Consider the following 167,470-nt stretch of genomic DNA (forward strand, 5'->3'; position numbering starts at 1 on the left):
GGCTGGCGCTGCTTGATCATGAACGGGTCGAACGGCAGGTCGCCGTGGCTGTGGGTGCGGTCGTGAACCATGTCCCACAGGACGAAGGCCTCCTCGCAGCGCTTCTGGTCGTGGACCATCGCGGCGATGTCCTCGGGCAGCTCCAGGCCGAGGATGTCGACGGCCGCGTCAGTGACGCGGCGGAAGCGGGCGGCCTCGCGGTCGCAGAAGATGCCGCCCCAGGTGAAGCGCTCCGGGGCCTCGCGCACGGCGATCGTCTCGGGGAAGAGGACGGCGGAGTTGGTGTCGTAGCCGGCCGTGAAGTCCTCGAACTTGATGCCGCAGAACAGCGGGTTGTCGTAACGGGTGCGCTCCAGCTCGGCCAGCCAGTCCGGCCAGACCATGCGCAGGACGACCGCTTCGAGGTTGCGGTCGGGGTTGCCGTTCTGCGTGTACATCGCGAAGACGACGAGGTGCTGGAGGCCGTCCGCGCGGTTCGCGGCGGGCTGGAAGGCCAGCAGCGAGTCGAGGAAGTCGGGCACCTGGAAGCCTGCCTCGGCCCAGCGGCGCAGGTCCTTCACGAGAGCCTCGTGGTAGGCGGCGTCGTGCGGCAGCAGCGGGGAGAGCTCCACGACCGCGTCCACGACACGCCGTACGGCGGCCTCGGCGTCCGCCCGCTCAGGCGCGCCCTCGACCTCGAAGTCGATAGACCCGTCCTTGGACTGCCATGGCCGGATCTGCTCCACGGCATCCTTGAGCACCGGCCATGCCGGGTGCTCCACCACCCTGGCCGCAGGAGGAACCTGCTCCTCCGTAGCCGTCTGCACAAGAATTTCCGTCATGTCCCATCCTCCACGGGAGAACCTCGCGTATGGAGACCGTATACACACGAGGTTCCTCCCAGCAAGAGGAGGCCCCGGAAATTATCCTGCACACCCCCATGGTCACCGTAACTTTTGCTGTCGGTCACTCTGATGGCGCATACCCCGTCCATGCGTGGGCATGCGCCCGGACAAGCCAGGTGGCCCACAGCGGCAGGTCAATCCCTGCGGGACTCGCCCACGGCAGAGTGACCATCCGCAGGGGTGCGATCCAGGCACGGCATGACCACTGCCGCAAACCCTGCGTACACGTGGGGTTCATCACGCGCCGGGGCCACTAGGCTGCGGATCTGCCGCGCGAACAGCCCCCTCCGGTTTGCGCGCACGCCGAGCCGCCGTCGACGGAAGCGAGTTGAACCTTGAACTTCCTTACCATCGGTCACCGCGGAGTCATGGGTGTCGAACCCGAGAACACCCTCCGTTCCTTCGTCGCCGCCCAGCAGGCCGGCCTCGACGTCATCGAACTCGATCTCCACCTGAGCAAGGACGGCGCCCTCGTCGTCATGCACGACACCGATGTGGACCGCACGACCGACGGCACCGGCGCGATCGCCGACAAGACCCTCGCCGAGCTGCGTGCCCTGGACGCGGGCCGCGGCGAGCGCGTCCCGGTTTTCGAAGAGGTCCTCGACGCCGTGAGGTCTCCGCTGCAGGCCGAGATCAAGGACGTGGCGGCGGCTCGGGCGCTCGCCGAGGTGATGACCAAGCGGGACCTGGTCTCCCGGGTCGAGGTGTCCTCGTTCCACGACGACGCCGTCGCCGAGATCGCCCGGCTGGTACCCGGCGTACGGACCGCGCTGATCGCCAGCCGCTACGGCACCGACATCGTGGACCGCGCCGTCGAGGCCGGCGCGGCGACGGTCTGCCTCAACATCCGCCGGCTGACCCTGGAGGTCGTGGAGCACGCCCGCAAGGCGGACCTCAGGATCATCGGCTGGGTGGTCAACACCCAGGACCACCTGCGCCTGGTACGAGCCCTGGAACTGGACGGCGCGACCACCGACTACCCCGAGATCAAGCGCACCGGCCGTTTCACAGCCTGACCGGCCACCGCATGAACGTCACGCCAGCTCCTTGACCAACAGCTCGAACTGCAGGTCGGCACGCTGCGGGATGCCGAAGCGCTCGTCGCCGTACGGGAACGGGGTCATCCGTCCCGTACGGCGGTAGCCACGCCGCTCGTACCAGGCGATCAGGTCGTTCCGTACGGAGATCACGGTCATGTGCATCTCCGTGGCGCCCCAGGTCGCGCAAGCCTGCCGCTCCGCCTCCGCGATGATCACCTTGCCGAGTCCGGCGCCCTGGAGTGCGGGGCTGACCGCGAACATCCCGAAGTAGGCGTGCGCGCCACGGTGTTCGAGCTGGCAGCAGGCCACCAGCCGCCCGTTCTGCTCGACGGTGAGCAGCCGACTGTCGGGCGACTTGATGACCGCCAGCACCCCCTCCGGGTCGGTCCGCTGCCCTTCGAGGATGTCCGCCTCGGTCGTCCACCCGGCCCGGCTGGAATCCCCGCGGTAGGCGGACTCGATCAACGCGACCAGCGTGTCCACGTCGGCGTCGGTGGCGTCACGGAAGGTGAGTCCGTCGGCGGCGGTCGCGGTGGTGTCCATGGGGTTGCGTCTCCACTTCTCGGGCACGACACGGGCACCGCTGAGCGTAACGCGCCGCTAGGATCCCGCTGCATGGTGCACGTACTGAGCGGACGGACCCTGCTTCACCCCACCGACCCCGAGCGCTCCCGTGTCTTCTACGGCGAGCAGCTGGGCCTGGCCGTCCACCGCGAGTTCGGAACGGGGCCGGAGCGCGGCACCGTCTACTTCCTCGGCGGTGGCTTCCTGGAGGTCTCCGGCCGTTCCGAAACCCCGCCGTCCCCGGCCGTCCGGCTGTGGCTGCAGGTCGAGGACCTGGCGGCGGCACACGACGAGCTGCGGGGCAAGGGCGTCGAGATCGTCCGGCCGCCGGTGAAGGAGCCTTGGGGTCTCGTCGAGATGTGGATCGCCGATCCGGACGGGACACAGATCGTGCTGGTGGAGGTGCCCGCGGATCACCCGCTGCGCTACCGGCCCGGAATCTAGGGCCGGTGTTCCCAGCCTCGGTCGGTGCGGGTCAGTTCCCGGAAGCCTGCCGAGGTCAGGCGGTCGATCATCGTGGCGTCGGTTGCCCGTTCATAGGCGAGGAGCCGGTCCACTCCGCACAGCCGCAGCCAGTCGGCGGCCTGACCGAGCAGTCGGTGCGCCAGGCCGCCCTCGCCGTACACCGTCGGGTCGATGTGCAGGTTGCCGATGTCGGCGAGGCCCGTGCCGCGCGCGTGGCGTTCGGGCCGGGACAGGGACGTGTCGACCTCGATGAAGCCGAGGGCGCGCCCCTCGGCGTACGCCGTGAAGCGCGTGCCGCACTCCCCCAGCGTGCGGTCGACGGTCTCGCCCGGCCGCGGTTCGTGGGTCGGCAGGTCGGCCACGCGCGCGATCAGGATCACCTCGGTGTCGCCGGTGTGCCGGAAGCCCGCGCGCTCGTAGCGGGCACGGACGTGCGGCCAGGTGCGGGGCAGGCCGTAGACGGCCGGGGCGGGGAGCTCGCCGCTCGCGTACCGGGCGCGTACCTTCCAGCGGGCCAGCTGGGCCAGGCAGGCGTTCATCAGCAGGTCGGCGGCCTCGTCGGCGTCCGGCCGGAACGAGGCGGGCGGACGGCACACGAACCAGTCGATCTCGCCGATGTCGCGGTAGGCCGGGCCCACCTCGTCGTCCGCCCGGTAGCGCAGCAGATGGGCGGCGGCCACGACGTGCTGGCGCTGCTCGGCGACCAGGGTCACGCGCTCGCCGACCCAGGGGTCGGTGACGAACTCGTACGGCTGTCGCTCCAGAGCAGCGAGCACCGTGTTCACGGAGACGGAGACGCCGGGGACGACCGCGGCGACGTGCGTGTTGATCAGTTCGGTGAGCTGGTCGCGGTCGACACGGCGAAAGGGGCGCACCTCGAGCGCGGGCATGCGGGACCTCCGGTCGGAGAACGGTGTCGGGAGGCCGCCACGCGGTGCGGTACGGGGTCGAGGGTACGACGGTGGCGGCGCCGGGCTCCAGTGGAATTCCGCCGGATGGCCGGGGCCCTGGCAGAGGCTTAGCGTGCTGGAGGGGGTTTCCTGCGGGAGGAGCGCCATGAAGCTCGACAAGCCGGTGACCGGCGGACCCTGCTGGACCGAGCTCGGGACCAGCGACGTGGCCGCGGCCCAGCAGTTCTACGAGGGGTTGTTCGGCTGGCGCGCCGAGACCGATCCGCGTCAGGAGGCGGGCGGCTACACGGTCGCGCACCTCGGTGAAGCGGCGGTGGCCGCGCTGACGCCGCTGTACCAGGAGGGGCAGCCGGTGGCGTGGAACGTGTCGTTCGCGGTGCTGGACGCGGACGCCGCCGCCGCGCGGGTGGCGGAGGCCGGCGGCACTGTGCTGGTCGGCCCGATGGACGTGTTCGACGTGGGCCGCTTCGCGGTGGCCGTGGACCCCACGGGTGCGGTCTTCCAGCTCTGGCAGGCCCGGTCGTTCCCCGGAGCGGGAGTGCTCAGCGCACCCGGCGCACTGGGCTGGGTGGAACTGCTGACCCGGGCGCCCGAGCGGGCCGTGGAGTTCTACACGACGGTGTTCGGCTGGAGCGTCAACGCCTCGGAGCACTACACGCAGTGGGGCATCGACGGCGACGACTTCGGCGGCATGCTGACGATGGACGACAAGTTCCCGCACGAGGTGCCTGCGCACTGGCTGCCGTACTTCGCCGTGGTGGACGTGGACAGCATGGCGGCGGACGCGACCGAGGCGGGCGGCACCGTTCTCATGGAGCCCACCTCCCTCCCCGACGGACCGCGGATCGCCGTACTGCGGGACCCGCAGGGAGCGGTGTTCGGCGTGTACCGCGCGGCCGACGAGAAGTGACACCGCCCGACCGTACGGCCGGCGGGCGTGGAGACCGCCGACGACCGGGTCAGCCGCGCAGCGCGCCCAACTGGCCCTCCAGGCGGCCGAGCAACTCGCTGAGCATGGACGCCAGTTCGTCCTGTCCCTGCGGGTCGACGCCGGACAGTACGGCCGTCTCGTAGGCGAGCTGTTCGGGCAGGATGCCGTCGACCAGGTCGCGGCCCGTGTCGGTGAGGCGGACATGGGCGACGCGGCGGTCGCGGGTGTCGCCGCGGCGCTCCACCAGGCCGCGCTCGGTCAGCTGCTTGAGGCGTTTGGTGACGGCGGCGCCCGAGGAGAAGGTCTCCCGGGCGAGTTCGCTGGGGGTCAGCTCGTGGCCGGTGCGGCGCAGCGCACCGAGCAGGTCGAACTCCGGGCGGCTGAGGCCCGCCCGGCGCAGGGGGGCGTCCTCGGCCTGCTGGAGAAGGGCGGCACAGCGGTTGATGCGGCCGATGATCTCCATCGGGGCGGTGTCGAGGTCGGGGTGGACGGTCTGCCACTGCCGGACCACGGCGGCCACCGTGTCCCGTCTCGTCCCGGTCGGCCCGCCGTTCGTCGCCGTCATGGCCGTACGCCCTCCGTCGTGTCGCCTGTCCGCTGGTCCGGGCGCGGTCCCTGGCTACGCCCCGTGGCCGCGAGCGTACGGGGTCCGCTCCGCTCGGCGCGCACGACCCGCTGCCACCGCCGGTCCGGTACGGCCACCGCGGCGACGAGGCCGACCAGCGCGCCGACCAGGGTGTCCATGACCCGCTCGGTGATCAGCCGCCCGGGCTCCTGGAACCCGGCGAACTCGGTGATGAGCAGCGCCATCGGGGTCACGCAGACGCTGCCGAGCCAATAGTTGCGGCTGATCAGCGCTTCGGCACCGAAGTTGAGGGCGAGGCAGCACACGACGAGGGCGATCTCGCCGGTGTGGGCAAGTGGGACAAGCGCGGCGAAGAGGAGGACGCCCAAGAGGTTGCCGATGACGCGTTGGACGCCGCGGCCCCAGGTGAGGGTGAGATCGGCCTGGTAGAGGCACGCCGCGGTGACCATGGCCCAGTAAGGGCGGCCGATCCCGAGGGCGAGCGAGGCGTATCCGGCGAGGGCGCAGCCGAGGGTGGTGCGCAGGGCGAGGGGGGCCAGGGGGACGAGGCGGCGCCACAGCGGGTCGGAGGGCGAGGTGCGTTCGGTGCCGATGTCCGCGAGGTCGTCGAGGTCCGGCACGGGCCGGGTGCCCCGCACCTGCCGGGCCCAGGTGCGCAAGCGCTCGGGGTCGGCGTCGGCGGGGGCGGCGAGGGCGACGTCGGCGCGCACGACGAGGCGTCCGAGGGCGCGGCGCGTCTCGGAGGCACGGCCGGAGCGGCCCGCGGACTGCAGCGCCTGCCGGGCGGCGTGCAGGGCAGCGGTGGCGTGGGCACGGGCGCGTTGGTCGCCCGTGGTCGGGGTGCTCGTCGCGTCTGTACCCCCGGTGCCGCCCGTCTCGACGTACGCAGCAGCCGCGTGCAGGGCGGCCGCAGTGGCCCGGCGCTCCGGGCCGTGCGGTCGCAGCAGGCCCGGTGCCATGCCGACCAGCCAGGCCCAGGCCGCTGCCGTGGCCGCGAGGCCGACGTGCCCGGGGATCTGGACGAAGGACTGCGGGGCGAACAGGGCGGCGGAGCTGATGAAGGTGAGCACCACGTTGCCCGGCGGACCGATACGGGTCGCGTCGCACAGCGTCTTCTGCACGGCGGCCAGTACCGCGCCCACGGTGACCAGAACGACGGCACTGCTGGTGAGCGAGGCCGCGACCAGCGCCGTGGCCAGGCCGCCGAGCATGCCGAGCGCGACCCATGCCAAGGTGCGGGCCCGGGCGGCGTAGGGGCGGTTGTGCGCGTAGAGCGCGCACAGGGATCCGGCCATCGTGTACATCGCCAGGTCCAGCCGGCCCAGGAGCAGCAGGGCGAGGTTGGGCGGGGCGACGGCGCCGACCACGCTCAGGGCGGGCTTGAACCAGATGTCCGACGGCCGGCCGAGACGCAGCACCCCGACGAGCGGATGGCGACCGCTCGTACCCATCACCAGTTTCATGACCGTCACCTTAGCAAGTGTTTTACTCGTAAAGCATAGGCTGGGATGCGGGGCATCCGATGCGGTAGGACCTGCCGTGCTCCGCCGAATGCTCCCCGCGTACACCCTTGCGCTCGCATGCGCGCCGGACGACCGGGGCATCGACGGACTGTCCGACACCGTCGAGCGGGAGGTGCGCGTGCACGGACCGGCTTCGTACGGCTGGCTGCTGGTCGCGCTGTGTGCGGCGACCGGGGCCTACTGTCTGCTGCGGATGCGCAGCCATGTCGAGGAGCAGCGCCGGGCCGCGGGCGGCGAGGCGCTGATGGGCTTCGGCATGGCAGCGATGGCGGTGCCTGCCGCGGTGTTCACGCCGCCGACGTGGGCCTGGCCCCTCTACGCGGCCGTGTTCGGCGCCGCGGCCCTGCAGGCCCTGTGGTCGGCACGGGCGAGCGCACACCATCTGCACCACATGGTGGGAGCCTCGGCCATGGTCTACATGGCGGTCGCGATGGCCGCCTCACCCGGCCGTCACGGCGGGCACGGCGATTTCGGCATCCCGCTCCTGACGGCCGCTCTGCTCCTGTACTTCACGGGCTACGTGCTGTTGTCCGGCGTCCGGTTGTTGCCCGTGAGCGTCGCCACGGGTGGCGGGAGCGGGGGCGGGGGTGGAGCCGTCGGATGGGGCGACCGGCCCGAGCTGGCGCGGGCCTGCCGGCTGTCGATGGGGATCGCCATGGTGGCCATGCTGCTAACCCTCTGACGTGCCGCTGATGCCCTGAAGGGCCGTCGGCTCCCCGCAGGGGCGCGGCCGTGGTCTGTGTCACTTGCCGCCGCGGTCCGCACCCTTGAGCGGTGCGCCCCTCATAGGGTGCTGCCCATGATGGACCCCGCAGCACTGCTGCTGCTCGGCGCCCTGACCGCCGTGGTCGCCCCTCGGATGCTCGCCCGGGCCAACTGGCCGGACCGTGAACCGGTGGTCGCGCTGTGGGCGTAGCTGGGGGTACCCCCTCTGGGGGAGCGTGGTGGCGGCCGTACTCCTGTGCTGTGCCCTGTCGATGACGCTCAGTGCGGCGGCCGCGTGGCAGGCGGTGCGCGGCCATGTGTTCGCCCCGGCGCCGAGTGCCGTGGTGGAGGCGTACGCGCTCGGGGTGGGCGGCCCCTGGGCGGCGACCACCGCGGTGACGCTCGCGTGCGGTGGGCTGTGGACCGTGGCGATGCTGGTGCGCGAGGTCGCACGCGCGCGTGTCCGGCGTCGGCGGCGACGGGGCGAACTCCTCGTGCGTGCCCCGCTGTTGCCCGGCGAGACGACCGGGATCGACCGGCTGATGATCCTGGAGGGCGAGCGCTCGGACGCCTGGTGGCTGCCCGGTGCGGCGCCCCGGCTCGTCATCACCACCGCCGCGCTGCGCCGCCTCAAGGGGCGGCAACTGGACGCCGTCCTCGCCCATGAGCAGGGGCACGCACAGGCCCGGCACGACTGGCTGCTGCACTGTTCGGGTGCGCTGGCGGGCGGGTTCCCGCAGGTGCCGGTGTTCGCCGCGTTCCGCGACGAGATGCACCGGCTGGTCGAACTCGCCGCCGACGACACGGCGTCCCGCCGCTTCGGCCGGCTGACGACCGCCCTCACCCTTGTCGAACTCAACGAGGACCGGGGCGTGTTCGGCCCCTCCCCGACCGACCGGGCGCAGGTGCCGCAGCGAGTGGACCGGCTGCTGGCTCCCCCGGACCGGCTCACGGCCGGCCGGCGGCTCCGGCTGACGGCGGCTGCCGCGCTGGTGCCGGTGGTACCGGTCCTGGTGGCGTTCGTGCCGGGGTTGCGGGCGCTGGGATAGCCGGGGCAGCCGAGGGGTACCCGGTCCGGTCCGGGGGTGCGCCCCCGGGGGCCGCCCGGCACGAGCAGGACGGCCCGGTACTCCTGTGGCGGGCGTCGCAAATGCATCCCCTGCATTGGCCTCTTGCCCCATCCGTCGGCGAGGATCGCACTATGCACACCCAGTCCGTCGAATCCCCGCCCCGCCCGCCGGCCGAGCGCAGGACCGTCAGCTGGGCCGGTGCCCTGGCCGTGGGCTCCACGCTGCTGCTCGCCCTGGTCGCGCTGCGGTGGGGCCCGCTGATGACCCTCGACAGCGACGTCGCCCGGACCACGCATCGCTGGGCGGTCGACGAGAGCGGTGTCACGCAAGCGTTCCGTATCCTGACGGACTGGGTCTGGGATCCGTGGACGATGCGGCTGCTGACGTTCGCGGCCGCGATCTGGCTGGTGTGGCGCAGAGCCGCGCGCTGGACGGCCGTATGGCTGGTAGCAACATGTGCGCTCGCCACACTGGTCCAGCAGTCCCTGAAGGCCCTGGTCGACCGCCCGCGCCCCGTCTGGCCCGACCCCGTCGACTCCGCCCATTACGCCGCCTATCCCTCCGGTCACGCCATGACGGCCACCGTGGTCTGCGGCCTCCTGCTGTGGCTCCTGCACCGCTACGGCGCCGACCGCGCCCTGTGGCGTACGGCCGTCGCGGTGGCCGTGGTCTCCGTAACCGGCGTCGGACTGACCCGGGTGTGGCTGGGCGTCCACTGGGCCACGGACGTCGTCGGCGGCTGGCTGCTGGGCGGGCTGGTCGTGGTGCTGGCGGTGCGGGCCTACGCCCGGTGGCTGAGCTGAACCGTCCGCACGGCCCGTCTTGTCTCGAGCGGCGATCTTCCCGCGCCGTGGCACGCGGCCTCGTAGGATCCGCTGCATGACCGCAGTTCTGTTCGATTTCTCCGGAACCCTCTTCCGTGTCGAGTCCACCGAGTCCTGGCTGCGCGGAGCGCTCGCCGAGGCCCAGGTCGAGCTTGCCGAGGCCGAGTTGGTCGAGGCCGCGCAGGCGCTGGAGGCCATGGGCGCCCTGCCGGGCGGGGTTGATCCGTCCTGGCTGCCCGAGGACGTCGCGAGTGTCTGGGGAGTGCGGGACAAGAGCGAGGAACTGCACCGGGCGGCCTACACCGGGCTCTCCCGGCATGTGCCGCTACCCGACGACCGGTTGCACGACCTGCTCTACGACCGCCACATGACACCGGCCGCGTGGGGCCCGTACCCCGATGCCGCCGACGTGCTGCGGGAGCTGTGTGAGCGCGGCATCGACGTCGGGGTGGTGAGCAACATCGGCTGGGATCTGCGACCGGTGTTCCGGGAGCACGGTCTCGATCCGTATGTCGACACGTACGTGCTGTCGTACGAGCACGGCATCCAGAAGCCCGACCGCCGCCTCTTCGAGGCGGCCTGCGCGGCGCTGGACGCCGGTCCTCGCGATGTCGTCATGGTCGGCGACAACCGTCGGGCCGACGGCGGCGCGGCCGCGCTGGGCTGTGCGGTGCACTTCGTCGACCATCTGCCGGCCGACCAACGGCCGGACGCACTGCGGCCGGTGCTGGATCTCGTGGTCCCGCGGGCGAACGGTTCCAGCCCTGGGGCGAACAAGTAGCCTCCGGCCACCATCCGGAAACAGGGGTCGGGTCCGCCCTGGACGATCCCCCGTGTCGCCCAGGGCAGACAGCAACCCCGGCCAGGCCCACTACGGGCCGGACCGGACGCGTTGAGTATAGTTGGCTGGCAGCCAGTCAACGCAGGAGTCCAGCATGTCCCCGCGCAGCGCGTCGGTCAATGAAGAGTTGCGGCGGCGTTCCCGGGAGCGGCTTCTGCAGGCGGCGGTGGAGCTGGTCAGCGAGCGTGGTTACGACGCCACCACGCTGGGTGACATCGCGGACAGGGCGGGCTCGGCGCGGGGCCTGGTGTCGTACTACTTCCCCGGCAAACGCCAGCTCGTGCAGTCCGCCGTGCACCGGCTGATGCACGGCACCCTGGAGGAGGCGCTGGAGCGCGAGCCGCGTACCGAGGACGGACGGGAGCGGATGGCCAGGGCCATCGACGCGATCCTCGGCCTGGCCCGGGACCGGCCCGTGCTGATGCGCCAGCACATGGCGGGAATCCTGCAGGCCGAGGGCTTCGTGCAGTGCCCGGAGCAGCGGCGCCTGGCCGAACTGCTGCGCGACACCTGCGTACGGTACGGCTCACCGGACGCGGATGCCGACTACCCGATGCTCCGCGCGCTGCTCATGGGTGCGGTCTATGCGGCACTGGTGCCCGGGGTGCCGATGCCCGTGCCGGTGCTGCGGGCCGAGTTGTTCAAGCGCTACGGGCTGGACCGGGGACTGGGAGTCCCGCCGGGCCCGGAGGCCGTGCCCGGCGGGACGTGCGACACGGATCTGTCGCGGTTCTTCGCGACCGGGTCAGCACCCGGCTGCCCTGAGGGTCAGTCGAAGTAGTCCGGCTGTGTCTGGACGTTGAGTTCGCGCATGTGGACCCAGCGGGCCGGGGCCGTGCGCCGGTCGTCGATCTTCAGGACGTCGAAGCCCCGGGCGTACTCGTTGGAGTAGATGTAGCCGTTGTAGTAGTACGCCGACCACGAGCCGCCCGACTTGATCGTGTCCGTGGTCAGCGGGCCGCGGTCGAAGTAGGCGATCTCCTTCGGGTTGTCCGAGTCGGTGAACTCCCAGACGGAGACGCCGCCCTGGTACCAGGCCTGGACCATGATGTCGCGCCCCTTGACCGGGATCAGCGAGCCGTTGTGGGCGACGCAGTTCTCGGTGTCCGCCTGGTGACGGGGGATCTTGAAGTAGCTGCGGAAGACGAGCTTGCGCTTGTCGCCCTTGCCGACGATGTCGTAGATGCCGTCGGCACCGCGGTCCGGGCCGATCTCCGCGTTGCAGGTGGCCGCGCCGCCGCCGCCCAACTCGTCGGTGAAGACGACCTTGTTCGCCTTCTGGTTGAAGGTCGCCGAGTGCCAGAACGCGAAGTTCACGTCGTCCCGGACCTGGTCGATGACCTTCGGGCGCTCCGGGTCCTTGATGGACAGCAGGATGCCGTCACCCATGCAGGCGCCCGCGGCCAGGTCCTTCGAGGGCAGCACCGTGATGTCGTGGCAGCCGGTGGTCTTGCGGACACCGCCGGGCGGACCCGGGTTGCCGCCGCCGTCCGGGCCCTCACCGGGGAAGAGCACCGGGAAGTCGACGACCCGGGCCTTCTCGGGTGAATGGCGCGGAACCTTGATGATGGAGATGCCGTCGTGCGGCGGCTGGCAGTCGGGGTAGCCGGCGTCCGGCGAGTACGAGGAGACGTAGACGTAGACGTTCCTGCGCTCGGGCACCAGTGTGTGGGTGTGGGAGCCGCAGGCGGTCTCGACGGCGGCGACGTACCTGGGGTTCGTCTTGTCGCTGATGTCGAAGACCTTCATGCCCTCCCATGAGGACTTCTCGGTCGCGGGCTGGGTGGTGCTGTTGCAACTGCTGTCGCTGCGCGAGGAGTCGGTGGACAGGAACAGCAGGTCACCGGAGACGGAGATGTCGTTCTGCGAGCCAGGGCACAGGACCTGGGCGATGGTCCTGGGCGCCTTCGGGTCGCTGATGTCGAAGACGTTGAAGCCGTCGTAGTTGCCGGCGAAGGCGTACCTGCCCTGGAAGGCGATGTCCGAGTTGGTGCCCTGCAGTGCGTCCTTGGGGACGTGGGCCAGGTGCTGGATGTTGTCGGAGTGGACGATCTCGTCCTGACCGGGTATCTCGCCGTCCGCGAGGGCCTCGCGGACCTCGGCCCGGGTCCTCTCGGAGACCTCCTTCTCCGCGACGGGGCCGTCCCCCGGGTCGGGGGTCGCGACAGCCGGCTGCGCGGTGAGCAGCGCGGCCATGAGCCCGGCAGCGGCAGCAGCAACTGCCAGGCGTCTGCGTCGCGTTCGGGGATTGCTGAACAGGATCACTGTTTTTCCTCCCTCGTGCCGTTCACACTGGAACGGTTCACGCACGCCCGAGTATCGTCTTCATCATGCACATTTCAAGAGCGGGCAATAGACATGTAACGAAAGCGCCTTGCCGCCGGGCGCGCTTCGCTACGGCCTCCCTGGCCGCCCTGACCGTGCTCGTGCTCGGCGGCTGCGACTCCGATTCCGACGCCGAGTCGGCCTCCCAGAGCGGGCCCTCGGTGATCGTGCCGGGCAAGCCCGGGGAGTCGAACCAGGTGCTGTCCGCCGAGGAGGCGGCACGGCAGCGCGCCGAGGACGACTCCCCCAACTCGGCGGACGTCTCCTACGCGCGGATGATGATCGAGCACCACTCCCAGGCCCTGGAAATGACCGAACTCGCCCCGGACCGGGCCGAATCGGCGCAGGTAAGGAAACTCGCCGAGCGCATCGGCGCCGCGCAGGGCCCGGAGATCACCGCCATGAAGGGCTGGCTGAAGAACCACGGCAAGACCGAGAAGAGCGACGGCCACGAGCACGGATCGATGCCCGGCATGGCGACCGAGTCACAGCTGGAGAAGCTGCGGGCCGCGCGGGGGAAGGCGTTCGACCAGCTGTTCCTCACCTTGATGATCACCCATCACGACGGGGCGGTCACCATGGCCACCGATGTGAAGGGGCAGGGCAACAACATCCAGATCGAGGAGATGGCCGACGAGGTGGTCGCTCAGCAGACGAGCGAGGTCACTCGGATGCGGGACATGCTCTGACGGCCCCGGCCGCCACGTCCACCGGAACGGCTGCCGCCGGGGGCGTGCTCAGCGGCGGGCCCGGCGCCGGGTCAGGAAGCCCGCGTCGCGCGCCTGCCCGATCAGCCTGAGCGACTTCCGGCGGTCCTGCCCCGTCGCGCGCATCACCGCGAGGACGGGGTCGACGCCCTGCTCCTGGGCCGCACGGTACTTCTGTGCCACCAGCCACTGCCCCTCGACGCCCCGGGGCCAGGCCGGCACGACCGGACCGGACCCGGCCTCCTCACCGTCCGCCCCGGACCCGGCCCCGACCCCGCACGCCTCGGAGAGGGGAGTCTCGATCCAGTCGGCGAGCGCCGTGAGGTCGTCGAGGGACAGGGCCGGCTCGGCCCGTACGTCCTCGATGGAGACGCACCCCTCGGACACCACGGCGAGCGCGTCGACCCGGGCGCCGTCGCCGAACTCCAGCCGGACCCCGAACCACGCGGTGGCCCCGGCGTCGTCCCGCACTGCCCACGCGGGCCACACGGACACGGCACCGTCCGTCGCACGGCGATCGGAAAGATTAAGAAAGGATGCTTCCAGCACACACGCAACGTAACCGCATGATCACATTCCATACGAACGAACACGCGTCCCGTCCGGCGCACAGCACCCTGTCAGCGGAGCGGAAGCGGTGCGATGCTGGACTCGAGAGCGACTCCTGAAACCCTCGAAGGTCCCTCGGACAAGGAGTTCCGCCGTGCTGCATGTCGCCGTGGTCGGCTCCGGGCCGAGCGGGTGCTACACCGCCCAGAGCCTCGTACAGCAGGACCCCGACGTGGTCGTCGACGTCCTGGACCGGTTGCCGTGCCCGTACGGCCTGGTGCGCTACGGGGTGGCGCCGGACCACGAGAAGATCAAGTCCCTGCAGAACAATCTGCGGACCGTCCTGGAGCACGAGCGGGTGCGGTTCCTCGGCGGCGTCCAGATCGGCCCGGACGGCGTGCCGACGGCCCGGTTGCGGGAGCTGTACCACGCCGTCGTGTACTGCGTGGGCGCCGCCACCGACCGGCATCTCGGGATTCCCGGCGAGGACCTGCCGGGCAGCTGGTCGGCGACCGAGTTCGTGTCCTGGTACAGCGCCCATCCGGACGCCATCGACGACGGCTACGTCCTCGGCGCGCGCTCGGCGGTGGTCATCGGCGTCGGGAACGTCGCGGTCGACGTCACGCGGATACTCGCCCGGGGCACGGCCGAGCTGAGCCCCACCGACATGCCGCAGGCGGCACTCACCGCCCTCGCCGCGAGCCGGGTGACCGACATCAGCATGGTGGGCCGGCGCGGCCCCTCGCAGGCTCGCTTCACCACCAAGGAGCTCCGCGAGCTGGGCACCCTGCCGGACACCGAAGTGACGGTGGATCCGCAGGAACTGGCGATCGATCCGGCCTACGCCGACCCCTCCGCCCTGCCCGCCCCGCAGCGCCGCAACGTGGAGGCGCTGCGCGGCTGGGCCGAGGCCCCGGCACGGGACGTCGGCCACCGCATCGCGCTGCGCTTCTTCCTGCGCCCCGTCGAACTCCTCGCCGATGCCGGACGCGTGGGCGCGGTCCGCTTCGAGCGGACGGCACCCGACGGGCAGGGCGGGGTGACGGGCACCGGCCGGTACGAGGACATCGAGGCCCAGTTGGTGCTGCGTTCCGTCGGCTATCGCGGGATCCCCCTGGAGGGCCTCCCGTTCGATCCCGCGACCGGCACGGTCCCGCATCTCGCCGGCCGCGTCCTGCGCGAGGGCCTCGTCGCGCAGGGCGAGTACGTGGCCGGCTGGATCAAGCGCGGGCCCACGGGCGTCATCGGCAGCAACCGTCCGTGCGCGAAGGAGACGGTGATGTCGCTGCTGGAGGACGCCTCCGTGCTCGTACGGAGGGAACTGCCCGAGGATCCGCTCACGGCACTGCGCGCCGAGGGCATCGACCCGGTCGAGTGGCAGGGTTGGTGCGCGATCGAGCGGGCGGAGGTGGAGCTGGGTGCGTCGCTGGGCAGGGGTGTGGTGAAGCTCCCCGACTGGGAGTCGCTGATGAACGCCGCGCACGGCAACGAAGCAGCAACACCGCCGTAATCAACACTCTGTGCAAGGGGCCTACGGTCTCGCCCATGACCGCAACCGCGCCCGTGCACCCCGTCGACGAGATCCCGCCCAAACGCCAGTTGGCCGCCTTCGGCCTGCAACACGTCCTCGCGATGTACGCCGGCGCCGTCGCCGTCCCCCTCATCGTCGGCGGCGCGATGAAGCTCCCGCCCGCGGACCTGGCGTATCTGATCACCGCCGACCTGCTGGTGTGCGGCATCGCGACGCTGATCCAGTGCATCGGCTTCTGGCGCTTCGGCGTACGGCTGCCGATCATGCAGGGCTGCACCTTCGCCGCCGTGTCGCCGATGGTCCTCATCGGCACCACGGGCGGCGGACTCCCCGCGATCTACGGCTCGGTGATCGTCGCGGGCCTCGCGATCGTGCTGCTGGCACCGGTCTTCGGAAGACTGCTCCGGTACTTCCCTCCCCTCGTCACCGGCACCGTGATCCTGATCATCGGGCTGTCGCTGCTGCCGGTCGCCGGCAACTGGGCGGCGGGCGGAGCCGGTTCGGCGGACTTCGGGGAGCCCGAGAACCTCGCACTCGCGGCGTTCGTCCTGGTGGTGGTGCTCGGGGTGCAGCGGTTCACGCCGGCGTTCCTGAGCCGGATCGCGGTGCTGATCGGCATCGTGTTCGGGCTCGCGGTGGCGGTGCCGTTCGGGTTCACGGACTTCGACGGGGTCGGGGACGCCGACTGGGTGGGGGTCAGCACGCCGTTCCACTTCGGGGCGCCCACCTTCGAGTTCTCGGCCATCGTGTCGATGCTGGTGGTGGCGCTGGTGACGATGACCGAGACGACCGGTGACCTGATCGCGGTCGGCGAGATGACGGACCGCAAGGTCGAGCCGCGCTCCCTTGCGGACGGCCTGCGCGCCGACGGCCTGTCGACCGTGCTGGGCGGCGTCTTCAACACCTTCCCGTACACGGCGTACGCACAGAACGTGGGCCTCGTCGGCATGACCCGCGTACGCAGCCGCTGGGTGGTCGCGACCGCGGGCGGGATCCTCGTGCTGCTCGGCCTGCTGCCCAAGCTGGGCGCGGTGGTGGCGGCGATACCGGCTCCGGTGCTGGGCGGTGCGGGTCTGGTGATGTTCGGGACCGTGGCCGCCAGCGGCCTCAGGACGCTCACCCAGGTGGACTTCAAGGGCAACAACAACCTGACGGTGGTGGCCGTTTCCGTGGCCATGGGCATGCTGCCGGTCGGTGTGCCGACGGTCTACGAGAAGTTCCCGGACTGGTTCCAGACGGTCATGAACAGCGGGATCAGCGCGGGCTGTCTGACGGCGATCGTGCTGAACCTGCTCTTCAACCACCTGCCCGCGAAGGCCGATTCAGGCCGTGCAGATGGTTCAGGTGGTTCAGGTGGTTCAGCGGATTCAGGCGCCGAGCCGGACGGCCTGTCTGGCGGCGGCGTCGAGAAGGGCGTCGAGAAGTCCCGGGAAGAGGCCGTCTAGGTCGTCCTTGCGCAGGCCGTTCATCTTGGCCGTGCCCCGGTAGACCTGCTGGATCACACCGCTCTCGCGCAGCACCCGGAAGTGATGCGTGGTGGTGGACTTGGTCACGGGCAGGTCGAACTGCGAGCAGGAGAGCTCGTCGCCGACGGCGGCGAGCTCTCGCACGATCTGCAGCCGCATCGGGTCGGACAGCGCGTGCAGCACGCCTTCCAGACGGATCTCCTCGCGCGCCGGGTGCGGGAGGTCACGGCTGCTCACAGCGGGGCTGGTCACGGCGGCTCCACTTCATCGGGTGCCCGCAATCGGGATGTCCCGTGTTCGGGTTCCCCCATTGTACGAGAGCTCTCGTAGTTTGACACTTCCCGTACTACGATGCCTATCGTACGAGTCGACCACTGGTCCCCGTGACGAATGGAGTCCGCCGTGAGTGCGCTCTTCGAGACCTACACCCTGCGCGATGTGACGATCCCGAACCGGGTGTGGATGCCCCCGATGTGCCAGTACTCGGCCGCGCCGGAGGGCCCCGACGCCGGCGTCCCCAACGACTGGCACTTCGCGCACTACGCGGCCCGCGCGGCCGGCGGCACGGGGCTGATCATCGTCGAGGCCACGGGAGTCAGCGCCGAGGGCCGGATCTCCCCCTACGACCTGGGGATCTGGAACGACACCCAGGTCGAGGCGTTCCGCCGGATCACGAGCTTCCTGGTGTCGCAGGGCACGGTGCCGGCGATCCAGCTGGCACACGCCGGCCGCAAGGCGTCGACCGACCAGCCCTGGAAGGGCGGTGCGCCGGTGGGGCCGGACGCACACGGGTGGCAGCCGGTGGCGCCGAGCGCGGTCGCGTTCGCCGACGGACACCCGGTGCCGAGTGAACTGACGGTTGCCGAGATCCAGGAGATCGTGGGGCAGTTCGCGGACGCCGCGCGCCGGGCGCTGGCCGCGGGCTTCGAGATAGCCGAGATCCATGGCGCCCACGGCTATCTGATCAACGAGTTCCTCTCCCCGTACTCCAACCACCGCACCGACGAGTACGGCGGCTCGTACGAGAACCGCACCCGCTTCGCCCTCCAGGTCGTGGACGCCGTGCGGGAGGTGTGGCCGGACGACAAGCCGCTGTTCTTCCGCATCTCGGCGACCGACTGGCTGGAGGCGGACGGCTGGACCGCCGACGACACGGTCCGCTTCGCCGCCGACCTCGAGGCGCACGGCATCGACCTGCTGGACGTCTCGACCGGCGGCAACGCCTCCGGCGCCCGGATCCCCGTCGGCCCGGGCTACCAGGTGCCGTTCGCCGCACGGGTCAAGGCGGAGACCACGTTGCCGGTCGCCGCGGTCGGGCTGATCACGGACGTCGAGCAGGCGGAGAAGATCATCGCGAACGGTGAGGCGGACGCCGTCCTGCTCGGCCGTGAGCTGCTGCGCAGCCCGTCATGGGCGCGGCATGCGGCTCGGGAGCTCGGCGGGGACGTGCACGTGCCCGACCAGTACCACCGGTCCGTCTGATCAGGCCGCGGACGCTGCCGGTGCCGCGTCGCCGGAGGTGGTCGGCAGGTACCGGGCCACCATCCGCTCCAGGTGCGGCAGGCTCCGCTGGCCGAACACCGCGAGCGCGATCGACGCGCCGACGCCCGCCCAGGCGACCGGACCGAGCGGCGTGCAGCCGAAGAGCTGGCTGAGGCCGGGGGTCTCGACCAGGACGGCGAGCGCGGCAGCGGAGCCGAGGGCGGTCACGCGGACCAGCGGGCTGCCCCGGCGGTCGGCCAGGGTCTGGGCGAGTTGCGTGCCGACCACCGCGCACAGGGCCATCGTGGTGGAGCGGCGTGCGGTGCCCGGGGTGAAGCGGCCGATCAGCCAGGCGGACGTGGCGCCCAGGGTGGTGGTCAGGGCGCGGTGGCGGATCTTGCGGATCAGGGGTTCGCCGAGGAGTGAGGTGCCCAGGGGTTCGGTGCCTGTGGGTGCCGCTTCGGAACCCGCACCCCGCTTTGCCGCATCCGCATCCGCATCCTCCGTCACGGATTCCGTGTCGGCTCCCTCCGCCTCCTTCGGCGTCACCGCCACCGCCATGGCCGGGAACAGGTCCGTGAACAGGTTCACCAGCAGCATCTGGCGGGTGGACAGGGGCGCGGCGCCCGAAAGCAGCGTGCCGAGGAGGCCGAAGCCCACCTCGCCCGCGTTGCCGCCGATCAGGATGGCTATGGCGTCGGCGACGCTGTGCCACAGGGCCCGGCCTTCCGCGACCGCCTCAATCAGGACCGTCAGGTCCCCGTCGGTGAGGACGAGGTCGGCGGCGTTGCGGGCGGCCGCCGAGCCGCGGGCGTCGATGCCCACGCCGATGTCGGCGGCGCGGATGGCCGCGGCGTCGTTGGCTCCGTCGCCGACCATGCCGACCACGCGCCCGGCGTCCCGCAGCGCCTCGACGACCTGGAGCTTCTGCTCGGGGGCGACGCGGGCCACGACGCCCATGTCGTGCAGCATCCGGGCGCGTTCCTCCCGGTCCGCGGACGCCAGCTCGTCGCCGGTGACCACGCCCGTGTCCTCGGGCCAGCCCAGCTCGGCGGCGATCGCCCGCGCGGTCTGCGGATGGTCGCCGGTCAGCATCACGGGTCGTACGCCGGCCTCGCGCAGGCCCTCGACCAAGGCTGTCGAGGTGGCTCGCGGTACGTCGGCGAGCGCGAGCAGACCGGTGAACTCCAGCCTGTCCAGGGGCTGTTCCAGGACGTCGGCGGCCTTCTCCGCCGAGTCGAGCGGGCGCCGGGCCACCGCCAGGACCCGCAGTCCGTCCCCGGCCAGCTCGTGCGCCGCGTCCGATGCGGAGGAGGGCAGGTCGGCGCAGGCGGGCAGCACCGTCTCGGGGGCACCCTTGACGACGAGTACCGCGGTGCCGTCCTCGGCCCGGCCGACTGCGGCGGCGTAGCCACGGTCGGCCGCGAAGGGCAGGCCCTCGGTCTGGGACCACTCGGGGTCGGGGCCGGCCGCGTCCAGAACGGCCTCGTCGGTGGCGTGCACCGGCCGGTCCGTGCCGCCGTTCAGCTGGGGGCAGGCGCGTGCCGCGGTCCGCAGTGTGGGGTCGTGCTCGTCCGGCGTACTGACCTTGCCGTCGGTGTCCGTCACGCGGACCAGACGGAGCTTGTTCTGGGTGAGGGTGCCGGTCTTGTCGAAGCAGATGGTGTCCATCCGGCCGAGCGCCTCAAGGGTGCGCGGGGCGCGGACGAGGACTCCGCGGCGGCTGAGCCGACGGGCGGCGGCCAGCTGGGCGACGGTCGCCACCAGGGGCAGCCCTTCGGGGACCGCGGCGACGCCCACCGCCACGCCACCGCTGACGGCCCGGCGGATCGGCGTGCCGCGCAGCAGCGACAGCGCGGTCACGCCGGCGCCGCCGGCGAGAGTCCACGGCAGGGCCTTGTCGGTGAGCTCCCGCAGCCTGGCCTGTACTCCGGCGGACGGCGGGGTGCGGGCGGCGAGGGCCACGGCCCGGGCGGCCTCCGTACGGTCCCCGGTGTCCACCACGATGGCCCGGGCGTGTCCGGCCACCACCGTGGTCCCCTCGAACACCATGGAACTGCGGTCCGGCACGGCGGCGTCGGGCGTCGGTTCGATCCCCTTGTCGGCCGCCAGGGACTCCCCCGTCAGTGCGGACTCGTCCACCTCCAGGCCGTCCTCCCACACCAGCCGGGCATCGGCGGGCACCACGTCGTCCGCCCGGAGTTCGATCACGTCGCCGGGGCTCAGCCTGGCGGCGTCCACGACGTGCGGCTGGGACTCGGGTTCCTCGGTGGTGACGCGCGCCTTCTGCTTCTGCTTCGCGAGCAGTCCGGACAGGGCCCGCTCGGCCCGCATCCGCTGGACGCCGCCGACCAGGGCGTTCAGGTCGAGCGCGCCGACCACCAGCAGGGCGTCCACCACGGAGCCGAGGATCGCCTCGGCCGCCGAGCCGACGGCCAGTACCGGGGTGAGGGGGTCGTCGAGCTCGCCGCGCACGGCCCGGGCGAGCTGGACCGGCCCGCTCAGCGGTGCGAACAGGGGATGCCGGCCCATCTTCTGGATCGCCTTGCGCGCGCGGCCGGTGACCTGCTCGGGGACGGTCGGCTCCGGGCCCGTCTCGTGCCTCAGCCGTTCGCGGACCTCGGTTTGCTCCAGTTCGTGCCAGGCCACGCGCGGCCGAGGATGCGGTGCGCGGGCCGCCGCCACCCCGATGGCCGCACGGCCGCCGGTCAGCAGGGCCCATGCCGCGCTCACGTCGACGGGCGTGTGCCGCAGCCCGGGCCACGGGGTGGGGCGCCCGCGTGAGGACTTGCCGATCGCCACCAGCAGCCCGGACAGGGCGGCACCGGACCGGGCCAGCACCTGCGACCTGCGCCCGACGCCGCGCGCGGCCGGGACCGCCCGCAACAGCCGCCACACGTCGGCGAGACCGTGCAGGGCCAGCACGTCAGCGCCCCAGACGACGGCTGCGTCGCGGTCCGTGAGGGCGACGGCCACATCGCCGGCGAGCAGTCCGGCGAGGATGTCCTCGTCGTCCTTAGCCGGCCGCGCGACCGTGACGACGACGCTGTCCTTGTCGGCGCGCAACGCGTTCACCACGTCGCTCAGCGACCGCTCGTCGCGCACCACCTGGTCGGCGAGGCTCGTGAAGTCGGCCAGGGCAGGGTCGTCCACCATCACGACCCGCAGGCCCGCGCGCCGTGCCGCGTCCAGCACGGTCTCCGCCCACGGGTCCGCGTCGGCGCCAGGAGTGCGCAGGGCGCTCGGGTGCAGGACGACCGTGTCGGCCATCTCCAGCTGCCGCAGCCGCTCCGGGTCCCGCACCAGGACGCCGGCGCGGGACAGCGCGGAGCTCAGTACGGCGTGGAAGGCGGCGGGTCCGTAGCGGGCGGCCTTGGGTGAGCCAGCGAGCACCGCCTCCGCCGCCTCGGTGCCGTCGTGTTTGACCAGCAGCATCGCCGCCGCACCCACCAGGCTGCCGGTCTCGGCGTGCGCGGCGTACTCCTGGGCCGGGGAGGTGCGCAGCGGCGGGCGCGGGAAATGTGCTCCGGCCACGCTGGACCGGTCCGGCGCGGAGACCTCGTCGTGGACCTTGTCGAACGCCGCCACGCGGGCCACTGTCTCCGCCAGCTGGAGCGAGCGCAGCATGCCGTCGAGCACCAGAGCGGTCGGGGTCCGGCCGGCCCCGTGGACGGCGGCGTTCGCCATGGCCAGCACCATGTCCATCCGGGAGCGGCCGATCCGGGCCCGCAGCCAGCCCCGGAAGCGCGGGTTCTCCCGCAGGAGCGTCACCAGCGCGGTCACCGACCGGGGCGTGGTCGGCAGCCGCAGGGCGTAGCCGGCGAACGCCGCCGCGATGCCCACCCCGTCGGCGGCCAGCGTCGTGGCGGCGGCCCGCACCCCGGCGGGGTCGGCGGGGTGGGCGATGTCGTCCACCGAATTGTCGGTCCGGGCCAGACCGTGCCGTGCCGCGATCTCGACCGCCTTGTCCACCACCTGGTCGCCGGCCGACTCCTCGACGGCGGTCACCACGAGCCGGCTCAGCCCGCCGTCCCAGTAGGCGAGCGCCACGTCGGGCCGCTCCATGAGCGTCGCGGCGACCTTGCGGGCGGCGTGCTCCAGCCCGCCCTCCAGCCGTACCCGCTCCGGCGACTCGGGGCGCAGGGCGAGATGGGTGCGGGCGCCGGACCGCCAGGGTTGCGGGCGAAGGGGCAGCGAATTGCGGGCGACGCGCACCGCACGCGCCGCGCTGTCGGCACCCCGTACCCCGGCCCGGGCAGTTCCGGCGACCGCCCCCGCGGCGATTCCCACCGCGGGGGCCGCTCCTCGGGCGAGCAGCCGGGGCCCGGCCGCGACCATCTCGGCCGCGGCGGCTGTCGGACGTGTGAGCAGTCCCAGAACCATCGCTCGCCCTCGCAGCTCGTTCGACGTCGGCTTCCGTGCGCCCGGGTTCCCGCAAAACGGCATGTCATCCGCGCACGGGCGACGCAAGGAATCTCTCGGGTCCTGCCTCCTCGCCGAGGAGGATCACCCTGAGGTGCAGCCCGTCCCGTTGAGCGTGAAGGCGCCCGGCGCCGCGCTGTTCCCGGTGTGGTTCGCCCGGTAGCCGATGCTGACGCTCGCCCCGGGCGCGAGCGACGCGTTGTACGAGGCGCTGCTCGCCGTCACCGCGCCGGACGCCGGGGCGTACGTGGCTCCCCAGCCGCCGGTGATCGACTGACCGGCGGGCAGGGTGAGGCCCAGCCGCCAGCCGTTGATCGCCGCCGTGCTCGCGTTGGTGATCGTCACGGAGGCGGTCGGCGGCGTCGGTGCGGGCGGCGGCCGTGGGAGCGGCGACGAGCAGGGCCGCCAACAGCGGCAGGAGGGCGGCGAGCAGCGTCGGGAGCTTTCTTGTCGCGGTCGTGCGGATGGGCGTGGGCACGCCCTGGTCCCTTCTGGTCGCGGGAGAGGTCTCGTCCGGTCGCGCGAGAGGTCTCACGGAGAAGGGGCATCGTGGCATGGACACGTCCCCGATGGAAGCGCTCCCACGCGCGCATCATGAGAGCCCTTACCCTCACCAGGACTGACCGAATTCTTCCGCGTAAAGCGTTGACTAGAAAGCGCTTGCCCTCTACGTTCCGTTCAGCAGTGTGACCGGCTCGCCGTACGGCACCCCCACATGGCCACACCGCCCGCGCACGGCGTTCTGCATGACGCACACAGTTCACGTACATGATCGTGTCGCTCCTCCCGAAGGGACGCACCCGCATGCGAACTCTCCCCCCACGTGCACGTCCGCAAAGAACCGCTCTGGCGACGGCCGCAGTAGCCGTCCTCGCCACCGCGGCCGTCATCGCCCTGCCGCAGTCGGCCGGGGCGGCCGAGACCTCGCCGGTCGGGTTCGGCGCCGGGACGACCGGCGGCGGCAGCGCCTCGGCGGTCACCGTCTCCACGCTGGACGCCTTCAAGGCGGCGGTCACCGGCAACTCCGCCAAGGTCGTCCGGGTCAACGGCCTCATCTCGCTGAGCGGCCAGGTGGACGTCGGCTCCAACACCACGGTGCTGGGCGTCGGTTCGTCGTCCGGCTTCACCGGCGGCGGACTGCGCCTCAAGGAGGTGACCAACGTCGTCATCCGGAACCTGAACATCAGCAAGCCGGTGGCGCCGGCCGACGGCGTCACGGTCCAGGAGTCGACGAAGGTGTGGATCGACCACAACTCCTTCTCGGCCGACCGCGATCACGACAAGGACCACTACGACGGCCTGCTGGACATCAATCACGGCTCGGACAACGTCACGGTGTCCTGGAACACCTTCAAGGACCACTTCAAGGGCTCCCTCGTCGGCCACAGCGACAACAACGCGAGCGAGGACACCGGCCACCTGAAGGTGACGTACCACCACAACCAGTTCAGCAACGTGTACTCGCGCATCCCCAGCCTGCGCTTCGGCACCGGGCACTTCTACAACAACTACGTGGCCGGCGCGGACACCGCCTGCCACTCGCGCATGGGCGCCCAGCTGCTCGTGGAGAACAACGTCTTCCGCGACACCAAGATCGCCGTCACCACGAACCGCAGCAGCGACGTGGACGGCTACGCCAATCTGCGTGGCAACGATCTCGGCGGGGCCGCGACCGAGATCTCCCGGGTCGGCACCTTCACCACGCCGCCCTACGGCTACACCGCGGAGTCAGCGTCCGGCGTCGTCGCCTCGGTGACGTCCGGCGCGGGCGCCGGGCGGCTCTGACCAGCCTCACCAGCAAGAAGACCCGGCACCTCCCATCCGACACCCCCACAACTGGAAGAAGGCATACGGGACATGACTTCACCAGCAAAGCCCCGCGCCCGTCGGCGCGCACTGACCGGCGGTCTGGCCGCCCTCGGCCTCTCATCTGTCATGATCACGACAGTCGGGGCGCCGCCGGCGAGCGCCGCCACCTGGCCGACGCCCAGCAGCAGCCAGCCGGTGAGCTCCACCATCTCCGTGTCCGGCGTCCGCGACGGCGGCATGGTCCGCTACTACGGCAGCGGCGACCTGGCCGGCGACGGTCAGGAGGAGGGCCAGGACCCGATCTTCAAGCTCGCGGCCGGCGCGACGCTGAAGAACGTCATCATCGGGGCGCCCGGTGCCGACGGCATCCACTGCGAGGGCAACTGCACCCTGCAGAACGTGTGGTGGGAGGACGTCGGCGAGGACGCGGCCACCTTCCGGGGCGGCTCCACCTACACCGTGACCGGCGGCGGCGCGAAGAAGGCGGCCGACAAGGTCTTCCAGCACAACGGGCCCGGCACGCTGAACATCTCCAACTTCGCGGTCAGCGAGTTCAAGACGCTGTACCGCTCGTGCGGCGACTGCTCCACGCAGTACACGCGCAAAGTCAATCTCAGCAACGTCGAGGTGACCGGCACGGGGTCCACCGCGCGCCTGGTCGGCATCAACGTCAACCGGGGTGACGTGGCGACGCTGCGCGGCATCACGATCCTCAACGACGCCGGCCGCAAGGTCATCCCGTGTCAGAAGTACAACAACAACACGGCTGTGGGTACCGGTCCTGACAGCACGAACTGCCTGTACTCCAGCTCGGACATCACCTACCGGTAGGCCCCGCTCGCAGGTAGTCCCCCGGTCCCCCCACGGTGAAGGCGGCCGTCCGCAGCGTCCCCGCACGGCGCTTCGGGCGGCCGCCGCGTCGTGTGCGGTCAGTTACGGGCACGCGCGCGTGCGCTCCAGGAGGCGTCGTCGCTGTCACGCGCGCGTACGTCCTCCGCGAGCTCCCGCCGGTATGCGGCGTACGCGGCGCGCAGCCGGTCGCCCGGCCAGGCGGCCGGGAGGAGTTCAGCGGGCAGTACCGGGTCGGCGAGCAGGTGCCGCACGACGGCCGCGAAAGCGGTGAAACGGTCGGACGGCCGTCGCGCGTGAGCGACCTCGGTGAGCAGGGCGTGTCCGGCGCCGGCCCAGGCGTCCAGCGGCCACAGGCTCGCGGCGAGTTCGGGTGCGGGGCGGTCGGGACGGGAGGTGTAGCGCTGGGTCACTTGGGCGAGGTCGCCCGGCAGGGGCCGGAGCAGGTTGGCCGGGCGCAGCCAGACACCCTCGCGGAGCTCGGCGAGCCGGAGCCGGGTCAGTTCGGCGCGCAGTTCCGCGCGCTCGGCGGGACCACGGCCCGTGGCGGTGACGACGACCATCTCCCAGTCCCCGTCCCAGGGCAGGGTCTCGGGATGGACGGCGTCGTCCTGCCGCTTCTGGCGTTCCAGGAGCCGGTCACTGAGCCGGTAGACCGTGTCGGCGCGTCGCAGGTCGCCGGCGGCGACCATCCGGCTGAGCGCGGCCCGCACGGTGGACCCCGCGATCCCGAACGGCTCCACGCTGCGCACCAGCTCCTTCACCGGCAGCTGGGGCGGATGCAGACCCAGCAGCAGGCTCAGGACGACCGACCGGGCGGACAGCGGGCGCAGGTCCACCTCGTCGGTCGGCCGTGAGGCGTTGTTCGGCATGGCCAGTTACCTTACGTGCGGAGCCGACGTATTACAGGATTGCTGCAACCGCAGCCATGGTGCAACATGGGCGGCATGGTCTCGATACTCGCGCAGGAGCAGTCCGGAGTGGCGCCGGAGCAGTCCGGGCAGTACGGCACCCACGACGTCACCAACCAGCCCCCTCCCCTGGCGCCGTACGACGCGTCCGAGGACACGGCCCTGATCGAGGGGCTGCGCCGCGAGGGGGCTGCGTGGGCCGAGGAGGACATCCGGCGGCTGGGCCGGCGGGCCGGCAGCGCCGAGGCGCAGGAGTGGGGCGAGCAGGCCAACCGCCACGAGCCCGTGCTGCGTACGCACGACCGGTACGGCCACCGTGTCGACGAGGTCGAGTTCCATCCGAGCTGGCACCACCTGATGCGGGTCGCGGTCGGCGAGGGGCTGGCGGCCGCTCCCTGGGCGGACGAGCGGCCCGGGGCGCATGTCGCGCGGACCGCGGGCGGGCTGGTGTGGGGGCACACGGAGGCGGGACACGGCTGCCCGACGTCGATGACGTACGCCGCCGTCCCCGTGCTGCGCCGGCAGCCCGAGCTCGCGAAGGTCTACGAACCGCTGCTGACCAGCCGGGAGTACGACCCGGAGCTGCGCGTGCCCACCGAGAAGCCGGGTCTGCTCGCGGGCATGGGGATGACCGAGAAGCAGGGCGGCTCCGACGTCCGTACGAACACCACCACGGCGTCCCCGACGGCCGAGCCCGGGGTGTACACGCTGCGCGGGCACAAGTGGTTCACCTCGGCGCCCATGTGCGACGTCTTCCTGGTCCTGGCGCAGGCGCCGGGCGGGCTGTCCTGCTTCCTCGTGCCGCGTGTCCTGCCCGACGGCAGCCGCAACACGTTCCGCATCCAGCGCCTGAAGGACAAGCTGGGCAACCGGTCCAACGCCTCTTCCGAGCCCGAGTTCGACGGCACCGTCGCCTGGCTGGTGGGGCCCGAGGGCCGGGGCGTCAAGACGATCATCGAGATGGTCAACTGCACCCGGCTGGACTGCGTGATGTCCTCGGCGACGCTCATGCGCAAGACGCTCGTGGAGGCGGGGCACCATGTGCGCCACCGCACCGCGTTCGGCGCGCGACTGCTCGACCAGCCGCTCATGCGCAACGTCCTGGCCGACCTGGCGCTGGAGTCCGAGGCCGCCACGACGCTCACGCTACGGCTGGCCGGCGCGGCGGACCGGGTGGTGCGCGGAGACGACGCGGAGGGGACCGAGGCGGCGTTCCGCCGGATCGCCACCGCCGTCGGCAAGTACTGGGTCACCAAGCGGGGTCCGGCCTTCACCGCGGAGGCCCTCGAGTGCCTCGGCGGCAACGGCTACGTCGAGGAGTCGGGCATGCCCCGCCACTACCGCGAGGCTCCGCTCCTGTCGATCTGGGAGGGCTCGGGGAACGTCAACGCCCTCGACGTGCTGCGGGCGTTGAGCAGGGAGCCGGACACGGCCGAGGCCCTCTTCACCGAACTCGCCCTGGCGCAGGGGGCGGACGCCCGCCTGGACGCGGCGGTGGCCCGCCTGAAGTCCCAGCTCGCCACGGGCTCCGAGGCCTCCGCCCGCAGGCTGGTCGAACTGATGGCCCTCACCCTTCAGGCCTCCCTCCTGATCCGCCACGCCCCCACGCCGATCGCCGACGCCTTCTGCGCCACCCGACTGGGCGGCGACTGGGGTCACGCCTTCGGCACGCTGCCGGACGCGGCGGACGTGGACGCGATTCTGGGGCGGGCGCTGCCGGATGTGGGATGAGGTCTGAGGACTGAGAACTGAGGGCGGAAGGTGGAAGGCGTCAGACGGAAGGCGGAGGCGGAAGCTCAGGTGCAGCGCGGGGTCGGGCGGTCGCTCCGCGGCGGCTGAGGGGCTGAAGGGGCGCGAGGCTGACTGCCCTGCGGGCATGCCAGGGGCGCCGGGGAGAGCGGGACGGAGCGGCGGGGGCGGCTCCCACGGGATACGGGCACGCCCACCCGCGCGGGGGCGGCCGCCATAGGGCGGCTCCCGGGGCCGGGCACTGCAAGGTCGACCCCCAATGGCGCGCCGCCCAACGGACGTGGTCCGGCGGATCGGGCAGGAGGACGGGCCTGCCCGCCCCGGGCGCGGAACCGATACGCGTGACTCGATCGCAGCTCGGACCGCGCCGCTTCAAGAAGGGGACGGGTGAGGCCGCCACGGGGCCTCCTCCCGTGCCGCCGAGGCAGTCCCCGCCTGTCCCGCGGAAGCCACGACCTGTCGTGGGCTTCCTGTCCCGAGGAAGGCGCGACCTGTCGTTGGGCTGAGTTCCCCTACGGCCGTCATCCCGTCGTCCGGCCACCCCACAGCGGCCCGAAGCGTGCCCACTCGTAGCCCCACCGGTCGATGCGCCGGCTCTCCAGGCGACTGCGGAGGGCTCTGCCGGCGACGAGGGGGACGGACGCGGCGCACAGGCCTGCGAGGCCGCCGACCAGGGTGGCTCGGGTTCGGGCCTCCGAGGGGGTCGCGGGCCGGGTGACCATGCGGCCCTGCGGATCCGTCCAGACGCTGACCGGCGTGCCGATGCCGCTGCCGGGGCGGACGCGGGCCTGGCCGGTGTGCGGGGAACCGTCCCGCGCGCTCCAGCGCACCTTCGCCCACACGTAATCACTGCTCGACGGGGCGGAGCGGGCGTCGGCCGTGCCCGGCGCCCGCTCGGTGAGCAGGGCCACGGCGGGCCGCCACTCCACGCGTTCCCGGGCCATCCCTTGCTCCACCGTGCGAGCCGTGGCCAGGCCGACGAGCACTCCGCACAGGACAGTCACCACCCAGGCGGCGAGGAGTACCCAGGCCTCCACCGCGTCGGCCCGGCGTTTGAGCGGATTGCGCCGCCAGCGCCACAGCCACACCTTCGGACCACGGAACGCCATCGAAGGCTTCCTCCTCACGAGCGCACGACCGTGCCTGCCGGACCGGCCGCCATCCCATACGGGAGACGGGAGGCGGATGCTCACTGCACGCACCGGGATCGACCGTGGCACGGGTCACGCGGCCCTCGCGTCCGCCGTCGTGAAAGCGCCCGCAGCTCCCCTCGCAGGGCTGTCATCGCCGTTCTGACCTGCGACGTAATCCTTTCCAGAGGTGACTGTCAGTGCCGGGGTGCAGACTGGCCGGTACCTGAGACAAAGACGTCGCGGAGGTGGTCGGCATGACCGAGGTAATGCTCGCCGTGGGCACGCGCAAGGGCCTGTTCATCGGGCGGAGGCGAGGTGGCACCTGGGAGTTCGACGAAAGTCCCTACTTCAACGCCCAGGCCGTGTACTCGGTCGCCATCGACACCCGCGGCGAGCGTCCGCGACTTCTGGCGGGCGGCGACAGCGCCCACTGGGGCCCGTCGGTCTTCCACTCCGACGACCTGGGCCGCACCTGGACCGAACCGGCCCAGCCGGCCGTCAAGTTCCCCAAGGACACGGAAGCTTCCCTGGAGCGCGTGTGGCAGCTGCACCCGGCGGCCGCGGAGCCCGACGTGGTGTACGCGGGCACGGAACCGGCGGCGCTGTACCGCTCGGAGGACCGCGGTGAGACCTTCGAGCTGGTCCGCCCGCTGTGGGAGCACCCGACCCGGTCGAAGTGGGTGCCGGGCGGCGGCGGTGAGGGCCTGCACACGGTGATCACCGACAAGCGCGACCCCGAGGCCGTGACGGTCGCCGTCTCGACGGCGGGGGTGTTCAGGACCGCCGACGGCGGTGCGAGCTGGTCGCCGTCCAACTCCGGTGTCGCCGCGGTGTTCCTGCCGGATCCGAACCCTGAGTTCGGCCAGTGCGTCCACAAGATCGCGCAGGACGCTGCGACGCCGGACCGGCTGTATCTGCAGAACCACTGGGGCGTGTACCGCAGCGACGACGCGGGCGCGAACTGGACGGACATCGGCGAGGGCCTGCCGTCCACGTTCGGCTTCGCGGTGGCCGCGCATCCCCACCGCGGCAAGACGGCGTTCGTGTTCCCGATCAACGCCGACTCGGACCGCGTCCCGGCGGACCACCGCTGTCGTGTGTTCCGTACGGCGGACGCGGGCAAGACGTGGGAGCCGCTCTCGGCGGGCCTGCCGCAGGACGACCACTACGGCACGGTGCTGCGCGACGCGATGTGCACGGACGACGCGGACCCGGCAGGCGTGTACTTCGGCAATCGCAATGGCGAGGTGTTCGCCTCGGCCGACGACGGCGACAGCTGGCAGCAGTTGGCGTCGCACCTGCCGGACGTGCTGTGCGTCAGGGCCGCGGTGGTCTGATGAGCCGTCGGGGCCGCCGTCGGGGCTTAAGGGCCGGCCTTGGCCACTGGTTGATCACTGCCGCACGCGCGGCAGTAGGGTGACGCCCGTGGCACCACGACCCTTGCATGAAATCGTCGAAGCGGGCTGGGCGAAGGCCCTGGAACCCGTTGCCGAACGGATCGCCGGGATGGGCGACTTCCTGCGCGCGGAGATCGCCGCGGGACGCACCTACCTGCCGGCCGGGCCGAATGTCCTGAGGGCCTTCCAGCAGCCCTTCGACGACGTACGGGTCCTGATCGTCGGACAGGACCCGTATCCGACACCCGGACATGCCGTGGGGCTGTCGTTCTCGGTGGCGCCCGACGTACGTCCGCTGCCCGGCAGCCTCATCAACATCTACCGGGAGCTCAGCACCGACCTGGGCCTGCCGCAGCCGTCCAACGGCGACCTGACGCCATGGACCGAACAGGGCGTGCTGCTGCTCAACAGGGCGCTCACCACGGCACCGCGCAAACCGGCCGCCCACCGCGGCAAGGGCTGGGAGGAGGTCACCGAGCAGGCCATCCGCGCGCTGGTCGGACGCGGCAAGCCGCTGGTCTCCATCCTCTGGGGCCGAGACGCCCGCAACCTCCGTCCCCTTCTCGGCAGACTCCCGTCGGTCGAGTCCGCGCACCCCTCCCCCATGTCCGCCGACCGCGGCTTCTTCGGCTCCCGCCCGTTCAGCCGCGCCAACGACCTGCTGATCGGACAGGGAGGACAGCCGGTGGACTGGCGCCTGCCGTGACCGCCCCCTGCGGATTCCTCGCCGTCGACTCAGGAGGGTCCGGCCTGCGAGTCGTCGTCGGCCCCGTCGGCCGTGGGGCGACCGCCCGGCGGGAGTCCCGCGAACCGGTTCGTACCGGGGATCGGGGCCTCGACCCCGGGCACTTCATGGAGCAACTCGTGCCCATGGTGCGGCCGCTGGTGGCCGAGGCTGGTGTCGACCGGCTGGAGGCGGCCGCCGTGGGGGCTGCCGGGATGGCCAGCCTGGGTGATGCGCTGCGTGCCGAACTGCCGGGCGCGCTGGCGCGGGAGTTCGGCATCGCGCGGGTCGCTCTCGCCGCGGATGCCGTCACCGCGTATGTCGGCGCCCTGGGGCCGAGGCCCGGTGCCGTGGTCGCCGCCGGCACAGGACTCATCACGATCGGCACCGACCTGGCGAACTGGCGCCGCGCGGACGGCTGGGGGCATCTGCTCGGCGACTGCGGCAGCGGCGCCTGGATCGGACGGGCCGGGCTCGAGGCGGCGCTGCGCGCGCACGACGGGCGGCCGGGCGGGTCTGCCGGACTGCTGGCCCGCGCCGAGGAATTGTTCGGGCCGGTGCGGGGGCTGCCCGGGAAGCTGTATCCGCGGCCCGACCGCCCTGCCGTCCTGGCCTCCTTCGCTCCCCATGTGGCCGTCTGCGCCGAGGGCGATCCGGTGGCCGCCGGCATCCTGCGGGCCGCCGCGGGGCACATGGCCGACTCCGCGGCCGCCGTCTGCCCGACGACCGGGGAGCCGCAAGTCGCGCTCACCGGTGGCCTGTTCAAGATGGGCGACCCTCTCGTCGTACCCCTGGAAGAGGAGTTGGCGAAGCGCCTGCCGCACGCACGGAGGGTGCCGGCCGCAGGGGATCCGCTCGACGGGTCGGTGCGCATCGCGACCGATCTCGCGACGGACGGGCTCGCTCTGCCGAGTGACGAGGCGATGCTCTGCGTGGTGCACGACAACCGGGACTGATCCACCTAGGCCGTCCTGTTCCACTCTGCACGTAACTCAATCAGACAAAAGCGGACGGATACCGCTCACCTGCACCCTCCCCGAACAGGGGAGCCCAAGAAGCCAGTAACATGCGTCGCCATGAGCTCCCCCACTGGGCCCGCGTCCGGCCTGCCAGTACGAATGCCGCGACCTCGTCAGCCCGGGCGGCACCGCCGACCCGAGCCCTTGGCGGCTCCCGAGGGCGCGCCCGCGCTCGTCCTCGCGGTGCCGGGCACGCCTAGCGCCGCGACCCGCGGTCTCGCCGAGGAGGTCGTGAGCATCGCCCGCTCCGAGCTCCCCGGCCTCGACGCCCGGATCGGGTACGTCGACGGCGATGACGTGGAGTTCCCTACGCTCCAGTCGGTGCTCGTGCACGCCGCCGAGGAGCGCGCGGCCCGTTATGAGCAGGCGATCGCCGCAGGGGTGGAGGCCAAGGAGCCGGAGGGCCCCGTCGCCGTCGTCGTGCCGCTGCTCGCCGGCCCGGACAGCGCGCTGCTGCGCGTCATCCGCCAGGCCGTGATGGACAGCCGCGTCGCGGCCGACCTGACCGATGTGCTGGGCCCGCACCCGCTGCTCGCCGAGGCGCTGCACGTGCGCCTGTCCGAGGCCGGTCTGGCCCGCGCCGACCGTGCCCGCCTGTTCACCGTGGCCACGGCCGCGGACGGCATCATCCTGGCCTCCGTCGGCGGCGAGGAGGCCGTGCAGGCGGCCGGGATCACCGGCATGCTGCTCGCCGCGCGCCTGGCCGTGCCGGTGATGGCGGCGGCCCTGGACCAGGACGGCTCGATCTCGGCGGTCGCCGAGCAGCTGCGCAACTCGGGCTCCCAGCAGCTGGCGCTGGCGCCGTACCTGATAGGGCCGGAGATCGACCCGAGCGTGGTCGCGGACGCCGCTCACGAGGTGGGCTGCTCCGCCGCCGAGGCGCTCGGCCCGTACCCGGCGATCGGCAAGCTCGCCCTGTCGAAGTACACGACGGCACTGGGTATCGCACCGCAGCAGGCGCAGGGCACGCCGGTGCGCTGACGCCGCCCGATCTGCACGGGACCGCGCGTCTGACGTGCGCGTCGCAGTCGTGACGCCGAAGGGCCCGCTCCGCATCCGGGGCGGGCCCTTCGGCGTGCGGTCACTCCGTGCCGGCGTCGGGGCCGATGACCACGCAGGACGCCGCGGGCACCTCGATCGAGCCCTCGTAGCGCGGGAGCCCGCTGTCGGGGTCCAGGGCGAACCAGGTGACGTCACCGGAGCGCTCGTTCGCGACGTACAGGAAACCGTCCGCCTCGGTGAGTGCGCGCGGCCAGTGGCCGGCGCAGATCACGGTCCCGACGAGCCGTAGTTCCTCGCCCTCGACGGCGAACGTCGACAGCACGTCCTCGCCGCGGGTCGCGGTCCATACGAAGCGGCCGTCGGGCGAGGCGACGATGCCGGACGGGTAGGCGTCGCCGGCGGGGCCGCCCGGCAGGACCGGCGTCTCCGTCAGCGGTTTGAGCGTGCCGTCGTCGGCGTCCCAGTGGCAGACGGTGACGGTGGGGGTGAGCTCGTTGACGACGTACGCGTACGGGCCGTGGGGGTGGAAGGCCAGATGGCGAGGGCCCGAGCCCGGCCGCAGGGCGATCTCCCGGTGCACGTCGAGTGTGCCGCCGGCCAGCGTGCACACCCGCACCGAGTCGGTGCCGAGGTCCACGCTGACGGCCCAGCGGCCGCTCGGGTCGGGCTGCACATGATGGGCGTGCGGGCCCTGTTGGCGTGGCGTGTGCGGACCCGAGCCGGTGTGCCGGAGAACTGCGGACGGGGCGCCGGCGAGGGTGCCGTCCGCGCGGACGGGCACGGCGGTGACGCTGCCGGAGCCGTAGTTGGCGGTCAGGACGTGGCCGGCGAAGAGGCTGAGGTGGGTGGGTCCGCCGGCGCCGACCGGGACCGGTGATCCGATCAGCTCCGGCTTGTCCCCCCTCACGCGGTACGCGGCCACCGCGCCCTCGGCGGTCTCACTGACCGCGTAGAGCGTGTCGCCGCCGGGCGACAGGGCCAGGTACGCGGGGTCGGGCAGGTCGTCCGCGCCTCCCAGAACGGTGAGCGCGCCGCTGCCCGCGGCCACGGACGCCGTCACGATCCCGGGGCCTCCGGCCGCCGTGAACGACCCGATGTAGGCCCGCCGTGCGCGCCTGCCGTCATCTGCCACCGCTGTCCCCTTCCGGTCGGGTGCCGTCCGGGCTGACGGTAGCAGCGGATCATCATCGGTCTAGACCAAGAGCCGTACAAAACGTCGGCGCGTACGGGTCGTGTTCTCCGCCGGTCCGGGCTCTGGCCTCGGGGTGATACCCGTGGGCGGGATGCCACCGCGCCGCCTCGTAGGCCCGGTGGCAGACGGGCGTGGCGCTGCTCGAGGTCACACGCATGGGCACACCCCGGCTGGCTCACCCGCGGGCCGCTCCCGCACGGCTCGCGAGTTCCTTGCGTCCGATGACGCGGGGGTACCCGGAAGATCCCGTGATCCACCCACTAGGTGGCCGATAAAGCGACTTGGCCGTCCGGGCGGGCGGGGGCGGCTCGGGTGACGGGCGGGCGGGTCACGCGGGGCCTCCCGTCCGCCCGGCGTTCTCAGGCTCCGACGAGTCGTGACCCGGAAGGCGTGCGCAGGGGCTGGGACAGTTCGGACAGGGCTCGTTCAAGGCCGTGCAGATGGGTCAGTGCGGGATCCGACTCCGTCGGGTGCGTGTGAGGGGCGTCGACATCCGCACCGCCGGTCAGCGCCTCGACCGCGGCCTCGACACGCCAGCACGCGGCGGCCAGGCGGGCGTCGTGCGAGGCCTCGGGGTCGGCGGCGACGGCGGCCAGACCCCGGATCTCCCGGGCGCAGTCGTCGAGCAGGGCCAGGACGTGGCGTGCGCGTCGCTTGCGGGCCGACATCGGGTTCAGCGGATGCACCAGCGGGGCGAGTGCCAGCCGCACCCGTCCGAGCAGCTGCTCGAGCTCGGCCAGCCGCGAGGCCGGGTCCGCGGTCTCGTCCCCGCCCAGGCGTGCGGCGGCCTCGGCGGTGGCGGCGTGGACACAGCGCAGGGCGCGCTGGATCCAGGCGTCGTTGACGGCATGCGTGGTCACGGGCAGCACGAACAGCACGGCCAGTGCGGCGCCGAGTGCCCCGACGCCGGTCTCGGCGAGCCGCAACGCCAGCAGGGCGGGATCGAGGACGCCCAGAAGGCCGTAGAGGAGCTCGGCGAGCACCGTGACGCAGAGCATCATCCAGGTGTAGGAGACGGCGGCCGTGTAGAAGATCCCGAAGACGCAGACGGTGAGGAGTGCGGCCGTCGGGATCGTCTCGCCGGCCACCGGGACGGCGACGAGCAGGCCGAGGCCGATGCCGATCACCGTGCCGAGGACCCGGCGGAAGCCGCGGACCAGGGTCTCGCCGCGCGAAGTGGTGTTGACGAAGATCCACCAGGTGGCGCCGACGGCCCAGTACCAGCGGTGCCCGGACACCAGCTGGCCCACCACGAGCGCGAAGCCCGCGCCGGCGGTGGCCTGGATCGCCTGCCGTGTGGTCACGCGGGCCAGTCCGGTGCCGCCCGGCGGCGCAGGTACCGGCGCCGGGGGCAGACGGCGTTCGTAGCACCACAGCCCGAAGCGCACCGCGGACGCGGTGAGCAGGGACAGCAGTACGGCGGCGTAGAGCTCGGGCAGCCGGCCCGGGGTGGCCTGCAGGAACTGCGCCACGAAGAAGGTCATGAACGCGAACACACCGAGGCTGTGGCCGCGCGGCCCCCAGCGGCGCGCGTACACGCCCGCACCGACGACGGCGAGGAAGGTGAGGTCGCGGGCGACCGGCTGGTCGTGCAGCTCGGCAGCCGCCGCCAGGACGGGCAGACCGACGAACGGCAGCAGAGCGGTGGTGACCGCCTGGCCGCGGACCGTGGCGTCGGTGACTGTGAAGAGCGCGAGCAGCGCGGCGAGCCCGCCGGTGACGGCACCGACGAGGGAGTGTCCGGCCAGTCCGCAGACGACGACCGCGAGCCCGATGCCGAGCACGGCCCGCACGGCGAAGCGCAGCCGCGCCCGCCCCGGGTCCGGCGCCACGAACACCCTCTTCAGCACTGCGTCCCGCCCCTCTGCTCCGGCATGAAAAAGGCGCCGCGGGATCCGCAGCGCCATCGACGGGCTCATTGCAGCATCCAGGAGCCGCCTGGCTCAAGCGGCACCTGGAATACTGAGCCATTGGCACAGACATAACGGTCCCCGTACGTCCACCGGCGAGCCAACGGACCATGCCGGGCCATGGCGGCCCAAGGCGGCCCAAGGCGGCCCAGGGCGGTCCGGGGGCGCTCGCGGATGCGGACACGGGGCGAAGGAGGCCGGACGGCATGACCGTGGACGAGCTCGACACCCGCATCCTGCGGCTCCTGCTGGAGCAGCCCCGCACCAGCGTGCGCGAGTACGCCCGCATCCTCGGCGTCGCGCGGGGCACGCTGCAGGCCCGCCTCGACCGGCTGGAGCGGGACGGCGTGATCACCGGCACGGCGCCGGCGCTCTCGGCCGCAGCTCTCGGACATCCGGTGCTGGCGTTCGTACACATCGAGGTCACCCAGGGGCACCTCGACGACGTGGGCGACGAGCTCGCCGCCGTGCCGGAGATCGTCGAGGCGTTCTCGATCACGGGTGGAGGCGATCTGCTGACCCGGGTGGTGGCCCGCGACAACGCCCACCTGGAGGACGTGATCCAGAAGCTGATCAGCCTGCCCGGCGTGGTCCGCACCCGCACCGAGGTGGCCCTGCGCGAGCGGGTCCCGCACCGGTTGCTGCCCCTGGTGGAGTCGATCCGGCGGGCCGCGGCCCGGAAATGACCTTTGACATCCTGGGGCCATGAGCGGTCTCGGCAGCACTTCGGTCATCTTCGATCTCGACGGAACACTCGTGGACAGCGAGCCCAACTACTACGAGGCGGGGCGCCAGGTCCTCGCCGAGCACGGCGTTCCCGATTTCACATGGTCGGATCACGAGCGGTACGTCGGCATCAGCACGCTGGAGACGGTCACGCTCTGGAAGCGGGAGTACGGCCTCAGGGCGTCCGTCGACGAACTGCTCGCCGCCAAGAACCGCCGGTACCTGCATCTCGCTCGCGCAGCCACGCGCGCGTACCCGGAGATGCGCAAGTTCGTGGAGCTCCTGTCGACCGAGGGCGTCCGGCTGGCCGTCGCCTCCGGTTCGTCGCTCGAGGCCATCACGGCAATCCTGTCCGGCACGGGCCTGGACGCCCATCTGCGCAGCGTCGTCTCCGCCGACGAGGTCGACCGGGGCAAGCCCGCCCCCGACGTCTTCCTGGAGGCGGCACGCCGGCTCGGCGTGACACCGGATGACTGTGTCGTCGTCGAGGACGCCGCCCCGGGCGCTGCCGCCGCACACGCGGCCGGCATGCGCTGCATCGCTGTCCCGTACGTGGCCGACCAGGCGGACGCCCCGGAGTTCGCGACGGCCGGACTGCTGCTGCGGGGCGGGCAGGAGGAGTTCACGGCGCGGGGTGCGTACGACTGGCTCGTACGGTCGGTGGCCTCCCGCTGACTCGGGGCGCTTGCCAACTGGGCAGGCAATTATCACCTTTTGCGGCTATCAGCAAGCAATGGGAGGATTGAACCCGTAGGCGTACTCACTGTGGAGACACGTGAGTTCAGGGCAAGGTGAGGCACACCCACGCTGTCCGGAGGCACCGATGGCTGCGAACACGCCCAGTTACGAGCACAACGTTCCGGACACCGTGTACGGCTATGTGTCGGCGCGATCGCAGGGCGGGGTTCCGATGACCGAGGCGACGAGTCTCGCGTCGGCCAGGCCGTTCCATGCCGAGGAGGGCGTCAGGGAGCGGGCCAAGGAGCATGCGCGGCAGGCCGGTTTGGCCGTGACGGCCGAAAGCCGGCTGGGCTTCGCCGTGGCCGGCACCCCGGCGGCGTTCGAGCAGCTGACCACCGGCAGGATCGTGAGTTACGAGGTCAGCCAGCGGGTCGAGATGGGCCGGCAGCGTTCCGTGACGCACCTCGACATCATCGGCGACCGTCAGCCGGCCGCCCTCGGTATCGGTGCCGCTCCCGGGGACGAGAGCATCGAGGCCGTGGCGCTGGAGACGCCGCGCGTACCCATGCGCCTCGTCCCGGCCACGGCGCAGCCTCCGATGGTGGCGAACTTCCATCTCAGACTGCCGGACGACGTGGCCGCACTGCTCAACGCGACCCGTGCGCACGAGCAGGGGCACGTGGGCAGCGACGTGCGGGTCGCCATGGTGGACACGGGCCAGGCCCCGCACGCCTACTTCACGACGCACGGCTACGACATCGCGCCGACCGTGGCGGTGGTCCCGGGGACCAGCCCCACGGAGGATCCCGTGGGGCATGGCACGGGCGAGTCGGCGAACATCTTCGCCGTGGCACCAAGCGCCCGGCTTCTTCCGTACCGGGGGAGCAACCGCAGGGGCGATCTGACCGCCGCCGTGGCCGCTTTCATGCGCGCCAAGGCGGAGCGGCCACAGGTGCTGACGAACTCCTGGGGCGGGAAGGTCGGCTTCCCGGCCGACGGACCGCTGGCGCAGACCGACAAGGTCTGGGTTCTGGAGATCCTGGACGCGGTGGAGCAGAACATCGTCGTCGTCTTCGCCGCGGGCAACGGCCACTTCTCGATCGAGCCGCAGGTGCCCGGAGTGCTGTCGGTCGGCGGGGTGTTCTCCGATCCGCAAGGCAGGCTTCGGGCGTCCGACTACACGAGCGGTTACGCCAGTCCCTGGTTCGACGGCATCGTCGTCCCCACGGTCTCCGGGCTGGTCGGTCTGGCGCCCCTCGCCCAGTACCTCATGCTCCCGATTCCGCCCGGCTGCACGATCGACGTCGACGAGAGCGACGAGGGCGACGGGACGTCACGCAATGACGGCTGGGCGCTGTTCTCCGGGTCGTCCGCGGCGGCGCCCCAGATCGCCGGAGCGGCGGCCCTGCTCCTGGAGGCCCGCCCCGGACTCACGCCCGCTCAGGTCGCCGAAGCGCTCGCCCGGACCGCCACCGACGTCACCTCCGGAATGAACGCCTTCGACATCCTGGCCCGCCCCGGCCCCGACGAGGCCACCGGAGCCGGTCTGGTGAACGTGAGCGCGGCGCTGGACTTCGTCCTGACCCACATCCCGTAGGCGTCGGCCGGGCCACCCGGCCGACCATCGCCGTGGCATCAGCTGAACGTCCGATCCCGTGAACGCCCAATCCCGTCAGCACCGTTGACGCCTCCTCAGCTCACGCATAACGTCTGGTCGACCATCCGCACAATGTTCGATATATCAGACGCGTTGACCTCGTGGAGGAGCACACATGGCCCCGCCCCTCTCCAGACGATCCCTTCTCCGGGCCGCCGCCCTCGCCGCGGCGGTTCCCGCGATCAGCCACTCGGCAACCGGCCGGGCCTCGGCCGCCTCGGCCGCACTTCAGGAGGCGCAGTCCGTGGCCGTCGTACCTTCCGCCTGGAGCGTCCGGCCCTTCGCCCTCGGCGACGTGGCCCTCAGGCCCGGACTCTTCGCCGACAAGCGGCAGTTGATGCTGGACCACGCCCGCGGCTACGACGTGAACCGGCTGCTGCAGGTCTTCCGCGCCAACGCCGGCCTCCCCACCGGTGGAGCGGTCGCCCCCGGGGGGTGGGAGGGGCTCGACGGCGAGGCGAACGGCAATCTGCGCGGGCACTACACCGGGCACTTCCTCACCATGCTGTCGCAGGCCTATGCGGGCACCGGCGAGCAGGTGTTCGTCGAGAAGATCCGTACCATGGTCGGGGCGCTGACCGAGGTGCGCGCGGCGCTGCGCAAGGACCCTGCCGTGCTGAGCGTGAGCGGGAGGTTCGGCACCGCCGCCGAGCACGTCCGTGGCTCCTACGAGTACGTCGATCTGCCCGCCGCCGTCCTCGGCGGTGCCTCCGCGATCACCCTGTCCGCCTGGGTGAAGCCCACCCACGACGCCAACTGGACGCGGGTCTTCGACTTCGGGAACGACAACACCCGGTACCTGTACCTGGCCGCCCGCAACGCCGCCGGTGTGCCGCGGTTCGCCATCACGACCAACGGGCCGGGCGGCGAGCAGGGCCTCGACGGCACCGCCCCGCTGCCGCTGAACCAGTGGAGCCACCTCGCGGTCACGATCGCGGACGGCACCGGGACGCTGTACGTGAACGGCACCGCCGTAACCCGCAACACGGCGATGTCCCTCTCCCCGGCCGCCCTCGGCACCCTCACCAACCACTGGCTGGGCCGCTCCAACTTCGCCACCGACCCGGTCTTCGCGGGCGCCTACGACGAGTTCAACGCCTGGTCACGCGCCCTCACCGCCGCGGAGATCACGCAGTTGCAGAGCAGCCGGGCGGCCGACGTCCCCTCCGGTCGCGGCGACCTGGCGTCCTACGCCTTCGACGAGACCTCCGGCGGGACGTTCGCCGACGCCTCCGGCCGCGGCCTCACCGCCACCCTGCGCCGCACCTGGGGCGGCCCCAGCCACCCCGGGTTCCTGGCGGCGTACCCGGAGACGCAGTTCATCGACCTGGAGTCGAGGACGAGCAGCGACTACACGAAGGTGTGGGCGCCGTACTACACCGCACACAAGATCCTCAGGGGGGTGCTGGACGCCTACCTCACCACGGACGACGCACGGGCCCTCGATCTCGCGTCCGGCATGTGCGACTGGATGTACTCCCGCCTGTCCAAGCTGCCGGAGGCCACGCTGCAGCGCATGTGGGGGCTGTTCTCCAGCGGCGAGTTCGGCGGCATCGTCGAGGCGATCTGCGACCTGCACGCGATCACCGGAAAAGCCGAACACCTCGCGCTGGCCCAGCTGTTCGACCTCGACCGGCTCATCGACAACTCCGCCGCGAACACCGACATCCTCGACGGGCTGCACGCCAACCAGCACATACCGATCTTCACCGGGTACCTGCGGCTGTACGACGCCACCGGCGAGGCGCGCTATCTCGACGCCGCCCGCAACTTCTGGGGGATGGTCGTCCCCCACCGTATGTACGGCATCGGGGGCACCAGTACCGCCGAGTTCTGGAAGGCGCGCGATGTGATCGCGGGCACGATCAGCGACACGACCGCCGAGACGTGCTGTGCCTACAACATGCTGAAGCTGAGCCGGACGCTGTTCTTCCACGAGCAGCAGCCGAAGTACATGGACTACTACGAGCGTGCGCTTTACAACCAGGTCCTCGGCTCCAAGCAGGACAAGCCGGACGCAGAGAAGCCGCTGGTCACGTACTTCATCGGGCTGACGCCAGGTCATGTGCGGGACTACACGCCCAAGCAGGGCACGACCTGCTGCGAGGGCACCGGCATGGAGAGCGCCACCAAGTACCAGGACTCGGTGTACTTCAAGGCAGCCGACGGCAGTGCGCTGTACGTCAATCTCTACAGTCCGTCGCAACTGACGTGGACGGACAAGGGAGTGACGGTCACTCAGACGACCACGTTCCCCAGGGAGCAGGGCACCACGCTCACCTTCGGCGGTGGCAGCGCGGCCTTCGCCCTGCGGCTGCGGGTGCCGTCGTGGGCCGCCGCCGGCTTCCGGGTCACGGTCAACGGCCATGCGGTGAGCGGAACTCCGACACCGGGGAACTACTTCACCGTGTCACGGACGTGGCGCAGCGGCGACACCGTGCGGATCGCGATGCCCTTCCGGCTCCGGGTGGAGAAGGCGATCGACGACCCTGCGCTGCAGACGCTGTTCTACGGGCCCGTCAATCTCGTCGGCCGCAACTCCTCAACGGGTCATCTGCAGTTGGGCCTGTACCGCAACGCCGGGCTGTCGGGCGATCTGCTGCCGTCACTCACGCCCGTGTCCGGCAAGCCGCTCCACTACACCCTCGCCGGAACCGAGTTCGCCCCCTTCTTCGAAGGGACCGAGGACCCGACCCACGCCTACTTCCGGCGCTCGGAACCCCGATTGATCTTCGGCAACTCCGACTCCGGCGTCACCAACCCCGCGAGGTCCGACGGCACCACTCTGCTGGACGAGATCTGGGCCGGGGCGCCGTTCAGCAGCAAGGGTGCGCTGGTCTCCCGCGTGCGGTCCACCGTGAACGCCTGGGTCACCGCCGGTCCGCTGAGCCAGGCCGACGGGCAGAAAGCCGTCCGTACGGCGGAGCAGGCGACGTACGCTCCCTGACCGGGCGACGGGATCCCCGCGCCGAGCACTCGACTCCCGGCGCGGGGGCTGCTGGAGCCATGATGATCGATGTCGCGCATCCGCCTCCGGGGCGGCAAGGACCTGCGGGGCTTGGAACGCAGGCGCGCGGAACACACCGAGTGGCCCGGCGGCCGGATCATCGGTCGTCCGCCACGACTACCGGATCATCGGTCGTCCGCCACGACTACCGGATCATCGGTCGTCCGCCACGACTACCGGCGGGGCTTGCCGCGCCGGGGGCTCTTGGCGCCCTTCGTGCCCTTGGCTCCGCCGGAGCCGGTGCGGCCGCTTCGGCCCCCTGCCGCGGGCTGGCGCCGTGACGTGCCGGAGGATTCGGCGCGCTTGCGCTTCGGCTGTTCCGACGCCGGGGCCTTGGAGGTCGTACGGCCCCGGGTGCTGTTGACCGTGCGGCCGCGGACGACGCCGATGAAGTCCTCGACCAGGTCGGTGGTCGCGTCCTCCGGCCAGGACAGCGCGACGCTCGACTGGGGGGCGTCGACCAGCGGCCGGTAGGTGAGGTCCTTGCGGTGGTGGAGCCGGGCCAGCGACTGGGGCACGACGAGCAGGCCGACCCCCGCCGCGACCAGCTCGACGGCGTCCGCGGTGGTGGCGGGGCGCTCGAAGGCGGGCTGCCCCGGCGGGTGCTCCCAGTCGAGGACGTCGTCGAGGGGGTGGAAGACGACCTCGTCGGCCAGGTCCTCGGCGGTCACCTCGTCCACCGCCGAGACGACGTGGTCCTTGGGGACGACGACGACCGTGGTCTCGGTGTAGAGAGGGATCGCGCTGAGGACCGTACGGTCGACCGGGAGCCGTACGAAACCGGCGTCGGCCCCGCCGTCCCTGAGCACGTCTGGGGCCTCGGCGGCGGTCACCGAGTGGAGGGTGAGGGGTACGTCGGGGAAGCGCTCGTTCCAGGTCCGCACCCACTTGGCGGGGGTCACGCCCGGGACGTAGGCGAGCCGGAACGACGGGGGTACTTCCGAGCCTGTCACCAGGCCAGGCTACCGGCCGTGGTCAGCATCGGTTCACCCAGTCGATACCCTTGGGACCATGACGTCGCACCAAAGCACCCAGACCATGAAGCCCGCGACCGCGGCCAAGAAGCTGGGTGTGTACCTCGAAGCCACCCCCGCCGAGTTCCAGGAGGGCGTCGTCACGCGCGCCGAGCTGAACGCGCTCCAGACGGACCCGCCCGCGTGGCTGCAGGAGCTGCGGGCGAACGGCCCGCACCCCCGTCCCGTCGTCGCGCAGAAGCTGGGCGTCTCCATCGCGGGGCTGGCCCGCGGCGGCGTCACGCAGGCCCTCACCACCGAGCAGATCGAGGCCCTGAAGCAGGAGCAGCCCGAGTGGCTGATCAAGGAGCGCTCGACCCAGGCCGAGGTCCGCAAGGAGGCGGCCCGCCTGAAGCAGCGCGACGCGGACCGGGCGGCGGAGCAGTCCTGACCTCGCGGGTGCCGGTACCTCCCTGTCGCCGCCGCCTCCCTGTCGCCGTAGCCGGGTGAGGCGAGCCGCCCCAGTGGACGCGTGCAGCCCGCCTCCCTCCAGCGGGGATCAGTCCGCCGCGGGCCGTTCCGGTAGCGCCTCCAGGAAGGTGGCCGACGGGACGAAGAAGAGGGTTCCGGTGACCGCCTCCGAGTAGTCGAGGATCGGGTCGGGGCCGGATTCCGGGCCGCCGAGGTACATCTTGCGCAGCATGGTCTCCGGTATCTCGGGGGTCCGCGCGTAAGCGACGAAGTACGTGCCGAACTCTCCGTGCCCCGGCCTGCCGAACGGCATCGCGCCTCGCAGTATCTCCAGCTCCTCCCCGTCCGGGCCGGTGATCGTGTTCACGTCCTTGTGGGAGCCGGGCATGTCGAGCTCGATGTTGGTCAGCTTGGAGCGGCCTATCACCTTCTCCTGGGCCTCGACCGCGAGGGCTTCCCAGGCGTCGACGTCGTGCACGTACTTCTGGACCATCGCGTAGCTTCCGCCGCGGAACGCGGGGTCCTCGTCACCGACGATCGCCGCATCGGCCGCCGCCTGGCCGACGGGGTTCTCGGTGCCGTCGACGAAGCCGAGGAGGTTGCGCGAGTCGAAGTAGGCGAAGGCCTGGACCTCGTCCTGGACGGTGACGGCGCCGCGCAGCCGCTTCATGATCTCGGCGGCCAGGGCGAAGCACACATCGGTGCGAGCGGCCCGGATGTGGAAGAGCAGGTCACCCGGGGTCGACACGGCGCGGTGCCGCGTCCCCTGCAACTCCCTGAAGGGATGCAGCTCCTTCGGACGCGGGTCCCCGAGCAGCCGGTCCCACGCGGCGGATCCCACTCCGGTGGCGCAGCACAGGCCGCTGTCGGGGCTCGGGAACCCGACGGCCCGTATGAGCCCCGCGAGACCGGTGAGCAGATCGTGCACGGCGGGTTCGCCGCCCGGCTCGATCGTCACCACCAGGAAGACGGCGACGGGCGCCGGCGGACTGAGTACCGGTTGTGGCTGTGCATCGACCGACCGCATCGACGACGACGGCATGTTTCCCCTCTCTCACCCTCAAACCCCGCCAACTAACGATGCCCGGCCGAACCGGGAACGATACCCGCCAAATTTGCGCACTCCCGGCGCGTAGGAGAGGTGTGGATGCCCGCCTCGGGGACGAAAACCCGAATGCGCCCGTGCGCCCTGCTCTGGGACGATCCCGGGATGGTCCACCGTCTCGAACCCCTGGTCATCCGGCACGTCCACCGTCTCCCCTCCCCCGCGGGACCCGCGGGCGAAGGCGCCGTCGCGGCACGGCAGTTCGACGCAGCGCTCATGTCCGTGGGATTCAAGCTGTCGGCGGACCTGCTGGCGCGACTGTCGGGGCTGTCCGAGGGCACGGTCGTCGACACGGCCGTGCGAACGCTGAGCACGGTCCGCGAGATGGTCGGCGACCATGTGCGGCACAACGTGTACTTCGTCGACTTCCCGGCCAACGTGCCGGACACGTACGACTTCTGGATGCGCTGTGTCGCCGAGGCGCTGGCCGACGACACCGCAGGCCCGAGCGTTCTGGAGCAGCTGAGCGACGGGCTCGTCAATCTCCTCACCCTGCCCTCGTACGGCCGTTACCAGCACACCTACACGGAGATGCTCGGCCACCACGACGAACTGATCTCCGCGGCGGGCGACCGTATGACGGTCCTGCACCTGGGCGGCGACGCGGAGGCCGAAGTCGCCTCCCTGTACCTGGGGTTGGCGGGCAGCAGCACGCCGCTGGGCGAGGACGACCTGCGCGATCTGCGCGTCCTCGCGAGGCACTGCGTGGACGCGCCGCAGCCCGGGACGATCCCCGTGCGGGAGAACCGTGCCGTCGTGAACGAGGCCCGGCTGAAGGCCGGTGCGGAGCTGCTGCTGGACACGGTCACCGATGTGCTGCGGCTGGCCTGCGCCCTGTCGGGCGGCGACGTGACGCTGCAGGCGCCGACCAGGTTCCGGGCGCTGTCCCGTCCGGTGCGCCGCGCGCTGCTCGCGGGCCTGGACGGCGTCGTCGCCGCGTCCCCCGCCAAGCTGGCCGACGTGCACGCGCACCGCGAGGCGTGGAAGCGGCTCGGCGAGCGGCTGCACCCGCACGAGTACCCGCGGTGGCCGCACGCCGCCGACGTCTTCGCGGTCGCCCGGCGCGAGAAGGAGGCGCGCTCCTTCGACAGCCGGGTCGAGGAGCTGCTCGGCATGAACGACATCACGGGCGCGGCGAAGCTGCTGAAGTCCGCCCCGGGCAAGCTGTTCCGCTCCCTGGACCGGCTGCTGCGGCTGGCCCTCGACCAGGACGAGCGCCTCGCGGTGACGGCCGCCGCCGAGGAGGTCGTGGGCGAGGTGTCCGGCCGGGTGGTGCTGTCGGTGCGTGAGCACCTCGCCAACCGCGCGCAGGACACCGGTGAGCGCCGGGTGTTCGTGAACCGGCTGGGCCGCGCCTGGGTCACCGAGGACGACCGTCCGCCCGTGCTGCCGCCCGAGCGTGAGCGCCTGATCGCCGCACTGGACGCCGAGATACGGCGCCGGCTGCCGACGCCGGGCCACCTGCTGATCGACCCGGACGTGCTGGATGTGGCGCTGCCGCTCAGCGGCCGGGCGAGCGCGGCCGGGCTCGGCGTGCTGCCGCGCGGCTCGCTGTCTGCGGTGGACGGCGAGCTGCTGCGGTTCTTCGTGTACTGGAAGGAGGCCGACCGGCGCACCGACTACGACCTGTCGGCGCTGATGCTGGACGCCGAGTTCGCGACGGTCTGCTGGCTGGCATACACCAACCTCAAGGACCTGGAGGGCGAGCACTCCGGTGACATCACCGAAGCACCCGACGGCGCCTCGGAGTTCATCAATCTGCGCCTGGGGGCCGTGCGCGGCGACTTCATCGTGCCGCAGGTGAACATCTTCGCCGGGGAGGGCTTCGAGGAGGTCGAGGAGTCGTTCTTCGGGTTCATGCTGCGTGAGGGCGAGCAGCAGGGCCGCCCGTTCGAGCCGCGTACCGTGCGCATGAAGTCGGAGCTGCGCGGCCCGGGCCGGGTCGCGCTGCCGCTGGCGTTCCTGCGGGGGCCCGACGGGCGGTGGCGTGCCAAATGGCTGCACCTGTACCTGAAGGGGACGCCGGCCGCCAACCGGGTCGAGGAGAACCGGGTGTCGGTCGCGACGCTGCTGCGGGGCATCGTGGAGCGCGAGCAGCTGACGGTGCGCTACCTGACGGGCCTGATGGACGCCACGACCACGACCCTGTGGGACGGCGCGAAGGTCCCCGACGGGCCGGTCACCTACATCGGTCTCCAGCGCCCCGACGGGCTGCACCCGGACTCCCGGATCCTGACCCCCGAAAATCTGCGCGACCTGATCCCCGCGTGACTGTTAGAGTCGGCCGTGGCGAGGCCATGAAGGGACTTCCTTCTCAACTCCTTCTTGAAATAGTCCTTTCGCTTTCCTCGCCACTCAACTCTTCCTGCCGACTCAGCCCTTCCCGCCGGGTCGGCTCGTCCAGCCGTCAGCTGTCGTAGTCCACCGTCAGCGTCTCCGAGACCGGGTACGACTGGCAGGTCAGGACATAGCCGGCGTCCACCTCGGCCGTCTCCAGGGCGAAGTTGCGGCGCATGTCCGCCTTGCCGTCGGTGACCAGAGCACGGCAGGTGCCGCAGACGCCGCCCTTGCAGGCGAACGGCAGGTCGGGGCGGGTCCGTTGGGCACCGTCGAGGATGGACCGCTCCCTCGGCAGGGCGGCGGTGGTCGACCGGCCGTCGAGGGTGATCGTGACCTGGCTGACGGGCCCCTGCGGGCCGCTCTCCTCGTGGACCGCCTCCCGTACGGGCTCGTCGTCGGCGTAGAACAGCTCCTGATGCACCCGCTCGGCCGGGACCCCGAGGCCCGCCAGGACCCCCTGTGCATCCCGGACCATGCCGTGCGGGCCGCACAGCCACCAGTGGTCGGCGGTCTCTACGTCGACCAGCGCGTCGATGAGCGTCGAGAGCCGTTCGGCGTCGATACGTCCCGACAGCACCTCGGCCTCGCGCGGCTCCCGGGACAGCACGTGGGCGAGCTGGAACCGGGCCGGGTAGAGGTCCTTCAGGTCAGCGAGTTCGTCGGCGAACATCACCGTGTCGGTACGCCGGTTGCCGTAGAGGAGGGTGACCGTCGAACGGTCGTCGGCGGCCAGGACGGACTCCGCGATGGACATCATGGGCGTGATGCCGGAGCCCGCCGCGATCAGCACGTGATGGCCGTGCGTGGTGAGGTCGGGGGTGAAGGCGCCGGTGGGGGCCATCACCTCGACGGTGTCGCCGGGACGGACGTCGCCCACGAGCCAGGACGAGAACAGGCCGCCGGGCACGACCCGGACACCGATGCGCGGGATCGACCCGACCGGCGAGCAGATCGAGTACGACCGCCGCTCGTCCCGCCCCTCGATCTCGCGCCGCAACGTCAGTGACTGCCCGGGCGCGAACGCGAACTCCTCGGCGAGCTCCGCCGGGATGTCGAACCCGACGGCGACCGCGTCCGCGCACAGGGGCGTCACGGCGGCGACGCGCAGGGCGTGGAAGGCCGGACGGCGGCGGGGGCGCGGGCGTACCGGCGCAGCCGTCGTTTCTTTGCTCAGGCCTTCCATTCAGATCTCCTTGACGTACTCGAACGGCTCGCGGCAGGCGCGGCAGCGCCACAGCGCCTTGCAGGACGTGGCGGCGAAGCGGGAGGTCTCCTCGGTGTCCGCCGAGCCGCAGCGCGGGCAGGTCACCGCGTGCCGGGTGGGTGACAGCACGAGCGCGACCGGACCCGCGTCGCGCGGGGCGGGGCCGGGCGGCGCGATGCCGTGTTCGGTGAGCTTGCGGCGGCCGGACGGGGTGATCCAGTCGCTGGTCCAGGGCGGGTCGAGGACCGTGCGGATCTCCACGCGCTCGTACCCCGCCTCGCGCAGGCGCGCCGCGACGTCCGCCCGCATCTCCGCCATCGCCGGGCACCCCGAGTAGGTCGGGGTCAGGCTGGCGACCACAGTGCCGTCCTCGGTCAGCTCGACGTCCCGCAGGACGCCCAGGTCGGCCAGGGTGAGCATGGGCAGCTCGGGGTCGGGCACCTGGTCGGCGATGCGCCGGGCGCGCCGGGCTTCGAGCAGGGTCGTCACCATGTCGCCTCCGGGTGGGCACGGGCCACGCCCTGCAACTCGGCGAGCAGCGGGGCGAGATGCTCGGTGTGCTCGCCGTCGCGGCCGGATCCGGGCAGCGGGCGGTACACCGGCATGGGCAGTCCGGCGGCCCGGGTGACCTGGCGCAGGACGGTCACGACCTCGTCGCGGACGTCGTACGCCGTGAACAACTCGCCTAGGTAGGGGGCCACTTGCTCCTGGGCGCGGCGCATCCGGCGGTGCGACTCCTGCGTGCCGTCCCCCAGGCGCACCGCCCACTCCGCGGCGTACTGCCGGTGGTAGGCAAGCTCCTTGACGCCCTTCGTGGCGATCGCCGCCAGGACTGGGTCCGGGTGCGACGCAAGGCGCTCGAAGTGGGACAGGCGCCAGCTGGAGAACACCAGCAGCCGGACGATCGAGAACGCGAAGTCGCCGTTGGGCAGTTCGGCCAGGCGTACGTTGCGGAATTCGCCGGCGTCGCGGAAGTAGGCGTAGGCGTCCTCGTCGCGGCCGGTGCCGTCGGCCTGGCCGGCGCGGGAGTAGAGCAGGCGGGCCTGGCCGAGGAGGTCGAGGCCGATGTTGGCCAGCGCCACCTCCTCCTCCAGCTCGGGGGCGCGGGTGACCCACTCGCCCAGGCGCTGGGCCGCGATCAGGGCGTCGTCGGCCAACGCGACGCAGGTGGCGGCGAGTTCACCGGCGTCGACGCCCTCGGGCACGGTGGTGTCCACGCCGTGCAGCGGGTCCTCGAAGCCGGTGCCGTACGCCCAGCGGGTGTCGTCGTCGTGTCCCTCGGCGAGGGTCATGTAGACGTGGTCGTCACTCATGCCCTCTCCTTCAGATGTGCGGGACGTCGTCGGGGATGTCGTAGAACGTCGGGTGGCGGTAGACCTTGTCGGCGCTGGGCTCGAAGAAGGGGTCCTTCTCGTCGCGGGTCGAGGCGGTGATGTGCTCGGAGCGCACCACCCAGATGCTGACACCCTCGTTGCGTCGCGTGTACAGGTCGCGCGCGTGGGTGAGCGCCATCCGGTCGTCGGCGGCGTGCAGCGAACCGACGTGGACGTGGTTCAGCCCTCGCTTGCCGCGCACGAACACCTCGTACAGCGGCCAGCTCTGCTTGTCGGCGCTCATGCCACCGCTCCCTTTTCCGCACGGGCGGCCTGCTTGGCCGCGTGGGCGGTGGCCGCCTCGCGGACCCAGGCGCCCTCGTCGTGGGCGCTTCTGCGCCGCTCCATACGCTGGTCGTTGCAGGGCCCGTCGCCCTTGATCACCCGCATCAGCTCGTCCCAGTCGGGGGTGCCGAAGTCGTGGTGCCCGCGCTCGGCGTTCCAGCGCAGCTCCGGGTCCGGCAGGGTCACGCCGAGCTTCTCGGCCTGCGGCACGGTCATGTCGACGAAGCGCCGGCGCAGCTCGTCGTTGCTGTGCCGCTTGATCTTCCAGGCCATCGACTGCGCGGAGTTCGGCGAGGCGTCGTCGGGCGGGCCGAACATCATCAGCGACGGCCACCACCAGCGGTTCACGGCGTCCTGCACCATCTCTCGCTGGGCCTCGGTGCCGCGCATCATCGTCATCAGCAGCTCGTAGCCCTGCCGCTGGTGGAAGGACTCCTCCTTGCAGATCCGCACCATCGCGCGGGCGTACGGCCCGTACGAACTGCGGCACAGCGGCACCTGGTTGCAGATCGCCGCGCCGTCCACGAACCAGCCGATCACGCCGACGTCGGCGAAGCTCATGGTCGGGTAGTTGAAGATCGACGAGTACTTCTGGCGGCCCTCGATGAGGCGGTCGGTCAGGTCCGCGCGGTCGGCGCCCAGGGTCTCGGCCGCCGAGTACAGGTACAGCCCGTGCCCGGCCTCGTCCTGCACCTTGGCGAAGAGGATCGCCTTGCGGCGCAGCGACGGGGCGCGGGTGATCCACTCGCCCTCGGGCTGCATGCCGATGATCTCCGAGTGGGCGTGCTGCGCGATCTGCCGGATCAGCGTCTTGCGGTAGCCGTCCGGCATCCAGTCGCGCGGCTCGATCCGCTGGTCGCGCGAGATCGTCGCATCGAAGTGCTCCTGGAGCGGCTCTTCGGGGGGCGCCTCGGCGGAGTGTGAAGTCGTCATCGATTCCCGCTTCCCAACCGACCATTCGTTCGGTATCCAGTGTGACTGGTTTCCGCCGGGGGAGCAAGACCCTTCCGGCGCGCGAAAACGGCCCAGGACACCCCCGCGGGGTACCTGGGCCGTATCGGTGCCGGTCGCAGAACGTCACACGTTGGGCACCTTCAGCTTGTCCCAGCTGGCCTTGCCGGGAATGCCGTCCGCGTCCTTGCCCTTGAAGCCGAGCTTCTGCTGCCAGGCGGCGTAGGAGCGGCGGTCGGCCTCGGTCCACTCGGGACTCGGGCCCTCCTCGTAGCGGCCGCATCCCTCGGCGACCAGGCGGCGGCCCATGGCCGTGATGACCGGGGACTTCTGGCCGACGCGGAAGAAGCCGCTGCCCGGGAAGGGCTCGAGCTTCGGCTTGGGCGCCGGCTTCGGGTCCGGGTCCGGCTTTCCTCCGCCGCCCTTCAGCCGCTGCGCGATGCGCCCCCGCATGCCGTCCATCGTGAACCCGCGCGGGTCGGTCTTGCCGGGCTGCCACTCCTTGTGGCCGATGACCGAGCGCTCGCTCCAGCCGTGGTGACGGCAGATCGCGGCCGAGACCTTCTCGATGGCCTCCTTCTGCGCCTCGGGCCAGGGGTCCTTGCCGTCGCCGAGGTTGATGCACTCGAAGCCGTAGAAGTGCGCGTTGCCGTCGGTGTCGGCCTCGTTGTCGTGCGGCAGCTTCGACTCGTTGATCACGGCGCGCAGGACGTCGCTGTCGCCGAGGCCGGCGTGGTTGGCGCGGCCGTTGCCGACGAGGTGGATCTCGCCCTTCTTGTCGATGACGCCGTGGCAGAGCGGCCCGGGCAGGCCCGAGTAGCCGTTGTAACAGATGCTGACCGACGCCTCGGTTCCCTTGGTGACGGTGTGGTGGATCATCACGCCGTTCACCGGGCCCCAGGGGCCCTTGCTGTTGCGGTTGTGGGTGCGCCAGCTGCGGACCTCGTGGACCTTGAGGCCCTCCGCCCGCAGGATCTCCACCATCTTGGACGCGCTCAGGGGCTTGGCCATTACTCGTCTCCTTCCGCCGCGGCCTCGGCTTCCGCCGTGGTCTGCGACCTCCCGCCCGAGGGGTCTTCCGCCCGCTGTTCCTCGCGGCGCGCCTGCTCCTCCGCCGCGAGCGTCGCCTCGTCGGCGGCCGGGATGCTGCCGGCCAGCGGGTTGAATGCCAGGCGCAGATCGACGGTGCCGCCCTCGCCCTTGACCAGAGCCAGCGGTGCGAAGCCACGGACGATCCCGGAGGGCGCCTGGAGCAGCGGGCGGCGGGCGGCGTCCGTGGGCCATTCGACACCGCCGGTGGCCGTGCGGGCGGGGATGATCCAGTGGTCGCCGGTGCGGTAGGTCGCGCCCTTGGCGAAGTAGACCTCGACGCCGTCCTCCAGCGGCAGCCACTCCCCCTCCGACACGGGGACCGCACCGCCCTTGAGGGCAGTCGTACGCCCCTTGCGCTTGGGGCCGCCATGGTGGTCCCAGCGGCGCAGGAAGGGGTTGAGGTGGGGCAGCCGTCCGACGGCAGGGTCGGGCTCGGCGGACAGGCGGACCCGGCGGCCCGGCAGGTCCAGCTCCTCGACCCGCAGCAGAGGCAGCGGTTCGAGGCGGGAGGCATACGCCGTGTCGGTGAGTTCCACGTGGTCGCCGACGTCGAGGTCCAGCTTGTCGTCGTGGCCGAGGGACGCCAACTGCACCCAGGTGCCATCGAGTTCGTCGACGGGGAACACCACCGAGCCGTTCTCGCGCGACCACTTGAACGTGGCGTCCTTCGCCTCGCCGCCCGCGTGCACCTCGACGCGGTACAGCTGGTTCTCCTGGCCGCGGTAGCGGGCGTCCGGCTTGACCAGGCAGGGGTCCTCGTCGGCGTGGTCGGGCCGCTCGCTGCGGGCGGCCAGGCGTGCGGTGGGCGTGGCCTGGTTGTGCGCCCACTTGTCGAAGGCGGCTCGCACGACCTCCTTGGACGGGTCGGTCTCCTCTATGTCCAGCGCGGCCAGCGACAGCGGCAGCACCTGCCAGACCACCTTCACGCGGGCCGCGGTGTCCGGCATCGCCGCGCCGAGCGCGACCTCACGCAGGGCGGGGTCCTCGGCGGCGGAGACGGTGCGCTCCCAGACCTGCAGATGGACCACGAACGGCGTCTGGGCCGGGGAGGGCAGCCGGTCGCCCGGCTTCTCCGGGTCGCGGAAGCCGTCGGGCTGGTCCCAGTAGGTCCAGTAGGCGGGCGGGGCGGCGGCGTCCTGTTCCTCGGCGTCGTCGTCCGTCACCGGCACGCCGGGCGCCGGACGGGTCGCGTCCAGCAGGACGCCGTCGACGTAGTAGCGGCCGCCGTGGATGAGGAGCGTGTCGATGTCGTGCTTGCCGCCCACGTATTCGATCTTGAAGCCCGCGGCGTGGCGCGGCCCGCCGTGCCGGCCGATCAGGTCGGCGGCGAGGGTGCGGGCCTGGTGGAGCTGGATCGCGGTCTGCTCGTTGATGTCGGCGTCGAGCTGGACGCGGCCCTGCTGGGCGACGACCGCCGAGTAGCGACGCTCCGGGCGGAACGTGAGGCGGGAGAGGTCAGCGTGCATGAAGGGGGTCCCCCTGGTTCAGGAAAATGCGGGTAGGGCTTACGGCGGCGGCGCGCGCGTCGCGATGCAAGTCCGGAGTCACGTCACGGGTCACGTCTCGCCTCACGTCACGAAGAAGATCCCGGCGTCCGTGCCCGCCGGGGTGTACTCCGCGAGCCGCGCCCTGAGGCCGTCCTCGCGCTGCGGCCGGTACAGGTCGTGGAAGGCGCCCATCTCGGCGCCGTCGTCCGAGCCACGCCGGATCTCCTGCGCGCACCGGTCGGCGAGCAGCCCGTACCAGGGCGTCCCGTAGCGCTCGGAGGTGAACAACGGCCGTACCCGACCGGCCTGTTCGGGACCGGCGAGGTCGGGCTGGCAGCGGTACCGGCGCGGGGTGCGCGACCCGGCCGGCACGGACGAGTACCGCAGGCAGCCGATGCCGCGCCGGGCCACATGCAGCCGGCCCGTGAAAACCGAGTTCTCGGCGATCTGCACGGCGTGCGTGAAGATCTCGCCGATCACGGTGGTGCGGTGCACGTGCAGCACCGCGTGGGCGTGGCGGCAGTCCGGCGCGGAGAGTGCCTCGCGGCCGGGACCTGTGGCGTCGAGGATGCTGTCGCGCAGGTGGATGTCGAGGGGTTCCTCGCTCACCTCGTCGCCGATGACCTCGATGGTGCCGAGGATGCTGTGCTCGATCTGGAGGCACGCGGTGGTGCGCTCCAGCACGATGCTGGGCTCCTCCGGCGAGTGCGGTTCGCACTCCGGCTCCAGCGACCAGCCCGGTACGAGCGTGGAGTGCCGCAGGACGACGGCACCCATGGGGCCGGTGACATTGATGCCGCGTCCGGCGACCAGCAGGCCGTCGAGGACGATGCGCGGACGCTCGTGCGGCGCGCAGTCCTCAGACACCGCACGGACGTTGAGGGCGTCGGGGCGGTTGCTGTACCAGTCGAGGAGGCGTATCACCGGCCGGGTGCCCTCGGCCGCGCGGACCTCCAGGCGGTCGCCCGGGTCGAGGTCGAAGTCCAGTTGCTCCTGGTAGGCGCCGCTGTGCGTGATCTCGATGACTCCGGCGGGGCCGGTCCGGTCCGCGCGGCGGTCGTGCTGCCAGGCCCGGTAGGCGTCCATGATCTGGCGGTACGTCTGCCCGGGGCCGACCCGGTAGACCTCGGCGTCGGGACGCGGCTCGCGGTCCAGGCGGTCGTACTCACCGCCGCCCATGTCCGCGCCGAACGCGTAGTGGTAGTCCACCCAGACGCCCTGCCGGGGCGCCGACCGCGACCCGAAGGCGATCCGCCCGAGCTCCGGGTCGACGGCCACCTGCCCCCGCCCCGGCCGGTAGCGCCAGTCGGACAGGTCGGCGACCACGATGTCGGAGGGCGGTACCGGCTGGTCCTCGCCGTCACGCCGGATGACGAGGCTCTTGCCGGGGCCGTAGTAGTCGGCGAGCCGGTCGTGGAGCTGACGGCGGGTGATGAACGCCGGGACGTTGTCGACGGTCGCGATGTGCGTGGGGGACGGTTCCGGGAACGGCTTGGTGACCAGCGGGGTGTCGTTGCCCAGGATCGAGAAGGTGTAGAGGTTGCGGGCGCGGTCGATGCAGTACGCCGGCGACTGCGTCAGCGAGTGCGCCTTCAGCCGCCAGACGAAGAGAGCGACCCCGGCCGGGGTCCAACCTCCTTGCGTGTGCCGAGAGTTGGCGCGACGGACGTCGACCGTGCGCGCCATCGCGCCGAAGGGGCCGCCCGCGAGGTCGAGGGCCGAGTTGTCGCGCAGGTCGACGAGACGCCCGCGCTCGCCGCGGTGGACGCCCGTGTCGCCATGGAGCTTCACGGGCTGGGTGTGGGAGACCTGCCGGGACAGCTCGACGGCGCGGGCGGGCCAGCCGGTCACGCGCTCGGAGAGTTCCTCCAGGAGGTGCAGGGTGCCCTTGCGGCGGCGGTTGGCGACCGTCGCGGCCACGTCGGCGCGCGGGGCGACGGCCTCGGCGAGCGCGGCACGGCCACCGTCGTGCAGGCCGGTCGTCAGGACCCGTTCGTAGCCGGGCAGGGTGCGATAGCCGACCAGGTCGCCGAGGTACGGCAGCACCCAGGGCGCCGCCGTCTCCACGAACAGGTCCTCGTAGCCCTGCTCGACGCCGTCGCGTACCCGGTCGAGCTGCTCGGCGATCACCGCCAGCAGCGCCCGCAGCGGTTCGCCCTCCTCGGCGTCGCGCAGCAGGTGCCAGCGGGGCAGCAGGGCGGCGAGCCCGTCCGGCTCCCTGGACGTGGTCGCCGGGGCCGTCGTCTCGAACTGGACGTCCGGGGACATCACTTGACCTCCGTCAGGATCAGGGTGTCCGCGGCCTTCGGCGACAGCAGCGCGAGCTGGGCCGGGCGGATACCGCGGAAGACGAACACCGAACGGCCCTTGGGCAGGCGCCGGGTGTCGGTGATGTCGGGGTTGAGGCGCAGGAGTTCGGTGAGCGGGACGGCGTACTTGGCGCAGATCTCCGACAGCGTCTCGCCGTTCTCGGCGCGGACCGTGTGGATCTTCTCGTCGTACGTCGCATGGTGCGCCGGGACCGATGCCTTGGGCGGTCCGGTTTCGGTGAGGATCTCTGTGAGCTCCTCGGGGGTGGCGGACGCGGGGACGCCGGTGAAGACGTCCACGTCGACGTAGTCGACGCCTGGCACGCCGTGGGCCGCGGCCAGGACGTCCGAGAGGCGGGCGGGCCGACCCAACTCCCGCCCCTCGTAGCCGAGTCGGCCGAGCAGTGCCTGGCGCAGGCGCGGCTCCACGACCTGCCATGCGTGGTCGGGGGCCACCTTCACCTTGGCGGCGAGGAGCAGCACAACCAGCTCGCGTGCGTCCACCCGGACCGGGAGATTGCCGTCCCCGTACTCGGTCAGCGCGCCGCGCAGGGCCTTGAGCGTGTCCGAGTCGCCGTCGATCGGCACGTCGTCCGTGCCCGCGACCGTCACGTGCAGCACGCGCCGCCGCCCGTCGAAGAGTTCGCGCGCCGACGCCCGGCCGATGCCGGCGCGGGAGCGGGCGAAGTCCTCGTAGTCGGACGCGGAGACCAGGCGGTCCAGCGCCGAGACGGCGAGCGGGACCGTACGGCGGGTCAGGCCGGGGCCGTCCGCGTCGGCGCCGCCCTTCGCCGGGCGCGGGTTGGTCACCTGGGTGACGCCGAGCGGCCGGGTGAGGGGCTGGCTGACGCGGTCGGCGGCGACGTTGGCGGCCTTGCCGGTGCCGAAGCGGTAGCGGGCCCGGATGTTCTCGTGGCCGGACGGCAGTCGGGCGCCGTTGACGCCGTCGCCGAAGGTCACCGTCGTACGGCCGTCGGCGGTGGAGCCGGTGATGAACACCCGCTCGCCCGGGCCCCTTCCGGCGAGGCTGTCGACCTCGTGCCAGAGGACGCCGTCGACGCGGACCTCCAGCACCGGGGTGGCGCCGAGGGGGTTGTCGTCGGCGAGCCAGGTCAGCGGGGACTGCCAGAGCGCGAACGTCTGGTTCACGCGGCCGGAGTCACCGCTTCCGATGGCCTCCTCGCGGCTCTCGCCGTGGGTGGCCTCGACGACGTTGCCGAGGATTCTGACGGTTTCGCGGCGGTAGCGGTGCGCGAGGTCGGCGGTCAGGGTCAGCCGGGTGTGGACGTGGTCGCCGGGCAGTTGGGGATCGACGGCCGGGTCCGCGGCCGCGACGGTGACCACCTCGGTGGCCTGCACGCCCGCCGTGCCGGGGATGTCGCTGCGTTCGCCGCTCACCACGAGCGTACGTCCGGCCCGCAGCCCGTCGTACAGCTGGGCGAGTTCGATCTCGTTGCCGTGGACGTCCTCGCCCAGCGGCTCGTCCGCGAGGCGCAGCGGCTCGCCGGCCGCGTGGACGGTGGTGTCGCGGATGTGCGAGAGCAGGACGTCGAACTCGTCCAACCACGGGTCGGCGAGGGTGAGTTCGGTGCCGCGGCCGGTGATGCCGTAGTTGGTGTACGCCGCCGTACGCGCCGCGACGACCTGAGTGGTGACGAACGCGAGCTCGCTGTCGCCGGGTACGCCGTCCTGGACGCCCTTGGCGGGGCGCTGGATCGCGACCCAGCTGCCGACCGTGATGCCGGTGTGGACCGTGTCCAGCTGGAGGACGCGGCGGTTGAGGGGCTCGGGCTTGCTGGCGATGACGACCTCGACGTTGGGCTCGGTGGTGCCCACCGTGTACTTCAAGCTGACCTCGTACTCGCCGTGCGTGAACTGCTCGTTCGTGTTCGGCCGCAGGGCGATCTGCTCCGACGTGCCGTTGTGGACGCCGACGTGGACCAGGCCCTCGTCGTCCGGGCGGGACACGAAGAGGGTGCGCTCGGGCAGGCCCGAGTGGAGGCTGGCCGTGACGCCGGGCTCCTGGGAGTCGGCGGGCCGTCGGTTGAGCCAGTTGAGGTCGCGGTCCTGGCCGGATCGCACGGACAGCTCGACCTGGCCGGTGCCGAGCGGGAACCTGACCGGCTGGACGACCGGCAGGTTCTCAGCACGCTGGTCGGAGCTGCTGCCCTCGACGTACTGGAACTCCGCCCGGACCGGCGTCCGGCCCGCCGTGTCGTACACGACCCGCATGCTCGCCAGTACGGCGCCCGTGAGCGGCCAGTCGGCGGTGCGGATGACCCGGCCGCGGTCGTCCTGAACCGGCTTGAGCGGGGCCGTGGCGCCGAAGGGGGCGGCCGTGACACGCATGGCCAGCAGTTCCCGCAGGAGCTGCGGGGTGCCGGGGGCGGCGGCCGTCCGCCAGGCCGGGTAGAGGGTGCCGAGTCCGGGGTTGAGGACGGAGAGCAGGCGCGCGGTGTCGCCGCCGGGGCGCAGGGTGCCGGTGCCGCCGCCCTGGGGGGTGGGGGTCGCTCCGCGCAGGGCGGGCAGGACGGCGCCCAGGGTTCGCAGCGCGGCCGCGCGCGGATCCACCCCGCTCCTCAGGGTCTGCGTCCGCTCCCGTTCGGCGGGCTGGGCGGGCTGGGCGGGCTGGGCGGGCGCCAACTCCATGGCTCGCTCGGCCAGTTCCGCGAGCATCGCCTCCAGCTGCTCGAACCAGGCTGCCACGTCCTCGTAGGGCTCGGCCAGGACCTGTGCCTCGCCGAGCCGTGCGACGGGCTCGGCGAGGCGGGCCGCGAGCCGCTCGGGTGTCTTGATGCCGTCCAGGTCGTCCCGCAGAGGCGCGAGGACCTGGTCCTCGAAGTCCTCGATCAGCCGGCTGACCGGTCGCGGGTTGGGGACCTCGGGCGTCGGCGGCTCGTCACCCGGCTCGCCCGGGGCCTGCGGGGCGGCGGTCCAGCGCCGTACCTCGTCGACGAGTTCCTTGAGGGTCGGCGGGGCCGACTTCGGCAGGGAGATCGCCGTGATCTCGTCCTCCCGGTCGACTCGCGCCTTGGCGACCGGAAGCAACTTGCGTTCACCGCCCGCCCGTTCGCCGAACACGAAGAGCAACTGGTCGCCGGTCTGGAGGGAGTTCGCCGTGCCCTCGACGAACAGCTCCGAGCGACGCTCCAGGTCCTTGGGCGTGACGAGGGATGGGCGCCGGCGGCGTACCTTCAGCTCGTTCCAGTCCCAGCGGGCCGTCAGGTCCCGGCTCGTCTCGAAGGTGAGGGACTGCTCGTCGGCCGAGGCGGGCACGCTGTGGCTGCGGGCACCGCGCGGGATCAGCACGGGCAGGGCCTCGGCGCGCGGGTCCCGTTCCAGGGTGTACGCCAGGTGCGTGGCGGCTGCGACGCCGGGGCGCGGCCGGTGACCGACGAGGCGGCCGAGCAGGACCAGGGAGCGGTGCTCGTTGGCCGTGCGGATGTAGGCCTCGTCCGCGATGCGTTCGGAGTGGAACGTGAGCAGGTCGCCGAGTACGGCGGTGGCGTCCAGCAGGCCGATCGCCGGGTCGTCCGGGGTGCGCACGGTCAGGCCGTTGAGGGCCGGGTACGCCGGTGAGGCGAGCCGGTCGAGCAGGGCGGCCAGGAAGGAGCCGTACTCGCCGACGCGGTAGTCGAGGGCGGTGCGGCCGGGCGGATTGTGCACGCGGGCAGGGGCGAGGCGCTCGTCGTGGCCGCCGCAGCAGGCGCCGCCGCAGGTGCACTCGTCGGTGATCGTGCCCTCGGTCGTCATGTTCTCGCTCATCGGGCACCTCCCAGGGAAATCGCCAGCCGGCCGTTCTCCGGCCGGTCCGGGTCGTTGTCGCAGGTGGCGATCTCCAGCGGGCCGAGCCGCAGCACGCCGTCCTCCTTCTCTCCTCGGTCCGGCTCGAACAGCCGTTGCAGCCGGGTGACCTGGACGCTCTCCACCCCGGGCACGGCCGCCGCGACGGCGACCAGGCGGCTGAGCCGGACCGGTTCGCCGAAGGTCAGCGCGTCCGGGTGGAAGAAGCCCCGCACACCGCGGCCGAGCACGCGGTACAGCTCGGCCAGGATCTGCCCGTGCTGATGCCCCGGTTGCGCACAGACGGTCAGCTCGATGTCCAGCGGGACCGGGCGCGCGGCGCCGACGACGACGTCGTGGCCGATGCGCCGGTAGGGCTCCAGTGCCTGGGCGACCGAGGTGAGCAGCTCGGCCGACGGGGCGCCGGTGCCGTAGGCGTCGACGGCGACATGCGCCTCCTGGACGCTGCCGGTCCAGCGCAGCTCCGCCGCGGCGCGCTGTACGCCGGGCAGGGCGGCGGCGAGGGCCGCGTAGTCCTCGGCGGTGATCGCGCGCAGTCGGGTGCGACGCAGGTCGAGGGGGGCCAACTGGCGTACTTGCTCGACGGGTTCGGGTTCGGTGCCGCCGACGGCCGGCAGCGGGTTGCGCACCACGGCGGCGGGCGGCGGTTCGCAGTCGGCCTGGACGACCAGGTGGTTGATGGCCTCCGCACCGACGTTGCCGGCCTTGCCGCCTCCGAGGCGGTAGTGCAGGGCGAGCCGGGACCCGGGGGTCGGCCTGGCGCCGTGCCGTCCGTCGCCGAAGCGCAGGCCGAGGCGGCCGTCGTCCTCCAGCTCGCCGACGAAGTGCCGGTCGCGGGGGCCGCCGGCCAGCAGGTCACGGCGCGGCTGCCACACGGCGCCGCCGTCACCGTAGCCGCCCTCGTGGACGCGTACGGCGGGCAGGGCGTGACGCGGATCCTGCGCGAGCGCGTCGGTCGCGGAGCCGCGCAGCACCGTCTCGTCGGGGTGCAGTCCGGTCGCGTAGGCGGGGCCCCAACTGTGGGCGATCTCCCAGGCGATGTGCCCGTCGAGCACGGTGCCGGCGCGGGCGCGGGCCGTGAGGACCTCGACTCGGCGCACCTTGGCGTCGAGCAACTCGTCGCTGCGGTACAGGAGTTCACGCAGGGCACGCACGGGATGACGGTGCAGTTCGATGTGCTCCAGGATCTTCAAGCCGAAGATCACCGTGAGTTCGTCGATCTCCTGCTCGGAGAGTCCGTCCCGGTCGCGGGCACTGCGCCACAGCTCGACGAGGCGCTGCCGGACCCGCCCCGGGATCGCCGCGATCCGCTCGGCCTGCCCGGCTGCGACGGTGGCCGGCTCGGGGAACGGCACCGTCTGCGCGACGGGCGCGCGACCGAGGACGGGACGGAAGCGGGGCCGGATCCCCGGGTAGACGGACTGGGCGAGCAGGGTGCGCAGGGCGGCCGCCTGGGCGTACGCCGTGCCGGGCACGACGCGTTCGTGGCGCTGGCCGGCGCGTTCCAGGCCGAGTCCGGCGCGGTTGGTGGCCGGCTCGCCGACGACTTCGAAGAGCTCGCGGATGTCGTCGGCGCTGAGGGCGTCACCGGATTCCGTGCGGGTGGTGAGGGAGTTGATGAGCCGGGCGGGGGCGTTGCCCTCGTCGCGGTCGTGGCAGCCGAAGGCGGGAGGGTCGCAGGGGGCGACCTCGGCGGGGGCCTGCGGGACGGTGAACGTCTCGGGGAGCCCGTGCAGGGTGCGGCCGTGGTCGACCAGGACGACGTTGCCACGCGCGATCGTCACGTCGTCGACGGGGAGACAGTCGCGGCCGCCGCGGGTGGTGAGGCAGAGCGGGAAGCGCAGCGCGTCCGCGGCGGCCCAGGTCACCTCCAGCACGGGCTGGTCCTCGATGCGGTCCACTGCCGGGGTGACGGAGGTCAGCCGGACGGCCTGGCGATGGCTCGGGTCCGCGTCGCCGGGGGTGCCGGTGCGCGGGCCCTTGACCTCCTCCAGGACGAGTACGTCGCCGGGCCTGAGGTCCAGTCGCCGTTCCCGGCAGGTCTCCGGGTCCACCCACTCGTCGCGCAGGGTCGCGGAGGTGGCGCCCTTGGACAGCGTGCACACCTCACCGCCCCAGCTCCACAGGCGGATCGCGTTGTGGGCGGCGCGCAGTTCAAGCGGGTCGGCGGTGACGACCGGTTCGAAGACCTCGACCGAGCCGCGCTCGTCGAGGTCGCCGAGGTCGCTCTCGTCGATGACCGTGCCCGGTTCGGGCCGGTCGTGCGGGTCGAGGGTGCGGACGTCGACGGAGGCGAAGCGGTAGGTGCCCGGCGCGAGGGTGTGGTCCGCGGCGGTCTCGACGGCGACGTACGCGCGCGCCGCACACCCGTCGTGCATCGCGTAGTCGATGAGCCGGACGTGCCGCCGCACGGAGACACGGCGGCGCGCGGTGTCGAGGTAGGCCTCGGTGGCGACGGCGTCCTGCTGGTAGCTGATCTGGTCGCCGGTGTACGCGAGCAGCTCGACGAGGGTCACGCCCAGGTCGGCGGGGCTGCGCTCGACCCAGTCGGGTGTGGTGAGTGCGAGCCGGTCGAGGAGCAGCTTGCGGATGGTGTCGTAGTCGCGGGCGGTGTAGTCGACGACGGGAGCGGACGGAAAGTCCGGGGCGGGCTGCTCTTCCTCCTCGCAGTCGAAGGGAGTCGGGCAGTCCGGCCGGAAGGCGAAGGTCGCGCTGTGGTAGCGCTGGTCGAAGCCGCGGTACGGATCGGTGCCGGGCCGCCCGTACGGGTCGGTCTCGACGAGGGAGAGCCGGTAGCGGGAGGTGTCGCCGGCCCGGTCGAGGGTGACGTAGAGCCGGTCGTCGAGCTCGGGGTCCTCCTCGCGCTCCACGCTGACGTCCACGGCGGTGATGCCGGTGACGCGGCGGCCGCCGTCGACGCGGACGTTCTCGGGGCCGAGGCCGTGCGGGGCCTTGCCGAGGAAGGTGACGGTGAGCAGCAGGCCGTCGTCGCCGACCTCGACGGCGTCGATGCCGTTGAGCTGGGCCGCGCGGACCTTGGACCGGCGGGAGGTGGCCGTGGTCGTCCCGGTCATGCCGTGGCCCTCCCTTCGAAGACGTCGTCGCGTCGGGCGCCGTCGGCGCGTATCGCGTACGACAGGTACACGCGGACGACGTTGTCCTCGCTGACCACGTCGAGGGCCTCCACGTCGATGAGGTCGCCCAGCCAGCGCTGGAGCGAGGCCTGGACGGAGAGTTCGAGGGTGCTGATGAGTTCCGGGCTGGTCGGGGCGAAGACCAGGTCGAGGAGCCCGCAGCCGAAGTCGGGGCGCATGACTCGCTCGCCGGGGCTGGTGAACAGCAGTTGCTCGATGAGGTCGTGCGCGTGCTCGCCGCGCGTGGCGTGCGCGGTACGGCCCCGGCGGTCGGCGCGGAAGGGGAAGGCGATGTCGGAACGGGGCCTCGCTCCCCTGCTGGTGGGGCTCATCGGACGTTGACCTTTCGCTGCGCGACCTGGACGAGTGGCGGGCCCTGCGGCACGAAGGCCGCCGAGAAGCACTGGGCCGCGGAGGTGTCGAGCAGCACGGGCGCGCCGTCGACGGTGATCCCGGAGCCGTCGGCGGTCCAGCGGACCGTCACGCACGGCGAGGGCACCCGGTTCACGGTGTGCGGACAGCCGGTCACCACGTAACTGTGCGCGGCGGTGGCAGCGGCGGCGCCCGCGAGGCGTACGCCGCCGGAGGATGTGGTGGCGGGCGCGACGCGGCCGCCGTGCGGACAGCCGATCACGGCACCGGCGTCGAGCAGAGTCCCGGGCATGGTTCGTGGTCCCCCGTCTTCTTCCTTCGTCGCTCTCATCGCTCTCGTCGCGGTCATCGCGGTCATTGCGGTCATCGCTTCGAAAGCACGGTCAACTGGCCTTCGTTGATGGTCACTTCATTGCCGCGCAGCAGGATCTCGGCGCCCGCGCCGGTGGAGATGACCACGGCCTCCTTGGTGATGCGGATGTAGGCACCGCCTTGGGCCTGGAGCAGAATCCCCTGCTCTGCGCCGGGCGTGTCACTCATGACGAGCTTGTGCGCCTGCGGCGTCTGCACGACGACTGGTTTGTTGGGCGAGCCGGCCTGGAGCTCGCGGCGCGCGTCGGGCGGGAGCTCGTCCGCGGCCCCGTACCAGCACCCGGTCCACACGGGGAAGCTGGGATCCCCCTGCTCGAACTCCACCCACACGCCCGCGCCGGGCGGCGGCACCACGAACTGCCCCGACTGGGGCCCGGTGAACGGCAGACAGGGCAGCGCCCACGTCGACGGCTCGTCGCCGAGGACGTCCGGGACCTCGACGGTGATACGGCCGATGCGCAGCGGGTCGTCGTTGCTGACGACCCGGCCGCGGAACTTGCCGAGGTAGCGATTGCTGGGTGCCGCCATGGTGGAGGTGCTCCTGGTCGATGGGACTGGGGTGTGCGGGTGTGCGGGTGTGCGGGTGCGGGCGTGTGGGCGTGTACGTGTCTGCGGCTTACGGCCGGACGTAGTCGCTGCGGGCTTCGAGTCCCTCTCTGGAGAGGGTGAAGTTCTGCTGGTACGAGCCCGGGCGCAGGTTGTGGGTGACGGACTTGACGTAGTAGTCGCCGTCGTACGCACGTCCCGCGCCGCGTACGCCGACGAGCTGGCGGGGCTGGAGGATGTAGCCGTGCCGGTTGACGTCGAGTGAGCCGGAGCCGGAGACGACGTCTGCGGACACGGCGGCGCGGGCGAGGAGTTCGGCCTCGGCCTGTTCGCGCTGCTGCTTGGCGGTGCCGGAGAGCGTCCTGCGCTTCAGGGCCGGGGTGGGCCGCTTGCCCAGGGGCGGGCGCAGCGGGCTGATCGACGGCTGCGGAAGGAGGGCGGACTGCCGGGTCTCGGGGTTCTGCCAGCGGGCCTGCGGCTCTTCCCGCGCCGTCCCGTCGTACGCGAACGTCATCTGGTCGACGGTCGAGTTGGCGTCCATGTTGACGTTGAGGGCGTGCTGACGGATGCCGAGGCGGACCTCGGGACCCCAACGGGCGGACGACTGCCCGGGGTTGGGGCCGGGCTCCAGGTAGAAGGTGTACCCGTTCGCACGGGCGAGCTCGGTGACGTACTGGAGGTCGGTGCCGGTCTGGTAGTGCACGCGGAGGTCCTGGTGCGGGGGTTGGGCGACCTTCTCGGTGTAGACGTCGGGCCGGATGCCGTAGTCGGAGTAGCGGCGCAGGATGTCGAGCACGCGCTCGGACGGCGGGAGATTGGGATACCGGGCGGTGCGCTCCTCGAGATCCATGAGCAGCGTCAGGTCCTCCCCGGTGACGGTGAGGGTGGAGTGGCCGGGCTGGTTGCTGGCGCCGACCTCGTGGCGGACGACGAGCCCGTCGAAGAGGACGTCCTGGGTTCCCTTGACGCTGACCGTGACGATGATCCGGGTCTTGGGGTCGAAGAACCCCTCGGGCAGCAGCCGCCGGCTGATGATCCCGTTCTTGGTGAGGTCGAAGGCGATCTGAAAACCGCTGCGCTCCCCCGCCGTGGCGGTGATCTGCGCGGACAGCAGGGCCTCGGTCACCTCGGCCGGGACGGGCCGGGCGAGCTTCGGCCCCATGAGGAGCGTGATGTGAACGGGGCCCTGCCCCACGGGCAGATCAAACACGCCGGTCTCCCCTGCCGCCGGGGAACCCGCCGGCCAGCGGGATGTCGATGACGCGCCCGGCCTCGTCGGTCAACTCGCGTGGATCCAGTACGGGATTGGCGTCGGCGATCTGCCACCACTGGCCGACGTCGCCGAAGTAGCGCTGCGCGAGCAGGTCGGGACGCTCGCCGGCGCCGACGGTGTGGGGCTGGGTGAGGTCGCTGTCGGGGCCGGCCGGGTCGAGCGGGGGCAGCAGACGGCGCTTGGTGTAGCGGACTTCGCTGCCGTCGGGACGGCGATGGATGCCGATCTCGGCGTCGTGGTAGCGGCTGGTGCGTGGATAGGGATGTGCCCCGGGTATGGCGTCCAGGGCGTTCTCGTACGGCTCGATCTCAGCCATGGTTGTCCTCCTCAGCCCCTTCCGAACGCGGCGTTGGTTCCGATTCCGGCGCCGAATACGCCTCCGGCACCGCCCCCGCCTCCGCCGAGCCCGAGCGAGCCGAGGCTGCCGCCGCGCGCGGCTGCGGCAAGCCGCTCCTTCTGCGCGAGGTGGGCCATGTACAGGTCGGCGCCCCGATGACCGGCAGGCAGGTCACTGACCGTGAGGATCTTCATGCCGATGCTGAGGGAGGCGCGGATCGGGTTGAGGTTCACGTCGAAAGCGGACTCATTGACGGACAGCTCGGTGAGCCGCACGGGCATCACCCGCTTGCTCCCCCAGGTGAACAGAGTGAGCGGCATCTCGATCGGGCTGATCTCGATGGCACCCTTCTGGGACAGCTTCATCGCTGCACGGAGCTGCGCCGTGGTCGGTTGCACCAGCATCTCGAGCGTGGCGAGCTGCGGGTGGATGCCGTCGGGCGCCGCGATCTCGAACTGGTCGGTGGCGTCGATCTCAGCGGTGAACTTCCAGGTCTCCTGGGCGGGGCCCTTGAGCCGGAGAGCTTCGTTGCGGTCACCGCTCCCGGTACCGCCACTACCGCTGTCGCCGCTGTCACCGGCCGACTGGGGGGAGACGCTGCGCTCCAGGGTGTCCGGGTTGAACTGCAGGACGATGATCCGCTGGGGGGTGCCGGTGTCGGGGTTGACTACGACTATTCCGGAGCGGATGGGTTTGGGGATGTCGGCGTAGCGGGTCACATGCGCTCCTCGAAACGGGCGCGGAGGTCCGTGTAGTCGTGCTCGGGGAAGAGCCGGGGGAAGACGTCCAGCATTTCCCTCAGTCCGGCCACGAGGGGGAAGAAGCCCTCACCGCAGAATTCCGGCGCGCAGTACAGGTACTGCCAGCCGATCACGCCCTTGGTGACGAGCAGGGTCTCCACATAGGCCGGGTAGTCGAGTTCCATGGGCATGGCGCCCTGACGCATGTCGAAGAACCAGACCTCGGGGTCGGTCGTGCCCGGGGTGGCGCGCAGCAGCGACATGCGACCGGTCCCGGTCTGGGGTGTGTCGTCGAAGATGCGCAGTTCGCTGTACAGGGCGCGCTCCTCGTCGTCCTCGCCCTTCCAGATCTTGTTCAGGCGCTTGTTGACGAGTGCGCTCATGATGTGATTGAGCTTGAATTCCCCGACGAGTCCCGAATCGGGCCGCTGTGACCGCCAGGCCGCCTCGATAGCGCCGTACCGGAAGAAGTACTGCTGGATGCCCGGGCTGAGCGGCAGATCGTCGGTTTCGGCGAGATCCTCGAACACGCTCTCCGCGACGTCCATGGCATACAGCGTTTCTCCGAGCTGCGCCCGGTACAAGTCGAACTCGTCCGTCTCCCTGAGCTGCTGGAGGACCACGGCGCAGCGTTCCTCGAAGGGGTAGCGGAATTCGGCCTCATTGTTGTCCGTCATGGCACACCTCAACTCCAGCTCACTTCGCCGGCCTCGATCAATTTCTCGTAGTTCTCCACCATGACATCCAGTCCGGCCAAGGAGATCTTGGTGCCCCTCGCGTATGTTTCCATGACTCTTCTCAACTGGGCCTCGCCGCCTTCCCGCGTGAACCGGCCACCCTTTTTGATCATTTCCTTGCGCGCGTCCCGGAAGTGCTCGGCGAGATTCGGGTACCGGCGTCCCAGAAGCCTGGCGTAAATAGCCGGGCTGCCGACCGAGTTGATGGCCAGGCGGGTCTTCTCGTTGTCGGCGATCGGGTCGGGATCCTGGCTCCAGCTCGTCGTCTGCCCCTTCACGCGCCAGTCCTCCCGGCTCTTCCCGGTGCCGCCGACCTTGTCGTAGCCGCCGAACCGGGCATGGATGCGGCTCGGCAGGTGCGGCCAGTCGGCATGGTTGAACTGGGCGCCGGAGTGATACCAGATGATGGTTTCCGTGTCCCCGATCGCGCGGTATGCCTTGTCCTCGATTTCTTCGCGGGCCTTGATGTTCGTTTCCGGACCGCGCGCCGGGACCAGGTTGTTCCCGGTGGCCCTGCCGCCGATCCGCTCGGGCAGCAAGTGCATGCGGACCCAGCGGGCGCCTTCGCTCAGCCCCCGGTCGACCACGTCGCCCCAGCCCGGCGGCTGGGCGGCGCCGACGTCCTGGCCGCCGCCGCCGAAGACCGTCTTGGTCGACGTGCCGATGAACTGGGACTCATGGGACTCGTCCGGGCGCCGCTGGTCCTTGCCGAGCGAGATGTTGTGGAAGGGCTGGAGCAGTTCCGGGGGAACGTCGAAGTAGAGGCGGTTGCGCGCCTGGTTGGCGAACTGCTTCATCTGGGCGGCGAGTTCCCGCTTGTTCTTCTCGACCTCCCGCTTCCGCTTCTCCTTGTCGGTCTCCGTGGGAATCCTCGCCTGGATGCCGAGCGCCGTGCGGTACTCCTGCTCGGCCGCCGTCACGTACTCCTGCTGCTTCGCCCTGTCCTGCTTCGCCTCGGGCCGGTCGAGGTCCCTGCGCCAGGCCGCCATGAAGGGCGGCACCTCCTGGGGCGTGCTGTGGATGTAGAGGGGTGCGCGCGGGCCGCGGCCGTGGAACCGCAGGGTGTGGCGTTCACCGTCGTCGGCGTCGGCGAAGCGAACCTGCGGCAGGTCCACCGGCTCCTTGGTGTCGTCGCGCCGGTCCCGGCTCCGGTCCCGGCCGGGACGGCGGCCGCGGTCGTCGCGCATCCGGTCCCTGCGCCTGCGCCACCGGTCCCGCAGACGCCGCAACCGGTCGTTCAGGCGGCTGCCGAGTCGACGGCGGGCCTTGCCGTAGAGCTTGCGGGCAGCTCTACGCGCCCGGTTCGCCGCCGACTTGACGGTCTGACGAGCTCGGCGCATGCGGCGGGGCCGGCCGTCGGGACGACGGTCGCGGTCGTGGCCCTTGTCACGGTCCCGGTCCTTGCCGTCGGCGCGACGGCGCTCGTCCGTGCGGTGGTCATCGGGGCGCTTGTTCCTGGGGTCGCCGTCCCGGTCCCGGTTGCGGTCGTCCTTGCGCAGCGTGTCCCGGGCGGGGCCTCGGCGTGCGGGGCGAGCCGTGGCGTCGTCGCGGTCCTTGTCGCGCGTCCTGCGTTCAGCGTCCCGCGCCCGCTTCCTGGCCGCGTTCACCTCGCGGCCCTCCTCGCGACGTTCATCGTCGTCGCGGCGCTTCTTCGGGCGGGTGGTCTGCGAGGGCCGCGGCTTCTTCTCCGGGGAGGAGCGCTTGCCGGGGCGGGGCTTGGACGGCGGACGGGACGTCTTGTTCGGTGACGGCTTGCGCGGGGCCGGGCGGTCGGAGGGCTTGTCCCTGTCCGTGGTCCCGGCGGTGTCCTTGTCCGTGTCCCGGGGGTCGTCCTCCTTCGGCTTCTCGTCCTTGTTCTTGTTCGGCGTGGACGGCTGCCCCGGCCCGTCCGGCTCCCCCGGCTTGTCCTTCTTCGTGCGGATCTTCTTCAGCATGTCGCCGAGCCGGTCCGCGACCTTGCCCATGAACCGGCCGACGCCCTCGATCAGGAACGTGTAGACCAGCTCCAGCAGCGCCACGACACCCGCCGCGACCGCCTTCGCGAACGGCAGCGCGCCGTTGCCGCTCTTGACGGACTTGAGGAAGTCCATGAAGAGGCCGAACGCGGCGAGGATCTCGCTGAGGGCGCCCCATGCGGTCTGCAGGGCGTCGATGATCGCCATGACCCAGCCGGCGCCGGGGATGAGCTTGGCGACGACCTTCTCGACGACCATCACTCCGATGATGACGGGGAGTTGGGGCAGCGCCTCATCCCACGCCATCTGGGCCATCTGGTCCACCGTGACGCCGCCGTCGAGCAGCGCCTGGAAGTCCTCCATCGGGATGCCGATGATCTCCTGGACCTTCTGGTTGAACCAGGCTCTGACCGCGGTCTTGATCTCGTTGAAGAGGTGTTCCCTGGCGCCCGTCTCGGCCGCCGCGCCCGCCTTGCTGATCCAGTCGCCCGGGTCGGAGACGATGTCGTTGAAGATGGCCGCCCATTCGCCGAGAGCCGCGACCGCGGCGGCGCCGAACTCCAGCGCGCCGACGGTGACGGACTCGGCGACGTCGACGGCCGCCAGCAGCCCGGTCTCCAGCATGTCCAGGCCGGCGAGCAGCGCCCCGCACAGCCCGTCGAGCAGCTTCCCGGCGACCTCCTTGAGGGCGTCGGCGAACTCGTTGACCTTCTGTACGGCCCAGTCGCGCGCACCATCGATCGTCCGGCGCCACTTGTCGCGCATCGCCGGGTAGTCGGCGAGGAGTTCGTCGCCGAGGGCGATCAGGGCGTCGGCGAAGGTGTTGATCTGATCGATGACCCAGTTGCGGGCGTCGTCGATGAGCTTGAAGACCTGCTGCTTGAACTTGTCGATGAGGTCGGTGACGATCTGCCGGGCCTTCTCGAAGATGCCCTTGATGGCGTTCTTGAGGCCCTCGAAGAACTCCTTCAGCTTCTCGATGGCCTCTTCGAGCCAGTTGTCGGCGTCGTCCTTGCCCTCGTTCTGCTTCTTCTCCGCGTCCTGCTCGGCGTTGGTCTGCTCCGTCTCGATCTTCTTGTTGTCGTCCTCGGTGCGCTTGTCGACGTCCTTGTCGGTGTCCTCTTCCTTCTTCTTGATGTCCTTGCGGACCTGGTCGTACTTCTTGCCCTTCTTGTCGTCGATCTCCGAGACCTTGTCGTCCTGCTCCTTGCGCCACTGGTCGCGGGAGTCGGAGATGTCGGAGCGCCCCTTGTCGCGCGCGTCGGCCTGCTTCTTGCCACTGGCGTCGACCTCGCGCTTGAGGTCCTCGTCGTACTGTCTGCGGTCGTCCGTGGACTTCTTGTCCTTGGCCTGGCGTTCCTGGCCCATCTGTTGCCGGCCCTGGGCGAAGCCCGCCTGGATCTGGGGGCCACGGTCGTGTTCGGCCACGGCGGAGGCGGACTCGATGGGCACACCGCCGGAGACCGAGCGCGGGCCGCCCGCCTTCGCGGAGCCCTTGCCGCCGGCGACCTTGCCGGTCAGGGTCTCCTTGGGAACGTCCGGGTAGAGCTGGTCCTCGCCCATCGGCAGCGCGGCGTCGGCACGGCCCGACTGGTGCAGCTCGTTCTTCCGCTCGTCGAGCTTGTGGCCCTGTTCGTCCGTGCGCTGCGGATCGGAGTCGTTCTCCAGGGGCAGCCGCGGGGCGTCGCCCACGCGGGTGTTCTGGAGGCCCTCGTCCTTGGTCGGGAGCCCGAGGATGGAGTCGATCAGGTCGTCGAGCGGCAGGATCTCCTTGAGCAGCTTGCCGAACAGCTGGGCGCCGATGGTGAGGGCGATGTCCCACCAGCTCGGCTCGGGGACGTTCGCGCCCGGCACCTCGCCTTCCGGCTTCTGCTCGCCGGTGATCTCGGGCGTCCTGCCCGCTGCGGCTTCGGTGCGGGCGACCTTCGCGTTGGTGTAGGTGCCGGGTGCCGCGGGGGTCGGACCGCCGGGGACGGTGCGCGGTGAGCCGGAGGGCCGTTGTGTGGTCGGCGGCGCCTTGCGCAGCGCTGTGCGCTCCTTGTCGACGGAGCGGCCGACGGCGGAGTCGACGCCCTTGAGGGTCTCCAGGGCCTGGTGCGGCTTGAGCGAGCCGGCGGTGGCCAGGCCCGACTCGGGTGTGGCATTGGAGACGTCCGGGGCGGGGGCCTCCTTCTTCGGCTTCGAACCAACGGCGGGTGCGGTACGGCCGCCGCCACCGCGGCCTCCGGACCGGACGGGTGCGGGTGCGGAAGCCGTACGGCCGCCGCTTCCGCCGCTCTTGCGGGCGGTCTTGGCGGCCTGCCGTGCCGCCTGCCGCTTGCCGCCTGTGGGCCTGGCGCGGGAGCCCGTCGAGCCTCCTGCGGCACCGCCGGATCCCGGCGCCTCGGTGGCCTTCGGGGCGTTGGTCCTCGCCTGCGGGCCGGCGGACATGGGGGAAGGGCCGTTGCCCGGAGCCAGTTTCGGCGCGGCGACAGGTCCCGGCGTGGCGACCTTGTCGGGGCCGGTGACCGGCCCCGGGGAGGTGGCATCGCCGTTGCCTTCGGTCACGTCCTGCTCGCCCGCGGAGGGCGTGGTCGGGGCGGGTTCTGTACTGTCCTTGCCCTGGTCCGTGCCCTTCCCGTCCGGGCCGGGCGCTTTGCCGTCCTCGCCGGGCGCGTTCCCGGCCTGGTCCGCGCCCTTGCCGGCCGGTCCGCCCTGGTCCTTCCCGGCGCCCTCGCCTGTCGGCTTCCCGCTCCGGGACGAGTTGCCCGCTTGCGCTCCCGCCCCACCCGCGCCTGAGCTCGCGCCGTCCGACGCGCCCTGGGCACCGGACGGCGAACCCGCCGTCTGCGTACGGGCGTCCTCGTCCGCCTTGGCCAGCTGGTCGGGCCCGGCGGCCTCACCGGGAGCGGGCGCGGCGTCCTGTCCGGCACCGTCGGCGGCGCGCGCCTCCTCGTCGCGCCGCGCCGCCTCGGCATCCTGCCGGCGTTCGTCCGTGCGCGCCTTGTCCGCGTCCGTCCCCGTGACGGACATCGACGTCCCTACCGCTCCGGCTCCCGTGGACGGACCGGCCCCGGCCGGCCCGTCTCCGCCCGAGGCGGAGTCCTGGTCCGCGGACATGCCGTCCATGAGCTCCTGGACGGTCCGGTCCTCCGCGTCGTCCTCGTCCGTGCGCTCGCCGCGATCCGGCGCGGCCTCGGTTTCTGCCGTGTCCTGGGCCTCGTCCTCAGCAGCTGGGCCGTCGGAGAAGGTGAGAGCCGGCGCGCGGGGCTCTCCCCGCTTGCGCCGCTGGAACAGCCGAGCGTCGACCGCCGTGTCCTCGCCCGAAGGCGCGGTGTCGGCATCGGCCGCACGGCCGTCGCCGGCCTCATCGTCGGCGTCCGACTCGACGTCGTCCTCCGCGGACTCCGGCTCCAGGCCCAACGGCTCGTCGTCGGCGTCCTGTTCGTTCTCCCGGTCCCCCACCGTGCGGGCCGCACGGGTGTCGTCGGCGGCGCGTGGTCTCTCGCCCGGCTCCGCTCCGCTCCGGTCCACCGCTGCCGGGGCTGGGGCCTGGTGGGGCGCGGCCCCGGTCCGCCGTTCCTCCTGCTCGCCGGCCTGCTTCTCCGGCTCCGGCGCGGCCTCCTCAGCCCCGTCCGTTTCCTCCTGCGCCTGCTCCTCGTCGCGCTGGTCCTGGTCCTTCTGGTCGTTCTGGTTGTCCGCCGCGCCCTTGCGTTCGTCGTCGGCGTCCTTCTGGGCGCCCTGGCCGGAGGCGTCCCGCTCCTCCTGGCGGTCCTGGGAACGATCCTGCTGCCGCCCGGCCGACTCCTCCCGGTCCCCCGCAGCGTCTTTCCCGTCGGCCTCCGCGCCGCCCGCGTCCTGGTCCTGGGCGTCCTGGTCCTGGGCGTCCTGGTCCTGCCGGTCGCCGGACGCGCCGCCGTCCTGGTTCTGCCCACCGCCGGGAGCCGGCCGGCCGTCGTCCTCCTGACGGCCGTCCCCCGCCCCGGAGTTGTCCGCGCGCCGGCCTTTCTCCTGCCGCTCGTCGGCCGAAGCCCGTTCGCGCTCCTCCTCCATCTCCTCGACGGCACCGGGCACAGCCAACGGGGCCGCGGCGGCATCCGACGGCAGCGGCCCGGCCTGCTCCGTCTCCTCAACAGCCTCCACCAGCCGGTCGATCACCGGCGTGGGCAACCGCAGCTCCAGCCGGTCGAGCACGATGTCCTGCACCTGGGGCGCCATCCGCGCCAACTGCAGGCGGACCCGCCCGGACCGGTCCTCGGGGTCACCGCGCAGGGATCGCAGGAGAGTGTTGGCCATGCGGTCGACGACGGTCGCCGGGTCCAGTTGCTCCATACGGCGCTGGTCGGCATCGACGGTCGCGTACCTCAGCCAACCGGGCGTTGCCTGCCCCTGCTCGACGTCCACCTGTTCGGCGGCCGCCGGCTCCGGCTGCTCCACGAGGTCGCGCGCCCCCGCCTCCGCCTCCCGCTCGATCGCCTGCTGAGGCACACTCACCGCACCGAGATCCCGCCCGGCACGCAGCGTCCCCAGACCGTGCGGGTTCTGCACGGTGTGCAAGAGCTCGTGGGCGAGAAGGCGGCGCCCCTCGTCCGTGCCCGGCTTGTAGGCGCCCTCGCGGAAGAAGACGTCCTGACCCACGGCCACCGCGTCGGCGCCGAGCAGCTCGGTCAGCTGCCCGGCGTCACGGCCGGTGTGCAGCCGGACGCGGCTCAGGTCGTGGCCGAGCCGCTCCTCCAGCTCCCGTCGAACGCCGGGGTCGAGGGGCTGCCCGGCGCCGCTGACGATGTCCTTCGGCTCGGGCGTACGGGACTTGGCGGCGCGCTCCTTGCGCTTGCGGCGCCGCTGTTCGGCGGCCTGCTCGGAGTGGGCGTCCTGGGACTGTGAATTCACCGGGTCACCTCCCCGTGGCCGCTGAGCCCTTCGTGCACCGCGCGGGCCAGTTCCTGGCCGAGGCGGCGGGCGGACAGGCCGGCGGGCAGGGGCGGCAGGCCGGTCAGCGCTTCGAGGGTCAGGGCGCCGTCCGTGGCCAGCGGGACGCCGTGGGCGTGGACCAGGCGGGTCAGTTCGCGTTCGAAGGCGTCCGACACCCGCTCGGGGTCCACGCGGAAGCCGTGGAGGGCGAGTTCGCCGATCTCGACCCGGATCTCACGAGGTTCCCGGTCCTCGTGAGGTTTCCGGACCTCACGGGACTCCCGGACCTCCCGGAGGCCCCGACCCCCACGGGTCTCCCCGTTCACACCCATCCCCGCACCTCCCCCGGAGTCAGCGAGCGCTCCAGCTTCTGGTACTCCGTGCGAGCCGCCGCCAGCATGTGCCGCATCTGCAGGCGGTCGCCCTCCTCGGCCGCGAGGAAGGCCCCGGACAGCGCGATGTTGCGGATCGAACCGCCCGCCACGGTGAGCTGGGCGAGGAGCCCCGGGTCGATGTCCTTGACCGGAGCCCTGGAGGGGAGCACCCGGCGCCAGATCTCGGCGCGCTCGTGCTCGGCCGGGAAGGGGAAGTCGACGACGAAGCGGATGCGGCGCAGGAAGGCGGTGTCGAGGGCCTTCTTCATATTGGTGGTGAGGATGGCGAGGCCGCGGTAGGCCTCCATCCGCATCAGCAGGTAGCTGACCTCCAGGTTGGCGTACCGGTCGTGGCTGTCCTTGACCTCGCTGCGCTTGCCGAACAGGGCGTCGGCCTCGTCGAACAGCAGCAGCGCGCCGCCGCGTTCGGCGGCGTCGAAGACCCGGCGGAGGTTCTTCTCGGTCTCGCCGATGTACTTGCTGACCACCTGGGAGAGGTCGACGATGAACAGGTCGAGGCCGAGTTCCTTCGCCATCACCTCGGCGGCCAGCGTCTTGCCCGTGCCGGAGCCGCCCGCGAACATCGCGGTGACACCGAGGCCGCGGCGCAGCGTGCCCGCGAAGCCCCACTCCTGGTGGACGGTGGGCCGCTGCCGTACATGCGCGACGATCTCGCGCAGCACGCCCGTCTGCCGATCGTGCAGGACGAGGTCGTCCCAGCCGGCCCCCGGTTCGATCCGGCGGCCCAGCTCGTCCATGCCGATCCGGGCCTCCTCCATGCCGGCCCGCCAGGCGAGTTCGGCGGCGTCGAGGGAGTCCTCGTACGGCAGCCGGCGGCGTACGGTCGCGGCGGCGGACCGGATGACGTGCGGGGGCAGCTGGAACTGGGCTACCAGGGAGCGCAGTTCGCCGTCGTCCAAGTCGGCGACCGGGTGGAAGGCCTGGGCCCAGAGTTCGGTCTGCTCGTCGTCGTCGAGGCGGGGTACCGCCACGCGTGCGCCGTGCGGGCGGTCCGTGCGCAGGGGGTCCTCGCTGGAGACGACGACCGGTACGGCGGCTCCGGCCAGGAAGGCCTCGGTCGCCGCCCGCTGGTCGCGGTCGAGCTCGCCGACCTCGACGAGGAGCGCGGAGGGCAGCAGGATCGCTTCGCGCTGCCAGAGCCGGGCGAGCCCGTCGCGTTCGGCGGGGTCCGCCGGAATGTCCTCGGCGCCCATCGCGTACAGCCCGAGTCCCGACCGGGCTGCCGCCGCGGCGGCGATGTCGGCCCGGCTGCGCAGATCACCGCCGGTCACCTCGACGAGCAGCGGCGCGTCGGGGCTCGCCGCCGTCGTCCAGCCCTCGGCGACCCGGCTCGCGGCGACGTCGTAGGACGGCGGCAGCTGTTCCGGCATCGGGGTCCGGCGCAGGCGGCCGTGCAGGCGGGCGTCGAGGTAGGGCGAGCCCAGCAGGAAGTGCAGGATGCGCTCGTCGAGACGTAGTCGGGAGGTCGTCAGCCGGGACTCGTCGTCGAGCTCCACGATCCGCCAGCGCCGTAGCGGCGCGACCGGCGTGAGTGCGCTCCAGTGCGGCTCGGCGAGCGCGGCCAGGGCGAGCGAGAAGGTCGGGTACGCCCGCTGCGGGTCGCCGCAGGCTGCGGCGCAGCGGGCGGCGGTCGTGGGGTCCAGTTCGTCGGCGGCGGCGAGGAGGATCAGGTCGCGTTCGAAGGGCGTGAGGCCGAAGCAGGTGAGGAGGGCGTCGAGGGGGGCGGTGCCGGGGACGGCCAGGGGGGCCGGGCTCGTCGCAGGGGTGGACTCCGCGTCCGTCGCCGCTCCGGCGCCGGCCGCGTGCGCGTCGATCCGGGACAGGACACGCCTGATCTCCTCGATCAGCTTCGCACCCACGTCGGGGCCGCCTTCCGTGCCAGAAGTGCCGGAAGTGCTTGAAGTGCCCGGAGTCGCCGCCGTGTCCGCCTGGTTCGTCCCCATGTGCTCACCTGCCCCCGTCGTCCCCATCTCTTCTCAGCCCTCCGTGCGCTTCCGGGGCTCCGGCTGCGGCGGCTTGCTCGCCCGGGCGGTCCTGCGGGCCCGTGCCGGAGCCTTGGCGACGGTCTTGGCCGGGGCCTTCGTGGGCTTCCTGGCGGCACCGCTGACCGGCTCGGAATCTGCTGCCGCCTTCTCAACAGCCGGGGCTTCCATGGCCGTTGAAGCCGCCTCGCTCTTCGGCTCAGCCCCCGGAGGGACCGGCGCCCCCGGCGCCCCGAACGGCAGCACCCGTACGTCCGTCCGCTCCACCGGCTTCGCCGGCACCGGCGTCTGACGCCCGTCGATGAGGACCAGGGCCGCCTGGTAGACGACCGACAGCGAGTACGGCGTCTGGTGGAGCATCCCCCACAGCTTCGACGTCTCGTCGACGTCCATCACCGTGGGCGTGAAGCGCACCCGCTGGGCCGACTCGGCGAGGTCGCTGCCCACCAGGTGCGGGAGATGACCGGTCTCCTCGATGACGTCCTTCGGCAGGGTCGGTATCTCGTGCAGGGTCCGCACCACGGACCCGATCAGCCGCTGCCCGACCAGGGTCGTCTCGTCGCCGTACGCGCTGATCAGGTAGTGCAGGTCCAGGGCGGCGGCCGGCCGCTTCACCAGCGTGCCGTCGGACGCCCGGGTCGGCAGGTCGTTGTTGCGCATCGACGTGTTGGGCGTGACCTGGTAGAGGAACACATTGATGGTCGGATGGTCCGGCGCCTCCGCCGGCGGCTTGCGCGGCTCCACCTTCACGGCCTCGTCGAACTCCGAGCCCACGTTGGACGCGAGCAGCAGGGACAGGGCCTGGGTGACATGGGCGATGGCGAGTGCGTTGCTCATGAAGTCGGTTCCTCGGTTCCTCGGTCCGTCATGTCACTCCCGCCCCCGCGCCAGGTAGTCGGCCAGGCTCAGGGTCGCCCCCGGCCGCTCCGCCGACGACGGCGTGCGCTGCCGTGCGGACCCGGAAGCCGAGGGTCCGGCCGTCACTTCCAGCCGCCCGATCTGCACCTGCACCACCTGCTCGGGCGCTCGCGCGGGACGCCGTGCGGCGGCCTGCCGTACGGCGTCCCGTGCTGCCGCCGTGTCCGCGGCGCTGGGGCGCAGGGCCGCCGACCCGGCGGCGGGGGATGCGGCGTCCGTGCCCGGGGGGATGGGCACGGACGCCGCGGTCCGGGATGCGCCCCGCTCCGGGCGCCCACGGCCCGCCGCCCGCTGCACGGCGTCCGGCGCCGGCCGGGGGCCGGGCGTGACCGGCGCTGCGGGACGCAGAAGCGGCGCGTCGGGCAGGGCACGGGGTGCGGGTCGCGGTGCCGGGTCGGCCTGCGCGTGTTCGGTGCGGACGACCGTCCGCTCCCGTTCCGTGTGCAGCCGCGCGGCGGGCGTCGCCGGGGCCGGCGTGTCCCCCGGCCGTACGGCGGACGGCGTGGTGGCGGGCCACAGCAGGTCGGAGCCGTCGTCCGGTTCCGGTGCCGTGGCCCGTACCGCCTCGACCCGCTCGAACGGGCCGGGCAGCCGGGGACGTACCCGCACCACATCCGGGCGCGGACCGACGGCTGCCGGGGCGTGCCGGGCGATCAGCCGGTCGAGGAAGTCGGGAACCGGTGCCCCGTCCGCGTCAGACATCCGCACACAGCTCCAGGTAGTAGCGGCGCCGCAGCGGGCTGAGCGCCATGATCTCCGGCTCGCTCCAGCCGTACGAGGTGGCGAGCAGGTGGACGTCGAGCAGCAGGTCCCTTGCCCAGGCGTCCAGTTCGGTCCACAGGTAGGAGGCGATGTCCAGCTCGGCCCGGGTGGCCGCGCCGCACTCGGGGCAGGCGATGTTGAGCGTGACGTCGGCGCCGGGGTCGGCGGCCTCGACGGCCTCGGCGATCCGGCGCTGGACCAGGGCGGGCAGGTTTTCGGCGGGTACGGCCGCCCCGGCGCGCTCCGCCGAGACGAGGCACCGCGCGAGGAGGGCGGCACGTGGGTCCGCCGCCCGGGCCGCCGCCGTCAGGTCGGCGACCCCGGGCAGCCTGAACTGCACGTCCCAGCCGTCCTGCTGGACGCGCACGACGGAGTGAGCGGGTCCGGCCCGATCGCTCAGCGAGCGCGCGAACTCCCCGGCGTCCAGGTCGAACTCCATGTCCTCCCCGCACGCCGCGCAGCCGAGCCGCACCTGCATCCGCTCCCCGAACAGGGCGCGGCGCAGCGCGAACAGGTCGGCTTCGCGCTCCCCCACCGGCAGCACCGGCAGGGTCGCGGCGTCGACGTCCGGGCGCGCCGTGCGGTGCAGCAGCAGGGCGCGCCCGGTCGGCGCCTCGGCGAGGCCCGCCTCCCAGGTGGCCAGCAGTTCGGCCGCCCCCGTGATCGCCATCCTTCTTCCCCCCTCAACTACCCACTGGTCAAGCGGGGTTGAGGAACGAGGGCTCCTCCGGCTCGGGCACCTCGTAGTCCCGCTCCCAGCCCTCGCACTCGAGCTTCAGCGACTGGATGGCCACCGCGTTGGCGTTGGCGTCCAGCTCACCGAGGACCTGGTACTCGCTCGGCCAGGTCCGGTACAGCTTGTGCGAGACGGCGACCTGGCCGGCCTCGTTGAGGACCTGGATGACTATGTCCTTGCGGAAGTCGGCCAGGGAGACCTCGGAGCCGAGGCCCGCGCCGACCTGCCAGACCTTGTTGGCCCAGCGGTCGAACTCGGGGTCGTGGGTAACCCCGCGCTCCAGGGTGATGCCCTCGAACTCGGAGCGGCCCGGCGACTTGCGCGGGGAGGAGGGGTCGCCGCCGTGGCGGTGCTTGACGACCTCCGTCGTCCGCTTCAGCGGACTGATCTTGCTGATGCCGGCGACCGTCCGGCCGTCCCACAGGACGAGGAACTTGAAGTTCTTGTAGGGGTCGAAGCGATGCGCGTTGACCGTGAACTCAGCCATCGGATTCCTTCAGTTCTCCACGATTCCCCGCGCCTAGAGCGCGAACTGCCCGGACGTCTGCTGGATTTTGACGATCACGAACTCCGCCGGCCGGACCGGTGCGATGCCGACGAGGACGTTCACGACGCCGTTCTCGATGTCCTCGGCGGTCGTCGTGTCGCCGTCGCACTTGACGAAGTACGCCTCTCGCGGTGTGCCGCCCTTGAAGGCGCCCTGACGGAAGAGGGTGTGCAGGTACGAGGAGGCGGCGAGCCGGATCTGCTGCCACAGGTTCTCGTCGTTGGGTTCGAACACCACCCACTGCAGGCCGCGCTGGAGGCTCTCCTCCACGTGCAGCGCGAGGCGCCGCACCGGCACGTACTTCCACTCGCTGTCGAGCGCGTCCGACCCCTCCAGCGTGCGCGCACCCCAGACGACCGGGCCGGTCACCGGGAAGGTGCGCAGGCAGTTGACGCCGAGCGGGTTGAGCAGCCCGGTCTCGCGGTCGGTCAGGTTGACGGTGAGCGAGTGCACGCCGGCGAGCCTCGCCTCGGTGCCGGCCGGCGCCTTCCACACGCCACGCTCGGAGTCGGTGCGGGCGATGACGCCGGCGACCGCGCCGGACGGCGGGAAGGAGCGCAGCCGTCCCGTGAGCGGGTCGGTGAGCTGCAGGTGCGGGAAGTACAGGCCCGCGTGGTTGCCGCGCACGGCGTCGAAGGCGGCGAGTCCGGCGCGTGCGGTGTCGACGCTGACCCAGGTGCTCGGCGCGTCGACCAGCAGGAAGATCCGCCGTTCCGCGCACAGCCGCTGGGCGGCCGAGATGACCGTGAGGGCGTCCTCGGTCTTCTCGTACGCCGCGAGTTCCGGCAACGCCAGCAGGTTGACGTCGGCGACGCCGCGCAGTGCCTGGATGCCGCTCTTGTCACCCTCGGAGCCGATGAGGTCGCGCGGGCCGGGTGCCTCGCCGTCCTCGCCGCCCTCGAGCGGGAAGACCGGCGGGTTGACGGAGGCCTCGAGGCCCAGGTCGTTGGCGCACTCACCGAGGAAACGGACGACGTCCTCGGGGTCGGTGGAGCCGGCGACCACCTGGATCCGGCGGCCGAAGGCGGTGACCTCGGCGCCGGCGTAGGCGTGCTTGCCGGGCGCGTCGGGCAGGGCGCGCAGCTTGCGCTCCAGCAACAGCGCCAACTCGGCGACACTGCACGGGACTTCGCCGTCACAGTCGGGGTCGTAGAGCGTGAATTCGCGTTCCACCTCGCCGATCTTCACCGTCAGGTCGACCGCGAGGTTCGGCAGGTCGTGGCCGAACGGCTTGGAGACGGTGCCGGACGGGTCCGGGCGGCCCTCGCCGACGGCCTCGACGCGGATCAGCTTGGAGCCCGCGTTGATCACGGTCTGCGCGTAGCGGCCGTGCGAGGCGTCCATGGACAGGCCGGTGAAGCTCTCACGGGCTTCGCCCTTGGCGTCGTAGACGCGCAGGTTGAAGGTTTCGTCGGGGCACGGCGTGTCGTGGTCGACGGCGACCCGCAAGCCGTTGCCCCAGACGCCGGGTTCCTTGGCGTGCATCTCGAGGACCGGGCCCTCGCTGTGGCCCTCGGTGGACTTGAGGGTGACACAGGCGGCCTTGCCGCTGCCGGCCTTGGCGACACGGACGATCACCGCGACGGTGCCGCCGTTGCCGAAGAACTGGTGGACCGCGTAGCCGACGGCGCTCTGGGAGCTCAGGCCGCCGAAGCGGCGCTCGAACTCCGTGAAGCTGGTGACGCGTACCGGCTCGTTCAACGGACCGCGCCGGGTGTGGCCCACGAAGGCGGTCACGGACGTGGTCAGGGTCGAGATCGTGCGGGTGCTGCTGGGAAGCTCTTCGACGTAGACGCCGGGATACGTCGGCCTGGCGGCGCTCACCGCGCTCATCGGCATTCCCCCTCCTACTCCCTGTCTTGGGCACCGGACAAATGCACCAAGAGGTGGCGGAGGGAGGCATTCCCTTTCCGGCGCGCGAAGACGCCCCCCACACGAGCGACGCTACGACGCACACCGCATTCAGTTCCCCCGTCTGCACCCCGGACTTGTCGGTCGCCGGGGCCAAGCAACGCGCTTGTGACTCCTGATGCTCAAGTGCTCAATCCACCTTGGTGCGTTGGAAGTTGACGCAGCAAGGTGCCTTCAGGCCAGCCCGGCAGGGGGTTTGGTGAAGACCTCCTCCCGGCATCCGCACATCGCGCCTGCGCGCCCCGGCCAGGTGGTTCACGGAATCTGCACAGCGATGTCGCCTCGGGAGGCCCGCGGGCCCCTCGCCGGGGCAGAACCCCCTCGCCTGCCCCGTTCGACTGGTCGCACGCACGTACGACCTCCCCGAGTCGCACACATCGCGTGGTGGCCGGTTTTCCGGGGGTGGCGCGAACCCGGCGCAGCACCGGCCCCGACGACGGGATGCCGGGTGGTGTTCCATGTGACGTCGCCGTTCCTCATGCCGGAGAAGATCAAGGACGGCCGCAGGGATGTCGTCGATCCGGCCCTGCTCGGCTCCCGCAATGCACTGGCGGCCATCGAGCGGACACCCACAGTCGAAACGCGCAGGGCCGCTCCATCCTCGCCGCCCGGACCATGACGTCCTTCCACGAGATGTCCCGCATGATCCGAGCCCGCCATCCCCGTGACCTGCGCCTTCCGCGCACCGCGCTCCCGCAGTGGCCGGTTCGCGTCCTGGGTCCGGCGTTCGGGCTGAGCCAGGACTACATCCGCAAGCACCTCGGCATCCGGTTCCAGGTGGACAACAGCCGCAGCGTGAACGAACTGGGCATCGCCGACCGACCGGTCGAGCAGACGGCCCTCGATGATTACGAAGCGTGGCGAAGTCAGCGCACCGCGAGGTGAATCCGGTCCCCTTCTCACTCAGAGCGTCGAAGGTCACAAAAACGTATCGGACATTTCACATGTCAATCTTCACGCGGGGCTCACAAGTTGGTTAGGTTACGCATCGGACCGCACGACGACCTCCGGCGAACCCCGCCGGGACGCGCGGCCTCCGCCGAGTCCGGTGCGCGCCCGCAAGGGTCCACTGGAGCCGGGGACCCAACCGAACTTGGGGTGAATCGGCCCAACAGCCCTTCGGGGCAAGGGCCGTAGGGCACACCTTCCGGAGACGACCGCCCGAACCCTCCCCCAGTGCCTGAGCGGCCTGGGAGGGACCCCCACCGCTAACTCGGTAGGCGGAGTACGGAAGGAGTACGTCACCCATGGCGCCGGAACGCACCGCGCGTCCGGGGGCTCTGAGCCTCCCTGGCATGCGCAATTCCGCACTCGCGTCGGCAGCCCTCACCTCGGTGGCCCTGCTCGCCCAGACGGCCAACGCGGCCCCCTCGGCCGCGGACGAGGCACCGAGCCGCGAGGAGGTCAGCCGGCGGGTCAGTTCCCTCTACGACCAGGCCGAGGCCGACACGGGGACCTTCAACGCCACCCGCGCCGCGTCGACGGGCCCGCGGGCGCGCGCCGACCGGCCGACGGACACCGCACGCCGGCCCGCCACCGCGCCCCGCGACAACGACAGCAGGCGCAGTGACCCCGCGCTCGACAGCGTCGCGCGGCAGTGGTTCGACGCCGCCCGCGCCAACATGGGTCCGATCGTCGCCGCAGTGCTGCCGACCGACCGGGTGCCCGACCACCTCGCCGGAACGCGGCCCGCGCGCCCGGCGAACGGCCCCGATCGGGCGCAGGAGCCGTCGGGCCGTACCGCCCTGGAGCTGCCCGCCGCGCCGGTCGCCGAGTTGACGTCCGGTGGGGCCACCCGGACGGCTGCCGTGGCCGAGCTGACCGCCGGGCCCGTTGCCGCACTTCCGGCAGCCTCGGAGGCGCCGCAGGAGACGACCGCCTCACGCGCTCTCGCCCTGCCCGGCCCGGCCGCCGAACCCACGGCCGAGCCGCAGGAGCGGTCCGCGCTGCGCACGAGCAAGGAGCAGAGCCAGCGCAAGCTCGACCGGGCACGCGCGCTGCTGTCCGAGTACAGCGCGCGGCAGAGCGCGCCGCTCGCGGCGATCGAGGCGGTGCCGGTCACCGGCACCTGGGGTGCCACGCCGACCCCGGTCCAGCACTCGGCCGACGCGCAATGGCAGGCACTGCAGGCGCAGGGCCCGGACGACCTCACCACGGTCCCGGCCGGCACGACGGCCTGGGCCACAACGCCGGACCCGCTCACCGACCCACTCCCGGCAGTCACCACGAGCCAGGCCGTCGCCACGGGCCAGACCGCAACCACAAGTCCGGCAACCACCGCCGCCACCCCGGCCCTCGACACAAACCCGTTCCCAGGCCCGAGCGACGCACTCACGTCGCCGGACCCGCTCACCGACCCACTCCCGGCAGTCACCACGAGCCAGACCGTCGCCACGAGCCAGACCGCAACCACAAGTCCGGCAACCACCGCCGCCACCCCGGCCCTCGACACGAACCCGTCCCCGGCCCTGAGCGGCGCATTCACGTCGCCGGACCCGCAGGACACCCGGGCCCTGCGCGCCCTGGACTTCGCCCGCGCCCAGATCGGCAAGCCCTGCGTCTGGGGCACGACGGGCCCGGAGGCCTATGACGGAGCCGGCCTCACCCAGGCCGCCTGGAAGGCCGCGGGCATCGCCCTCCCCCGCACCGCACCGGAACAGGCGACCGCCGGCCGTGGCATCGCCGTCACCTACGCCGAGCCCGGTGACCTGGTCCTGTTCCACGTCGGCCACGTCGGCATCTGCTCCGGAAACGGCACGATGATCCACGCCCCCGGCCCGGGCGCCGCCATACGCGAGGAGTCGATCTACTACGCCGGGGAGTCGGCGATCCACAGCGTGATCCGGCCCGCCTGAGCCGCCGATCGGCCGCAGTCACGCATCAGCCATCAGCCGCCCGTACTCATCGAAGGGGACGTCCCAGCCGCGCACCTGGACACGCGGGGGCGGGCTTCTCCACCGGCTCCACGGCGAACAGCACCGCGTACTCGGCCATCCGCACCCCGTCCTGACGGGCCGTCGGCAGACCGACCGGCATCAGACGCCGCAGAACGCTCACGGTCTCGTCCTCCCCGCGGTCCGGGACGCGCACCGGCTCGGGCTCGCCGCTCCCGCGGCGAACTACGCCGCCGGACCGACCTCGCCCCGAGGGCACGCTCCCTCTGGCCCCCGGGACCGACGGCATCGTCACGCTCGGCAACTACGGCCGCCCTCGGCATCGACGGCGGCACGCAAGGTCGTCACCGTGTCCCTCGCCTGCAGCCACCCGGTGTGCGACGGCGGCCGCGGCCGGATTCCTGCTCCATGTCACCGACCGCATCGTCGACGGGGCCGGGCGCCCGACTCACCCACGCCCCTCCGCCGCCCGGCGGTCCGGCCGGCGCTGGGCCAGCCACAGGGCCACCTCCTCCGCGATCGGCTGCCCGGTCTCCAGCTCTACGAAGCCGAACTGGCCGCTCTGGTTGCACTCCAGGAACCACCAGATGCCGTCCTCGTCCTCGGCGAAGTCGAAGGCGGCGTACGCCAGTCCGGCGAGGGTGACGTACTCGTGCACCGCCTTGCCGATGCGGTCGGGGACCGGGACCGGCTCCCAGGCGTGCCCGGTGTCGCCGTAGCGTCCGTCGACCTGGCCTGGTTCCGCGGTCTTCCGCGCGGCGAACATCCTGCTGCCGACGGCGGTCAGCCGGATGTCGGCCCGCTTGGCCACGTACCGCTGGAGCAGCGCGGGGCCGGCCGCGACGGCGGAGAAGTCCGCGTCGGGGCCGACGAGGGTGGTGGGCAGGGTCAGCGCGGGGTTGTCGGGCGGCGGTCCCGAGGCGGACTTCACCACCACGTCCCGGTACTCCTCGACGAACTCCCGTGCCAGCCGGGGGGACGTGGTGAAGACCGTCGGCGGCACGGCGAAGCCGCAGAGGTGGGCGACCCTCAACTGCCAGGGTTTCAGGCGTGCCTGGTCGGCGTTGCGCGGATGGTTCATCCACCGTGCGGCGGCGGAGTGAAGCATCCCGTACAGCGCCTGCCGGGTCTCGGCGGTCAGCCACTCCGAGGGGTGGGCGGCGTGTGCGGCCGGTTCGCCGGGCCTGCGCACCCAGATGGACCGCAGGCCCCCCATGCTGAGGACATGTCCGTTGACGGACAGGTGGCCGTCGAAGTCTCCGTGGGCGTAGTCGGCGGAGAGCACGGCCTTGCCCGGCAGGTCGGCGGGGTCCAGTCGCAGCACGGGCGTCCCCGTCCCGTGCAGCTTGGCCACCACCATGTCGGCCGTCACGTCCTCCTCGGACGTCAGGATCAGTACGGTCATGCGCGCACGATCGTCAGTCGTCGAAGTGGGTCGCGGAGCCCGCGGTCGACGTCGTCGTGCCGACCGCGAGCAGGAGGTCCGGGTCACTGACGGCCGGGCGCCCGTCGGGCAGCACGTTCAGCTGCCGGGCCGGGTCGAAGTGGTACGGCGTCACCGCCAGGGAAATCCCCTTGGGAAAGGCGTACTTGAGGGTGAACGGTTGCACTTTAAACCTCCATGGCGTGTTGTTTGAATTACCGTCACTTACGCGCCGCTTGCGTAAGGAATTCATCACTTTCCGCCACATCGGCGTGAACGTAGTCACACCCTTCACAGGAAACCCAAAGGCCTCCCGACCCGTCAGGCCTTCGACGTACCCGCTCGCAGTTCGCGCAGCAACCGGGGTGCCGCCTCGACGAGTTGATCCAGCTGGTGGTCGATCAGCGGGATGAACTCGTCGAGCGAGCCGGCGAGGGACTCCGGGATCTCCAGCAGGTGGCGGAAGCCGTTCTCGGCGTCCGGATCGTCGACGCCGATGTCCGACTCGACGGAGAACGCCTCCGCAGACATCCCCACCACCAGGCTGCACACCATCTCGCGGCCGTCCTCGAGAGTGAGCGTCACTGCCAGGACCTGCGTCCCCGGAATCGCACCGTACCTGGCGAACTCCCGCCAGGTGAGGTCCGGCTGGTGCTCCAGGAACAGTGCGTACGCCAGTTTCCTGAGCCGCTCCGCGGCGCTCCACTGGGCTATGGGCAAGCGCTGGGCGTCGCGATCGGCTGTGTCCACGGGCCGATCATAGGACCGGCGGCCCGGGCACGCCCCCGGTCGAGCGCGTGGACCGGACCCACCCGCTCGACCGGCCGGCGGCCTCACAGCCGTCAGCGGAAGGCGCGCCTGTCCGCGTGCAGGGGGGCCGCGAGGCGGATGGTGATGAACTCGTTGTCGTCCGCCTTGCCCGCCGTACGGCCGGACGAGAAGGGGAAGTTGTTGTCGTTGAGGACCGCCAGCGTGCGGTCGTCGACGAGGTTCACGTCCTCGATCGTCTGGAACGGGAAGCGGAAGGTCTTCCCGAAGCCGCCGAGCCCCTTGGGGTTGGCGATGTCCAGCAGGTCGGCCACGAGGGTCTTGTCCATCAGGCCGTCGCCGTCCCGGTCACGGGTGTCGGCCAGGTAGATGCGCTTGAACCGGGCGGTGTCGCCCTGTCCCCCGTCGCGCTCGATGACCAGGAAGCGGTGCCGGTCGACGGCGATGGCGTCACCGATGGCGTTCGCGGTCGACTCCAGGCGGTAGACGAAGCGCTTGCCGGTGTAGGCGCGCTCACGCAGGTCGAACTCGCTGAAGCGCAGGTCGCCGGGGGTGTCGCCGGTCACCGTGCCTTCGAGGAGCGGGTAGAGGCGACGGCCGTCCACGGAGCGGACCATGCCCTCGAAGCCCTTGCTGCTCGCTATGTTCGGCTCGGCGCCGTTCAGGTAGGGGTTCTCCGGGGCCTTCACCCCGTCGAGGGCGATGGGAGCCTCCAGGAGGCGGCCACGGGCGGAGAAGTGCAGCAGCCAGGGCCCGAACTCGTCGCCCGCCCAGTACGTCCCGTCCGGCATCCGCACGATCGACTCGACGTCGAAGTCGGCGCCGGTGAGCACCCGGTCGGCCCGTGTGAGCGCGAACGGCACGTGGCGGTCGGGGTCGCTCAGGTTGAACCCGCCGAGCACCTTGACCTCGCCGGTCCGCGTGTCCGGCTGGATGCGGTGGACGCGCAGCAGGAAGTCGGCACTGTTGGCCTTGTTGCCGTACCCGTTGTCCGAGAGCACGTCGAAGGTGCCGTCACGCCGGTTCACGACACCGCTGAAGCCCTGCACCGGCTGGTGCGCGAACGGCGCCGCGATCCCGTTGAAGGGGCCGGCCCCGATCGCCGAGCCGGACGGCTCGCTGCCCGGCACGAACGTCTCGGCCGGCAGCGACGCGAAGCCGGTCAGCGTGGCCCGGCCGAAGTCCTGTCCGCCCCGGTCGGCCACGGCGGGAGATGCGAGGGAGACGGTCAGGACCGCGGCACTGACCATGATCGAAGTTCTTCTCATGGCGCGCACACTAAGAGCACCGGGTGACGGATGCGCCAACGACAGACGTCCTGCCGGTTCAGGGCGTAGGCATCCCTCCGCCCTGGAGCCGCTCCAGGTCGGAGGGGCGGACCTGGATGACGAGGAGGGCGATCACCGCGGCGATGGCCGTGAAGATCGCGGCCACGATGAAGGCGGCCGAGACCCCGGAGGTCAGGATCTCGTCGGCGTACTGCGACGGCAGCTGACCGGTGCGTTCGAAGCGCAGCAGCTCAGACGGGGTCGCCTGGGACAGGAACGCGGGGATCTGTTTCTCGGCCTCGTTGTTGCTGGCCGTACCGAACGTCGTGACCAGGATGGACAGTCCGAGGGAGCCACCGACCTGCTGGGTGGCGTTGAGGAGTCCGGAGGCGGCACCCGTCTCCTGGGTGGTCACGTTGGACAGCGCCATCAGGGTCAGGGACACGAACTCCATGCCCATGCCGAGGCTGAAGACGAGCATCGGGCCGAGAATGCTGCCCGCGTAGGTGGAGTGGACATCGGTCAGGGTCAGCCAGCCCAGGCCCGCGGCGGCCAGGATCGCGCCCGTCACCATGAACGGCTTCGGTCCGTACTTCGGCAGGAGCTGCGAGGCGATCCCGGCGCCCACCGCGATCACCGCGCTCACCGGCAGGAAGGCCAGGCCGGCCTCGAGCGGGCTGAAGTTCAGCACGTCCTGCACGAAGAGCGTGAGGAAGAAGAACATGCCGAAGATCGCGGCGGCCAGGCTCAGCATCATGCCGTACGTGCCCGCCCGGTTGCGGTCGGCGAACATGTGCAGCGGGGTGATGGGCTGTCTGGAGCGCTGCTCGACCAGGACGAACAACAGCAGGAAGACGACGGCCGCCCCGAACGCGGCCAGGGTGAACGCGTCCCGCCAGCCGTCCTGCGCGGCCCGGATGAACCCGTACACCAGCAGCACCATGCCGATGGTGGAGGTCAGCGCGCCGGCGATGTCGAAGTGCCCGGGGTGGCGTTCGGACTCCCGGATCCAGCGCGGGGTGGCGAGCACGATCAGCAGCCCGATGGGCACGTTGACGAACAGCACCCAGCGCCAGTTGAGCCACTCGACCAGCATTCCGCCCGCCAGCAGCCCGATCGCGCCGCCACCCGCCGAGACCGCCGCGAAGACACCGAACGCCCTGTTGCGTTCGGGTCCTTCGCGGAAGGTGGTGCTGATCAGGGCGAGGGAGGTCGGGGACGCGATGGCGCCACCGACACCCTGCAGGGCGCGGGCGGCGAGGAGTTGCCAGGAGTTCTGGGACAGTCCGCCGAGCAGCGAGGCCAGGACGAAGAGCAGCACGCCGAAGACGAACACGCGTCGTCTGCCGAGGATGTCGCCCATCCTGCCGCCGAGCAGGAGCAGTCCGCCGAAGGTGAGCGTGTAGGCGTTGACCACCCAGGACAGGCTCGTCGTGGAGAAATCGAGCGAGCGCTGGATCTCCGGCAGCGCGATGTTCACGATGGTGATGTCGAGCACCACCATCAGCTGGCACGAGGCGATGACCAGCAGCGCCATACCGCTGCCACGGCCCTCGCTCCGCTCCGTCTCCTGCGGGGTGGTCCGTGCTCCGGGTGTCGGCTCGGGATTGCTCATGGCATCGCGCCGTGACGGGGGTTCGGTGGCTGGTTCCCGCCACCATTCGACCGTACGCCGCTGCCGGACGGGCCTCCAGTCGATCACGGGCCCGGGCCGGGCCGCTACGGCACGCGCAGGTCAGCGGGCACCGCGGATCAGGCCCGTCAGGTAGCGCCACAGCGACGAGCGGTGCCGTGCCGACCGGTCCGGCAGCACCGCGTCGGCCGGTTCCGGTGCCCTGTCGAGTGCCGTGCCCGATCCCGTCCCCGGTGCCGTCAGCTGTGCCGGTTCGCGCTCCTGCGCCGAGGCCCGCTCGGGCGTCGGCGCCAGTTCGTACCGCACGGGAAGCGAGCGCAGGCCGCGCATGAACGGCGAGGAGCGCCAGGGAAGTTGGTCGGCCGGCAGGGCGAGGTCCAGATGGGAGAACCGCTCGAACAGCCGGCCCACGCCGACCGCCGCGACCGTCGACGCGAGCTCGCGGGCCGGGCACTGGCGGCGGCCCGCGCCCCAGGACAGGTGCGCCCGGGTGCTGATCGTGCTTCCCTGCGCGACGTGGTCGGCGAAGAGCGGGTCGGCGTGCGCGGCTGCGGAGGAGACCCACACCGGGTCGCCCGCGCGGATCGTGTACTGGCCGAGCGCGGTGTCCTCGGCGGCGAAGCGCGGTACGAAGTTCACCAGCGGCGGCTTGCGCATGACCACCCGGTTCATGGTCTCCCTGATCATCCCGGCGGACAGGCTGGCGCGCACGCCGCCGTCGCCGTCCGCGGAGATGACCTCGACCACCGTGTTGGACATGAGGATGCCGACGTGGTCGGAGGTCATGCCGAGCAGCATGAACAGCTCACGGGCCAGCTCGTCGAGCGACAGTCCGGGATGCGCTGCCAGCAGACAGGAGGGGAAGTCGTCCCCCGGCTCCTTGAGCTTCGCGGCCCCCAGTTCGGCGAGCGTGGCGAGCAGCCGCTCCAGGGCTAGCTCCGCGTCCGGGCCCGCGTCGAGGACCCGCCACATGTCCATGAGGGCGTCATCGCCCTGGGAACCGGGGAAGCCGAGCAGGTGGCTTGCCACCATCAGCGGCAGCGGCCGGGAGAACTGCGCGGAGAGGTCCGCCACGCCCGTGGCGCCGCCCTGCCCGACCAGGGTGATCAGGTCGTCGGCGTAGGCGGTGACGGCCGCCTTCAACCGCTTGGCCTGCGGGTGGCGGGGGTCCTGGAACGGCTTGAGCGCCGCGTCCCATGCCGTGCGCAGCGGCTGGTAGCCGGGTCCGCCCTGGATCAGTACGTGGTTGACCTCCAGGGAAGGCCCCAGCGGCCAGTCGGCGGGCACTTCGCCCTCGGTGCGGGCCCGCCAGTTCTCCAGTCCCTTCGGCCAGCCGTCGTCGTCCTGGAGCACCTGGAGCGCCTCGCGGTAGCCGAGGACGAGCCAGGCGGGCACGCCGAGCAGGTCGACCGGTGCGACGGGCCCGTGTTGCTGCCTCAGGCGCTCGTACACGAGGGAGGGACATGTCTCGTAGTCCCGGGTCAGCAGCGGTTCGGGTGTCATCTCTTCCAAGTGAGTGCCGTCGACGTCCACCGATCCGCTCTCGCCCACCTGGGATTCCATCGTCCTGCCGCCCTCCGACACTCCCCGCACCGGCGTACTACCAGCCAGTAGCCGATCACGCTCGGGACCCTACCCCAGCGGTCGGTCACGGGTGGACGACGGGGCGGCCGACGTCAGCCGCCCGTGGGCGGGATGTTCTGGTTGGCGTGGAAGAAGTTGTCCGGGTCGTAGGTGTGCTTGATCGCGGCAAGGCGGTCGAAGTGGCCGCGGTAGGTGGACCGGACGCGGTCCGTGCTCTCGGCCTCGCCGATGAAGTTGACGTAGGAGCCGCCCATGGAGTGCGGGTGCAGGTCGGTCCAGTAGTCGACGCTCCACTGCCGGATCAGGTCGGCGTTGGCGGGGTCCGGGTCGACCCCGGCGATCACTCCGGACCAGACGGCGTCCCGGTAGGCCCAGGCCGTGTCGTCGGGGCCGACCTGGTGGGCGGCCGCGTCCACGGGATACAGGTGCATCAGTGACAGCGCGGTCGGGATGTTCTCGCCGTACTTGTGGTGCACCTCGATCGCGGCGTCGGAGATCGAGTCGAAGAAGTCGCCGCGCCAGTACCACTGGTAGCCCTTGGGGATCAGCTCGTCGAACATGCCCTGCAGGCCGGGGTAGGGCATGGGCGTGGTGAAGTGGAAGGCGGGCGGCGCCGGTTCGTTCACCGCCGTCAGCGTCTGCTCTAGGCGGTCGCCCTCCAGGTCACCGGTGTAGCACCAGACGATGCCGCACATCTTCTGCCCGTGGATCGGCTCGGGGAACGGTGGGCCGGGCGGGATGACGAAGACGGTGAAGAAGCCGTACAGGTCCTGTTGCGCCGCGGGCATGAACTCGCGGTACCAGCGCAGCACTTCGGGTGTGCGGTCGACCGGCCACACCGTCACCGAGACTCCGACGGTGTCCACCGGGTGCAGCCGGAAATTGAACGACGTGACGACGCCGAAGTTCCCGCCGCCGCCCCGCAGCGCCCAGAACAGGTCCGGGTGCTCCTCCTCGGAGGCGGTGACGAACGTGCCGTCGGCGAGGACGACGTCGGCGGACTGCAGACTGTCGATGGTCAGGCCGTACTTGCGGGTGAGGTAGCCGTGTCCGCCGCCGAGCGTGAGGCCGCCCACGCCCGTCATCGAGATGATGCCGGCCGGCACGCCCAGGCCGAAGGTGTGGGCGGCGTGGTCCAGGTCGCCCAGCTGCGCGCCGCCGGCGGCCTGCGCGGTCATGGCCGTCGGGTCGACGCGCACCCCTCGCATGGTCGACAGATCGAGGACGAGCGCGTCGTCGACCAGGCACAGGCCGGGCCCGCTGTGGCCGCCGCCCCTCACGGCGAGCTCGATCCCGGTCTCCCTGGCGAAGGAGAGCACGGCCCGCACGTCCGCCGCGTCCACGCACTGCGCGAAGGCCGCGGGGCGCCGGTCGATCATGGCGTTGTAGATGCTGCGGGCCGCGTCGTAGCCCGGGTCCCGTTCCGTGATGACGGGCCCCCGCACTGCCTCACGCAGACCTTCGAGTGCCGTTCCGTTGATGCCGCCCATGTCCGGACCCCTCTGTGTGGCTGCGGTGAGCCGCGGACGGATGACGGCGCTTGACGTCCGGGCGGGCAGCGGGGGCGTGGTGCGCGGGTCCGTTCGCACCTCGTGTCGATGTCGGCAGGGCGCACCGGCCCCGCCACATCTCAGTCTTCACCCAGCCAGGGACGGCCGCACGTCGGCGGCGGGCGTAGGTTCCTCGTCCGCCCGGGGTCAGACCAACTCCTCGGCGGACCTGGCCCCTTGATCGCGCAGCCACGCGACGAGCGTGGGGTGGCCGGAGCGCTCGGCGGCGTCCAGCGCGGTCAGCCGGTCGTAGCCGATCCAGTTGACGTCGCCCCCGCGTCGCAGCAGGTAGTCGGCCATCCGCTGCTGCCCGCCATGACAGGCGCACCACAAAGCAGATGTGATGTCCTGCGCGGCCGGCGGCTCGCACTCGGATGTGAAGCACGCGGCTACAAGATCGGCCTCGCCCAGGGCGGCGGCCTGCCACAGATTGGCGCGGGCACCGCGTGCCCTCAGTCGCCGTGCGCTCCGCCACTGCCCGAAGGCGACCGCGTCCGCCAGGGGCGTGCCGTCGCCGATGACCCCGCCGTCTGCCTCGATGTCCGCGCCCAGGTCGAGGAGGGTGTCGAGGACGGGCACGTCGTCGCTGCCGGCCGCCCAGTGCAGCGGGGTCTCGCGGTGTGCGCCGGTGAACCGGGCGTTGACGTCCGCACCCGCGTCGACCAGCGCGGTCACCGTGCGGGGACCGTTGGGCACGTGGCCGGGCCAGTCGGTGGCCACGTGCAACAGGGTCCGCGTGCTCTTCATGTTGCCTACCCGCGCCGTCGCCAGTGCCGGATGCGCGGTGAGCAGGTCCTGCAACGCCGCCACGTTGCCGGTCCGGATCGCTTCGACGCAGGCACGGGCCAGCGGAGCGGTCGTATCGATCAACATCGGTCACCTCCCAGGTCCCCACCTGCATAACACGGGCCACTGACAACGCCTCCCCCGGCACTGCGAGGCGGCACCTGCTCCGCTATCCGCGCAAGGTGGCCGAGGAGCGCTGACCGTCGTCACGTGAACGCTCGAAGTGGCTCGGTCTGCCGTCCCGGTGGACCAGACGGCCGAGCCCCTGGGCACGGGCCCGCGGCATCAGGGTCCAGGTGCCGTCGTGCCCGCGTAGGGCGGCGGAGTGCCAGGGCGTGGTCCAGGCGTCGGGGGCGTCGAGCAGGCGGATGCCGAACTTGGCGGCGCCGACCGGCTGAGGGTGAATCGACAGGCGTACGGCGCGCGCGTGGTGCTCGGCGATCAGCTCACCCCAGGCCCGGCTGCGCTGGATGACGCCGTACGCCCGCCTCCGGCACTCGCGCTGGAGAGCGGACCGTGTACCGGTGAAGTCGGCGGTGTCGTCGACGAGGAAGCGGGTGATGCCGCGGTAGAGCGCGAGGGTGGGGGCATCGGTGCGGACCTCGGCGCGCAGGGCCTCCAGGGTGGGGGCGTAGCGGTCGTGGACGTGGGCGCGCTTGGCGTCGTGAGGGAGGTCGCCGAGGACGTCGCGCAGGTCGAACACGGACAGGCGTCTCAGGCTCAACCGGGCGATGAGTGCGCTCAGTTCGTCGGAGTACGCGTCGATCCGGTCGTCGGGCACGTGGATGAGGTCGCCGAAGACATGGCCGTCGGAGCAGATGACCACGCGGGCGCCGGGCGGGTGGATCTTCTCGATCTCGCTGCACAGTGTGTCGAGGAAGCTGAGGGAGAGGCGTTCGCCCATGTCGGGGAGGTGGCCCAGGGTCTTGGCGGGGTTGGGCGACTTGCACGGGAAGCCCGGCAGGGTGAAGACGATGGGGGCGCCCTCGCGGACGAAGTCGGTGATCCGTTGCAGTTGATGCGGGAAGGCCTCGGCCGAGGCGCGGTTCGGGTCGGGGTCGGTCGTGCGGTGGTGCGGCAGGAGCAGGTTCAGGATCTCGGCGCCGATGGTCGTGGGCGCTGTGTCCGGAGCGGTCATCAGCGGCATGTCGTTCCTCCGGGGGCGTGCGGGCATGGCGGCATCGCGCCTTGGCGAGTGCGGCGCTGTCGGTGGGTGGGCTCGGCTCAGCCGGAGATCGGCTTCACAGCCGTCGGTCGTAGCCGACGGGCAGGCGGGTGGTGCCGCGGCCGAGGACGGCCGTGATCCACTCGAGGTCCTCGTCGGCGATGGCGAGGTGCAGACCGGGCAGCCGTCGGAGCAGGGTGCCGAGGGCGATCTGGAGTTCGGCGCGGGCGAGGGCGGCGCCGGGGCAGAAGTGGATGCCATGGCCGAAGGCGAGGTGAGGGTTGGGCGAGCGGTCCAGGTCGAGTGCGTCGGGGTCGTCGAACCGGCTCGGATCGCGGTTGGCCGCGCACAGGGAGACGATCACGGAGTCGCCGGCCGGGATCCCGGTGCCGTGCAGCTCGCTGTCCTGGTCGAAGAAGCGCCAGGTGGTCAGTTCGAAGGCGCTGTCGTGGCGCAGGAGTTCCTCGACGGCGCGAGGCATGAGGGCGGGGTCGTCGCGCAGCCGGGCGAGCTGGTCCGGGTGTCGGAACAGGGCGATCAGGGCCGTGGTGATCTGGTTCGTGACCGGCTCCTGGCCGGCGACGAGAAGCTGGAAGATCATCGAGTCCAGCTCTTCCTGGGACAGTTCTCCCTGGTCACGGGCCACGACGAGGCCGCTGAGCAGGTCGTCGTCCGCGTGTTCCCGCTTGTGGGTGACGACCTCGGCGATGTAGCTCTGCAGCCCCTGCAGCCGGGCTTCGTAGAGCGGCCGCCCGGGGTCCGTCGGACCCACCGGCTGGACGACCTTGCCCCAGTCGCGGTCGAAGCGCTCGGCCAGCTCCCCCGGCAGGCCGATGACTTCGGCGAGGACCCGGAAGGGGAAGTGGGCGGCGAAGCCGGCCACAAGGTCGGCGGGCCCGGCCTCCGGGAGCGCGTCGACGAGTGCGTCGGCCAACTCCTGTAGACGGGACCTGAGTTGCTCGATTCGGCGCGGCGCGAAGGCGTCCGTCACGAAGCTGCGCATATGCGTGTGCTGGGGCGGATCCTGGTGGAGGAGATGGACCTGGAGCTGCGAGTGCTGCGGCTCGGGCATGATCGAGGCACGGGCCCGCCAGCGGTCGTTGCCCCGGTCGTGGCTCTTGCCGAGCCTGTCGTCGTTCAGCGCGGCGTGCGCGGCCTCGTATCCGGTGACGAGCCAGGCCTGTACGCCGCTCGGGAAGAGGACTCGGTGGACCGGCCCGGCCTCGCGCATCCGCTCGTACAACGGATAGGGATCGGCCTTGTAGGGGCACCCCGTCAGCGGGACCGGGTCGGTGAGCGGCTGCGCGTCCACGGCCGCGAGCGGCTCCTGGGTGGTCATGGATGAGGCTCCTCAGAGGGCGAGTTCGGGCTGGTGGTGGTCGAGCCACAGGGCGAGGTCGACGACGCGTTCGAGGCGGAGGCGGTGGCCCCACTCCAGCCGCTCGGGCGGGGTGTCGAGACACGGCTTGATGCGGGTCTCGTCGGCGAGCGCCCGGACCTGTGCCACGGACAGGGCGTCGCGGGCCAGGTCCTGCAGTCCGCGGTTGTAGTCGGGGTGGTGCGTGGCCGGGTAGTGGTTCTTGGGACGCCGCAGCACCGAGTCGGGAGCCAGCCCCGCTCCCGCGGCCCGCAGCAGGCTCTTCTCCCGGCCGTCGAAGCTCTGCAGCGCCCAGGGCGCGTCGAAGGCGTACTGGACGAGACGGTGGTCGCAGTAGGGGACGCGGACCTCCAGTCCCTGGGCCATGCTCAACCGGTCCTTGCGGTGCAGGAGTTGACGCAGCCACCGGGTCAGCGACAGGTGCTGCATCTCGCGTTGCCGGTGCTCGGTCGGGGTTTCGCCGTCGAGGTGCGGGACGGCGGCCAGAGCGTCGCGGTAGGTGTCGTCGCGGAACTCGCCGATGCGCAGGCCGAGTTCGGGGTTGAGCGGCATGGCGGCCTCGTCGCCGGTGACCAGCAGCCAGGGGAAGGTGGCGGCGGCGAGTGCCTTGGGGTCGTGGAACCAGGGGTAGCCACCGAAGACCTCGTCGGCGGCCTCGCCGGACAGCGCGACGGTCGAGTGCCGCCGTATCTCCCCGAACAGCAGGTAGAGCGAGGTGTCCATGTCGCCGACGCCGATCGGCGAGTCGCGGGCGACGACCACGGCCTTGCGGTGCTCGGGGTCGAGCAGCGCACGCGGATCGAGTACGACCGTGCTGTGGTCGGTGCCGATGAACGCGCCGGCCTCGGTGGCGTACGGGGTGTCGTGACCGGTGCGCAGGATGTCGCCGGTGAACTGCTCGGCCTGGTCGCTGTAGTCGACGGCGTAGGAGCGGATGCGGGCGTCGGGCCCCTCGCGCAGCCGCAGTTCGTCGGCGAGCAGGGCGGTCAGGACGGTGGAGTCGATGCCGCCGGAAAGCAGGCTGCACAGCGGGACGTCGGCTTCGAGCTGGCTGCGGGCCGCGGTGCTCACCAGATCGTGGACGCGTGCGATGGCCGCGTCCCGGTCATCGGCGTGGGCACTGGCCTCCAGCTGCCAGTAGCGGCGTTCACGGATTCCGTCCCGGTCCAGGACGAGCAGTCCGCCCGGCTCGACCTCCCGTACGCCGGACCACACCGTCGGCCCGGTGTTGAACAGCAGGCTGTACGCCTCCCGCAGCCCGTCCGCGTCCACCCGGGGCCGTAGCTCGGGGTGCCGGAAGAGGGCCTTGGGCTCGGAGGCGAAGGCGACACCTCCGTCGACGGCCGCCCAGTACAGCGGTTTCACGCCCAGCCGGTCGCGGACGAGCAGCAGCCGCTCGGCGCGCTCGTCCCAGACGGCGAACGCGAACATGCCGTCCAGGTGCTCGGCGACCGCCTCGCCCCACTCGGCGTAGGCCCGCAGCACGACCTCCGTGTCGCTGCGGGTGCCGAACACGTGCCCCCGGCCTCGGAGTTCGGCGCGCAGTTCGTGGTGGTTGTAGATCTCACCGCTGTGACTCAGCACGGTCGTGGGCTCGTTCGGCCGGTCGGTCATCGGCTGTACGCCGCCTTCGAGGTCGATGACCGCCAGGCGGCGGTGGCCGATCGCGGCACGCTCACCCAGCCACACGCCCCCGGCGTCGAGGCCGCGCCGGGTGAGCTCGGCGGTCATGGCCTCGATGACCGGGGTCTGGCTGCGGGCGTCCTGGTGAAACGACACCCAGCCGGTGATTCCGCACATGGGGACTCCTGATCAGGTCGAGACGGTGTCGGTGGTGCGCTCGGGCACGGCGGCGTCGCGTCGGCCGGGCAGGGCGAGGAGGGGCACGGCGAGACAGGCGGCCACGGCGGCGAGGGTCAGCCCGGCCCGCGCCCCGTCGCCGGAGCCGGCGAGGGCCCAGGCGACGGTGGCCAGGGCGGGGCCGAACGTGAAGCCGAGGCTGCGGGCGACCTGCACCGTCGAGCCGACGGTCGCGGTGCGCTCCGCGGGGGCGGCGCCCATCACCAGGGCCTGGGTGGGGCCGCCGTTGAGGCCCATGCCGACGCCGGCCAGCGCGAGCCGCCAGGCCACGTCGGGCGGGGACCAGCCGTCGCCGAGCGGGATCAGCAGGAGGAGCCCGGCCGCGGTGAGGGAGGCGCCGGTGACCGCGACCCGTCGCAGGCCGTACCGGTCGGCGAGCCGTCCGCCGAGCGGCCCGGCCAGCGCCATGCCGAGCGGGAAGGCGAGCACGGTCAGCCCGGTGGCGGTGGCGCTGACGCCGTCGTCCCGCTGGAGGTGCAGGGCGACGACGTAGTGCATGGCGGCGAACCCGGCTGCCAGCGTCAGCACGGCGCCGTGCGCCCGGAACAGCCCCGTCGCCCGCAGGACACCCGTAACCGGCCGCCCGCCCGGTCCGCGCAGCCACCACCACAGCGGGGGTACGGCGGCCGCCGCGAGCAGGAACCACGGCGGCTCGGCGGACCCCAGGGTCAGGGCGAGCAGTAGCGCGGCCAGCCCACCGGCCACCGCGAGCGCGTCAGCCAGGGCCCGCCGGTCGGGTACGCGCAAGGCCCCGTCCGCGGGCATCGCCTTCCAGGCCACGACCAACGCCAGCAGACAGAACGGGATCTTCACCAGGAAGACCCAGCGCCAGCCCAGGTGGTCCAGCAGTAGCCCGCCCACCGCAGGGCCGGTCACGGCGCCGAGCGGGCCGAGGGTCGCGGGCACGCTCATGGCACGGGCGCGCGCTGCGGGCCGTACGGCACGGATCGCCAGCACCGGCATCAGCACGAACAGCACCGCCCCGCAGGCGCCCTGGCCGATCCGGGCCGCGATCAGCCAGGCCGCCCAGGGAGACAGCGCGGCCAGGGCGCTGCACAGCGCGAACCCGGCGGTGGCCGCCAGCAGCGCGGGCCGCGTGCCCGCGCCGTCCAGCCACCGGCCGACCGGCAACAGCAGGGCGACGACCGGGAGTTGGTAGCCCAGCGCCGCCCACTGTGCCGTGGCGGCCGAGACGTGCAGCCCCTCGGCGATGTCGGCCAGCGCCACGTTGACGATGTTCATGTCGAGCATCGCCACGAACGACAGCGCGCCCGCCACGCCCACGAGAACCCAGCGGTCCTTCACTCCCGGGCCCCTCCCTCCTCGCGATCGACTGCGGTCAGCAGCCTCGCTCCAGAGGTCGGGAGTACTCGGGGCCGAGTTCCCGTGCATAGCGGGAAATATTATGAAATACCGAATCAGATCGTGGTGAGACCGTCCAGCTTGCCGGACTTGGCCTCCGCGACCAGCGACGAGAACTGGTCCGCGCTCATCTGCACCCGCTGCCCGAAGTCGTCCGTGAGGATCACCCGGCGCTCGGCCGGGGCGGCGGGGTCGACGTAGAGTTGCGGGCAGCCGCAGTCGCAGTTGCCGCAGAAGGTGGCCACCGGGTCCAGGCCGGCAATGCCTTCGATGTCGCTCATAGTTCGTGACCTTTCGCGATCGTGGGCGCTCACCGGTGTGACCGCCCGGGACCAGCCCCCGAGACGCCGCTCGGGGCCGACACGGGGACTTCCCTCTTGTTGTGCCCGTCCGAGGCGTCCGCGGGAGCCCGGTGGTCGAAGGCGATCAGCGGATCGCCGGTCAGCGGGTGGTCCACCACGGTCGCCCGTACGCCGAACACCTCGGCCAGCAGGGCGGGTTGCAGCACCTCGCGGGGCGGGCCGGACGCGACCACCCGGCCGGCGTGCAGCACGTGCAGCCGGTCGCAGACGGAGGCGGCGGCGTTGAGGTCGTGCAGCGAGACCAGGGTCGTACGGCGCCCGGCCCGCAGCAGGGCGAGCAGTTCCACCTGGTGACGGATGTCGAGGTGGTTGGTGGGCTCGTCCAGGACAAGCACGTCCGGCTGCTGGGCGAACGCCCGGGCCAGCAGGACGCGTTGGCGTTCTCCACCGGACAGTTCGGTGAACCGGCGCCCGGTGTGCTGCTCCATGCCGACGTCCGCGAGCGCGCGGGCGACGAGGTCCCGGTCGGTGGTGTCCTCCCCGGCGAAGGCCCGCTTGTAGGGCGTACGGCCCATGGCGACGACCTCGCGGACGGTCAGCTCGAAGTCGCCGCCCCGCTCCTGCGGGAGAGCCGCGACATGGCGGGCCGTCTCGGCGGGGGTCAGCCGGCGCAGGTTGGTGCCGGACAGCAGGACCCGGCCTGCGACCGGCTTCAGATGCCGGTAGACGGTGCGCAGGAGCGTGGACTTGCCGCTGCCGTTCGGGCCGACGAGACCGGTGATCTCGCCCTCCGCCGCGATGAGTCGGGCGCCGGCGACGACCGTACGGCCGGCGTACGCGACGTGCAGGTCCTCGATGTCGATCCTCAACTGCCGCTCCCCAGGCGCCGGTCCAGCAGATATAGCAGTGCCGGAGCACCGATCAGCGAAGTGACGACACCGACCGGCAGCTCCTGTGTGTCCATGGCCGTACGGCAGACGATGTCGACCACGACCAGCAGCAGCGCCCCGAACAGTGCCGAGACGGGCAGCAGCCGGCGGTGGTCCCCGCCGACGACAAGGCGGCAGACGTGGGGCACCATCAGCGCGACGAAGGCGATCGCGCCCGAGACGGCCACCAGGACACCGGTGAGCACGCTGGTCACCGTGAACAGTTCGCGTCGCAGCCGGGTGACGTCGATGCCGAGCCCGGCCGCGGTCTCGTCGCCCATCAGGAGGGCGTTCAGGCCCCGGGCGCGTGCCTGGAGGCACAGCCACCCGGCCGGTACCGCGACCGCCGGTACGGCCAGCAGATCCCAGTTCGCTCCGCTGAGGCTGCCCATGAGCCAGAACAGCACGCTGTGGGTCTGCTGCTCGTCGCCGGCCTGGAGCACGAGGTAACTGGTGAACCCGGACAGGAACTGCCCGATCGCCACCCCGGCCAGCACCAGCCGCAGCGGCGCGAACCCACCGCCCCTGCGGGCCACGGCCCACACGAGCGCGAAGGTGGCCAGGGCTCCCGCGAAGGCCGCCCCGGACAGCCCCAGTCCCAGCGCGCCACCGGCCCCGAGGCCGAGCACGATCGCGGCGACCGCACCGAGGGAGGCACCGTTGGAGATACCCAGGAGGTACGGATCGGCCAGCGGGTTGCGCACCAGCGCCTGCACCGCCGTACCGACCAGACCGAGCCCGGCGCCGACGAGGGCGGCCAACAGGGCGCGAGGTACCCGGAGTTGCCAGACGATCAGGTCGTTCGTGCCCGGACGCGACGCCTCCCCGGACAGCCGGCGCCACACCACGCTCCACACCTCTGCGGGCGGGACGGACGTCGACCCCCAGGCCACAGCGGCCGTCAGCGCGGCCAGGAGCACGACGCAGAGCACCGCGGCCAGCGGCCCGACGGGCACCGTCCGGGCCTGCGGAGCCGTCTCGCGCCGCGACAGCAAGGACGTCACGGTCAGCCGACCTTGCCCGGGTACAGGGTCTTCGCGATCTCCTCGACGGCGTCGGCGTTCTCGACCCCGGCGATGGTCGTCCGCTCGGACCCGATGCGCAGGAAGCGCCCCTCCTTGACGGCGTTCAGGCCCTTGGTGGCGGGGTTCGACTCCAGCCACTTGCGTGCCTCGTCGAAGGCCTTGCTGTTCGCGGCCTCACTCCCCCGGTTGCGCACGCCGAGCTGGATCCAGTCCGGGTTCTTGGCGATCACGTCCTCCCAGCCGACCTGCTTGTAGTCGCCGTCGCAGTCGGCGAAGACGTTGCGGGCCCCGGCGAGGGTGATGACCGCGTTGGCGACCTGACGGTTGCAGACGGCCATGGGCTGCTTCGTGCCGGCGTCGTAGTCGAAGAAGAAGTAGGTCGGCCGCTCGCTCTCGGGCGTGCCGCCCACCGCCTTGCGGACCGCGTCCACCTTCCGTTTCATCCCGTCGACGAGTTCCCGGGCCTTCGCGCTCGTCCCGGTGACGGCGCCGAGGGAGGTGATGTCGTCCTCGACGGCCGACAGGTCCGTGACCGGGCTCTTGCTCATGGCGGCGCACGCCGTGGACTTCAGGAAGGTGTGCTTGATGCCGGCTGCCCCGAACTCCTCCTCGGTGGGCGCGTCCCCCATGCCTGCGCCCATGTTCATCGAGGCGAAGGTGTCGATGTACAGGTCGGCGCCGGAGCCGAGGAGTTTCTCCTTGGGGATGACGGTGTCGCTCAGCACCTTCACCTGCTGCGCCCGCGCGTCCAGGTCACCGGGCAACGTGCCCTTGCCGGGCGGGAAGCCGGTGCCGATCACCTTGTCCCCGGCGCCCAGCCGCAGCAGCAGTTCCAGGCTGGAGGCGTTGCTGGTGACGATGTTCTCCGGGGCCGAACCGAAGGTGGTCTTGGCGCCCGTGCAGTCGGTGACGGTGACGGGGTAACCCGCGGAGTCGTCCTTGCCGGCAGCGGAGCTCGCCGTGTCGCCGCTCCCGCCGCCACAACCCGCCGCCAGTAGGCCGCCGACCACCGCGGCCGTCGTAGCCCGCCCCACACGAGAACGCATCGAAACTCCCCAGATCCACTAGTTGCACGGGCGGAACTCCGCCGCCCGATCCAGTAGTCGGGGCGGACCCGGTGTCAGTTCCCGGCAGCGGGAACCGACACCGGGTCCCCGGTCACGCAGCCACGACGGCCGGTTCGGCAACGGCCACGGCGTCAGCCGCGACGTGGACGTCGACCTGGACCTTGATCCCGAGTTCGACCTGGGCCTCGTCCGTGACCTCGGCCTCGGCCTCGGTCAACTGCTCGACGAGAGCCGCACGGGCGCGGGCCACGCGCGAGCGGACCGTCCCGACGGGGCAGTCGCTCATCTCGGCCGCCTCCGCGTAGGGCAGGCCCACCATCTGGGTCAGGACGAACGCCTCGCGGCGCTCGTCGGGCAGCGCGTCCAGCAGGTCGAGCAGAGCGATGCCGTCGTCGAAGCCCGGCAGGCCGGTCGGCTGGGCGCGTTCCGCCACCAGCGTCCAGTCGTCCGTGTCGCACAACCGCGGTCGGGCGGCGGCATACCGGTGACTGTCGATGACCGCGCGACGCGCGATGGACAGCAGCCACGCGCGCGCCGAGGAACGGCCCTCGAACCGGTGCAGACTGCCGAGCGCGCGCAGGAACGTGTCCTGGGCCAGGTCGTCGGCGGCCTGCGGATCGGCGGACAGATGCGCCACGTAGCGCACGACGTCACGGTGCAGCGAGCGCACGAAACGGTCCGTGGCGTCCGGGTCGCCACCACGGGCGGCCAGCGCCCATGCGGTCGTCGACTCGTCGCAGGGCGCCGTTCTGGAGCCTTTTGCTGCCTTCGTCTGGCTCACGCGGGTCGCGCGTGAGGAGGGCAGGGCAGGAGTGATCACCTGAGTCCTTCTCGGTATTCCGGACTCCGGCACGGCGGCCGACACGACGACGGCGAGCGCTGGGCGTCGCCGCCGGGTGCCAGGCCCGTGAGGCGTACGGCGTGCGGGCACTCCGTATGCGCGGTCCGTACCGGAGGAGTCCGGGGATGCGGGGACACGGCCGTACGGCAGGTACGGCCGAGGCCCGAGGCGCGGTCGGCGTCGACGCGTCGACGTCCGTGTCCGTACGGCCTCGGGGAACCGGCTGTCTCAGACGACAGCGATCCCCGCCGGAGGTCCCCGAGAGGTGATCGTGTGAACGAGCGGAAGCAGCCGCGGCGCCCGCTCGGAACGACCGCGGCGCGGACGCAGACGCGGACGGTGCGGCGGCAGGGGCAGAGCGAACGACAGCCGCAGCGGGGCGGCCAGCCATCCGGCGACGGCCCGCAGGATCCGGAACGCGGCACGCTCACCGTGCCCCAGCCACAGGCCGCACAGCAGCGCGGCGAGGGTATGGGCGGCGAACATGCCGAGCGAGGAGGTGCCGGCCATGTCGTGGCCCATCCCCATGTGGCCCGGGTCCATATGGCTCATGCCCATGTGGCCGGTGCCCATATGGGCGGCGGCCATGTTGTCCGTGGACGTGGAGCCCATGGAATCCATCGGCATGTGGTCCATGGAACCGGTGTGCGCGGGCATGGAGCCGGACATGGCGCCCATGGCACCCATGCCCTGCCCGACGCCGGCGGAGGACTGCGCGAACTCGAAGGCCGCGTGCAGCCCGCCCTGAGCGACGACCACGACGGACACGACCAGCGGGAGTCCCCGCTCGCGGTCCGCCAGGCACCAGCCCGCACCGCCCGTGACGGCGGCACCGGCGGCCAGGGTCCACCACGGAACCGCGGCGCCCGACATGAGCACGTGGCCGAGGGCAGCGAGCAGCACACAGACGGACGCGAACACCGCGGCCCGAATCGCGCGCACACACCACCCAGCAGTCATGACGGCCCTTATCCTCGCATCCGGGGCCCACTCGTCACGGGTGGGTACGCACAACACCCCCATCCCGCACTCAAGCCCAGATGAGTGATACAGGACACACCGCGAAGAGGGAACTGGGCACGCCCTCCGAGCGACAGTTGGGAGTGCGCGGCTCCCGGGGGCGTCCGTAGCCGCGGAGGTGCCCTCACCGCTGCTCGCCGGGGCGGGCCACCACCGCCTGCACCTCGATCCGGCCGCCGTGCTCGAAGTGGAGCGTGAACGGCACGTAGGTGCCCGTCCGCCACCTCGGTTCGGCTCGCAGCGTCACGTCCAGGCCGAAGGGTGACATGGCGAGGCCGCCGCCGGCCGGCACCCGGGCCGAGTCGACCGTCTCCGCAAACGCCATCCGGCCGCCGGTCATGCGGTGCCGGCTGAGAGCCAGGTCACCGTCGACGGCGGACGACGTCACCTTCAGCAGCCGGTCGTCCGCGCCCCCGGAGTTGGTGATCCGGAAGAACGCGGCGGTGTCGCGGACGTCGCCGTACGGCAGGAAGACCCGCCCGTCGGTGACCGCGATCCGCGCCGGGCTGCCCGCGTTGCCGGAGCCCACCCAAGTGGTCAGGCCGGCCAGGGCTACGCCGCACGCTGCGACGGGAGCGAGCGCGGCGATCAGACCTTCGGTGATCCGGCGACGGGTCGGACGCCAGGCCCGGGGGTCGGTCGTTCGTCCGGTCGTCGGCTCGATCGCCGGCTCGGCCGTTCGTCGGGCCGTGGGCACGCTCATCGGGTACGACCTCCACCGCTGACGGGGTTGCGGCCCCGGTCTCCGCCCCGCGCGCCCGCCCGCACCGGCGTCGGCGCCGGCTGCCAGGCCCGTAGCCGCAGGCTGTTGCCCACCACCAGCAGTGAGCTCACCGACATGGCCACCGCGGCGACCATCGGATTGAGCAGGCCGACCATGGCGAGCGGCACGGTCACCAGGTTGTAGCCGAAGGCCCACAGCAGGTTGGCGCGGATGGTGCCCAGGGTGCGCCGGGCGAGCCGGACCGCGTCCCCGAGGGCCTCGATGTCGCCGCGCACCAGGGTCACGTCGGCGGCTCCGATCGCGACGTCCGTGCCCGTGCCCATCGCGATGCCGAGGTCGGCACCGGCCAGCGCCGCCGCGTCGTTGACGCCGTCGCCGACGACCGCGACCCGGCGCCCCTGGGCCCGCAACTCCCGTACGAGGGCTGCCTTGTCCTCGGGTGTGCGGCGCGCGTGCACCTCCTCGATGCCGAGGGCGGACGCGACCGCTCCGGCCGGTGCCTCGTGGTCGCCGGTGGCGAGGACCGGGTGCACGCCGAGCCGCCGCAGCCGCTCCACGGCGCGGTAGCTGCCGGGCCGTACGACGTCCCCGATCTCGATCAGCGCCTGCGTCGCCCCGTCGACACGGACGAGCACGGGCGTGTGTGCGGCTGCCTCCGCCGCCGGCAGCGCCTGAGCCAGTGCCGCGGGCATCTCGCCGTCCGGCGCGAGGACCTCGACCAGCCGGCCCTCGACCCTGCCGCGCACGCCCCGGCCCGCCTCCGCACGGAAGTCGCGCACCTCGGGCAACGGCCCCTGCTCGGTCAGGGTCCTGCGCGCGTACGCGACGATCGCGCGGCCCAGCGGGTGTTCCGAGCCCTGCTCCACCGCACCGGCCAGCCGCAGCACGGCTTCCTTGCCGAGCCCGTCGGGCACGGTCGTCACACGGGTGACGCTCATGTGCCCGGAGGTCAGGGTGCCGGTCTTGTCGAGGACTACGGTGTCGATGTGCTGGAGCCCCTCCAGCGCCTGCGGGCCCCGGACCAGGACGCCGAGCTGCGCGCCGCGTCCGGTGGCGGCCATCAGCGCGGTCGGGGTCGCCAGGCCCAGCGCGCAGGGGCAGGCCACCACCAGGACGGCCACGCAGGCGGTGATCGCCGCCTGCGGATCGGCACCGGCACCGAGCCAGAACCCGAGCACGGTGGCGGCCAGCGCCAGCACCATGGGCACGAACACGCCGGCCACGGCGTCGGCCAGTCGCTGCGCCCGGGCCTTGCCGGCCTGCGCCTCGGCCACCAGCCCTGTGATGCGGGCGAGTTGGGTGTCGGCGCCCACGGCGGTGGCCCGTACCAGCAGCAGACCGCCCGCGTTGACGGCGCCGCCCACCACCGTCGAGCCGGGCCCCACCTCGACGGGCTCGCTCTCCCCGGTGACGAGCGACAGGTCCACGGCGGAGTTGCCCTCCGCCACCTCCCCGTCGGTGGCGACCCGCTCGCCGGGACGTACGACGAAGACCTGCCCGAGCGTCAACTCCTCGATGGCGACGATGCGTTCGGCGCCGTCCTCCTCGCGTACCGACACTTCCTTGGCGGCGAGCCGGGCGAGTGAGCGCAGTGCCGCGCCGGTGCCGTGGCGTGCCCGCGCCTCCAGGAACCGGCCGGCCAGCACGAACAGCGGGACGCCGACGGCCGCTTCGAGGTACACGTGCGCGACGCCGTCCGAGGCGGAGGGCAGCAGGCTGAACGGCATCCGCATCCCCGGCACACCGGCGCCACCGAGGAACAGGGCGTACGCCGACCAGGAGAAGGACGCCACGACCCCCAGGGACACCAGCGTGTCCATGGTCGCCGTCGAGTGCCGCAGGCCGCGCAGTGCCCGCACATGGAACGGCCAGGCACTCCACACCGCGACCGGCGCGGACAGCGCGAAGCACAGCCACTGCCAGTTACGGAACTGCCAGGCGGGCACCATCGACAGCACGAGCACCGGCACGGCGAGCAGCGCGGTGACCAGCAGCCGGTCACGCTCCGTGCGGACATCCTGGGACCCCGCGGACTCCTGCTCGCCCCGGCGCCCCTGCTCGTCCCGACGCTTCCGGCTCCTCGGTGGTTCGGGCAGCGCGGCCGTGTATCCGGCCTGTTCGACGGTGGCCACGAGTTCCTCGGGGCGGACGTCCGGCGGATGGCTCACGCGGGCGCGCCCGGTGGCCAGATTGACCGTGGCGCTCACGCCCTCCAGCTTGGCGAGTTTCTTCTCCACCCGCCGCACACAGGCCGCGCAGGTCATCCCGCCGACGGTGAGGTCCGTGGTGGTCATCGGGGGTGCCGGTTCGGTGGCCATCAGCCGCCGCTCCCGTGCCGCATGTCCATGTCCCCCATGTCCATGTCCCCGGAGTCCGTGCCGCCGCCGTCACCACTCGTCCCGGAGCGGTGCATGCCGGGTGCGACGGGCCCGGTGGCGGCTCCGACGGCGTACGACGCCGTGAAGATCAAGGCGAGCAGCAGCAGAAACCCGCAGAGGGCGGGTGGTGGCACAAACTTGCGTGGTTCTTTCATCACCGGCCTCCTGAGGTGCGTTCCGCTTCAGGAGTCGGGCCCGCGGGGCAGGGAGTTCCCGGCCCTTTGGTGCTTCACCTCGTACGGATGTCTCGGCAGCCCTCGTCTCAGGAAGCGCCGCCCCGACGGCTCCTGAACCACCACGCCCCCGCGCCGAGCAGGACGACGGCCGCGCCGATGCCGATGGGCAGGGCCACCGGCGTGCCGTCGTCGCCTTCCGCGTCGTCGGCAGCGGCCTGAGCCGACGGGGAGGACGGTGCCCCGGTCGAGGGTGCGGGCGCCGCCGGCTCCTCGGTGGTCGGCTCCTCGCTGGGCGTGGGGCTGACGACCTTCGCGCCAGGGGCGGCGGCCTTCAGATCGAGGCGGGGGGCGGGGTGGCCGTGCCCGTGGCCGTCGCCGCCGCTCTCTTCGTCCAGCTCGATCCAGCGGTCCACATGGCCGTCGCTGTAGCTCTGCAGGGTCTTGAACACCAGCGACCCGGCGTCGGGCAGTTGTCGTACGGTGACGACGTACTCCGCGTCCTCACCGACCGCGAGCTTGGCCCCGGAGACGGTGTAGCCCCGGCTGGTGGGGGCGAACTTCCAGCCCTTGGGACCTTCCTTGAAGGTGATGTCGGCCGGGGCGATGCCCTCGGGGAGGATCACCTCGAGCTTGCTGATCCCGGCGGAGGCGGACTCCGACTCCGCGGTGAAGGTCAGGGCGACATTCTGGTCGAGTGCCCGGGCACCCTCCGCCTCCACCTCGGTGTGCGCCGCGGCCGGTCCCGCGAAGGTCACGGCGACCGCGAGAGCGATCGCGGTCAGGGCGCCGGTGCGGTACAGGCGTTGGGTCAGCAGGGTGGGGCGGGGCACGTGCGACTCCCTCGTACCGGTGATGTGGTCGCTGCATTCAAGCGCAGGGGACGGCTCAGCGCGAGGGGCCCTCGTCGGGAGGGTTGCGGAGGCAGGAGGCGACGACCACGAAGGGCCACAGGGACTGAATGGCCGTCACAAGGCGCTCGGCGACGCCCGCGGGACCGTCCTGGTGCATCTCGATCATGAACCAGGCCGCGCTGACGAGCATCAATGCGGTCGCCGTGAGGGCGGGCACGGGCCGCAGTGCCCACGGTGCGGCGACGCGGTGATCTGCGGCCAGTACGGGCCACAGCGCGAGGAGGGCGAAGCCGATCCCGACGGCCGCACCGTGGCGCAGTGATCCCCCACTGCTCGGCGGCGGGATCATCGCGACCACCACCGCCGCCACGCCACCGGCACCCAGCGCAACCCGCCCGGGAAGGGCAGCCGGCCGCAGTCCCCAGGCGGTGACGAAATGGCATACGCCCAGGACGGCCAGGGCCGCGGTCATCACCCAGAACCCCGCGGCGCCGTAGGCCGCCAGGACGCTGATGGTCTGGGTGGCGGGGTCGTACCGGGGTCCTTCGAGCAGCGCCGCGATCGTCCAGCCCGCGATCAGCACGAGCGGCGCACACCCCGACGACAACACGGCCCATCTAGGGACAAGTCGCATCAAACCACCGTAGAACGCCCCCTCGGCTCGCTCACCGCGCACACGCAGAAGACGGACACCATGACGCCCTCGGAAGCGAACGGACCTGCGCCTTTCGAACGAAACGACCGCAAACGCCAGCCCACGCCACCCCTTCCGGCGCATAGAAATATCCACCAGCATGAAGGGCCCTGCCCGGGGCGGCAGGGTCGGCGAGTGCTGGGGATGGGACAGACATGCAGCGCACCATGGGGAAGCAGGCCGTCGAGTGGCTGGCCGCGGCCGCCGCGGATCCTCGGGCGTGCAAGCAGCAGTGGGACGACGGTGCCGAGGCGGTGCTGCTGGAGGCCGGACGGCTCTGGGACGTGCTCAGCGTCCCCGAACACCTCGGCCTGAGCGCCCTGGATCTGCTCAGACGGACGCAGCCCCGGGCCTGCGGCCCCGTCCTGGTGAACTGCGGGGCGCGCAGGGTCGGCTTCTTCCTCCCGCCCGACCCCGCGGCCGAGTGGGTCGGGCCGGGCGTGCGCCATGTCGGCAGGGGGGCGTGGGTCGCCGTACCGCCGCCGTACCTGCGCGCCGGCTGGCGCCTGGAGTGGCTGCTGCCACCCGATGGGACCGGCGCCCTGTACGACCCCGACATCGTGGGGCCGGCCCTGCGCGAGGCGGGCCGGTCGGTCAGCGACCCGGCGCGGGTCAGTCGTCCGTACGCGGGGCGGCCACGCTGACGCGTCCGTTGCTCCCGCTCCACTCCCACAGCCCCACCGGTCCGGGCAGGCCCCGGGGGACGACGACGGCCGGTACGCGCTCGGCCGACTCGACGTGCTGTTCACCCGCCGCTTCGGCGCCGACTGCCCGGGCCAGTCCGCTGAACCGGCCGACCGTCCAGGAGGTGACGGCCTGCTCCTGGCCGCGGGCCGTGGCCAGGGAGTCCCACCGTGTGGCATGGCGCCGGGGCACGGCTCGGCCGTTGGCCTGCCACTCCGCGACCAGCGCGGCGTAGATCGACGGCTGGCCCCGGACGCCGGTGACCGGTACGACGTACGACACGGGTGCGGCGTCGCCTCCGAGGAATCGCCGCGCCGTCTCAGTGCTGTCCATGCCGGGGCCAACGCCGAGGCGTGCGCCGGTGGTACGCCTGCCGCGCCCGCTACCACCCAGTCGGGTGAGCACATCCCCCGGATGGAGCCATGGTGTGGCGACCTCTACCGCCCTGACACCGTCCGGCGCCGTCCTCCCACGATCCCGCAGTGTCCGTCGCGGGAGACCGTCCGGCCCCGCCGGACACCGTTCGCCTCGATCGAGACAGGAGCCGCTCGTCCATGGACCGGAACGACAGTGACGACACCGCCGACTGCCCGCTGTGCGCCGCACTGCACGAGGCGGGCCTGCCGCCGACGGCGCAGCCGTCCGGATCGCCCGGGCGACGGCGTGACCCGTACGTCTCGGGCGCGCAGTACGAGGGCGACGACTGGTGAGGGCGGGACGGCTCAGCCCTCGCCCGGGAGCGGGGAGCGCTCGTGCAGCTGTGCGGCGAGTACGGCGACGTCGTCCTCGGCATTCGCGGCGTCGAGGCGGGCGAGCACCGTGTCGATGACGCCCTCCACGCCGACGGCGGACTCGAAGCCGACGCCGGCCAGCCGGCCCAGGGAGTGGTCGATGTCCTCGCCGCGATGCTCGACGAGCCCGTCGGTGAACAGCAGCAGGGTCTGGGCCGGCGAAAGCTTGTAGGTGGCCGGCTCGTAACCGCCGAGGCCCGTGCCCAGGGGCGGGCCGACCGGCACCGGCAGCAGTGAGGTGCGCCCCTCCCCGTCGATCACGGCCGGGGGCAGATGTCCGGCGCTGGCCAGGGTCACCTGGCCCCGGTTGGGGTCGAGGCGCGCGATCAGACACGTGGCCGGCCGGCGCTCCGGCTCCGCGGCGGCGATGTCGTCGAGCTGGCGCAGCACGCGATGCGGCGGCAGGTCGGCCGAGGCGATGTAGCGCAGGGCGGAGCGGTAGGCGGTCATGTCCACGGCGGCCTCCAGGCCGTGCCCCATGACGTCGCCGACGACGAGCAGCGTCCTGCCGAAGTGCAGGCGGACGGTCTCGCACCAGTCGCCGCCGACGAGGGCGCTCTGGCCGACCGGCATGTACCGGATGGCGACGTTCAGGTTCGGGTGCGGTCGGCCCGGTTCGGCGAGCAGGGCCCGCTGGAGCTTGCCGACGATGCCCTTGACCCGCTCGTGCTCCCGGGCGTGCCGGATGTGGGAGGCGGCGCGTTCGGCGAGGAGTGCGAGGAACTCCTCTTCCGTCCGGGTGAAGGGTGCCCGGTCGCGGGCACAGACCAGCATGCCGTATCGGAGCCCGTCGCTGACCAGGGGGACACAGAGCACGGGCCGGGGGCCGCCGGACGGCAGGGATGCGGCCCCGCGCCCGCCCGGGCCGGTCGCGTCCTGTACGGCCCCCCTGGCCGCGGCCATGGCCCACTGGATGTCGGGCAGCACCGCCGCGTCTCCGTGGAGGGCCGCGTACCAAGCACCGGCTGCAGCCCCGCCCCGTAGGACCGCAGCCGTGCCGCCCGTCTGGGCGGCCGCCTCCCGGGTCAGCTCGGCATAGGTGACGTCCTCTTCCAGCGTGGTGCCGATCCGCGTCACAGCCGCGCGCAGCTCAGACAGCCGGGACGGTATGCCGGGGCCCTGCTCGGGTACGCCGGGGGACGCGACGGGCTCCGCCGTCGCCGGTCTGTGAAATGTCTGGAACCAGCGCACCACACCAAACACTCTAAAAGAGTGACAAACCCACACAGGTGACGCACAGGTTACCGAGCGCCCGCCACCCGCCCAACAGGAATGGGCGCCTGGCCGCAACCGGCGGACGCAGGGGCGCACGCACCGCATATATCTGCCGGTTTGATGCGCGGGCGCTCGCCCCATACGGGGAATTGAGCCCCCGGCGTATGGCCGCGACCCCGGGCAGCCGGTGCACTGAGGCCTCCACCTCTCGGTCGTCTGCGCACCTCAAGGAGGCTTTACATGGCACTCACGCAGTGGACGAGGTCAATGGAGTGGCTGGCTGCGGCATCGGAGGACCCCGGCGCCTGCAAACAGGAGTGGCAGAACGGCAGCACCGGCGTCACGCTCCTGGCCGCCGGACGGTTCTGGGACGTGCTGATCGTGCCGGAGGACCTCGGGCTGCGTGTCGCCGACCTGCTGGACGAGCTGCCCCTGCTCGACCGCGGCCCGTGTCTGCTGGACACCCGACGACGTCACGTGGGCTTCCTGCTGCCTCCGGAGCCGCAGACCATGTGGATCGGCACCGGAGTGCGCCTCCTCGGCGCGGGCACCTGGATCACCGCTCCCGCGCCGCACTGCCGCTGGGGCTCGCTGCGCTGGCTCGTCCCGCCGGACGGCTCCGGCACCCTGAACATGCCGGAGATCCTGGAGGTGGCCCTCCAGCGCTGCGCAGCCGAGCTGTCCCGCCGACAGGGGCTGTGCACGCCCGCCGCCGGACACGGTGAGATCGCGCCGGAGGCCGGCGAGGAGAACAGGCCGCAGCTGGTACGCCAGCGCGCGACAGCGGCACGCCTGAGAGCGTGAGCGGGCACCCTGGGGCAGACCAGAGCCCGCCACCGGGGACGCATAGTCTCTGAGTGGGCTCCGGGGAGGCCGGGGCTCCACAAACGGGAACAGAGGGCAGCTCCCATGGTGACAGCGCGCCGGTTTCCGCTCGGCTCCGCGACCACGCTCACGGAGCTGGAGGATCACCCCCACCGCCGGCTGGCCCTGCTGCGCGCCCACGAACCGGTTTCGTGGGTTCCCGCGCTGGGCGGCTGGCTGGTCACCCGGCGTGATCTCGCACTGCGCGTGATGCGCGACGCAGCGACCTTCACGGTCGACGACCCCCGCTTCTCCACCGCCCAGGTGGTCGGACCGAGCATGCTCTCCCTGGAGGGCGCCGAGCACAAGCGGCACCGCGCCCCCTTCACCGACCCGTTCCGCACGCAGGATGTGCACGACCGGTTCACCGGGTTCGTGGAACAGGAAGCCGCCCGGCTCGTGGAAGGCATCAGGCCGCGTGGCAGCGCCGAACTGCGCCGGGAGGTGGCCGGGCCCTTGGCCGTCGCCGTCGTCGCCGAGTCCCTGGGGTTGGTCGACGCGGACGCCGAGGCGGTGCTGTCCTGGTACGACGCCATCGTGAGCGCGGTCTCCGACCTCACCGCCGGGCTGCCGGCGGACCCCGCGGGGGCGGTGGCATTCGACCAGCTACGGGGCAGCGTCGAGGCGACGGTCGTGGCGGGAAGCGGTGCGTCGCTGCTCGTCGCGGCGGCCGAGAGCAAGCGCCTGACGCTGCCGGAGGTGGTCGCCAACGCCGCGGTGCTGATGTTCGGCGGTATTGAGACGACCGAGGGCATGATCGCCAACGTCGTACTGCACTTGCTGGCACATCCTGATCAACTCGCCCTGGTGCGTGCCGATCCGGATTTGGCCGACGCGGCGATCGAGGAGTCGCTCCGCCTGGAACCCGCGGCGGCGGTCGTGGACCGCTACGCCACCGCCGACGTGACGATCGGCGGCGCCGACGTGCGGCGCGGTGATCTGGTCGTCGTCTCGCTCGCCGGCGCGAACCGCGACCCCGCGGTCTTCCAGGACCCCGACCGTTTCGACCTGCGGCGGGACAACTCCCGCCTGCAGCTGGCCTTCGCGCACGGCCCGCACTTCTGCTTGGGCGCCCACCTCGCCCGGCTGGAGACCCGCGCCTGCCTCCTGGCACTGCTCGACCGTCTCCCCGGCCTGCGGCTCGATCCCCTCTCGTCCACCGCGGCCGGCGGCCTGGTCTTCCGCAAGCCCCCGGCCCTGCGGGTCTGCTGGGACGTGCCCGCGCAGCGCTGACTCGACGCCGGGGCACTCCCTTTTCCCGACATGGCGATCAGGGCTTTCGGTCGCACGAGGGACCGCTGAGCAACTGTGCGCCTGCTCACCTATGCGCCGCGACGGACCCGGGCGGCCTTGCGGGCTTCGGCAATCTGGCGGGCCTCGGCGGACCGGCGGGACTCGCCACCGCCGGTCCGCCCGGGGCGTGTTCCCATACCGCGGAAGGGGGCACCCCCACGCTTCGGGCGCTCCGCGCCCGGCCCGCTGCCGGCGACGGGGACCTCGGAGGGAGCCTGGGCCCCGGTGATGCGGCTCAGCTCGGCCTCGCCGGAGCGGACCTGCGTGATCTGCGGCCGGATGCCCGCGTCGGACATGAGACGGGCCATGTCACGACGTTGGTTGGGCAGGACCAGTGTGACGACCCTGCCGGACTCGCCGGCGCGGGCGGTGCGGCCACCTCGGTGCAGGTAGTCCTTGTGGTCGCCGGGCGGATCGACGTTGACGACGAGATCGAGGTCGTCGACGTGAATGCCCCGGGCCGCGACGTTGGTGGCCACCAGCGTCGTGACATCACCGGTCTTGAACTGTGCCAGGATGCGGTTGCGCTGGGGCTGCGACTTGCCGCCGTGCAGGGCCCCGGCCTTTACGCCGCTGCTCAGCAGGTGCTTGGTGAACTGGTCGACAGCATGCTTGGTGTCCAGGAACATGATCACGCGCCCGTCGCGGGCGGCGATCTCGGTGGCGGTGGCGTACTTGTCGGCCCCGTGCACCTGCAGCACGTGATGTTCCATCGTGGTGACCGCGCCCGCCGACGGGTCGACCGAGTGGACCACCGGGTCGTGGAGGTAGCGACGGACCAGGAGGTCGATGTTGCGGTCCAGCGTGGCCGAGAACAGCATGCGCTGACCGTCGGGACGTACCTGGTCCAGCAGTTCGGTGACCTGCGGCATGAAGCCCATGTCCGCCATCTGGTCGGCCTCGTCCAGGACGGTGATGTTCACCCGGTCCAGGCGGCAGTCCTTGCGCTCGACGAGATCCGCGAGGCGGCCAGGAGTCGCGACGACCACTTCAGCCCCGGCACGCAGTGCGCCGGCCTGCCTGCCGATCGACATGCCGCCGACCACGGTGGCCATCCGCAGCTTCAGCAACCGGGCGTACGGGGCGAGCTCATCGGTGACCTGCTGGGCCAGCTCGCGCGTGGGGGCGAGGACCAGGGCCAGCGGCTTCCGCGACTCGGCACGCCGGCCGGCCGTGCGCACGAGGAGCGCCAGGCCGAAGGCGAGCGTCTTGCCCGAGCCGGTGCGCGCACGCCCCAGCACATCGCGCCCTGCGAGGGAGTTCGGCAACGTGGTCGCCTGGATCGGGAAGGGCTCGTTCAGGCCGCGGCTGGTGAGCATCTCCAGCAGCTCGACGGGCATGTCCAGTTCACCGAAGGTCGCTGCGGCGGGGAGGGCCGGGGTGACGGTGACCGGCAGCGCGAACTCCCCCTGTGAAGCGGAGGAACGGCGCCCGGTGCCGCCTGGACTGCCGCCGGGGCGGCGCTGACCCCGTGGCTGGAAACGGTCGTTCGTGCTGGCTGAACGGCTCAAGGAGAACCTTCCTCAACAGGGCACGCACCAAGAAATTCCCGACAGGAATGAGCCGGGAAATTGCAAGAACGAGCCGAATGCAAATCCAAAAAAGAACTCCAGCGCAATGCCGGAAAAATTAAGCTGAGGCCGCGCCGCAAGGCGTGACCTCAGCCATCACATACGTTTCGACGTCAGGCAGGAGTGATGTTCTCCGCCTGCGGGCCCTTCTGGCCCTGCGTGACGTCGAAGTTCACCTTCTGACCTTCCTGGAGCTCACGGAATCCCTGGGCGGCGATGTTCGAGTAGTGGGCGAAGACGTCCGGGCCGCCGCCGTCCTGCTCGATGAAACCGAAGCCCTTTTCCGCGTTGAACCACTTGACGGTGCCGGTAGCCATGTCATTTCTCCTTTGGGGGCAGTACCCGGGGACCTACGCCGTGCGAACCCCTGCGGTGCCAAATTAGCCCCGTCCGGATAAGCACCTGAAGTTTCGGGAACTACAACTGCAACTCTCCTCAAGTTTAGCACGGTACACACATCCGCATTACTCGAGGAAAGTAAATCCCGCTGCGCTGGGCGGCCCGGCCACGGCCGTCGCAGGCGTACCCGTCCCGGCCGGGCACGTCCTTGCTGGCGACGGGCGGCGATCGCCACCCGGCAGATCCAGGTACGTACCGCGCATGGCGCCCCATGATCAACCTCTCGGGGCTCTGACGGCGCACGACTACCGGCGCGCTCCAGCCTCATTCGGTGATCGACTGCCACTTCACGCCCTGTCACGATGCGCGGCGGCAAAGGAAACTTACTCCCATGAGCCCCGTGCCGGAATTCACATTGCCACCCTTCTACTGCCCCTTGCCGGCGGCGTGCAGTCCGCTCACCGGATCAGCGGGAGACCACGCACTGGCGTGGCTTTCCTCCTACGGGTTCTGCGACGACCCCGCAACACAGGCACGAATTCACGACGCCCAGGTTCACCGGCTGCTGGGCCTGATGGTTCCCCAGGCGGAGAACGAAGAAGTGTTCCGGACCCTGACGTGCTTCGCCAACCTGGTACTGCTCGCGGAAGACCTCCTCTTCGACAGCGCGCATGCCACCGGTGGGCTCAGCGGGATCATCGAACAGGCCGGCAGGGTCATGCGGGTGATGGAATCACCCGGCTACCGGGCGACCCCTGCGGACACCCCCTACGAGCTGGCCCTCATCGATGTGATGGCGCGGCTGAGGGCCGAGAGCTCTCCGGCGAGAATCGGCAGGCTGACTCGTGAGATGAGGCGCTGTTTCGCGGGAGCCATCCGCGGCATCAACGCCCTTCAGCATCCCGGTGCGCTGACCGAGGACCAGTACGTCTCCATTCGTCTGGACGATGTCGCGGGCCATGTCGTCATCACCATCATCGAGATGTGCGGGGCCGAGCCGCTTGCCGAAGAGGTGTGGCAGTCGCCGGCGGTGCTGGCGTGCCTGGAGAGCGCCGGATTGATCGGCGCTCTCGACAACGACCTGTTCTCCTACCGCAAGGAATCCGTTCACGATCTGAACCTGATCAACGTCCTGCAGAGCACGCGCGGACTGACGCTCCAACAAGCCGTCACAGAAACGATGATGGTGCGTGACAGGGTCATGCAGCTGTTCCTGCGGCTCAGGGAAGATCTGCTGGCCTCCTCCTCAACGCCGCTGCGCTACCTGCTGGTGCAATTGGGCCAGGCTTTGCGCGGTCATGTGGAATGGGGATTGACGGCGCCGCGCCACACCATGGAAGACGTGAGCAGGACGGCTGCGGACGAAGCCGCCGCACCCGCCATCTGCTGGGCCGACAACCCGTCGAGCTCCGATGCCACCCCTCTTCCCTATCCGAGCATTTCCTGGTGGTGGGACCAGTCCGGACGGCCTCAGGGGGATTCCGTCCCGAGCAGGAGTGAGTAGAGCTTTCCCTCCAACCCGCCGGAGAGGTCGACGGTGACGGCCTTCTCCTGTGTGTATTCGTCCAGGGAGTGTTCACCGCTCTCCCGGCCGAGCCCGCTCTGCTTGCAGCCGCCCAGGGGGAAGTGGGGCGGGAGCGCGTACCAGTCGTTGATCCACACGACACCGGACTCCAGCTGCGCGGCTACGTCCAGGGCCGCTTGGTTGTCGCGGCTCCAGACACCCGCAGCCAGTCCGTATTGCGTACCGTTGGCGATCCGGACGGCTTCCTCGACCGTCCGGTACCGCATGACGGCCAGGACCGGGCCGAAGACCTCCTCGTGGGCGATCCTCATGTCGGCCGTGACGCCAGTGATGACGGTGGGCTCCACCCAGTGTCCGCGGGTGAACCGTGCACCGGAGGGGATCCTGCCGCCGTGTGCGATCCGGGCACCTTGGTCTCGGGCGCCCGTCACACAGGTAAGGACGTGGTCCCGCCTCTCCCGTGAGATGAGCGGTCCGATGTCCGTCAGGGGGTCCGACGGGTCCGAGATCCGCAGCGTCCGCATGCGTGCGATCAGTTGTTCCACGAACGCGTCGTGCAGAGCCTCGGGAAGCAGCAGCCGGCTCCCGGCCGCGCAGATCTGTCCCGAGTAGGCCATGCCGGCGAACAGGGCACCGTCCACCGCGGTCTTCACGTCGGCGTCCGCAAGGACGATGTTGGCCGACTTTCCGCCGAGTTCGAGGGTGAGGTGCTTGAAGTCACCCGCAGCGCGGCGCACCACGTCGCGGCCGACCTGAGTGGAGCCGGTGAAACTGATTTTGCGAACATGGGGGTGTTCGACGAGCCGTCCCCCGACCTCCGGACCGTCACCCGTGACGAGGTTGAGCACGCCCGGTGGGAGACCTGCGGCTGCGAGCTCACGGACGAGCTCGATCACGGTGAGCGGCGCCCGCTCGTCGGGCTTGATCACGATGGTGTTGCCCGCTGCCAGGGCGGGGGCGATCTTCCACGCGGCGTGCACCAGCGGGAAGTTCCACGGCACGATGCCGGCACAGACACCGATGGGCTCGCGGCGGATCAGTCCTGCTGCCAGGACGGGCGAGATCATCTCGCTGGGTCGCTCGAATCGGTATCGCTCCGCCAGGTCGGCCTGGTACCGGAGGTGGGCGAGGGATGTCCCGATGTGCAGTGCCTCCGCGAGGCGTACCGGAGCGCCGTTCTCCCTGACCTGCATCTCGACCAGTTCTTCCGAGCGCAGCGCCAGTCGATCGGCCGCCTGGCGCAGGACGGCCGCCCGCTCGCGGGGCGGTGTCTCGCGCCAACTCCCCTCCTCGTACGCCGCTTTCGCGGCCGCGACCGCCTGATCGGCGTGTTCGCGGCTGCCCTTGGCCATGGTGGCCACGACTTCCTCGGTTGCCGGATTGCGGATCTCGTAGCGGGCCGTGGTGTCGGTCCACTTCCCGTCGATGTGCATCAGGGCGTGCGGGAGGGCGTGCACGGGCGGGTCTCCTGTCCGGTCTGTTCTGTGTGAAGGGCGAATGGCCGCGGGTTCAGTCGAAGACGAGTACGGGTTTGACGACTTTGCCCGTGCGGCCTGCCTCAACGGCGTCCTCGACGCGGTGGAAGGGGAATCGCCGGACGAGCCGGTCGAAGGGGAACCGTCCCTGCTGCCACAGCGCGATGAGGTGAGGGACGAGATCGTGCGGGTCGGCATCCCCTTCGATCACCCCGGTCAGGGTCCGGCCCAGCAGGAGGTGACCCTGGTCGATGGTGACGTCGTTCTCCATGGCCTGCAGGCCCAGCGTCGCGCAGAGGCCCGGAGTGCGCAGAGCTTCCAGGGCTTGACGGACAACCGCGCCGGAGCCGACCGTGTCGACGGTGTAGTCCGCGCCGACACCGGTGATTTCGGCAAGGGACCAGCCGATGTCGTCCGTCGCGGCGGGGTCGAGAGTGTGGGTGCAGCCGAGGTCATCGCCTGTGTGACGGCGGAGTGGGTTGGGGTCTACGCCGATGATCGGATGACAGCCGGCCACCGCGGCAGCCATCACGGCGCTCAGTCCGACCGTGCCGAGTCCGAACACCGCGATGCTCTGACCGGGCCGTGGCCGCAGCACATGGAAGACGGTGCCGGCGCCGGTCAGCAGACCGCAGCCGAGGGGGCCGAGGATGTCGAGAGGCAAGCCCTCCGGGAGGGCACCCACGTTGATGGCGTTGCGGACGCTCGCGACGGCGTGGGTGCCGAAGGACGACTGGCCGAACCAGCTGCCGTGTACGGGACGGCCCTGCCGGCTCATGGTCGTCGTGCCGTCCAGTCGCGTTCCGGTGTAGTTCAGGGCCGCGGACAGGACGCAGTAGGCGGGGTGGCCCGTGGTGCACTGCCGGCAGGTCCGGCAGGCGTCGAAGCTCAGCACCACCTGGTCCCCGACGGCCAGTGTGCTCGCACCAGGCCCCGTCGCGACCACGGTCCCGGCGCCTTCGTGCCCGAGGACGAAGGGTGTCGGCAGTGGCACCGTGCCGGCCGCAGCCGTCCAGTCGGTGTGGCACACGCCCACTCCGGCCATGCGGACGAGGACTTCGTCCACGGCGAGGGGGCCGAGGTCCACAGGTTCGAGCGAGAACGGGTCGTTCGGGGCATATTGGAGCGCCACAGTCGCCTTCAACGGCCGGCCTTCCGGTCCTTGTCCGCGATCATCTCCTGGTAGAGCGGGAAGACGGGCTTGGCCAACGGCAGGAGCCGCAGAAGTTTGCTCACTGGTCCGCGTGCACGGACTTCCCCCGTGGCGAGGCCGACCGTGGCGTTGTACTCGCCGCGCCAGAAGCGGTCGCCGTTGTCGGCGGACATGGCGAGCCGTACGTCGGGGCGTACGTCTGTGTCACCTTCGATGACCTCGATCGCTTCCGACAGCAGCCGGACCGTCAGGATGGCCGCCGGACGCGTGTAGTCGATCCGGAAGGTGAGCCCCGAATTCCGTAGCAGCGGCCCCACGTCCGGATGGGAGTCCGCGAGGCGGAACACCCCGCCGAGATAGTGGTAGACCTCATTCGCGTCGTGGAAGTAGGGCATCATCGGCACCTCCTGAGGTAGCCCTCGAATGCCTCCCCGGCATCGGGCACCAGCGGCCAGCGGGTCGCCGCGGTCCGGAATTCGGAGAGGGTGAACCAGCCGGACCAGGTGATCTCTCTGGGGTCCGGCACGACTTCGTGGGTCACCACTGCCTCGTGAATGCCGAACCAGTACGGGCCGACGGCTCCCTGACAGATGAACTTGAAGACATGCCGCACCTCGGCCCGGACTCCCAGTTCCTCGCACAGCTCACGTGCCGCGGCCTGCGCGTACGTCTCCCCGGGCCTGACCGCTCCGGCGATCATCGGCGCGTACCGGCCGGCGAACCACCGTGCCTGACCGGGCCTCCGGTTCACCAGCACGCGCCCTTCCGCGTCCCGGCACACCACCCCGGCCACGCGGTGCAGCCAGCCCTCGCGCACGGCGTCGTCGCGCTGCACGATCCGCAGTACGCGGTCGTGGGCATCGACGTGCTCCACTTGCTCGTCCACGGCCGCCAGCCGCTCCGCTACCACCCCGCGACCCCTGGAACGGCGAGGTCCGTCAAGCGCTTGAGGCCGTCCTTGGCAGCGGGGTGGAAGGGCGCTGATTCAAGGATGGACAGGGCCTCCAGGCGGCGTTCCACCACCATGGCGCGGACCAAGTCCGGTGCCCCCGTCGCGGCGATCAGCGCACGTGCCTCCGCCAGTTCCTCCTCGCCGAGGGCGGGGTCACCGACGAGTTCGCGCAAGCGTTCCGCCTCGGCCGGCCGGGCGTGCTGCAGCGCCAACGCCAGTACCGCGGTCCGCTTGCCCTCGCGCACGTCGCTGCCGCTGGTGCCGGGGCGAGCTGCGTCCACGACCACGTCCTCGAGATCGTCGTACATCTGGAACGCCTCACCGAGCGGCCGGGCGTAGGCGGCGCAGGCATCGAGAACGTCCGGTCCCGCGCCGGCCAGCGCTGCACCGATCTGCAGCGGGCGCTCCACGGTGTACTTCGTGGTCTTGTAATGGATCACCCGTAGCGCGTCCTCCACGCTGTGGCTGTCGTCACCCGAGGCGAGCAGGTCGAGATACTGGCCGATGACCAGCTCGCAGCGCATGCGGTCCACCGTCTCCCGCACCACTGCCTGTGCGGGCCCGCCGCCGAGGTCTCCCAGCAGTTCGGCGGACCAGACCTCGCACAGGTCGCCGAGCAGTACGGCCGAGCTCTCACCGAACCACTCTGCGCGGTGGCTGGGCCCGTGCGCCGCGAACGCGTGATGGGCGGTGGGGCGGTCGTGCCTGCTGTCCGAGCCATCGATCAGGTCATCGTGCACGAGGGCGAACGTGTGGAAGAGCTCAAGGCCCGCCGCCGCCCGCAACACCTCGCTGTTCAAGGGCTCGTTGCCGACCGAACTCCAGCCCAGACAACAGTACAAAGGCCGGACTCTCTTTCCGCCGCCGTCGAGGAAATGCCGTAGCACAGCGAGCGGGGTTCCGATCAGCGGGCCGTCCGGACCGCCTGCCTTCCCGGCAAGGAAGTCATCAAGAACGGCGTTCACCGCGTCTCGGGTCTCAAGAACGTCGTACTGCTGCACAGCCGGGGTCGATGCAGTCATTGAACCTCTCAGGGGAGACAGCAGCGGGTGATCCCGACATACGGCATGCTCGAACCGCACCACCACAAACTGAATGGCCAACCAATCGCATAATCAACAGACGTGCGCTGGCGCGAACGGCAGCTCGGCGGTCAGGACCCCGGTGACCGCACGCAGCTCGACGCCTCGACGCGCCGGTTCGAGGGCGGGTTCTCGGTGACCCTGCGGGAAGGAAGCCGGAGCGGACGCCCTCTCGCCACGTGAGCCGTCGTCCGGGCCGGACGACCATGGGGAGGCGCGCGTTGGAGGTCGAAGAGGTGCGTCACTCCTACCGCCGGCGCCCGGTCCTGCGCGGAGTCGACCTACGTCTGCGGGCCGGAACGCTGACCGGGATCGTCGGGGAGAACGGGGCCGGCAAGTCCACTTTGTTGAAGATCCTCGCCGGTGAGCTCCGACCCTGCCATGGCACGGTCCGCCACCACGGCCGTTTCGGCTACTGCCCACAGCACGTCGTTCTCAACGACTCCTTGACGGTCCACCAGCATCTGAAGTTCTTCCAGTCGGCCTTCCGCCTTCCCGATGTGCGCCGCGCCGAGGAGATCATGAACGTCCTGGGCTTCGCCGAGTACGCGAACGAGCGGGCGAGGGCGCTCAGCGGCGGAACGCGACAGAAGCTGAACCTGACCTTGGCCCTCATGCACGATCCGCAGGTACTGCTGCTGGACGAGCCCTACCAGGGCTTCGACTGGGACACCTACCAGCGGTTCTGGGATCTCGCCGCCCGGCTGCGCACTGCCGGGCGCTCGATCCTGATCGTCTCTCACCTGGCGTACGACACCGAGCGCCTGGACGAGCTGTGGACCCTGGCGGGTGGCGTACTGCGTCCGCGGGCGGCGGGTACCACGTGAGGCATCACCTGGACCTGTTCGTCACAGCCACCCGCTACGCGCTCGTCGAACACGCCCTCAACCGGTTCGCGCTGGTCCTGGTCGCCCTCTTCCTGCCGGTCTGGACGAGTCTCACCTACCTGGCGATCCCCGACGCACCCGCACGAGTGCACCTTCAGGCCGCCGGCCGGTGGGTGGCTCCCCCGGGCAACGAGCTCACCGCCGTCAGCGGTGCCCTCAACGCGGTTACCCTGATCACCGGCTTCCTGATGTTCGCTGCGACGTTCGGCGGCAAGGGCTTCGACCGGCGTCTGGCCATGGCCGGCTACCCCCGCACGCACCTCGCGATCGCCAAGTTCGCGGCCCTGACCCTGGCCTCCGCAGCAGTGGCCGCGTACGCCGCCGTGGTGACCTGCCTGACCTGGACGCCCCGGCAACCGCTGCTCCTTGCCGCCGCCCTGTTCTGTGCGGCCATGACCTATGGCGTCCTCGGCGTCGGACTGGCATCCGTCCTGCACAGGGAGGTCGAGGGAATGTTCGCCATCGTGATGACCAGCATCATCGACCTTGCACTGCAGAATCCGGTCATGAGCTCCGGAGCCAACGACTCCGTCGTGCGCTACCTGCCTTCCTACGGTGCCGTGCAGGCCGCCACGGCAGCCGGCTTCGCCGACGTGGTCCCGCTCCGGGATCTGGCCATCCAGATCGGCTGGTTCACGGGGGCGGCCTTCATCGGCCTGATCGCCTTCCGCCATGGCACACCACCGGGACGGGCCCCAGCAGAAGGATCCCGGGCCGCAAAGGACGCGACGCCACCGCTACCCCCGGCCTGATCGTCACCGTGGATCGTCGGGCAGAGCCACTGCCGACTCGCCGAGCGTCTAACCGAGGAAGCTCAGTCGCAACTGCCGGTTCGGGTTGTCCCGGTTGGTGTCGGCCAACCTCCGTCAGGGCAACCCCAGGCTATCCGGATTCCGACGTGTACCAGACCAGCGCCGTACCCACGCTCTCCCGGGATGACCACGGTGGATTCCGAGATGCCGGGCGTACGAGGCCAGGGCCTTGGACGTGACGGCTGCCAGCAAGGTGAGCGCTGCCAGGACCCGCGACATGATCGCAGAGGCCTCGCCACCCGGCGGCTTCGACTCTGAGCGACCTCGTACACGGCGGCCGTGGCCGTCGTGCAGACCGCGACAGTACACAACAACAGAGTGATGCCTTTGGGCCGGCTGCTTTGGGAAGGCCAGTACAGGCATGCCCCACGCCGGTAGAGGGGCGCTGTGCTGCGGTAGGAGCACTACATGCCGCAGCGCCACCCTCCGCCTAGTCGGCAGCCCGCGGCATGTACCGGGGGCTAGGCGGGGGTTGGCGCGGTGGCCACCCAACTACCCATCTGGAGCGACGGCTTGGCTCTAGGCTGTGAACTCAGTCCATAGAGGGGGGCCGCGATGGCAGATCAGGTGGTGTCGTACGCGCTGGACGACGAGACGGTCGTCCGGTTCGAGATCGAGCCGACGGACGAGTTCCACCAAGTCGGCACCGCGGAGATCGTGGGCCAGGTCCGCGAAGCCGTACGGCCGGCCGTGGAAGCCGCCCGCACGGTACTTGAACAGGCCGCGGCGCTCCGCCCCACGGAGGTCCAGGTGAAATTCGGGATCAAGGTCAGCGGGACGGCCAACTGGTTCGTCGCCAAGGCCTCGACGGACGCGAACTTCGAGGTGTCGATGGTGTGGCGTCCAGCGGCGACGGACGGAGCATGAGCCTCGATGAACGCCGCTGCCGGTTCGGGCCCGCGCCCAGGCACCGATGCCTGGGTGGCCGCAGTGCACGGCACGGAGCACGACGAGAAGGCACTGGGTTCCGGCTTCCTCATCGACGACCACCGGGTGCTGACCTGTGCGCATGTCGCCTGCCCCAGGTGGGAGAAGACGCGTGAGCTGTGGGTGGCGTTCCCCAAGTCGGACCAGTTCATGGACCGGCGCTTCCGGGTACGGGACGTGTTCGCGCCGGACGCCCCGACAAAGCGCCGCGCGCAGGACGTGGCCGTCCTCGTACTCGCGGAGCCGGTCTCCGGTGAGCCGGCGGCGCGGCTGCGGCGGCCAACGCCGTCCGCCCTCGTAGGCGAGGCGTGGTGGGCGTTTGGGTTTCCTGACGGCGACCTGTTCGGCAATTCCTCGGACGGGACGGTCGGAGAGTCGCTCGCCTACGGGTGGGTGCGACTCGACACGGCCTCGCGCTATCCCGTCAAACCCGGCTACAGCGGCGCTGCGTTGTGGTCACCGACGTACCAGTCGGTCGTGGGTCTGGTCGGGCAGGCCAGTGGCTCGGGTGATGCCCGGGCCTTCACGCTCCATCAGGCCGACAGGTGTCTGCCGGACCAGAAGATCGCGCTGCTCGCCGACTGGTCGGCCGAGGCGGCGGGCGAAACAGCGCTCGCGGCGTGGGGCTGGACGCTGGACGACGACCCGGAGGCCGGTCGGCACTGGAAGCCGCGCGCCCGCGGCGTGAGCACGGACGCCGAACAGGGCTTCCGGTTCCGGGGGCGCACCGCCGCGCTCACCGAGATCATCGACTGGATGACCTGCGCTGCCGCGCCACGCAAAGTCCTGATGGTGACCGGGTCTCCCGGCGTGGGCAAGTCCGCGGTGCTCGGGCGTGTGGTCACCTCGGCGGATTCCGGTATCGCCGCGTCGCTACCGGCGGACGACGACGCCCTGCGTGCCCCCATCGGCTCGGTCTCCTGCGCCGTGCACGCCAAGGGAAAGACTGCTCTCGAGGTGGCCGAGGAGATCGCCACTGCGGCATCGGCCGCGCCGCCCGAGCACGCGAGCGACCTGGCCTCCGTGCTACGGGCCGCGCTGTCGGAGCGGCCCACCTCCGCGCACACGCCCTTCATCGTGGTCATCGACGCCCTCGACGAGGCCACCAGCGCGCAGCAGGCCCGCCTGATCGCACGGCACATCGCCATCCCGCTGGCCGAGACCTGCGCGGATCTCCATGTCAGGGTGGTGGTCGGCAGTCGCCACAGGGACGATGCCGGCAGTTTGCTCGACCCGTTCGGCACTGCGGTCCGCGTCATCGACCTCGACGCTCCCGAGTTCTTCGCCGCCGCGGACCTCGCCGCGTACACGATGGCCACGCTCCAACTCTTGGGCGACGAGCGGCCCGACAACCCCTACGGCGACGAGCACACCGCACGCCCGGTCGCTGCCCGCATTGCTGAACTCGCCGACGCGAACTTCCTCGTGGCCGGGCTCACCGCGCGCACTCACGGCCTGCACGACGCCCACGCGGTCGCGCCCGCTGACATCGCCTTCACGCCCACAGTCGCCGCGGCACTACAGGAATACCTCGCACGGCTGCCTACCGTGGACGGCGCTCCGGCGGCCGATGCACTGGGCGTCCTGGCTTACGCCGAGGCACCGGGGCTCCCGCTGCCGTTGTGGAGCGCCGCGGTGAAACAACTCACGGGCCACCACCTCACCGAGGACCGACTCCAGTCCCTGGCACGCTCGTCAGCCGCGAACTTCCTCATCGAAACCGGCGTCAACGACCAGAATACGGGCGTGTTCCGGCTCTTCCACCAGGCCCTCAACGACGCGCTGCGGAAAAATCGCGGCTCGACCGTGGCCGACGAGCGCGCCCTCACGCGCTCCTTCATCGCTTACGGCCGGCAGCTCGGCTGGGACCGCGCGCCCGCGTACCTGCTGCGCTCGCTGCCCCGGCACGCCGTCCGCGGCCGTGTCATCGACGAGCTGCTTGGGGAGGCGGAATACGCGCTCCACGCAGATCTGCGGCGCCTCATCCCGGCGAGCGGTTCGGCGTTCTCCGGGGCGGCCAGGGAACGCGCCCAGCTCCTGCGCCGGACGCCCCAGGCCATCGACTGCGACCCCGCCCGGCGCGCGGCCCTCTTCAGCGTGACCGAGACGCAGGACGGGCTCGGACAGGTCTATGGGCCCCTGGCGGCGAAAGGGCCGTACCGAGCCGAGTGGGCGGCAGTCGCCCCGCGTGCCGAAGAGGCGGTCCTTGAGGGCCACAGCGCCGAGATCCGCTCTGTGTGCGCCCTCGGCCGCGGGTCCCACACTCTCCTCGCCAGCGCCTCCGGCGACGGGACCGTTCGGCTTTGGGACCCGGTCACCGCCCGGACGGTACGACGCCTCACACCCAAGTTCGGCCGCATCAGGGCGATGTGCGGCCTGATCGTTGACGGACAGACCTACCTCGCTCTCGCCGCGGACAGCGACGTCTGGCTGTGGAACGAGTCCCGGCAGTGCGCCGCGGGACACCTGAGCGGCCACCTCAGCTCGATACGCGACATGTGCGCGTTCGACACGGCCGACGGCCCTCGCCTCGCCACCGCGAGCGCGGACGGAACGGTCCGTGTCTGGGATCCCTCCGCCGGACAGTGCACCGCGGTCCTTTCGGGGCACAGCGGCTATGTCGAGAGTGTGTGCGCGGTGGCGGTCGGCGACGGAACCCTCCTGGCGTCGGGCGGGGACGAAGAGGACGGCTCCATTGTTCTCTGGCGTTCCGACACCGGCGAACGTGTCCGTGTCCTCGAGGGACACGAGGGTTCCGTCGTCGCCCTGTGCGCCGTGGAGGTGGCAAAGCACATCCTGTTGGCAAGTCTGGGCGAGGACAAGACCGTTCGGCTGTGGGAACCGGCCAGCGGCTGGTGCGTAGGTACGCTCCCTGGTGAGGATCTGGCCGTCACGCTGCACGCCGTCACGGTCGAGGGACACTCACTACTTGCCAGCACGAGCGGCGACCTGGTCCGGCTGCTGGACCCGGAGACCGGCCGGATCGCCATCACCCTCCAAGGCCACTCCGACTCCGTGGACTCCCTCTGTGTCCTGCGCGTCAACGGCCGAGACCTGCTCGCCAGTGGTGGCGCCGACCACACCGTGCGGCTGTGGGACCCGGCCGCGCCGCGCGCCAGTCGTGTGAGCGCGATCCGCGCCCTCTCCCGGGCCTACGGCAGCGACGGTACGCTCGTCGCCGCCGGCGGTGACGACGGCGTCACCGAGCTGCGCGATCCCGACTCCGGCGCCGTCGTCGGCGCGTTGAAGGGCAACAGCGACTGGGTACGCGCTCTGTGCTCCCTACGCCACCTCGACCGCCCGTACCTCGCCGGGTGCGGTGACGACGGAGCCGTGTGGCTGTGGGACACCACGGACGCCTTGCCCCGGTCCCGGCGCCCGGGTCTCAAACCCGCATACACCGTGTGTTCCGTGCACGTCGGCGACCGAACGCTCCTGGCCGTGGGCCACACAGACGGTAGCGCACGGCTTTGGGACCCACTCACCGACGAGACCGCGCATTTCTCCCGCTTCCACAGCGGCATCTACGCGATGTGTCCCGTGGAAATCGCCGGGCAACCGTACGTCGCAACGGCCACGGACGGGCTGGACGGCGCGGTCTGGATGTGGGACGCGGTCTCTGGTCAACGCCACAAATTGGTTGCCGCAACCGAGACTCTTGCGATGTGCGCGCTGCCCGTGGCTGGGCGGACCGCGCTCGCCACCGCGCACGCGCACGGAGGGGTGTGCCTGTGGGACGCCGAGCGGGGCCAACTCGTCGGAGACCTCTCGGGCCACACGGGAGCGGTCAACGCAGTGAGCGTGGTCGGTGACGGAGGGCACCTCCTCGCCACCGCCGGCAGCGACCGGACCGTGCGCCTGTGGGACGTGGCGGACCGGGCGCTGGTCGAGGAGATTCCCGTACATCATCCCGCGCTTGCCGTCACATGGGTGGCGCAGCGGCTGATCGTCGGGCTCGACCACGGGCTGCTGGCACTTGCGCTGGGGGATGTGGGCCGCTACACCGTCGACGGGTGAGCCGGGGCACAAGGGGACCCAGAAGCGGCACTTCCCTTCCCAGGTCACACGGCCCACAGCGAACCTCTGGCGCAGAGCGGCAGAGCACTCCACCCAACAGTGCCCGGCGGTGCACAACCCGCCCACGCTGCGCCCTGCTGCGCACGGTGGGGTGCGGGTGTGTTGGGTACGGCCGGATTTCAGACCTACGGTCGGCACCCTCGTCACGCAAGGAACGACAGTCGTGGCTTGCACGAACGCAGTGTCTCCTGCGTTGCCGCGCTGATCGCCGCGTCCGCGGCCCGGCACCTGCCCACGGGGAGCTATGGACCGTCCTAAAATGGAACAAATTATCCATCGATGATCGAGGGTAACGTGTCGGCCAACGGTGTGGCACCGAACTTGTACCCGTTCGGCGCCGCAAGTGTCGGCGAAGCGCCCGAGCGCGACGACGCGCTGGTCAGTGCCATCGTCGGTGCCGTGGAGCTGACCGGAGCGCACACCGGAAGCGTGTTTCTGCTCTCCGGCGACCACCGCTCGCTCGTAGTGGCCGCGTCGTGCGGGTCGCCGCCCTCCCTGCTCAGCGGGTGGCGTCGGATCCCGGTGAACAGCGGTCTGCCAGTGGCGGAGGCGTACCGCTCCGGGCGCATGGTCCATCTGGCCGGCGCGGAGGAGACGATGCGGCGCTTCCCGCAGCTCTCGGTCGCCCTGCCCTACCCGTTCGGTTCCGCATCGGTCCCCGTACGGGCGGGCGAGCGGACGTTCGGCACCATGGCCGTGGTGTGGACGGCCAGGCCGGACGGGACAGGGCTGTCGAGGGCGCAGCGCCGGAAGCTGCGCTCCGCCGCCGACCGGCTGGGCACCACCCTCGCCGGACTGCGGGCCCGCGGCGCGCTCGGTGAGTACGACGAACGGACGGCTCCGGTAGTAGTCCCGCTGCCATCCGCTCCGGTGATCCGGGTGGGTCTGTTCGACTGGAATCTCGGCACCGGAGCCCTCACGGCCGACGACGAGCTGTGCGCGATCTTCGGAATGCCGCCCCGCGAGTTCGACGGACGGGCGGCCACCCTGGCGGCCATGATCGAGCCCGCGGATCTGCCCGGCTTCCGGTCCGCCGCCCGTGCCGCGGTCCAGGAACGCCACGTACTGGCACACTGCCTGCGCATCCGGGACGGCCGCGGAGGCCACCACACCGTCGAGCTGTGGGGCAGGGTGCCCGAGAGCCCTGACGACCTTCAGGCCTCGGCCCATCTGGTCGGCGCCGTACTCGACTCCGGGAGCCGCATGGCCGCCGTGGCGGCGATCGAGCGGCTCGCGGACGGCTTCTTCGCGCTCTCGCCCGACGGACGCGTCGCCTACGCCAACCACAGCATGGAGGATCTGCTGCGGGTCCGCCAGGACGAACTGCTCGGCCGACGCCCCTGGGACGTCCTGCCCTGGCTGGCCGACCCCGTGTACGAGGACCGCTACCGGGCCGCCCTGATCTCCCAGCAACCGGTCTCCTTCCTGGTCCGCCGCCCACCGGCCACATGGCTGGTCTTCTCCCTCCACCCGGGCGCTCAGGGCATGACGGGGTGGGCGGCACCCGCGCGACAGCCAGTACCGGCCGACACCGGACCCGGGGCAACCCTCGCGGAAGGGGGGCCGCCCGCCTCCTGGTCGCCTCCGCCCGCGGCCCCGCGCGTGGGTTCCCTCTACCGGGTGCTCACGCTGGGCAGCGCGCTCACCGAGGCGGTCACCGCGCACGAGGTGTTCGAGGCCGTCGCCGAGCAGCTGCTGCCCGCTTTCGGCGGTCAGAAGCTGGCGATCGCCGTGGTGGAGGAGCGGCGCCTGCGCCTGCTCGATCAGCGCGGCTACTCGAAGCGCTTTCTCGCCCGGTTCGAAGGCACTCCGCTGCATGCCCGGCTGCCCGTGACGGACGCGCTGACCACCGGGGCCCCGCTGTTCGTCGAGTCCCGTGAGGAGCTTCTCGAGACGTACCCCGGGATCATGGTCAGTCAGTCCAACTCCTGGGCGTTCCTGCCCTTGATCGCCTCGAACCGCCCGGTCGGCGTATGCCTGCTCGGCTTCGACGACGTCCACCGATTTCCCGACGAGGAGCGCGGCGTCCTCACCGCACTGGGCGGCCTGATCGCCCAGGCCCTGGAACGCGCCAGGCTCTACGACGCCGAATTCGCCCTCGCCCGCGGCCTGCAGAACGCGCTGCTGCCGCATCGACTGCCCACACTGCCGGGCCTCGATGTCACCGGGCGCTATCTTCCGGGCACCCGAGGCATGGACATCGGCGGCGACTGGTACGACGTCATCCCCACCGGCGACGAGGTCGCACTGATCGTCGGGGACGTCGAGGGACACAACGTCGCCGCCGCGGCCGCCATGGGCCAGCTGCGAAGCGCGGTGCGGGCCTTCGCCACCGCCGGCCACCGGCCGAGCGACGTCGTCGCCAACACCAACCGGCTCCACATGGACCTCGACCCTGCGCTCCTCGCAAGCTGCTGCTACGCCCGCCTCCGTCCTCGCTCGGGGGTCGTGCGCATCGTCCGTGCCGGCCACCCCCTGCCCTTGCTGCGCCTGCCCGACGGCCGGGCCGAAGTCCTGGATGTGCCCGGCGGCCCGCTGCTCGGCATCGACCCAGCGGCACACTTTCCGGAGTCGGAGCTGCGCCTCGTACCCGGGTCGGTCCTGGCCCTGTACACGGACGGACTGATCGAAAGGCGTGACTCGGACATCGATTCCGACATCGACCGGCTCCGGGCGTCACTGGCCCGCATGGGCGGGGGCCGCCTGGAGGATCTGGCCGACGCGCTGCTGCGGAACGCCCGCCGTTCCGCCGACCGGGCGGACGACATCGCCCTCCTGCTCACCGAGTACGCCCCGCCACCGCAGACGGCGACATAGCCGGCGTCCGCACACGCCGGCTCCGGCCCGCCGCCGTGAGGCAGCAACCCCGCTGTCCCCTGCCCAGCTCTTCCGGTACGCCCCCCTGGTAACTCGACGGGTCCCAGGTCCTGGCACTGTCCCTGTCGGCGGCCGTAGTGATGTGGAAGGGGGTCGCATATCCGCTGGCCGACGGCCGGAGAAGGCTCGGTCGAACGCGTCGACGGGCTGCCGGCGCTGCGGGGACAGCAGCTCGGGCACGCTGGCCGCCTGGTGCTCTGCTCGCTGGACGCCGCCGCAGGCCAGGACGGCCGGGCCGCCGGCCGGGGCCGTGGTGGGCGGTGTTCCGCCAGCTTCGTCACCGGTGTGGGCGCCATGCTCCTCGGAGATGGCGCCGCCTCACTCGTCGACCCGCGAACCCGCGGCGCTTCGCCCACACCGACCGGGACGGCGGACGCGGCGGGACCGGCCGGCCCGGCACAGGCGGCGCGGCACAGGCGGCGCGGCACAGGCGGCGCGGCGCAGGCCCGTGCGGGGACAGCGGCAGGCACGGAGCAGGACAGCCTGCTGACCGTCGCCGGGCTGACCGTGCGGGCCGGGGACCGGAAACTCGTCGACGACGTGTCGTTCACCATCGGGGCCGGCCAGATCGTCGGCCTCGTCGGGGAGTCGGGCTGGGGCAAGTCCACCATCGCCATGGCGATCGCGGGCCTGCTCCCCGAGGGCGTGCGGGCGAACGCGTCGCACCTCGCCCTCGGCGACCTCGACCTGCTCGGAACACCGTCGGAGCGACGCCTCGCGACCGAGATCGGCATCGTCCACCAGGACCCGATCGGCACGTTCAACCCCGCGCTGAGGCTCGGCTCCCACCGCCCAGCCGCAGCCGGGGAACGCCTCGGACGGGTGCGGCCTGCACCGGCCCGGCCGGGACCGCGGACCCGGCGCTCACAGCGCCGCCCCCGCGAGTACCGCGTCGTCCGGACGCCGCTCATACCAGCGGAATCGGGGCGCGACTCGCTCGGGTGGACGCCGCGCTCACCCGCCGGTCCCGGCAAAAGGGGCGCACTCGAAGATCGCCCAGCGTGACGTTGAGGCTGGCCGTCAACGACGCACCCGGGGCAAGGAATGCCGACTGCTGGATGAGCTTGGTCGTCTGCGTGTGCGCGTTCGTCATGGCCGAGCTGCCGGTGTTCTTGAGGTAGTGCATCTCGTCCGTGTCATGCCCATAGGCGGCGGCGCTGTTGGCGGGGAGGTTGAACGAGACGTCGATCTCGCGTTCGCTGATGACGACGGCCGCCCGGCACGGGTCGGGGTTGGTGAACGTCGTCGTGAACGTGGCGACGGTGGTTTCCTGCGCTGCGGGCACGGTGCGGTTGTTGTAGTTGCGTGTCTCGGTGAACGACTGGAACGTAGCCCGGCCACGCGGCTCCCCTCGCAGTACCCCATCGGTGCCGCAGACGATGACGCCGCCCGCATCCTCCGGGGTGCAGGCGTACGGCCACGTGCCCGTGGCGACCGTGAGGGGGGCGCTTCCGGACCCGTCACCGGTCAGGCCACACCCCGTGGACACGGTCGCCGCGCCAGTTGGCACGAACAGCCCACCGTCCGGCCCGAGCGCGAGGTTATTGCCTGCCTGGTCGGAGATGTCTGCGGCGATGACGCCGGTCGCCGGGTCGTAGTCGATACCGTCCCCAGCCGACAGGCAGGCACGGAATCTCCGCACTCACCACGTACGGGTTTGCGGCCGAACCCGAGCCGGTGACCGTTACGTTGTCGCCCGCGACGACTGAACACGTTCCCCACCGTCCTCGGGGGTTGTTCTTGGCCCGGCCCACAACCAGCGGCGTCCCGTACGAGTCTACGGGCCCGCCCTGGGCGGTCAGCCGTACAGCTCGATGATCACGATGCCGCCGCCTTCCTGTCCGGCAACCGAGCCGCCATAGGACAGGCCGCCGCCAGCACCCGCGCCGAAGCCGCGCGGCGCAGTGCCCGCGCCTTCGCTCGCACGGGCATACCCGCCATGCCCCATGAACGACTCGCCGCCCGCGCCGGAGATGCCGTTCGTGCCGTTGAGGCGGATCGCGCCGCCGCCCGCACCGCCGCCGTGCGCGAACTGTCTCCGCCCGGCGAGCGGTCCGATCGCACCGGTCGAGACGTCCGGCACCGTCGCAGAGTCCTGGATCGCGTGCCCGCCGTCGCCTCCGTTGGCGAGCACGAAGCCACCGAGGGAACTCGACCCACCCGCGCCGCCACTCTCCGCCGTCGTGCCCGCCTCGCCACCCGCGCCCACGACGATGGTCTCCACCGCGCCGAGCGCGGAAGCCTCGATCAGCGACTCGGAGTAGCCGCCACCCGCACCGCACGGCCGCACGATGCACTGGTTAGCCGCCGCGTTCGCACCGGCCGAACCTCCCCCGCCGCCCTGGACCTTTACCCGCACGCGGGCCAGCCAGGGAAAGTCGGCTTTCTCGAACTGGTACGTGCCCGGGTCGTTGAAGGTGCGCACCTGGCGCAGGCCCTGACGCCCGGAATCAGGCAGAGCTCGCCGTCGGAGTTGACGTTGAAGTAGTCCGAGCACAGCACGCAGACTGAGGCCACAGTTCACCCCTCGGGGAGTACGGCGGCCCGGCCCACAACCAGCGACTGGCAGAAGGGTACTGGTGGCCCCATCGCCCAGCCGACGTGAACCCCATCAGTTGATACCGCACTGCTTCATGCCCGTGTACTTCGCGAGATCGTTGAGGCCCTTCCGCCCTCGGTGTCCTGACGGCTTCCGGCCGATGAGCTCTTTAAGAAGCCTGCGCGCATCTTCCCCATACTCCAGGTCGCCCATGGAGGAGCGCACCCAATAGACGCCCTTGGCGTCCGTGAAGCTAAGCCCCAGCGGAGTCGGGCTGCCCTCGTCCTCGGCGCCCTCAGGGACGACCTGTTCCGAGACTGACCGGTAGAAGTCCACCTGCGTGCAGGGCGGAATTGAAATAGTGAACGTGTAAACCTTGTCGTAGTACTCGAAATACATCTCCGAATTGGAGATTGCGTCCCAAGAACGGTTGCCAACTACGTCGGTGCAATGACCCCCTAGGCAATACTTCTGCCCCCACATGGTGACCATGGACGCCTGCTTTCGCTTCTGCGCTTCTGCGTCCTCTTCGGACTGCTCAAGTTGATCGTCAGCAATCAGCACACCGTAGAACGTGCCGATACCTGTGAAGATCAGGCCCGCTGCGGCGAAGAACACACCCGACGCCGCGGCAATTTTCGTCCAGTCTCGGCGTAACTCCCCCCTGGAGGTAGAAACCTCGGAGTCCGGCGTGGGGGCGCGTCGGCTGCGACGGCCAGCAGTCATCCGTGCACGCACGCGCACTCGTCGAGTCATGCAAACCCCCTGTTGAAGCCCTCAGTTCAGAGAGCGTAGGGGACCAGAGACAGCCCTGCTGGGTGAGCTTCGATCTTCACCCATCGAACGGGAATCCAGACTCCGTACACGGTCTTAGGCTGTGTTACTTGGCGTCTCCCTGGGAGGACGCGGCGACCTCCCAATGCTGGACAACGTCGATTGTGCCTTTTCATCGATGAGATGGGTCACCAAGTGCTGCGCTGCCCCAAAGAGGATGGCCCAAGCCAGAATTTGTATCGGTGTGTCGAGTGCGCTCAGCCCGGGAAGGAAAGCGCCCCTTATGAAGATGATGCCCACAAAGGCTGATAGAGCACCTAGGGGGAACTTTAGCGTGGCTGCCGCCAGAGGCAGAGCGTAGGGGGAAGTGTGATCATCTTGCACTCTTCGTATAGCCGCAATTGTTGTCAATGCGGCCCCCACAAGCCCAGCTAGCTCGACTGACAGAACATCCAGAGGATCGGCGTAGTCGTCGGCGAAACGCTTGGGCCCAATTAGCTCCTCTCCTGTGGGACAGACGATCACTCCATCCAAATCATCCGGAGTCTCAGCGTTCGCATCCGGCGTCGCGTCGGCGTTCGAATCCGGCGTGTCGCCGTTGATCAAGTCACGCTCTTCCGGGTGTTCGAAGCAAAGACTTAGGGTCTGCGGATCGAGCCAGCCCCAAATGGCGACAGCTGCGGCCCCCATGAAAGTGAACAGACTCCCCAGCCATAGAACGTTAGCGAGTATTCGAACTCGCCTCGTCCTTGCATCGAGCGCCGAGTAGGATATTCCGAGTGCGTGAATTACGGCGACTCGATCTTGGGGGGATATTTTTCGCGCCCTGTCCCCTATGATTCGCTTCAAGGACTTTTCTGCTTCAATTCTTTGCGGGCTTTCCTCTTGGATGTAGCGCCTCACCATAGCCTTGATGAGGCCACAATAGGCTCTCAGTTCATCGTCCGAACTTAGAGCGAGTAGGTTCACTTCCGCGGCTCGCACATTGGCCCAAATTCTTTCCAGCCTATTGGCCTTCTTGAACCATTTAAACCACCGGCGCCCTTCAGTACAGGCGGATTCTGCGATCATTAGATGCTTCTTGGCGCCAGCGATGAGATTCTTCCGGTCGCAGTCTTCTTTTTCCTCTTTCCTGCTGCGGCCGGGGCAGGCTGGGCGGCGCTTCGTGCACCGTCGGCGGTTCCTGCTCACGCGGGCCGCGACGGCGGCGGGAAGTCGCCCGGGAGCGGCGGTCGAGGTCGCGCAGGACGCCGTCAGGCGGGTTTCCGACCATGCGGCGCATCGGTGATCCGCGCAACGCCATCAGGCCGCTTCCGCTCCGGTCGCCGCGACCTGCACCTGGACGCTCTCCCCGCCGGGGGTGTACCCGTCGCCACCCGTCTCGGTCACCTTCACGCCGGTGATCTTCAGCCGCTGGGAGACGACACGGCACGTCATGGCACTGGTGACGTCCAGGCACCAGCCGGGCACGAGCTTGGGCACGTCGATGGCCGCCTGCGGGCTGATGGTGACCTGCTGGGTGTCGATGAACACCGGCACGGGCAGCGAGCTCCGCAGCCCGGCTCGGGCCGCCTCCTCGGCGGAGGCATCCTCGTCGAGGCGTACATGCGGGACAGGTTCACGGTCAGCTGGCCGCCGACGTCGCCGGTGCACGGGTCGGCGCAGTCGTCCCAGGCGGGCAGGCCGGGACGAGGCAGCGTCGTCAGGTTGGGCAGCCCGGATAGTCCTCGATCTGCGTGGCGATCTCATCGAGGGTCGTGCACACGCAGGCCAGGAGGTCCGAGGCGGCCTCGTGGATGGCGAGCGGTAGGAGCGACACGGTGGTGGTTCTCCTTCTACGGCCAGATCTGAAGTCGCGGGCGCTTGAAGTCAGGGCTGTAGACCCGGCTCGGCGAGGTCTGCCGGTAGGGGTTGACGGCGCTCAGCCACATGTCGACGGCCGGGATGCCATGGCTGTGTTAATCACGGAGCGGATACGCAGTCCTGGGGATCTGCGCCAAAGCGAAACTGATGTATCCCCTGTCTCTTGACGGTCTTTCAATTCGCCCGAGACTGGAGGGCACAAGTGTGTTGCCTCGTTCATGACCTGCCACACCGCGGGCGCCGGGTGACTCAGGTATTTGGGGGCCTGTAGGAGCTACTGCGACGGCGACGCCTTGGGGAGTGAGCACTGCTCCCCAGCATGACAGGAGCCCAAGATCGAGACATGGAACTCCTGTTAAGCAATGTCCTCGGGTGGGGAATCGCGCGGGGACGACAGGGCTGCCAAGGCTTCGGCGGCGCCGGGAACGTCAGCAGCGACGGCCAGGCGGTAGAAGTGGGCCGCTTCATCGCGGCGGGCGCTGGCCTCGAGAAGGAAGGCGAGGGAGAATGCGGCTGTGGGGTCGTCGGCGAGGGCCTCGCGGTAGAGCATTTCAGCCTCATCGGTGCGGCCGGCTTCGTGGAGGACGAGGCCGAGGAGATGGGTGGCGTGCGGTTCGCCGCTGGCGACGGCTTGGCGGGCTACGGCTTCGGCTTCGTCGAAACGTCCCAAATCAGAGAGCACGAGGCCGAGGCCGAGAGCGGCCCTGGTGACGCCCTCCTCGAGCGCGCGCCGGTACAGCCGCTCGGCCTCACCGGTTCGCTCACTGTCCACCAGCAGGTTAGCGAGATTGACGAGTGCCCTGGCGTCTCCGGCGTCTGCCGCCTGCCGGTAGAAGACCTCGGCCTCCTCCACTCGCTCCAGGGTATCCAGTAGGTATCCGAGGGCGAAGGCAGCATCAGGGTGCCCTGCATCGAGGGCCTGCCGGTACAGCGCCTCGGCCTCCTCCTGGCGTCCGGATTCCTCAAGTAGGGCGGCCAGGCCGAGCGGCGCCTCGGTGTCCCCGGCCTTCAGGGCCCGGCGGTACGCAGGCTCCGCCTCCGACTCACGTCCGAGGGATGCCAACAGCAGCGCCAGATCGGTAGCGACGCCGAGATCCCCGCCGTCGTATGCCTGCTGGTAGAGAGGCGCGGCCTCCTCGTCGCGCCCCAACTGCACTAACAAGCGAGCCAGGTTGGCAACGGCGGAGAGGTCCCCGGCGCCCGCGGCCAGGCGGTAGAAGGGCTCTGCCTCGTCCGGCCGTCCCGAAACCGTCAGCAGATAGCCAAGGTTGTGTCCGGCGAACGCGTCACCGGCCGCGACGGCCTGCCGGTAGAAAGGCTCGGCTTCGTCGGAACGTTCGGCCCTCATGAGCAGGTCGCCCAGTTCGTGTGCCCCGACGGCATCACCGGCCTCAGCGGCCTGCCGGTAAAAACGCTCGGCCTCCTCGGTCCGCCCCGACTGCGCCAGCAGGCTTGCGAGGTCAGTCGCAGAGTAGACGAGCCCCGCCTCTGCGCCTTGCCGGTAAAGCTTCTCGGCTTCCTCAAGCCGACCTGAACGGGCCAGCAGACCAGCAAGGTTGTGCGCGGCACGGTCGTGCCCGGCGTCGGCGGCCTGCCGGTAGAAACGCTCCGCCTCTTCGGTCCGTCCGGCACCGACCAGCAGACGGCCCATGCCGAAAGCCGCCTCCGCGCTCCCCGCCTCTGCACCGCGTCGGAAGACCTCGAGGGCTTCGGTCGACCGCCCCGCCTCTGCCAGGAGAAGCCCGAGGTCGTCCAGGGCGGGCGCATAGCCAGCTTCCACGGCCTGCCGGTAGAGGCGCTCTGCCTCCTCAGCCTGTCCGGCATTGGCCAGCATCGCGCCCAGTACGTTGGCGGCCGCTGCGTCCCCGGCGTCGGCAGCCCGTCGGACAACGGATTGGGCTTCGTCGTGTCGGCCAGCGTCGAACAGCAGAGCACCGAGGCTGAGAGCGGCGGAGGTGTCCCCGGCATCGGCGGCCAGGCGGTAGAAGCGCTCAGCTTCCACCAACCGCCCGGACCTCTGCAGAGGGTGCCCGAGTTCCCCGGCGTGGTGCAGGCTTCCTCGCGCGACTTCTATCCTGTAGAAGCGTTCAGCCATTTCTCCCTGTTCATCGAGTGTGTCCTCCAGCTTCTGGGACGCCTCGTCGAGACGTCCGAGCTGACCACCGTAGGAGATGCCCGCCTTGAAGTTGCCCGCCTTCAATGCCTGGTGGTACAGCTCCTCAACCTCTTGCCTGCGGCCAGACTGCATGAGCAGATGGGCAAGGAAGAAGGAGGCTTTGGTGTCACCGCGATCGGCGAGGGGGCGGAACGCGGTCTCTGCTGTGCTCTGTGAAACGAAGGCCGCGTTGAAGCCGATGGTGTACCGCTCCGCGTCATCGGCGGCGTGCGCGAGGCTCACCTCCCAGGCCCGCTGGGCGACCGGGGTCGTGGAACGGTCCACGAGATAGTCGAAGACTGTCCATGAAGTGTCTGTGGCAGGCAGCAACAGGCTCGTGACGCCGTAGCGGATGCCCGAAGCCCACGCAAGCGCCGCGTCGAGCGGCTCCGGCCGCAGCAAAGCGCCTCCGGCGGCGGTCAGATAGTGGTCGTGGATCTCAGCCAGCAGGTCGCGTGAGAACGGCCCCGCGAGGCCGGTCCGGGACAGGTCGATGGCCCCCGCCACCAGCGCGGCGCCCCGCGGATGAGCACCTGCTTGCCAGGCCCGCTGCCACTCGTCCCACAAGTCGGGCCCGGCGGCAAGGTATTCGGCAACTCCGTAGGGACCATGGTGGGCGACGGCGTCAGCGAGCCTGTCGTCTCCGCTCGCGCGGGCGGATGCGAGTTCGCGGTCGCTCCAGATGCGGTCGAGCTCGATCGGTTCGGTGAGGGTGAGGACGCGCGCCCCTACGTGGGCAGCCCACTGTGCGGCTTGGTCGCGACGGCCGGCGGCCGAGTCCCGGGCTTGCGGTCCGTACAGCTCGTACTGACGGCTGCGCATCGTAGCTACCACGGGAGTACGCAGCCGGACCAGTTCGGCCAGCAGCGGCGGTTCGAGACCACCCGGCTCCAGGTACAACTCCATGTCGTCGAGCCAGAACACACACCTGACCCCGCTGTGGGCCACCACCTCGAGCGCTGCCGATAGATCGCTGCCCGGCAGCGGGGCCAGGATCCGGTACTGCGGCAATGTCACCCGCACGGCCTCGAATGCAGCCCTGGTCTTGCCTGCCGTCGAGTCACCGACGACCAGCACCAACCCGCCATCCTGCGCGGCCCGTTCGAGTCGTGTACGCAGCACGCGATCGATGTCCCGCGGGACGTACGGCGGCACCGCATTTCCGTCCGCCCCCGGTCGCGCCCGGTGCGCACCAGCCTCCAATGCGCCCCACACCTCCGCAATCGGCCAACGTTCCGGATCGGCCAAATACGGCGGCAGTTGAGCCCGCGACTGGATCGTGACCGGGCCGTGAATGTCGCGCGCCTGGATGACGGGCCCATACTGGATGCCCCCGCTGACGGTGTTGGACGTCCTCCCCATCCCAGGTTCGGTCATGACCTGCTACCCCCGTAGAAGTCCACGTAGGCCCACGGGAAGCTGTGTGCCCGAGGGCGCGCACTCCACCGCCTGAACCACTCCAGGATCGGTGGAGGCTCTATGCGTTGACCAGTGGCTGGTCTCCTACTCGTAGGGCTACGTTCCGCAGCCATAACCTGCCCTGCACTAGCGATGTGCCAGGACACCCCTCTGATAGTGCCTCGTCGTCCTCCACAACGGTCCAGTTTTCGAGACGATCACGGAGGACAGCAGCAAAGGTCGGCGTTCGACTACACCAACCCGGCATCGCTGTGCCCGAGCCCGGTCGTTGAAGCGGTCAGCGGAGCCTCGGGCCGAGGCGGCGCTGGCTCGCTCCGGCGCGCCGACGACAAAGCCGGCAAGGGACCAGCCGAGCGCCGACGCCACGGCGCACCAGAACGCTCCACACAACAGGCCTCGCCCTGCGCGGAGTTAGCCGATGCCGCCCCACTCGTACCGACCTGCCTCACAGGGAACCGTCGGCCTCGGCGTCCACCAGCCGCGCCAGCTCCCCCACGCTCAGCTCGATCCGCCGCCCGTCAGCCCTCCGGGACCGGCCCAACGACGCCGCCTCGGCGTCGTCGACAGCCTCGTCGTGCGCGCGAATCTCCTCGCTGCTCAAACCAGCTCCTCCTCTTCTGCCCACCGGGCCGGTGAACGGCCGCTCCCGCACCTGCTAAGCAGACGGCCGTTTCATTCCGAGTTGGACGGACAGCAGTCGTCGCATCTGCGCCCAGTTCGCCCACGGCAGACGCACACCGCGGCCAACGACTGGAGACACCGCCCAAGACCATGTCAACGTACGGGAGCCGGGAAAAACCGCAGGTCAATGAAGGGTTCTCTGTTCGTGTCGCTCACCGCCACAACCACGGTCCGGCCTCTCGCAGAACTTCCTCCGCCCGCCTCGGCGAGCGTGAGTGGCTTCTCGAATGCCACTGCGCCCGACCCGTGATCGACCTTCTCAAGGACCAGGGATGGGACGTCGTCACCGACCTGGACTGCAACGTCCACTGCTCCAGCCCCGACCGACGCGTGTACGCGGGCTTCCTCTGCGAAAGCCGGGATGCAGCACGCGGTGAGCTGTGGCACATCCACGTCACGGACAACGACGGCACTGGGGCCTGGCGTCAGACCTTCGGACCGGATACCCCGGCACAGGTGGTCGCCGGATTCCTCACCGCTCTGATCGCCCTCCCCACCCGTTACTGCACCTGCGTGTGACACCCCGCTCCGCACTCTCATCGCCCAGGAGACTGTCTTGCCCTACGAGATCACCGTTGGCCAACTGGTTCATCAGCTCCAGACCTTCGACCCCGACCTGCCCGTGTGCCTCGCCATCAATCCCGACTGGCCCTACGCCCACCGCATCGGCCGCATCGTGGAGATCACCGGATCGAGCGGAGCCGTCTACATCGCTGAAAACGGCCAGGAGGGCGTACTGCCGCCCGCCGTCCGCAACCAGCTGGACTGGGCCGACGTATGACGTGCCCCTCGCGTACACGGCCCGCTGCTTCGCCGTTCAACTCCTCCGGCTCCTCGCAACATCTGCTCCTCAGTGACCTGGTCCATCACCCCATGCCACCGTCGGTGCGCGGCGCACTCCTGCGCTGCGTGCCTCCTCATCCCACCCAGCCGATCCACACGGTGTGGATACCCGGCGTGGAGCCCGAGCGTCTCCATCCCGGCTCCATCCTGCTCAGCTGGGAGCCCAGCCTCGGAGACGGAATGGATGTGACCGCGCACCTCCGTCTGGCCTCAGCAGAGGTCCTCCTCGCCAACTGGCCGGACCTCCACGGCGACTGGAGCGCCGTCGTACACCCCACCCTTCACGAGGTCATTGGGCTTCACACCGCGCTGTCCGTCGCCACCGACGCGCTGCACCTCGCCAACCGTCTGGCGACCCGCTGACGATCCGTGCACCGCGAGCTTCCGAGGGCTGCCCCAGGACTGGGGCAGCCCTGGTGGCGTTGGGAAATAGCAGTACTGTCTCGGACCGCCGAGTGCCTTCTTGTCCTGAGTGGGCCAGCACTGCCTGTAGTACGTACGGAAGTTCCAAGGCCGCATCACGAAACCGCATTAGGCGGGCCGCTGAGTTCCGCAGCCGCGGAACAGGCCCATGCTTCCGCCCATGGCAGCAGATCGAAGCCGCCTAGTCCTGTGAACTCACTTGTCGGGTCCGGCAAGCTCTTCGGTCAGGGTTCGGAGCACCTCAAGGCTCGGTGCCACCTGATGGAGGGTTTGGGAGCTTCTGCCGCTGGCTTCCGCGAGCTGTCCCAGGCGTTCGTCCAGCTTCTTCACAGCACGGGACTGAGCCACGGCGTCGCCGAGGAGCAGTGCGCCAGCACCAACGGCGATAGAAGTCGCGGGGAGCGAGATCGAGGTTCCACGAAGTCGACCTAGAGTCACGGACTTTCCTGCCAGCGCTCTCGCGGTGGCCGAAGCAGTTGCCGCGATTACGGTGTCTACCGCCGAAGACGGCAAGCTCACGTTCTTCGACGCGGGCCGGAACGGGGCACGGATGCTCTCATCAAGCCGGCCGAGCCGGCCATGGACATCCTCGATCTCAGTACGGAGCTCCGCGGTGGACTGAGTGATGCGCTCGGCCAGGGTCCTGGCGACGTCGGGCTTCTTCTTGTGATACTCGAAGGCGATCTCGGCGAGTCCGAACTGGACCGTAGCCGCGTAGCACTTCACCATCAGGTCGAGGTACAGGATCGCCTCTTCCACCGCCTCCTTACTCAGGCTCTTCTCCGCCTTACGTGGGGACTTCTGCTCGGCGTTCTCCAACCTCGTGACCGCATCCTGAAGATGGCGCAGGCACTTGTGCCTCGCATCACCCAGGCTGTTCCTCATGACCGAGAAATCGCTCGCCTCGACGCCACGCTCGCCGTGAGCACGCAGCCGCGCGACCAGATCCTCCACCTGCTCGACGGCATTCTCGACAGCACCGGCCTGGTCGGTCCGCAAGTGCTCGTGGATCTCGTGCAGCCCCTGCCGGATGGCCTTGATATCCCGGGCCATCTCGGCCGTCTGAGCTTGAGCCGCGATGGCACCCAGAACGGCCGCCCCACCCGACATGGCGGCGACACCCGTGGCGGGACGGATACGCATCAGACGCGTCACTCGGCCTCGGTCGTTACGGATAGCGCTCTGGATCCAGCCCCCTCCCTCGGTGATCACCTTGCCAACCCTCATCACCTCGCGAGAGGTCTGGTCGAGTTCGACCAGACGGGCGGTCAGACGCTGAGACTCAATGAAGGACCGGACCGCAGGGTCCAGTGTCCCCACGAGAGCCGCCCATTCGCCGGAGGTGAGGTCGGCAACCCAGCGCCCCCAACGTGAACGCTTCGTCTCGGAGGGGGCACCGATCACGACGGCTCGGTCCTCCGCTACACGGACGACGATCTCTTCGGACTCATCGCTCAGCGACACTTCGTGCAGCCCCCTCGACCGAACTCGACGCCCCGGCCGATTGTAGGGCTGGGCCCCGACATATTTCGGGCAAACGAATCAGCATCACCACCTCACGCACCGCCACACCCTTGTGGCTGCTGCTCTCTCCCTGCCCGAATTCCCGAAATCTCCTTAGCTTTCGGAGGGGCACCCGCTGACCTGTGCAAACACCGGCCGGGCGGGTTCGCCTATCCCCCGACGGGCGGCCACTGGAGGGGCGCGAAATGGTGCCCCCTGCAACGTGGCGTGAGCGAGAAGGGCATCCGTTGGGGTGGACGCCCTCTCCGCTGCCGCAGCCTGACCAAGCCGGTGAACCTAATCGGCCAAAAGCAGTAACCCGCCCGGTTCAGAAGGCGTGCGCCATCAGCTCCGCGAACAGCGTGTGCTCGTCGACCTCGAGGCCCCGCGAGCGGAACCAGCCGCAGATGTTGGCGCAGTCCCGCTGGAGGAAGGCCATCCCGTTGAGGTTGCCGACCAGGTCGACGATCTGTGGCAGGTCGATGATGACCAGCCGCTCGTCCGCCGCCAGGATGTTGTACGCCGAGAGGTCGCCGTGCACGAGGCCGCTCTGCACCATCGTCGCGAGCGCATCGGTGAGTTGCTCGAAGTAGGACGCCAGCAGTTCGGGTGAGGGTCGGGTCTGGGCGAGCCGGGGCGCGGTCGCGACGGCACCGTCCTCGTCGACGGCGGTGATCCACTCCATCAGGATCTCGGTGCCGTCGATCTGGACCGGGTAGGGAACCGGCAGCCCGAGGTTCCAGAGCCGCACCAGCGCACCCCACTCGGACACCGCCCACTCACCGGCCGCGACCTGCCGGCCGAAGGTGCTCTTCCGCTTGAGGGCCCGCTCGTCACGTGAGCGCTTCATTGAGCGGCCCTCGGTGTAGGACGCGGCGCGGTGGAAGGCTCGGTGCTCGGGAGAGCGGTACCGCTTCGCCGCCATGACCACGCCGGCGGCGGGGTCAAGCGGGTCGGCGCGCTCGACGAGGTGGACGTCGGCCTCCTTGCCGGTCTTGAGGACGCCGAGCTCCGTGTCGATCGCGCCCTGCGAGGTCACCACCCAGTCCGGTAGCGGCTCGGGGCCTCGGCAGAGGGGTTCGACGCTGAGCCAGGTCGACCAGCGCTGGCCGTCCTCGAGGTCGTCGTAGGAACGGAAGTCGAAGACGAACCGGTCGTCGACGTCGCCCAGGTCGTCCGGCGGCGGGACGTGGCGGTAGGGGTCGGTGATGAAGTCGTCAGGAAATGCCGGGTGCTGAGGGTGCTGCGAGAGATCGTCGCGAGACATCGCTGGAGGTGCTCCATGAGGCGAGAGGGAGTCGGTCTGCGGGCAGGCCGAGGACAGTCGTAGTCACGGTCGTGCCTCCTCTCGTGGAGCACCGGGCGGCTCCCGGTGTCTCGCCCATGGTGAGGGCGGATACAGGGAGCGGCAACCGAATAAAGTGGGCCCGCGTCGAGGGGCCCAGCGGTGCCGTAGGCTTCCGGAGTGATCCTCCGTACCGGGCTCGTCCCGCCCTGCTTGGGCTGACGCTGGCCACAACCCGCCGCGGCACCGGCCGCTCCCCAGCACTCGGGACATCGTGCGCTTCAGCTCACGGCCGTCGGCTGTTCCGCAGCGGCGAGCACTGATAGCGCAGCCCCTTGCCCACGATCCGGAACCGCTCTCGACCCGCCGCCGAGAACGGGTTGGGTAGCTCGAACACCTGACGGTGCTCCGGGTCCAGGGCGGCGGTGATCAGCAGGATCCGGTACCGACCGCCACGCGCGTGGGTGCGCGCGGCATCCACCTCGGACGGCCCGAGCTCGAACTCCACGCGCTCGCCGACGGGTTCGCTCAGCGCCTTCACCTCGTACAACCGTGTGGTGTCACGCCAGGCGACTTCGAAGTCGTACCCCAGGCTGTCTGATGCCTCCCGGTCGCCGTTGATGACCGCGGCGTACCCCGACCGCCAGCGCACCTCGGGGTAATGGCGCTGGAGCCAGGCCCGTGCCGCGACCTCCCCGACCAGACCGATGGCCGACCGCTGGTCCTCACTCACCTGGTGCAGACGGGCCACGACCACCCGCGACGTGCCGGAACTCCCGCCCCGCCTGGGCTGGGGCACCGGCGCGACCGTGTCCAGGTGTACCTTGCCGGACTGGGCGAGGAAGGCCTCGTCGACGGTCCTGGAGGCTAGGTCCGCGATGGCGGAGAAGTGGTCGCGTCCCACGGCGACCTCCTTCCCGCCGATCATGATCGTGGCCGGGCGCGCCCCGCGTGGTCCGGCGGTGCCCTGCGCGGGTCCGGTCCGGGGCGTCAGGTCGGCGGGGGTGAGGCCGAGGAGCCCCGCGTCGGCGGTGAGTGGCATGCCGGTTGGCCAGCCCACACCGCGCCGCACCACGTCGAGCAGTTGTTCTTCGCTCAGCTCGATGAGGTCGCTCAGGCCGGAGCCGTCGAGGAAGGTCCGCGCCTCCAGCAGGGGCGCGCCCTGCCAGCCGGTTGGTACGGGTGCTCCGTGCCGGCGGCACCAGGCGGACACGAGCCGGGCCAGCGCCGGAACCAGGGGGTCCAGTGCGGCGGTGTTGAGTTCGCGGAGCCGGTCGACGGGCGGGAGATCGGTGGTTCGGCCGAGATCGTCGTCGGCGCCGTGCGAGCGCAGCCAAGCCTGTGTCCTGGCCCGCATCTCATTCTCGGGCGGGGTAACGAACCGGGGCAGCCAGTCGGGGTCCGGCAGCAGGTCGTGGAGTCGACGGGCCCCGGCGTACGCGGAGACGTCCGTGCCGTCGCGGGCCGCCGCCACGTACCGTTCCCGCAGCCGGTCCACCAGGGTGCCGGCGTGACCGCGTACGAAGTCGCCGAAGGCCTGCTCGTGGAGATCGGGGTGGGAGTAGGGGGCGTAGCCGGGGCCGAGCGTGGTGAGCGCCTCGTTGAATCGCTGGAAGTCCAGGCCCAGTTCGTCGCGGAGTTCGGCCGGTGTGGTGCAGGAGCGGGCGAGGGCGACGAGTTCGGCGGCCGGCACGGGTAGCGAGACGGTGGACCGGTCGACGATCTGGACGAGTTCGTCCTCGCCTGCCGCGCGGTCGAGCGCCCGCGCGCTCTCCTCGTCCCATGCGGAGCCGAGGAGACAGCACAGGGCAGGGCGCAGCAGTCGTACCGTGTCGTGCACGTCTCCCGTGAGATTGCGTCTGATCTCGGCGACCTTGGCCTCGGTCGTGTCCAGTGCCATCGCTAGGGTGCGGTCGTCGATCATTTCCGGATCATGGGTGCCGAGCTGCCGTTCCAGCTTGACCAGGACCAGCTCCAGCGCGTCCTGCAGCCCCGGCCTGCCCAGCAGCTGGGCGAGCGCGGACGTGCACGCCTGCAGTTCGTCCCAGCCCTCCTCGCTGCGCCAGACGACGACCGTGGGATGGTCGGCGTCCGGCAGCGGCAGCGCGCGGGTGGTGGGCGGTGGTTCGGTGAGCACGCCCGAGATGACGACCTCCACCTCGTCGGCCCGGACAACGCGCACGGTGCGCAGCCTCTGCAGCAGGGCCCGCACACCGCGCTCGCTGCGGCGCAGGAACGCCCCGGACTTCAGTTCCACGGCCAAAGCCACCACCGTGACGAGCCATTCCCTGCCGTCGATGAGCGTGTCGGCGTGTCCGGTCGGGGTGATCGGTTCGCCGTCGCGGTGGCGCACCTGCACATCGGTCTCCGACGTGCTCAGGGTGCGGATGCCGTGCGCGTTGGCCATCTTCACGATGGCGTACCCGCTCTCCGGTCCGGCGACCAGGACGGGATGGCCTGCCAGTTCGACGAGTGCCTCCTTCAGCGGCGCCTGCTCGTCGCAGACGTGCACGGGCACGTCCTCGGCCGTCGGTACGAAGGTGCCGAGGGCGTTGCCGCGACTGACCACGAGCCGCACCTCCTCGCCGGTGAGCCACGGCCAGCGGGTGTTCTGCGCGAGGTGCGACCACGCCCGCCCGTAGTGCTTCTTGAAGGGGACGCTGAGGTGCGTCGGCACGTCTCCCCGGTGGAGGATCTCGCCGAGATGCTTGACGGCCGCTCCGGCGTACAGAGGGTCCTCCCAGCTCCGCAGCCCGCACCCGCGGAGCCTCGCGGCCGCGGCCTTGTCGGCGAGCAGCCGCCGGGTCTGCAGCGGCAACGAGGGGACGAAGCCGGGCAGTTCCCCGTCGGTGCTGAACCACGCCTCGCCGGGGGTGACGAAAGCCGGGCCGTCCGACTCGGCGTCCTCCACCGGAAGCCAGGGCGTGCTGCGGAGGAAGGACGCGAACGGTGTGGGCCAGGAGTGCTCGTCCCTCTTGTGCGGGTGCTCGGGCCGGTACACGGTGACGTCGAAGACCTCGTCGCCCCAGGTGCGGAACCCCAGGATGAGCAGTTCGGCGAACTCCCGCCGTGTGGTGGGGCCGAGGTCCGCCACCTCGGTCGCTCCCGGGAGTTGGGCCAGTGGCCGCTGGAACGCGTAGGGCGTCCACGGGTGGGCGAACTTGGTCCACCGGGACCGTACATCCGCCGTCCATACAGGCCCCAGGTCGTCGCCGAGGCCGAACCGCTGGGCCAGGCCACGGGGTGCCAGATCGTTCCCCTGCTGGGCTCCCAGGCGGTCCCCGACAACGGACAGTCGCAGTCCGTCGACCACGCCGACGGCCGTGAGGAATTCGAGGTACGCCTCCCGGTCCCGGACCGGCGCGGGCCAGTCGTCGGGGCCGCTGATCCAGTGCAGCCGCTGGTCCGCCAGCTCGGGGATCCGGGAACCGCCCGCTTTGAGGAACCTCTCCAGCCGCTGCGCGCCTTCGGTGCCCCAGCCCGGCGAGTACGAGCAGCGCGCCGCCCTCGCCCAGCCGCCGTCGGCGAGCGGCACCCGGAAGGCGATCCGCGACAGCCGGTCGCGCTGCCCCGGCGTGAGCGCCGGGAACTGCCGCAAGGCGAAGGTGAGGGCGTCGCGGCTGAGGGCCTCCGAGGGCCGTGCCCCGAGCAGGTCGTGCAGCGCGTCGAGGACCTGGTCCAGCTGGTAGGAGCGGACCAGCCCGCCCCGCAGCAGGAAGTCCCGTCCAGGGCTCTCCCAGGTGATGTCGGGGTGGGTGAAGGCGATACGGCGGCGCAGCGCCTTGAGGTCGCCGGGGACGCGGGTGCCGACGTCGTCGTGCTTGTCCCCGGGGTGGAAGAAGACGGTGCCTTCCTTCTGCCCCTTCTTTCCCTGCTCCGCCGCACCGCCTAGCGCAGGCCGCAGGCTGCCGTCCTGGTCGAGGACGATCCGCCGCCCCCGCAGCGCGGTGTGCTGGCCGGTGAAGGCCTGGGCCAGGTCGTTGTAAAAGTCCGCCCAGCGCGGGCTCGGCGTCTCGCTACCTTCTGCCCAGATCTCCTCGGCCACCGCCTCGGCCCAGTCGGCGGTCCTGACCAGCGGAGGACGCAGGGCCCGGGAGACGACCGCCTTGGCCAGCCGGTCGGCACGGGCGTGCCGGACCTGGCCTGCGGAGGCGGCCAGCAGATGGGCTCCGGCCCGGGCGAGCGCCCCGGCGGTGAGGACACGCCAGGGGCGTCGGCCGTCCGGCCAGGCGTTGGTGTCCCGCAGGGTGCCCCAGGACTCGTGGCGTGGCGGCGGGGGAAGGCTTCCCCTTCGGGCGTCCCGCTGCCCGCGTCTTCTCCGTAGCGCTGCGGTTTCGGCGCTGGATGGCCCGCAGTTCCATCTGCGCGCCCCAGGCCTCCATAGTGAAGCGGTTCTCGTCGACCTGGTCATCCAGATCCCACGGACCGTCATGCCCGTAGGTGACGAGCAGCTTCCCTTCGTCACGCATCTTGTAGCCGGTGTTCAGGCAGTCCACGACGTTGCGGCCGAGCCGGTCCACGGCTGCGGCCACCAACCCGTCGTACGGACCCTGCTCATCGCGAAGCCACGGGCCCAGTTTCGGCCGGGTCATCGGGTCGGTGGCGCCTAAAACTTCCCAATCGTCGGCCCAGCCGATGATGTGGCCCCCGACAGACGCGGCGGCGGTCAGCACGTCCTCGCGTTGCCGCTCCGGCGACGACGTGGCGAGTTTCATCCGCGACAGCCGTCGCACGCCGAGCAGGCACTTCCCGCATCCGTCGTAGGGGCGTTCGATCATGTTCAGGTCCGTACCGCGCAAGACTTCTCCGTTTCGAACACGCAAGGTACGGAGATTTGACGGCCGCGCCCAGGACGATCTTGCTCAGCCCAGGAAGCTCAGTCGAATCTGACGGTTGACATTGTCTTTATTGGTGTCCACGAGGCACACCGACTGCCACGTCCCGAGTTCCAGCTGTCCGTTCAGCACCGGCAGCGTCGCATGCGGCGGGACGATGGCCGGAAGGACGTGGTCGCGGCCGTGGCCGGGACTGCCGTGGCGGTGCTGCCAGCGGTCGTCGGCGGGGAGCAGGGTGTGCAGGGCGGTCAGGAGGTCGTCGTCGCTGCCGGCGCCCGTCTCGATGATCGCGATACCGGCCGTGGCGTGCGGCACGAAGACGTTCAGCAGGCCGTCGCGGCCCTGGGCCACCTCCCGCAGGAAGGCCTCGCATTCGCGGGTGACATCCACGACCCGCTCCGAGGAGCCGGAGGCGACGTTCAGAACTCGAGTGGTGAAAGCGTCTGACATGTCCTCCATCCTCGCCCATCTATCGGAGTTCACGCGCGGTGACACGTGCCGGGCGGCAGAGTGGGGGCCGAGCCCTGATACATGAGGTCCACTTCGCGAGACGCCGTTGACCGTCACGGCGCCATCTGGCTAATTTCAGCGGCATGTTGCGTTCAGCCCTGCTCACCACGCGCGGTCACATCGACCTGCTGCGGGTGGCCTCCGCCGCGTGTCGCCGCGGCTGCTGACGCCCGTTCCTCGCTTCCCCAGCCTTCCTCGCGTCCCCCGCGTTCCTCGCGCCTGCGCATCCGCCTGCCCGTACACCTGATGCCCTGATCGGCATCCGGCGCGGCGGGAACGCGGCACGGCGCGGCTCGTCATCTGCCGCTCTCCTCCCGTGGAGCATTCATGAGCATCAGCCATGCCCCGCCACCCGACTCCCTTGAGTCCGACATTTCGGATATCGCCGATCCATCCAGCACCGCTTCGGGCTCCTCACCCGATCTCGTCCCGCTCGTCCCCACCTCCTCCCGCCGCACCCGTGTGCCGCGCTGGCTGCGTCGCACCACCGGACCGCTGCTACTGCTCGCCCTCTGGCAACTCCTCAGCAGCAGCGGTGTGCTGACCGCGGACGTGCTCGCCTCACCCGGCCGTATCGCGCAGGTCGGGACTGATCTGATCGCCGACGGCTCACTGCCGTCCGCCATGGGCACCTCACTGACGCGCGTCGCGCTCGGGCTGCTCCTCGGCACGGTCGTCGGCACCGGACTCGCCCTGCTGTCCGGGCTCTTCCGCGTCGGTGAGGACCTCGTCGACGCGCCCGTGCAGATGCTGCGGACCGTGCCCTTCGTCGGGCTCATCCCGCTGTTCATCATCTGGTTCGGCATCGGCGAGGCGCCGAAGGTCGCCATCATCACGCTCGGCGTGACGTTCCCGCTCTACCTCAACGTGTACGCCGGAATCCGCGGTGTGGACGCCCAGTTGATCGAGGCCGGGGAGTCCCTCGGGCTGTCCAGGTGGGGGCTCGTACGGCACGTCGTGCTGCCCGGTGCGCTGCCGGGCGCCCTGACCGGCCTGCGCTACTCGCTCGGCATCGCCTGGCTCGCCCTCGTCTTCGCCGAGCAGGTCAACGCCGACTCCGGCATCGGGTTCCTCATGGTGCAGGCACGGGACTTCCTGCGGACCGACGTGATCGTGGTCTGCCTGGTCGTCTACGCCTTCCTCGGCCTGTTCGCCGACTTCACCGTCCGCTCCCTCGAAAGGCTGCTGCTGCAATGGCGACCGACGTTCACCGGCCGGTGAGCCCCAAGGCCACCGAGGCCGCACCGACCACCCAGGCCGTGCACGTCGAGGGGCTGACCCGCTCCTTCGACGGGCGCGCCGTCATCGACCGGCTCAAACTCGACGTCGGCCCGGGCGAGTTCGTCGCCCTCCTCGGCCGCAGCGGCTGCGGCAAGTCCACCCTGCTGCGCATCCTCGCCGGCCTCGACCTCGACATCGAGGGCACCGTCCTGGTCCCGCGCCGCAAGGCCGTCGCCTTCCAGGCCCCACGGCTGATGCCCTGGAAGAAGGTGTGGCGCAACGTCCTGCTCGGCCTGCCGGGCCGGCCTGGATGTGCCGTCGCCGAGCAAGCGCTGAAGGAGGTCGGCCTGGACCACCGTACGGACGCATGGCCCAAGACCCTCTCCGGGGGCGAGGCCCAACGGGCGTCCCTCGCACGGGCGTTGGTCCGCGAGCCGGATCTGTTGCTGCTCGACGAGCCGTTCGGTGCGCTCGACGCGCTCACCCGGATCAAGGCTCAACGCCTGGTCGGTGAGTTGTGGCAGCGGCGCGGCTGCGCGGTCCTGCTCGTCACGCACGACGTGGAGGAGGCCGTGCTCCTCGCCGACCGCGTCCTCGTGATGGACGACGGGGTGATCGCGCACGAACAGCGCATCGACCTCGACCGGCCCCGCGACATCACCGACCCCCGGTTCGCGGAACTGCGCGCCGGGCTCCTGGAGCGACTCGGCGTCGACAGCGCCGCCGAAGCCGCCTGAACCATCCCCCGCCCCGCCCCAGAACGGAACCATCATGCGACGACGTCTCGTCCCCGCCGCGCTTCTCCTCCCCCTCGCGCTACTACTCACGGCCTGCGGCGGGAACTCGTCCGCCGGCGTGGGGACCGACACCGACGGCCAGGGCTCCCTCACCCTCAACGTCGGTGACCAGAAGGGTGGTTCGGAGGCGATCCTGCGGGCCGCCGGAGAGCTCGACAACCTCGACTACAAGATCAAGTGGTCCACCTTCAGCTCCGGCCCGCCGCTTCTGGAGGCCGTCAACGCGGGGGCCGTCGACATAGGAGGTGTCGGGAACACGCCGCCGGTCTTCGCGGCGGGCGCGGGCTCGAAGATCAAGGTGGTGGCCGCCTGGCACGGCACGTCCAAGGGCGACACCATCCTCGTCCCGAACGATTCCGAGCTGTCCGGCACCCCGCAGCTCAAGGGCAGGTCCATCGCCGTGGCCCAGGGTTCCTCCGCCCACTACCAACTGGTCGCCTCCCTCCAGAAGGCCGGGCTGAGCCTGAGCGACGTGAAGGTCAAGTACCTCCAGCCCGCCGACGCGCTGGCCGCGTTCACCTCCGGCAAGGTCGACGCGTGGGCGGTGTGGGACCCGTACACCTCGCAGGTGCTCAAGGCGAAACAGGGCCGTGTCCTGACCAGCGGCGACGGCATCACCAACGGGCTGACCTTCCAGGTCGCGGCTCCGAGCGCGTTGCAGGACAAGAAGAAGGCGGCCGCCGTCAAGGACTACCTCGAGCGGCTGCGGCGCGCCCAGCAGTGGGTGTACTCGCACGAGGACGACTGGGCGAAGGTCTGGGCCAAGGACACCGGGCTGCCCGAGGACGTGGCACTGGCCGCGGTGAAGCGGACGTACACCACAAGGATCGCTGTGGCCGTCGACAAGCCGCTCATCGCCTCCGAACAGGAGATCGTCGACACCTTCGCCGATCTGAAGCTCATCCCGAAGAAGGTCGACTTCGGTGGCTTCACCGACACCCGGTTCAACGGCGACCTCCCGCCGTCGACCGCCACGCCCCGTCCCTCGGATGGCTCGTGACATGACCGTACGTCTCCACTGGTCACGCACGGCTTCCACGGCACCCACTACCAGGTCGACGGCGGGCTGACCGCGCTGCCGCCGGAGCTGGTGCCCGTTCCAGTGCCGGTGCCAGCGCCAGCGCCGGTGCCAGCGCCGCAGCTCAGAAGGGGAAGATTCGCAGGCCGTGGCAGGGTTCCGGTGCACGCTCGCGGGCTGGCGCTGAGCCCTCGGGGGCCGGCCTGCGAGGCCTGCCGGGCGTCGGGAAGATCCACGGACTCGATGCGGTTAGTAGAAACGTGAATGATGTCGAGGCGGTCAACTTCGTCGACGTGGTCGTCATAGGCGCTGGTCAGGCCGGACTGTCCAGCGCCTATCACCTGCGGCGCACCGGGTTCGAGCCGGATCGCGACTTCGCCGTGCTCGACCACTCCCCCGGTCCGGGCGGTGCCTGGCAGTTCCGGTGGGCGTCGTTGACGTACGGCAAGGTTCACGGAATGCACGCGCTGCCCGGCATGGAGCTGACGGACGCCGACCCCGAGCGGCCGTCGTCCGAGGTCATCGCCGAGTACTTCGACCGCTACGAGCGGACCTTCGACCTGCGCGTCCGACGGCCCGTCGACGTGCGTGCGGTACGTGAGGGTCCGGACGGGCGGCTGCTCGTCGAGACCTCGGCGGGGACCTGGGCGACGCGGGCGCTGATCAACGCGACCGGCACCTGGGACCGGCCGTTCTGGCCGCACTACCCCGGCCAGGAGACGTTCCGGGGACTGCAGTTGCACACCGCCCACTACCCCGGTCCGCAGGCGTTCGCCGGGAAAAACGTCGTTGTGGTCGGCGGCGGCGCTTCCGGAACCCAGCACCTGCTGGAGATCGCCCGGTACGCGGCCGCCACGACGTGGGTCACGCGGCGCCCGCCGGTGTTCCGCGAGGGTCCCTTCACCGAGGAGTTCGGCCGGGCGGCCGTCGCACTCGTCGAGGAGCGGGTACGGCAGGGGCTGCCGCCGAAGAGCGTCGTCTCGGTCACGGGGCTGCCGCTCAACGACGCCATCCGGCAGGGGCTCGCGGACGGAACCCTGGACCGGCAGCCCATGTTCGACCGGATCACACCGGACGGCGTGGAGTGGAGCGACGGGCGCCGCGTAGAGGCCGACGTCATCCTGTGGGCCACCGGTTTCCGGGCCGCCATCGACCATCTGGCGCCGCTGCGCCTGCGCGAGCCGGGCGGCGGCATCCGCGTGGAGGGCACACGCGCGGTCGCCGATCCCCGCATCCACCTGGTCGGCTACGGCCCGTCCGCCAGCACGATCGGCGCCAACCGAGCCGGCCGGGCGGCCGTACGGGACATCAGGCGGTTGCTGGCACAGGAGCCGGTGGCGGCGTGACGGGCCTGTGCGGGACGGGGCTGTGCGGGACGGCGTGAGCGGGACTGCATGAGCGGAACGGCATGAGCGGGCCGGCGTGAGCGGGCCGACCGTATCGGGGTCCGCCGCATGAGGTCCGTCGGGGAACCCTCCGGCAAGCTGCCCCGGCCAGAGGTGCCGACCGGTGCTCGCCGGGCGAGCCATCCGCCCGTGATGAAGCGGCGGGCCGGCCCGCCTCTTGCCCTCCCGTAGGGGCAACCTTCCAGCACGCATGCCCCAACCCGGGACACGGGCTGGAGCGGGGCGAGCAAAGCAGTCGCGGTGACGGCGGAGGGGCTCCGGTGCACCGCGCGACGCCCTGTCAGGGCGAACCTCCGAGGGGCGTGCTCACGCCCGAGGAGCCGAACGGAGCCGGGTCACCACAAGACACCCCCGTCGACTCACTTCGTCGGCTTCGGACTCGCCGTCTTCTGCTGCTGGGCGTTGAACTCCGCAACGTTGCGCTGGTGTTCCGAGTAGTCGGCCGTGAAGCGGGTGTCGCCGGGTTTGACGGTGACGAAGTAGAGCCAGTCGCCCGCGGCAGGATTGATCGCGGCGCGCATCGCCTCCTCGCCCGGGTTGGCGATCGGCGTGGGCGGCAGGCCCATGCGCTGGTACGAGTTGTAAGGGCTCTCGATCCGTGTGTCGGCCTCGGTGGTCCTGATCGTGGAGCGGTTCAGCGCGTAGTTGATGGTGGAGTCCATCTGCAGCGGCATCCCGCGTTCGAGCCGGTTGTAGACGACCCGGGCCACCTTGCCCATGTCGGGCCTGGTGTTGGCCTCGGCCTGGATGATGCTCGCGATGGTGACCGTCTGATAGACGTTCATCGAGTTGCGCTGCGCACCGGCGGCGATCGGGGCGCCGCCGAACTTCTTGTTGGCGGTATCGACCATGGCCGACAGCAGGGAGTCCGGCGTCGCCTTCTTCCCGTCACGCTCAAGCGGATACGTCGCCGGGAAGAGGTAGCCCTCGGGGTTGCCATCGGCGTCGTTCGGCAGTTTGAGGTCGAGTTTCGCGAGGGATTTCTTCGTGGTTCCGGCCGGCAGGGTGAGCGCCTTGTCGACGGCGGCATAGACCTGGCTCGCGCGCCAGCCCTCCGGGATCACGAGCGTGGTGGGCTTCGCCTTCTCCTCGTCCACGCTCAGCAGCGGCACCGCCACGGCGGTGCCGGCCACGACGGCGCCGGCGGCGATGAGGGCGATACGGCCCCGGCGCGTCAGTCGAATCGTGCTCCGTGACGGAGTGTTCATGTGCATGCGGGCACGGTAACCCGCACATGGTCACAAACCCGGCATAACGTCACCCAGTCGGCTCCAGTTGGGCGTCTCGGCGGACCAGCCCCGCATACCGCCCGTCCCGCTGCAACAGCTCCTCGTGAGTGCCGCTTTCGGCCACCCGCCCCGCATCGAGCACCACGATCTGGTCAGCGCCCCGAATGGTCGACAGGCGGTGCGCGATGGTCACCGTGGTGCGGTTGGCCGACAGGGCGTCGATGGCCTCCTGGACGGCATGTTCGGTGCGGGTGTCCAGGGCGCTGGTCGCCTCGTCGAGGATGAGGACCGGCGGGTCGCGCAGGATGGTGCGGGCGATGGCCAGGCGCTGTTTCTCGCCGCCGGAGAAGCGGTGGCCGCGCTCGCCGACGACCGTGTCGTAGCCGTCGGGCAGGTCCGCGATGTGGTCGTGGATCTGGGCCGCCTTCGCCGCCGCGTGCAGTTCCTCGTCGGTGGCGTCCGGCTTGGCGAAGCGCAGGTTGTCGGCGACCGACGCGTGGAAGAGGTAGGTCTCCTGCGACACGACGCCGACCGCCCGGGCGAGGGTATCGAAGTCGAGGTCGCGCACATCGACGCCGTCGAGGGTGACGCGGCCGCCGGTCACGTCGTACAACCGCGGCACGAGGTGGCCGAACGTCGACTTCCCGGCACCGGTCGGGCCCACGACCGCGAGGCTGCCGCCGGCCGGGACGGCGAGGTCGATGCCGTCCAGGATCGGGCCGCTCTTGCCGTCGTACCGGAACTCGACGTTCTCGAAGCGGATCTCGCCCTTGATGCTCTCGAGACGAGCGGGATTCTCCCGCTCGGTGATGTCGATGGGCAGGTCGAGGTACTCGAAGATGCGCTGGAAGAGCGCGAGCGAGGTCTGGATCTGGACGCCGGTGGACAACAGGCTGACCGCCGGGCGGAACAGACCCTGCTGGAGGGAGACGAAGGCGACGATCGTACCGATCGAGGCCTGCGGGCCGCCGAGTTGAAGGGCCATCCCCGCCGTCCAGTAGATGAAGGCGGGCATGGCGGCCATGACGATGGTGATGACGGCCATGCGCCACCGGCCGGCCATGTTCGACCTCACCTCGAGGTCGACCAGGCGCTCGGACTCGTCCGCGAAGGCGTCGGTCAGCGAGTCGGAGCGACCCATCGTGCGGCCGAGCAGGATGCCGCTGACCGAGAGCGATTCGGTGACCGTGGCGGCCATCGCGGCCATCTGCTTCTGGCGCTGAGTGGTGATCTTCTTGCGTTCGTTGCCGACGCGGCGGCTGATCCAGACGAAAGCCGGCAGCAGGAGCAGCGAGACGACGGTCAGGCGCCAGTCGAGGGCGATCATCGCGACGATCGTGGCGACCACGCTGGTCAGGTTGGAGACCAGGGAGGTGGCGGTGGAGGTGACCGTGGCCTGCATGCCGCCGATGTCGTTGGCGATGCGGGACTGGACCTCGCCGGTGCGGGTGCGGGTGAAGAAGGCGAGGGACATGCGCTGCAGGCGGCCGTAGACCGAGGTGCGCAGGTCGTGCATGACGCGCTGGCCGACCGTCGTGGAGATCAGGGTCTGCAGCACGCCGAAGACGCTGGTCAGGACCGCGCTGAGGATCATGCCGAGCGCGAGCAGACTGAGCAGGCCGGTGCGGCCCTGGGGGATGGCGACGTCGAGGATCGCCTTGAGGAGGAACGGCGTGGCGACGCCGACCAGCGACGACGCGCCGACCAGGAGGCCTACGACGGCCAGGCGGCCGCGGTAGGGACGGAAGAGCTTCAGGATGCGGCGCACCTGCCGGGGCTGTTCCTGCTGCTCGGGCTGCTCGGGCTGCTCGGGCTGCTCGGGCTGCTCGGCGAGTGGTGTGCGGGTGGGTTCGTTCTCGGGGTGCATGGGCTCCTACGGAGGTGTGGTGATGCGGACTGACGGAGCTTAGCTCATTGTTACCTATGCTCACAATGAATGTAGTCCTGATATTGTTCCCGCATGACCACCCCCGATCCCGACGGCCCGCTCGCCGAGCAGCTGCTGCGCTTCACCCGCCGGGTACACCGGATCCAGAAACGCCACCTGCACGAGTGCGGCCTGGGTGTCACCCCGGCCCAGTCCCGACTGCTGCGCACGCTCGCGCACTACGACTCGCCACCCCGGATGGCCGACCTTGCGGAACGCCTGGAGGTGGTCCCGCGCGCGGTGACGACGCTGGTCGACGGGCTGGAGGCGAGCGGGAAGGTACGGCGGGTGCCTGATCCTACGAACCGGCGGGTGATCCGGATCGAGCTCACCGATGACGGGCGGGGGGCCCTGCGGGAACTGCACGGCGCGCGCCGATCGGCCGCGCAGGAGATCCTGGCGCCGCTGACGGACGAACAGCGTGAGGTGCTGGGCGAGTTGCTGGACACTCTGATCGACGGGGCGGCCGATCGGCGGTGTTGAGCGGCGTTGCTTGCGGTCTGGTTGAGCGGTCTTACCGACCGGTGTTGGCGACCGGTCTTGCCGGGTGGTCTTGGCGACCGGTCTTGCCGGGTGGTCTTGCTGAGCAGCCTGGTGAGCGGAGTTGCGGCAGCCTGGTGAGCGGTCTTGCCGAGCAGCCCGGTGAACGGAATTGCCGAGCAGCCTGGTGAGCGGAGTTGCTGGGCAGCCTGGTGGGCGGCCCTTGCCGAGGGGCACGCGAAACGGTCGCGGCCACCGCTCCGCACTGCTGGAGTGGTGGCCGCGACCGTGGCTGGGTGGGTGGGCTCAGCCGGCCTCGGCGGCCATCTCCTTGGTGCCCTGGGCCGGCACGGCGACAGGGGCGGCCGGTCCCGGAGCCTCGGCACCCGGCGTTCCGGTCCCCGGCGACCCGGCCCCCGGCGTCCTCGGCTTCCTCGGCTCCGTGAGCTGCGCCTTCTCCTCCCCGTCGTCGTCCAACTCGACCACGATCTCGCCGTCCAGCACCTTCTTCGCCCGCTCCTTGTCGAGAGCCCCCTCCCAGCGGGAGACCGCGAAGACGGCGACGCAGTTGCCGAGCAGGTTGGTGACCACGCGCATCGAGTCCATGATGCGGTCCACGCCGAGGAGCAGAGCGACGGCTCCGGCCGGGATGGCACCCAGCGAGGAGGCGGTCGCGGACAGGGCGAGGAAGGCCGAGCCGGGGATGCCCGCCATGCCCTTGCTGGTCAGCATCAGCACCAGAACCACGGTGATCTGCTGACTGAGGCTGAGGTCCACACCCACGGCCTGGGCGATGAACAGCGTGCCGATGGACAGGTAGAGCGAGGCTCCGTCGAGGTTGAAGGAGTAGCCCGTCGGCAGCACCAGGCCCACCGCGTCGTCGCGGGCGCCCGCCTTGCGCAGCTTCTGCATGACACGCGGCAGGACGGACTCGGTGGAGGCGGTGCCGAGCGCGAGCAGCATCTCCTCACGGATGTAGCGCAGGAACTTCCAGAGGCTGAGCCCGGTGACGACCTTCAGGGCGAGGGCGAGCAGCGCGATGAAGAGCGCCGCGGCGGCGTAGCACAGGACGATCAGCTTGCCGTACGTCTCGATGACGCCCAGCCCGTAGTTGCCGATGAGGACGGCCATCGCGCCGAACACCGCGATCGGGGCCAGTCGCATGACGAAGCCGACGACCGCGAAGATGATCTCCTGGGCCTGCTCGATCGCCGGCAGCACCTGCGGCACCTTGGTGTGGCCCAGATGCAGCAGGGCCGCACCCACCAGGCAGGCCAGGACGAGCACTTGGAGCAGGGAGTTCTCCGCGAAGGCCCCGACGAACGAGGTCGGGATCGCCTCCAGCGCGAACTCGGTCGTCGTCGGGAGGTGCCCGCCGCCCGTTTTCGCGTCGACCGCCGAGGCGTCGAGCGTGGACGGATCGACGTTCATCCCGGAACCTGGCTGGACGACGTTGGCGGCGAGCAGGCCGATGACCAGCGCGAGCGTGCTCGCGACCTCGAACCAGATCAGCGCCTTCAGCCCGATCCGGCCGAACGCCTTCAGATCACCGGCCTTGGCGATGCCGACGACGACCACGCAGAACACCAGCGGCGAGATGATCGTCTTGATGAGCCGGATGAAACCGTCGCCGAGCGGCTGGAGGTCCGCGGCGAATCCGGGCCACAGCTTCCCGACGACGATTCCGAGCACGAGCGCGCAGGCGACCTGCGCGAAGAGAGAGGTACGCAGTGTGCGTGCGACGCGTCGCGGCAGGGGCGATTCGGACGGCGGCACGGGAACTCCTTGGGGACGGTGGCACACAGAAGCCGGGGCGGGACTTCTGCCATACGGAAAGCGCATTCCGTGGCGATCACTTTGCGGGTGATGTTGGTCCCGCACAAGAGCACCGTGTTGCATCCGCGTAAATCACGCCCCGAGTGGCGCATCGCACACAACTCCCGTCAGCAGCCTCCACCGACCCGCCTCAAACACCTCCTGACGACCGTCCTCAACACCCCCTGACGACCGGGCCTCAACAGCCCCTGACGACCGGGCCTCAACAGCCCCTGACGACCGGGCCTCAACAGCCCCTGGCGACCGGCCTCAACAGTCCCTGCGATCCTCGGTGAGCACCCCTTGGACGCTGGTGACGGAGCGGTCGTAACAGCCGTCCGAGCCGTCCGAGCCGCGTGAGCCGCCCGAGCCGCCCGAGCCGCCCGAGCCGCCTGAGCCGCCTGAGCCGCCCGATCCGTACAGCCGATAGCGCTCGCTCGTCGTGCCGACCGCGTGGCGCTGATCGCGCGGCACGTTCAACGTCCATGCGGCGTCGCCCTCGACGGTGTCGTCGAGCCACGCCCATGCGGTCCGCCGCCCGCCTTCGGTCGTCACGACCGCGGCCCGGTCACCGAGGGTCAGCACGGTACGCAGCCGGTCGTCCGCGCCGATCGTGATCGAGCCGTCCATGGTGTACGTCCGCTGTGTACGCGTCGTCCGGGCGGGTCCGCGTCCGTCGACGGTCAACGACTGGTCGTCCGTCCAGGTGGCGTCGAGGGCATCCGCGTTCTCGCCGTCGGTCCAGCGGTGCGCGGAGCTGTTCGCGAGCGACCGGCGCACGGTGGTCGTCACCCGGCCGTGCGAGGTGTCGACGTATCCGGCGACGGTCAGTCGGTGACCACCCTCGGTGTCCACCCGGTGCTCCGAACCAGGCGTGTAGGTCGAGGAGTTGGCGAGGTCGCCGACTTTGTGCGCGGTGAGCCTGCCGGTGACGTGTGTGCGCTTCGCGTCCTGCCGGACAAGGACGTTCACGGGTGCGCTCCAGCCGCTCTGTCCCTCCGGAACTCCGACGACGGAGACCTCGACGCGGTGCGACCGCCCGTCGTTGAGGAGACCCGCGAACGGCGTCAGGTCGTACTCGATCGGCTTGACGTCGAAGGCTCGCGGTCCCGGAGTGACGTACCAGAGGAAGGGGTTGGACCAGCCTCCTGTCCAGACGTGCGGGAACGGCGCGGCGATTCCGGCGAGTTGCCCGTCGACCTTGATCTGCACCTCCCGGTAGGGACCACCGGTTGCCTTGCAGGAGTACGGCGCCGGCTCGGGCGCCGACAGGTACCAGAACTCCTCGCAGCCGCCGCCGGAGCCGGTGGCGTACACCTCGGCGACGATGCGTTCACTGTTGCGCGGGGTGGTGAGCGTGCCGTCCCGGAGGATGAGGACGCGATCGGGGGTGCCGGCGACGGGGCGCCCGGCGTAGAACGTCAACGTGACCTTGACGTCGATGACGCCGGTGTATGTGTCGTCGACGACGTTCCCGATGAGCATCTCGACGTCCTGGCTGCGGCGGAAGGTGTCGCTGTAGCGCGTGACGTCCTTCTCCACGGACCACTCGATCCCGTCCGGTGACGGCTCGGGGGTCGACGTACGGAAGACCTCGACCCCGCCGACCTGCAGATGGCCGAGCCGGTCGAACTGGCGTCCCTTGACCTTGCCGTCCATCCGCAGCACGACCTTGCTCCAGCTGTCGCCGCAGCCTTCGGGCGGTGTGTAGGTGCCCTTGTACGGGGTGAAGTCGCGGAACTGTGCCTCGGCGACGGTGACTTGGCAGGACTTGCCGGAGGGTTTGGTGACGGGCGGGGCGGCGGTGAGGGGGTCGTGCCAGTCGGTGCCGAACTCGGCGGGGACGTCGGTGGGGGCGTCGGTGCCGGCACCGACGGGTTGGGCCACGGGGACGGATTGGGCCGAGAGGGCGGGTCGGGCCGCGAGGGCGGGTTGGGCCGTGAGGGCGGGGCTCGCTCCGAGGAGGGTGCTCGCCAGGAGGGTCGCTCCCACGAGCATGGACATGGCGATCCGTCTCTTCATGGCCGGTGTTCTACGGCGACTCGGGCAACCTCCGCAATGACGCCTACCGCGTCAGTGCGGGCGCTTCAGGTCTGCCCTGTCCCCCATCACCACCACGGGATGCCGATCGGGGTCGATCGTGCGCAGCAGGTACTCCATCGCCGATCCGGACAGACTGACGCAGGCCGACGTGCCGCTGCCGTGGTCCATGTGCAGCCAGATGCTGCCGCCCTTGCTCTGACCCTCGGGGCGGGTGGGGTCGTTGGGCGGGGTCCCTTTGACACGGTTGTAGTCGATGGCGATGACATAGTCGAAGTCGTGCCAGTACGACTTCGCCCACCAGCGCGGCGCGGCGAAGGCAGCTGACTGCGTGTACGGCAACTTGGACCCGGGGTTTCTCAGAATTCCGCCCGCGTCGCTGAGCGTGAACACCCCCACGGGGCTACGGTCGTCGCCCTCATGGTGGTCGGTGGTCCAGCCCTTCTTGCCGTTGTGCGCGGGCCAGCTGCGGATGCGGTCCCAGGCGGAGCCGCGCTTGGTGTAGAGCGCGACCGTGGAGTCCGGGGAGTTCTTGCCATCGCCGTAGACCGCCACCACCTGACGCGACTCGGCCGGAATGCGGCGCTGCCATCGGTCGCCGACGCCGGGGATACGCGTCGGGTCCACTGTGGTGGCCGGTCGGGTGGGCGCAGCCTTGCCGCCGCCTGAACCGGCGCCGTGCTGCGGGCCGCCGCAGGCGGTCAGGGTTGTCAGGGCCGTCAAGGCCGTCAGGGCCGTAAGGAGGGAGCCGAGGGCTGCCGCCGCGACCCTGGCTCGCCGTGGTCCGCCATTCCGCATCGGTCCATGGTCGCACCGGGGTCGGGGCGGGGGCGGGAGCCACAACGGTTTCCCGGGCCGGGCCGGCAAGCGGGAGCCGCAACGCTCCTCGTAGGCCGGACCGGCAAGCGGGAGCCGCAACGCTTCTCGGGGTGGGAGCAGCAGCCGAATCTGTGCGGCGGCCGGGAAAACCGCTTGCGTCCGGCCACGCTACGACGCGAATCTGTCACGGTTTGCTGCTCCGCGGCGCCGATCCGCCGAGCGCTGCCCGCTCCACGCATCGGCACCCGAACCGCACCCCATCCCCATCCCATCCCTGATCCCCCACTGACACGAGCCACTGGGACGTCATGCAGATTCAAGACCTTCCGTATCCCGATCCAGGTGTGCCGGACGCACGCTCGGGTCCCCGATTCCTGTGGTGGCTCTTCCGGAACCAGCTGGGCGGACAGCTGAAGGCCCTGGCCTGGGGGCTGCTGCACTTCCTGTCCGTCTCCGCGCTGCCGTTCTGCGTCGGCGTCGCCGTACAGGCCGTCATCGACCGCTCCGGCACCCAACTCGCCCTCGCAGGCGGTCTGTTGGCCCTGTGCTGCGTCGGGAACGCGCTCGGCGACACCTTCCTGCACCGCACCGCCGTCACCAACTGGATCACCGCAGCCGCCCGCGTCCAGCAGGTCCTGGCCCGCAAGGCGTCCCAGCTGGGCTCGGCGTTGACCCGGCGCGTCGCGGCCGGTGAGGTCGTGGCCGTCTCCACCGGTGACGTCGAGAAGATCGGCTGGTTCGTCGAGGCCTGGTCACGGTTCACGGCAGCGGCGGTCACCCTCGTGGTGGTCTGCGTCGGCCTGGTCGTCTACCAGCCCGCGCTCGGTGTGGTGATCGCCGTGGGGCTGCCCCTGCTGGCGGTCGCCGTGCTGCCGCTGCTGCCCCGGGCGACCCGGCGGGCCGACCTCCAGCGCGAGAAGGCGGGCCGCGCGACCGAGCTGGCCTCCGACACCGTCGCGGGTCTGCGTGTCCTGCGCGGCATCGGAGGCGAGGAACTCTTCCTCGACCGCTACCGCCGCGCCTCGCAGGAGGTACGCCATGCGGCCGTGCGCAGCGCCCGGATGTGGTCCCTGATCTCGGCGATCCAGGTGCTGCTGCCAGGGCTGTTGCTGATCGCGGTGGTCTGGTACGGCGTCCACCTGGCCCGCCAGGGGAGGGTCACAGTCGGCGAACTGGTCACCGTCTACAGCTCGGTCATGATCCTCACCTATCCGCTCCGCCACTTCGAAGAGATCGCGATGGCCTACTCCTTCTCCCGGCCGTCGGCCCGGCGGGCCGCGCGTGTGCTGTCGCTGGAGCGGGTCACCGACACCGACGGGTCCCGCGAGGGGTCCGAGATGCCCTCCGGGGATCTGTACGACCCGGCCACCGGGCTGCTCGCCCCCGCCGGCCAACTCACCGCCGTGGTGTGCGGCGACCCGGACGCGGCGGGCCGGCTGGCCGAGCGGCTGGGCGGACACCCCTCGGAGGAGGGCGCCTCGGTACTCCTGGGCGGTGTACCGCTCGACGAGTTGCCGCTCGACAACGCCCGTACGGCCGTCCTCGTGCAGGACAAGGACCCCGTGCTGCTCTCCGGGACACTGCGCGAGCTGTTCGACGTACCCAGGTCGGGGGACGTCGGCCCCGAGGAGGCGCTCGCGGCAGCGCAGTGCGAGGACGTCCTCGCGGCACTGGTCCAGGGATCGCTCGACACCGAGGACCCGATGGAGGCCCGCATCACCGAGCGCGGCCGGTCCCTGTCCGGCGGCCAGCGCCAGCGCATCGCGCTCGCCCGGTCGCTGATCACGGACCCGGAGGTGCTCGTCCTGGACGAGCCGACCTCGGCCGTCGACTCGCACACCGAGGCCCGGATCGCGGAGGGCGTGCGGAACCTGCGGGCGGGGCGCACGACCGTGGTGTTCACCTCGTCGCCGCTGCTCCTGGACCGCGCCGACCGGGTCGTACTCGTCCACGAGGGCGAGGTCGCGGCGGTCGGCATGCACCGCGAACTGGTCCACGCCGAGCCGCAGTACCGAGCCGTCGTGACCCGGGAGACCGACGATGAGGCGGCCGGCGACGAGGCACTGCCCGAAAAGGCCGCCCGCCAGAGCGGACTGCGCGAAGGGTCCGCCCTCAACGACGTCCTGAAGGAACTGGAAGAGATCGAGGAGTCGGCATGATCGGCGTTGCGCCACCGGCGTACGACCCGGCGGCCCCGACGACGGCGAACACACTGCCGGTCGGCGCCCCCGCGACCGTACGCGCCTATGTCGTCGAGTTGTTCAGTCGGCACCGCCGTGCCTTCGTGCTCCTCGTCGTCGTCAACACGGTCGCCGTGGTGGCCTCGATGGCGGGGCCGTGGCTGCTGGGCGGGCTGGTGGAGCGGGTGTCGGACGACCCCGGTACCGGCACTCGTGAGCTGCATCTGGAGCTCACCATCGGCCTGTTCGCGGTCGCGCTGCTCATCCAGGCCGTGTTCGTCCGGCAGGTGCGGCTGCGCGGCGCGATGCTCGGCGAGCGGATGCTGGCCGACCTGCGCGAGGACTTCCTCGTACGTTCGGTCGGCCTGCCGCCAGGTGTCCTGGAGCGGGCCGGGACCGGTGACCTGCTGTCCCGGATCACGACGGACATCGACCGGCTGGCCAACGCGATGCGTGAGGCCGTGCCTCAACTGGCGATCGGTGTCGTGTGGGCCGTCCTGCTGCTGGGCGGGCTCGTCGTCACCGCGCCACCGCTCGCCGCCGCCGTGCTGCTCGCGGTGCCGCTGCTGGTGATCGGCTGCCGTTGGTACTTCAGGCGGGCGCCCGCCGCCTACCGCTCGGAGGCCGCCGGATACGCCTCCGTGGCCGCCGCGCTCGCCGAGACCGTGGACGCCGGGCACACCGTCGAGGCCCACCGCCTCGGCGGACGCCGGGTCGAGCTGTCGGAACTGCGGATCAAGCAGTGGACGGCGTGGGAGCGCTACACGCTCTGGCTGCGGTCCGTGCTCTTCCCGGTCATCAACGTCACTCATGTGACCGTGCTCGCCTCCGTTCTGATCATCGGCGGGGTGTTCGTCCTGCAGGGCTGGATCGGGGTCGGCCAACTGACGACGGGTGCGCTGATCGCCCAGATGCTGGTCGACCCGGTCGGGCTGATCCTGCGCTGGTACGACGAGCTGCAAGTGGCCCAGGTGTCGCTGGCCCGGCTGGTCGGGGTCCGGGACATCGAGCCGGACGCCGGGGACGCCCTGCTGACCCCCGACGGCCGCGACGTGCACGCCGACCGGGTGCACTTCGGCTATCTGGAGGGCGTGGACGTGCTGCGCAAGGTCTCCCTCGAGGTCGCGCCCGGCACCAGGCTGGCGCTGGTCGGCCCCTCGGGTGCCGGCAAGTCGACCCTGGGCCGGCTGCTCGCGGGCATCTATGCGCCCCGGGACGGCCGGATCACCCTCGGCGGCGCCGAACTGTCCCGGATGACCGCCGAGCGGGTCCGCTCCCACGTGGCCCTGGTCAACCAGGAGCACCACGTGTTCGTGGGCTCCCTGCGCGACAACCTGCTGCTGGCCCGCACCGACGCGACCGACGCCGAGCTGTGGGCGGCGCTGGGCGCGGTCGACGCGGACGCGTGGGCCCGTGCCCTCGACGACGGCCTGGACACCGAGGTCGGCTCGGGCGGGTTCGCGCTCACTCCCGCCCAGGCCCAGCAGATCGCGCTGGCCCGTCTGGTACTGGCCGACCCGCACACGCTGGTCCTGGACGAGGCGACCTCGCTCCTCGACCCCCGCGCGGCCCGCCACCTGGAACGCTCCCTCGCCCGCGTCCTCGACGGCCGCACCGTCGTCGCCATCGCCCACCGCCTCCACACCGCCCACGACGCGGACGTCATCGCCGTCGTCGAAAACGGCCGAATCAGCGAGCTGGGCAGCCACGACGAGTTGGTCAGGGCGGACGGGGCGTATGCGGCGCTGTGGCGGTCGTGGCATGGGTGAGCAGGGGGCACGGGAGGAGGGGGAGCCGGGGAGGCCGGCCTGGCCGCGGGGCCCGGTGGGCCGGTCGGGCCCGGTGGGCCGGTCGGGCCCGGTGGGCCGGTCGGGCCCGGTGGGCCGGTCGGGCCCGGTGGGCCGGTCGGGCCCGGTGGGCCGGTCGGGCC

At 71.1% G+C, this 167,470-nt stretch carries 138 protein-coding genes and 3 pseudogenes (1 of these 141 running past the window's edge); 50 read left to right on the plus strand and 91 right to left on the minus strand.

Going from position 1 to position 167,470, the window contains the following annotated elements:
- On the minus strand, positions 1–821 hold the 5' portion of the coding sequence (locus tag ACFY5C_RS11125) for a DUF6421 family protein (RefSeq protein WP_389443107.1). It extends 577 nt beyond the left edge of the window; only the first 821 of its 1,398 coding nucleotides appear in the window; it begins with the start codon at positions 819–821; the stop codon falls past the left edge of the window.
- A gap of 398 nt (positions 822–1,219) precedes the next feature.
- Between ACFY5C_RS11125 and ACFY5C_RS11130 the strand changes: the two genes are divergently transcribed.
- Positions 1,220–1,903 (plus strand): glycerophosphodiester phosphodiesterase, encoded by a 684-nt coding sequence (locus ACFY5C_RS11130; protein ID WP_389443109.1) that lies wholly within the window; start codon positions 1,220–1,222, stop codon positions 1,901–1,903.
- An 18-nt stretch (positions 1,904–1,921) separates the two neighbouring features.
- Here the strand turns inward: ACFY5C_RS11130 and ACFY5C_RS11135 are convergent, their stop codons facing one another.
- Positions 1,922–2,470, minus strand: coding sequence for a GNAT family N-acetyltransferase (locus ACFY5C_RS11135; protein ID WP_389443111.1), 549 nt, complete (start codon positions 2,468–2,470; stop codon positions 1,922–1,924).
- 72 nt (positions 2,471–2,542) lie between these two features.
- Between ACFY5C_RS11135 and ACFY5C_RS11140 the strand changes: the two genes are divergently transcribed.
- On the plus strand, positions 2,543–2,935 hold the full coding sequence (locus ACFY5C_RS11140; protein ID WP_389443113.1) for a VOC family protein: 393 nt from the start codon (positions 2,543–2,545) through the stop codon (positions 2,933–2,935).
- On the opposite strand, the gene ACFY5C_RS11145 is transcribed toward ACFY5C_RS11140, so the two are convergent.
- The gene (locus ACFY5C_RS11145; protein ID WP_389443114.1) at positions 2,932–3,846 is read right to left on the minus strand and encodes an N-acetyltransferase; all 915 of its coding nucleotides are present in this window, start codon (positions 3,844–3,846) and stop codon (positions 2,932–2,934) included. The genes ACFY5C_RS11140 and ACFY5C_RS11145 overlap by 4 nt on opposite strands.
- Positions 3,847–4,012: 166 nt before the next feature.
- Here ACFY5C_RS11145 and ACFY5C_RS11150 point away from each other — a divergent pair, with 166 nt between their 5' ends.
- Positions 4,013–4,777 (plus strand): VOC family protein, encoded by a 765-nt coding sequence (locus ACFY5C_RS11150; RefSeq protein ID WP_389443116.1) that lies wholly within the window; start codon positions 4,013–4,015, stop codon positions 4,775–4,777.
- A gap of 49 nt (positions 4,778–4,826) precedes the next feature.
- Here ACFY5C_RS11150 and ACFY5C_RS11155 read toward each other — a convergent pair whose 3' ends face one another.
- Positions 4,827–5,363, minus strand: coding sequence for a MarR family winged helix-turn-helix transcriptional regulator (locus tag ACFY5C_RS11155; RefSeq protein ID WP_389443118.1), 537 nt, complete (start codon positions 5,361–5,363; stop codon positions 4,827–4,829).
- Positions 5,360–6,847, minus strand: coding sequence for an FUSC family protein (locus tag ACFY5C_RS11160; protein ID WP_389443120.1), 1,488 nt, complete (start codon positions 6,845–6,847; stop codon positions 5,360–5,362). The genes ACFY5C_RS11155 and ACFY5C_RS11160 overlap by 4 nt, the downstream gene beginning before the upstream one ends.
- 178 nt (positions 6,848–7,025) lie before the next feature.
- Here ACFY5C_RS11160 and ACFY5C_RS11165 point away from each other — a divergent pair, with 178 nt between their 5' ends.
- From ACFY5C_RS11165 to ACFY5C_RS11185, 5 genes and pseudogenes are all read left to right on the plus strand, one after another.
- Positions 7,026–7,589, plus strand: a complete 564-nt coding sequence (locus ACFY5C_RS11165) for a DUF5134 domain-containing protein (RefSeq protein WP_389443385.1) — start codon at positions 7,026–7,028, stop codon at positions 7,587–7,589.
- Between the two features lie 117 nt (positions 7,590–7,706).
- Positions 7,707–8,661 (plus strand): annotated as a pseudogene (locus tag ACFY5C_RS11170) (M56 family metallopeptidase).
- A gap of 152 nt (positions 8,662–8,813) precedes the next feature.
- Positions 8,814–9,485, plus strand: coding sequence for a phosphatase PAP2 family protein (locus ACFY5C_RS11175; RefSeq protein WP_389443122.1), 672 nt, complete (start codon positions 8,814–8,816; stop codon positions 9,483–9,485).
- A gap of 76 nt (positions 9,486–9,561) precedes the next feature.
- Entirely contained in the window at positions 9,562–10,287 is a 726-nt protein-coding gene (locus tag ACFY5C_RS11180; protein ID WP_389443123.1) for an HAD family hydrolase, read from the plus strand.
- A gap of 154 nt (positions 10,288–10,441) precedes the next feature.
- On the plus strand, positions 10,442–11,128 hold the full coding sequence (locus ACFY5C_RS11185) for a TetR/AcrR family transcriptional regulator (protein WP_389443125.1): 687 nt from the start codon (positions 10,442–10,444) through the stop codon (positions 11,126–11,128).
- Here ACFY5C_RS11185 and ACFY5C_RS11190 read toward each other — a convergent pair.
- On the minus strand, positions 11,116–12,612 hold the full coding sequence (locus ACFY5C_RS11190; protein WP_389443127.1) for an LVIVD repeat-containing protein: 1,497 nt from the start codon (positions 12,610–12,612) through the stop codon (positions 11,116–11,118). The two genes, ACFY5C_RS11185 and ACFY5C_RS11190, sit on opposite strands and share 13 nt — an antisense overlap.
- Positions 12,613–12,677: 65 nt before the next feature.
- Between ACFY5C_RS11190 and ACFY5C_RS11195 the strand changes: the two genes are divergently transcribed.
- The gene (locus ACFY5C_RS11195; RefSeq protein WP_389443129.1) at positions 12,678–13,361 is read left to right on the plus strand and encodes a DUF305 domain-containing protein; all 684 of its coding nucleotides are present in this window, start codon (positions 12,678–12,680) and stop codon (positions 13,359–13,361) included.
- Positions 13,362–13,409: 48 nt separating this feature from the next.
- Here the strand turns inward: ACFY5C_RS11195 and ACFY5C_RS11200 are convergent, their stop codons facing one another.
- Positions 13,410–13,874, minus strand: coding sequence for a DUF6214 family protein (locus ACFY5C_RS11200; protein ID WP_389443131.1), 465 nt, complete (start codon positions 13,872–13,874; stop codon positions 13,410–13,412).
- Between the two features lie 208 nt (positions 13,875–14,082).
- On the opposite strand from ACFY5C_RS11200, the gene ACFY5C_RS11205 reads away from it, so the two are divergent.
- Together ACFY5C_RS11205 and ACFY5C_RS11210 are read left to right on the plus strand one after the other, a co-directional pair.
- The gene (locus tag ACFY5C_RS11205) at positions 14,083–15,438 is read left to right on the plus strand and encodes an FAD-dependent oxidoreductase (protein ID WP_389443133.1); all 1,356 of its coding nucleotides are present in this window, start codon (positions 14,083–14,085) and stop codon (positions 15,436–15,438) included.
- Positions 15,439–15,473: 35 nt separating this feature from the next.
- Complete coding sequence (locus ACFY5C_RS11210; protein ID WP_389443135.1) at positions 15,474–16,904, plus strand: nucleobase:cation symporter-2 family protein; 1,431 nt, start codon at positions 15,474–15,476, stop codon at positions 16,902–16,904.
- Here the strand turns inward: ACFY5C_RS11210 and ACFY5C_RS11215 are convergent.
- On the minus strand, positions 16,827–17,177 hold the full coding sequence (locus ACFY5C_RS11215; RefSeq protein WP_389443137.1) for an ArsR/SmtB family transcription factor: 351 nt from the start codon (positions 17,175–17,177) through the stop codon (positions 16,827–16,829). The genes ACFY5C_RS11210 and ACFY5C_RS11215 overlap by 78 nt on opposite strands.
- 150 nt (positions 17,178–17,327) lie before the next feature.
- Here ACFY5C_RS11215 and ACFY5C_RS11220 point away from each other — a divergent pair, with 150 nt between their 5' ends.
- Entirely contained in the window at positions 17,328–18,407 is a 1,080-nt protein-coding gene (locus ACFY5C_RS11220) for an NADH:flavin oxidoreductase/NADH oxidase (protein ID WP_389443139.1), read from the plus strand.
- Here the strand turns inward: ACFY5C_RS11220 and ACFY5C_RS11225 are convergent, their stop codons facing one another.
- Both ACFY5C_RS11225 and ACFY5C_RS11230 read right to left on the minus strand, forming a co-directional pair.
- Positions 18,408–22,790 (minus strand): HAD-IC family P-type ATPase, encoded by a 4,383-nt coding sequence (locus ACFY5C_RS11225; RefSeq protein ID WP_389443141.1) that lies wholly within the window; start codon positions 22,788–22,790, stop codon positions 18,408–18,410.
- A gap of 123 nt (positions 22,791–22,913) precedes the next feature.
- Positions 22,914–23,219 (minus strand): annotated as a pseudogene (locus ACFY5C_RS11230) (cellulose binding domain-containing protein); the annotation flags it as partial.
- A gap of 414 nt (positions 23,220–23,633) precedes the next feature.
- On the opposite strand from ACFY5C_RS11230, the gene ACFY5C_RS11235 reads away from it, so the two are divergent.
- Together ACFY5C_RS11235 and ACFY5C_RS11240 are read left to right on the plus strand one after the other, a co-directional pair.
- The gene (locus ACFY5C_RS11235) at positions 23,634–24,614 is read left to right on the plus strand and encodes a polysaccharide lyase family 1 protein (protein WP_389443143.1); all 981 of its coding nucleotides are present in this window, start codon (positions 23,634–23,636) and stop codon (positions 24,612–24,614) included.
- 72 nt (positions 24,615–24,686) lie between these two features.
- Complete coding sequence (locus tag ACFY5C_RS11240) at positions 24,687–25,469, plus strand: pectate lyase (protein WP_389443145.1); 783 nt, start codon at positions 24,687–24,689, stop codon at positions 25,467–25,469.
- Positions 25,470–25,567: 98 nt separating this feature from the next.
- On the opposite strand, the gene ACFY5C_RS11245 is transcribed toward ACFY5C_RS11240, so the two are convergent.
- Positions 25,568–26,359: a PaaX family transcriptional regulator C-terminal domain-containing protein gene (locus ACFY5C_RS11245; protein WP_389443147.1), complete on the minus strand. Its 792-nt coding sequence runs from the start codon at positions 26,357–26,359 to the stop codon at positions 25,568–25,570.
- A 75-nt stretch (positions 26,360–26,434) separates the two neighbouring features.
- Between ACFY5C_RS11245 and ACFY5C_RS11250 the strand changes: the two genes are divergently transcribed.
- Positions 26,435–28,129 carry a DNA alkylation response protein gene (locus ACFY5C_RS11250; protein ID WP_389443149.1) on the plus strand — a complete coding sequence of 565 codons (1,695 nt, stop codon included), beginning with the start codon at positions 26,435–26,437 and terminating at the stop codon, positions 28,127–28,129.
- A gap of 539 nt (positions 28,130–28,668) precedes the next feature.
- On the opposite strand, the gene ACFY5C_RS11255 is transcribed toward ACFY5C_RS11250, so the two are convergent.
- Positions 28,669–29,256 carry a hypothetical protein gene (locus tag ACFY5C_RS11255; protein WP_389443151.1) on the minus strand — a complete coding sequence of 196 codons (588 nt, stop codon included), beginning with the start codon at positions 29,254–29,256 and terminating at the stop codon, positions 28,669–28,671.
- A gap of 278 nt (positions 29,257–29,534) precedes the next feature.
- Between ACFY5C_RS11255 and ACFY5C_RS11260 the strand changes: the two genes are divergently transcribed.
- The 4 genes from ACFY5C_RS11260 to ACFY5C_RS11275 all read left to right on the plus strand — a co-directional run bounded on the left by ACFY5C_RS11260 (position 29,535) and on the right by ACFY5C_RS11275 (position 33,401).
- Positions 29,535–30,617, plus strand: coding sequence for a WD40/YVTN/BNR-like repeat-containing protein (locus ACFY5C_RS11260; RefSeq protein ID WP_389443153.1), 1,083 nt, complete (start codon positions 29,535–29,537; stop codon positions 30,615–30,617).
- Positions 30,618–30,705: 88 nt separating this feature from the next.
- Positions 30,706–31,383, plus strand: coding sequence for a uracil-DNA glycosylase (locus ACFY5C_RS11265; protein WP_389443155.1), 678 nt, complete (start codon positions 30,706–30,708; stop codon positions 31,381–31,383).
- A complete protein-coding gene (locus ACFY5C_RS11270) occupies positions 31,380–32,357 on the plus strand; it encodes an N-acetylglucosamine kinase (protein WP_389443156.1) in 978 nt (325 codons plus the stop codon). The genes ACFY5C_RS11265 and ACFY5C_RS11270 overlap by 4 nt, the downstream gene beginning before the upstream one ends.
- Positions 32,358–32,477: 120 nt before the next feature.
- A complete protein-coding gene (locus ACFY5C_RS11275; RefSeq protein WP_389443158.1) occupies positions 32,478–33,401 on the plus strand; it encodes a sirohydrochlorin chelatase in 924 nt (307 codons plus the stop codon).
- 100 nt (positions 33,402–33,501) lie between these two features.
- Here ACFY5C_RS11275 and ACFY5C_RS11280 read toward each other — a convergent pair whose 3' ends face one another.
- Together ACFY5C_RS11280 and ACFY5C_RS11285 are read right to left on the minus strand one after the other, a co-directional pair.
- On the minus strand, positions 33,502–34,554 hold the full coding sequence (locus tag ACFY5C_RS11280) for a lactonase family protein (RefSeq protein ID WP_389443160.1): 1,053 nt from the start codon (positions 34,552–34,554) through the stop codon (positions 33,502–33,504).
- A 419-nt stretch (positions 34,555–34,973) separates the two neighbouring features.
- Positions 34,974–36,464: an FUSC family protein gene (locus ACFY5C_RS11285; protein WP_389443162.1), complete on the minus strand. Its 1,491-nt coding sequence runs from the start codon at positions 36,462–36,464 to the stop codon at positions 34,974–34,976.
- A gap of 266 nt (positions 36,465–36,730) precedes the next feature.
- Between ACFY5C_RS11285 and ACFY5C_RS11290 the strand changes: the two genes are divergently transcribed.
- The 4 genes from ACFY5C_RS11290 (at position 36,731) to ACFY5C_RS11305 (ending at position 42,535) form a co-directional block, all read left to right on the plus strand.
- Entirely contained in the window at positions 36,731–37,210 is a 480-nt protein-coding gene (locus ACFY5C_RS11290; RefSeq protein ID WP_389443163.1) for an Lrp/AsnC family transcriptional regulator, read from the plus strand.
- A 19-nt stretch (positions 37,211–37,229) separates the two neighbouring features.
- The gene (locus ACFY5C_RS11295; RefSeq protein ID WP_389443164.1) at positions 37,230–37,925 is read left to right on the plus strand and encodes an HAD family hydrolase; all 696 of its coding nucleotides are present in this window, start codon (positions 37,230–37,232) and stop codon (positions 37,923–37,925) included.
- A gap of 148 nt (positions 37,926–38,073) precedes the next feature.
- On the plus strand, positions 38,074–39,528 hold the full coding sequence (locus ACFY5C_RS11300) for a S8 family serine peptidase (protein ID WP_389443166.1): 1,455 nt from the start codon (positions 38,074–38,076) through the stop codon (positions 39,526–39,528).
- Positions 39,529–39,703: 175 nt separating this feature from the next.
- Positions 39,704–42,535, plus strand: coding sequence for a beta-L-arabinofuranosidase domain-containing protein (locus ACFY5C_RS11305; RefSeq protein ID WP_389443168.1), 2,832 nt, complete (start codon positions 39,704–39,706; stop codon positions 42,533–42,535).
- A gap of 233 nt (positions 42,536–42,768) precedes the next feature.
- Here the strand turns inward: ACFY5C_RS11305 and ACFY5C_RS11310 are convergent, their stop codons facing one another.
- Entirely contained in the window at positions 42,769–43,548 is a 780-nt protein-coding gene (locus ACFY5C_RS11310) for a LysR substrate-binding domain-containing protein (RefSeq protein ID WP_389443170.1), read from the minus strand.
- Positions 43,549–43,606: 58 nt separating this feature from the next.
- On the opposite strand from ACFY5C_RS11310, the gene ACFY5C_RS11315 reads away from it, so the two are divergent.
- On the plus strand, positions 43,607–43,999 hold the full coding sequence (locus tag ACFY5C_RS11315; protein WP_389443172.1) for a DUF5997 family protein: 393 nt from the start codon (positions 43,607–43,609) through the stop codon (positions 43,997–43,999).
- A 108-nt stretch (positions 44,000–44,107) separates the two neighbouring features.
- On the opposite strand, the gene ACFY5C_RS11320 is transcribed toward ACFY5C_RS11315, so the two are convergent.
- On the minus strand, positions 44,108–45,061 hold the full coding sequence (locus ACFY5C_RS11320) for a Dyp-type peroxidase (protein WP_389443174.1): 954 nt from the start codon (positions 45,059–45,061) through the stop codon (positions 44,108–44,110).
- Between the two features lie 168 nt (positions 45,062–45,229).
- On the opposite strand from ACFY5C_RS11320, the gene ACFY5C_RS11325 reads away from it, so the two are divergent.
- Positions 45,230–47,395: a TerD family protein gene (locus ACFY5C_RS11325; RefSeq protein WP_389443176.1), complete on the plus strand. Its 2,166-nt coding sequence runs from the start codon at positions 45,230–45,232 to the stop codon at positions 47,393–47,395.
- Positions 47,396–47,531: 136 nt separating this feature from the next.
- Here the strand turns inward: ACFY5C_RS11325 and paaE are convergent, their stop codons facing one another.
- The 25 genes from paaE to ACFY5C_RS11450 form a co-directional block, all read right to left on the minus strand.
- Positions 47,532–48,647 (minus strand): 1,2-phenylacetyl-CoA epoxidase subunit PaaE, encoded by a 1,116-nt coding sequence (gene paaE, locus ACFY5C_RS11330; protein WP_389443178.1) that lies wholly within the window; start codon positions 48,645–48,647, stop codon positions 47,532–47,534.
- Positions 48,648–49,160: a 1,2-phenylacetyl-CoA epoxidase subunit PaaD gene (gene paaD / locus ACFY5C_RS11335; protein WP_389443180.1), complete on the minus strand. Its 513-nt coding sequence runs from the start codon at positions 49,158–49,160 to the stop codon at positions 48,648–48,650.
- Complete coding sequence (gene paaC / locus ACFY5C_RS11340) at positions 49,154–49,981, minus strand: 1,2-phenylacetyl-CoA epoxidase subunit PaaC (protein ID WP_389443182.1); 828 nt, start codon at positions 49,979–49,981, stop codon at positions 49,154–49,156. Before paaC ends, paaD begins: the two co-directional genes overlap by 7 nt.
- 10 nt (positions 49,982–49,991) lie before the next feature.
- Positions 49,992–50,285 (minus strand): 1,2-phenylacetyl-CoA epoxidase subunit PaaB, encoded by a 294-nt coding sequence (gene paaB / locus ACFY5C_RS11345; protein WP_328883355.1) that lies wholly within the window; start codon positions 50,283–50,285, stop codon positions 49,992–49,994.
- Positions 50,282–51,259: a 1,2-phenylacetyl-CoA epoxidase subunit PaaA gene (gene paaA, locus ACFY5C_RS11350; protein ID WP_389443184.1), complete on the minus strand. Its 978-nt coding sequence runs from the start codon at positions 51,257–51,259 to the stop codon at positions 50,282–50,284. The genes paaB and paaA overlap by 4 nt, the downstream gene beginning before the upstream one ends.
- A 144-nt stretch (positions 51,260–51,403) precedes the next feature.
- Positions 51,404–52,288, minus strand: a complete 885-nt coding sequence (locus tag ACFY5C_RS11355; RefSeq protein WP_389443186.1) for a peptidoglycan-binding protein — start codon at positions 52,286–52,288, stop codon at positions 51,404–51,406.
- Positions 52,288–53,835, minus strand: a complete 1,548-nt coding sequence (locus ACFY5C_RS11360) for a DUF6519 domain-containing protein (protein ID WP_389443188.1) — start codon at positions 53,833–53,835, stop codon at positions 52,288–52,290. The genes ACFY5C_RS11355 and ACFY5C_RS11360 overlap by 1 nt, the downstream gene beginning before the upstream one ends.
- A gap of 102 nt (positions 53,836–53,937) precedes the next feature.
- Positions 53,938–56,124, minus strand: a complete 2,187-nt coding sequence (locus tag ACFY5C_RS11365; protein WP_389443190.1) for a hypothetical protein — start codon at positions 56,122–56,124, stop codon at positions 53,938–53,940.
- Positions 56,124–59,930, minus strand: coding sequence for a putative baseplate assembly protein (locus ACFY5C_RS11370; RefSeq protein WP_389443192.1), 3,807 nt, complete (start codon positions 59,928–59,930; stop codon positions 56,124–56,126). Before ACFY5C_RS11370 ends, ACFY5C_RS11365 begins: the two co-directional genes overlap by 1 nt.
- The gene (locus tag ACFY5C_RS11375) at positions 59,927–63,043 is read right to left on the minus strand and encodes a putative baseplate assembly protein (RefSeq protein ID WP_389443194.1); all 3,117 of its coding nucleotides are present in this window, start codon (positions 63,041–63,043) and stop codon (positions 59,927–59,929) included. Before ACFY5C_RS11375 ends, ACFY5C_RS11370 begins: the two co-directional genes overlap by 4 nt.
- Positions 63,040–63,435, minus strand: a complete 396-nt coding sequence (locus ACFY5C_RS11380) for a GPW/gp25 family protein (protein ID WP_389443196.1) — start codon at positions 63,433–63,435, stop codon at positions 63,040–63,042. Before ACFY5C_RS11380 ends, ACFY5C_RS11375 begins: the two co-directional genes overlap by 4 nt.
- Positions 63,432–63,767, minus strand: a complete 336-nt coding sequence (locus ACFY5C_RS11385) for a hypothetical protein (RefSeq protein ID WP_389443198.1) — start codon at positions 63,765–63,767, stop codon at positions 63,432–63,434. The genes ACFY5C_RS11380 and ACFY5C_RS11385 overlap by 4 nt, the downstream gene beginning before the upstream one ends.
- A 71-nt stretch (positions 63,768–63,838) precedes the next feature.
- A complete protein-coding gene (locus ACFY5C_RS11390) occupies positions 63,839–64,375 on the minus strand; it encodes a phage baseplate assembly protein V (protein WP_389443200.1) in 537 nt (178 codons plus the stop codon).
- An 88-nt stretch (positions 64,376–64,463) separates the two neighbouring features.
- Positions 64,464–65,603, minus strand: coding sequence for a hypothetical protein (locus ACFY5C_RS11395; protein WP_389443202.1), 1,140 nt, complete (start codon positions 65,601–65,603; stop codon positions 64,464–64,466).
- Positions 65,596–65,982 carry a hypothetical protein gene (locus ACFY5C_RS11400; protein ID WP_389443203.1) on the minus strand — a complete coding sequence of 129 codons (387 nt, stop codon included), beginning with the start codon at positions 65,980–65,982 and terminating at the stop codon, positions 65,596–65,598. The genes ACFY5C_RS11395 and ACFY5C_RS11400 overlap by 8 nt, the downstream gene beginning before the upstream one ends.
- Positions 65,983–65,993: 11 nt before the next feature.
- Positions 65,994–66,722, minus strand: coding sequence for a hypothetical protein (locus tag ACFY5C_RS11405; RefSeq protein WP_389443205.1), 729 nt, complete (start codon positions 66,720–66,722; stop codon positions 65,994–65,996).
- Complete coding sequence (locus ACFY5C_RS11410; RefSeq protein ID WP_389443207.1) at positions 66,719–67,420, minus strand: hypothetical protein; 702 nt, start codon at positions 67,418–67,420, stop codon at positions 66,719–66,721. Before ACFY5C_RS11410 ends, ACFY5C_RS11405 begins: the two co-directional genes overlap by 4 nt.
- Before the next feature lie 8 nt (positions 67,421–67,428).
- On the minus strand, positions 67,429–74,304 hold the full coding sequence (locus ACFY5C_RS11415) for a DUF4157 domain-containing protein (RefSeq protein WP_389443209.1): 6,876 nt from the start codon (positions 74,302–74,304) through the stop codon (positions 67,429–67,431).
- Positions 74,301–74,657, minus strand: a complete 357-nt coding sequence (locus ACFY5C_RS11420; protein WP_389443211.1) for a hypothetical protein — start codon at positions 74,655–74,657, stop codon at positions 74,301–74,303. The genes ACFY5C_RS11415 and ACFY5C_RS11420 overlap by 4 nt, the downstream gene beginning before the upstream one ends.
- Positions 74,648–76,663 (minus strand): ATP-binding protein, encoded by a 2,016-nt coding sequence (locus ACFY5C_RS11425; RefSeq protein WP_389443213.1) that lies wholly within the window; start codon positions 76,661–76,663, stop codon positions 74,648–74,650. The genes ACFY5C_RS11420 and ACFY5C_RS11425 overlap by 10 nt, the downstream gene beginning before the upstream one ends.
- A 33-nt stretch (positions 76,664–76,696) precedes the next feature.
- Positions 76,697–77,539 (minus strand): Pvc16 family protein, encoded by an 843-nt coding sequence (locus ACFY5C_RS11430; RefSeq protein ID WP_389443215.1) that lies wholly within the window; start codon positions 77,537–77,539, stop codon positions 76,697–76,699.
- 33 nt (positions 77,540–77,572) lie between these two features.
- Positions 77,573–78,322: a hypothetical protein gene (locus ACFY5C_RS11435; protein WP_389443217.1), complete on the minus strand. Its 750-nt coding sequence runs from the start codon at positions 78,320–78,322 to the stop codon at positions 77,573–77,575.
- Positions 78,315–79,052: a hypothetical protein gene (locus ACFY5C_RS11440; protein ID WP_389443219.1), complete on the minus strand. Its 738-nt coding sequence runs from the start codon at positions 79,050–79,052 to the stop codon at positions 78,315–78,317. Before ACFY5C_RS11440 ends, ACFY5C_RS11435 begins: the two co-directional genes overlap by 8 nt.
- A gap of 28 nt (positions 79,053–79,080) precedes the next feature.
- Entirely contained in the window at positions 79,081–79,605 is a 525-nt protein-coding gene (locus ACFY5C_RS11445) for a phage tail protein (RefSeq protein WP_004003113.1), read from the minus strand.
- Between the two features lie 33 nt (positions 79,606–79,638).
- Entirely contained in the window at positions 79,639–81,504 is a 1,866-nt protein-coding gene (locus ACFY5C_RS11450; protein WP_389443221.1) for a phage tail sheath family protein, read from the minus strand.
- Positions 81,505–81,991: 487 nt separating this feature from the next.
- On the opposite strand from ACFY5C_RS11450, the pseudogene ACFY5C_RS11455 reads away from it, so the two are divergent.
- Positions 81,992–82,461: pseudogene (locus ACFY5C_RS11455) on the plus strand (cinnamyl alcohol dehydrogenase); the annotation flags it as partial.
- Between the two features lie 410 nt (positions 82,462–82,871).
- On the plus strand, positions 82,872–84,431 hold the full coding sequence (locus tag ACFY5C_RS11460) for an NlpC/P60 family protein (protein ID WP_389443223.1): 1,560 nt from the start codon (positions 82,872–82,874) through the stop codon (positions 84,429–84,431).
- 46 nt (positions 84,432–84,477) lie between these two features.
- Here ACFY5C_RS11460 and ACFY5C_RS11465 read toward each other — a convergent pair whose 3' ends face one another.
- From ACFY5C_RS11465 to ACFY5C_RS11580, 24 genes are all read right to left on the minus strand, one after another.
- Positions 84,478–84,633 (minus strand): hypothetical protein, encoded by a 156-nt coding sequence (locus tag ACFY5C_RS11465; RefSeq protein ID WP_389443225.1) that lies wholly within the window; start codon positions 84,631–84,633, stop codon positions 84,478–84,480.
- 285 nt (positions 84,634–84,918) lie between these two features.
- Positions 84,919–85,875, minus strand: a complete 957-nt coding sequence (gene tgmB / locus ACFY5C_RS11470) for an ATP-grasp ribosomal peptide maturase (RefSeq protein ID WP_389443227.1) — start codon at positions 85,873–85,875, stop codon at positions 84,919–84,921.
- A 13-nt stretch (positions 85,876–85,888) separates the two neighbouring features.
- Complete coding sequence (gene tgmA / locus ACFY5C_RS11475) at positions 85,889–86,080, minus strand: putative ATP-grasp-modified RiPP (protein ID WP_328883330.1); 192 nt, start codon at positions 86,078–86,080, stop codon at positions 85,889–85,891.
- A gap of 134 nt (positions 86,081–86,214) precedes the next feature.
- Positions 86,215–86,643, minus strand: coding sequence for a hypothetical protein (locus tag ACFY5C_RS11480; protein ID WP_389443229.1), 429 nt, complete (start codon positions 86,641–86,643; stop codon positions 86,215–86,217).
- A 92-nt stretch (positions 86,644–86,735) separates the two neighbouring features.
- Positions 86,736–87,929: an esterase-like activity of phytase family protein gene (locus tag ACFY5C_RS11485; protein WP_389443231.1), complete on the minus strand. Its 1,194-nt coding sequence runs from the start codon at positions 87,927–87,929 to the stop codon at positions 86,736–86,738.
- Positions 87,930–87,987: 58 nt separating this feature from the next.
- The gene (locus ACFY5C_RS11490) at positions 87,988–89,466 is read right to left on the minus strand and encodes an MFS transporter (protein WP_389443387.1); all 1,479 of its coding nucleotides are present in this window, start codon (positions 89,464–89,466) and stop codon (positions 87,988–87,990) included.
- Between the two features lie 198 nt (positions 89,467–89,664).
- The gene (locus tag ACFY5C_RS11495; RefSeq protein WP_389443233.1) at positions 89,665–91,125 is read right to left on the minus strand and encodes a cytochrome P450; all 1,461 of its coding nucleotides are present in this window, start codon (positions 91,123–91,125) and stop codon (positions 89,665–89,667) included.
- A 113-nt stretch (positions 91,126–91,238) separates the two neighbouring features.
- On the minus strand, positions 91,239–92,636 hold the full coding sequence (locus tag ACFY5C_RS11500) for an FAD-binding oxidoreductase (RefSeq protein WP_389443235.1): 1,398 nt from the start codon (positions 92,634–92,636) through the stop codon (positions 91,239–91,241).
- Between the two features lie 207 nt (positions 92,637–92,843).
- Positions 92,844–93,569, minus strand: coding sequence for an ankyrin repeat domain-containing protein (locus ACFY5C_RS11505; RefSeq protein ID WP_389443237.1), 726 nt, complete (start codon positions 93,567–93,569; stop codon positions 92,844–92,846).
- Positions 93,570–93,651: 82 nt separating this feature from the next.
- Positions 93,652–94,629, minus strand: a complete 978-nt coding sequence (locus ACFY5C_RS11510) for an L-tyrosine/L-tryptophan isonitrile synthase family protein (RefSeq protein WP_389443389.1) — start codon at positions 94,627–94,629, stop codon at positions 93,652–93,654.
- Between the two features lie 94 nt (positions 94,630–94,723).
- The gene (locus tag ACFY5C_RS11515; RefSeq protein ID WP_389443239.1) at positions 94,724–95,986 is read right to left on the minus strand and encodes a cytochrome P450; all 1,263 of its coding nucleotides are present in this window, start codon (positions 95,984–95,986) and stop codon (positions 94,724–94,726) included.
- Positions 95,987–95,998: 12 nt separating this feature from the next.
- Positions 95,999–97,825 carry an asparagine synthase (glutamine-hydrolyzing) gene (asnB, locus tag ACFY5C_RS11520; RefSeq protein ID WP_389443241.1) on the minus strand — a complete coding sequence of 609 codons (1,827 nt, stop codon included), beginning with the start codon at positions 97,823–97,825 and terminating at the stop codon, positions 95,999–96,001.
- Between the two features lie 12 nt (positions 97,826–97,837).
- On the minus strand, positions 97,838–99,190 hold the full coding sequence (locus ACFY5C_RS11525) for an MFS transporter (protein WP_389443243.1): 1,353 nt from the start codon (positions 99,188–99,190) through the stop codon (positions 97,838–97,840).
- A 113-nt stretch (positions 99,191–99,303) separates the two neighbouring features.
- A complete protein-coding gene (locus ACFY5C_RS11530) occupies positions 99,304–99,528 on the minus strand; it encodes a hypothetical protein (RefSeq protein ID WP_389443245.1) in 225 nt (74 codons plus the stop codon).
- A gap of 29 nt (positions 99,529–99,557) precedes the next feature.
- Complete coding sequence (locus ACFY5C_RS11535) at positions 99,558–100,418, minus strand: ABC transporter ATP-binding protein (RefSeq protein ID WP_389443247.1); 861 nt, start codon at positions 100,416–100,418, stop codon at positions 99,558–99,560.
- Positions 100,415–101,482: a FecCD family ABC transporter permease gene (locus ACFY5C_RS11540; protein ID WP_389443249.1), complete on the minus strand. Its 1,068-nt coding sequence runs from the start codon at positions 101,480–101,482 to the stop codon at positions 100,415–100,417. The genes ACFY5C_RS11535 and ACFY5C_RS11540 overlap by 4 nt, the downstream gene beginning before the upstream one ends.
- Before the next feature lie 2 nt (positions 101,483–101,484).
- Positions 101,485–102,549 carry an ABC transporter substrate-binding protein gene (locus ACFY5C_RS11545; protein WP_389443251.1) on the minus strand — a complete coding sequence of 355 codons (1,065 nt, stop codon included), beginning with the start codon at positions 102,547–102,549 and terminating at the stop codon, positions 101,485–101,487.
- Between the two features lie 112 nt (positions 102,550–102,661).
- Complete coding sequence (locus ACFY5C_RS11550) at positions 102,662–103,390, minus strand: sigma-70 family RNA polymerase sigma factor (protein ID WP_389443253.1); 729 nt, start codon at positions 103,388–103,390, stop codon at positions 102,662–102,664.
- A 249-nt stretch (positions 103,391–103,639) separates the two neighbouring features.
- Positions 103,640–104,371: a hypothetical protein gene (locus ACFY5C_RS11555; protein WP_389443255.1), complete on the minus strand. Its 732-nt coding sequence runs from the start codon at positions 104,369–104,371 to the stop codon at positions 103,640–103,642.
- Positions 104,372–104,555: 184 nt separating this feature from the next.
- Positions 104,556–105,134: a copper chaperone PCu(A)C gene (locus ACFY5C_RS11560; RefSeq protein ID WP_389443257.1), complete on the minus strand. Its 579-nt coding sequence runs from the start codon at positions 105,132–105,134 to the stop codon at positions 104,556–104,558.
- Complete coding sequence (locus ACFY5C_RS11565; protein WP_389443259.1) at positions 105,131–107,473, minus strand: heavy metal translocating P-type ATPase; 2,343 nt, start codon at positions 107,471–107,473, stop codon at positions 105,131–105,133. The genes ACFY5C_RS11560 and ACFY5C_RS11565 overlap by 4 nt, the downstream gene beginning before the upstream one ends.
- On the minus strand, positions 107,473–107,688 hold the full coding sequence (locus ACFY5C_RS11570; protein WP_389443261.1) for a hypothetical protein: 216 nt from the start codon (positions 107,686–107,688) through the stop codon (positions 107,473–107,475). The genes ACFY5C_RS11565 and ACFY5C_RS11570 overlap by 1 nt, the downstream gene beginning before the upstream one ends.
- A 107-nt stretch (positions 107,689–107,795) precedes the next feature.
- A complete protein-coding gene (locus ACFY5C_RS11575; RefSeq protein ID WP_389443263.1) occupies positions 107,796–108,539 on the minus strand; it encodes a DUF1775 domain-containing protein in 744 nt (247 codons plus the stop codon).
- A 55-nt stretch (positions 108,540–108,594) separates the two neighbouring features.
- Complete coding sequence (locus tag ACFY5C_RS11580) at positions 108,595–109,194, minus strand: DUF998 domain-containing protein (RefSeq protein WP_389443265.1); 600 nt, start codon at positions 109,192–109,194, stop codon at positions 108,595–108,597.
- Between the two features lie 215 nt (positions 109,195–109,409).
- Between ACFY5C_RS11580 and ACFY5C_RS11585 the strand changes: the two genes are divergently transcribed.
- Positions 109,410–109,898 (plus strand): hypothetical protein, encoded by a 489-nt coding sequence (locus ACFY5C_RS11585; RefSeq protein ID WP_389443267.1) that lies wholly within the window; start codon positions 109,410–109,412, stop codon positions 109,896–109,898.
- Here ACFY5C_RS11585 and ACFY5C_RS11590 read toward each other — a convergent pair.
- A complete protein-coding gene (locus ACFY5C_RS11590) occupies positions 109,867–110,271 on the minus strand; it encodes a hypothetical protein (RefSeq protein WP_389443269.1) in 405 nt (134 codons plus the stop codon). The genes ACFY5C_RS11585 and ACFY5C_RS11590 overlap by 32 nt on opposite strands.
- A gap of 221 nt (positions 110,272–110,492) precedes the next feature.
- On the opposite strand from ACFY5C_RS11590, the gene ACFY5C_RS11595 reads away from it, so the two are divergent.
- Positions 110,493–110,648 carry a hypothetical protein gene (locus tag ACFY5C_RS11595; RefSeq protein ID WP_389443271.1) on the plus strand — a complete coding sequence of 52 codons (156 nt, stop codon included), beginning with the start codon at positions 110,493–110,495 and terminating at the stop codon, positions 110,646–110,648.
- Between the two features lie 12 nt (positions 110,649–110,660).
- Here ACFY5C_RS11595 and ACFY5C_RS11600 read toward each other — a convergent pair whose 3' ends face one another.
- The gene (locus tag ACFY5C_RS11600) at positions 110,661–111,923 is read right to left on the minus strand and encodes a PP2C family protein-serine/threonine phosphatase (protein WP_389443273.1); all 1,263 of its coding nucleotides are present in this window, start codon (positions 111,921–111,923) and stop codon (positions 110,661–110,663) included.
- Positions 111,924–112,184: 261 nt separating this feature from the next.
- Here ACFY5C_RS11600 and ACFY5C_RS11605 point away from each other — a divergent pair, with 261 nt between their 5' ends.
- Positions 112,185–112,748: a hypothetical protein gene (locus ACFY5C_RS11605; RefSeq protein WP_389443275.1), complete on the plus strand. Its 564-nt coding sequence runs from the start codon at positions 112,185–112,187 to the stop codon at positions 112,746–112,748.
- 105 nt (positions 112,749–112,853) lie between these two features.
- A complete protein-coding gene (locus ACFY5C_RS11610; protein ID WP_389443277.1) occupies positions 112,854–114,041 on the plus strand; it encodes a cytochrome P450 in 1,188 nt (395 codons plus the stop codon).
- Positions 114,042–114,130: 89 nt separating this feature from the next.
- Here ACFY5C_RS11610 and ACFY5C_RS11615 read toward each other — a convergent pair whose 3' ends face one another.
- Both ACFY5C_RS11615 and ACFY5C_RS11620 read right to left on the minus strand, forming a co-directional pair.
- A complete protein-coding gene (locus ACFY5C_RS11615) occupies positions 114,131–115,612 on the minus strand; it encodes a DEAD/DEAH box helicase (RefSeq protein ID WP_389443279.1) in 1,482 nt (493 codons plus the stop codon).
- Between the two features lie 173 nt (positions 115,613–115,785).
- Complete coding sequence (locus tag ACFY5C_RS11620) at positions 115,786–115,989, minus strand: cold-shock protein (protein WP_062705208.1); 204 nt, start codon at positions 115,987–115,989, stop codon at positions 115,786–115,788.
- A gap of 413 nt (positions 115,990–116,402) precedes the next feature.
- Between ACFY5C_RS11620 and ACFY5C_RS11625 the strand changes: the two genes are divergently transcribed.
- Positions 116,403–117,515, plus strand: a complete 1,113-nt coding sequence (locus ACFY5C_RS11625; RefSeq protein WP_389443281.1) for a terpene synthase family protein — start codon at positions 116,403–116,405, stop codon at positions 117,513–117,515.
- Here ACFY5C_RS11625 and ACFY5C_RS11630 read toward each other — a convergent pair.
- From ACFY5C_RS11630 to ACFY5C_RS11650, 5 genes are read right to left on the minus strand one after another with little or no spacing between them, the layout of a single operon-like run.
- Positions 117,482–118,993: an aldehyde dehydrogenase family protein gene (locus tag ACFY5C_RS11630; protein ID WP_389443283.1), complete on the minus strand. Its 1,512-nt coding sequence runs from the start codon at positions 118,991–118,993 to the stop codon at positions 117,482–117,484. The genes ACFY5C_RS11625 and ACFY5C_RS11630 overlap by 34 nt on opposite strands.
- Before the next feature lie 52 nt (positions 118,994–119,045).
- Positions 119,046–120,143, minus strand: coding sequence for an NAD(P)-dependent alcohol dehydrogenase (locus ACFY5C_RS11635; RefSeq protein ID WP_389443285.1), 1,098 nt, complete (start codon positions 120,141–120,143; stop codon positions 119,046–119,048).
- A gap of 8 nt (positions 120,144–120,151) precedes the next feature.
- Positions 120,152–120,562, minus strand: coding sequence for a hypothetical protein (locus ACFY5C_RS11640; protein WP_389443287.1), 411 nt, complete (start codon positions 120,560–120,562; stop codon positions 120,152–120,154).
- The gene (locus tag ACFY5C_RS11645) at positions 120,559–121,050 is read right to left on the minus strand and encodes an NUDIX domain-containing protein (RefSeq protein ID WP_389443289.1); all 492 of its coding nucleotides are present in this window, start codon (positions 121,048–121,050) and stop codon (positions 120,559–120,561) included. The genes ACFY5C_RS11640 and ACFY5C_RS11645 overlap by 4 nt, the downstream gene beginning before the upstream one ends.
- Positions 121,051–121,067: 17 nt before the next feature.
- Complete coding sequence (locus ACFY5C_RS11650) at positions 121,068–122,138, minus strand: polyprenyl synthetase family protein (RefSeq protein WP_389443291.1); 1,071 nt, start codon at positions 122,136–122,138, stop codon at positions 121,068–121,070.
- A gap of 102 nt (positions 122,139–122,240) precedes the next feature.
- Between ACFY5C_RS11650 and ACFY5C_RS11655 the strand changes: the two genes are divergently transcribed.
- The 7 genes from ACFY5C_RS11655 (at position 122,241) to ACFY5C_RS11685 (ending at position 132,783) form a co-directional block, all read left to right on the plus strand.
- Entirely contained in the window at positions 122,241–122,381 is a 141-nt protein-coding gene (locus tag ACFY5C_RS11655) for a hypothetical protein (protein WP_389443293.1), read from the plus strand.
- A 23-nt stretch (positions 122,382–122,404) separates the two neighbouring features.
- Positions 122,405–123,025 (plus strand): ABC transporter ATP-binding protein, encoded by a 621-nt coding sequence (locus ACFY5C_RS11660; RefSeq protein ID WP_389443391.1) that lies wholly within the window; start codon positions 122,405–122,407, stop codon positions 123,023–123,025.
- Entirely contained in the window at positions 123,022–123,837 is an 816-nt protein-coding gene (locus ACFY5C_RS11665; protein ID WP_389443295.1) for an ABC transporter permease, read from the plus strand. The genes ACFY5C_RS11660 and ACFY5C_RS11665 overlap by 4 nt, the downstream gene beginning before the upstream one ends.
- 615 nt (positions 123,838–124,452) lie before the next feature.
- Positions 124,453–124,764 carry a CU044_2847 family protein gene (locus tag ACFY5C_RS11670; protein ID WP_389443297.1) on the plus strand — a complete coding sequence of 104 codons (312 nt, stop codon included), beginning with the start codon at positions 124,453–124,455 and terminating at the stop codon, positions 124,762–124,764.
- A gap of 6 nt (positions 124,765–124,770) precedes the next feature.
- Positions 124,771–128,841 (plus strand): trypsin-like peptidase domain-containing protein, encoded by a 4,071-nt coding sequence (locus ACFY5C_RS11675; protein WP_389443299.1) that lies wholly within the window; start codon positions 124,771–124,773, stop codon positions 128,839–128,841.
- A 339-nt stretch (positions 128,842–129,180) separates the two neighbouring features.
- Positions 129,181–131,718 carry a SpoIIE family protein phosphatase gene (locus ACFY5C_RS11680; protein ID WP_389443301.1) on the plus strand — a complete coding sequence of 846 codons (2,538 nt, stop codon included), beginning with the start codon at positions 129,181–129,183 and terminating at the stop codon, positions 131,716–131,718.
- A gap of 354 nt (positions 131,719–132,072) precedes the next feature.
- Positions 132,073–132,783: an ATP-binding cassette domain-containing protein gene (locus ACFY5C_RS11685; RefSeq protein WP_389443303.1), complete on the plus strand. Its 711-nt coding sequence runs from the start codon at positions 132,073–132,075 to the stop codon at positions 132,781–132,783.
- Here the strand turns inward: ACFY5C_RS11685 and ACFY5C_RS11690 are convergent.
- From ACFY5C_RS11690 to ACFY5C_RS11720, 7 genes are all read right to left on the minus strand, one after another.
- A complete protein-coding gene (locus ACFY5C_RS11690) occupies positions 132,686–133,420 on the minus strand; it encodes a hypothetical protein (protein WP_389443305.1) in 735 nt (244 codons plus the stop codon). The genes ACFY5C_RS11685 and ACFY5C_RS11690 overlap by 98 nt on opposite strands.
- 156 nt (positions 133,421–133,576) lie before the next feature.
- Positions 133,577–134,203 (minus strand): hypothetical protein, encoded by a 627-nt coding sequence (locus tag ACFY5C_RS11695; RefSeq protein ID WP_389443307.1) that lies wholly within the window; start codon positions 134,201–134,203, stop codon positions 133,577–133,579.
- 186 nt (positions 134,204–134,389) lie between these two features.
- A complete protein-coding gene (locus tag ACFY5C_RS11700; protein ID WP_389443309.1) occupies positions 134,390–135,073 on the minus strand; it encodes a hypothetical protein in 684 nt (227 codons plus the stop codon).
- 114 nt (positions 135,074–135,187) lie between these two features.
- Positions 135,188–136,162, minus strand: coding sequence for a hypothetical protein (locus ACFY5C_RS11705; RefSeq protein ID WP_389443311.1), 975 nt, complete (start codon positions 136,160–136,162; stop codon positions 135,188–135,190).
- A gap of 231 nt (positions 136,163–136,393) precedes the next feature.
- Positions 136,394–136,630, minus strand: coding sequence for a hypothetical protein (locus ACFY5C_RS11710; protein ID WP_389443313.1), 237 nt, complete (start codon positions 136,628–136,630; stop codon positions 136,394–136,396).
- Positions 136,631–137,309: 679 nt separating this feature from the next.
- Entirely contained in the window at positions 137,310–140,486 is a 3,177-nt protein-coding gene (locus ACFY5C_RS11715) for a tetratricopeptide repeat protein (protein ID WP_389443315.1), read from the minus strand.
- A gap of 487 nt (positions 140,487–140,973) precedes the next feature.
- Entirely contained in the window at positions 140,974–141,129 is a 156-nt protein-coding gene (locus tag ACFY5C_RS11720; RefSeq protein ID WP_389443317.1) for a hypothetical protein, read from the minus strand.
- Between the two features lie 326 nt (positions 141,130–141,455).
- On the opposite strand from ACFY5C_RS11720, the gene ACFY5C_RS11725 reads away from it, so the two are divergent.
- Genes ACFY5C_RS11725 through ACFY5C_RS11735 form a run of 3 tightly spaced genes read left to right on the plus strand, consistent with a single transcriptional unit; the run spans position 141,456 to position 142,415 of the window.
- Positions 141,456–141,728 (plus strand): DUF317 domain-containing protein, encoded by a 273-nt coding sequence (locus ACFY5C_RS11725; RefSeq protein WP_389443318.1) that lies wholly within the window; start codon positions 141,456–141,458, stop codon positions 141,726–141,728.
- A gap of 37 nt (positions 141,729–141,765) precedes the next feature.
- Complete coding sequence (locus ACFY5C_RS11730; RefSeq protein ID WP_389443320.1) at positions 141,766–141,990, plus strand: hypothetical protein; 225 nt, start codon at positions 141,766–141,768, stop codon at positions 141,988–141,990.
- Positions 141,987–142,415 carry an esterase gene (locus ACFY5C_RS11735; protein ID WP_389443322.1) on the plus strand — a complete coding sequence of 143 codons (429 nt, stop codon included), beginning with the start codon at positions 141,987–141,989 and terminating at the stop codon, positions 142,413–142,415. Before ACFY5C_RS11730 ends, ACFY5C_RS11735 begins: the two co-directional genes overlap by 4 nt.
- 255 nt (positions 142,416–142,670) lie before the next feature.
- Here ACFY5C_RS11735 and ACFY5C_RS11740 read toward each other — a convergent pair whose 3' ends face one another.
- From ACFY5C_RS11740 to ACFY5C_RS11760, 5 genes are all read right to left on the minus strand, one after another.
- Positions 142,671–143,939: a hypothetical protein gene (locus ACFY5C_RS11740; RefSeq protein WP_389443324.1), complete on the minus strand. Its 1,269-nt coding sequence runs from the start codon at positions 143,937–143,939 to the stop codon at positions 142,671–142,673.
- A gap of 367 nt (positions 143,940–144,306) precedes the next feature.
- A complete protein-coding gene (locus ACFY5C_RS11745; RefSeq protein ID WP_389443326.1) occupies positions 144,307–145,245 on the minus strand; it encodes a serine protein kinase RIO in 939 nt (312 codons plus the stop codon).
- Positions 145,246–145,549: 304 nt separating this feature from the next.
- Entirely contained in the window at positions 145,550–149,308 is a 3,759-nt protein-coding gene (locus tag ACFY5C_RS11750; protein ID WP_389443328.1) for a hypothetical protein, read from the minus strand.
- Positions 149,280–150,041 carry a recombinase family protein gene (locus ACFY5C_RS11755; protein ID WP_389443329.1) on the minus strand — a complete coding sequence of 254 codons (762 nt, stop codon included), beginning with the start codon at positions 150,039–150,041 and terminating at the stop codon, positions 149,280–149,282. The genes ACFY5C_RS11750 and ACFY5C_RS11755 overlap by 29 nt, the downstream gene beginning before the upstream one ends.
- A gap of 84 nt (positions 150,042–150,125) precedes the next feature.
- On the minus strand, positions 150,126–150,548 hold the full coding sequence (locus tag ACFY5C_RS11760; protein ID WP_389443331.1) for a secondary thiamine-phosphate synthase enzyme YjbQ: 423 nt from the start codon (positions 150,546–150,548) through the stop codon (positions 150,126–150,128).
- Positions 150,549–150,691: 143 nt separating this feature from the next.
- Here ACFY5C_RS11760 and ACFY5C_RS11765 point away from each other — a divergent pair, with 143 nt between their 5' ends.
- The 5 genes from ACFY5C_RS11765 to ACFY5C_RS11785 all read left to right on the plus strand — a co-directional run bounded on the left by ACFY5C_RS11765 (position 150,692) and on the right by ACFY5C_RS11785 (position 154,990).
- Positions 150,692–150,775 carry a putative leader peptide gene (locus tag ACFY5C_RS11765; protein ID WP_349817350.1) on the plus strand — a complete coding sequence of 28 codons (84 nt, stop codon included), beginning with the start codon at positions 150,692–150,694 and terminating at the stop codon, positions 150,773–150,775.
- A 160-nt stretch (positions 150,776–150,935) separates the two neighbouring features.
- Positions 150,936–151,829: an ABC transporter permease gene (locus ACFY5C_RS11770; RefSeq protein WP_389443333.1), complete on the plus strand. Its 894-nt coding sequence runs from the start codon at positions 150,936–150,938 to the stop codon at positions 151,827–151,829.
- Positions 151,802–152,566: an ABC transporter ATP-binding protein gene (locus ACFY5C_RS11775; protein ID WP_389443335.1), complete on the plus strand. Its 765-nt coding sequence runs from the start codon at positions 151,802–151,804 to the stop codon at positions 152,564–152,566. Before ACFY5C_RS11770 ends, ACFY5C_RS11775 begins: the two co-directional genes overlap by 28 nt.
- Before the next feature lie 34 nt (positions 152,567–152,600).
- Complete coding sequence (locus ACFY5C_RS11780; protein WP_389443337.1) at positions 152,601–153,626, plus strand: ABC transporter substrate-binding protein; 1,026 nt, start codon at positions 152,601–152,603, stop codon at positions 153,624–153,626.
- A gap of 278 nt (positions 153,627–153,904) precedes the next feature.
- Positions 153,905–154,990, plus strand: coding sequence for an NAD(P)-binding domain-containing protein (locus ACFY5C_RS11785; protein WP_389443339.1), 1,086 nt, complete (start codon positions 153,905–153,907; stop codon positions 154,988–154,990).
- 419 nt (positions 154,991–155,409) lie between these two features.
- Here ACFY5C_RS11785 and mltG read toward each other — a convergent pair whose 3' ends face one another.
- A complete protein-coding gene (mltG, locus tag ACFY5C_RS11790) occupies positions 155,410–156,264 on the minus strand; it encodes an endolytic transglycosylase MltG (protein WP_389443341.1) in 855 nt (284 codons plus the stop codon).
- A gap of 43 nt (positions 156,265–156,307) precedes the next feature.
- Positions 156,308–158,146, minus strand: coding sequence for an ABC transporter ATP-binding protein (locus tag ACFY5C_RS11795; RefSeq protein ID WP_389443343.1), 1,839 nt, complete (start codon positions 158,144–158,146; stop codon positions 156,308–156,310).
- Positions 158,147–158,239: 93 nt separating this feature from the next.
- Between ACFY5C_RS11795 and ACFY5C_RS11800 the strand changes: the two genes are divergently transcribed.
- Positions 158,240–158,689 carry a MarR family winged helix-turn-helix transcriptional regulator gene (locus ACFY5C_RS11800; protein ID WP_389443345.1) on the plus strand — a complete coding sequence of 150 codons (450 nt, stop codon included), beginning with the start codon at positions 158,240–158,242 and terminating at the stop codon, positions 158,687–158,689.
- A 303-nt stretch (positions 158,690–158,992) separates the two neighbouring features.
- On the opposite strand, the gene ACFY5C_RS11805 is transcribed toward ACFY5C_RS11800, so the two are convergent.
- From ACFY5C_RS11805 to ACFY5C_RS11815, 3 genes are all read right to left on the minus strand, one after another.
- Positions 158,993–160,462 (minus strand): cation:dicarboxylate symporter family transporter, encoded by a 1,470-nt coding sequence (locus ACFY5C_RS11805; protein WP_389443347.1) that lies wholly within the window; start codon positions 160,460–160,462, stop codon positions 158,993–158,995.
- A 309-nt stretch (positions 160,463–160,771) separates the two neighbouring features.
- Entirely contained in the window at positions 160,772–162,523 is a 1,752-nt protein-coding gene (locus tag ACFY5C_RS11810) for a peptide-N4-asparagine amidase (protein WP_389443349.1), read from the minus strand.
- 51 nt (positions 162,524–162,574) lie between these two features.
- Complete coding sequence (locus tag ACFY5C_RS11815; protein WP_389443351.1) at positions 162,575–163,339, minus strand: hypothetical protein; 765 nt, start codon at positions 163,337–163,339, stop codon at positions 162,575–162,577.
- A gap of 329 nt (positions 163,340–163,668) precedes the next feature.
- Here ACFY5C_RS11815 and ACFY5C_RS11820 point away from each other — a divergent pair, with 329 nt between their 5' ends.
- Together ACFY5C_RS11820 and ACFY5C_RS11825 are read left to right on the plus strand one after the other, a co-directional pair.
- The gene (locus ACFY5C_RS11820) at positions 163,669–165,519 is read left to right on the plus strand and encodes an ABC transporter transmembrane domain-containing protein (protein WP_389443353.1); all 1,851 of its coding nucleotides are present in this window, start codon (positions 163,669–163,671) and stop codon (positions 165,517–165,519) included.
- Complete coding sequence (locus tag ACFY5C_RS11825) at positions 165,516–167,309, plus strand: ABC transporter ATP-binding protein (protein WP_389443355.1); 1,794 nt, start codon at positions 165,516–165,518, stop codon at positions 167,307–167,309. The genes ACFY5C_RS11820 and ACFY5C_RS11825 overlap by 4 nt, the downstream gene beginning before the upstream one ends.
- The last annotated feature ends 161 nt before the right edge of the window (positions 167,310–167,470 follow it).

It is taken from the genome of Streptomyces sp. NPDC012935 (assembly GCF_042900345.1).
Classification (GTDB): domain Bacteria; phylum Actinomycetota; class Actinomycetes; order Streptomycetales; family Streptomycetaceae; genus Streptomyces.

Bases quoted from the DNA above. Each gene is read 5' to 3' on its own strand.
- ACFY5C_RS11390 (WP_389443200.1), bottom strand. From the start codon at position 64,375: ATGGCGGCACCCAGCAATCGCTACCTCGGCAAGTTCCGCGGCCGGGTC.
- ACFY5C_RS11315 (WP_389443172.1), top strand. From the start codon at position 43,607: ATGACGTCGCACCAAAGCACCCAGACCATGAAGCCCGCGACCGCGGCC.
- ACFY5C_RS11650 (WP_389443291.1), bottom strand. From the start codon at position 122,138: ATGACTGCATCGACCCCGGCTGTGCAGCAGTACGACGTTCTTGAGACC.
- ACFY5C_RS11560 (WP_389443257.1), bottom strand. From the start codon at position 105,134: ATGAGCGTGCCCACGGCCCGACGAACGGCCGAGCCGGCGATCGAGCCG.
- ACFY5C_RS11290 (WP_389443163.1), top strand. From the start codon at position 36,731: ATGACCGTGGACGAGCTCGACACCCGCATCCTGCGGCTCCTGCTGGAG.
- paaD (WP_389443180.1), bottom strand. From the start codon at position 49,160: ATGGTGACGACCCTGCTCGAAGCCCGGCGCGCCCGGCGCATCGCCGAC.
- ACFY5C_RS11770 (WP_389443333.1), top strand. From the start codon at position 150,936: ATGAGCATCAGCCATGCCCCGCCACCCGACTCCCTTGAGTCCGACATT.
- ACFY5C_RS11505 (WP_389443237.1), bottom strand. From the start codon at position 93,569: ATGTTGATCGATACGACCGCTCCGCTGGCCCGTGCCTGCGTCGAAGCG.
- ACFY5C_RS11435 (WP_389443217.1), bottom strand. From the start codon at position 78,322: ATGTCTGACGCGGACGGGGCACCGGTTCCCGACTTCCTCGACCGGCTG.
- ACFY5C_RS11135 (WP_389443111.1), bottom strand. From the start codon at position 2,470: ATGGACACCACCGCGACCGCCGCCGACGGACTCACCTTCCGTGACGCC.
- ACFY5C_RS11735 (WP_389443322.1), top strand. From the start codon at position 141,987: ATGACGTGCCCCTCGCGTACACGGCCCGCTGCTTCGCCGTTCAACTCC.
- ACFY5C_RS11325 (WP_389443176.1), top strand. From the start codon at position 45,230: ATGGTCCACCGTCTCGAACCCCTGGTCATCCGGCACGTCCACCGTCTC.
- ACFY5C_RS11545 (WP_389443251.1), bottom strand. From the start codon at position 102,549: ATGCGTTCTCGTGTGGGGCGGGCTACGACGGCCGCGGTGGTCGGCGGC.
- ACFY5C_RS11570 (WP_389443261.1), bottom strand. From the start codon at position 107,688: ATGAAAGAACCACGCAAGTTTGTGCCACCACCCGCCCTCTGCGGGTTT.
- ACFY5C_RS11360 (WP_389443188.1), bottom strand. From the start codon at position 53,835: ATGCACGCTGACCTCTCCCGCCTCACGTTCCGCCCGGAGCGTCGCTAC.
- ACFY5C_RS11145 (WP_389443114.1), bottom strand. From the start codon at position 3,846: ATGCCCGCGCTCGAGGTGCGCCCCTTTCGCCGTGTCGACCGCGACCAG.
- ACFY5C_RS11595 (WP_389443271.1), top strand. From the start codon at position 110,493: ATGGACCGGAACGACAGTGACGACACCGCCGACTGCCCGCTGTGCGCC.
- ACFY5C_RS11245 (WP_389443147.1), bottom strand. From the start codon at position 26,359: ATGCCGAACAACGCCTCACGGCCGACCGACGAGGTGGACCTGCGCCCG.
- ACFY5C_RS11760 (WP_389443331.1), bottom strand. From the start codon at position 150,548: ATGTCAGACGCTTTCACCACTCGAGTTCTGAACGTCGCCTCCGGCTCC.
- ACFY5C_RS11485 (WP_389443231.1), bottom strand. From the start codon at position 87,929: ATGAGAAGAACTTCGATCATGGTCAGTGCCGCGGTCCTGACCGTCTCC.
- ACFY5C_RS11660 (WP_389443391.1), top strand. From the start codon at position 122,405: ATGGGGAGGCGCGCGTTGGAGGTCGAAGAGGTGCGTCACTCCTACCGC.
- ACFY5C_RS11705 (WP_389443311.1), bottom strand. From the start codon at position 136,162: ATGATCGCAGAATCCGCCTGTACTGAAGGGCGCCGGTGGTTTAAATGG.
- ACFY5C_RS11775 (WP_389443335.1), top strand. From the start codon at position 151,802: ATGGCGACCGACGTTCACCGGCCGGTGAGCCCCAAGGCCACCGAGGCC.
- ACFY5C_RS11625 (WP_389443281.1), top strand. From the start codon at position 116,403: ATGAGCCCCGTGCCGGAATTCACATTGCCACCCTTCTACTGCCCCTTG.
- ACFY5C_RS11530 (WP_389443245.1), bottom strand. From the start codon at position 99,528: ATGAGCGACATCGAAGGCATTGCCGGCCTGGACCCGGTGGCCACCTTC.
- ACFY5C_RS11675 (WP_389443299.1), top strand. From the start codon at position 124,771: ATGAACGCCGCTGCCGGTTCGGGCCCGCGCCCAGGCACCGATGCCTGG.
- ACFY5C_RS11140 (WP_389443113.1), top strand. From the start codon at position 2,543: ATGGTGCACGTACTGAGCGGACGGACCCTGCTTCACCCCACCGACCCC.
- ACFY5C_RS11555 (WP_389443255.1), bottom strand. From the start codon at position 104,371: ATGACTGCTGGGTGGTGTGTGCGCGCGATTCGGGCCGCGGTGTTCGCG.
- ACFY5C_RS11370 (WP_389443192.1), bottom strand. From the start codon at position 59,930: ATGAGCGAGAACATGACGACCGAGGGCACGATCACCGACGAGTGCACC.
- mltG (WP_389443341.1), bottom strand. From the start codon at position 156,264: ATGCACATGAACACTCCGTCACGGAGCACGATTCGACTGACGCGCCGG.
- ACFY5C_RS11320 (WP_389443174.1), bottom strand. From the start codon at position 45,061: ATGCCGTCGTCGTCGATGCGGTCGGTCGATGCACAGCCACAACCGGTA.
- ACFY5C_RS11765 (WP_349817350.1), top strand. From the start codon at position 150,692: ATGTTGCGTTCAGCCCTGCTCACCACGCGCGGTCACATCGACCTGCTG.
- ACFY5C_RS11430 (WP_389443215.1), bottom strand. From the start codon at position 77,539: ATGAGCAACGCACTCGCCATCGCCCATGTCACCCAGGCCCTGTCCCTG.
- ACFY5C_RS11590 (WP_389443269.1), bottom strand. From the start codon at position 110,271: ATGGACAGCACTGAGACGGCGCGGCGATTCCTCGGAGGCGACGCCGCA.
- ACFY5C_RS11155 (WP_389443118.1), bottom strand. From the start codon at position 5,363: ATGACGGCGACGAACGGCGGGCCGACCGGGACGAGACGGGACACGGTG.
- ACFY5C_RS11780 (WP_389443337.1), top strand. From the start codon at position 152,601: ATGCGACGACGTCTCGTCCCCGCCGCGCTTCTCCTCCCCCTCGCGCTA.
- ACFY5C_RS11240 (WP_389443145.1), top strand. From the start codon at position 24,687: ATGACTTCACCAGCAAAGCCCCGCGCCCGTCGGCGCGCACTGACCGGC.
- paaE (WP_389443178.1), bottom strand. From the start codon at position 48,647: ATGGAAGGCCTGAGCAAAGAAACGACGGCTGCGCCGGTACGCCCGCGC.
- ACFY5C_RS11210 (WP_389443135.1), top strand. From the start codon at position 15,474: ATGACCGCAACCGCGCCCGTGCACCCCGTCGACGAGATCCCGCCCAAA.
- ACFY5C_RS11185 (WP_389443125.1), top strand. From the start codon at position 10,442: ATGTCCCCGCGCAGCGCGTCGGTCAATGAAGAGTTGCGGCGGCGTTCC.
- ACFY5C_RS11255 (WP_389443151.1), bottom strand. From the start codon at position 29,256: ATGGCGTTCCGTGGTCCGAAGGTGTGGCTGTGGCGCTGGCGGCGCAAT.
- ACFY5C_RS11235 (WP_389443143.1), top strand. From the start codon at position 23,634: ATGCGAACTCTCCCCCCACGTGCACGTCCGCAAAGAACCGCTCTGGCG.
- ACFY5C_RS11260 (WP_389443153.1), top strand. From the start codon at position 29,535: ATGACCGAGGTAATGCTCGCCGTGGGCACGCGCAAGGGCCTGTTCATC.
- ACFY5C_RS11250 (WP_389443149.1), top strand. From the start codon at position 26,435: ATGGTCTCGATACTCGCGCAGGAGCAGTCCGGAGTGGCGCCGGAGCAG.
- ACFY5C_RS11500 (WP_389443235.1), bottom strand. From the start codon at position 92,636: ATGGGCGGCATCAACGGAACGGCACTCGAAGGTCTGCGTGAGGCAGTG.
- ACFY5C_RS11160 (WP_389443120.1), bottom strand. From the start codon at position 6,847: ATGAAACTGGTGATGGGTACGAGCGGTCGCCATCCGCTCGTCGGGGTG.
- ACFY5C_RS11150 (WP_389443116.1), top strand. From the start codon at position 4,013: ATGAAGCTCGACAAGCCGGTGACCGGCGGACCCTGCTGGACCGAGCTC.
- ACFY5C_RS11195 (WP_389443129.1), top strand. From the start codon at position 12,678: ATGCACATTTCAAGAGCGGGCAATAGACATGTAACGAAAGCGCCTTGC.
- ACFY5C_RS11175 (WP_389443122.1), top strand. From the start codon at position 8,814: ATGCACACCCAGTCCGTCGAATCCCCGCCCCGCCCGCCGGCCGAGCGC.
- ACFY5C_RS11410 (WP_389443207.1), bottom strand. From the start codon at position 67,420: ATGACGGACAACAATGAGGCCGAATTCCGCTACCCCTTCGAGGAACGC.
- ACFY5C_RS11425 (WP_389443213.1), bottom strand. From the start codon at position 76,663: ATGGGGACGAACCAGGCGGACACGGCGGCGACTCCGGGCACTTCAAGC.
- ACFY5C_RS11640 (WP_389443287.1), bottom strand. From the start codon at position 120,562: ATGATGCCCTACTTCCACGACGCGAATGAGGTCTACCACTATCTCGGC.
- ACFY5C_RS11580 (WP_389443265.1), bottom strand. From the start codon at position 109,194: ATGCGACTTGTCCCTAGATGGGCCGTGTTGTCGTCGGGGTGTGCGCCG.
- ACFY5C_RS11800 (WP_389443345.1), top strand. From the start codon at position 158,240: ATGACCACCCCCGATCCCGACGGCCCGCTCGCCGAGCAGCTGCTGCGC.
- ACFY5C_RS11450 (WP_389443221.1), bottom strand. From the start codon at position 81,504: ATGCCGATGAGCGCGGTGAGCGCCGCCAGGCCGACGTATCCCGGCGTC.
- ACFY5C_RS11355 (WP_389443186.1), bottom strand. From the start codon at position 52,288: ATGGCCAAGCCCCTGAGCGCGTCCAAGATGGTGGAGATCCTGCGGGCG.
- ACFY5C_RS11375 (WP_389443194.1), bottom strand. From the start codon at position 63,043: ATGACCGGGACGACCACGGCCACCTCCCGCCGGTCCAAGGTCCGCGCG.
- ACFY5C_RS11400 (WP_389443203.1), bottom strand. From the start codon at position 65,982: ATGGCTGAGATCGAGCCGTACGAGAACGCCCTGGACGCCATACCCGGG.
- ACFY5C_RS11385 (WP_389443198.1), bottom strand. From the start codon at position 63,767: ATGCCCGGGACTCTGCTCGACGCCGGTGCCGTGATCGGCTGTCCGCAC.
- ACFY5C_RS11700 (WP_389443309.1), bottom strand. From the start codon at position 135,073: ATGACTCGACGAGTGCGCGTGCGTGCACGGATGACTGCTGGCCGTCGC.
- ACFY5C_RS11715 (WP_389443315.1), bottom strand. From the start codon at position 140,486: ATGACCGAACCTGGGATGGGGAGGACGTCCAACACCGTCAGCGGGGGC.
- paaA (WP_389443184.1), bottom strand. From the start codon at position 51,259: ATGACGACTTCACACTCCGCCGAGGCGCCCCCCGAAGAGCCGCTCCAG.
- ACFY5C_RS11420 (WP_389443211.1), bottom strand. From the start codon at position 74,657: ATGGGTGTGAACGGGGAGACCCGTGGGGGTCGGGGCCTCCGGGAGGTC.
- ACFY5C_RS11670 (WP_389443297.1), top strand. From the start codon at position 124,453: ATGGCAGATCAGGTGGTGTCGTACGCGCTGGACGACGAGACGGTCGTC.
- ACFY5C_RS11380 (WP_389443196.1), bottom strand. From the start codon at position 63,435: ATGAGCCCCACCAGCAGGGGAGCGAGGCCCCGTTCCGACATCGCCTTC.
- paaC (WP_389443182.1), bottom strand. From the start codon at position 49,981: ATGAGTGACGACCACGTCTACATGACCCTCGCCGAGGGACACGACGAC.
- tgmB (WP_389443227.1), bottom strand. From the start codon at position 85,875: ATGACCGTACTGATCCTGACGTCCGAGGAGGACGTGACGGCCGACATG.
- ACFY5C_RS11745 (WP_389443326.1), bottom strand. From the start codon at position 145,245: ATGTCTCGCGACGATCTCTCGCAGCACCCTCAGCACCCGGCATTTCCT.
- ACFY5C_RS11180 (WP_389443123.1), top strand. From the start codon at position 9,562: ATGACCGCAGTTCTGTTCGATTTCTCCGGAACCCTCTTCCGTGTCGAG.
- ACFY5C_RS11515 (WP_389443239.1), bottom strand. From the start codon at position 95,986: ATGACCACCCAGGAGCCGCTCGCGGCCGTGGACGCGCAGCCGCTCACC.
- ACFY5C_RS11610 (WP_389443277.1), top strand. From the start codon at position 112,854: ATGGTGACAGCGCGCCGGTTTCCGCTCGGCTCCGCGACCACGCTCACG.
- ACFY5C_RS11585 (WP_389443267.1), top strand. From the start codon at position 109,410: ATGCAGCGCACCATGGGGAAGCAGGCCGTCGAGTGGCTGGCCGCGGCC.
- ACFY5C_RS11445 (WP_004003113.1), bottom strand. From the start codon at position 79,605: ATGGCTGAGTTCACGGTCAACGCGCATCGCTTCGACCCCTACAAGAAC.
- ACFY5C_RS11605 (WP_389443275.1), top strand. From the start codon at position 112,185: ATGGCACTCACGCAGTGGACGAGGTCAATGGAGTGGCTGGCTGCGGCA.
- ACFY5C_RS11295 (WP_389443164.1), top strand. From the start codon at position 37,230: ATGAGCGGTCTCGGCAGCACTTCGGTCATCTTCGATCTCGACGGAACA.
- asnB (WP_389443241.1), bottom strand. From the start codon at position 97,825: ATGTGCGGAATCACCGGCTGGGTGTCGTTTCACCAGGACGCCCGCAGC.
- ACFY5C_RS11680 (WP_389443301.1), top strand. From the start codon at position 129,181: ATGATCGAGGGTAACGTGTCGGCCAACGGTGTGGCACCGAACTTGTAC.
- ACFY5C_RS11225 (WP_389443141.1), bottom strand. From the start codon at position 22,790: ATGGTTCTGGGACTGCTCACACGTCCGACAGCCGCCGCGGCCGAGATG.
- ACFY5C_RS11810 (WP_389443349.1), bottom strand. From the start codon at position 162,523: ATGAAGAGACGGATCGCCATGTCCATGCTCGTGGGAGCGACCCTCCTG.
- ACFY5C_RS11460 (WP_389443223.1), top strand. From the start codon at position 82,872: ATGCGCAATTCCGCACTCGCGTCGGCAGCCCTCACCTCGGTGGCCCTG.
- ACFY5C_RS11620 (WP_062705208.1), bottom strand. From the start codon at position 115,989: ATGGCTACCGGCACCGTCAAGTGGTTCAACGCGGAAAAGGGCTTCGGT.
- ACFY5C_RS11685 (WP_389443303.1), top strand. From the start codon at position 132,073: ATGCTCCTCGGAGATGGCGCCGCCTCACTCGTCGACCCGCGAACCCGC.
- ACFY5C_RS11305 (WP_389443168.1), top strand. From the start codon at position 39,704: ATGGCCCCGCCCCTCTCCAGACGATCCCTTCTCCGGGCCGCCGCCCTC.
- ACFY5C_RS11755 (WP_389443329.1), bottom strand. From the start codon at position 150,041: ATGATCGAACGCCCCTACGACGGATGCGGGAAGTGCCTGCTCGGCGTG.
- ACFY5C_RS11275 (WP_389443158.1), top strand. From the start codon at position 32,478: ATGAGCTCCCCCACTGGGCCCGCGTCCGGCCTGCCAGTACGAATGCCG.
- ACFY5C_RS11490 (WP_389443387.1), bottom strand. From the start codon at position 89,466: ATGGCGCTGCTGGTCATCGCCTCGTGCCAGCTGATGGTGGTGCTCGAC.
- ACFY5C_RS11820 (WP_389443353.1), top strand. From the start codon at position 163,669: ATGCAGATTCAAGACCTTCCGTATCCCGATCCAGGTGTGCCGGACGCA.
- ACFY5C_RS11815 (WP_389443351.1), bottom strand. From the start codon at position 163,339: ATGCGGAATGGCGGACCACGGCGAGCCAGGGTCGCGGCGGCAGCCCTC.
- ACFY5C_RS11495 (WP_389443233.1), bottom strand. From the start codon at position 91,125: ATGGAATCCCAGGTGGGCGAGAGCGGATCGGTGGACGTCGACGGCACT.
- ACFY5C_RS11825 (WP_389443355.1), top strand. From the start codon at position 165,516: ATGATCGGCGTTGCGCCACCGGCGTACGACCCGGCGGCCCCGACGACG.
- ACFY5C_RS11565 (WP_389443259.1), bottom strand. From the start codon at position 107,473: ATGGCCACCGAACCGGCACCCCCGATGACCACCACGGACCTCACCGTC.
- ACFY5C_RS11365 (WP_389443190.1), bottom strand. From the start codon at position 56,124: ATGTCCCCGGACGTCCAGTTCGAGACGACGGCCCCGGCGACCACGTCC.
- paaB (WP_328883355.1), bottom strand. From the start codon at position 50,285: ATGAGCGCCGACAAGCAGAGCTGGCCGCTGTACGAGGTGTTCGTGCGC.
- ACFY5C_RS11795 (WP_389443343.1), bottom strand. From the start codon at position 158,146: ATGCACCCCGAGAACGAACCCACCCGCACACCACTCGCCGAGCAGCCC.
- ACFY5C_RS11510 (WP_389443389.1), bottom strand. From the start codon at position 94,629: ATGCCGCTGATGACCGCTCCGGACACAGCGCCCACGACCATCGGCGCC.
- ACFY5C_RS11440 (WP_389443219.1), bottom strand. From the start codon at position 79,052: ATGGCGATCACGGGGGCGGCCGAACTGCTGGCCACCTGGGAGGCGGGC.
- ACFY5C_RS11300 (WP_389443166.1), top strand. From the start codon at position 38,074: ATGGCTGCGAACACGCCCAGTTACGAGCACAACGTTCCGGACACCGTG.